Here is a 230686-nt window from a genome sequence, read left to right as displayed (position 1 = left end):
TATTTCAGGAACACAAAATGTGGCGTTCCCTAAATGGATGCGGTTTGACACCTCCGGTCAGCTTGTGAGCAATGATACCGTAAATCTATACAAGGAGATGGCCAAAGTAGCCACCATGCAAGGGAAAGACCTATTGCCGGCGGTGGAATCTTTAGAAAATGAAGTCAACAAAGGTGTGCTTGCCAAAGAGATAATAAAAAGAAAGTCCCATTGGCTTGAGGAAGATGAGATCAATACCTTGCTTTCATATACAGAAGCTTATGAAAGATCTACAGGGCAGCACTTCTTGTTAAAAGAGTACTTGCAGGAGATAAAGGGATTGACTGAAGAAAGCAAGAACCTATCTATTAGGGAAGGGTTTAATCCTTATTTGACGCCCTTGGTTTTGGCAAGCCTAGGGAAAGTTGAAGGTGATGAAAAGCGTTATGAATTATTGCAAGAAGCCTGTCAATTTAATAAAGATCCGCTATTGTGGATAACGTTAGTTAAATATTGTCGTATAATTGGGTTGGATCAGTATGCCAGTGCCAACTTAAAATTAATGGGAGAATGGATTGATGAAGATGATTTAACTGAGTTACAGTTGAAATTCCTATAATTCCTTTGATATAATTTAGGGTGCTGAATTCCTGTTTTTGAGCAATATACCCTATCTTCACATTTAAAATGTCGAGCCATGCCAGAAATCATAAAAACCAAAGAGATACGTAAGGTTTACAGAATGGGAACCGAGGAAGTGAAAGCACTCAAATCGGTAAGCATGTGCGTAAACAGAGGTGAATATGTGGCTTTTATGGGGCCTTCAGGATCAGGGAAGTCGACATTAATGAATATTATAGGGTGTTTGGATACTCCAAGCTCAGGACAATACATTCTTAATAGCAAGGATGTAAGTGATATGAGTGAAGATGAGCTTGCAGAAATCAGAAATAAGGAGATTGGTTTTGTTTTTCAAACCTTTAATCTACTGCCAAGGGCTACTTGCTTAGAGAATGTTGCTTTACCTTTGATTTATGCGGGTTACAATAAAACGGATAGAGAAGAGAAGGCTTTCTTATCTCTAAAAAGTGTGGGCTTAGATGATAGAATTCATCACAAACCCAATGAGTTGTCAGGTGGTCAGAGGCAAAGGGTAGCCATTGCCAGGGCTTTAGTAAATGATCCCAGCATTATTTTGGCCGATGAACCTACAGGTAATTTGGACAGTAAGACGTCTTATGAAATCATGGATCTTTTTCATGTTTTGCACCAAAAAGGCAATACGATTATCATGGTGACTCATGAGGATGATATAGCACATTATGCGCATCGAATCATCAGACTTAGAGATGGTCTTATAGAATCTGATGAACGAAACCCCAATCCAACGGTGGTTGACAAAACAATTATTTGAATAGCATAGTTGATAAACTGAATGAAAATTTATACCAAAACGGGAGATAAAGGAAAAACATCCCTTTTTGGGGGACTAGAGTCAATAAATCTCATTTAAGAATTGATGCGTATGGCACCATTGACGAATTAAATGCTAACCTAGGTTTATTGAGGGATAATTTAGGGAATGAAGATCTTGGAAAGATTCTTTATAAAGTACAGAATAGGCTTTTCGTATTAGGGGCAATTTTGGCCACTGATCCGGAAAAGACAGGGGTGAAGCTCCCTGCTTTTAGAAAAGAAGATATTCGGTTTCTGGAAATAGAAATAGATAAAATGGAGGGAAATCTTCCCCCATTGAAAAATTTCATTATCCCCGGAGGGCATCCGGTGGTTTCTTTGGCTCATATTGCACGTACCGTTTGTAGAAGAGCTGAGCGAGCCATGGTTTTACTTTCAGAGAATTCTCCGGTAGATGGAATATTGTTGGAATATGTCAATAGACTTTCCGATTATTTGTTTGTTTTGGGAAGGCAATTGGCGAAGGAATTAAATGTAAATGAAATCACTTGGCATTCAGGTGAATAATAAGATATGGACAAGCATTTGAAAATAGATATAATAAAAGCATCAAGCTCAAAACTAGAAACAACTAATTTTAATGAGCTTGCTTTTGGGCAAGTTACCAGTGACCACATGTTTGTGGCAGACTATATAGATGGGGAATGGCAAAATTTGAAAATCGAACCTTACGCACCATTGCAACTTAATCCAGCCAATGCGACCCTACACTACGGGCAATCCGTTTTTGAGGGTTTAAAGGCCTACAGGAATGAGCAAGGTGAAATATTGGTTTTCAGAGGAGATGCCAACCAAAAAGGTTGAATGAATCTGCCAAGAGAATGTGTATTCCCGAGATTCCTAAGGAAATTTTTATGGAAGGCATGCGATGTCTACTTGAAGTGGATAGGGAATGGGTACCCAAGCAAGCGGGGTGTTCTTTGTATCTCAGGCCATTTATTTTTGCCGCAGATGATTATTTGGGTATCAGACCTTCCAAGAAATATAAATTTATGATTCTTGCATCGCCGGTAGGGAAGTATTATGCCAAACCGGTAGCTGTAAAAGTTGAAACCAGGTTTGCAAGAGCAATTGAAGGAGGGACTGGAGCGGCCAAAGCTGCCGGTAATTATGCCGGATCTCTTTATCCCGCACTGAAGGCCCAGAAAGACGGGTATGATCAACTCCTATGGACGGATGGCAAGACCCATCAGTATATAGAGGAGAGTGGTACGATGAATGTAATGTTTGTTATTGATGGAGTTTTGATCACTGCTCCAACCACTACGGGAACCATTCTCAAAGGAATTACCAGGGACAGTGTACTTACCTTGGCACAGGAGATGGGTATGCCGATAGAAGAGAGGTTTTTAACAGTGATTGAATTGGAAGAAGCGCTTAATTCAGGGAAACTAGAAGAGGCTTTCGGAACAGGCACGGCGGCTACCGTGGCTTTTATCCGCTTAATAAATATTCATGGCAAAGACTATGAATTAAAGGAAGTGGCTCCTACGGCTTTTTCTGTGCGTATTTTAGAAGCCCTCGACAACATTAAATATGGTAAAGTGGAGGACAAATACAATTGGATTACGAAGTATTAGTTGGTCTTCCTACCAGTTTTTGACCATTGAATTTATTAACCTATGTATCTCTTCAATAGAGGTATCCTTCTTATCGGTTTGATAGTTTTCGTTCAGGGCGAATTGTTCGCACAAAACTATTTGATCCTTCAAAAAGGTGCCAATCAGAAATCTCGAATCATTTACGAAGTAGGAGATGAAATTATCTATTTACAGAAAGGCAATGATTATTATATCAAGGATATTATCCGCGAAATTGATAAGGAGTATATTGCCTTGAGTGAAAACGTTTTGAGCCTGAAGCAAATAGAAGCATTAGATATTAGGTATAAGGATGAGCGAAACCAAACATTGGCGAATTTAACTTATCTCCCATTCGCAGGAGGAGGGCTTCTGCTACTTGCTGGAGGGATTAATAGTTTGGCCGATGATGGTAACCTACAGTACAGTTCAGGTGTGCTAGCCACAGCCGCAGCTTTAATTGGCACCGGTTTTATCATGAAATCTATCCGATACAAAAAGTTTAAAGTTGGAGGGAAGAGAAAAATAATGGTGATTAGAAAAACTGAATTGGAGTAGGAATGCAAGCTCAATTGAAAAATTTAGATTGTATTAACTTTACCAGCTCAAAATTCAATCTTTATTGCATGCCGAGCAAATTTTAAGTTTAAATTGATTGTTTAGTAGGAATTAAGCAATTTTGCATTTTAAGTAATTAATAAAATTTATCATTATGACATCAGATCAATTGAAAGATTTGAAGGCCCGAGTAACGGCCTTGAGGAGGTATCTTTGACTACGATCGTAAGAAATCAGAAATAGAAGAGTTTGAAGCCATATCAGCACAGCCCGATTTTTGGACTGATACAGATGAGGCCGAAAAAGTAATGAAGCAGATTCAAGCCCGTAAGGCCTGGACTTCACAGTATGAAACAATTGATACTGGTATTCAGGATCTGGAGGTATTGTTTGAATTCTACAATGCAGGAGAGGTGTCAGCTGAGGAAGTAGACACAGAGTATGATAAAAATCTCAAATTAGTAGAAGACCTGGAACTGAAAAAGATGCTCAGCGGGGAAGAGGATCAGCTGAGTGCCATGTTGGAGATCAATCCCGGTGCCGGAGGTACTGAAAGCAATGACTGGGCATCAATTTTACTTCGCATGTACATCATGTGGGGTGAAAAAAATGGTTACAAAGTAAAAGAAGTTGACCTTCAGGAAGGTGAAGTTGCCGGAATAAAGTCAGCTACATTGGAATTTGTAGGTCCATTGGCTTATGGCTTTTTGAAATCAGAAAGTGGAGTGCACAGATTGGTAAGGATTTCACCATTTGATAGTGGCGGTAGAAGGCATACCTCGTTTGCTTCTGTGTATGCTTATCCTGTGGTGGATGATACCATAAATATTGACATCAATCCCTCTGATATAGAGCTGCATACTTCCCGATCAGGAGGAGCTGGAGGTCAAAATGTAAACAAGGTGGAAACCAAAGTTCAACTCACACATAAGCCCACTGGGATCGTTGTTGTGTGCCAAATTGAACGTTCACAATTGGCGAATAGAGAAAAGGCGATGCAGATGTTGAAATCTCGTTTGTATCAGCTGGAGATGGAGAAAAGAAATGCTGAAAGAGCCAAAGTGGAGTCCGGTAAAATGAGGATAGATTTTGGTTCCCAGATCAGAAATTATGTCCTCCATCCATACAAATTGGTAAAAGATGCTCGGACGGGATATGAAACATCAGATGTTCAAGCAGTACTAGATGGAGGGCTGAATGAATTCATTAAAGCTTATCTATTGGCACAGAGTGAGGAAGAAGTAAAAGATGAAGACTAATTAAAAAAGCCTGAATTTTCAGGCTTTTTTAATTAATTTATTACAATTTCATCCACCATTAGCCAAGCTTTATTTCCTGCAGCACCGTGCCAAGATGGTAGCTTTGCCAACGGCTTGGCTTCCATTTTAAGGTATAGAACATTTTTTTCAGCATAAGGAATCTCGACCTGACGTAAAAAGGAATTGTCCTCTTTTCTCAAGGGTTGAGGTCGATAGGATTTAGATAATTTCCAGTCCTGGTTTTTATCCGGTCTAGTCCAAATTTTCACTTCTTGAGGAGGGAAAAAACGAGCACCAATATTTTGCCAAAGTGATAGGGCCAAGTAAGAAATGTCTGTAGGCTTTTCAAACTCCATTTCCACCTCAAGCGGACTGTTAATAAAACCCAGCCAATTTAAATTCCAAACATCAGGAATGGCTTTCTTTTTATCGAAAAGGCTGTTTTTACCATCTCCTTTGTACCGGTCTTCAGGTGCATGGTTCATTTCAAAAGATGCAGGACTAAGAGTTGCGCTAATGAATTCAGCTTCTTCAACCTTGCTTCCAATCCATCCTTCTGCAAAGGCCCTTGCTTTTATGGTAGTGTTTTCTGTGATCTCTAGGGGTTCTTCATATAGTAAGAAATTACTACTGTCAGGCACTGAGCCATCCAGTGTGTAATAAATGCTCGTGGTTCCAATAGGATGGTTTAATTCAACTTTTAGCTTGTCTTTAAAAAAGCTTTGTCGAAACGAATTACAGGTGGATTCAACATCAGTAAAGTAGTCCTTTCCTCGGTACCGATCTCAATGGTCGTTTGAGGTAATGCTGCAATTAATTTCTCCAGTGATTCTTCGGTTAACCCTGTATTCCAAAGAAATAGTTTCTTTACATTTTTTAGTTGTGATAAAGGTTTTATGGCATCCTCTGTTAAATTATTTCCAGAAAGGGAGAGTAAGGAAAGATTCTCAAGCCCTACCAATGCCTGAAGACCGGGGCCCTTTATGTCTGTGAAATTCAAATAAAGTTTTTCCAGATTAGTAAATGAACCAAGCGATGCCAAATGCTCATCTTTGATCGGCATACTGTTTAGGTTAATTGACACAGTTTGTTCCTGAATGGGGGAAAGTTCATTGAGAGATTCAGGGTCAAAATTTGCCCGTCCAAAATAACTCACAGATAAGGCCGGAGAAGTGATCCCCAAAGGTTGAACTTTTCGATAAAAGTTATTTAGAGGCTCTAAAATAGCATCTGATACTGCTTCAAATGTGTATACTTTAGGGGCCGACTTAAACTTTTTGATGGCCAATGGATAAATGCTGCTGGTGTCAGCAAGGGCCAAAACCTTTTGGTCTGTAATGGCACCGGAACCAATCCAAGCGTCTAGTATGGCTTTTTCTTCTTCTGTTAGCTGAGGTTTTCCTTCTGGAGGCATGTGGTCTTCATCCTCTTCCGGTAAATTAATTCTTTTGGTCATCAAGCTGTTTTTAGAATCAAAAGGTTCAACGGCAGGCCCTGATTCTCCACCTTTAAACAAATGTTCAGGAGTATCCATTCTTAGTTCTCCTTTTTGCTTGGATGCCTTGTGGCAACTCAGGCATTTGTTTTCGATGATGGGATAAATTACATGTGTAAATACTTCAGCTTCTTCCAAGCTTACGGTTTGCGTTTCCTTCTTTTCCAGAGGGGCTGTAATAAAGTTTTCACCATGGGTGATGGAAGCACCAAGATGTCCGGATACAATGACTATCAGTGCCAAAAAAGTACCCGATATTTTTATGCCCAAAGGTCTTTGTCTATCAATAAAATAATAGAATAAAGAAGAAAGCCAGAATATCCCCAAACTGGTCCATTTGTGCCAATAGAGCGCTTCTTTATCATAGCCTGTTTCATGAGATAGCAAAAGCCCTGCGATAACCGTAAATCCAGCCGTGAATGCTCCTAATAATAAAAAATCCTTACCATACAATGTGCTGTTTGCTTTGTCAGGAAGTAAATCAGGAAAACCTACCAATAGAATGGCCAATAAAATGATTACAATAGGAAAGTGGAGCAGCAATGGATGCATTCTTCCGAATACATGGAGCCAGTCAGGAATCATTACTTTACTTTCAGCCAATACAATGAATAGTACAAAGACATTTACAGCAAAAAGTATTTGGCCAAGAATGACCTTCAATTTATTTGTTAACATAAAGACGAGAATAGGGTTATTATCAAGGAGTCAAATTGTTAGACCATTATACCTTTGACTAAATTTCCGGCAACATCTGTAAGCCTGTATCTTCTTCCCTGATGCCTAAAGGTGAGCTTTTCATGTTCCACTCCAAGTAGATGAAGCATGGTGGCATGGAAATCGTGGACATGAACCGGGTCTTTGATGATATTGTATCCAAAATCATCTGTTTCACCATAAGTTACCCCGGGTTTTATTCCTCCGCCTGCCATCCACATAGAGAAAGCCCTAGGGTGATGATCTCTGCCATAGTTGTCCGCAGAAAATCTTCCTTGGCAATAATTGGTTCTACCAAATTCTCCTCCCCAGATTACCAGGGTTTCGTCCAACAATCCCCTTTGCTTCAAGTCTGTTATTAATGCAGCAGATGCCTGATCAGTATCCTTGGCTTGCATGGCCATTTCATTGGGTAAATTTCCATGTTGATCCCAGCCTTGGTGGTAAAGCTGTACATACCTAACACCATTTTCAGAAAGCTTTCTTGCTAGTAAACAATTGGCTGCATAGGTGCCGGAAACCAAACATTCCGGACCATAAAGCTTAACTATGCTGTCGGGCTCTTTGCTGACATCAGTGACTTCCGGCACTGCAGTTTGCATTCGGTATGCCATTTCATATTGTTGAATTTTGGCGCTGATTTCCGGGTCTCCGAAGGATTCATAATTTATTTGATTTAATGCAGCTATTTTGTCTAGCATCCTTCTTCGGTCTGTTTTGCTCATCCCTTCTGGATCATTGAGGTACAGTACGGGGTCATCTCCACTAGAGAATTGAACACCCTGGTGGACTGATTCCAAAAACCATTCGTCCAAAGTTTTGAGTAAACCCCCTGACCATTTCCTTTTCCCCTTGACAAGAGTACGCAGAAACTAGGAAGGTTATTGTTTTCAGAACCTAGCCCATAACTTAGCCACGCGCCCATGCTTGGCCTGTTTCCTACTTGAGCTCCCGTTTGGAAGAAGGTGAGGGCAGGGTCATGATTAATGGCTTCTGTGTGCATTGACTTAACAATGCATATGTCATCCACAATTTTTGCAGTATGTGGAAAGAGATCACTGACCCAAGCACCTGATTGACCATACCTTTTGAAGCCATAAGCCGAGCCCACCAAAGGAAAAGATGACTGTCCGGCTGTCATTCCAGTAAGTCGTTGTCCTTGCCTGATGGAGTCGGGAAGCTCTTCCCCAATTTTTTTATTCAGCATGGGTTTATAATCAAACGATTCCAACTGGCTTGGCGCTCCATTTTGAAACATATAAATAACCCTTTTCGCTTTGGGAGCAAAATGAGGGACACTGGCCATTAACTTGTCAGTGTCTATTTGGGGGCTGCCATTAAATAGGTCGGGCACCAATAAGGATCCCAAAGCAACACTTCCTAACCCTAGACTTAATTTGGATAGGAACTTCCTCCTGTTCTCATTTAATCCATTTTCTAAAATTTCTTTTTCCATATCAAGTTTTGGTAATTGCTTCTTCAACATTATAAATCGCGACCACCACTTGCATAAGGGCGGCTGTTTCAGGGCTGTTGCTGTATTGGTCTAAAGGAAACTCCCCGGCATTTACAGTTTCTAAAATTGTTTCGGGCTTTTGCTTAAACCTTTTCAACTCTTCCTGATAGTATTCTTTTAATAATTCAAATTCCTCTACTTTGGGAGTTCTACAAATGATTCTTAGAAAAGCTTCTTGGATCGCTTCTTCATATTCCTTTCCTTCTCCAATCAATTTATTGGCAAGTACACGTGAGGCCTCAAGTACCAATGGGTCGTTCAACATGGCTAAGGCTTGAAGGGGAGTATTTGTCCTGTTTCTGCTTACCTCACATACATCCCTATTGCTGCCATCAAAAATGATTGGTTTCGGTGGTGGGGAGGTTAGTTTGATAAAGGTATACAAGCCCCTTCTGTACAATTTATCTCCTTGGTCCTGTCTGTATTCAGCTAATTCCCCTCTTCCCGAAGTGGCTGCCTCCCATAGGCCTTCAGGTTGATATGGTTTAACACTCGGCCCACCTATTTCTTTAGACAAAAGACCACTACTGGCTAGAATCATGTCCCGAATATGTTCTGCGTTTAATCTAATTCTTGGGTAGCTTGCCAAATAAAAATTATCAGGATCAGACTCAATTTTCTTTTTATCGCTAGTAGCAGATTGCTGATATGTAGCAGCGCTTACTATTTTTTTAACTAAATGTTTTACATCCCAACCACTTTCTTGGAAATCAACTGCAAGCCAATCCAAAAGTTCAGGATGAGTGGGTAGTTTGCCTTGCATACCAAAGTCACCGGCAGATCTTACAATTCCCGCTCCAAAAACTCCTGCCACATAAGGTTCACAAAAACACGTGCGGTCAATGGGTTTTCTTCAGAAAAAGTCCACTGTGCTAATCCCAGGCGATTTTTCGGATATTTGCTTTCGTCAAATTGAAGAATGGATTTTGGGGTGGAAGGGAAGACTTCTGTGGTAGGTTGGTCATAAACACCGCGGTCTAAAACGAAAGTCCTTCTTAAAGAATCTTTATAGTCTTCCATTACGGACACCATGATTTTGCTTGTGTCCTGGTGGTTTACGAAATTCAAAATCCCTTTCAAGTCCTCTTTTTCTACCCACATGATGGGATGTTTGGCAGGTTTGGAAACACTCACATCACCTTCGTAGCCTTGCTCAGGGGTATTGTTAAAAAAGCATACATCTCAAAGTAATTTTCCTGTGAAATAGGGTCATACTTATGGTCATGACATTGAGCACACTCCACCGTCATACCAATGATTGCTTTGCTGTAGGTATTGGTTTTGTCCAATATGTATTCAACCCTGTATTCTTCCGGAATTACCCCACCTTCCTCCGTGTATTTGTGGTTCCTATTGAATGCAGTAGCCAAGATTTGTTCTTTGGTCGGGTTGGGAAGTAAGTCTCCTGCCAACTGCCAAGTTATAAACTTATCGTAAGGAAGATTTTTATTAAATGCGTGGATTACCCAATCTCTATAGGGCCATTGTGTTCGAATATTATCGTCTTGATAACCATAAGAATCTGAATAGCGTGAAATATCCATCCATAACACAGCCATTCTTTCACCGAATGAGGGGCTATCCAATAATTTGTCAATTATCTTCTCTGTAGCCTCTTCAGACTCATCTTCTTTAAAAGATTTCATTAGCTCTTCTGTGGGAGGAAGTCCTGTAAGGTCCAAGCTTAATCTTTTGAGTAAAAGCATTTTGTCTGCTTTCTCATTGGGTTGTAAACCTATTTTGTCAAGTTTTGCCAATACAAAATAATCGATCTCATTGTTAGCCCATTGAGGATCAGAAATATCAGGTAGAGAAGTTTTAACCGGAGGAAGAAAGGCCCAATGAGGTTCATATTTAGCCCCTTGTTTAACCCAATTTTTGATCAAAGTAATTTCTTCAGGAGATAATTTGAGGTTAGATTCAGACGGCGGCATTTTGGCCGTTTCATCCGTTGTTGTTATCCTGCTAATGATTTCTGATTGGGCAGGTTTACCGGGTACTATGGCATGTGCTCCCGGGTTTTCTTTTAAGGCAGCATAGGCACCTTCTGCATTGTCAAGCCTTAAGCCCGACTCTCTTTGTTTTCATCTGGTCCATGGCAGGCAAAACAGTTGTCGGAAAGAATTGGCCTGATATGGAAATTGTAACTGATCTGGTCTCCGGAGGTCAGCCGCGTGGATTCGGGTCCTTTTTCTGAACAAGACAGAAAGGTTACCAATAGAATCAATAATATATAGGATAAATGCCTAAGCATAATTTTATGTGGGCTCTTACATTGTTAATAGTGAACAATTTGCTAATAAATACCTACATATACAAACAAAATTTGAAAATGCCTAAGGGTATAAAATACGTAATTTTTAGTGAGAAGCACCTTTGAGGGATCTCATGAATGGCCTGAAATAGTAACGAAGAAATTAGAGATATGGAAACTCTAATGGTACCGAGAAAGAGGGAAGCACATCTTGATTGAATAACCAAGTGATATGAAAATTATATTGTGTTGATTGTATGATTCTATAGAAGAAAAAAGGAGAGGTTGAAAACCTCTCCTTTTGTAAGACAATGTATAGATTAAAATCCAATTATGATTTTTGAACTTTTGAAAAGTCAAAATCATCCAGAAATTTAGTGGTAAAATTACCGGCATTGAATTCCGGATCTTCCAATAAGGCCAAATGGAAAGGGATGGTAGTTTTAATGCCATCAATGACAAATTCTTCCAAGGCACGTTTCATTCGTACAATAACTTCCTCTCTGGATTGGGCACTTACGATAAGTTTTGCAATCATAGAGTCATAATTTGGTGGAATAACGTATCCAGCATAAACATGGCTGTCAATTCTCACGCCTTTGCCTCCGGGGAGGTGAAGGTTGACAATTTTCCCTGGACTAGGTCTGAATCCATTTGCAGAATCTTCTGCATTGATTCGACACTCCATGGCGTATAATTTTGGAAAGTAATTTTTCCCGCTTATTTTCTCTCCAGCAGCAACTTTGATTTGTTCTTTGATCAAATCAAAATCTGTAACTTCTTCCGTTATTGGATGTTCTACTTGAATTCTGGTGTTCATTTCCATAAAGTAGAAGTCTCGGTTTTTGTCTACCAAAAACTCTATGGTTCCGGCACCTTCATAGGCGATTGCCTCTGCCCCTTTGATGGCGGCTTCCCCCATTCTTTTTCTCAGGTCATCAGTGATAAAAGGAGAAGGTGTTTCTTCAACTAATTTTTGATGACGTCTCTGAATGGAGCAATCTCTTTCAGATAAGTGGCAAGCTTTACCGGTTGAATCTCCAATGATTTGGATTTCAATATGCCGAGGCTCTTCAACGAACTTTTCAAGGTATAAACCATCATTACCAAATGCTGCAGCGGATTCTTGTCTGGCATCGTCCCATGCTTTTTGAACCCCGCAGGATCCTTCACTATACGCATGCCTCTTCCACCTCCACCAGCAGTGGCTTTGAGGATGACAGGGTAACCAATTTTTTCTGCCAATGGCAATCCTTCTTCTATGGAGTTAAGCAATCCTTCAGAACCGGGGATGGTAGGAACTCCGGCCGCGGCCATGGTGGCTTTGGCTGTTGCTTTGTCACCCATTTGGTTGATCATTTCAGGACTTGCTCCAATAAACTTAATGTTGTATTCTTCACATATCCTCGAAAATTCCGCATTTTCAGAAAGGAAACCATAACCGGGGTGAATAGCATCTGCATTGGTGATTTCTGCAGCAGCGATGATTCTAGGGATATTTAGGTAAGAATCTTTACTTGATGCGGCACCTATACATACAGCTTCATCAGCAAAACGTACATGTAAGCTGTCCTTGTCAGCAGTGGAATAGACAGCGACAGTCTTCACTCCCATTTCTTTGCATGTACGAATGATCCTTAAAGCAATTTCTCCTCTGTTGGCTATTAATATTTTATTAAACACTTTATAAGGTCAGTTTGGTTAGAAAACGATCAATTCTGAGGTTCAACCAAAAAGAGAGGTTGGTCATATTCAACTGGCGAGGCATCGTCTACTAAAATCTTTACGATTTTACCGGATACTTCAGATTCCACTTCGTTAAATAATTTCATTGCTTCAATGATGCAAACTGGTTGGCCTTTTTGAATGGTATCACCTACATTAACAAAGAATTCTGCATCAGGATTTGGAGACCTGTAAAAGGTACCAATCATTGGAGACTTTACTTCTAAAAGGTTGTCAGCAGGGGCGCTACTGGCTTCGACCGGTGCCGGAGCGGAAGGTTGAACAGGTGCCTGAGCCGCTTGTGGTGCAGGACTTGCAGCAGGAGCTACAACTTGTACTTCAGAATTCTTTTTGATGGAAAGCTTGAATTCATCTGTTTCTATTTTGACTTCTGCTAAACCGGAATTGGAGATAAAGTCTATTAATTCTTGTATTTCTTTTGCTTTCATAAATCTATTTCTTTGAGAGTTACCCGGTATTTGGCCACCCTGATTCAAATATACTTGATTTTATCTTAAGTAAAACTAGGTAAATTAGTGAATAATTATAGCGATTAAAGGATTATTTAACTCTTTCAGAGTAGGAGCCATCCCGTGTATCTACTTTAATCATTATGTCTTGGTCAACGAATAAAGGAACCATTACCACTGCGCCCGTTTCTAGGGTGGCTGGTTTTAAGGTGTTGGTAGCAGTATCTCCTTTGATACCCGGCTCTGTATAAGTAACCATTAATTCTACAAAGGGTGGAAGTTCAACACCAAGAGGTGTCTCTGTTTCATCATGGATTAAGATGTCTACCATTTGACCCTCCTTTAATAATTCCGGCCTTTCAATTAGTTTTTCTTCTATTGGAATTTGCTCGAAAGTGCTTGTGTCCATGAAGTGGTACCCCATGTCATCATTATAAATGTACTGATGGGGCCTTTTTTCTACACGTGCAGTTGTTATTTTTTCTCCTGAATTAAAAGTTTTATCAACAACTTTCCCATTGGTAAGACTTTTTAGCTTGGTTCTAACAAATGCCGGGCCTTTTCCGGGTTTTACATGTTGGAATTCAACAATTGTTACAATGTCATGATTAAATTCCAGACAAAGGCCATTTTTGAAATCAGCAGTACTTGCCATATTTGCTTTGATTTTGGTTAAACGCTTTTAGGGTCATATCCCCACTTTAAATATACTGCTCCCCAGGTAAATCCACCACCAAAAGCAGCCAAAATTAAGTTGTCACCTTTTTTTAACTTGGATTCATAATCCCAAAGACACAAAGGTAGGGTGCCTGCTGTGGTATTGCCATACTTTTCAATGTTTAGCATAACTTTTTCAGGACCTATGCCCATTCTTCTCGCAGTTGCATCGATTATTCTTTTGTTGGCTTGATGTGGTACCAACCAAGTGATGTCATCTGCAGTCAAATTGTTTTTCTCCATGATCTGGGCACTAACCTCTGCCATATTGGTTACAGCAAATTTAAATACCGTCGACCCCTCTTGGTAAACAAAGTGTTCTCTGCCGGTTACTGTTTCTACAGAGGCAGGTTTTCTACTTCCTCCTGCTTCAATTCGAAGAAAGTCCGCGCCGGATCCATCTGTATGTAACATAGAGTCCATTACACCTATATTTTCTTCAGTCGGCTCTAGTAAGACAGCTCCACCACCATCACCGAAGATAATACATGTGGTTCGATCCTGATAATTTACAATAGAGGACATTTTGTCGGCCCCTATGATTATAACTTTTTTATGTGCGCCGGTTTCTATAAACTGACTTCCCATGGAAAGGGCATACAAAAATCCGGAACAAGCGGCGGATATATCAAAACTATAACAGTTTTTTGCCCCCACATTGTGGGCGATTATATTGGCTGTTGCAGGAAATAGCATGTCCGGAGTTACGGTGGCACAGATAATCAAATCTATATCTTCCGGATTGGTGTTGGTTTTTTCCAGTAAACCTTTGACTGCCTCCGTACCGATAACTGAAGTTCCTTGGTTTTCACCTTTTAAAATTCGCCTTTCCTTGATACCTGTCCGACTGGTAATCCACTCGTCATTGGTATCTACCATAGTTTCCAGTTCTTTGTTGTCTAGTACATACTCGGGTACCCAGGCATGTACACCTGTAATAACAGCTCTTTTTTCATCTGATTGTTTCTAGTCTCATATTGGAAATGGTCGACCCTCACTTTCCTGCGATCTTTTATTGAAAGTTGTCATGGGCAAATACCATTTTAAGTAACACTGTTTTTGTTAGATGATGTCAACAGTATTAAAATTTCGAATCCCAAAATTATTTAAAATGTCCTTGTCCACCAAGGATTTTGAAGATATGTGAAAAATAAATCATGATGAGAATCAATATTTTAACCAAATTCCCTTTCAGGTTGTATCAGGATGGAAAAATTCCTAAATTATACAATAGTGAGAACCTTCCGCAAGAAATAATGAAAGTGAATGTAAATGGTAAAGAATATTTGGTAAAAACAGTTGATAACCCTAGTCTGTTGGAGGTGTTAAGAGATCAATTGAACCTCACCGGTACCAAGTATGGATGTGGTGAAGGAGCCTGCGGAGCATGTAAAGTTTTAATCAATGGTATTCCCCTTCCTGCTTGTATAACCCCTGTCACTTCTGTGGCAGATAAAAACATAGTAACTATCGAAGGGATAGCGAGGCAAAATGAACTACATCCGGTACAAAAGGTTTTTCTTGAAGAAGGTGTTTTTCAGTGTGGCTTTTGTGCTTCAGGAATGGTAGTTTCTGCCGTGGCTCTATTGGAGAAGAACCCTGATGCCGGTCCTAGGGAGTTGGTCTCTGGATTAAACGGCAATATTTGCCGTTGCTGTACCTATCCGGCCATTCTCGATGCCCTATCAAAATTAAGTCAAAAGAAATAAGAGCAATGACCCCTAATCCTGATAAATACCTGTTCCCTACCTTAAGTGATTGGAAAAGTTCCGAAGGAGGGATGTCAAGAAGAAAGTTTTTAAACTTATGGGGGCTGGTGCGGCTACTTATATATTGTTTACAGATGTATTTGTATCCACTGCTGCTACCGCAGATGATAAATTTGAATTTCCGGACAAAGATTTGATTTCGTCTTGGATTCACATTTCTGATGCGGGAAAAATTACTGTATTTACAGGGAAGGTTGAAATTGGGCAAAACATCCGAACCTCCCTAAGTCAAGTAGTGGCTGAGGAGTTGTCTGTTGCTCCTCAAGAAATTAAGATGATCATGGGGGATACTTCTCTCACACCATATGACCGGGGCACCTATGGTAGCCTGACCACGCTTCAAATTTCTCCTATTCTTAGACTGGCTGCGGCTAACTTAAAGGGGATTTTGTTGGAGGAAGCTGAAACCGTATTGGGCGTAGCCACTTCCCAATTGCAATTAAAAGATGGGAAGGTGCTAGATGTAGGCTCAGCCAAGAGTGTTGATTTTGGGGCACTATTATCAGGAAAAAAGGTGCTTAGAAAAATCAATAAAGATGTCTCCACAATAGCTCCGGCCAAGTGGAAAGTTGCAGGACAATCTATTTCCAAAATTAATGGAAAAGATTTTATCAACGGAAGCCATAAGTATGTTTCTGATATGGTTTTGCCAAATATGGTTTACGGTAAAATATTGCGTGCTCCTGCTTATGGGGCTAAACTACTTCATGTCGAAACGACAAATGCTGAAAAAATCCCAGGTGTAATGTTGGTTAGAGATGGAGATTTTATTGGACTTGTAGCAGATAGCCCCGGAAAAGCAGCAATGGCATTGGCTGCTATTGATTGTACTTGGGGGAAGGGGCTCTGGTTGAGCGTGCAGAGGTCTTTGAACATTTAATTAAAACCTCTAAGGAAGGAAAATCGAAAAGTAAAAGTCTTGAAGATAGTTATGAAGGTGCTTCATTGAAAATTAATCAGCGCTTTGAGATTGATTATATTGCCCATGTGCCATTGGAAACCCGGGCAGCCATAGCCCATTGGAAGGATGGTGAAGTGGAGGTCTGGGCAGGGACTCAACGCCCTTTTGGTTTGCATGAAGACTTGGCAAAAGAATTTGGTCTTCCATTAAATAAAATACGTGTTCATGTTCCTGATACAGGCTCCGGTTACGGAGGAAAGCAAAGCAGTGATGTAGGGATTGAAGCAGCCAAATTATCCAAAAAAGCTGGTCGTCCGGTGAAAGTTTGCTGGACAAGGGAGGAAGAATTTAAATGGGCTTATTTTCGACCTGCGGGAGTGATTGAGGTCAAGGCTTCTGTAAACCAAGGGAAAATTAACACTTGGGAATTCCATAATTACAATTCTGGAGCTGCAGGAATAGATTTCCCTTATTCGGGGGCCCAAGAACACTTGGAGTATCACCGCTCATCTTCACCATTGCGTCAAGGATCTTATAGGGCATTATCCTCAACTGCCAATATTTTTGCTATTGAGTCTATCGTTAATGATTTGGCACGAGATTTAAAATATGATCCATTGCAATTTAGGATTGCACATCTGGAAAAGCCTAGGTTAATAGATGTAATAAAAGCAGGGGCCGAAGCCTTTGGTTGGGGAAAGGAAAAAAGCCAAGCTGAAACAGGGTTTGGAATGGCTTGTGGGACGGTTAAAGGAGGCTTTGTAGCCACCTTCGTTGAGGTAAAGGTGGAAAGTGAATCGAGAAAATTGAACGTCCGTAGGGTGGTGACTGCCTTTGAATGTGGTGTGATCATCAACCCCAGACATCTTAAAAGTCAGGTTGTAGGTTGTGTACTACAAGGCTTAGGAGGGGCGCTATTTGAAGCGGTAGACTTTAAAGATGCCAAGTTGACAAATCCCGGACTAACTTCCTACCGCGTGCCTAGGTTCAGTGACGTACCTGAAATGAAAGTAATATTGTTGAATAGAGAGGATCTTCCTTCCTCCGGGGCAGGGGAGGCTCCGATCGTATGCATTGCTCCTTCTTTGCGGAATGCCATTCAGGATGCTTGTGGTGTAAAACTATATAAGCTACCTATGTTGCCATCAGGTGTGGTTCCAGATCACACCTGATGGCAAGTTAGTTTTATTTCATAGGTATTAAAGGATGAATTGGGAAAGGTCTCTGTTTTTCACCAAAGAGCTTAACCTTTCATTGACAAGATCTTTTGTAATCATGATTTTGCTATTGGGACCAATTGAATCCGGAACCTCAAACAAAAAGTCGTTTAATAAATGACTCATAACTGTATGTAACCTTCTTGCACCGATATTTTCTACTTCTTCATTGATACTAAATGCCAGTGAGGCAATCTCTTGGATGGCATCGTCAGTATATTCTAAATAAACTTCCTCTGCTTCAAATAAAGCCTGATATTGCTTGGTAAGGGCATTTTTTGGATCCTTAAGTATTTTATAGAAGTCCTCTTGAGTCAAACTGGTAAGTTCTACACGAATTGGAAATCTTCCCTGTAATTCGGGGATCAGATCCGAAGGTTTGCTGACGTGAAATGCTCCTGCTGCTATAAACAGTACATGGTCTGTATGTACCAAACCATACTTGGTATTGACAGCACTACCTTCTACAATCGGAAGCAAATCTCTTTGTACACCTTCTCTACTGACATCCGGTCCACCTGATTTACTTGAGCTTGAAGCAATTTTGTCTATTTCATCAATAAATATGATCCCATTGTTCTCTGCAAGCTTGATGGCTTCTTCTTTTACTTCATCAAAATCAATAAGCTTGGAAGCTTCTTCCTCCATTAAAATTTTTCGAGCTTCCGAAATAGTGACTTTTCTTTTTTGGTACGCTTCGGCATCATATTGCTAAGCATGTCTTGAATGCCTGCCATACTGGCTTCGTCCATCATGCCATTTCCCACCATACCAATTCCTGCAGGAGAAGACTGCTTTACATTGATTTCGATTTTCCTTTCTTCCAGTTCTCCATGCTTCAATTTCTCTTTGAATCGCTCTCTGGTTTTTTCATTGAGCTCTTGCTCACTGGCATTGTCAGGGTTAAAATTCTCTTTTTGTGTAGTGCTAAAACCTGTTCCTCTTACCGGAGGAATCAAAATATCTAGAAGCATGTCTTCAACAATCACTGCTGCTTTTTCCTTTACTTCTTCATTTTTTGCTTCTTTAACCAGATTTACGGCATGTTCCACCAAATCTCTTACCATAGATTCTACATCTCTTCCAACATAGCCTACTTCAGTAAACTTGGATGCCTCTACTTTTGTGAAAGGTGCATTGGCAATTTTCGCCAATCTTCTAGCGATTTCAGTTTTACCAACTCCCGTAGAGCCTATCATCAAGATGTTATTGGGAACGATGTCCTTTTGAAGGTCAGATTTCACCATAAGCCGGCGAATTCTGTTCCTTAAAGCAATCGCGACATTTCTTTTGCCTCATTCTGCCCAATTATATATTTATCCAGTTCAGCAACAATTTGCTTTGGTGTTAAATGGTTCATTTTTCAGTTCTTTTACGATGCTTCAGATTTCTTTCCTTCACTTTCGAAGCTGAATTTCACCGGATTAGACACTTTTTCTTCTAGAAGCGCCAAGGCTAATACTTCGCTTACATGGTCTACAAAATGAAATTTGACTCCTTTGAGGTAAGAATCATCAATTTCTTCTATGTCTCTTTGATTTCGTTTGCAAAGGATAATGTCTTCGATCCCGGCCCTTTTTGCAGCTAATATTTTTTCTTTGATTCCACCTACTGGCATTACTTTACCTCTCAAGGTGATCTCCCCTGTCATGGCCAGTTTTGTTTTTACTTTTCTCTGGGTATAAACAGATGCAATGGCTGTGAGCATTGTGATACCGGCAGATGGCCCGTCTTTAGGTACTGCTCCGGCAGGTACATGAATATGTAGATCATACTGATCAAATACCCGATAATCTATGTCCAGATCGTCCGCATGAGATTTAAGATAAGATATGGCTGTCATGGCAGATTCTTTCATGACATCACCCAGCTGACCGGAAAGTGTAAGTTTTCCTTTTCCTTTGCTAATACTTGCTTCAATAAATAAAATTTCTCCTCCCACAGATGTCCAGGCTAGGCCTGTAACCACTCCTGCCAAAGAATTGTCTTGATAAAATTCTTTGTCGAATATTTCACCACCTAGAATTTTTCTTACCAATGCCGGAGTTATTTTTTCTGATATGGTTCTTCCATCGCTATGGACTTGGCAATATTTCTTATAACCTTCCCAATTTGCCTTTCCAAACTTCTAACCCCGGATTCTCGCGTGTAATCTTCTATGATTTTGACCAAAGAATCATTGGAGAAGGTAATGTCCTTGGCTTTAAGACCATGTTCTTTCCTCTGTTTGGGTACCAGGTGTTTTTTGAAATTTCCACTTTTTCCTCCATGGTGTAGCCCGTCACCTCTATGATCTCCATCCGGTCTCTAAGGGCAGGCTGCAAAGTTTCCAGCGTATTGGCCGTGGCAATAAATAGTACCTTAGACAAATCATAATCTACCTCCAAGTAATTGTCCACAAAAGCATTGTTTTGTTCAGGGTCCAATACTTCTAAAAAGGCAGAAGATGGGTCTCCTCTAAAATCCGTGCTGAGTTTATCTATTTCGTCCAACACAAAAACAGGATTTGATGATTTTCCTTTTTTCATGTTTTGAATGATTTTGCCCGGCATGGCACCGATATAGGTTTTTCGATGCCCCCTAATTTCAGACTCATCATGAAGTCCCCCTAAGGACATTCGTACATACTTTCTGCCCAAGGCTTTAGCGATAGATTTACCTAAGGATGTTTTTCCTACACCGGGAGGTCCATATAAGCAAAGAATTGGTCCTTTAAGGTCTTGCTTTAGTTTTAATACTGCCAAATATTCAATGATTCGATCTTTGACTTTGTCCAAGCCGGAATGGTCACGATCAAGGATTTTCTTGGCTCTATTCAGGTCAAAATTGTCGGTAGTATATTCATTCCATGGTAGGTCTACCAACACCTCTGCATAATTAATGGCGATAGGGTATTCTGCTGTGGCAGGATTCATTCTCATGATTTTATCCAATTCTTTATTGAATTGGTCAGCCACTACTTTTGGCCATTTTTTCTTTTTGCCACGTGCCCTTAATTCTTCAACTTCCTTGTCCGGGCCCTCGTCACCCAGTTCTGTTTGAAGAACCTTCATCTGTTGCCTTAAAAAATAGTCCCTTTGCTGTTGGTCAATGTCAGTATGGACCTTTTTTTGGATTTCATTTTTTAGCTCCAGCATTTGGATGTCCTTCATCATAAACTCCAGCAACAGGGTAGCTCTTTCTATGCCATCATTGATCTCAAGTAATTTTTGTTTGGACTCAACAGGGGCATTGATATTGGAAGAGAGGAAATGAGTAAGAAAAGGGGTGCTGTCAATATTATCTAAGGCAACCTGAGCTTCTCTAGGAATTTCAGGATTTAATTGTAAAATTTTAAAAGCTGCTTCCTTTAAGGACTGCTCAAGGGCCTCTATTTTCTCATCATTTTTAGGGAATGTTTCATCCAAATAAGTGACATTTGCTTGGAAATAGGGGTCCTCTGTTAATTCTTCATCTATTTTAAAACGCTTTTTCCTTGAATAATGATTGTGGTATTGCCATCGGGCAAAACGATCATTTTTACAATTTTGGCCAAGGTGCCTACTTTATAAATATCGTCCCATGAAGGGTCTTCAATGTTGGGGTTTCTTTGTGCACATACACCGATCAATTTGTCTCCCTTTTGGGCTTTTTTAACAAGTTTAATAGATCGTTGCCTTCCAACGGTTATAGGAATAACTACTCCGGGAAACAAAACGGTGTTTCTGACGGAAAGAATAGGTATTTCTTTGGCGTAGTTTTCGTTTTTTTGGCCATTTTCATCCTCGTCGTCAGTAATTAACTGAATTAGATCGCCTTCTCCCGAAAAATCCCCCATCATTAGTGATTGATATAATTGATTGTCGTTATTGTTCATACAGACATTATGACAGGTATTGTGTCATGTTAATTTGTTGAAATATGAAAAACCCCTATTAATAAGGTTATTATACAAACCCTGTCCAAGGCTTATGCCAATTTATTTCCTTTAACAAATTGTCAGGAAATAAATATTAAGGGCAATTTAAAAATAAAGAGATATTATTTCCCTTTTTTGTTTTTTTCAGTCATTAACTGCCGGTAAAAAGCTTAAGGATGTCATTTCCTATGGCAAATACCATGATTGCTAACAGTAAAACCATGCCAATTTTCTGGGCATTCTCAAGAAACCTATCAGAAGGACTTCTGCCTGAAACCATTTCGTAAAGCAAAAACATTACATGCCCTCCATCTAAGGCAGGAATAGGTAATAAATTCATGAAGGCCAGAATCATGGAAATCAGGCCTGTAATGGACCAAAACTTGATCCAATCCCAAGTAGGCCCATAAATTTTTGCCATTCCGATAGGCCCACTAACGTTTTTGGTGGAAACCTCTCCTGTAAACATTTTACCCATGGCTTTTGCATTGATAATTACCACACTAAAAGCCCTTTCGGTTCCCAGTGGAATCGATTCTGCAAAGGTGTATTTTTTGCGAACAGGTTCAATTAAATTTTCTGCGGCAATGCCAATGGTCCCGTCTTCTAAGACTTCGGTATTGGTGATTATTTCTTGTTGGTCTCTAACTATCGTAAGAGCTACAGTCTCCCCTTTATGTACTGCCAATGCGTCTTGTAACTCATTGAAATATTGGATGGGTTGTTCATTGACAGCTACGATTTCATCCCCCTTTTGAATACCTGCTTCAACAGCAGTTCCTTCAGGATTTACTTCCAAAATTTTAAAAGGGAATCGAATGCTAATGAAATTAGACATGCTTTCTTCATCAGAAAAAGAATTGATAAATCCCCTAGGGATTGTGATTTTCATACTTTCGCCGTCTCTATCTACTGTATAATAACCATCTGAGCTTAACAATGCATTCCCACTGCTTAGGTCATTCAATGATTCATAAGGTACTCCGTTGATGTCAAGTATTTTGTCGCCATCCTGCAAGCCTATTTGTTCGCCAATATCGTAGGCGACGATCCCATGCTCTATTACCTGGTCTCTTGAAAAATAGGTTTCCCCTTTACTGTATACCAAAAATACAAATATGATTATCCCGGTGATTACATTTACGATGATACCACCAAGCATCACGATTAATCTTTGCCAAGCAGGTTTGGATCTAAACTCCCAAGGCTGGGGTTCGTCCGATAGTTGCTCTGAATCAAGCGATTCATCTACCATTCCGGAGATTTTAACAAATCCACCTAGGGGAATTGCTCCTATAGAATATTCTGTTTCTTTCCATTGAAATCCTATGATTTTTGGAGGAAAACCAATAGAAAACTTTTCGACACGCATGCCAAACATCTTGGCTGCCAGCAGGTGTCCTAATTCATGTAAGCCGACCAATATCGACAATCCGAGTAGCAATTGCGCTACCATTATTAATGTATCCATTCTTTATTTTCTACTAATTAATTCTTCTGAAATTATTCTTGTTTCCTTGTCTGTCGCAATTAAGTCATCCAAACTTGGTTCTTTAATAAAACTAATTTTTTCCATACTCTGTTCAATCAAGTCTGACATTTCAAGAAATTTGACTTTATCCTGCAAAAATGCAGCCACAGCGATTTCATTGGCAGCATTCAATGAACAGGCAGCATTCCCACCTCTTTCTAAGGCCGTGAAGGCCAAGTCCAAGTTTTTGAATGTTTGTCGATCAGGTTTCTCAAATTGAAGATTCGGATAATCCATGAAATTAAATCTTTCAAAATTTGATTTTACTCTTTCCGGATATGACAAGGCAAACTGAATAGGAATACGCATGTCTGGTAGTCCAAGTTGCGCTTTGATCGAACCGTCTTCAAATTGAACCAAAGAATGTACTATGGATTGTGGATGAACAATTACCTCAATCTGGCTTGCATCCAATCCAAAAAGCCATTTTGCTTCGATAACTTCAAGCCCTTTATTCATCAAAGAAGCTGAATCGATTGTGATTTTAGCCCCCATGTCCCAATTGGGATGTTTGAGTGCCTGTTCTTTGGTAACATTTTTTAAATATTCCCTATCCCTGCCACGGAAGGGGCCTCCGGAGGCTGTAAGTATTATTTTTTCGATGGGATTATGAAATTCACCAACCAAACATTGAAAGATCGCCGAATGTTCTGAATCTACCGGGTAGATATTTACAGCTTTCTTTTTGGCGAGTTTGGTGATAAGATCTCCGGCCACCACCAAAGTTTCTTTATTGGCTAAGGCGATGGGTTTGCCGGCTTCTATGGCCTTGATCGTTGGTATTAAGCCTGCATAGCCCACTAAAGCTGTAAGCACAATATCAATCGTCTCCATCTCAACCACGGAGGCAAGTGCCTTATCTCCGGCATATACCTTAATAGGATGTTTGCTCAAAGCCTCTTTAACCTCAAGATAATGGTTTTCATTGCCAATGACTACAACATTTGGTTGGAAAGCTAACGCCTGTTTGATTAATAGGTCTTTGTTATTAAAAGCCGTAAGGACTTCAACTTCAAATTTGTCAGAATGTTGCTGAATCACATCTAAAGCTTGTGTACCTATACTACCTGTTGAGCCTAAGATGGCCACACGTTTAATTGTAGACATGGAATTTTTTTACTTTCAAAAAAAGGACAATGCCGAACTTGGCATTATGCGTTATTTTCTACTGACAAATTTACAAGGTAAAACCAGTATTCCCGTTTTTTCAAACTTTTTAAACCATATGTTTTTTGGCACAAAATTGGGATTGGATTTACATTGTGATTTTTTGTCATAAGAAAGTTTAAAAAATGTTAAATAAATTGGCTTGAATTAATAAATGGCCGTATTTAATTAAGTATTCAAAGTCTTTAGTTATGTTAAAAAATTTAGGTTTAGTTCTTGTTGCATTTGTGGGAGGGATTATTGGCTCTTGGGTGTTTCAACAATATTTGAGCGAAGAATTGTCGTTTAAAAACCCTGAACGATTCAGTATTTCCGAAGAAATTCCAATGTCTCAAGTTCGTCATTTGGCTCCGGCTGAAGAAACGAGCCAAAACATCATGAGTCCCGTGCCGGATTCTTTTGTGAAAGCTTCTGAAAACAGCACCAATTCTGTAGTGTTTATAAAAAACTTTTCAGGAACTGATTCTAGAAGGTATAGTATTTTTGATTATTTCTTCGGCCAAGGGATGGCTCAACAGACGGTAAGCACCGGCTCGGGTGTGATTTTTCTGAAGATGGTTATATCATTACCAATAACCATGTCATAGAAAAAGCAGAGACCATTGAAGTGATTCATAAGAAAAGAACGTATAAAGCCAGTTTAATAGGTTCAGATGCAAATACTGATATTGCAGTTCTAAAAATTGAAGCAGATAACCTTCCGGCCATAGAAATTGGAAGCAGTCGGGAATTGAAGATAGGTGAATGGGTACTGGCAGTGGGTAATCCTTTCAATCTTACTTCCACAGTGACGGCAGGAATAGTTTCTGCAAAGGAACGACAGATCAACATTATGGGTGGTGAGTTTCCTTTGGAATCTTTTATCCAAACAGATGCTCCGATTAATCCCGGAAACTCCGGAGGAGCATTAGTAAATGTAAATGGTGAGTTGGTTGGGATTAATACGGCCATTTTGAGTAGAACAGGTTCCTACACTGGCTATGGTTTTGCTGTTCCTGTCGATATTGCTACAAAAATTGCAAATGATCTTATTCGGTATGGGGAAGTTCAAAAAGCAATTCCGGGGATAGAGATTAAAGAGATTTCCCCTGATTTATCTGAGGAAATGAATCTACAATCTTTAGATGGTGTCATTGTTTCTCATGTGATTAGAAATGGTGCTGCAGAAAAATCAGGAATGAAGGTAAATGATGTAATTGTAAAAATTGACGGAACTGAAATAACAGGAAAGGGCAGCTTTGAGGAGGCATTGTCTTACTACTATCCGGGCGATAAAATCAATGTAAGTTATAAAAGAGAAGGGAAACTTAATACGGTTCAATTGACCCTACAGAATCTATTGGGAGGGACCGGAGTTATCAAGAGATCCTTTTATGCTTCTGCATTATTGGGTGCGAAGCTTGAAACCATCAATGCCATCGAAATGGACCGATACGGTATACCCTACGGAGTCAAAATTTCTTCTATGACCAGAGGTTATCTCAATGATCTTGGGTTTGGAAATGGATTTATCATTACTGATATAAATGACCAACCGGCCAAAGATCCAGAAAAAGTAGGGAAGTTTCTTGAAGAATTTAGTGGGCAGTTAAGAGTGGAAGGTCTTACGCCGGCAGGGCGCTCTTTTGCACAATCCTATTCCGTTAGATAATCTACAAAAAAACATTCCGCCTATAAGCATTATTGTGGGTGGAATGTTTTTAATAGGAGTGTTGCCCCTCGTCTTTTAAATAACAATGTATGATTTGTGTTGCGATTTTTTTGAGTTGAATTTTTCAGCCAAAGGAATTGTAAAAGGATAGGTTACCCTTTAAACAACTATCAGGTTTATGTTATTTAGTTTTTTGAAAGGGTTTCGCGTAGGGTAATCTGCCCAGCTTGTTTGTAGCGTGGTAGCTGTCTAAGCCCGAGACCGTAATGCTACCTACCTTGTCTAAGGCAATAAACCCGTCTTCTTCAACAGCATTGGCTGCTACATATACCTCTTCTATACTGGCTACGATTAAAATTGTTTCATTGACGGCTAATGTGATTTTATCTTTTACTACACAAGCTATTTTCAAGGGACTTAATTTCACAAATGGAGCTTTAAAATCATTCAGGAATTCTTCCTCCAATCCTGTGGCTTTAAATTCTGACTGGTCCCATCTTGCACTGCATTGGTGGGCTTCTTTGTAAAAATTTTCAGCTACGTGGTTTAAAGTGAAACAGCCATTTTGAAGGATGTTTTCCAATGTATGCCGTTCCACGGAATGGGGGCGGAATAAAACACCAACCGTAGCTGGGTTGGCTCCGATATGAAATACTTGACTAAATGGGGCTAAATTTGTTTTAGCATTTTCGGTATTAATGCTCCCAATAAGATTCAAACTTTTGTATCCACTCAGGCAGTTGACGAAATTTCTATTGAAGACTTTGCCTTTATTAATCAAGATGTCTTTTGTAAATCGCTTCATTATTCAGCTATGGCTTCTTCTATGCTGTCGCAGTATTTTATATCAAGGTTACGAATAATATTGCCGGGATTTTCCAGTGTAATTTGTTTTTTGGCTATCATAACCAGTTTCACAAACCATGCTTCTTTTGGTAAAATTTTCCTATGTGTTTTGATTCCATAAAAAAACACTTCTTTCTTCCATTCTAAAAAATACCATTCCATGCTGGGTTGGTGAAAAGCCCTTAAAGCTCTTTTGTCGAATATGAATTTGTTGTAGTTACCTTCTTTTACAATTTTAGTGATTTTGTTGAAAATAGCTTTAAAATCGGTAATTGGTACATAATCTACCAATAAAGTGCAGAGGATAATCCCTTTGGGTTTATTGGTTTCAACCCTAGCATATTCTTCGTCTATAGCAATTTTGAAATCTTGCAATTCCTGTTTATTCAAGGTGTCAGTCATAATCATTCTTGTTCTGCTTCATTACCTTATTATACAGGCAATGTAAATAATTGATTAATGAAAAGAGCTTTTTCTATTGTTTTTCTCTTCTTCAACAAACTGTTTGAAATTCTCTAAGTCATCTTCAAGCTTAACTGCATAATTTATGGTTGTTTTCATCAGGTCTTGTTGGGCTGAAATTTGCTCTTTCAATCGGGATAATTCTTGGTTGATTTTTTTAGCTTATCCTCATATTCTTGCTTTAATAGCTCTTTTTCAAGCTTGGCTTTTTTTAATTCTGCTTTAAAAATTAGATATGATTCCGGTGGAGTCCTCATTACTTAACTGATTTAAATACCAAGGCAATCCTTGCCTATCTGCTCTATTTTTTCCATTGAAGGGGGTAATTATTTAATTGCCGATATGCCACCATCCACCTTAATTACCTGCCCGGTAATCCAAGAAGATTGATCAGATAGTAAAAATATTGTAGCGGCTGCAATATCTGTAGTTTTCCCAAACCGGCCAAGGGGATGCCTTTTATCAGCAGTATTTCGTTTGTCGTCCGTAGAAAGCAAAACCTTTGCTAAAGGAGTGTCGGTAAGTGATGGTGCAATGGCATTAACGCGAATACCAAAATTGGCCCATTCGGCCGCGAGAGACCGAGTAAGCCCTTCTATGGCCCCTTTTGCCCCGGCAATGGAGCTGTGAAAACCCAAGCCTGTCTGTACTGCAATGCTACTATATAGCACAACAGAGGCAGTTTTCGATTTTTTCAATGAATTCTCTAAAAACTGTAACGTTTTTATTGCTCCAAGGTAATTGACCTCCAGGTCATGTCTGAAGTCATCGATTGTTAGCCTTTTGAATGGTTTTAAATTGATTGTCCCTGGGCAATAAACCAATCCATGAATTTCTTCAGGTACATTGGGTATTGCTTCAAAATCTTCTAAAACATCAAAGTGGTGTTCTCCTGAAAATGACCTTGAGAAAGCATATACCTCGGCACCTTTTTGGTTGAGACTTTCCACCACTTTTTTACCAATTCCACTTTTACCACCGATGATGATAATCTTCTTTCCCTTCATATACTTACACAATGTTTACTAAGTAGAATTAATTAGTAGCCAAATTGTTTAATATTTTTCCTGATAAAATGGGGAGGTATAAAAAAAAAGCTGTTATTTTTTAGAAATAACAGCTTTAAATACAGTTAATTATAAGGTTAAAAGGAGATTACCTTGATAGAGAAATGTATTTGAGGAATTCGTTTCTTTTTTGATTGTCATTTTCAAACTTCCCGCTATAAAAAGAGGTGACAGTACTGCTGCTAGTGTCTCGTACGCCTCTGCTGGAAACGCACATATGGTCTGCGTCCATAATTACAGCTACATCATCTGTCCCTAAAGCTTTTTTTAGTTCATTACCAATTTGGACAGTAAGCCTTTCTTGAACCTGAGGCCTTTTGGCAAAATATTGAACAATTCTGTTTATTTTAGACAATCCGATTACACTGCCATTAGAAATATAAGCCACATGTGCTTTTCCATAAATAGGTACAAAATGATGTTCACAGTGGGAGAAAAAGGTAATGTCTTTCTCTACCAGCATTTCATTGTACTTGTATTTATTTTCAAATAGTTTTACCTCTGGTTTGTTTTTTGGGTCCAGTCCTGAAAAACTTCTTTCACAAACATTTTAGCTACTCTTTTTGGAGTGCCTTTCAAGCTATCGTCTTTCAGGTCCATGCCAAGAATATTCATGATTTCTTTAAAATGTTTTTCAATCAATTCCATTTTCAGATCATCATCCATCTCAAAAGCATCTTCCCGCAATGGAGTGTCATGGGAAGAAGAAATATGGTCATCTCCTATGTCGTCAATGGCTTGATTGAGATCAATCCCCGCTGAATTCAACAAAGTTTCTTTCTGTTTCATATAATCGAATTGTTAAGTCGTATTTTAATTCAATTTTCTCTCTCAAAATATTCCAAATAACCACAGCAATGTTTTCTGCAGTTGGATTAAGGTTCTTGAATTCATCGACATCTAAATTTAAATTTTTGTGATCAAACTTTTTCGTAACATTTTCTTTAATTACATCCTTCAATAACTTCATGTCATAGACATAGCCTGTTTCAGGATCTATTGGCCCTGTAAGCTTTACTTCCAGGTCATAATTGTGGCCATGGTAACTGGGATTATTACATTTTCCGAAAACTGCATCATTTTTTTCCGCTGACCACTGGGGGTTGTGAAGCCTATGGGCAGCATTAAAGTGCTCTTTTCTATAAATGGCTATTTTCATAAATTGTTTAACAGAATACCTGTATAATTGTTTTTTTTATGTTTCTATACCCACGAGGATAAAGAAATCGTAAAGTTTCTAGCTTTTATTAATTGGCCTACATTTAATTTCTAGCCCATTTTACCTTTTTCAACCGAAAGAACAAATATTTAGGGCGAATCGGTTCAAAATTAATCAAATTAAGGTTAAAGTGAGTCTTGGCGTTCGGTTAGATTGATCATTTAATTTTCTCCTCCGAGGTTTTTGTTTAGGTATATTGTCAAATTATCGACTCCAAGTGTTATTAGTTCATTTGATTAAAAAAGGAGTGAAAATGATCAAAATAGATATTTCTGGAATTGCTTTTTCCCTCTTTTGTATTGGGGTTGCCCAAAGTAAACCAGCAATTTTTTTGCCATTTGGGAATTATTTTGATGTTAAATTGACTTATATTGTAGTGGTTTATTGAGATTTATCCTTTTAATCTTGCATTTGCATGTATAAGATTTCTTATGATTAAAATAATTGCCTTTACAATTTTTATAGTATTTCCGGTTTTTGCCATTGAGATGCAACCTTCCCTTTTTGTCAATACAATTCCAATGGAAAAAGATGGGACTATGGCAATTGGCGAAAATGTAGAAAATCTATGGGAGAAAGTGGGGGATAAACACCCATTGCTTAAGAAGGAAGTCTTGACCATGGCCTATGAAGGTTATTCGAAAATGATTGACGAGGGTTTGATTGAAGAAGGAAAACCATTGACAATAATCGATTTTGATTTGCCCTCCTCTGAACAAAGGCTTTGGGTAATTGATTTTGATAATCAAACCTTGGAATATGCTTCTCTTGTGGCCCATGGAAGGAATTCGGGTGGTTTGCATGCTGAAAAATTTTCGAATATACCGGAAAGCTATATGAGTAGTCTAGGGTTTTACCTAACAGGTGAAACATATGTTGGGAAACATGGGAAATCTCTGCGGTTGGATGGAATGGAAAAAGGGATTAACGACAATGCTAGGGCAAGAGCCATTGTGATACATGCTGCTGATTATGCTGAAAATTCATTCGTTAAACGGCATGGAAGGCTTGGTAGAAGTTTAGGTTGTCCGGCTTTACCTTCTGATAATTTTGAAGCTATCATTGAATTGATAAAAGAAAAAAGTTGCTTATTTGTCCATGCTAGCGAACCTCAATATAGAAGGCAATCTGTTTTTATTAAAGAATGGGCCTCAAGCTAATTTCTCCTAATAAATTTTTATTGATTTGTTATCGGTTTTCGCATTAACTTATAGAGCTCATCATCTCTTTCATAAATATCTTTCCTTACTTGTTCCTTTTTTCTGCTATCTGTCCAAAAGGTTAGATAGAGAATAATCACAGGTATTTTTCTTGTTAAGCTAACAGTTCGCTCTTTATTGTCTGAAAGTGCTTCTTTTATTAAATCATCTGTCCATTTTTCTTGGTCGGAAAGTAATAATTTGGCTAGGTCTACAGGACGTTCTATACGTATACAGCCAGAACTTAAAGCCCTGTCTTCTTTTGAAAAGAGCGACCTTGAGGGCGTGTCATGAATGTAAACATTGTGTTTATTGGGAAACATAAACTTTACCCTGCCAAGGGCGTTGGATGGTCCTGGGTCTTGTCTTACCATGTATTTAAAATTATCTCCATTAACCGTGCGCCAATTGATTGAAGATGGGGAGATTTCTTTTCCTGAAAAATCAAGAATACGCATGTTTTTTGATTGAAGGTAATTAGGATTTTCCTTTACCGCAGGGATTACATCATTTTTCAATATAGTAGGAGGAACTGTCCAAGTAGGACTAAAGACCAAATAACTCATAGTCCCATTGAAAACGGGAGTTTTTCTGTAGGTTTTCCCTACAATGGCATTGGAATGAAGTAAGGTGTCTTTTTTATTGATGTAATCCAATGAATAGTTGGCGATATTGACCAATATAAATTCCTGTACAGTTGTGTCGGGAAGCCATCTTAACCTTTCCATATTGACACTTACCTGCTTGATAAGTTCTTGAGGGGATTTGTTCAATGCTTCTATCGTGGCCTTTCCGAGTACCCCGTCCGGATGAAGCCCATTTCTTTCTTGGAAGGTTCTAACACCTTGAAGCATTAGGAAGTCGAAAATATTTTCTGCTCCAGATGAAAGAGGATAAGGCTTTAGGTCTTTCCACAATTGCAACCTTTTCCGAATGGAGGGGATCAATTCATTTTCTTGAAGAGGCTCAATTGATTCTTTCGGAGATATCTTTTGCCAGTTTTTTCCGGAGATAAGTTTTTCTAGCTCCAAATATTTTTTCATGGATTGCCTCATGCGTGGATAAATAGCAAATTTTGGCTGCAAGCTGAAAAGTTGTTTTTTTACGTTATTTTCTGATACAGCCAAGTAGAGTTTTTCTATTACTTTGAGTTCATTTCCTTTCTGCAAGATTTCCCAAGTGTTGTGGAGGTGTTCCGGATGGACTTTCCCTCCGAAAATATGGTTGGCATATAGGATAAATGCATCACTAAGTAAAAAATCTACCTTGGCCAATTCAAAGGGAGTTAAGGGAATTCCTGAAAAATATTTTTCAAAAAAGAGTTAAGGCCTTCTAGGTGGTAATCTTCCGGTAGTAAGCCATCAAAAGATGCATTTTGAATAAGGTGTCGCAATTCCAGAGCATTGCAAGTCAATTGTTGATTTTCTGACCACCCCGGTATGAAAGACCTTTCAGTATAAAAAGAAATTAGCGCTGTTCTCGAGTGTAATGGGTACTGATCAAAAGCAATGTTAAAGTAGGTACTGTCTCCTTCGATAAGTGTTCTAATCTGCCCACTTACCAATTGGTTTTGGGAAAAGGCATTGATGCTCAAACAAAGCATTAGCCCAAACCAAAATAAAAAGAAGTACCACTTAGCTTTCTTCATTGCAAAGAATACTTTTTATAATTATTTCCTATTGTCCATGCATCTTTTAGCATGGCTAGAAATTCATCCATTTTATCCAGAGGGACCATATTTGGGCCATCACTTAAAGCAACAGACGGGTTGGGGTGAGTTTCTATAAAGAACCCGTCCACACCTGCAGCAGCTGCTGCCCTTGCAAGATAAGGAGCCATCTGTCTCTGTCCTCCGCTGCTTCCTTTATTTGCGCCGGGCTGCTGAACACTGTGAGTTACATCAAAAACTACAGGAGCAAACTGGCGCATTATAGGTAATGCTCGCATATCAACTACAAGGTTATGGTAGCCTAGCGAGAATCCTCTTTCTGTAAGGGCCACGTTGTTGTTACCTGTGGATCGAATTTTATCCACCGCATATTGCATGTCTTCAGGAGCCATAAATTGACCCCGTTTAATCTTGATGGCTTTACCGGTTTTTCCTGCTGCTATTAGTAAGTCGGTTTGCCTGCAGAGAAATGCCGGGATTTGCAATACATCTACTACCTCAGCTACCGCTTCCACTTGATAACTTTCATGTATGTCTGTGACCAAAGGAACGTCAAGGGTTTGACCAACCATTTCCAATACTTGTAAAGATTTTTCAAACCCAATGCCTCTAAATGATTCTGTAGAGGTTCGGTTAGCCTTGTCGAAGGAGGCTTTAAATACATAGCCAAAGCCATGTTTTTCTGACAAGGTTTTTATTTTAGTGCCAATTTCCAGACATATTTCCGGACTTTCAACTGCACAGGGCCCTGAAAATAAAACAGGTTGATTTCCACCTAGTTTTAAGTTTCCATTTATGGTCATCTCTTGTTGGCTAATTTTCATTTTTAAGGTTTTTATTAGTCAATTAATTTGCGGTAGAGGTAATGGGTGAAGGAAGGTTTCCATTGGCATAAAGGATTAAATCTGCCAGTTCCCTAAAAGCTCCTTCGCCACCTTTTTTAAAGTAACATAATCCACCTTGTCCTTGATGTAGAAGATGGCATCTGCCGGAGCTGCAGAAAAGCCTGCATGGCTCAGTAATTCCATGTCAATTATATCATCTCCAATATAAGCAACTTGATTGGTTTTCAAACCCATTTCTGTGATAATGGATAGTAATGTGGGCCATTTATCATTTACTCCATGTAAGTGAAAATCTACTCCCATTTGTTCACAACGGATTTTCGATACGGACACGTCTCTACCGGTAATAATCCCGGTTTTGATACCGGATTCACGAAGAAAACGGATGATTTGCCCATCCTTAACTTGAAACCTCTTGTATTCCATTCCGTTGTCATCCAATACTATGCCCCCATCTGTCAAAACACCATCCAGATCTGTAACAATAAGTTTAATGTCTTTAGCTTTAGAAAGGACTTCTTTATAATTTATATTGAAGTGATTCATTTCCTATTTTTTTTCCATTGTATTGAGTACAGGTCTAGCCTTCGTTGTTCAAGGTTTCGAACACTTCCTGTTTTACGCAATTTGGTTAACAAGGCCAAGTCTACATCCGCCACGATCGTAGTTTCTGTATTCAGAGAAGCTTCACCTATAATTGCATCATGAGGGAATGAAAAATCAGACGGTGAATATATGGCTGCTTGGGAATGCTGAATGTCCATGTTTTCTACCCTAGGGAGATTTCCCACAGAACCGGTTATGGCCACATAACATTCATTTTCGATAGCTCTTGCCTTGGCACAAGTGCTTACCCTGAGGTACGCATTTTTTGTATCTGTCCAAAATGGAACAAAAAGAATGTCCATTTCTTTTTCAGCCAAAATCCGTCCTAACTCTGGGAATTCTACATCGTAACAGATGAGTATACCAACTTTTCCGGCATCTGTGTCAAAAACGCTGATACCATTCCCTCCTTGTAGCCCCCAGTAAGATTGTTCGTCCGGTGTAATATGGAGCTTGTATTGCTTGTCCATGGTGCCATCTCTTCTGCATAAATAACTGACATTTCGAAGTTTTTTCCATCGTATTCAGGCATGCTACCAGCAATGATATTTACATTGTATGACAGGGCAAGATCCCGCATCCGGTTAATGATCTCTTCCGTGTAATCCGCCAAATTTCTGATGGCTTCTGAAGCGTCCATTTTATTAAATCCTGCCAGAAGCGGGGCATTAAAAAACTCCGGGAATAAGCAAAAATCAGATTGGTAATCAGATACCGTGTCTACAAAAAACTCTACTTGCTGCATGAGGTCGTCAACATCATTAAATCGCCTCATTTTCCATTGTACAAGACCTAGTCTAACAATTGTTTTTTTATTGCCAATGAGCTTTTCTTCTTTTTCGTAGTAGATATTGATCCACTCAAGTAGTGTTGCGTAAGCCCTCGAGTCGGTATCTTCGGGTAAATATTTTGTGATTACTTTTCTTACGTGAAATTCGTTGGCAAGCTGAAAGGAAAGAACCGGATCAAAAATTTCCTTATTCTTTACTAATTCTATGTATTTTCGAGGAGACATTTTATCAGCGAATTTGCTGTATCCGGGAATTCTTCCACCTGCAATAATTGACCTTAAATTTAGGTTTTCACATAGCTCCTTACGGGCATCATACAGTCTTCTTCCTAATCTTAATCCTCTGTATTCTTTATCTACGAAAACATCGGTGCCATAAAGCGTGTCTCCGCTATCATCATGGGTGTCAAACTTGCCGTAGCCAATGATCTGCTCATAGGAGTGATTATCCCCGTATTTAGAATAATCAACAATGATACTTAGGGCCACTGCTACGACCTTTCCATTATCTTCTAGGCAGATTTGACCTTCCGGAAAAGCATTTAGTTGGTTTTCAAATTCTTCCTTGGTCCAAGACATGGCTTCGGTTTTGTAAGTAGAAACCATTATTTCCCGGATGTCATTAAAATCAGAATGTTTGATGTTTCTGAGTTTTAGTCTATGTTCGAGTTCTTCGTTTTGTTTACTCATGGCATGAAATTAGCAACAAATGTACCTAAATTGTAGGCTTTTTATGGAATGGAATAGGAAATTTAACTATTTGCCTCAAAGAGTGTTTGTTAATGAATTTTTTTGCAAGATTTCTTGATTAATTTTCCGTAGATTACCAGGGTATTACTTGTAAATTAAAGATAAATTTTATGTTTGAATTTATACAAGATATTAAGAATGGAGATTTTACAGAACTATTCAAAAAATAAACGAAATTCTCGATTTTAAAATTATTATGGTCGGAGAAACTAGGTTGACCATAGGGTTATTTTTAGGTTTAACCGTATCCATAGTCTTGGTTTTTGCAATATCCGAACTGGCTAGAAGGTTTCTTGCTAATAAAGTTTTGGCCAGATATAAAATTGAAGTTGGCATTCGTCAATCCATTGCATCTTTCTTCAAGTACCTGCTTATCATCATCGGTTTAATAACCATTTTGCAGAATAGTAATGTGGACCTGAGTGCCTTAGGGATTTTAGCCGGGGCAATCGGCGTAGGGATTGGATTTGGACTACAAAATATCACAAATAATTTCATAAGTGGTTTGATCATTCTTTTGGAGAGACCAATTAAAGTAGGAGACAGGATAGAAGTCGATGAAGTATATGGAGATGTCGAAAAAATATCTACCAGATCCACTACCATACTTACCAATGATAATATTTCTATTATTGTTCCGAATAGTCAATTTATTGATAATTCTGTTATCAATTGGTCACACAATGACAGTAATATAAGGTTTAATATTCCTGTAGGTGTATCCTATAAAGAGGACCCTGAAAAAATTAGACGGATTCTTTTGGAAGTGGTGAAAGAATATCCGGGTGTATTGACCAAACCGGAGCCCGATGTACTTTTTGATAAATACAATGATAGTAGTATTGATTTTAATCTGAGGGTTTGGACCACTGAATATACCAACAAACCAAATGTTTTGAAAAGTCAGCTGTACTATGCAATCTTTAAAAAATTTAAGGAAGAGAACATAGAAATTCCTTTCCCTCAGAGAGATTTACACATACGCTCAGGCTTGGATAAAATTGCCACAAAGTAATTTTTTTATTGTAGCTTTCTATATTATCTTTAGGGGGTTTATAGCCAATAGGTTAATGGCGAGGGATTAGGTTTAGCGTAAGATGAGCAAGAAAATATTTTTTATTACATTTTTTTAACGTGTATTTTACTACAAACATTTGGTCAAGGGTTTAACAAGTACAGAAGAGAGGAATTATGGTCTTTTTCTCTACAAGGTGGCCCATCCCAGTACTTTGGAGACCTTTATGCATTATGGCAATACAAGGAAGGTGTACAACCGGATTATTACGCAGGGTTTAGTGCAAGGTATACCTTCGGTACCAATCTGAAAGTCAGAGGAGATCTAGGGTATTACCAAATTTCCGGTCAAGATGATCATGCTGATCCCAAAAGTGGTAGAGTACCTAGGAACTTAAATTTCCGCAGTAAAAATTGGGAGACAGCAATTTTGATAGAGTACTACTTAAAACCAGTGAAAAAATACAATATCAATAGAGACTTTTTTAATCCCTATGTCTTTTTAGGCTTGGGAGCCTCTACCATTGATCCATACACTAATTATAAAGATAATTGGGTGGCATTGCGACCATTGCGAACTGAAAATGAACTTTATAATAACGTGGTTGTGATCATGCCTATGGGGATTGGTTTAAAATTCAAGGCAAATTTATATTTGGATTTATTCATTGAAGGTAATTATAGGTTTACATTTTCAGATTATTTGGATGATGTCAGTGCTTTTGATATTTCCGGTTTTTATGAAGAGTTGATCGAAGATTATATTTCCGGAGAAAACCCTGATAGGCTTCGGCTTTCAGTTAGGCAAGAACGATTTTTACTTCCAAATGGAGAACCAAATATAGAGTTGATCAGGAATACTCAAGGAAGTGCAAGAAGAGGCAGTGGTGACCCAAGGCTAAATGAGCCGGGAGCCCGATATGATGGGTATTTTACCTTAAGTGCAGGGGCTGAAATTAATTTTTCATACGGATTTTGGAGAAACTGGATTTTTCAAAGAAGGGGAAGAGTTTTTAGAAATTGGTAGATTTGACCACGATATTATTTTTTAATTAAAAAGTGATTTATATATAGTTATCCATATTCGAAATGAATAGGGATATTTTTTATACTTTTGGAATTGAATTGACCAATAATTTTACAATTACTGAAAATGTCTGATTATAATTTTCGCGCCATTGAAAAAAAATGGCAGGACCGCTGGGAGCAAACCGGAATTTTCAATGCTAGTCCGGAAACAAATAAACCCAAGTTTTATTCTTTGGATATGTTTCCGTATCCTTCTGGAGCAGGACTTCACGTAGGCCATCCATTAGGTTACATTGCCTCTGATATTGTAACACGTTACAAAAGATTGAAAGGATTCAATGTATTGCATCCAATGGGCTACGATTCATTTGGTCTTCCGGCAGAGCAATATGCGATTCAGACAGGTCAACATCCTGCAATTACCACTGAAGAAAATATTAAAAGGTATACCGAACAACTCAAGAACATAGGATTTGCCTTTGATTGGAGTAAAGAAGTAAGAACCTCTGATCCTGAATATTATCGATGGACACAGTGGATATTTATGCAGCTTTTTGAAAGCTATTATGACATGGCAGCTGATAAGGCCATGCCAATAGCTCATCTTGTATCAATCTTTGAAAAAGAAGGAAACAAGGGAGTTAAAGCAGCTTGTGATGAGGATACTGAGATTTTTAGTGCTGAGGATTGGGCGGAGTATTCAACAGAGGAAAAACAAAAAGTATTATTAAGGTATAGGCTTACTTATTTGGCAGAGACCACTGTCAATTGGTGTGCGGCATTGGGTACGGTGCTTTCTAACGATGAGGTCAAGGATGGTTTCTCTGAAAGAGGAGGGCATCCCGTAGAAAGAAAACGTATGATGCAATGGAGTATGCGAATTACCGCCTATGCTGAAAGATTACTGAATGGTTTGGAAAGTTTAGATTGGCCAGACCCTGTTAAGGAAATGCAAAGGAACTGGATAGGTAGATCTTTGGGTGCAGAAATGGTATTTGATGTAGAAGGTCAAAACGAAAAAATCAAAGTCTTTACAACAAGGATTGACACCATATATGGAGTGACTTATTTGGCATTAGCTCCGGAGCATGAATTGGTAGAAAAGTTAATTACAGAAGACCAAAGAGAAATAGCAGTCAGTTATGTTGCGCAGGCCAAGAACAGGTCTGAAAGGGATAGAATGGCTGATGTCAAGACTATTTCCGGTGCTTTTACAGGTAGTTATGCAAAAAACCCATTTAATGGGGAAAGTATTCCTATTTGGATTGCTGATTATGTATTGGCGGGGTATGGAACCGGGGCAGTTATGGCTGTGCCATCCCATGATGAGCGTGATTATAATTTTGCCAACCATTTTGGATTGGAAAAAAGACAAGTAATTGAAGGGGACATGTCAGAGGGGTCTTTTCCCGGAAAGGGAGGAACCATAATGAATTCAGGCTTCATTAGCGGATTAAAAATGCAAGAGGCTATGGACAAGGCCATTGCGTTTCTCGAAGAGAAAGGGATAGGGAAGGGGAAAATCCAATATAAAATGAGGGATGCTATTTTTACCCGCCAACGCTATTGGGGTGAGCCACTTCCCGTTTATTTTAAAAATGATTTACCCTATTTGGTAGATGAACGTGATTTGCCATTGCCACTTCCTGAAGTGGATAAATACTTACCTACAGAAGATGGAGCTCCACCACTTGGAAGAGCCAAGGACTGGACTTACAAGACTGAAGAAGGAACTTTTCCATTAGAAATGAGCACCATGCCGGGATGGGCAGGGTCTAGCTGGTATTTTTTAGATACATGGATGCTCAAAATAAGGAGGAATTTGTAAGTAAATCAGCTGCAAATTATTGGGGATCGGTGGACTTGTACATCGGAGGAGCTGAACATGCTACAGGACATTTGTTGTATTCTAGATTTTGGACTAAGTTTTTATTTGACAGGGGTTTGGTTCCTATAGAAGAGCCTTTCCAAAAAATGATCAACCAGGGGATGATCCAAGGTAGGTCTAATTTTGTTTACCGTAAAAAAGGCACCAACATCTTTGTGAGCCATGGGTTGATAGGTGAGCATGAGGTAAGTTCAATGCATGTAGATGTTAATATCGTTTACAATGATCAGCTGGATATAGAGGCGTTCCGAAATTGGAGACCTGATTTGAAAGATGCTGAATTTATTTTGGAAGATGGTAAATACAATTGTGGGGCTGAGGTTGAAAAAATGTCAAAGTCCAAATACAATGTAGTCAACCCTGATGATGTCATTGAAAGTTACGGAGCAGATACTTTAAGATTGTACGAAATGTTCTTGGGGCCTTTGGAGCAATTCAAGCCTTGGAACACCAATGGGATCGATGGTGTATTTAAATTCTTGAAAAAATTGTGGAGGTTGTTTCATGATAAAGATGGCAAATGGAATGTGTCCGACAAACCGGCTTCTAAAGAGGCGTTAAAATCTTTGCACAAAACCATGAAAAAAGTGGAGGAGGATATTGAAAGACATGCGTTCAATACTTCAGTTTCTTCCTTTATGATTTGTGTCAACGAATTGTCAGCCTTGAAGTGTAACAATAGAGAGGTTTTGGAACCTCTATTGATTGTATTGTCACCCTACGCACCTCATATTTCAGAAGAATTATGGGAGCTTTTAGGTCATGAGCAATCTATTATCCATGCCCAATTTCCCATTGCAGAAGAGAAATACCTAACTGAGGATAGCCATCAATACCCTGTTTCCATTAATGGTAAAATGAGGGCTAAAATTGAGCTTTCATTAAGTTTGTCAAAACAGGAAATTGAAGAAGCCGCCTTACAAGATGAGCAAATTCAAAAATGGACCAAAGGACAGCAGCCTAAAAAAGTCATCGTTGTTCCGGGAAAAATTGTAAATATTGTATTGTAAGTGTAAAAAAAGAAACCCATTTTGTTTTATAATGGGTTTCTTTTTGTTTTATTGCCTTTAAAATCAAGGTGGTCGTAATGATTTTGACTTGTATGTTATATATAAGTAATGCGGAAAAAGAAATTTAAGCTTTGCCTTGAGCTATCGGAGAATTTGATCAAGTTATTGAGTAGGAAATCCACCGGTAAGACCATGCAGTTGAGAAGAATGATTGTCGAATCATGAAATGGAAATAAAAGGGGATTCATAGAATCAAAAGTGATTAAATGTGATATTCCCCAATCTATTTGGTAAATTTGAGACATGAATATAGGGGATAAAGTTAGGTTGTTGCATGGGAAAGAGGAAGGTATAATTACCAAACTTTCTTCTGGAGGCCAAGTGGAAATTGAAATTGAGGATGGATTTAGAATTCCTGCTCTCAAATCAGAGGTAGTGGTTATCAATGAGGCTGAAGAGGCTTATTTTGATACCAAGCCAAAGAAAACATCAGGGTTTCAGTCAAGTCTTCCAAAAAGCGACCCTGCAGTTTCTGAAGAGGGGGTTTTTATAGCCTATGTCCCTTACAATGATCAGGTTTACGACATGGTTCTTATCAATAACCATTCCAAGGATTGTCTTTTTTCTTTTGACGAACATCAGCAAAACAATGCGAAAAATATGGGAGCGGGTGTAGTGAAAGGAAAGTCATTTACTAAGTTAGGAGAAAAATTGCTTCCTGATTTCGAACAGTGGCCACCTTTCAGTGTAATGATGGCCTTTTTAAATAAACGATTTGATAAACAACAACCCGTACAGGTAAGAAATATAAAACTAAAAGCTTCCTCATTTTTTAAAAATAAAGGGAAAGCACCATTAATAAATAAAGAAGCTTATTTTTTTAGGTTAGACAATGCCGTTAAAATATTGAACATTAATCAATTGAATAAGGAGCTTAATCCTAGTCCCCAAGATGTTTATCCGGTGGCAAAGGTGAAAAGGCCTCCAGCTTCCATTGACTTACATATAGATAAATTGACAAAAGACCATGACCTGATGAGTAATGGTGAAATGTTACAATTGCAGATGAAAACGTTTGAAACGAATCTCAATGACGCCATTGCCTCGGGAATGGATGAAATTGTTTTTATTCATGGCATTGGGAATGGAGTTTTGAGAAAAAACATACACAAGTATTTAAGTCAATTGCAAGGGATTAAATACTTTAAAGACAGTCAGAAGACTAATTTTGGATATGGAGCTACAACTGTAAAAATAAATGAATAGCAATGGAAGCATCTACCTTACCCTTGGTTTTACATGTTTTTGACAAGCACTACGATGCCGGGAAGGTATTGTTTGAAGAACTTTCAAAAAAAATGAAGTCCAAAAAAGCCATTGAGCTAGAGGCGCATTTGGATTTTTTAGCGTATATATTCAGTTATTGGAAAGGGTTCATTTCAATAAGAAAAAAAGATTGGCAAGATATTTTCACCTTTCAAACCCTTGCAAAAAAATCTTCGAAAAGTTAAGCATATTCGTCTAATTGAAGAGGGGTTTATAAACCATATGCTGGCAGAAAAAGGCCATTATTCAGATTATGGGAAGCTTATCTCTTCTGATAAAGATAGGGTTTATACCGAGGTTTACGAGCTAATTCTTTCTGTTCCTCTACACCAATGGGAAAACCTTTATAGGGACATATATAAATTTTCTCAGGGGATGTCAATCTTGAATATTAATACTGCAATCAATCAGATAATTAACGAAGAGATTGACTATTTTTATTTTGGAACAAAGACTAAGCTTGACGCGCAAACTATTAGCGATATTTACAAAGGCTTGAAAAAAGTTACCGCCCTCGAAAAAATCAGGTTATCCATAGGCTTGAATTCAGTCTTTACACATGTCGTTCATCAAGAAATCGACACCCTTTCCAAGAAAATGGACACATGGTATAAAAATCAACTTCTTCTCCAACATTTGGGCAGCCATTTGGGCAAGAAGGAAGATGTAAGTAAAAAATACCAGCCGGTACTTACGCTGCTACAAAAGAATCACAAAGAGTTAATACTTGCTATTGATACCAAGTGTCAACAGTTATTTACAAAAATGCTTCATTAAAGTTTATCCATTGCTTGAGCAAGGTCATTTTTTAAATCTTCAGCATCTTCTATTCCTACACTTAACCTGATCAAAGAATCAGATAAACCTACTTTTTCCCTTTCAGATTTTGGAATACTAGCGTGGGTCATTGTAGCAGGGTGTCCACATAGTGATTCAACACCTCCCAAAGATTCTGCCAATACAAAAATTCTAAAATTTTCCAAAACCTTTATGGCGTCCTCAATATTGTTACCTTTCAAGGTGAAAGATAGCATCCCTCCAAAATCATTCATTTGGGCTTTGGCTATGCCATGATTTGGGTGATCTTCAAATCCCGGCCAAAAACCTTTTCAACTTTAGGGTGATTTTTCAGATAGGCTGCAATGGTCTTTCCGTTTTGGCAATGTCTTTCCATCCTAAGGTGCAGCGTTTTAATTCCTCTCAAAACTAAAAAGCAATCTTGAGGACCCGGAACTGCTCCACAAGAATTTTGAATAAAGGCCAAATCCTCTGCAAGTTTTTTGTCCTTTACCACAATGGCCCCCATGACCACGTCTGAATGTCCGGCAAGGTATTTTGTAACAGAATGCATGACAAGGTCAGCACCTAGATCCAGCGGGCTTTGCAAAAAGGGTGTTGCAAAGGTATTGTCCACCCCTAATAATAAATGATTGCTTTTGGCAATGCCTGCCAAGGCTTGAATATCAATAATATTCATCATCGGATTCGTAGGTGTTTCGGCCCATATCATTTTGGTGTTTTCATTGATATAGGTGAGTATTTCCTCCGGTTTTTCCATATTGACAAAATGAAATTTTATCCCATATTTGGAAAACACCTTGGTGAAGATTCTATAAGTCCCACCATATAAATCATTGGTACTAATGACCTCGTCACCAGGTTTCAAAAGTTTAAGTATACAATCTATAGCGGCCATGCCGGAGGAAAAGCATAAGCCATGTTGCCCATTTTCCAAGGCAGCCAAATTTTGTTCCAAGGCTTGCCTCGTAGGGTTCTGGGTCCTCGAATATTCAAAACCTTTGTGATCTCCGGGAGATTTTTGAACATAGGTAGAAGTTTGGAAAATAGGGGTCATAATTGCCCCTGTACCGATGTCCGGTTTTATCCCTGCGTGAATGGCTTTTGTAGCAAATTTCATAAAGTTGTTTTATATAATTTAATCGACCTGACGAGACAAATTTCTAATTAAGCCTATGTCTGGTTAAATATTAGTCAGAATTATTTCTAGTTTTGTTCAAAGATGAATAAAAAACCGCCTATTTTCAAGCATTTAAGAAATATCTATAACCAAAGCCCATGGGTACTTGTAGCTGTCTTGTGGGTGAGCATCCTCCCTCCATAGGCGCCATAATTCTTGGAAACTGGATTTATAGCCATTGGTCTGAAATAAATTTGTCTCCAATAATTAAGCCAGAAATTGTTTTGATTTATTGTATTTCAGGCACCTTTCTGATGGGCTTGGCCTTGGTCCCTACCACTTTCTTTGCTGTAATTTCCGGATATGTATTTGGTTGGCAAACTTTCCCCTATTTGGTTTTGGCATATACACTAGCTAGTGCAGTAGGCTACTATTTAGGTAGAATTTTGGAGAAAGATAGTCTTGATTTGCTTTTGGCACCTTACCCAAAAGCCAAGAAGCTTATTTCAGAGAAAAAAGGCCAAATGGGAAGTTTAATATTTTTTGTTAGAATTAGCCCTGTCATCCCTTTTGCGATCTCAAATTTGGTGTTTGCCATGCTGAGAACAGGGATAAAGCGGGTCTTGTGGTTTGGGTTTTTGGTATGCTTCCCAGAACCTTGCTAGCATTTTCTTCCGGGGCTTTGGCCGGTAGTTTACAAGAAGCCCTTACTACCAAATCGCCAATTTGGCAATATGTACTTATAGTGGCGCTATTGGTTGTAAGCTTGGTTGGGATTTATACTTTTTTTACCAAGTCAGCTTCAAAGAATTGAATTTACATTTCTATTCTTCTAACAGTAAAACCTTGGCTTTTTAATAGGTTGATTAATCCCTTTGGGCCTGCCAAATGGCCTGCTCCAACTGCAAAAAAGCTGTTCCATTTTCCATTATTTGGGTCATGGGTTTCATCCATTTTTGGTTTCTTTCATAAAGAAATTCGTCTTGATAATCTTTGTATTCCGGACTCTCTGCGACCATCTGTAATAAGTCGGTAATTTTTTCTTCTTTGTAAGCATTGATAAGCTTGCGGAACTCAGCTTGACCTTTTTCTATGTCCTTAATATAAGCATAGAAGCTTTCGTATTGATTGCTTAATGGGATAAGGTCAAAGAATGACATTTGTTCTTCAACAGTTTCTAATCCAAGGATTTCTTTGTTTTCGGTATTGGCCAATGCCATTAATTCCATCTCTAGGGACATGGTTTCACATTCTAGGAGGTTGTTGTACAAAAGCGACATCAATACCATAGGGCGCATTTCTTTTAGCATATCCATGTCCATTCCTGTCCTTTCTTTTATATAGGTATGAATTGTTAGATAAGCTTCTTCAGAAAGAAAATCCGTAATTTTTTGTCCCTTTTTATTGTAAAGATTCTGTTGCATAGACACTTGAAGTTGAGGGTCGTCCATGTCAATTTCTAGAACAAGATAGTCAGACATAGCTAACTTATCAGCTATCTTTTCATTAATAACAAAATCCTCTTGGCAAATTAGGTGAATAGTCCCGAAAAGGTAAGAAGGTGCTGTGGAATCAGCACCGTATATTTCCCAAAAAACTCCTTCTTCTTGGCTAAAAGCAGAAATTGACCCAAGGGAAAATAGAAAAATGAAAAAATATTCTTGAACATTACCCACAAAATTTATCCGCTAAATGTATTGTCTAAGCGGCGATCGGCTGATTTTATGTTTTCAAACTCCAAAAACTGCTCCCAAAACGGCTCTTCAGGTAAGGCTGCTCTTAAGAATAATTTTTCCTTTTTGATGGGGTGTATAAAAACCAAATGAAATGCATGGAGGTTTATGCTTGCATCGGGATTCGGTTTCGAGAAACCATACTTTATGTCACCTCTTATGGGGCAATTCATGGTTGATAGTTGTACACGCAATTGATGTGGTCTTCCTGTAATCGGTCGAAGCTCCAATAGCCAGTGATCATTTAATTTGCCCATGCTCTTATAGGTTAATTCAGACCTTTTCGCATTGGGTACCTCTTTTTCATACGCCGAGGAAATGTTTTTTTCCGAATCTTTAACCAGCCAATGAGTTAGCTTTCCGGATTCCTCTTTGGGTCTTCGCTTCACTACCGCCCAATAAACCTTATGAACTTCTCTTTTTCTGAACAATGCCGTCATTCTTTCCAAGGCCTTGGAAGTTCTTGCAAAGACCACAATTCCACTTACAGGTCTATCTAGCCTGTGAACAGGGTGTAGAAACACAGCGCCGGGTTTGTTATACTTATTGGCGATATAGGTTTTGCAAAGATCAGTAAGTGTTTTGTCTCCGGTTTTATCTCCTTGTACCAATATCCCCGCAGCCTTATTAACGACCAGCAAATGATTGTCTTCAAAGATAACGTTAAATGGCTTTTTCATGTTTGATCAGGTTTTATGAATTTATAGTTCTGATGTGTAGTGAAATTCGATCTCAGGAAAATTGTCCTTAACCATTTGGAGCCAAGCTTTGCTTTCTGCCATGAATACAAGTTTTCCGTCCTTGTCTTTAGCTATATGCCTTTGCTTTGAACGAATAAATTCATCCAGTTTCTTTTTGTCATTACTTGTGATCCAACAAGCCTTGTACAAATTCATGGGGACAAAATCGGCTGTGGCATTGTATTCGTTTTTCAACCTAAATTTGATAACTTCAAACTGAAGCTGGCCAACTGTTCCGACTACCTTACGAGACCCTATTTCAAAAGTAAAAAGCTGCGCGACACCTTCTTCCATTAACTGTTGCAAGCCTTTATCAAGCTGCTTGGTTTTCATGGCGTCTTTATTGACCACTTCTCTGAATATTTCGGGAGAAAAGCTTGGGATACCTTTAAAAGTAAGGTTTTCCCCATCAGTGATACTGTCTCCAATTTTTAGGTTTCCGGTGTCATATAGCCCCACAATGTCCCCCGGAAAAGCCTCTTCAATAATTTCTTTGTCTTGGGCCATAAAAGAGGTGACATTGGAAAAGCGCAGAGGCTTAGTGCCTCTTACATGATTGTAAGGCTTGTTTCGAGTAAATTTACCGGAACAAATTCTCAAAAATGCGATTCGGTTTCGGTGTTTAGGATCCATATTGGCATGGATTTTAAATATAAACCCACTGAATTGATCCTCAGTAGGAACCACCTCTCTTTGTTCTGTTTGGCGACTTTTAGGTCCTGGAGCGATTTTAATAAAGGTGTCCAGCATTTCTTTGATCCCAAAGTTGTTGACAGCAGATCCGAAAAATACCGGTGCTACACTTCCTTCAAGGTACTCCTTGGGATCAAATTCTGGATAAACTCCATCTATTAAAGCTACATCTTCCCTAAGTTGGTCTGCAAGGTTTGTCCCTATTCGATCATCCAATATTTCAGAGCTCAAGTCTTCAATGATAATTCTGTCATCACTTAATTTCCGCTGACTAGGTGTGAATAGGTTCAACTGCTTTTCATACAAATTATAGACACCTTTAAAGGATTTCCCCATGGAAATGGGCCACGATAGAGGTCTTACCTGAATGTTTAATTTGGACTCAACTTCATCCAATAAATCATAAGGGTCTCGACCTTCTCTATCTAACTTATTGATAAAACAAATAACGGGAGTCTTCCGCATTCGGCAAACTTCCATTAATTTTTCGGTTTGAATTTCTACACCTTTTACACAGTCAATGACCATTATGACAGAGTCAACTGCTGTAAGCGTACGGTAGGTGTCTTCCGCAAAATCTTGGTGTCCGGGAGTGTCAAGGAGGTTTATTTTTTGCCCTTTGTACTCAAACCCCATTACGGAAGTAGCTACAGAGATTCCTCTCTGTTTTTCAATTTCCATCCAATCGGACTTGGTCGCAGTATCAATTTTATTTGATTTAACTGCCCCTGCAGTTTTAATGGCACCCCCAAAAAGGAGCATTTTCTCCGTTAATGTGGTTTTTCCTGCATCAGGGTGAGCTATTATTCCAAAAGTCTTTCTCTTCGCTATCTCTTCAGTTAGGGTCATGGTGCTTAGGTGTTTTCAGCCTGCAAAGGTAGGTAAATCAGTTGACAATGTCAGGCTTTATACTGATGGGTGTTGGGATTGTTTAGCAAAATTTGATTTTTGCTTGTTTGGGTATTTTGGCTTAATTTTGAAATTGGATTGGCAAATAATGAATTCAATTGAACTTTTCTTCCATAGGTTTTTCAAATTTATTTGGAATGCCATTTTCGTACTTACTTATCCCGTACTCGCAACTTTCGGGTTGTTATTTATTGGTATAACGTATTTTTTCTCTTGGCTGTCTTCTCTTTTGGCTAAATTTGGTGGTTCTCCCACCAAAATACAGAATAAATCTGAGTGGGTTTACATGACAGAGGAATCAAATTTGATTGAAGGAAAACTCTTTAAGCAAATAATTTTCGGTCCTGAGTGTTATCACCTAAGAAGAAATGACGGAATCCCTTCGGTAATTGAGGACTTTGTATTTGGAAAACGAATCATTATCTTGAAAGAGGGCTGGTTGCTCGAAAGGTGGAACACGACAGAATTGGCCAATATACCAGATTTTGATATTTGCCTCTACAAACCCGAGGATGATCAGTTAATAAGTTTAGCAAACATTAAATGCTTTGATTGGCATATTGCCTCGAAGGACGAGAAAAGCATATTACTCAAATGGTTTGACGGCACACAAGGAGGAGAAGTAAAAGTGGTTTTAGCTGATGGATAACCTCAAGGACTTTTTGGATGAAAAGGTATTGCTTTTTAACCAGCCTTCTTTTATTGATGATGATCCTATTTCAATTCCGCATCGGTTTTCAAAGTTACAAGATATAGAGATTTCAGGTTTTTTGCAGCCATTCTGGCTTGGGGACAGCGCAAAACTATCATTAATAAGAGTTTGGAATTGATGGACTTGATGGGCAATAGCCCTTATGATTTTGTTTTAAACCATTCTGAAAAGGAGCTTAAACAGTTGATGACGTTTAAACACAGGACTTTTAATGACTTAGATACCCTTTATTTTATAGATTTTTTTCCAGGTATTATCGTGAAAATGAGAGTTTAGAGAAGGCATTTACCCGTGGTTATAGTGCTGAGGTGGATGTCATGGAAATACTCCTTAACAATTTTCATGATTTGTTTTTTGATTCAGAACAAGCCCCAAGGCGTACAAGAAAACACATTGCCAGTCCGAAGAAAAAGTCGGCCTGCAAACGGATCAATATGTTTTTGAGATGGATGGTAAGAAGAGATGATAAGGGAGTTGATTTTGGATTGTGGAATAAAATCTCTCCGGCTCAATTGGTGTGTCCCTGTGATCTGCATGTAGATAGAATAGGGCGGTCACTTGGTCTTATTCAACGGAAACAAACTGACTGGCAAACAGCCATGGAGCTTACAAGGAATTTAAGGCTTATGGATGCTGCAGATCCCATTAAGTATGATTTTGCCCTTTTCGGTTTAGGGGTTTTGGAAAAGGAGCAAAAAAATCACTTGAAATAGTCTAAAAGAGGGATTTATTACTCCATAAAAGCCAATCCCTCAAATCATTTGATTTGGGGGATTGGCTTTGGGTAAACTTTATTACTTATTGAATTTTCTTTCTTAAGGTTGCCAAGTGTCTGGCCCTTTTCTCCAGTCAGCCAATGTATTCATGTCTGCTTCAGAAACATAACCTTGCTCTAGGGCCTGTGGTAACATTGAACTATAGTCGCTTAGGCAGTATAGTTTTACGCCTTCTTTTTCGAAGTTTAAATCGGATATTTCAAAACCATAGGTGAAGATGGCAACCATACCCAAAACTTCGAAGCCTGCAGCTCTAAGGTCATTAACCGCCTTGAGAGAACTTCCTCCTGTAGAAACGAGGTCTTCTACTACCACCACTTTTTGTCCGGGCGTTATTTTCCCTTCAATCATGTTTTCCATTCCATGACCTTTGGCTTTGGAACGCACATAGATAAAAGGTACATCAAGCTTGTCAGCAATAAGCACACCTTGAGGGATGCCGGCAGTGGCAACCCCTGCAATGGCTTCAATATTTAAAAAATGAGTACGTACTACACTTGTTAATTTTTCCTGAATAAATTTTCTTACTTCAGGGAATGAAAGTGAAAGCCTGTTGTCACAATAGATAGGTGATTTCCATCCAGATGCCCAAGTAAACGGATCCTTAGGCGAAAGTTTGATGGCTTTTATTTCAAGTAGCTTTTTTGCGATTTGAGAAGCGGTGCTTTGATCATAAATTTCCATGCGATAAATTTAACCATTTAATATTTACTCAGGGTTGTGCACGCTGGAAAAAAATGCAATTTTAGAAAAATTAGAACTGTTTATGAAAATATTCATCAACGATAAGCCATTAGACTTAGTTGGTTCAAAGAATTTTATGCCAAAAAAATCCTTTGAATGTGTATATGATAATCCGAAAGAATTGCCCCCGTCAGCAGAATTTCATGATGATGTATTGATAAAAAATCCTTCTAAGGATATAATCGTGCAATTGCTATATTTACTGCGTTCCAGAAAACTTAAAAATCTAGACAGTATCACCTTGGTTACTGATGAGAAAGCAATACTTAAAAAGTTTATTAAAAGTAGATTTTTAATTATTAAAGCTGCAGGAGGGGTAGTTACCAAAGGAGACAGTATACTGTTTATCCATAGACTTGGAAAATGGGACCTTCCAAAAGGTAAGTTTGAGAAAAAGGAAACGCCTGAAGGATGTGCCGTAAGAGAAGTTGAGGAAGAATGCAATATTAAAGTGAAACTTAATAAGCCAATTTGCATTACTTGGCACACCTATACTCAAAATAAAAAGAGTATTTTGAAAAAACTTATTGGTACAAAATGAAAAGTATCGATGATTCAATGATGAAGCCTCAGGTGGAAGAAGGTATCAATGATATAAAGTGGCTGAAGCATCATGAGGCAAAAACTGCATTGATAAATTCTTACCCATCAATGCGGTATTTGTACAAGAGGTTTTTAAAAATGACGCCTAAAATAGCTCAGACTTTGTAGGGAAGAAATTTATTGACATTTCCTCCATATTTATGCACTTCTCTGATGATGGTAGAGCTGATGGCAGCATATTTTGGGGTGGTGATTAGAAATACTGTTTCTAGAGATTCATTGAGATACCGGTTCATTTGACTGATGGTATTCTCATATTCAAAATCTGTGGTGTTTCTCAAACCACGCAACAAATACTTGGCGTCATGTTTTTTTGCCAGTGAAGAAGTTAATTCATCATAAACAATAACTTTAACAGCCGGAATGTTTTTATAGGTTTTCTTGATTTTTTCTACCATAAAATCAATGTCAAAATACCTGTTTTTTTGCTGGTATTGTGACCAATACTAATAATTACCTCATCGAATATATTTAATCCTCTCATGACAATGTCATGATGACCATTGGTATAAGGGTCAAAAGAGCCTGGGAACAGTGCTGTCTTTTTCATGAAATAATTTTTTGTTGCCAGAAAGCTTCTAGTAGATGGGTGTTTAAGAAGGATTCTGCCCCCGCAAGATAGGAGACATTTTGCTCCGGGGTGATTATGTGTATGTTTTTGAAATACAAATCCATGCCTTCCTTACTGGTGTGAAGCCATTCAGGGTTACCAAAAAACGAATCTTGCAATGCGTTCTATCGAAGGCCATCTGTTGGATAAATGTAAATACATACCGTAGAAATGAGGCTTCGTCCGGAATGATAAACCTATTGAATAATGATAATTTTCCTTCAGTAAAAGCCGCCATATACATACAGTCAGGAGAAGAATGTATGAATAACTCTTGGCTTAGGAAGTTGTCATTTTGGCTAAGGAAATAATCTAAAACATGGGATGCTCCATGTGCAATCTCCAATTCAGGTAATTTCTTGTCTAGTTGATCCAATAATTGTTTGTCAGCAGTGCCAAGCACCTGGATACTATTGTTGGCAATACCTGTATAAGTTATATTGTCTTCCACCTCATTTACTTCAGTTGCAAAGTTCAAGTATTTGGCACACTGAGAAGCGTTGAACAATTGGGTGGGGACAAGGGTGAATCTTTGGTGGTGAAGGTAAAGCTTGCCTTCAGAGTTGGGCGCGTTGAAAATTTCTTCAGTTTCTATGATCTGATTTACCGTTTCCTGTTCTTGGAAGGAATAGATAAAAGAAGCAGTAATTTTTTTGCTCTCCTCCGTATGCGCAATAACGGTTAGGAGTTTCTCATATAAGAAAAGCGATAAATAGGATATGTCTTGCATATCATATTTATCGCTAATGAATTTACTTTGAATATGGGATCCTACCTTATCCAAATTTATTCCCAGTTTCCTGAAGTCGAAGAATCAGTTCGTGAACCAACTCTAAGTGCTTTCTCATTATTGTTCCTTCTTCTTTCAGGATTGCGAGGTGCAGGATCTCTGATTTCAAACACAGCAATTTCTCTATTGCTTCGCTCGATTTTGTCTGCAAAGAACTCAAATGTTTTACCTCCTGATCCGGGAACTACATTTAATAAGTCAAGTTCAAAATCAGGGTATTTATCCTTGCTGAATAGTGAATCCTGAACGTTTACAGCTCCCAATGTATCCAATGTTACTGTAGTTTCTTCCTTACCATAGTCTAATAACTTGGTAGTCTCTGTTCTTTGAATAAGGTAAATGTTTCCTTCTTGGATGAACTTTTTAAGTTCCTCCCAATTGGAAGCATACTCATTATTTGCTGCCTGATAAGCGATTTGGGCATCTCTTAGCATTTCCAGTTTCTCAATTATTCTTTCTTCAGTCCTTTGTAGAATTTTTTCCTCTTCCACAACTTCATCTACACCCAGATAAAGCTTGTACCCGAGACCTAAGGCTCCCAATAGAAAAACAATCGATAAGATTTTACTCAATGTCATTTTGAATAGCTTTAAAGCGTAATTAAATTATTATAAAGAATTGATGGTTCGTATTAGAATGCTATTTTATGCATTTATTTCCAAAATTAAAATATCCTTTCCATATTCTTACATCATTCAAAGAATTTATTCTTCCAAATAGTGCATGTTTTTTATCTGATGGGATATTTTTTATCTCTTCCATGGTTAGAAATTTAACCTCTTCGATTACCTGTTTGTCGGTTTCTAGCTCAGGATCAATTCCAACCTCTAATTTACCATTTGTTTGGCTAACTTCAAAGAATAATTCGATAGCGTGTAATGGAGGAGATAAAAATTCATGGACAAATCGGTATTCTCCAACCTCAATTTCTAATCCGGTTTCCTCTAAAAACTCCCTTTTTAAATTCGATTTGGCATCCTGACCATACTGCATGCCACCTCCCGGAACATTCCAAAACCAGTGGTTATCGCCCATTCGATGTTTGACCATTAAAATTTTATTCTGCTGAATCAATATGCCGTTAACCCGCGTTCTGAGGCGGTTTCCGAAATTATCAATTATGTCTTTTTTTATGTTCGGGTTTTTCATCTTAGTTTCGCAATAGATGCATAAAGATAATCAAGCAAGTGTAAAGCCTTCTCAAAGAATTAGGAAATATTTCCCCCACAGTCCTACAACGGATCAGGAGTATTTCTTTAATGCCATGGATGCGTTTTTAGATAAGAAGGTTCCTTCAGGAGCTACCTTTATTCTCAAAGGCTATGCTGGAACCGGTAAAACAACTGTTTTAGCAGCTTTGGTTAAAGCTTTGCCATCACTCGGCTTGCGAGCAGTTATGCTTGCACCGACTGGCCGTGCTGCCAAAGTGATGAGTGCTTATGCCGACAAAACAGGTTTTACTATTCATAAAATCATTTACCGAGCAAAGCAGGGATTAGTAGATGGGGCAGATGGATTTGTTGTTCAAAAAAATTACTACCAAAAATCTGTTTTTATTATTGATGAAGCATCCATGCTTTCCGATGATAGAATGGGAGGAAAATCCCTTTTGGCCGATCTAATAGGCTTTGTTTTTCAAAATCCTGAAAACAGGCTTTTATTGATTGGAGATATTGCACAATTGCCCCCGGTTGGTAGTGAAGACAGCCCGGGCTTGGATAAAAATTACCTGATAAGGAATTTTAAATTGGATGTCAATGAGGCACTACTTACCATAGTAACCAGACAAGAACAGGATTCTGGAATATTGGCTAATGCTACTTCGCTGAGAAATGAAGTTCAAAAGCCCAAGCCTAGCATTTCATTTTACACCAAAGGATTTAAAGATTTTTACCGAATGACCGGGGAGCGGTTGGAAGATGGTTTGCGCTATGCCTATGATAAATTTGGGCTGGACAATACAATGATTATAACAAGGTCCAACAAAGCCGCAGTCCAATACAATAAATACATCAGAAATGCGATATTTTATTATGAAGATGAATTAAGTGCCGGTGAACGGTTAATGATTGTTAAAAATAATTATAGCTATATGGAGTCTTCAGAAAAGGTCAGTTTTTTGGCCAATGGGGATTTTGTAGAGATACTTAAAATTCGTTCATTTGAAGAAATTTATGGTCTAAGGTTTGCTACACTAGAATTGAGGTTGATTGATTATCCTGATGAAGTTCCTTTTGAGGCACGGGTGATACTGGATACCCTACATTCAAATAAACCGGCATTAGGAATGGAGGAGTGGAAAGCACTTTATAAGTTGGTTGAGGAGGATTACCGGGATTTGGAGCAAAAAAGTAAGATCAGAGAGGCGATGAGCAAAGATCCATATTTAAACGCTTTGCAAGTCAAATACGCCTATACCCTTACTTGTCATAAATCTCAAGGTGGGCAGTGGGATGCTGTTTTTGTAGACCAAGGTTATTTAAATGAAGAACAAATTGATAAAAATTACGTGAGATGGCTATATACTGCCATGACACGTGCCAGAAAAGAATTGTTTATGGTGAACTTTCACAACAATTTCTTCCTTAAATAGTAGTGTTTTTATTAAAATTGAGAATGAATTAAATTTGACATATATGAAAAGGTTATTAACAGTAGTATTGGCAATTGTATTAAGTTCTGCACTTGCAATTGCCCAAGAAAAAGCAGCAAAGGGACCTGTCATAACGTTTGAGGCAGATTCCAAAGATTTTGGTGATATCAAGCAAGGAGATAAGGTGGAAAATGTGTTTAAACTCACCAACACAGGAAACGAACCGTTAATTATTTCAAATGTGGCTGCTACATGTGGCTGCACCGTGCCAAGCTGGCCTAAGGAGCCTGTAGCACCGGGTAAAACAGCTGAAATTAAAGTCTCATTCAATAGTGCCGGAAAAATGGGCAAGCAAAATAGTGTGGTTAGAATTTATTCCAATGCCACCGAACCCATTGAAAAGGTCTCTTTGATTTCAAATGTGCTACCTAAATAAGTAAAAGAATTTTATTTTCCCATAATATAAAAAGCCTGCTCCAATAGATTGGAAGCAGGCTTTTTTTAAGGGCTAGTCACTGTCTAAAGGTTGCTTTCTAAGATTTCATAATGGATAGGTTTAAATGTTCCTCCATTGCTATCTTCAGCAGAGCATGCCGTAAGTGCAATAATAAGATCCATTTGCGCTTCAAAGAGCAAGTAATCTCCAGCCTTACTTAATGGTGGCAGTACTTTTAATCTTCCATTCTGGTCAAATTGCACATTCATAAAAATATTAAAAGCCGTAGGAATATCATCAGACTTAATCCCAAAAGGAGCCAAGGAGGTATGCAAATTCTCAAAGCAACTTGGGTGATAATCATCAATATTATACATGATTTTGAAGGTTTCTGGACTGCATGGAGCTAGTAGAAAATCATTTCTACCATTGGTGTCTTCTAAAATTTCCATCATTTTATTTCCTCTGTTACTCCAAAGGAAATTACCAGCAGTAATGAGAATGTTTTCTTCAAAATCCAATGTTTTGCCGGAAGATATTTTCTCTAAATTGTCATTTGCATTAAACAATACCATGTCACTTACTTGTTCACCTTGAGGATCTATAACCCTTAATTTTTGCCCTTTTTTTAATTTAAAAGCTACTCCGGATTGTTTATTAATTGTATTCATATAGCTTAACTAGGTTAGTTTTTTATTTTAAAATATTTCTTTTTCAACCTTATAATACCCTTTAACGATCTGAAATCAACTGTTCGAATGAAAAGGACACTTCCAATTTCCGGTAACTTGTCTCCCACTATATTGTACAGCTTCGCTACTTTCGCCAAAGTCTTTTAACACAGAATTGACAGATCCTTGGAAGTCGATATCGCGTTCCCTTATTTTGTCTCGGATTTTATTAAAGGATTTATTTTCTCTTAATTTCACAAATTGGCTATGTAAATTAAAGACCAAGGTGGTGTAAGGGGTTCTTCTGGCTAATCGAGAACTCTTAGGATGCATTCCGACAACATAAAATGCATGACCTGCTATGCTAAAGCTAAATGAAGCATTTTCAGGGTCGCTACTTACATTAGGATCCCAAGGTTGTTCATCGATGTCATGAATGTATTGAAGTTGATCCCACAATAATTGTTCAAATTCTTTTTCCGAGTTAATATGCATTTCTGGAAATACAGCTATAAAAGATTTAAATTTATTGCTATTAAAATCGATATTAGCCAAATACGCTTTAATTGCAATTAGCATTTTTAGAGCGGTGTCTTTTGAAGCAAATTTCTTAAATAATTTCATTTCAAAATTATTTAAAGAGAATACTGCATTTGCCATTATACAAGGATGTTTTTTGTCGATAATAAATTCTTTAAACTCTTGTTTAATATCCTTTAATCTAGTCTCATCGTTTGAGATTATGGTATTGGGTTTCATTTTAATTGTATTTATGTTGGTTAACGTTTTCATTATGGGATCAATACTGCAAATTTTAGACCTTTTGCTCACAGCCTATTTTTTGGGCTAATTTTTTAAGTAATAGCATTAACGCAGTGATTTTTTCAATCAAATTCCTTGCGCCCAAAAAATATCATTTCGAACAATATAAATTTGGTTTTTTCTGGGATGTCCTCCATGTAAATTGCCGAATTCGGACTGTTTCCAACCGCTTTTCCATTGTATAAGAAGCTTACTTTAAGTTACTTAAATAGGGAGAGTCGTCTTTTTGATTCTTGCTGTCAAATGAGTTAAATAATTTATTTATTGAGTGCTCAAGTGATATTTCCCTTACTTAAATTGGTTTTTTTTTAAAAACAATATTGAAATATGAATAAACCGAAGCAATTTCCGGAACAGTCTCTTAGCCAACCAGGTGATCAGCACAAAATGAATCCAACTCCTGAGGTAATTAGAGAAAATTATAAAGGAAGCGGCAAGTTGGAAAATAAAATTGCACTAATAACTGGTGGAGACAGTGGTATAGGAAGAAGTGTTGCCGTTCATTTTGCAAGAGAAGGCGCAGACGTAGCTATTGTTTATTTAAATGAAGTTTCTGATGCTAAAGAAACTCAGAAATTGGTCGAAAAAGAAGGGAAGAAGTGCTTGTTGATAGAAGGAGATATCAGGTTGGAAAGTTTTTGTAAGGAAGCTGTACAACAATGCATTGATTCTTTAGGTGGACTGAATAGCTTAATATGCAATGCAGCGATGCAATTCCCAAAGGATTCCTTGGATGAAATTGATAGTGATCAACTTCACAAAACATTTGAAACCAACATATACTCTTTCTTTTATATAACTCGAGCAGCATTGCCACATTTGAGTGAAGGTGATACCATTATAAACACTTCGTCAGTTACAGCTTACAGGGAAGTGAACATTTGATAGATTATTCGAGTACCAAGGGAGCAATAGTAAGTTTTACTCGTTCTCTTTCTCAAAATCTAGCTAAAAAGAAAATTAGGGTAAATGGTGTTGCACCAGGCCCAATTTGGACTCCTCTAATTCCAGCTACTTTTGATGATGTTTCCGAATTTGGGCAAGATTCACCGCTTGGACGCGCCGGACAGCCGAGTGAAGTGGCCCCAGCCTATGTGTATCTTGCAAGTGAAGATAGTAGTTATGTAACAGGACAATTTATCCATATTAATGGGGGAGAACTGATTGGAGGATAATTGATTGAATTAAATATCCTTCACCTATTTTATTTGGGCTATAATCGAAAAAACACCCTGCCAAACATTGGCTAGGGTATCGCATCCAAAGAAAAAAGGCCTCCTTCTTTGGAAGAATACATTTTAGTTTGCTACCAAGTGCATGCCTACAGTTGATACAGTTCCCTGAAAATTTCACTTAACTGGAATGCCCATTCTTTGTAGATATACCTACTTGGATGTAGTCCGTCATCCACCATGTTTTTGGCATTGCCTCCCCATACGCGGTAATGGTCTGTAATATTTATAAAAGGCATGTCACGGATTTCTGCTTCGTTACTTATAACCTTATTAAAAGCATTGATTTCTTTAGAAATTTGATCCTGCGGTTTTTTACCGGATTGGCCAAAACGAGTAATTCCCCAGTCGGGAATAGAAACAAGCACGATATGGTTATTTCTATTTTTCAAAAACTTTGAGTGGTCTCAATCAGTTCAATCAGCTCCTCATGGAATTGTTCGGTTGATTGCCCTCGGTATTGGTTGTTTACACCAATAAGTATACTGGCTATGTCATAAGAATTGGGTGCAATTTTCTCTTGACTCATTGCCTGAAGTAATTCATTGCTTGTCCACCCTGTTTTGGCAATCACTTTTGTGTTAAATTTTATCCCTTCATTGGAGAATATTTTTGTGATTTGCCAAGGGTAAGTGTTTGGTGTTGCTTCACCTTCACCAATGGTGTAACTGTCTCCCAAGGCCAAGTAATTTATTTCTTTGAATGGTGACTCATTTGTTGCATTTATTTTATTTCCAAGCATTTTTTGATTGTAATTGCATGCAGAAAGTATCAATAGACAGGCAATAGGAAGAAGGTGTTTTCCTTTACCTATAATAATAGTTAAACGGTTTACCACTTTGGGTTAAACGGTTTTGAATATGGATTGATCAGTTGTCAAAGTGCCTTGATCTGCATCCAGTATCACCTTTGCGCCGTGAGGCAGGAGGAATTGCTTGGGAACATGTCCAATCATCGCTCCACGGAAAGCAGGGATTTTATGAGGGAGCAAGTAATCGTCAAATATCTGATCTAAGGTAAGGTTTCCATATCCTCCGCTTGGATCACAGTCAGTACATTGACCGAAAACAAAACCTTTAATTTCTTGAAATACCCCCATGAGCATTAAGGTGCTCATCATTCTATCAATTCTGTAAGGCTCCTCCCCAATGTCTTCTAAGAAAAGAATTTTTCCTTTGAAAGAAGGAAGGTAGGGGGATCCCGCCAAGGAGGTCAGCACGGTAAGGTTTCCACCTACCAATTCACCTGTTGCCTTTCCGGAGAAGATTGTCCTGATCCTGTTTTTTTAACGACTAGGTCTTCAGTTTCCTCTACCTCATTTTCGTAAACTAGTTTCCCATTGTTTTCGAAGAAAAGTCGTTTGAACTGATTAACGTTGAATTTACCCCATGTCCCGGAGCCATTTGGGCCATGGAAAGTAATAAGTCCTGTTTGGGCAAACAGAGCATTATGAAGGGCTGTTATGTCGCTGTAGCCAAGTAGTGGTTTAGGGTTGTTTTTAACGGTTTTATAATCGATCAAGGGGAGTATCCTTGCTGCTCCTGAGCCACCTCTAATGCAGATAATTGCCTTTACAGCCTTGTTGGCAAACATCTCATTCAGGTCTGCGGCTCTTTCTTCATCTGTACCAGCCAAATGCCCTCTACGGTTTTTTAGGTGTTTTCCTTCAATTACTTTTAAACCAAGTCCTTCCATCGCCTCCTTGGCAAAGGTAAATTGCATCAAATCTGCAGTAGCTGCAGAAGGGCTAATCAATCCTACCAAGTCTCCCTTTTTTAGAGCAGCTGGTAAAAGATTTTTTGGCGAAGAAGTTTTTCCTGCGGATGGGGTAAAACCTAGTACAGGTAAAACTCCAAGACCCAGGCTAATTTTTTGTAAAAAGTGTCGTTTTTTCATGCTTGCAATTAGAAGTTATCACGGATATATAACAGTACCTTTTCCATTTCTCTTCTTACCACTGTAGCTTTATAGGGATAATTGTTATTCATAAAGGCAAAGGCGTAGATTTTATTGTTTTTGGTTTTCAAATAACCGACCAAACTATGGTGGTTGCTGATGGTCCCTGTTTTTGCCATTACATATGGCTTGGGCGCTGAATAATTAAATTTTAAAGTCCCTGTTCTTCCTCCGGTTGGTAGAAGACTGAATAGCTCCTCGTCAGGAAATAAGCGGTAAATTTTCTCAGCCAATGATACCATGGTTCGGGGTGTGAAAAGATTGTGTCTTGAAAGTCCTGACCCATCAACCCACTGAGGGTCATCAGGTAAGTCATAAAGATAGGTTTTTTTAATGTATTCAATGGCCTTTTCACTGTCCAGTTCAAAAAACAATTTATCGGAAATTTGAAGGAGCAGTTGTTCTGCTATAAAATTGTCGCTTTCCAGCAACATCTCTTTATAAAGGTTTTTGGTGGGGATTCCTTTCAAAATAAAATGGTCTGGGGGAAGGGTAGCATTGGATAGCTTAACAGGTATGTCCCATTCTTTACTTGCAAGTTTAGAAAAAGTTTCTGCAGAGGTCATATACGGAACTTTACTGTCTCTTCCATTATAGGTTCTAGGGTTGTAATAAAATTCATTGTTACGCCAATTTCGTTGGACATTTTTCACAGGTTTGTCTGAATAACTCACACTAAAAATACCAGGGGTTAATATAGGCTTATTGTTTACATTTTTTGCGCTAACTAGGTTTCCAAAAAGGGGAATTGGTGACATTTCTGCAGCATAGGAATGGTTGAAATCATCCCATTGCCAGCCATAACCAAAAGGCTCGTTTTTCCAATTGCTCTCAGAGTAATAAAGCGTATCGTATTTTGATAAAAATGCTTTAATGGCAGGAAGGGGAGGGTAGGATATTTCCAAGAAGGATCTCCAGTTCCCCATATGGTAGCCTTATTTCCTTGGGGAATAAATCGCATAAAAGTACTACTATCTGACAGCACCATTAAAGCACCAAAAAAGGTAAATAGTTTGGTGGTAGATGCCGGGATGAAATAAATATGACTGTTTTTCTCGTAACGAACCAGTTGACTATCTAAATCATATAACATGAAGCCTGTAAGATGGTTGTCAAAAAACGAGTTTTCACCCATTAATTCGTCCAATCCTAAAAATGATGATCTTAAATCTTGGGCTACTGTTTGTTGAAAAATGACCAGCCATAAAATAACAGCTGCTAAAAATTTTAATTTCATAAAATCAATTTTTATTTACCGAAACTGAGAAGCAAAATCACCCATCCAAAAATAAATGAAAGTCCTCCTAGAGGTGTGATGGCTCCCAACCAGGTCATTTGGCTTAAACAAAGAAAATAAAGACTCCCAGAGAAGATTATTATACCTGCCACAAAAAATAGGGCACTAAGTTTTAAGCGTTTTTTATCAGGAAATTGAAAGTACAAGACACCCACCATTAGCAAGGCTAAACTATGATAAAAGTGATAGCTGACTGCTGTCTCATAGGTGTCTAATCTGCCGGTATTCACCAACATCTCTTCTAAAGCATGAGCACCAAAGGCCCCGAAAATAACTGCCAAGGCACCAAATACCGCAGCGGTTTGAATAATACTATTTGATTTCATAATGGTTAATTGTAATTTCTCGACCCAAAAATGGCACTTCCTATCCTGACCATGGTGCTTCCTTCTTGTTGAGCAAGTAGGTAATCTCCACTCATACCCATCGAAATTTCTTTCATATCGACAATTTCAGGTAATGGCTGAACTTTTAATGCTTCAAAAAGTACCTTTAAAGTCCTGAACTCCTCTGTTATTATCTCTGTATTTTCTGTGTTTGTAGCCATACCCATTAGACCTTTGATCCTAATGTTATGCATGCTTTTGATTTCATCTCCTAAAAGAAATTCGTTTAACTCTTCCTTATTCCAACCGAATTTGGTTCCCTCCTTTGCGATATGAACTTGCAATAGGCAATGAATGGTTTTATTTATTTTTTAGCCTCTTTATTAATTTGTTTCAACAAACGCAAAGAATCTACACTATGGATCAGATAGATAAAAGGGACAATAAATTTGACCTTGTTGCGCTGCAAATGTCCGATCATATGCCATTTTATGTCTTGAGGCAGAGCTGGTGCTTTTTCGATGATCTCCTGAACCTTGTTTTCACCGAAATCCCTAATTCCGGCATCATAGGCTTCTTGAATTGCGGAGATTGGTTTGGTCTTACTTACTGCCACAAGTAGACAGTCCTGGTTTAGGAATGTGTCTCTGATTTTCTTTAGGTTTTTGCTTATATCTGTTGCTTGCATTTCCAAATTTGTTACCCTTGAATAGAATATCAAAAACAAAGATATCGGTATATTGGAGACAATGCTAAAAATTAGGTGCTTAAACAAGCTTAAAGTTTGTTTTTAAAATTGCATTTAAACAAATGTTGTACTTGACTTGAGTGTTTGGTGAAGTTTTCTTTTGCATTTATTATTGGTAAGGTTAGCCTATTTCACCTAATACTTAATTGATTTAGAACGATAGTTTATTAACATTTGAGTATGGGTTTAATTACCATTTTAAATTTCAATTGAAGAAAGGATACCTAATAATTGAAACTGTTTTAATTTGTCCGGTTGTAAAAAAATATTTTCTGATTAAAAACAGAAAAATGGCTGAAAGTATTTTTTTCTCTTTTTAATATTCTACATTTCTGCGAGATTTAAGATTATTTAACCTTTCATCATCATTTGTAGCCACTTATAAATAGTATTGTTTTTAAGTAGAGGGACAAAGTTTCTTTAGATTAAAGATAGAGTTTTTGTAGGTTCGCCATTGGTGTAAAAGTATAGATGGTCTTTTTGATTTGTTTTATCCAAAATAACCTTTTATGAAAAACCTATTACTTATTGTCTCCATGGCAATTCTCACTTCTATGGGTGGAAATGTCTTGGGGCAAACTGTCACTGGTAAAGTCACTGACAGTTCAGATGGAATGCCATTGCCCGGTGTGTCAATCCTTATCAAGGGGACATCCACCGGTACCGCCACAGATGTGGACGGGAATTACCAACTCAATGTAAGTGGACCTCAAACTGTTTTGGTTTATTCTTTTCTTGGGTTTGAGGCGGTAGAAGAAACAGTTGGCAACCGCAGTACAATTGATGTTAGCTTATCTGAAGATGCCTCTGAATTGAATGAGGTGGTTGTAACGGCTTTAGGTATAGAAAGAAATGTCAAAGCTCTCCAATATTCTATGACAGAAGTAGGAGGAGAAGAATTCACCCAAGCCAGAGAAAATAACATTGCCAATCAGCTGGCCGGTAGGGTAGCTGGCGTTAATGTAAGCAATGTAGCCTCAGGTCCGGCCGGATCGTCTCGGGTTATTATCCGAGGAAACACTTCCCTTCAAGGAGGAAATCAACCATTATATGTAATCGATGGAGTGCCTATGGACAACACCAATTTCGGTCAAGCCGGTGTTTGGGGTGGAGCCGATCAGGGAGATGGCATGACCAGTGTCAATCCGGATGATATTGAATCCATGTCTGTATTAAAGGGAGCAAGTGCGGCTGCCTTGTATGGGTCACGTGCAGCAAATGGAGTAATTCTTATTACCACTAAAAGAGGGACTTCACGAAAAGGAATTGGTGTAGAATTCAATTCCAATGCCGTGTTTGAGAGGATTAATAATCAAACCGACTTGCAAACCGAGTTTGGGTCCGGTAGGTTTCAAGGAGATCAAATTACTGGGAGCGCAGTTAGACCAACCACTGTAAGAGATGGGTACGATTGGGGAACCCAAGCTTGGGGTGAGCGATTAGGCTCCGGTACTGCTATGCATTTTGATGGGATTGAGAGACCTTATGTATATGCAGGAGACAATTGGAACCGTTTTTATGAAACAGGTAAATCATTTACCAACAGCTTATCTTTGTCAGGAGGGAGCGATACCCAAACTTTCCGATTCAATGTAACTGACTTAAGGAGTACATCTGTGATTCCAAATGCAGGATTTGATCGTATCAATATGTCATTGTCTACAAGCGGTAAATTTGGTAAAAAGCTAACTTTCGATGCTAAAGTACTTTATTCCAATGAAAGAACTAAAAATCGACCTAGGTTATCAGATTCACCCGGTAATGCTTTTCAGTCCATCTTTGCTTTGCCACCAAATGTTAACGTGCTGTGGGGACAAGGAGATCCGGATAGGTTAGGAACAATTCCAATAGGAACTGACCCGGCTCTATTAAGTGTATGGGGTTTTGCAGAGCAAGAAGAATACCTGATGACCAATAACCCTTGGGGTCAAAACCCTTATTTCTCTACGCACCAACTGTCAATTAGCGATACCCGAGACAGAATTATCACTTCAGGATCATTAAAATACATGATAACTGATCATTTGTATTTGTCAGGAAGAGCCGGAATGGATTGGTATACCAGAAGGGGGACGTCATTGACTCCACAAGGAACAGGTTACTCTAGAGGTGGAAATATGTCAGAGGCTGAGCGAAGGGTTAACGAAATTAATCTAGAAGCGATGTTGGGCTATAATAGACAATTTGGTGATTTTGGGGTAGTTGCCTTTTTAGGAGCCAATAGGATGCGGAGAGAAGATGAAAGTATCTCAGCAAACGGAACTAACTTTAACGTGCCTTTCTTTCATGCCATCAACAATGCTGAGGCAAGAAACTTCGGATACAGTTATTCAGGATGGGGGATAAATTCTGTATACGGATCTGCTGAATTCAATTATAAAAACATCTTATTCTTGACAGGGACAGGCAGAACAGACTGGTTCTCTACACTAGACCCTTCTTTAAATGATATTACTTATCCTTCAGTTGGTGGTAGTTTCGTTTTCTCGGATGCTTTGGAAGACCTGCCTTTCTGGTTAAGTTTTGGTAAAGTCAGGGCTTCATGGGCCAGAGTAGGAAGTTCGACTGTTAGTCCTTACCAGATACAGAATACCTATACCTTACTTGGGGCTCCGGCAGTTGGATTTGAAGGTAACACTGTTCCAATGGCGTCCTATGCTACTGCAGGAAATAACAACGGGACCATTCCAAATCCTTTTCTAGTACCATTATTATCCACTGAAATAGAGTTTGGCTTTGATGTTAGGTTGTTACAAAATAGGCTAGGTTTAGATTTTACTTATTATCACCAAAAAGCACCAATGACCAATTGAATGCTCAAATTTCTAGGGCTTCAGGCTTTGGATCTACTTTGGTGAACTTAGGAGAGATGGAGAATAAGGGAGTTGAGATTTTGCTGACAGGTTCACCCGTGCGGACAAGTAGCTTTAATTGGGATGTTTCATTCAATATTGCCAGAAATAGAAACAAGGTGATCTCCCTAATTGAAGGAACAGACATATTAAACGTAGAAGAACCTAGAACTAGGACGGTATTCGTACAACACAGGACAGGACAGCCTTTTGGCGTACTGGCAGGATGGGTACAGAAAACGTCTCCTGATGGACAGCCTGTATTTGAAGAAAATGGTGCTCCGGTACAATCCGATCAAATGGAAGTCATCGGTAACGGGATCCCTGATTTTACCGGTGGTTTTAATAATAGTATTACTTATAAAGGGTTTAACCTTTCCGCTCTAATTGACTTTAGAGTAGGAGGAGAGATTTATTCCGGAACCAATGTAAGGCTCACCCAATGGGGATTGCACAAGCAAACCTTACAGGGAAGAGAAGGTGAAGAACCGCTTACCGTAAGTGGGGTGATTCAGTCAGGTACGACTTCTGATGGTACACCTATTTATGAGGATTTCACGAAGACTTTATCACCGGGAGAGGCCAATAATTATTGGAACCAAATGGGAAATAGGGTACAGGATCACTTTATTTACGATGGCTCTTTTGCCAAATTAAGACAAATAACTTTCGGTTATAATTTCCCTAGAAGGTTAATGGAAAAAACTCCATTTACCAATGTGAGTTTGTCCTTCGTAGGCAGAAACCTTTCTATCCTTTGGAAAAATATTGAAAATGTAGATCCGGAGTCAGGTTATTCTTCAGGAAATGGACAAGGGCTTGATTATTTTGGAATGCCTCAATCAAGGTCCTATGGATTCAATTTAAGGGCTTCGTTTTAATCGTTAAAAGAAAGAATTATGAAAATTATAAATAAATTTCTTCTATTTGGTTTGGCGGTTAGTATATGCTTAACTTCCTGTAACACAGAAGAATTAAATGATCTTAATATCAACCCTCAAGCGGTCAATGAAATAGATCTGAATTTTATGTTTACAGCAGCACAGCTAGGGTCAGCCTCAGGTGGTTCTGCTGGTGATAACAGATACCTTGATTGGCGAACAAATATTGGTATGACCGCATACCTAATACAGCATTTAGCCAACGCAGGAGGGGGCATAGCTCCGGGTGACAAATACACTGAAAACTTCGAATCAAACAATGCTCCTTTTGAGTTTTTCTATGGAGATGCATTGAAGAATATTTCAGAAGTGATCAAGCAAACAGGTCCCGGAGGTTATGATGAAGGAAATAAAATAAACACTAGAAATGCCGCAAGGATTATTAGGGTTTTGAATTTTCATCGACTAACTGATTTCTATGGAAATATACCTTATTTCGATGCCCTTCAAGGGATGGAAGGTGTATTCTTTCCAGAGTATGACGAGCAATCAGCCATCTATCCTGATTTATTGAAGGAATTGGAGGAGGCAACTGCTGGCCTAAGCACTTCCAATCCGGATGAAGGCTTTGCTGCCGCTGATATTATCTATGAAGGAGATATTGCCAAATGGAAAAAATTTGGTTATTCCCTAATGTTACGATTAGCGATGAGGGTATCAAACGTTGCCCCTCAATTGGCTGATGAATATGTAACTAAGGCCATTGCCGGTGGGGTTATGGAAAGCAATGATGACAATGCTTGGGTACCAATGGCTACAGGTCCTAGCGTATGGATCAATCAAAATGGTATTTCCAGGGCTTTTTACCCTGGTGATGGAGGGCAGCCGAGTTACTTGAGTAATACCCTAGTTGACTGGTTAAAAGCCGATGCTACAACAGCGGATGAAGTAGATCCAAGGTTGATGATAATAAGTGGTGGAATAGCTGATTGGTCTGCTTTGGAATGGACACCGATCAATACCAATCCATTGGAGCAGAAAGGCATGCCAAATGGATACGATGCTGCAGGTCTAGATGAGATAGCAGGAGAGACTGTAGATTTGGTGACAACCTACTCAAGAATTAACTACCTAATGCTTCAATTGGATGACCCCTATATATTTATGAATTATGCTGAATCTGCCTTTTTGCAAGCAGAAGCCTTGGAAAGAGGGATTGGTTCTGGAATTCCGAATTCTGCTAAGGAACATTATGAATCAGGTGTAAAAGGAGCCATGCAAATGTATACACCTTTTGATGCATCATTGACAGTTTCTGATGAAGAGGTAACAGCTTATCTCGAAAGACACCCTTATGGAGTGGAGAAGCCGGCATTGGAAATGATAGGTGAACAAATGTGGGTAAGTAAGTTTTTCAACTGGTGGGAAGCTTGGTCTGACTGGAGAAGAACCGGATATCCTCAGTTGACCCCGACGAACTATCCTGGAAATATAACACAAGGGCAAATCATGAGAAAACTTAAGTACCCTGCTGCCGAAGTAGCTGCAAATGCAAACTTTCAGGCCGGGGCTACCCTGCCTGACGTAAATACCACTCGAGTATGGTGGGATGTGGCCAATTAGGCGGTAGAAATTAGAAAGTATTTATATTTACTTGGTTAATTTAGTGTTTTATAAAAGGCTGCCATCAGGCAGCCTTTTATTTTTGATAAGTAGCATTGCAATATGATCCCATAAATCCTCCCCAAAGAGGTTTATTTTTAAGTTTTATCGGTAGGTCGATCCGCTTAACTTTCATTCCTAAAAAGATAAAATATCCGAATTGCTAAAATACTGACAATGTACCAGGTCAAGGTACCCATCACCATCGATGTCGCCCAACCAAGGAGTAGAGAAAATATTTTTGAAACTTTTCGTTTGATCAAGCAAGTAAGTGGTGTCCGCTTTGAAGTCCATCAATACCAGTTTGTTCTCTATGGAGAAAGCAGATCGATCATCTATAGGTCTGGTACAATCGTATTCATTTATGCTAAAAATTACCTCATCAAAACCATCTCCATTTAAATCATAGGCAATTGGAGAAGAAAAGCCGGAACATCCCATTTCCATTTCTAGCAAAAGTTTTCCTGAACTACCATCTATTAATACCTGAACCAAACCTGTGTTTTCAGGCCAGACACCTTTACTTACAAAGGTAAACAAATCAGGAATATCATCAGCCGTGAATTGGCCTAGTGCAAAGCTATTACTACTTTCTGTGTTTGGTATTTTAAGTTGCCATATCGGTTCAAGATTTTTCCCACAAATGGCTGTCATTGTACTTGCATGTGAAACGGAAACAATGTCAAGAATCCCATCCTCATTTAGGTCAACCAATACAGGAGGAGCAATAAAGCCATGATTTTTTCACCCACCAATGGCTTAGCGTTTGATAAATTATTACCCATGAGGTCCCTGAGATTTGCTAAATATAAGTTGCCTGAAAGGGTTTCACCACCACTTCCGAATAAAACCTGTTGAACTCCTGACTCTTTTTGGTCAATAAATAATGGTGATAAATAGGTTTCTCCACCATCTGGCATGGTGTCTGCTGCCAAAATATCTCCATTAACCGGGTCAATTACCATCAGTACACCCGGGAATCTCCCCTCGGTTTGATTGGGGGCTACCTTTGCATTTCCCCCATTGCTGGTCAATAACTCATTAACTCCATCACCATTTTGATCAGGGATGGTCACACTGTTGTAAAAATTAAACCGTGCATTTTGAAGGATAGGATGGTGGAGGTGGTCTAAAGTGTCAAATTCCCAAATTAAATTCCCGGTTTTCCCATCGAGAGCTTTTAAGTATGGTCCACGACCTCCAATAAATACATCCGGAGTTTCATCTCGATTGATGTCTAGAAAAGTAGCAGAACCAAAAACTTGATCTTGGGTTTCATGAGTCCATAACAATTCACCATCCAGACCATTGATGGCTAAAATACCCAACGCTGTATACTCATACTCATTCTTTCCTGCACCAATTACAAAATCCAAGACCCCATCACTGTTTAAATCTACCGCTCTTGGGGAGGATTGAGAGCCAATTACCGGGAAGTTTGATTCCCATACCAATTGACTGTTCTTTTTTTTGTTGCAAGAGGTGATTATGATTAAAGTGTATAAAATAAAAATAATCGAAAGTTTTTTATAGAATGGCATTTCTGGGCAGGTTGACGAAAGAATAATAATAATCAAATTTTAACCAAGGGACAAATATGAAATAATCGGCTTGAGATCATTTATTGTATCCTAAATATTTCCCCCAAAGCTTCAAATAGGTGTTGGAGAATTGAGTAGATGCCGAAAATTTCTTAGCCGAAGATTGATAGAGGAAATAATGAGGAGTGGTGCTTAATAAAGGAGAAAAGGTGAAATACGTATATATTTTAAATTAAACATTTTATTGTGCAATTTTCGCTATTGTTCGATCCCTTGAAAAAATGTAGATTTACTACTGCTTGATCGTAAAATAAAAGATGGGATAAAGGCAAAAAATTGAATGATAAAAAAACGAATAACATACCTCTTTTTGATCGTAATCTTTCATGGGGTGTATTTTAATTCCATTTCTCAAGGATTTGAGAAACTCCCTGGCAGAAAAACAGGTGTGAAGTTTCAGAACAAACTTATTGAAGACCAACATACCAATATTTTGACCTATGAATATTTTTATAATGGTGGAGGAGTGGCCATTGGAGATATTAATAATGATGGTCTTGATGATCTGTTTTTTACAGGAAACATGACACCAAATGCGCTTTATCTCAACCAGGGAGATTTTAAATTCAAAAACATTGGAAAAGCATCAGGTGTACAGGGTAAAAATGCCTGGAGTACAGGGGCGACAATGGTTGATATCAATGGTGATGGTTACTTAGATATCTATGTTTGTTATTCCGGTAAAGGAAATGAAGCCTCTAGAAAGAACGAATTATTTATCAACCAGCAAGACAATACTTTTATTGATGAGGCTGAAAAATATGGGCTGGCAGACCCGGCCAATAGTATACAGGCTGCTTTTTTTGACTTAGATCTTGATGGGGATCTGGATATGTATTTGCTGAATCACAATACTCAGGTAATTAATGAAATTGATTTTGATGCCAAAAGAAAGGATAGAAATCCATTGGCTGGGGATAAATTGTTTAGAAACGATGGAGGCGTATTTACCGATATAAGCGAGAGTGCGGGGATTATGGGCAATTCTATGGGATTCGGTTTGGGGATAGCAGTAGCTGATATCAATGAAGATGGGTTACCTGACCTCCATGTTTCTAATGATTATATTGAGCCGGATTACCTGTACATAAACAATGGTGATGGCACTTTCTCGGAAAGTTTAACCGAGAAATTGCAGCACATATCCTATTTTTCCATGGGCTCTGATATTTCTGACGTCAATAATGATGGGCTGGTAGACATTTTTACTTTAGACATGCTTCCGGAGGAAGATATACGTCAAAAATTACTTTATGGTCCTGAGAATTATGAACAGTATGCCTTAATGGTAATGAAAGGCTTTTACCACCAAAACATGAGAAATATGCTCCATATCAATCAAGGGACTGGCTTGTTTAGCGAAATTGGGCAGTTGGCGGGTATGTCCAATACGGATTGGAGTTGGGCAGCATTTTTTACTGATTTTGACAATGACGGCTGGAAGGATTTATTCGTAAGTAATGGGTACTACCGAGATTATACCAATCGAGATTTCTTAAAATACAAAGGGGATTACTATTTTAGTAAGGCAAGGGCGAATGAAAAGGCAGATACCCTTCATTTGGTTACCAGCATGAGCTCTACCCCAATTCATGATTATTTATTTAAGAATGAGAATGGCATCAATTTCAAAGAGGTGTCTGAAGACTGGGGGCTGTCAGATCCGAATTTCTCCAATGGGGCTGCTTACGCAGATCTAAACAATGATGGGGCACTGGATTTAGTCATCAATCATTTAAATGACTATGCCGGAATTTATGCCAATATTTTAAAGCCTGAAAAAAATAAAGGCAATTATTTACGGTTAATGTTAAAGGGGGATGGTTTAAATTCCAGCGGAATCGGGGCAAAAGTAAAGGTGTATGTCAACGGAATGCAACAGTATCTTGAGCAACAACCTACCAGAGGGTTTCAGTCTTCTGTAAGCCATGTGCTACATTTAGGTTTAGGGATGGCTGAAATTATTGATTCTTTAAGAATTACTTGGCCCGGAGGTAAAGAACAATGGGTACGAAATGTAAATGCAAATCAAATACTTGTTTTAAAAGAGGAGGATGCCAAAAAACAATCAGATAAAAAAAATAAACCTCGACCATCTGTTTTTACTAAAATAGTTTCTCCTATCCCATACCTTCATGAAGAGGCAGGATTTAATGATTTCAAAAGGCAACCCCTATTGTCACATATGTTGTCACCAACCGGGCCTGTGATTGCTAAGGGAGATGTAAATAACAATGGTTTCACAGATGTTTTCGTAGGCGGGACTTCTGAAAAACCAGGAAAATTATATTTTCAGGTTTCTACAGGGCAATTCCTTGAATCTCAAGGGTTGGACTTGTCGGAGGAGATAGGTACAGCTACTACTGATGCTTTATTTTTTGATGCAAACGGAGATGGTTTGGTAGACCTGTATTTAGTTAAAGGGGGGTACCATGACTTTGAAAGGGATTCTCCTGAATTAGCAGACCAGTTGTACATTAACCAAGGAGCTGGAAATTTTAAAAAGAAGAAGATGCTTTGCCAAATATTAAAAATAGTGGAAGTGTTGTAAAAGCAGTTGATTTTGACAAAGATGGGGATTTGGATTTATTCATTGGCGGAAGGGTTATTCCCGGTCAGTATCCAAAACCTGCCTCATCACAAATACTAATCAATGATGGCAATGGTAAGTTTGAAGACCATTCAGAAACCTTGCTGCCAGAATTAAATGCATTGGGCATGGTAACCGATGCTGCTTGGTTGGATTTGAATAAAGATGGTTGGGAGGACTTGGTAATCATTGGAGATTGGATGCCTATCAGCGTGTATTTAAACAATAAGGGCCAGTCGCTCAGCAATCATACAGCACAGTATTTTGACAAGCCTTTAGTAGGGAAGTGGTCCAAATTGTCTACCGGTGATTTTGATGGTGATGGGGATTTGGATTTTGTGGTTGGTAATTTCGGGAACAATAGCCAATTAAAAGCAAGTGAAGAAAGGCCTTTGACATTGGTCTATGCTGATTTTGATGGAAATGGATCTGTGGATCCAATTTTAAACAATTTTATTGATGGGGAGCTGGTGCCATTTATGAGTAGGGATGAGCTCTTGGATCAAATGTATGGAATGCGAAGTAAGTTCACTGATTATGCTTCTTTTTCTAAGGCCAAGCTAAAGGACTTGTTTAGTGAAGAGACTTTAAAAACAGCAATGAAGGTGGAGTTAAATGAATTGAGGACGGTTTATCTTGAAAATAAAGGTAATAAATTAGAGAATCATGATTTGCCGGTTGAGGCTCAGTTTGCACCCGTATATGGTATTGTGGTTATGGATTTTGATGGTGATGGGAATTTGGATTTTATTTTGGGAGGAAACCAGAATACGGCTCGGCTTCGATTGGGGATGATTGATGCAAATTTTGGTCAGGTATACTTGGGGAATGGCAAAGGAGAGTTTACCCATGTGTCTCCTTCAGTCTCTGGTTTAAACTTTGTAGGCGATGTAAAAAGTATTGAAATAATTGATTTATCCCATTTGAAAGTATTGTTGGTGGGAGTAAATAACCAAGGGATTGAGGCCTATGTGGTCAATAAAAGTTTGTCAGAAAGCATCTTAAACAATAACAATAAATAAATATTTTAGTATCACTTTCCTTACGGGATTGTTTTTATGAATATTTTCCATCTTAGTTTTTGATGAGGATTCTTATTAAGTAAATATCAGTAACCCTTTTATTAATTCAATAAATGAAAAACAGAAAAATAAACTTAGAAGAAAGCGAGATTCCAGAAAATTGGTACAATATCATAGCTGATATGCCCAATAAACCATTGCCACCTTTAAATCCCGGCACCATGCAGCCTTTAGGGCCGGAAGCACTTGCGCCTCTATTTCCTGAAGCTTTGATTAAACAAGAAGTAACTACTGATAAGTGGGTTACAATTCCGGATGAAGTAAGGAATATGTATTCTATTTGGAGACCTACACCCATGTATCGTGCGTATGGCTTGGAAAAAGCCCTAGATACACCGGCAAAAATTTATTATAAATATGAAGGGGTCAGTCCTTCCGGTTCCCATAAGCCCAATACAGCTATTCCTCAGGCTTATTATAACAAACAAGAAGGTGTCAAGCGAATCACCACAGAAACCGGCGCAGGACAGTGGGGAAGTGCTTTGAGTTTTGCTTGTCAGCATTTCGGACTTGAATGTGATGTATATATGGTAAGGCTTTCTTACAAAGACAAGCCTTATAGGAAAATGATGATGAATACCTGGGGCGCTAATGTTTACCCATCTCCTTCAGACAGGACTGAAGCAGGTAGAAAGATTCTGGCAGAGTTCCCTGACTCGCCGGGAAGTCTTGGAATAGCTATTTCCGAAGCCGTAGAAATGGCCGCTACTAGAGATGATACCAAATATGCCTTGGGGAGTGTCTTAAATCATGTGAAATTACATCAAACCATTATAGGTTTAGAGGCGATTAAGCAACTTGAAAAAGCAGGTAGCGATATGCCTGACATTGTAATTGCACCATTTGGTGGCGGATCGAATTTTGCAGGGCTTTCTTTTCCATTTTTGCGATTAAATCTAGAAGAAGGAAATAATATTCGGTGCATTGCCAGTGAACCCTCTTCTTGTCCAAAACTTACCCGTGGGGTATTTAGGTATGATTTTGGTGATACAGCCGGAATGACTCCACTATTGCCAATGTATACGCTAGGGCATGACTTTATACCGGCTCCAATTCACGCAGGAGGGCTGCGGTATCACGGTGCCGGGGTGATTGTGAGTCAGTTGCTAAAAGATAAATTGATTGAAGCCCAATCTCATGATAACCTTGAAATCTTCGATGCAGGAGTGCTTTTTGCCAGGTCAGAAGGAATTATTCCTGCTCCGGAAGCCAATCACGGCATTGCCACAGCCATTAAAGAGGCTAAGAAGTGCAAGGAGGAAGGGGTTTCAAAAACTATTTTGTTTAATCTCTGTGGGCATGGAAATTTTGACATGAAGGCCTATGACGATTATTTTTCCGGTAAAATAAAAAGTCATGAGCTAGGACAAGAGGAGATTGATCAATCCATTGCCAAACTTAATACCCCCGAAATCCCCGCTTAAGGAGGAAGGGAGCACTAGATGGATAGAAGAAGTTTTATAAGAAAAGGAGGGTTAATCGGAGGCGCAATGTCGCTACCGATTAACCCTGCTTTTTTAATTGAAGAAGAAAAAATTCCGATGATAGACACCCATCTTCATTTGTGGGATTTAGATCAGTTGGACTATCCTTGGCTAAAAAATTCAAATAATATACTTTCCAGAAATTTTCTTTTGAATGATTACTATCAAGCCATTGAGGGATTTCCGATTGAGAAAATGGTTTTTGTAGAGTGTGGACGGGAGCCTAATCAATACCTTGAGGAAGTGGATTGGGTGGCTAAGGTTCGTGAAAAAGACAATAGGATCGCTGGAATGGTGGCGTATTTCCCGCTGGAGAAAGGGGAAAGAGGCATGAAAGAAATGGAAGTCTTGGCTGAAAGAGATATTGTAAGAGGAATTCGAAAGGCTTTTATGCCTGAACATTCAGGATTTAAGGCAGGTATCCGGATACTTATAAAGATGGGTTTTTCTTACGATCTAAATATAAGGCCTACAGAGTTGCCAAGGGCTTATGCATTTGCGAAAGCTAACCCTGATCTTAGGATCATATTGGATCATATAGCGAATCCGGACATTGGGAATATGGAATGGGAAGCGTGGGCAAAAGCAATTTCACCTTTTTCTTCTTTAGACAATGTGATTTGTAAAATTTCAGGAATGTTAACAAAAACGAGTCAATCCGGAAATCGATTGGAGCAAATGCGACCTTATTTCAATACCGTATTAGAAGTTTTTGGTGTTGATAGGGTTGTTTTGGGGGCGATTGGCCTGTATTATTGCGAGCGGCGAGCTATCAAGAATGGGTTAATGTCTTCCATTCTTTGTCTAAAGGATTGACATCAAGTGAAAAGAGAAAACTGTACCACCAAAATGCCAGAACTGTTTATAGGGTATAATATACAAGGTGAAAATTTAATTTAAAGTGGAATTTTTCTAAATTTATAGAGAAAATTTAATGTGCTTATTCTTTCGATAAACTAAAAATTCAACAATGCTTGATAAACCAGATAAAAATAAAAAGCCTGATTCCAGGAGAGATTTCATTAAAACTGCCTCATTAAGTGCTGCTAGTTTTTTTATTGTGCCAAGATTTGTGCTTGGTGGACAAGGACATATAGCGCCTAGCGATAAAGTAAATATTGGCATGATAGGAGTAGGAGGGAAAGGGAGAAAAAACGCCATTGATTTAATGAAGTTGGATGATGTGCAGATTACTGCTATTGCAGACCCTGCAGAGTATTGGGATTTGGCTAATTTTTATTATAGGTCTATTGCCGGTAGAGAGCCGGTGAAGCGCTTGATAGAGGATCATTATGAAGACAAAACAGAAAATTTCAAAGTAAACGAATACTTTGATTTTCGTGAAATGCTTGAAAAAGAACAGGGGCTGGATGCTGTTTGTTGCTCGACACCTGACAATACACATGCATTTGTTACTTATGCTTCCATGAAGTTAGGCAAGCATGTGTATTGTGAAAAGCCCCTAACCCATAATATATGGGAAGCAAGAATGATCAAGCAATTGACCAAGGAGACCGGTTTGGCCACTCAGATGGGGAATGTAGGGCATAGCACTGATGGAATTCGCCAAACGGTGGAATACCTAAGGGCAGGTGTGATTGGAGAAGTTAAAGAAACACATTCTTGGGTACCTGCTTCTAGGTGGATAGATGAAATGCAAGGGGTGCCTACCACCAATACAGAAAAGCCACATGGCTTTGATTGGGACCTGTGGTTGGGGCCTTCAGCCAATAGACCTTTCCACAAATGGTATACACCTGTTACTTGGAGAGATTTTTGGGATTTTGGTTGTGGAGCCTTAGGAGACTTCGGTTGCCACGATATGGATGCAGCAACTTGGGCCTTTGAACTTGGACATCCGGATACCATTGAGGTTTTTCCCTCAGGATTTAGCAATGAAAATATCGCCCCATATGGGGAAATAGGGTACTATAATTTTCCTGATAATAATACCGGAAAACCTATTCAATTAACATGGTATTCAGGAGGACTAAAACCAAAATTACACCCTGCTTTGCCTGAAGGGTACCAATGGCCTTCAAGAGCGGCAATGTTTGTAGGAGAAAAAGGGATTATTGTAAATGGAGGAGATCGTGTTCCGCAAGTTTTTCCTAAAAGCCTAGCCGAGAATATGAAAAAACCAAAAGAAGTGATTCCTCGATCTAAAGGACATTTTAGAGACTGGGTTGACGCCATTAAAGGCGGTCCTGAAGCCAGTTCTAACTTCGAATATGGAGCACATTTAACAGAAATCACCTTGCTGGGAGTGCTTTCTCTAAGAATGAAAGGACAGAAAATTAATTGGGATGCAGAAAATCTTAAGGCTAAAGGGCTAGCTGAAGCTGATAAATATATCAAAGAACCTGTAAGAAGTGGATGGGAAATGAGTTAAACTCAGCCTTATCACTTAATAGGCTTCCTTTTATATGTTGCAATCCATTCCCATCGGGTGGTAAATTACCATTACTAGATTTAAAGGTGATTTCAGCATGTATATAGGCTGTTATTGGATATTTTAAGTATAAACCTCATAGTGCTTTCTGATCACCTTCGGGGTTCTGGATGGGGCTATTACAAAGACCGATTTAATAGTTAAACCGGTTTTTGTAATTTCAGAGTAAGGAAAGATAATGAGTCACCTTCTTCGAGAAAGGGTTTGTTTGATACCGAGAGCCCATCATTTCAATCAATAAGATTGGCATGATGGGAATTTTTAATTGTGAATTGAAAGGTATCTTGTCATGCACAAGGATAAGTACCGGTTCTCAATCCAATAAGAAATTATTGAAGAATGTGTTTTTTAGGGTCAGCCAGATAAAGAAAAAGATTATTCCCCAAATGAGATAAGGTCGGTAATAATCCATGGTTTCTTTATAGCGGGATTCGATTATTTCAGCTTTTTCTAGTTCATCAATTTTTGTAAAAATATTTTCCAAGGCTTTGTCGTCAGAAGCTCTAAAAAACTCTGCTTTGGTAATTCGAGCAATATTTCTTAAAGTTTCCTCATTAAGGTAACTCTCGATCATCTGAGGTCTTCCGAAAAAGTCTGTACCATAAGGAACCATCCCGTCTTTACCTACAGCGATGGTGTAGATTTTGATATCCATTGCTTCTGCTAGTTGAGCTGCAAATACAGGGTCGACATTTCCTGCGTTATTGTCTCCATCACTTAGCAAAACCATTACTTTGGATTTGGCTTCTGATTCTCTCATGCGGTTAATACCTGTAGATACAGCACTACCTATGGCTGTTCCCTTGGCATCCATCATATTGAAAGTGATGCTGTTGACCAAATCTGTAAGGAGTTCATAATCTGTAGTAAGAGGGGCTAGGGAAAAAGCTTCTCCTGAGAAAATTACCATACCTATTCTGTCAGCTATCCTACCATTGATGAAATCTATTGCGGTTTCCTTAGCAGCCTCTAGCCGATTAGGAGTAAAGTCTTGCAGATCCATGGACTCTGAAATGTCCATAACCAACATGATGTCAATTCCTTCGGTATATTGCTCTACTTTTTCATTGGTACGTTGGGGGCGGGCCAGTGCAATTACTACCATCCAAAGTGCCAAAAGAAAGAAGAATGTAGGCAAAAGACGGAGGTAGGTCCATGGGTTTTTTGCCGGAACTATTTTTGGAAGGGAAAGTTCTAAAGCGGGTTTTTTGATCAGTTTAATGAATTTTCTGATCAATAATAATATAGGGATGATCCATATCAGATGGAGTAAGAAGAAATTTTCCCACTCAAAACTCCGCAGGGTTTCAGGCGAAAACCAGCTCCAAGAAAAAAGAAGAGACATCAGTCATGGTTAAGTATTTTATCTATTTTTTCTTCCAATAGCCCTACTGATACTTTTAATAAATTATCACAGGCTTCCCGAATATTATCATCTACCCGATTGGCATATATAATCAGTTCTATTTTTCGGAAATCTTTGATTATTTCCGGTTTATTCAAATGCTCAGCAATCTCGGTACTTGTCCATTCCTTATATGGCTGCTCGGTCAAATTTTCTAAATAATTTTTCCATAAGCCTAAGAGTTCATCAGCCTCTTGGATACCGGGTTGATTTATCAATTGCTGCATAGAACTTTCCCACTGAGATTCGAATTTGTTCCATTTTTTACGCTCTCTATAGGCTTTCCATCTTTTAATTAGCCCTTTACCGAAAAGTAGGATAGCCAAAACTACTAGAATTACGACTGCCACTATACCAATGATAAGGTAAGGGTAATTGAAAGCTTGTGGGATGTTGAGGTAACTGTTGTTTTGTTCAAAAACCAACTCTTCCGGTATTTCTTCAATGGTAAGGGTGAGGGCCAAAGAAGCAGGTTGAGGATAGTGGCTTATGCTGTCATAATTTAAAACTTCATACACAGGGATTTTAAATGCCTGTATAGAATCTAAGGAGAAGTTTGAAATCCAGTAAACAGCACTATCCAAAGTGATGCTGTCTTCGGTGAAGGAAGTGAAAATTTGTTTGTCTAAAAACTCAAAATCACCAAAATCATAGGTAGAATCCGGAAATATTATTGGAAGCTCACTGGGATAGCTAGATTTCAAGACATAGCCAACCCTTTCACCTAATTTTGCGGAATCCTGTAAGAAATACCCTTCTACATGGACATCTTGACCTTGTACAAAGGAGAAAGGTATGATCAGAAAGACAAGCAAATAACTTAGTTTAATTATTCTATCCACGTTTCATGGTTTTATTTCTCGACTTAAATAATTCCATCAAAGGGAGGACGATGTCTTGGTTTGTGGCGATCTGAAGGTAATTGATCTGGTTTTTTTTACAAAAATCCTTAAGATGGTTCCGTTCAGAGACAAAAGAGGACGCGATCTTTTTGGAGAATCCGCCAAAGGCCGTATTTACCCAAGTGGTTTTATCTTCTTCTTTGTCAAAAACAGGTATGATACCTAAAGAGGGTAATGCAGCTTCTATGGGGTCAGTCATTTGTAATACCACTAAATCATGTTTGAAAGCCAAAGCTTTTAAGGTTCTTTCATACCCTTCATCAATAAAGTCAGATATAACAAAAATTATAGCCCTCTTTTTAATGAGATTGAGACTAAAGGTAAACATCCCCTCGAGGTCAGTTTTCTTGGATTTCATATCCTGGCTAAATATTCCTCGAATAACCTTTACGGCTTGACGGGTGCCTTTTCCCGGTAGTACGATTTTTTCCTTTTGATCTGAATAACTTATCAAGCCCACTTGAGAGCCATCATGGATAGAGGCCAATGTTAATACCCCGGCAATTTCTTTTCCAAGGTCAATTTTTTTACGTTCCTTGCTACCGATGTCTTGGGAGCCACTTACATCCAAAAGAAAATAGACACTTTGATCTTTATCTTCTTTAAAGGTCTTTACAAATGTTCCGTGCCCTTTTGCAGAAACCTTCCATTCAATCGTCCGGACATCATCACCATACTGATAAGGGCGAAGGTCATCAAACTCTAAGCCTGCACCTTTGAAAATAGATTGATGGTCTCCTTGAAGGTGGCTATTGGCCACTTTCCTTAGAAGGATTTCATATTTTCTAAGCTTTTTTATCAGTTGATTCATTTTCATTTTTTAATCAGAGGCCTAATTTAGCAGTCATATTTGAATAATAAAACGACTTAGCCTTTACTTATTGTCAATTTTAAAAGGAATTAGGTAATTTTGAAATGTGAAATACCTATCTATAGCTATTGCTTGCCTTTTCGGGACATTTTCTTGTGCAAAGAATAATGAAGCCGAAGGCATTTTGTCAGAAGATACCATGGTCAATATTCTTGTGGATATACATCTGACAGAGGGCTTTGTGCAGTCCCTCTCCATTCCCTATGATTCAACAAAGGTCCTTTATCCAATTTTGGAAAAGCGAATTTTTGAGAAACATGGGGTTCCCGACTCTGTTTATATAAAAAGTTTGGAATTTTATTTGAGGGATGCAGCCAAAATGGAATATTTATATGAACGGACGATAGATTCATTGTCCGTAAAAGAAAAAGAAGCACAGCAAAACCAACAGCCATAAATGAGATTGTATCCAGATAATTTGGAGGAAAAAATAGACTTTGACAAAATCAAAGATTTAATAAGAGAGGAATGTACAGGTGTACTGGGTGCGGATTTTGTAAAAAAATTGCTTTCTCAAAGGACAGAAAGTTACTCAGCAGGCTTTTGACACAGACAGAAGAGTTCAGGCAAATTTTGGTCTCAGGAGAGCCGTTTCCCAATAATAATTATATAAATATTTATCCCTATCTCAACAAAGCTAAAATTGAAGGTACTTTTTTGTTTGAGGAGGATTTCCATGAAATTCGTTTGGGCTTAAAGACCCTTGAAAGTTGTGTGCTCTTTTTTAAAAAGAATGCGGAGGAGTACCCTCAACTGGCTCAGCTCTTGGGGATGGTAGAAGATAATATATCCCTCACTTTCAGTATTGATAGAGTCTTGGATGACAAGGGGAAAATGAAGGACAATGCTTCAAAGGAATTAAACATTGTTCGGACTCAGCTTGCTTATGAAGAGAATCGAATAAGAAAAGTGTTGGATAGTTTATATAGGTCTGCAAAATCTCAGGGTTTTACGCCTGAAGATGCTTCCATTACGATTAGGGGAGGGAGAATGGTAATTCCCATTCTTGCAGAATATAAAAGACGAATCAAAGGCTTTATACATGATGAATCCGCAACAGGCCAGACTGTATATTTGGAGCCTGCAGAGGTATTGGATATCAATAATGATATCAAAGATCTCTTGTATATGGAGCGTAGGGAGGTGCAAAAATCCTTACCAGGCTTACTGATGAGCTCAGGGAATATATTCCCATTTTAAAGAGGGCATTTCATTTTTAGGAATGGTTGATTTTATTCGGGCTAAAGCCAAGTTTGCAGTAAAGATCAATGGTATCAATCCTGAAATGGTTAAAGAACGGGAGATGGCTTGGCAAAAGGCCAGGCACCCTCTTCTTGAAATGTCTCTTAAACACCAAGGCAAGGCCATAGTGCCAGTTTCTATAAGCTTGGACCCCAATCATCGCTTGTTGGTGATATCAGGGCCCAATGCTGGAGGAAAGTCCGTGACGCTCAAGACTGTGGCATTGGTGCAGTATATGTTTCAGTGTGGTTTACTTGTGCCGATGGAACCCAAGTCAAAGTGTGCTATATTTGATCAATTCTTTATTGATATTGGAGATGAACAAAATATTGAGAATGACCTCAGTACTTATAGTTCGCATTTGATGAATATGAAGCATTTCACATTTTTTGCCAATAAACGTACGTTATTTTTTATTGATGAATTTGGTACCGGAACCGAACCACAGTTTGGCGGAGCCATAGCTGAAGCATTATTGATTGCACTGAATAAATCTGGAGCATTTGGTTTGGTGACCACTCATTATGGTAACTTAAAACAACTTGCCTCTAAGAGTCAAGGAATGGTGAATGGCGCAATGAGGTTTGATGTGGATCGCCTAGAGCCTTTGTATGAGTTGGAGATAGGGAAGCCCGGAAGTTCATTTGCTTTTGAAATTGCAGGTAAAATTGGAATTCCCAAGGAGATTGTACTTCATGCAAAAGCCCAGATCGGAGAAACTAGAGTGCGGTATGACAAGTTGCTTTTAAAAGTAGAAAGTGAAAAGAGCAAGTATGAAAACCTCATGGTTGAAGCTGAACGGAAAGACCGATTGCTGGCTTCCAGACTGAAAGAATACAATGCATTGAAAGCAACCCTTGAAGATCAGAAAAAGGCAATCATAAATGAAGCCAAAGCTCAAGCCAAGCTCTTGTTGGACGACACCAATCGAAAAATTGAAAACACCATTCGATCTATTAAAGAATCACAAGCCAATAAGGAGGCTACCAAAAAAATAAGGCAGGAACTTGACGATCATAAAGCCGGGATTAAACTGGAAAAGAAGCCAATTGTACAACAGGAAACCATAAAGGTGGAAAGTGGAGCCATTGGCATTGGAGATCAAGTAAGGATCAAAGACAATGGCGCTTTGGCTGAAGTATTGGAGATCAAAGGTAAGCAGGTTGTTATCCTTATTGGTGACCTTAAATCAACGGTGAAGCTCAACCGATTGGAAAAGATATCCAATACCTCTCTTAAAAAAGAGAAAAGGGCAATTGATAAAAGAATGAGTTATGATACCACTTCAAAGATGGCTAATTTTTCTCCGAACCTAGATATTAGAGGGAAACGAGGAGAGGAAGTTTTTGGATTGATTCAAAACTTTATCGATGAAGCACATATGCTAGGTATCAATGATGTGAAGGTAATCCATGGAAAGGGTGATGGAATTCTTAGGGAACTGACGAGGAATCTACTTAGAAACTCATCTTCAGTCGCAGGTTTTTCTGATGAGCACGCAGATAGGGGAGGTTCAGGGGTAACATTGGTGCAGTTTAAAGATTAACAGCGGTTATGACTGTTACCCCCGTTTTTCGTTTTTATCTTTTATAGGCCTGGCGTGCAAGTAAGATCCAAGATTTACCTTTCTTTTGCCATACGGTTAATACGCCAAGGTTTACAGGGCCCGGAGCACTATCCTTATTGTGTGTTTTGCCAATTAGAAAATGTCTTACCAAAGCGGTTTTTCCGGTAATACTTACGGTTTGGTTTTGAATGTCAATTTCAGTAAAGTTTGAAACTCCTGAACTTAAGGCCTTAATAAACTCACTTTGGTTTTCAATCAAACCGTTTGAGTGTCCATAGCTAAGGTTTGGGTCTGTGATTTTCTCAAGACGAGAAGCATCACCGGCCACCATGGCATCCACCAATTCGGTTACGGCATTTTCTACTGCCACGATTTGTTTATCTTGAGCCAGTAGCGCTGAAGAAAAAGGAAACATAGGGTAAAGAAGTATTTAAACATTTTTCAATTGGATTTGTGAAATTAATTTAGAAGGATTAAGTCAAAGACATAAAAACCGGCCAAAGCATTAACACGGGCATTTTGAGGTGCAGGGACCACAAATTCCAGACGTAATTTATCTTGGTTTTTAGTAAATGAAATTTCTTTATTTGATGCTGGTTGGATACCCGAGAGGGTGATTTTATCGTAATTTGATCCTGTAAAGACCCAGTTCCCATTGCTGTCAAACAATAAGTTGCTGTTTATTGCGGTATATGTTTTTCCTGTATTGTTGGCTATGAAACGGATTTCAAAACCTTCAAAATCGTTAGTCACCGTTGATCCATCTTTTGAAACCGAGCCACCGTTTGCCACGGTCCATGTCTGACTACCCTCTAGGCCGGCCAATAATTCAGTAGCTATTTCTTCGGCAGATTTTTCCGGTTCACCGGAAGTGTTATCAGTACAAGCGGTAAATACTATAAAAATAAAAGTAAAAGTAAAATAATTTCTAACTAGCGATCTCATATCCATATGCTTAAAAGGTAAATTTAATCATTTCCGGATTTTATCAAAGTATTCACTTTAGTTTATAATCTTCAATTGATACAATTTCTTCGCAAAAGTCAAATTCTCTTTTATCATTTGAAGCGATAAGAATGCATTTATTGCTGCTGTATTGGAGGATCAAATCCCTGTACCATTGAATGCCTCGTTTATCTAAATTTGAGGTAGGTTCATCCAAAAGCATTAAGGGGGAATCAGAAAAAAAACAAAGACCAAGTTTCAACCGTTGTTTCATCCCGGAGGAAAAAATATTAATGGGTTTGTTTACAGCGTTTTCCAGATACAATATCTCTGTAAGTTGCTGAATATTTAATCCCCTACTAAGTGCTTTGAATTTGAAATGAAAGTTTAATAATTCATTCAGTGAAAATTCTTCAGGTAAGTCTAAGTAAGGTGCGCAAATTGTCAAATATTTATAAACATCTTCCATTGCAAGCTCCTTTTCTTTATGAATGAAGCTTAACTTCCCTTCCGTCAGAGGCATTTGCGAGGATAGACATTTTATCAATGTGGATTTTCCTGAGCCATTGCTTCCTATGATAGCGGTTTTTGAACCTTGGGTTAGCTCAAGACTTAAGTTCCTAAAAATCCACTCCCGCTGGAATTTCTTTCCTGCCCCTTCCAGCTTTACAGACAACATATTTATTGGATATAACCTTTCATTACACCTCTTTCCGAAGATCGGATGAAATTGACTATCTCATCCCTCTCTTTGGTTGCAGGTAAATTGATTTCGATCTCTTCCAATGCCTTGCTATTGTTCCAATTGTTTAAAAATAAGAATCGATAAACCTCCTGAATTTCGCTTATGGTATGACTTTCAAACCCCCTTCTTCTCAATCCCAAAGAATTTACTCCGGCATAACTCAATGGTTCTCTAGCTGCTTTGGTAAAAGGAGGCACATCTTTTCTTACAAGAGAACCTCCTGAGATCATGCTATGCATACCAATTTTTACAAATTGATGGATAGCACTACTGCCGCCTACGAAAGCCCAATCATCAATGGTAACATGCCCTGCTACTTGTACAGAGTTAGCTATGATTACACGGTTCTGTATGATACAATCATGGGCAATATGAACATATGCCATGATTAGACAGTTGTCTCCAATTTTAGTGGTTTGCTTATCTGCAGTCCCTCTATTGATTGTTACAAACTCTCTAATGGTGGTATTGTCTCCAATTTCTACCAAAGATGGCTCACCATTGAATTTCAAATCTTGAGGAATTGCAGCAATCACTGCTCCTGGAAAGATTCTGCAATTCTTACCAATTCTTGCTCCAGGGTAAATGGTGACATTTGAACCTATCCACGTGCCATCCCCAATTTCAACATCAGGATGGACAGACGAGAAAGCTTCAATTGAAACATTTTCTCCCAAATGGGCCTTTTCACTTATTTCGGATAGTTTACTGATCATGCGTCTTTTCTTACAATGCTGGCAGTCATAATTGCTTCGCAAACCAAGGCGTTTCCAACAAATGCCTCCCCTTTCATTTTTGCTATTCCTCTTCTTATTGGATTAAGTAATTCACATTTAAAAATCAATGTGTCACCGGGTAATACCATCTTTCTGAATTTGCAGTTTTCTATACTGAGAAAATAGGTCCAATAATTTTCCGGGTCCTCTACAGTACTCAAAACCAGTATTCCACCTGTTTGAGCCATGGCTTCTACTTGCAAAACGCCCGGCATGACAGGATTATTGGGGAAGTGCCCCATAAAAAATGGTTCATTGATAGTGACGTTTTTTACACCGGCCACTACTTTATCGTCCAGATATATCACCTTGTCTAATAATTGGAAAGGATACCTGTGCGGTAGGATATTGCTAATTTGATTGATGTCTAATACAGGTGGTGATTTAGGATCGTAATACGGAATATGCATAGGCCCTGCTTTCTCCATTGCCCGTTTTATTTTCTTTGCAAAAGCTACATTGGCGGCATGGCCGGGCCTTGCAGCAAGAATTTGTGCTTTCAAAGGTCGGCCTACCAAGGCCAAGTCACCGATAACATCCAAAAGCTTATGTCTTGCAGGCTCATTTTTATACCTTAACTCTACATTGTTCAATATACCTTCTTTCTTAACTTCTACCTTTTGCTTATTGAACATTTTGGCTAGGTTCGCAAGTTCTTTCTCTTCAACAATTCTGTCTACAACCACAATAGCGTTGTTGAGATCCCCACCTTTTATGAGGTTGTTTTTATACAACATCTCTAGTTCATGCAAAAAACAAAATGTCCTACAGGAAGCGATTTCTTGTCGAAATTGACTGATATCTGTGATGGAAGCATGCTGACTCCTAACACCGGAGAGTTGTAATCCACCATTACGGTAACCCTAAAATCATCTAAAGGCAAAGCAGCGATTTCTACTTCTCTGGTGCTGTCTCTGTAATGAATGCTTTCAGGGACTTCAAAAACCTTCGCAAGGCATTTTGTTCCTCAAGCCCTGCCTCTTCAAGAATGTTGATGAATTGGATGCTACTGCCATCTAAAATTGGCGGTTCAGGTCCGTTAAGTTGGATCAATACATTATCTATTTCCATTCCTACAAGCGCCGCCAAGACATGCTCAACCGTAAATACCCTCGCTCCACCTTGCTCTAACGTAGTTCCCCTTGATACATCTACCACATTGTCAACATCAGCATCGATTATGGGCTGTCCCTCTAGGTCCATTCTTTGAAATTTGTACCCATGGTTAGGACTGGCCGGTAAAAAGGTCATGTTAGCTACGACTCCCGTATGTAAACCTACACCGTTCAGGGTAACTTGTTTTTTTATGGTATGCTGTTTTACTTTCATTTAAATAAATAACTATATACTAGAGGTGCTCCAATTTCAATTTTCAAATTTATTATTTTTTTCAAGCTCTCTTAATTTGTCTTGAAGTAAAGGCAACTTCTTAAAGATAGAATAAGATTTAAGTGATGCTTTTAAGTCAAAGCCTATAAAACCAAAAAGGGTTGTTCCTGGTTCATTAACTGATTTCATTATTCCTGTGTTTCCTCCAACAATGGTTCGATCTGCAAGCTCAATATGCCCCACAATAGAAGATTTACCTGCCAAGACACAATTTTTACCTATAATTGTTGAACCAGCAACACCTGCTTGGGAAGCGATAACAGTATTTTCACCGATGGTAACATTGTGAGCAATTTGAACTTGATTGTCTAATTTCGCTCCCTTTTTAATTAAAGTAGAACCCAAGGTAGCACAGTCGATGGTCGAGTTGGCGCCAATGCTAACATTGTCTTCCAATACAACATTGCCTAGTTGGGGTACGTTTTTGTAAGTGCCATCTGCCTGTGGAGAGAAACCAAAACCATCTGACCCGATGATGGCTCCGGAGTGAATTTCGCAGTCATTGCCTATTTTTGTTTGGGAGTAAATTTTTACTCCCGAATGGAGTACGCAATTGTTACCAATGGTAACACCGTCTCCGATGTATACTTGTGGGTAAATTTTTACATTCTCCCCAATTGTGCAATTTTTGCCAATATAAGAATAGGCTCCTCGATAAAACCCTTCGCCGATGGTGCTGTTTTCCCCGAGATAACAAGGTTCTTCTTTTCCTAAGGGATTGGGTTTGGTAAGTGCAGCATAATTTTCGAGCAGTTTAGAAAAAGCTGTGTAAGGATCTTTAACCTTGATTAAAGTAGTGGTGATTTTTTTTTGAGGGGTAAAATCCTCGGAAACGATTATTGCAGAGCATTTGGTAGTGTAGAGGTACTTCTCATATTTTAAGTTAGAAAGAAACCCTATGCTTCCAGGGGTGCCTTCTGGATTTTTTTGAGGGTATCAATTACCTGCGAACCATCACCTTCTACAGTTCCTTCCAAAAGTTGAGCAATTTGATCGATGGTGAATTCCATTGGGTTAATTAATTTTTACCGTAAAGTTAAATTTTTAGCATGACAAGCATAGTGTTTTTTAACAATTTTACTCATCGCTTTGATGTTCGGCAAATCTGCAGCGGTGGCTACATCCAAGACTTTGCCCTTTTTTGTCAAAATTAAAATTTTATTTTCAGTTAAATATCCATAATTACTAATTTCACCTTCAGAGAAAAAATACTTTAATTCATCATCAGAAACAGCTAGTTTTTTTGAGTTTTTAATCTCAACTTATCTATCTCAGCCCTTTTGAAAGGGGTATTGCTAAAATGAATTTTAAATAAATTTCTGGTTAAAAACATTTTTGAAATTTCTTTCAAGACAAAATCATCGGTGTTTTTCCAAAGTTTTATTGCACCCCAAATATCCAAATCATCCAACTGGGCAAAGTCATTTAGCCAAATAGGTGTTCCCGGTGAATTCTTTTGGGGAAGGTCTTTTTTAGAAATCCCAAAAATTCTATGGATCCCGGGAGTATTACCCCTGAGCGTGCCAAGTGTTTGGCTCTCAATATTAGGTTGATAAGCATTTTTTCAGCACATACCGTGGTTTTGTGCAGGTAGACCTGCCAGTACATCAGCCTTCTGGCATTAAGAAAATTTTCGATACTATAGATTCCTTTCTCTTCGATAACCACCTCATCATTAATGATGGTCATCATTTTAATAATTCTATCTGCTCCAATGGTGCCCTCAGAAACTCCTGTAAAAAAGCAATCCCTTTGTAAATAGTCCAGTCTGTCGATATCCAATTGACTCGAGACTAGTTGGTGAAAGAATTTTCTTTCGTAACTTCCGACAAAAATATCTTTTGCCATAGAAAGTTGGCCATTAAATTGTTTATTTAATTCGTCAAAGAAGAGAAGAGATAAGGTTTCATGATGCTGACCTTTTAAAAGAATGGACTCTAATGCATGGGAGAAAGGGCCATGACCAATGTCATGGAGGAGAATGGCAAGCAATGCAGCTTCATATTCTTGGTCAGAAATTTCAATTCCTTTGTTGCGGAGTTGATCCAAGGTGATACTCATAAGGTGCATCGCTCCAATGGCATGATGAAAACGTGTGTGCAAGGCTCCCGGGTATACCATGTCTGTCAAACCAAGTTGCTTGATTCTACGTAACCTTTGAAAGTAAGGATGGTCAATGACGGCAAAAATCAATTCACTTGGAATGTTAATGAACCCATAGACAGGGTCATTTATTATTTTATAACTTTTCAATGTCCGTTTCATAGAAGCAACTTGCCAAAAGTAATTAAACTAAAAAAGAATTAAACCAATTGATATGCAAAATTTCAAAATATTATGGGCAGATGACGAGATTGATCTTCTAAAACCACATATTTTATTCTTAAAACAGAAAGGTTATGATATAGTTACAGTAAATAGTGGTCTGGATGCCATAGAGAAAGTGGAAGAAGATAATTTTGATGTGATTTTTTTGGATGAGATGATGCCCGGGATGACAGGCCTGGAAACTCTACAACAAATCAAAACATTAAAACCTCAAATTCCTGTAGTGATGATCACTAAGAGTGAAGAAGAGCATATCATGGATGATGCAATTGGTGGTAAAATTGCCGATTATCTAATTAAGCCAATCAACCCAAATCAAATTTTTCTGTCCGTCAAGAAAATCCTGCAAAATAAGCAATTGATTAGCGAGAAGACCAATCTCTCCTATCAACAAGATTTTAGGAACATTAGCATGGCCTATAATGATGCCATTGATCATGAGGAATGGGTAGATATTTATAAGAAGCTGACTTACTGGGAGCTGGAAATAGATGAAACGGAGAATAAAAGTATGCAGGAAGTGCTGGAATCTCAAAAAGTAGAAGCCAATGCAAACTTTGCCCGTTTTATAAAGGAAAATTACTTGGATTGGTTAAACCTGCCGAAAATTAGTAAGCCTGTTTTATCTCACCAGGTGATGAAAAAACATGTTTTCCCTAAATTGAAGCAGGACAAACCTTTATTTTTTATTGTGATTGATAACTTGAGGCTGGATCAATGGGAAATGATTGAAAATCAACTCAGGGATTATTTTTTGGTGAAAGAAAACGGGACGTATTATAGTATATTACCTACCACCACAGCCTTTTCAAGGAATGCCTTGTTTAGTGGTATGATGCCTTTGGAAATGGCTAAATCTCACCCTGATTTGTGGGAGGGAGAGGATACAGATGAAGGTAAAAACAACCATGAAGAGGAGTTCCTAAATGTAAACCTAAAGAAAAATAGACTTTCAATACGATCCAGCTATAATAAGATCATTCAAACAAACCAAGGCAAAGCAGTTTTGGATCAGTTTCCTAATCTGATGAAAAATGAATTGAATGTGCTTGTTTACAATTTTGTGGACATGATGTCTCATGCAAGGACCGATATGAAAATGATCAGAGAATTGGCTCCGGATGAATCTGCCTACCGCTCGTTAACCACTAGCTGGTTCCTTCATAGTTCATTGTTTGAACTATTTAAAAAAATAAGTGCTGCCGGTGCAGAAGTTATTGTCACTACGGATCATGGGACCAAGCGGGTCAACAAGCCTTATAAAATCATTGGCGATCGAAACGTTACTACCAATTTAAGGTATAAACAAGAAAAAACCTTAATTTTGAATCTGGAAAGGTATTTGAAGTCGACAAGCCTGATGAAGCCAGGCTGCCTCGATTAAATATCTCCTCCAGTTATGTTTTTGCTGTTGAAGATTATTTCTTTGCCTATCCTAACAATTACAATTATTATGTTAATTATTATAGGGATACTTTTCAGCACGGAGGCGTTTCTTTGGAGGAAATGATTATTCCTATCGTACATTTACAGCCAAAATAAAATCTGTTTGAAGCAAATTCAATGTGATCATATTAGCGAAATTCCAATAATTGCTGAAAAAATTATAGCTTTATGCAAGGATAATAAAGTATGGGTTTTTCAAGGGGAAATGGGAGCTGGCAAGACTACGCTTATTAAAGCAATTTGTGAAAAACTTGGAATAGTCGATGCAGTCAGTAGCCCTACTTTCTCTATTGTCAATGAATATACAGATGAAGAAGGTGATGCAATTTACCATTTTGATTTATACAGATTAAAGGATCCCATGGAGGCATTTGATATGGGTGTTCAGGAATACTTTGCAAGTGGGAGTTATTGTTTTGTGGAATGGGCAGAAAGAATCCCTATGTTTTTGCCGGATGAGTTTGCGTTGATTTCGATTGAAAGTGAAAGTGATGAAAAAAGAATTATTGCCATTAAAACCATCAATCAATGATAGGTAAGTCAGGTTTTACCGAAATTGCCGAAGAATCGCTAGTATATACTCAAGAATCTATGGATCGGTTGAAAAGGAAGGGCCCTCCTGTTTTGATAGGGATACCAAAAGAAACAGCTGATCAAGAAAAGCGGGTAGTACTCACTCCTGAAGCGGTCGCCTTATTGGTTAATAATGGACAGCGTGTTGTGGTGGAAGCAGATGCAGGGAAATTTTCAAAATTTTCAGACAAGGACTATGCAGATGCAGGGGCAAAGGTGGTTTATACCAGTAAAGAAGCTTATGATGCAGAGGTGATCTTAAAAGTTGAGCCACCCACTGAAGAAGAAATAAATTACATGCGGCAGGGCGCCTGCCTAATCTCTGCTCTACAGTTGGGAAAACAAAATGCTGCATTTATTCATCAGTTGAATCAGAAGAAAATCACAGCTGTAGCTTTCGAGAATTTAGAGGATAAGGTTGGAGGAATGCCTGTGGTTAGAGCCATGAGCGAAATTGCAGGAAGTACTGTAATGCTTATTGCTGCAGAATACTTAAGCAATGTGAATGATGGAAAAGGTCTGATTTTAGGAGGTATTACCGGTGTCCCACCCACCCAAGTAGTGATAATAGGTGCAGGGACAGTAGCTGAATATGCTGCCAGAACGGCATTGGGACTTGGAGCCAATATTAAAATATTTGATAATCAGATTTATAAGTTAAGGCGTATAAAGCAGGTGTTAGGTCAACAAGTGTTTACATCCACGATTGACAACTATGTTTTGGGACAAGCCTTAAAAGAATCCGATGTGGTAATTGGGGCACTTAGGGCAGAAAAAGGAAGGTCCAAAATTGTAGTTTTTGAGGAGATGGTTTCTCAAATGATGGAAGGAAGCATTATCATTGATGTAAGTATTGACCAAGGGGGCTGTATAGAAACAGCAGAAATGACCAGTCATACTCAACCCGTGTTTAAAAAACATGGGGTAATTCATTATTGTGTACCAAATATTGCATCAAGGGTGTCAAGAACAGCTTCTTATTCACTAAGCAATATATTTACACCGATTTTACTACAAATGGCGGATATTGGAGGTGCAGAAGAGATGGTATTTAATTACAAATGGTTTATGAAAGGAGTTTACACTTATAGGGGAAGCCTTACAAATGCACACTTAGCTAGAAAATTTCAAATGACCCATAAAGAACTACAATTGTTATTGGCTGCCAGGTATTGATTACCCGGCAAGCCACTAGGAAAGAAGGTTTTGTCTAAGAAGAAACTCTAGCTGATCATTTGCCTTCAATAGGCTGTCTGTCAGTTGTTTGTTTTCTTTCCTAAGGGAGAATACTTCGAAAGCATTTTTTACAACGGTTCGGAGGTAGTCTTCTTCCCATGGTTTGGTTAAGTAGTGATATACTTTTCCCTTATTAATAGCATCAATTACTGCTTGAATATCAGTGTATCCTGTTAGCAATATACGCATTGGGTCAGGGTGCATTGGTATAATTGATTCCAGAAAATCCACGCCGTTTTCTTTGGGCATTCTTTGATCAGTAATGATTATATCAATGTCTTCCTGAAGCAAAATATCCCTACCCTCATCAGCTGAATCTGCTAAAAAAATCTTGTAATCTCTTCTAAAAGTGGCCTTAAACGCTTTCAAGTTATTGACCTCATCATCCACATAAAGGATTCTGATCTTATTTTTTTCCATACCTTAAATATCGAAATACCGCGATTAATTGCAAAGATTTAAAACTTGAATTTTTAATTTTAAGCAAAATTAACCTGTTTTCAAATAGAATCTACTAGTTTAAGCTTAATATATATTTATTCAAAAGTTTATTTTATAAATTAATGAATTAAAACTGAATTGCAAAAAAATATTAAATTAATTCTTCCCACTTGATTATTTGTAATAACAAAAATATAACTTTACCTACATTATCTCCTTTTTTAGTTACTAATATTTATGGAAAACTCAATTAAGATTAGTGAGTTAAATGAGTCCTTCAAGCCTGTTTTATTCTCCCTTAAAAATGAGGAGGATAAAAATAAGCTCAAAAAACTTCAAGCAACAGGTAAAATAATGTTTTTTGATTCTTTTGATTTACAGCTAGCGGAACTTATCAAAGCACAAAATCCATCAAGAAAACTGTCTCAGGAGGAGACAGAAGAAAAAAACAAGAATTTTATAAAAAATCCGGATTGCCAGCCTCTGAAAATGGGGTGTGGGTTTATTACTCTTGGAGAAATACTATGGTTCGGATTTTGGAAGAAAAAGAATTTGTAAAATTGCGCACCCTTCGAAATCGGTATAAAATTACTGATGAAGAACAAGAGTTGCTACAAAAAAATTGTCGGAATAATTGGTCTTTCTGTGGGGCAAAGCGTTGCTTTAAGCTTGGCAATGGAAAGGTGTTTTGGAGAGATTAGAATTGCTGATTTCGATACCTTGGATTTGAGTAATATGAATCGGATAAGAACTGGAATTTATAACATCGGATTGAAGAAATCATGGATAGTTGCAAGAGAAATAGCTGAAATTGACCCCTATTTGAAAGTTACTTTATATAATGAAGGGATTATTGAGGATAATATCAATGATTTTTTTAACTTAAACGGAAAAATGGATCTATTGATTGAAGAATGTGATAGTTTACCGATTAAGCTCTTGAGTAGAATCAAAGCGAAGGCGCTTAAAATACCTGTTTTAATGGATACAAGTGACCGTGGTATGATGGATATCGAGAGGTTTGATTTGGAACCCGATCGATTAATCTTTCATGGTTTATTGGCAGAATTTGGGCCAGAGGAAAAAATTATGTCAAGATTACCTGAGAGTGGCAAAGAGATGATGATGTCATTGTTGCAGTTTGATAATCTTTCACCAAGGGTGAAATTTAGTTTTTCTGAGCTAGGGAAATCCATTACATCATGGCCACAATTAGCATCTTCTGTTTTTTTAGGAGGGGCGGCTTGTTGCCATTATGCAAGACTATTATTATTGGATCAAAAAATTGATTCAGGAAGGTTTTATGTTGATTTAGACAAGATAATCAATTTTAATGAAAGTTAGAGTAAGGATAGTTAGGGCAATAGATGATGTCGAGGCTACAGAGAAGTACATTTTTGGTCACCATAAGGTTTTGGAATCTTATGGAATAACTAAAGTAACATCAGCTGATAGATCATGGGCTCTTAATCCTCATGTATATCTCATCCTTTTTGAATCTATGGACGATCAAAGAATTTTGGGTGGTGGAAGAATTCAGCTTAGAACAGAAAATTTCCCCTTCCATTTGAATTGGCCATCAAAGATATTGATCCAAAGATTGAAGATTATCTTTCAGAGTTTAAAGATTTGGAAGTGGCTGAATATTGTGGACTTTGGAACAGTAGAGAGGTAGCAGGATATGGGATAGGTAGCATCTATTTGGTTCGGGTCGGGATCGCAATTCTTCCCCAATTGGATTTAAAAAAGCTATTTGGATTAAGTTCTCCTGTGACTTTAAGTATATCTAAAAGTGTAGGTTATGAAATTATTACAGGGTTAGGCGACAAAGGCTCCTTTTACTATCCCAAAGAAGGATTAATAGCTACAGCCTTGGAAATAAATGACATTAATGAATTATCTCAGGCCCAAGAAGCTGAAAGAGATTACATTTTTGAATTGAGGAATAAAATAAATTTTAATACTGTAGAGAGTGGTCCGAAAGGGGAAATGGAATTACAGTTTGAACTTCAAGTCCCAAAGCCAGACAATGAAAAAGAATAATCCCTATTTTAAATATGCCGCTTTAACATTTTTATTATTGGTGGTGCTTATCATCCCTACCATCTATTTTTTAGGGATGCTGAAGCAGGAGGACGAATTAAAATTTAGCCATTACACCTATTATGTAGGGGATAATACCTCTTTAAACAATGAATCAAACTTAGATACCTTTGATTCTACCGTCTATGGAGGAATTGATTTAGGCGCAATTAGTGAAAATTTGTTTGTTAAACTTGATCTCAATGACTTTAATTGGCTGAATTCAGATAGCCTCTACATCCTTGAACTGACTAACCCGGGGCTTAGGGAGGTAGAAATGTTTCGGTTCGATAAGGAAGGTAATCTTGTTTATAAAGAAATTGCGGGCACCATGGTTGGGAATTCAAACCCGTTGAAAAACCCCAATCCCTTTTTTAACATTAGACTTGATGGTGAGCTCAATCCATCAATTGTGTTAAGAATAGCTTCTCAAGTCCCCTTAAAATTTGAGGCTTATATTTTCCCTTATTCCTCTTATTTTAAAAATTTTAGTTTTAGGCTCATTATCATTAGTGTTTACTTTGGGATAATGATTGCCCTTTTTATCTATAATTTAATACTTTATTTTTCGGTAAAAGACAAAGTTTATTTATTCTATTGTTTTTATATATTGTTTATTGCCTTGGCCCAACTATCAATTTCCGGACATTCATTCTTTCTTCTCGGCGAGAATGCCTTTCTCTACGAAATTAGTATCATAGGCTTTACTACTTTATCGAGTATCTTTGTAATTCCTTTCATCCAGCTTTTTTAAAAACGGATGAATATGTGCCGAAATACGAGAAATACCTTTACCTCATCCCTATTTCCTATGTAGTTGCCCTGGTATTAAGGGTGTTAGGTGTAATTGAGATCAGTTATTCAATAATGGATTTAAATGGTTTAATTTTAGCCATTTGCTTCTTTACCATTGGAATAATTGCGGCAAAAGGGGGTATCGATCAGCCTACTTCTTTTTGTTGGCTTGGAGCTTTTTGTTGATTGGCTTGGTGGTCTATATCCTTCATAATTTGATGATCATTAATCTGGGTTCCTTTGCCAATGCCCCATTATTGGCGGGAACAGCTATAGAAGCCCTATTACTTTCTTTTGCTTTGGCTGATAAAATCAATATATTAAAGAAAGAGAAAGAAAAAGAGCAAATAGATAAGTTGGAAGCGGTAAAAGAAAATGAAAGGTTGATAAAAGAGCAAAACATTTACTTGGAAAAAATGGTTAAGTCTAGAACAGAAGAACTGGAATTGACGCTCAAAAACCTTCAAAATACACAAACCCAACTTGTGAATCAAGAGAAAATGGCCTCTTTGGGTCAGTTAACAGCGGGTATTGCACACGAGATTAATAATCCCATTAACTTTGTAAGTTCCAATATATCACCACTAAAGAGAGATATGAAGGATATTTTAGAGTTGATGGATGTTTATCGAGAGAAAGGTAAATTGGAATTTTCAGAAGAAAGTAAAGAGGAGATTGAAGAACTGGAAGAAGATATTGAGTTTGAATACCTTTTAGAAGAAGTGGATCAATTGCTTACCGGGATGGAAGACGGTGCCAAAAGGACTGTAGAGATTGTTCGTGGATTGAAATTGTTTTCGCGGGTAGATGAGCAAGATGTCAAAGAAGTTGACCTACGAGAAGGATTGGATAGTACATTGATCTTACTTAATAGTACTATTTCTGGTAGGATTAAAGTGAATAAAAACTACGAGGAAATTCCTATGGTAGAATGCCTTGCAGGAAAAATAAATCAGGTTTTTATGAATATCATTAGTAATGCCATTCATGCCCTTCTGGATCATCCTATTGAAGGTAGAGAACCTGAACTAACGATTAACACTTCCTTTAAAAATGGATTTGTTATGATTGAAATCAAGGATAACGGTATAGGAATGCCGGAAAGTGTCAAAGAGAAGATTTTTGACCCATTTTTTACCACTAAAGCAGTTGGCAAAGGTACTGGGCTTGGACTCTCTATTGTGTATACCATTATATTAGAGAACCATAAAGGAACCTTAGAGGTAGAATCTGAAGAAAATGTAGGGACAGTTTTTTATATAGGATTGCCGGTTAACCAAAAAGGATAACAGATGAGGAAAAGGATCGATGTGCTGTACATTGATGATGAGGATAATAATCTGAATTCATTCAAGGCAGCATTGAGGAAAGAGTTTAAAGTGCAAACAGCTATGGATGCTGAGGAGGGGCTGATCCTTGCAAAAAATTATGAATTTCAGGTGGTCATTGCTGATCAAAGGATGCCTGGAATGACAGGCGTTGAGTTTTTCGAAAAGCTTGTTGAAATTAACCCCGACCCTATTAGAATATTATTAACCGGTTATTCGGATATTTCAAGTGTTATAGACGCCATCAATAGAGGTGAGGTTTATCGTTTTATTGATAAACCCTGGAATATTGAGCAAATAAAAAATGCAATTTTAAATGCAGCTGAAATATTTGACGCAAGAAAGGAATTAAAAGAAAAAATACACGATTGCAGAAGCTGCATTCTGAAATGAATCAGTTTGTATACAGTTTGTCACACGAATTGCGTGGCCCGCTCATGAGTATTTCGGGGATATCCAAGCTTGCCAAAATGGAAGTTTCAGATCCGGGGATCATTGAATATTTTGAAATGATTGATTCTGCCACATTGAAATTGGATGACTTTATTTATAAAATGCTGGATTTTTACAGGTCCACAAAAATTGAAAATAAAGTTGTAGCCATCAATTTCAATGGGATTCTAGACCAATTGCTAGCTGAATATAAAGCAAAATGGAACCTTACAGGGATTGAATTATGTGTGGCGATAGAACAAGAGGAATCTTTTCATTCGGATGAATCAAAAATTAGGGTCATCCTTAATAATTTATTCAGTAACGCCTTTAAGTTTCAAAAGGATGAACCCGGTAAATGGATAAGAATTGACATAAAGGCAAATCAAGAAACAGCAGTGATCCATATTTCTGATAATGGAATAGGGATTGAAGAAAGACATAAAAATGATGTGTTTAATCTTTTTCATCGAGCCACCCAGAGAAATGTTGGCTCAGGTCTTGGGCTCTATATGGTTAAAGAATCTATAGAGCAACTCAAAGGAAAAGTAGAACTGAATTCAACTCCCGGAAATGGTACAGAGGTCCTTGTACATCTTCCAAATTTGCTAGAGCTTTGACACAGTGTTATTTATAGTGTTTTCTTTTTCTCGGACTATTGGTTTAGGAATGTTTTTGAATAAAGTTCGCAATTTTCTACTGTCCGGTTAGCTTGAATATCTTGAAATCCTTTTTAAATTTTATTAATTCCTTTGTTGAGATATAAAATGGAGGTAATTTGCAACATTAGTTTTATCAATTAAGATGTTTTTTTATGATTAACCCTTGGCATGATGTAAGTATTGGGGACGACTCACCGGAATACGTAACGGGAGTAATTGAGATACCCAAAGGAAGTAAAGGTAAGTATGAACTTGATAAAAAATCAGGTATGCTTTTGTTGGATCGAGTGCTTTTTTCAGCAGTCCATTATCCGGCAAATTATGGTTTCATCCCTCAGACATTCTGTGAGGACCGTGATCCACTGGATATATTAATTATTTCCCAGATTGATATACCTTCGATGACGCTTGTCAAAGCCAAAGTTATAGGCGTAATGAGAATGATTGATGGGGGAGAGGCAGATGATAAAATTATTGCTGTTGCTGCTGACGATCAGTCCGTAAATTATTACGAGGATATTTCAGAACTTCCTCCACATTTGATGAAAGAAACACACAGATTTTTTGAGGATTATAAGAAACTCGAAAATAAAGAAGTGAAAGTTGAGGATTTTCTTGGTAAAGAAGATGCCATGCGAATCATTACAGATGCTGTAGAGCTTTATGACAAAACTTTTAGGACTGTAAAATAAAAAAAATAAACCTAAGTTTATCCTGAATATTTAACTCCTTTAATTCCAGATATAGTATAGAAAGGCTATTTATATCTGAAATTAAAGGAGTTTCTTTTTAGCCAAGCTTTTTAATATTGTCTTCTAAGGCTTTAACTTTAGATTTAGCATCCTCCATCTTTTTCTTTTCCCTAGCAACGACAGCCTCAGGGGCATGGTTGACAAAACGCTCATTTTCTAGTTTTTTAGAAACAGCTTTTAAGAATCCTAAGGTGTAATCCAATTCCTTCTGAAGGTTTTCTCTTTCTTGGTCAAGGTCGATCTTTTCATTCAATGGAATAAAAAATTCATCTGATTTTACCACAAAGCTAACCGAATTGGCTACGTTCTCCCCAAATTGGATACTGGATATATTCGCCAATTTTGAAATAATTTCACCATATCCATCGTATAAACTTGTGTCGGAGGTGTGAATGGTCAGTTCAAAAGCTTCTTTAGGAGAAATCCCTTTGGAAGCCCTGACATTTCGAATTTGGGATACAATTTCAAATACTTTGGCAGCTTCTTCAATAATTTTGCTGTCAAATTCTCCCAATTCAGGCCAAGAGGAGATCATGATGGCTTCCCCTTCTTTCCTGTCACCCAATTGCTGCCAAAGCTCCTCGGTAATGAAGGGCATAAATGGGTGTAAGACCTTCATAAGGTTTTCGAAGAAAACAATGGTCTGCTCTTTTGTGGCCTTGTCGATCGGTGCTTGGTATTCAGGTTTAATCATTTCCAGATACCAGGAGCAAAAGTCATCCCAAATTAATTTATAAACAGACATCAAGGCATCCGAAATTCGGAATTTCTGAAAGTGATCTGTAATCTCATGAAGAGCTTGGTTGAATCGGTTTTCAAACCAAGCAATGGCAGTGTCATTGTTTGTATCTGCTTTCTCAGTTACTTCCCATCCCTCGATCAAACGGTAGGCATTCCATATTTTATTGCAGAAATTTCTCCCTTGCTCTACAAGTTTTTCGTCATACGGAAGATCATTTCCTGCAGGACTACTGAAAAGCATTCCTGTCCTCACTCCATCTGCACCATATTTCTCAATTAACTCCAGTGGGTCAGGTGAGTTGCCTAGTGATTTGGACATTTTTCTGCCGAGTTTATCCCTTACAATCCCTGTTAAATAAACATTTCTAAATGGTTTCTCTCCCGTGTACTCATAGCCTGCAATTATCATTCGTGCCACCCAGAAAAATAATATTTCCGGTGCTGTTACCAAATCATTGGTAGGATAGTAATAAGCAAGGTCTTCATTTTTTTTACCTGTTTTGAAAAAGTCAGGATCAAAAACTGAAATAGGCCATAGCCATGACGAAAACCAGGTGTCCAAAACATCCTCATCTTGCCTTAGGTCTGAAGCAGTGAATTCTCCTTCATGATTTTCGTTGGCCAGTTGGACTGCTTCTTCTATGGTTGATGCTACCACATATTCTCCATTAGGAAGGTAGTATGCAGGGATTTGATGGCCCCACCAAAGTTGTCTTGAAATGCACCAATCCCTTACGTTTTCCATCCAACTTTTGTACATGTTTTTAAATTTGGGCGGGAATAGCTTTACGCTATCATCCATCACAGCCTTAAGCGCAGGTTGGGTAATCTCCTCCATGTTCAAAAACCACTGCATGGATAATTTGGGCTCAATTACTGCATCTGTTCGTTCAGAATGCCCTACATTAGATGTATAAGCTTCTTCCTTGTTGAGTTGGCCGGCCTCTTTTAATAGCTTGGCTATCTTTTTTCTCGCAATAAATCGGTCCTCACCTACAAGCAGCTGAGCTTTTTCATTTAAGGTTCCGTCATCGCTCAAAATATCGATGACTTCAAGTTGATGCCTTATTCCAATCTCGTAATCATTGATATCATGGGCCGGTGTGATTTTTAAACAACCGGTACCAAACTCCATGTCCACATAGGCATCTTCAATAATTGGAATGGGTTTATTGATCAATGGAATTACTGCTTTTTCCCTTTTAGATGTGAAAATCTGGGGTCATCCGGATGAATACATATGGCCACATCCGCCATTATGGTTTCCGGTCTGGTGGTGGCTATGGTAAGGTATTCATCTTCACCTTCAATATTATAATTGATATAGTAAAGCTTTGAAGAAATTTCTTTGAAGATTACCTCATCATCAGAAAGTGCCGTCCGACCCTTAGGGTCCCAGTTGACCATTCTTATACCCCTATAAATTTTCCCTTTTTTATGTAGGTCAACAAATACATTGATGACAGCCTCACTGAGGTCCTTGTCCATGGTGAAACGCGTTCTTTCCCAGTCACAAGATGCACCTAATTTTTTGAGTTGTTCAAGAATAATTCCACCATATTTTTCTTTCCATTCCCAAGCATGGGTTAGAAAAGATTCTCTGTTAAGTGATTTTTCTCTATCCCTTTTTCTTTTAACATGGCCACCACCTTTGCCTCAGTGGCTATGGAAGCATGGTCAGTACCGGGAACCCAACAGGCATTTTTGCCTTCCATTCTCGCTTTCCTTACAAGGATATCTTGGATGGTGTTGTTTAACATATGCCCCATGTGGAGTACACCTGTGACATTGGGTGGGGGGATTACAATTGAATAAGGTTCTTTATTACCGTCCGGTTCTGAATGAAACATTCCTTGTTCCATCCAGTATTGGTACCATTTAGATTCAGTATTTGAGGGAGTATATTTGGTAGGTAGTGCCATTTTAAATCATTTTGAGGTGCAAAAATAATACATTAATACTTTTTGGCGCACCTTTATAGATAAGGATTACCAAAAGTTATCTACTTTTTGCAAGTGGAAAGACGATGAATTGCTGTAAGACCGTTAATTTCCCAGTTGAACTTTTACCATTACCGGGAAATGATCAGAAGGGTATTTTTTGCCATAATTATCCGATATGGTTCCGTGGTGAAGCGTTTTTACTTTATTGTTGACAAAAATGTAATCTATTCTCCTATCGGGTAACATATCCCATTTAAACCCGGTAAAGGTACCCAATGGCCCATAAGGAGGGAGTAAAGATTCTTTTTTACTGTCTTTCATTAGATTCCCCTTGGTGATTTCATCGTAGGCAGGATTGTCATCCTCTATATTAAAATCTCCTGTAAGAATACATGGGAGATTATCTTTGTTGATAGATTTGATTTTTTAAGCAATAACTTGCTGCTTTCTTCCCTTTCTTTTTGTCCTCTGTGGTCATAGTGAACATTGAAAACATAGAATTCCTGGCCATCTTGGGTTTTGAATTTAGCCCAAGAACAAACCCGGTTCAATGAGGCATCCCAGCCTTTAGAGGGTTTTTCTGGAGTAGGAGAAAGCCAAAAAGTATTCTGCTCAATTAAAGTGAATTTTTCGGGGTTATAAAATACAGCACTAAACTCTCCTTCCTTCTTTCCTGTATCTCTTCCCACACCAATATAGGGGAAATTTAAACCTTCTTTAACCATTTCAAGCTGGTTAAACAATCCCTCTTGGGTTCCAATGATGTCCATTTCATGGAATTGTATCAAGTTTATCAAATGTGGGGCTCTGTCTTCCCATAAATTGCCCTCATCATTTTGGTTGGCATAGCGAATGTTATAGGTAGCGATATTGTAGGTTTCCTGGGTAAATCCTTCGGGGACCTGAATTCCAATCAGTAAGAATAGTGCTACTTGAATTTTTAAAATTGATAGATTGAAAATGGGTGCTTTAAATCCTGAAAAGTTGGAAATATTCATTGTTATGTTTAGTTATTTAATTTCTGATTGAAAAGGTAAAAGCACCATCCTGCCTTGCAGTTTTTCGAGTTTTTCAAGAGTTTTAAAGATTTCATAGGATTGACCCATTTTGATGCGTTGGTAGGTGCTTTCTACATCAGTGCCAAAATCTTCCATAATCTGTTCTAACATGCTCTTTTGTTTAGGGTAAACCACCAATTTGTAATCCTCCTCTATGCCGGCTTTTTTCGCTGCAATCTCGATGGCATCATCAAAACCTCCAAGAACATCTACCAAACCTTTTTCTTTGGCCATTTTACCGGACCAAACCCTGCCGCCGGCAATGGCTAACACTTGCTCTTTGCTCATCTTTCGGCCTTCAGAAACTCTGCTAATAAAAGTATCATAACCTTCTTCTACCTTTTTTTGCATGATGGCTTTTTCTGTTTCTGAAATAGTTTTCGTCGGGTCGAGTAAGTTCGAATATTGTCCTGTTTTGACTTCATCTGTAGTAATGCCAAGTTTGTTGTTCAAGAATCCCTTGGCATTAAACCATAAACCAAAAATACCAATAGATCCGGTAATGGTGTTGGGATAGGCCACGATGGTGTCTGCCGGTGCAGCTATATAATAGCCTCCGGATGCAGCATAGTTGGACATGGAAGCGATCAATGGCTTTTCTTTTTGGGCTTCCGAAAGTTCCCTCCAAATTACCTCAGAAGCAATGACCGAGCCTCCGGGCGAGTTAATTCTAATTACTATGGCTTTCACATCCTCATTTTTTCTGGCTTTCCTGATTTCTTTTAAAAATCGATCAGAACTAATTTGATCTAATGCCTCTCCTCCTACTATCTCACCATCAGCAATGATAAGAGCTATGGTGTTTTCAGAAAGGCGATTTTTTGCTTTTGCAGTTTGATTGATTCCTGTGATACCAATGCTATTGATTTCCTTGCTGTCTTCAGACAAACCCAACTTTTCCTTCAACCGTGTTTTTACCTGATCATCATACCAAAGTCCGTCGACCAATTTGTAGTCAAGCGCATCTTGGGCATTTCTTACCAACATGCCATCATTAACCTCTCTCATCTTTTCTAGGTCAAGCTGACGACTTTCAGCTACACTCTCCACAAGTACATTGTTGATGTCATTGAGGTATTGTTTGGTCTGAAGTTGGTTTTCTTCACTCATTTTCTTTAAAATGAATGGTTCAACGGCGCTTTTAAATTCACCTACTCTAAATATTACAGGTTCAATCTCTAGTTTTTCAAATAGGCCTTTGAAGAAAACCGGCGCACTTGCCAGACCATTGAACTCGACATCCCCTATGGGGTTGACGTAGATTTCATCTGCGACGGAACTAAGAAAGTAACCAGGCTCAGTATAGTACTCAGAATAAGAAATAATAAATTTTCCGCTATTTCTAAACTCCTTAAGCGCATTTCTAATTTCTAGAATATGGGCCTGACCCGCCGAAAGCATACCGCTTTCCAAGTAAATCCCCTTGATATCGTCATTTTCTTCAGCTGTGCGGATGGCTTTTATTATTTGATTGAGCCCTATAGTGGTAGTATTCCCAAGATAGGGTAGGGTTGGTAAACCAATATCATCATCAGGTGCGCTTTCTACAATAGGAATACCGTTAAGCTTTATGTGTAGCACTGAATTTTCTTCAATAGTTGCTTGATCTCCACTGGATCCAATAGCGATAATTCCGGCCAATAAAAAGAAACCTATTACCCAGAAAATTAGCAGACCAACAATGACGGCCAATACATTGCTCAAAAATTTCATATCTTTGCTCTCTTTTAATAATCTTCAAAATTAACCTATTTTTCACAAAACTGTGGGTTTTGATTTAATTAATTCTTTATGCATCAGGTAGTATTGGGCTTAGGAGGAAATAGGGGAGATAAGCTTGCCTTGCTAAACAAAGCAATGCAACTACTCGCCCAAAAAATGGACTTGGAAAAGGCGTCTTCAATCTATCATACAGCCGCTTGGGGAGGGAATTCGCATGGGGCCTATTTAAATCAGGTGCTTGTTTTGAGAACGTCTATGAAGGCGGAGGAATGCTTGAATTTTATCCAACAAATTGAAAATCAATTGGGCAGGAAGCGTGGGGTGAAGTGGGGAGATAGAACCATGGATATTGACATTCTGTATTTTGACAATGAAATCATTAATACCGAAAGACTGAAAGTGCCACATCCTCATTTGACCTCAAGAAACTTTGTGCTCGTTCCTTTGGCAGAAGTATTACCGGAATTTATTCATCCTCAGTTTGGGAAGTCTTCCTTAGAATTAATGCAAAAGTGTGAAGATAAATTAAAAGTGAAGGTTTGGCAAAAGGAGGGGTAAAAATAAACTTAGTAATTGCCAAGAGGTAAGCTTGACAATTAACCCCGGTTATTTAATAGATTGATTGATCTTCTTTTAGCACTAGGAATTTAGCAATATATGGGCTAAAAGCCAATAGAAAAAAGGCTGTTTTCCATCATTGGAGAATAGCCTTTTTTCTCAAGTTATTGCTAAATAGAATAAACTAATCGAGTGATTTGGTTTCTACTTCTCTATTGATCTTTTTCACCAATCCTTGCAATACTTTTCCGGGTCCACATTCTATAAATTGAGAAGAACCATCCTTGATCATGTTTTGTACAGACTGGGTCCACTTGACAGGAGCTGTAAGCTGGGCAATTAAATTGGCCTTGATGGAATCTATATCGCTAACAGCTGTGGTGCTTACGTTTTGATAGACAGGGCAAATCGGGTCAGAAAAAGTAGTAGCATTAATGGCAGCTTCCAGCTTTAGTTTGGCAGGCTCCATTAATGGTGAATGGAAAGCGCCTCCCACCGGTAAAGGAAGTGCCCGCTTAGCACCGGCTTCTTTTAATTGCTCACAGGCAATTTGTATCCCTTCTAGACTTCCTGAAATCACCAACTGCCCCGGGCAATTGTAATTGGCTGCTACAACTATTTGTCCTTCAATGGAAGCACAAATTTCTTCTACTTTCTCATCAGCTAAACCAAGGATTGCTGCCATAGTTGAAGGGTTGATTTCACAAGCTTCTTGCATGGCGAGGGCCCTTTGGTGGACCAGTTTTAATGCGTCCTCAAATTTTAATGCTTTATTGGCTACAAGGGCAGAAAATTCCCCTAAGGAATGGCCTGCTACCATGTCGGGATTAAAGTTAGAAGCAGTTAATGCGGCTATGGCGGAATGAAGAAAAACGGCCGGTTGGGTTACATTGGTTTGTTTTAATTCTTCTTGGGTACCATCAAACATGATATCTGTTATACTAAACCCAAGAATTTCATTGGCCTTTTCAAATAATGCTTTGGCTTCAGAACTGCTTTCATAAAGTGATTTCCCCATGCCTGGGAATTGGGCTCCTTGGCCCGGAAACATATAAGCTACCATTGTAATTGGTTCAAATTTAAAATAAAGGCTCAAAGATAAGTAAAAAATTGAGTAGGCTCAATTTTTAGTAATTTGGCAACCCTACTAACTTGAGTAATAAGCTATGCCTAGCGGTGTAAGACTAATCTTAAGCTCCAAGTCTACTTGGTAGGGTAAATTTGAGATTGAACTCTTTGATTATTTCATCAGTTGAACAGTGCCTTTGATTTTTTGCTGCCTACGGTTTGCGTCCAAGACATCAAAAAGAATGATTGCTTCATAGTAATAGGTGCCAGAAGGAAGATCATTACCATTTTGGTCTTTACCATCCCAATTGATGAAAATATTGTTCTCTGAAGCCTGTGCACTGTTGTAATCATGTACCAATACACCCCATCTGTTATAGATTTTGATGGCAACAGCTTCTACAAACCTTGGGCACTTGGCATAAGGATTGTCAAAAGCTTGAAAGGTTTCGTTCACATTGTCTCCATTTGGCGTGAAAACATTTGGAAGCTCATAATATGGACAATTATCAATACAAACGATATTGCTTGGCTCACTTTCATTTCCGGACCGGTCAATGGCTGTAATATAATAACAACCCTTCAGTTCATTTAGGCCTTCAATCCTCGTTTCATTGTTGATTACCGAAACATCTTTTACGAAGCTAAAGGTGCCCTCTTCCCCTGTTTCAGAGAAATAAATCTTGTAGCCATTTAACTCTGTATCACAATTGCCTGAGAAGTCAGGATCCCAACTTAAGTCATGATAGAAGTCGCTAAAATTGCAAGGCTTGTCTGCTAAAAAGGCTTCGCATTCAGGTCCTTCGTAGGAAAGTACCGGAGGGCAAGGCAATCTGTCATCATCAGGTTTTGCACATACAACCTGTGATTTATTGGCCAAGGGGTATTCCAATATGTCTAAATTATAATCTCCATTTGTAATTACATAATAGCAATACTCCTTTTCGGTATCCAAAGGTACTCCGTTATGACTTCCGTCATCAAGGAAAACAAAACCATTCTGTGTAACATCCACTTCCCCGATCAATACAAAGGTGTCTTCATCCGCTGCATTTGCATCCGTCCTATTCCTGTAAACCTGATGGGGGTATTGGGCAACTTCATTGTTCCAAGAAACTTCAAAATCCCAACTTAACTCAATGGCTTCATTGATAATGGTGGGTTCTAGTCTCACTGAGGAGGCTGTATTGGATGAATCTGTTTTTACTCCCTGAGAGAGTAGGATTACTTGATAATTGTACACCAGATTTTCAGTATTGATATTACTGTCTGTGAATACGGTATCGCTGGTGGTGATTAGTGAAGTTCGGTCATTGGTACCGGAAAATCCTTCACTTCGCAGCAATTGATAAGTGTAAGGTCCGGGATACAACTGGGTGTCAATGTCATACGGAGGTGTCCATCTCACTAAAATTTCACCTTCGTCTGTACTGGTTTTTCTACACTTACATTGGTGATGAGTGGTACGTCTACATCTATGGTTATACAAATTTCATCTGACACATAACTTTCACCACTTCTCGGGGCCGGAAAGGCTGCCACCAATCGGTAACAATAAGTATTTCCGGGACTTAAACCCATACCATTGTTATTGTCAAGAAATTCGACTTCGTCCATGCTTGTAGTGCCTACCAGCTCATATCCAGGTCTAATGCCTGTTTCACATGAGTCAGGTTCATAATTATCGCTATTGATCCTTCTCCAAACCTGCATGGTTTCTGCTGTGTTGGCACAGGAATAAGGGTCCCACTCCAAATTGACTGATCTCCCCGGTGCTTGCTCAATCCCAAAGAAACTAGGGGAGGAGCCACTACTGTGATGTTCCATGTTTTAATGTCCACCAAGGAGGGACCGGAATCCGGATCATCTGCTATCCTCACCCTTACCTGATAGGTTCGGGCCCTTACATGACTACATACAGTTTGCCATTGGAAATTAACAATGCCGGGAGAGGACTGAAAGGTCGAAATGGGATTATAGCTAGCCGGAGAGGAAGTGATTTCAATAGGGTCTCCAAAGACCTCAATTAAAATAGGATCTCCATCAGGGTCCATTCCTTGAAAAATTTCTGTTATTTCAGTACCGGCTTCTACACAAATATCATCAGGCATAATCAATTCAGGTCTTCGATTGTCGGTGTTTTCGACGATTATTTGCATGTCTCGCAAAACATAGCCTATCCGTGTCCATTCCCCTGCTACTAGACGCCATTCTTCAATTCGAAAGGCTACATTGTATTGACCTGCAATGCCTGGGGCATCCCAAATTAAATCTCCGGTAACAGGGTCTAATTCTAAAATTGGAGGAGTAGAACCATCTTGTCTCGTGAAGCTAAATTCACTTGATGCAGGGCTTCTGTAATTGTTTACTTGACGTTGAAATGCTTGTTTGGGGATATCCAAAACATAAGCTAAACTGTCGCCATCAGGATCATAAGCTCCCGGGTTGTGAATATAGGTTTGATTAACAGCACCATTGTCTACAGGGGCAATGGTAAGGACCGGAGAGTTATTGACACCTAAGAAGGGGTCAATATTTATCATGGTTTCAATATAAAAAGGGGTGTCAACGGATTGATCCATGTTTAAGGTATTCGCATTCCGGTTAAATTCCATGAATCGGATGGTGTAAGTTCCGGGGCCCTGGTAGGTATGGGTAATTACAAAAGTGTTTTTTTCAATGTCATTTCCCAAGTTTTCTGTACTCGTAATGTCACTTTCAGTGTTAAGCACTTCTACTCTACCATCTCCAAAGTCTATTTCTCCTGGACCAAAAACCACAGAGGAGCGGGTATCGGTATAGCCTACAACTGTTATTTTATAAGTCAATGTTTGAGTAGAAACTCTTTCGGCAATGATCTCTCCGGCTCTAATGTGGGTGGCATAAGAAGAGGCAGCGCTTAGCATCAAGGCCATAAAGCCCAAAAGAAAGTAACAATATTTCATATGTTGGTATATTTCAGCGGTTTGCTCTAATCAAGTTATTTGGTTTTGTATTTTTGAAGATTATCCATTCAAAACCACTCTCTTAGATCAAAACGTTTTTATTTTTTCAATGGTTACCCTAAATTATAGCTTTATAGTGAATTTTTCACTCCTTCAGGTATTTATTATTGTTTAGTTTTCAATTGCTTTAATTTTTTTCCAAGTCTTTTAATGGTCACTAAAGGCGATCCTATCCACGATGTAAATAGGATTGTACATTCAGAGGGGCCTGATCATTAGGACTTTCATATTTAAAGGGCAGAAGAAACCAAACAAAACCGTATTAATAACGGTTATTATTAACGTAAATTTTTATTAACGCGTGTTTATTTAGAACTATTTAAAATAAGATGATTGACAGATGATTGATTGTTTGCTATTGATTACAAATGTAAATTTGGCCTCATTACTAAGATCAAACCGTAATAACGAAAAATTATATGAGTTGGGTATCTAAAACCTTAAATAGTACGCTGGGCAAAAAATTATTGATGGCCCTAACGGGATTATTTCTTATTTTGTTTCTTGTGGTTCACCTTGCCGGTAACCTACAATTGATTTTCCCGGATGAGGGGAAGTCATTTAACATCTATGCAGAAACAATGGCAACGAATCCTTTAATCAGAGTTGTTTCAATTTTAAACTTTGGTTTTATTCTTCTCCATGCGGTGTATGCGGTTATTCTTACGCGACACAATAAGAAATCCAGGCCTATAGGCTATGCCGTTTCAAAAGCTTCAGAGAATAGCACTTGGAGCTCCAGAAGTATGGGGATTCTGGGAACTTTGATTTTCATTTTCCTTTTGGTTCACCTGAGAGGTTTTTGGTATGAATTGAAGTTTGGTGAGGTGCCGATGGTTACTTATGATGGTGTGAGTTATAAAGATAGCTTTGCCATTGTATCAGCTGCCTACCAAAATATACTTTATGTGATTTTTTACGTGGTAAGTATGGGTGTTTTGGCATTTCACTTATCGCATGGTTTTGCAAGTGCTTTTCAAACTTTAGGAATTAATCATACAAAATACACCCCTTTTATCAAGAAGCTGGGATTGGCATTTGCCATAATAGTTCCTGCCTTGTTTGCGTTGATTCCCATTGTGATGTTTATTCAGGGAAGCTAAGGAGACTACAATTAAGAAATTAAAGGGAAATTAAATTTGAATATTGATGAAACTTGATTCAAAAATACCCAATGGTCCTTTGGCTGATAAATGGACCAATCATAAGTTTAACGTTAAGTTGGTTAATCCGGCCAATAAAAGAAAATACAATATTATAGTGGTAGGTACCGGTTTGGCCGGGGCCTCAGCGGCGGCTTCTCTTGCCGAATTGGGATACAATGTACAGGCTTTTTGCTTTCAAGACAGTCCTAGAAGAGCACATTCCATTGCTGCCCAGGGAGGGATAAATGCTGCTAAGAATTATCAAAATGACGGTGATTCAGTCTTCCGATTATTTTATGACACCATCAAAGGTGGGGATTACCGTTCTAGAGAAGCCAATGTGTATCGTCTAGCTCAGGTATCTGTAAATATCATTGACCAGTGTGTAGCACAAGGGGTGCCATTTGCAAGAGAATACGGTGGCTTATTGGCCAATAGATCTTTTGGTGGTGCTCAGGTGTCCAGGACCTTTTATGCCAGAGGCCAAACAGGACAGCAATTGTTGTTGGGTGCTTATTCTGCCTTGAGCCGTCAGGTAGCCAACGGTAAGGTAAAGCTATATCCAAGAACAGAGATGATGGATGTGGTGACTATCGATGGTAAAGCCAAAGGTATAGTTACAAGAAACCTCATTACAGGTGCCATTGAGTCTCATAGTGGAGATGCTGTGTTGCTTTGTACTGGTGGCTATGGCAATGTGTTTTTCCTGTCTACCAACGCCATGGGGTCCAATGTGACAGCAGCTTGGAGGGCACATAAAAAAGGAGCTTACTTCAGCAACCCTTGTTACACTCAAATTCACCCTACATGTATACCTGTTTCAGGTGACCATCAGTCTAAGTTGACCCTCATGTCTGAATCATTAAGGAATGATGGACGTGTATGGGTACCCAAGACGGTGGAGATGGCTGAAAAATTAAGGAAAAAAGAAATAGCTCCGAAGGACATCAAAGATGAAGACCGAGACTATTACTTGGAAACAAAATATCCATCGTTTGGTAACCTAGTGCCAAGGGATGTAGCATCAAGAAATGCAAAATATGTTTGTGATGACGGCCGAGGAGTTAACGAAACCGGAGAAGCAGTATTCCTAGATTTCAGAGATGCTATTTTAAGAGATGGAGAAGATGCGGTGAGAGGAAAATATGGCAACTTGTTTGACATGTACGAGAAAATCACCGGGGAAAATCCATACCAAACGCCAATGAAGATTTATCCGGCAGTCCATTATACTATGGGAGGTCTTTGGGTAGATTATAATTTAATGACCAATGTGTCCGGTTTGTATGCTCTGGGAGAGGCTAATTTCTCTGATCATGGGGCCAACCGCCTTGGAGCATCTGCTCTTATGCAAGGATTAGCAGATGGTTACTTTGTTATCCCTTATACCATTGGTGATTACTTGGCAAACCATCCAAATGAAAAAGTGTCTGTAGATCATCCTGAGTTCAAAAAATGTGAGGATGAAGTAAAAGCCAAGATTCAAAAATTGTTAAGCATCAACGGTAGTAAAACTGTAGATCATTTCCACAAAAAATTAGGTAAGATCATGTGGAACTATTGTGGAATGGCTAGGAATGCGGCAGGCCTTACCAAAGCAAAAGAAATGATCAAAGAACTGAAAAAAGAGTTTTGGTCTGATGTGAAAGTTCTTGGTACCGGTGAGGAGCTTAACCTTTCTCTAGAAAAAGCACATAGAGTGGCTGATTTCTTAGAATTAGGAGAGCTAATGGTAGTGGATGCCTTGCATCGAGAAGAGTCTTGTGGTGGTCATTTCAGAGAAGAGTATCAAACTCCTGAAGGAGAAGCTTTGAGAGATGATGAGAAATTTGCCTATGTAGCTGCTTGGGAGTACGCAGGTGAAGAGAAAGAAGAAATCTTGAATAAAGAGGATCTTGTTTTTGAAAACGTTAAGCTTACACAGAGAAGCTACAAATAATTGATTGAACCTATAAAATTCATCATAATATGAATCTTACATTAAAAGTGTGGAGGCAACAAAACCCGTCTGATAAAGGGGTTTTAAAGAATATAAATTAAGTGGAATTTCTGCAGATATGTCTTTCTTGGAAATGTTAGACGTTTTGAATGAAGACCTTTCAGAAAAGGGTGAAGACCCTGTTCATTTTGACCATGACTGTAGGGAAGGTATTTGTGGAATGTGTTCATTGTATATCAACGGACAACCACATGGGCCAACCCAGACTACTACATGTCAATTGCACATGCGTTCTTTCAAAGATGGAGATACCATCACCATAGAACCATGGAGAGCCAATGCTTTTCCTATTATTAAGGATTTGGTTGTTGACAGAGGTTCCTTTGATAGGATCATACAGTCAGGAGGGTACGTTTCGGTTAATACCGGCGGTGTTCCTGATGCCAATGAAATTCCTATTCCAAAAATCATTGCTGACGAAGCTTTTGATTCGGCCACTTGTATTGGTTGTGGAGCTTGTGTGGCAGCTTGTAAAAATGCTTCTGCCATGTTGTTTGTCTCTGCCAAAGTTTCTCAACTGGCACTATTGCCTCAAGGGAAAGTTGAAAAAAGGGAGCGTGCTGAAAAAATGGTTGCCCAGATGGACCAAGAGGGGTTTGGAGCATGTACCAATACAGGCGCTTGTTCGGCCGAATGTCCTAAAGAAATTGACTTAAGTAATATTGCTAGACTGAATCGGGAATATTTTGCTGCCTCTCTTAGTACCGATGAAAGCTAAAATTTTCTAAACTCATAGATGAAAGACCGGACTTCCGGTCTTTTTTTGCCTATCCATTGTAATAATTAATGACGGCTTGGTAATTCAAGACGAAGACATTAGGAATTCTAAGTAATTATTTTATCTATGGAAGGCTATCAATCAAATAACCAAATATAAATGTCACTTATAGATTTATCTATTTTTATCGTCTACATGATTTTAATGCTTGGAGTAGGCTTTTACTTTATGAGAAAGAATACCGGCCAGGATGACTACTATGTGGGTGGGCGGAATATAGGAAGTTGGCACATAGGACTCTCTGTTGTGGCCACTGATGTTGGGGGAGGCTTTTCAGTGGGTTTGGGTGGGCTAGGCTTTATAATGGGCTTGTCCGGTAGCTGGATGCTTTTTACAGGGCTTTTAGGTGCCTGGATGGCTGCAGTCTTGTTAATACCAAAGGTACGATCCAACCCTGCCTTTGAGAATTTTTATACTTTACCTCAAATTTTCCAACATTTATTTGATAAGAAGGTGGGGATTGCCGCTGCTGTTATTTCCTTTGTGGGGTACTTGGGGTTTACCTCCTCCCAATTGCTAGCCGGGGCAAAATTAGCCTCAGGCACCTTTCCTGCCCTCGATTTAAATATGGCACTTCTTATCATGGGTATCATTGCAGTGGTGTATACAGTACTAGGAGGGTTAAAAGCTGTGATTTATACAGATACTATTCAGTGGATTGTCCTGATGGCAGGCTTTATTTTTATAGGACTGCCAATATCTTATTTTCATGTGGGTGGCTGGGAAGCTATCAGAAGTACATTGCCGGATGAATATTTTTCACTTACCAACTTAAGCTGGCAAGACTTTGCCAATTGGGGCATTACCATTTTGCCTATTTGGTTTGTGGGGATGACCTTGTACCAAAGGATATTTGCAAGCGCAGATGTGAAGTCAGCCAAAAAAGCCTGGTTTATAGCCGGGTTGTTTGAATGGCCTATCATGGCATTTATGGGTGTTTCTTTGGGTTTATTGGCAAAAGTGGCCTTTGAACAAGGGCTTATTGTGGAAAGTTTGGATACCCTTGATCCGGAAATGGGATTGCCAATTTTATTAAGCACTGTTTTACCTCCCGGGATAATGGGCTTGATGATGTCTGCCTATTTTTCTGCGGTGTTATCTACTGCCGATTCTTGTCTTATGGCTGCCTCCGGAAACCTAACCACAGATTTATTTGGGAAAATACTCAAAACCAAGGATGATAAATTCGTGATGCGGATCAGTCAGCTGTTTACCTTGCTAATAGGCATCGTCGCTCTTGTAATAGCCCTTCAAATGACCAATGTATTAGAACTGATGCTTTATTCCTATGCTTTTATGGTGTCGGGTCTTTTTGTACCAATTATTGCTGGCTTATTTTGGAACATGAGATCTCCAAAAGCAGCTTTGGCATCGATGATTATAGGAGGAGTAACTACCGCAGCATTGTCTTTGATGAAATTTCCCCTGCCATTTGGTCTTGATCCTAACTTTTTTGGCGTTTTTGCATCTTTAGCAGTGTTTTTGCTTGTTTTTAGGATTGATAAATGAATAGATTAAATTTAATTAAAATTCAAACCATAAATGCTTACCTTAGAAACACTATCGGCTATTGATAATGCCACTTACTTACAAAAGAATGAAATTGCCGACTTTTTATTTGAGCACCTAGAGCAATACGGTGATCCAAAAGAAGATATTATGAAATGTCTGGATTACGCACTAGATCAAGCGGGAGACAAAGGTGGTTTTTCAGTATTGGCGCGTGAAGAAGGTGAAATAGTTGGCGCAGTGATCGTTAATAAGACCGGCATGTCAGGTTATATTCCTGAAAATATCCTTGTTTATATAGCAGTGGATGCCTCACAAAGAGGTAAAGGAGTAGGTAAAAAGCTTATGAAAACAGCCATTGATATGGCTCATGGTGATATAGCCCTTCATGTTGAACCGGATAATCCGGCAAAAATTCTTTATGAAAAATTAGGCTTTACTAACAAATACCTAGAAATGAGGTTGAAAAAATAATATGGCATATTTAAATCTATACAGAGATAAGCTCAAATCAAACTTTGAATTTCTAAAAAAGAATTTAATACTTACGAGGTTTCATGGGGGTGGTGTCCAAAATCCTTTGTGGAAACCGTATGTATCTGCAAGAGCTCATAGACATGGGAGCTAGGGAAATCCATGATTCACGAATTAGTAACCTCGCAAAAGTAAAAGAACTAAACCCTGATGTTCAAACGGTATATATCAAACCTCCTTCAAAAAGAAATCTTGGAGATGTGGTGAGGTATGCAGATGTTAGCCTAAATAGCGAGTTAAATACCATTCGATGGATAAGTGAGGAAGCTGTCAAGCAGAATAAAAGCCACAAAATAATCATAATGGTAGAAACAGGCGACCTTAGGGAAGGGGTAATGGGAGACCATCTTCTTGATTTTTATGCCAAAGTTTTTGACCTTCCAAACCTTGAGATCATCGGGCTGGGAACCAATTTGAACTGCTTAAATGGGGTTCTTCCATCTGCAGATAAGTTGATACAACTTTCGCTTTACAAGCAAATTATTGAATTAAAATTCAATAAAAAGATACCTTGGGTGTCCGCAGGTACTTCCGTCACCATTCCTCTTATGTTACGCAAACAATTACCTAAAGGAGTTAACCATTTTAGAATTGGAGAGACCCTTTATTTTGGAGTGGATCTGGTGGAGGAAAAAACGATTGAAGGGATGCATGACAATGTATTCGAATTGTTTGCCGAAATCATAGAAATGCAGGAGAAACCTTTGCTTCCTACCGGTACTTTGGCTTCTAACCCTCAAGGCGAGATATTGGAAATTGATGAATCCCTATATGGGAAATCTTCCTATCGGGCAATATTAGATCTGGGACTTTTGGATGTAGATCCTAAATACTTATTACCAGACGATGGGGCCTTTGAAATTTTAGGTGCTAGTTCAGATATGATTATAATAAATCTTGGAGAGAACCCTAAGAAATATAAAGTAGGCGACCTGATAAAATTTCAACTTAAATACATGGGGGCACTGGCCATCCTAAACTCCAGTTATATCGAAAAAAGAGTAGTTTAATTGATACAGTTTCTTAGTTATTGATTTGTTCTCAAATGCCAAAGAACTCAATAGCTAAGAAACTTTTTTATACCTACACTTGATGGATAGTAGGATTTTTTATAGCTATTCTTTAAATCATTTATAATCAATTGGTTTCTTACTGTTTTCGGATTCACACAAGAAATGCTGAGAGTTTCGATACTTAATGGTTGTTTTTTTCTTGTATGTACTTCTTCTTTAAAAAGTATAGTGTGTACATTTTGGAGCTACCTACCTCCTTCGAATTAAATTGATCAAACTCCACATTAAGATTTGGCATAGAATTGGTTTAATACTTATCCTAAACCAATTATTATATAGCTATGAAGAAACTAGGATTATTATTATCGCTTTTGTTAATAGGAACTGTGGCAGTTCAAGCGCAGAGTAAATCTGGGCTTGGTGTTAGAGGTGGAGCAAATTTTTTCACATGGGGAGGATCGGATGTAAATAGCAATGATTACAATAATCGTGTAGGTTTTCATGCCGGTATTTATGGAAATGGCTTTGTATCAGAAAGATTTTCAATTGAACCGGGATTGTATTATTCGGTAAAAGGTACTCAAAATGATGACATGGTCAATTCAAGGGCTGTTTTAGATTATGTAGAGTTACCAGTATTGTTTAGGATTTATGCTACTGATGGAGTAAACTTGTTTTTTGGACCCCAGGCCTCAGTATTGGTAGGTTCAAGTTTTGAGGCAGATGCTTTGGGAAATACCTACGGCTGGGATACAGACAGTATTAATGATTTTGACGCTGCAGTAGTTGTAGGTGTAGGGTATAATTTGCCAAAAGGTTTTAACCTACAAGCCAGTTATGATTTTGGTATCAACCCTGTTTTCAAAGATTCGGATGCCTCAGTATATAACAGAGGGTTTAAATTGTCCGCAGGAATTAGCTTCTAGGATAAAACTCGGCCCGGGTAAAGGATCTAATAAAACCCGAAATGTGCAATAAGTTTTCTTTTGCGAGTTGAAATCAATTCAAAATTAGCCCATACGTTGCTATATTTAACCTTGCCTTTCGGCAATAATGTTCATTATAGCCATGTTATGTTAAAATCTCCAAACAACTTGAAATTTTTGTATTATCAAAATTTCGGTCCTACTCAGATAGGTTTTGGTAAGGGCTAAAGGAGACAACATCCTGTAAATTTATTTATAGGATGCTGTCTTTTTTATATTTCCATGATTGTGCGAATGTCTTCTGCTTGATACTGTGGTGTTCCCCCATTGAAGGTGGCCACTAAGGCTCCCAAAGCACATGCAAAATCCAAGGTTTTTTCGAGCGACTCTTTGCCTAGGTATTTATAAATAAAGCCCGCTAGAAAAGCATCCCCTGAACCAACAGTATCTTTTACCTCTACAGGATATCCGGGATGATTGATAATTTCTCCGTCCTGATAGATAGCTGCACCTTTGCTTCCCAGGGTAATGCAAACCAACTCAAAGGAAAACAACTCACTTAGTTTTTCCAATGCGGCATCCATCTGATTGGGTAAGTCATAAAAATTCGCCAAAAGAGTAAGTTCATCCTCGTTTATTTTAAGGATGTCTGCTTTGGTTAATAGTTTGTCTAGCAAGTCAGCCGTATAAAAGGGGGACGCAGGTTGATGTCTAAAATTTTCAATGCAGGGGTATCCAGCATTTTGAAAAGCGTTTCCCGACTTTCTACTTCTCTAGCAGCAAGTGAACCAAAAATAAGCGCATCAGCAATTCTACACTCTCTATCTATTTGCTGATTCCATTGAATATGATCCCAAGCTACAGGTTTTACAATTTCATACTTAATATTCTCCTTGTCTCCATCATTGACAAGAACGCTTCCAGTAGGGAATTCCTTATCCACTTGAATAAGATCCTGCGACAAGCCATATTTTTCTGTAAAGGTTAATAATTTTCGTCCCGGTTTATCATCTCCTATTTTGGAAATCATTTTCACATCCAATCCAAGGTGATGTAAGTGTAAGGCCACATTCATCGGTGCTCCTCCTGCAATGCTTTCCTTAGGAAAGACATCCCACAGCATTTCGCCAAAGCAGATTATCTTTTTAACCATGATCTTTTATAAATTCTTGTTGAATCTCTTCCAATGAGCGGCCTTTTGTTTCCGGCATCTTTGTAAATACCCAGATTAATTGAAGTACCATCATTAAAGCAAAGAAGCCGAAAATCACTACAGGGCCAAATTGATTAGCCATAAGTGGGAAAACATTGGCTATAATAGCTGCAAGTATCCAATGAGTAAAACAGCCCATTGATTGGCCGTGGGCCCTTAGTTCATTTGGAAATATTTCAGAAATAAAAACCCAAATAACAGCCCCTTGACCTACGGCATGGGAGGCGATAAACATGAATACAAAAATAGGTAAGAAAGTATTGTTAATTTGAGCACCTGAGAATGAATAGGCAATTAGGAGTAAGGATATAATATAACCGAAAGACCCTATGTACATTAATTTTTTTCTTCCTATTCTGTCAATTAAGAAAAGGCCTAACATGGTTGCGATAATATTGGTAACACCAATACCAACGGTGGACAACAACGCGCTCTCGGCGCTGATTCCTGCCATGTCAAAGATCCTTGGGGCAAAGTAGATGATGGCATTGATGCCTGACAATTGGTTAAATAAGGCAATGAGAATTGCCAGTAAAGTAATTTTGATATATTTCCTATTGAACAAGGCCATAAACCCAACTTGGGCTTTGTTAAGTTTTTCTCTTCTATTGCGAGGCGCACAGCCTCTTCAACACCTTCAGGATCCGTTCGCGTTAAAATTCTTTCGGCATTTTCGAAATCATCTTTTTTAGCAATTAACCACCGAGGGCTTAAAGGTACTCTAAATACCAATAGCGTATAAATCAATGCAGGTATAGCTTCCATACCCAACATCCACCTCCAGCTATTGGTCTGAATATTTAAATCGATAAGGTAATTAGATAAATAGGCCATCAAAATCCCAAAGACAAGATTAAATTGGTACAAAGCCACCAATTGTCCCCTGTTTTTAGCGGGAGATATTTCACTGATGTACATTGGAGCCACTACAGAAGAGGCTCCCACTCCTAAACCTCCAATAAATCTGAAGAACATAAAAGAGTATATTTCCGGAGCTATGGCTGAGCCTAATGCAGAAACAAAAAAGAGTATTCCAATCCAGATGAGGGATGTTTTCCTTCCATATTTGTCGGCAGGAATTCCTCCAAACAAAGCGCCTATAACAGTTCCATAAAGTGCAATAGCTATGGCCAATCCATGGCTCCAATCACTCAAAGACCATAACTCTTGAATCTGTCTTTCTGCACCGGAAATTACAGCAGTATCAAAACCAAATAAAAACCCTCCCAAGGCTGCGACTAGAGAGAGAAACAAAACATAACTATTAATTTTCATAGGTTATCGGGATGTGAAGATTTTTTAAATCTAGAAAGATATAGTCTTTTTAAAAAATTTATTTGATTTTAAGTTAAATAAGTCCTGGGTAACAAAGCCGATTTATCCTGAATCATACAATCAACAAGCTATTTCGCACGGAAATTAATCAATAACTAGCCACTTCATTGCTGTTTTAAATTTTACCCAACAGATACTTCGTTGTAATCTCAAAACTGACTGATATTCTTCCGGTTATAAAATTCAGTATCGTTTTATTTATCCGAGATCAGCAAAAAATTCTTTGAGACTAGGAGGTGTTAAAAATTTATTTTTTGAATACGTGACTTAAGTAGGGCTCCTTTAAATTGTAGCATTGGAATATTTTGAAGGGGTTATTATGTGCCTAGCTGTCGGAAAAAGCTTCATCGATACCTTTGTCCAATATGAACTCTGTAAAAAAACTGGAATTGCATCAGCATATCTGCGCTGATTCGTTTTTGTTGAAGATCATTTCCGTCAAGTTCACTAAAAAGGCTGTAAATGAAGGTGGCTTCTAAACCAATATCAGCATCAGATTTTAGGTCTTTAAAAGCTCCAACCCTAAATGGGATGTAAATTCCTGAATCAGAGGCTTTATAGCTTTCGATACGATTCATTGATTCATCCAAAATGAATTTTTCATCAGTCCGACTTGAGTAGAAGTACCCCAAGCCTAGGCCACTGTAAACCTTTATTAGGGAAGGGATATAACCGCTTAAGTTTGGGTTGAAATGATATATAGGCATTATGTCCCCAAACAGCACACTTCCTGAAAAACCATAAGGCTGGTTAGCATTTGAAATGGATTCTTTCAATTCTTGAGTATAATGATCTCCACTGCTTACCAATTGCCAACCAAGGGTACCTTTTACATCAAAGAAAGGATTGATTTTTTTATGATAATCCAGTGATAGGGCAGGTAATACCTTAAATTTAAACTTACTGTGAACACCTGTATTGTCTCCATACATAAAAGATGGTCCAACGCCAATACCTATTCTATCTGTTCGGCTATCTTGGGCTAAAATTGGGTTCATTGACAATAAAAAGATGCAAATTAAAAATGATGCAAAACTTTTCATAATTTCTTAATTTTCAATATGCTCCTGACAAGTTAGTAATAAGTTCTAAATATATAAAGCAAAATGTAGTTCGTATGAGGTTAAAACATTTTGATTTGTGCTTTCGAAGTTGTTTATCATTTACGATAAATAACTTGATACAGATCAAGAAGTTCTTAGAAATATTTTATTGTGGAGCGCTCCGCTGTTTGAATAGTATTGAAATTAAGAATCCACAGTAAATTTAATCTTTACAAGCCAATCTCTGCTATACATTAAAATAGGGGTGGAAATTAACCATATAGGTAATTAAGGTATTGCCGGGAGGTAAAAAATCCGAGGTAAGCCTTAGGCAACCTCGGATCGTGTTTTTTTGAAAGGCATACTAGATTTTTTATCAAGAATGCACTAAGTATTATTTAAAGATTTTTGTTAAGATTGGCTATCTTCTACATTCGCACTGCTCTCTTCCACTTCAGAAAGTGGTTTTAAATTATCAGGGATTGCAGGATTTAGTTCTTCGTCGTCTTTTTCGTACGGGAATATTTCTACAATTGGACTTTCTGAAATATCCGGGACATTGAAACTTACAAGCATATTGTTCAAACTTTCGTAAATCCGATCATATGCTTCCTTGACATTATGTGCAGTGACCAACATGTATTGGGTTACTTTTTTCTCTTTGCCACTGTCAGCATCAGCCACAATATAAGTAATCTTACATTTGTGCCATACATCCACATCATCAAAGAAAAATACATCAACAATATTACTTTTGCTGATACTTGTTACCTGAAAATCCCCTCTGATGACACTGCCAAGCATGTCATAAATTCTGGCTTCAGCTTCTGTAAATGAAACCGCATCCACCAAATATTGTTCTGAGACATTTTTGAGAAGTCCCTCTTCATTTTCTTTGGCATACTTTACCTTACACAAAAACCATGTTCTCATATCTGTATTTCTTCTTTACGATGAAGTTACGAAGGTAATCTGAAATACTAAAAACAAAAAAACCTTTGTAAGAAATCCGTGAAATTTACTGGAATTAATCGTCTTGACTTATTATTTTTTAGTAACAAGAGATACAATTTAAGGCCGGCTTTTGATGGATTTTTCATCTTAGCCTTCCTTTGCTTATTATTCAAATTTGTCTCCTACAAATGATACTTTTTCTAAAATTAGGCCGTTCGCAGGCGCTTTGGAACTTAAAGGCGTTTTTTCAGAACTGGTAAGTGCTTCCTCAATCTCACCCAGTTTTAGTTCACCTTTTCCTAAAGATATAAGACAAGCGGCCATCCTTCTTACTTGATGCATTAAAAATCCACTGCCCTTGACCCTAAAAACCTTTACGTTTTTTTCGGGCAGGAAAGTAAAATGCTCCGAAGGTTCATCAATTTGAGCATAGGTAATCTCTCGTATAAAATCATGTGTATTTTTCCCTTGACTGCAAAACCTCCTGAAGTCATGCTTCCCTTTAAATAGTGCTGCCCCCTCATTCATTAATCCCAAATCCAAAGATTGGCCGGCATAAGCTACAGAACCGGCATACATGGGGTGTGGCTTAGGGCCAAAAGAAAAATGATACCCATAACTTTTGTTGGCCACATCTTGAATTACATTGAAGTCATAGCTGCTTTGAAAACCTTCTAAAATCCTGATGTCTGCCGGTAGAAAATCGTTTAATGGGCCTATCAAGCTATTTGGATCAATGATATAAGGCAAAAACAATTCAAAAGCTCCATTTAAACAAGAAACTCCCGTGTCTGTACGGCTTGATCCCAGAATTTTAAAGTTTTCATGTTGCAGTACATAGCGGAATGTTTTCTCTAAAGTACCCTGAATGGTCTTAACCCCTTTCTGTACCTGCCACCCATGATAACGAAGGCCTAAGTATTGAATCCTAAATAAGTATTTAAAAGGCTTGGTCTGCATGCTGCAAAGCTATAAATTGAAGGAGAAAATGCCAAGATGGCAAAGAAAGGTTTTTCTCAAGTAGATGCTCTTGAGGGATTTCTCTATTCATTTACTAAAATGAGCCTTTTTTAGAAAATTAAAAGGCACTAATCCTTTTTGGTGGGTGGGTGAGGATTAAAATTATTAATTAACAATGAATTCCAAAATTATCAAGTTTGTCGGAGCTGCGTTTTATTTATTAATGATTGTTCAGGAGGTTTATCCCTTCCAAAACAAAGATGAGCGGCCAAATATTTTGTTCATACTAACGGATGACCAAGCCCCTTGGGCTTTTGGGGCCTCAGGAGATCCTAATGCTTATACTCCCAATATTGATAAATTGGCAGCAAAAGGAGTGACTTTTCAAAATGCATTTACGACCACGCCGGTTTGTAGTCCTTCGCGGACAAGCATTATGACAGGTCGCTATGCAAGTGAATACAATATTTTGGACTTTATTGTTAGTCCTAATCATAGCAAGCTAAAATATGATCCCAATGTAAATGCCGGATTGGATCCCGGTAGCATTACTTTTGCTGAAATGTTACAAAATGCCGGGTATCATACCGGTTTGGTTGGGAAATGGCATCTTGGAGATTGGGCTTCGGAAGAAGGGAGAAAATATCACCCAAAAAATCATGGTTTTGATTTTTTTATGGGGCTAGCCGGTGGTGGTGCCAGCCCTGTAAATCCCGAGCTTGAGATTGAAGGCAATTTGCAGACTGTTCAAGGGCTAACCACTGATATTTTGGCTGACCATGCCATTTCTTTTATAAAAAATCAAACAGAAGCTCCTTTTCTATTGTGTTTTAACACAAGGGCACCTCATAGTCAATGGTTACCTGTTGCAGAAGAGGACTGGGAGCCATTTGAAGGTATGGATCCAATTCTTCCAAATCCAAACTATCCGGACTTAGATATTGAAAAAGCCAAAAAACAGATGAAAGAGTACCTTGCCAGCACCGCCGGAATGGACAGGAATGTAGGAAGGGTGTTGGGAGCGCTAGAGGAAAAAGGGGTTATGGACAATACCATTGTTATCTTTATGTCTGACCATGGTTATAATATGGGGCACAATGGCATTAAGCATAAAGGCAATGGTAAATGGATTACCAAAACAATTCCCAAAGAAACTGAAAATATCAATGCCGGATATAGACCTAATCTTTTTGATAATTCCTTAAAAATTCCGGCAATTGTTTATTGGAAAGGAGTTGCCCAAGCCGGGAGAAAGGTTAATCAGACTGTCTCTGTTTTGGATATTTACCCTACATTACTTGAGATGGCCGGTGTGGAGCTTCCGTCTTCTTCCAAGCAAATACTTAGGGGGCGAAGTCTTGTGTCTTTGATTAAAGGAGAAGAGGTTTCTGATTGGGACAATGATTTTTATGCAGAATACAGTATGGTAAACTATGCTACTTCTTTTTAAGAAGTTACAGAACTCCGGACTGGAAGTTGGTAAGAGATTTTATGGATCCTAGCAGAGATGAATTGTATCATATTGCGATTGATCCGGAAGAAAATATCAATCTTATTCATGATAATAGGGAAGAGGTGAGGGAGATAGTTGCTGATTTACATCAAAAAATATTGGATAAAATGAAAGAAATAAACGATCCGTTGCTGGAAGAGGTATCGGTAAATAAGAAGTATTTTAGGTGAGATGGGGTTGTGATGTTTTTTGTTGATGGGGTGGAGCTTTAATTTTCGCTGATAAAGATTTTTTTGCCTACCAGTTTGCCAGATCACAGATCTTCCCGTTCTCTGATCACTCCATCGTCGGGATACAGACCCTTTTCTAAGCCCTTTATCATCTTGTCATTAACCTTTTTCTGTATGATGCCATTACTTTGAGGATTTCTGTGGCTTCTTTATAGCAATCTGCCATCTCTTCTTTAGAAATAAATCCTGCTTCTGTAATCATCTCTATCCAGAATATAGTTTCATCGGCTTCTTCAACTACTATGCAGAGTTTGGCAAAGCGTTCTCTTTCGGATCGCGCTCTGCAGACAGCTCTAAAATTGGCAGCTGTAGAGGTGATTGACCTGATCAATTGCTTTCTTATTGTCCCTAATGCATCATTGTACTTAAGTTCACTTAATAAGCTTATTATCTGTAATGCCAAGATTTTTGTGCGGTTCCGGAATAATTCATTGAATTCATCCTGTTTCATGACCATCTTAATTTTGTGGTGAAGTGATGTGATGTGGTGATCTAGTGATGTGGTGATGTGGTGATGTGGTGATCTAGTGATTTGGTGATCTAGTGATGTGATGATTTAGTTCTAACTCTATCATTCCATCACTGATCTCCCGCTCACCAGATCACTGATCACTCTATCTTCTTTCTTTAAGGCCTAATAATCGTTCCATCAAATTTTCTGACTGTCCACCTTGAATTGGTATGCATCGGGTATTTGGCGGCAAGTTTTTCATTGATGTCCACGCCTAAGCCTGGCACTTCGTTTACCCACATATAGCCATCTTTCATCGTAGGTGAACCCGGGAATATCTCTCTGGATAAATCTGAAATTCTGGCTGCTTCCTGAATTCCAAAGTTCCAAATTGCCAAATCAATATGGGCATTGGCTGCATGACCTACCGGTGATACATCCCCAGGTCCATGCCAAGCTGTTTTGATACCATAAAACTCACCCAGCCTGGCCACTTTCATCGCCGGAGAAATACCCCCTATCTGTGAAATATGAATTCGTATATAGTCAAATAAGCGGTTGGTCATGGGCTCCTTAAACTCGTTGATATTGTTGAAAAGTTCGCCCATTGCCAAAGGAACAGTAGTAGCATTTCTCAATTGTTTAAACCATTCCATTTGTTCTGGGGAGAAGGGGTCCTCGATAAAAAACGGATGATAGGGTTCTACGCTCTTGACTACATTAATAGCATCTATGGGGTCTAACCGTTCATGAATGTCATGTAGTAATTCTACCTCCTCTCCACATTGTCTTCTCACAGTTTCAAACAGCTTTGGAACGTCTTTTCTGTATTTTCCTTGGTCCATGTATTGATCGGTATCCCTTGCAAAGCCTTGCTTTTTGAAGTCGGGTTCTCCGGATATGCCTGCACCGCCATAGCCTCCCTGCTGAATTCTTACATAGCGGTACCCTTCTTCCATGTAGGAAGAAACCTGATTGGCCGCTTCTTCGGGGGTGTTCCCGCTGGCATGCGTATAACATGGAATGGCAAATCTACATTTGCCTCCCAGCAATTGGTAAACAGGCATATTGGCACGTTTGCCCTTTATGTCCCATAAGGCCTGGTCAAGCCCACTGATGGCATTATTGAGTACCGGCCCATTGCGCCAGTAAGAACTTACGAAGGCAGCTTGCCACATGTCTTCAATATTGTCAACATCCTTGCCTACACAAAACTCTTTGAGGTATTTCTCAATGGCAGTGATCACTGCAAATGCCCTTTGTGTAAATGTGGCACAACCCAAACCGTAAAGACCCGGCTCAGAGGTTTCTACTTTTATAACAATTAAATTAGAACCGCTGGGCGCAAGGCCAATGGCTTTTACATTTGTGATTTTAAGTGGAGGTAAACCATTGAGGTAGGATGGTTTTTCTTTTTCAGTGGCAGCTTTGGCATTTGGGTACATGCCAAGCATTCCCGCCATGGTTCCAATTCCCAATCCTTTAAGTAAATTCCTTCTGGTGTTATTTTTCTGTTCTTCCATTATATACTGATGGTCTGATTTGAGTTTGTTTAATTTTTTTGAGTAATGATTGATTACCAATCCACTACTGATCGGTCCCTAGGATCGTAAGATTGTGGGTTGGTCCAATCGTGACCTATTTTATCTGCCAAAGCGTCTTCGTCTAGTTCAATGCCTAAGCCGGGGCCTTTTGGAATAAGGACGGTTCCATCTGATTCAAGTTTAAATGGGTTTTTTAAATATCCCTCACCCAAAGTTACCTGCTCCTGTACAAGGAAATTGGGTACACTAGCTGCTAAATGCAATCCGCAAGCTAAGGAAATTGGGCCCATTGGATTGTGGGGAGCAATGGCGGCATAATAAGCCTCTGCCATACCTGCAATTAACCTGCCTTCGGTAAGTCCTCCTGCGTGGCAGAGATCCGGCTGAACAATGGCTGCCGCTCCTTTTTCTAAAATTTCCCGGAAACCCCACTTGGTGAATATCCTTTCTCCCGTGGCGATTGGAAGATGTGTTCCTCTAGCAATTTCTGCCATCACATCCACATTTTGTGCTTGGCAGGGCTCTTCTACGAACATGGGTTGGTATTGTTCAAGTTCTTTGATAAGTACCTTGGCAGTTTGTGGGGAAATAGCTCCGTGAAAATCTATTCCAATGTCCATTTCAGGTCCACCAGCTTCCCTGAGTGACGCGAAATTATCAGCTGCATATTGTATAAATGCCGGGTTCTCAACTATCCTTGCTGGCTGCTTTTTAGCAACCCCTGTCTTGATGACGGTGTAGCCTTCCTGCTTTCGTTTTTTCATATCTTCAGCATTAGATGCCCTACCGTAAATCCTGACCCTGTCTCGGGTAGGTCCCCCAAAAAGTTCATAAACCGGTACTCCTAGGAGTTTACCTTTGATGTCCCATAATGCGTGATCTATGCCACTCAGTGCTGAGGTTAAAATTGGACCTCCTCTATAAAAAGCATGGCGGTAAATCGCCTGCCAATGATGCACCACACGTCTCGGGTCTTTACCGATCAAGTATGGTTCCAGCTCCTTTATGGCTGTTTGGATGGTGAGGGCACGGCCTTCCAGTAGTGGCTCTCCTAATCCTACTACACCGGCATCGGTGTGGATTTTCAGAAATATCCAGCGAGGTTTTACTAAAAATGTTTCCAGTTTGGTGATTCTTACTTCTCCTTCCTTAAAGTGGGTTGGACTTGGTTTTTCTGCATAAGAAGAAAGTGGGAGAAGAAGGCCAGTTCCGGCCAGCCCTAATACAGACTGTATGGCATTTCTTCTGCTCACTTTTCCTCCGACAGGTTGTTGAGTCACCTTTTTTTAGTTTTTTCATCGATTATTGGGTTATTGTTTGAGTTTTTATGTCTTGGTTTATTGCAATTGTTTCATCAGGGGATTGCTTAGGTAAGTCGAAATTAGAAAAGTAAATCATGTCTAATTTATGCGTTTTGCGGTTGAGTTGAATACCTATGTAATCTTCTTTTATTGATGAGATTTAAAGCAAAAAATGAAAGCTAGAATTTAGTGTACAATTTAAACTATTAAAAGCCTTCTGTGGAATAAATTTAGTTTTCACCAAAATAAGTTAGGCGCACCTGCCTTTTATTGGCAAGTACGCCGCTATGATTAAGGTTGATCCCACCAAACTCTTCTGTCTAAATTATTAGGGCCTTGCCTGCTGATGGCTTCCTGTAAATTAGATCGGTTAACGACAGTTTCTGAATCAGGGTAGGGCATGCTTCGGATAAAATCTCCAGTAATTTCAGAGCCTGCATAAGGGTTAGGTTCTAAAGTAGGGTAGCCACTCCGTCTGAAATTAGCGAATAATTCAGAGCCATCGAGAAAAGAAGCTATCCAATACTCAGTGTTAATTTGCTCCAGGGCCATTTCGGTCACCAAAGGGTGGTTGGAAATATAGCTGCTGATGGCGGATTCCGGAATTGAAGCAGCTGCATCGTAGATGGCCATTTGTTCCATATTGGCCCTGATTCCTGCTTCATAATAGGATGCAGCATCCCCTTGTACCCACCCCTAATGGCAGCCTCTGCCAATAGTAATTGTGTTTGGGCATAGGTGAGAAAAAACTGTGGAGAGTCCACTTTCAAAACAGTATAAATATTTGCCTGAGAGAAGTCCCACAGGCTCACCACTCCATTTTCTGCAAGTACACTATTGATAGAAACGTCATCATGTCCCATGGGCATGCCGATCTGTAAGTCGGGGTCTCGGGTTATCCGGTCAATGGTTTGGCTGGGGCCATTGGTGGCGCCCACATGTCTGATGGCAATGGATTCCAGTCTGGGGTCTTCATTGTTTTTTAAATGTTCAACGAAGGGTTCTGTGAGGTAATAGTTTGCTTTTTCCCTTGCGCCTAAATGAACCCCTATATAGTTATTGAATACTGATGTGTTTCTAAGGGTCGCGTTTTCCTTATTGGAGGCAATCAAACCTCCGGCCACGGCCTTGGAAACATAGGTTTGTGCAGTAGAAGGATCAACTTTAGTCAAGCGCATGGCTGCACGTAACATCAGCGAGTAACCAAATTTTTTCCATTTCAAGGGATCCCCTCCATAGAGGATTTCACTGGAAGAAGTCGGGTTGTTGGGGTTTAATCCGGCTGTAGCTTCTTCCAATTCATTTAAAATGTCCATATAGATAGTTTCTTGGCTATCGTATTTTGGAGTAACTATTTGCTCAATAAACCCTTTTGCCCCTTCAAAATATGGAATGTCTCCATAGGTATCGGTCAACACCATATAAGCATAGGCTTTCCATATCCTGGCAGAATGGTAGAGGTTGGACTCGTCCGGATTTTCCTTGCTTTTCTCTACGGCATCCACCGTATTTTTCAATACGTTTCTGTAGGTGTTTTGCCAGATGTGCGCTGCTCGATCCAGGTTTAACTGGTTGTAATTAGCGCCGGCAAGAGAGCTTCCAAAAGGTGTAATGATTTGTTGTACAATTCCAAAATTGTAGGATAGGTCCTGCAAAGAACTCACCCCATCTCTATAGCGCATGTCAAGTATCCCCTGATTCAATAGAAATACAGGGTTTAAAGAAGTTGGATCTACCAGATTGGTGTTGATTTCATCAAATTTCTCATCACAACTGAAAAATCCTACAGCCATTATCAGGCTCAAAATATATTTTGTTAGCTTTTTCATGGTTTTAAAATTTTACGTTTAGATTAAATCCTAAACTTCTGGTTGGTGGTAATGCCGGCCAGAAATCCATGCCATTGGCATTGTCTGAAGTAACTGATATGTTTTCAGGATCCATGTTTTGAGTCCATTTCTTTAGGATCAATACATTGTTGGCAACACCACTTAAGCGTAGTTGTTTGATAAACAGTTTTTCTGGCAAGTGTTTGCTAAAGTCATAGCTTAGGGATACCTGCCGAAGTTTCCAAAACCCTGCATTGCTCACCCAATCTTCATTGATTCCCAGTACATTGGTAGTTTCGTAGAAAGGCTGAATTAATGATTGGGTGGTGTTGATTTCTCCATTTGGATTGACACCATCACCTACCACAAAACCTTGATCTCTGCCATTGAGAGTGTTTTTATGGAGGCCATGGCGTAAGTAGTTTTGATTTCTCCCGGCAATCATTTTATGGCCTAATTTAAAATCAATAAGTGTGTATAGGCTTAATCCCTTATAAGTGAAAGTGTTTGAGATGCCGCCGTAATACTTCGGTAAAACAGAACCCATGTTTTGAGGCTCGTCATTTCTAAGCGGACGGCCACTGTTTTCATCAAAGACCATTCTTCCTTGGTCATCCCGGAGATAGGTAAAGGTGTAAATTTGACCTATGGGTTGACCTACTACCTGTCTGAGTATTCTGCCTCCGCCTGAACTTACTGTAATCATGGTGTCGGCTTCAGTTAGTCCGAGTTGCAAAACTTCAGAAGTATTGTAAGTGGCATTTACACTTACGTCCCAACGGAATTTTTCTGATCGAATGGGAGCACCTGAGACCAAAACTTCCAATCCTTTGTTCATGCTTCGGCCAATGTTAACCAATTGATTGGTAAAGCTGGATGCATCTGAGATCTGTGTAGCAAGGATCTGGTCATTGGTGATTTTGTGGTAATAAGCAAAATCCAGATTTAGCTTTTCGTCAAATAACCTAAGTTCCATACCAATCTCAGTTTCTTGAACTCTCAATGGTTTTAGGTTGGTGTTGGGAACCGTGCTGGCATTGACTCTTCCAAGTGGGGAAGGTAGCCCGTCGGGGTTTGGGAAAAGATTGTTGTCTACTGCATAAAATAAGGCGTTGGAATAAGGGGAGACGTTGTCATCGCCCACTTCTGCATAGGCCATTCTGAATTTACCGAAATACAACCATTCCGGAAGGTTTTGGAAGGCTTGGGAAAACACAAAGCTGGTCGCCACGGATGGGTACATAATGCTTCTATTGGCCGGGGCCAAAGTGGAAAACCAATCATTTCTGGCGGTTAGGTTTAGAAAAAGCCACTCTTTGTATGAAAATTCTCCCAGACCGTATAGTGAGTTGATTTTTCTTTCAGAAAGACTGTACAATGGGTCTTTTACACGGCCATTCATGACCGTGTATAGGCCGGGGATTACAAAATCCTTGACAGCGACGCTATTGTAATCCATTCTCACAAAGCGTTGGTTTCCTCCCATGGTCAGGTCTATATTGAAGTTGCCAAAGGTGCGGTTGGCGCCAATTAAGAAGTCATGGTTGGTTTCCCGAAATCTTCTGGTGTCTTGGGTGAAACTTCCGTTTACAAAGCCTGCAGGAGCAGGAGGAATGGGGGCATAGCCATTGGGTGTGTTGTAATCATTGTCTCTGACGTAAAAATCCATGGAAAGGCGCCCCATGGCATAAAGCCAAGGTGTGAACTGATAATTTAGAGACACATTACCGATTAGGCGATCTCTTTTAACATTGTCAAACCGCTTGGAGGTGGAATAGTAGGGGTTGTTTCTTACCAGAAACCTGGCCATTACCACCTCATCGCCATTGGGATGGGTGATATTGTTTCTCAAAGCTTCAAAAGGCATTGAATTGGCGAGGGTCATGATAACGGTGGCGGTAGAAAAATCTTGGGCATTTACCTGAGGCGGATTTTGGTTGGCTTCATGGGAGTAATTGGCGTTACCAGAGGCCACTAGCTTGTCTGTTATGTTTTGAGAAAAGCCTAAATTGATCGTTTTTCTATTTAACTCTGAGTTGGGTACAATGCTTTTATTGTCGGTATTGGCAAATGAAAGGCTAAAGCCGCCATTTTCTCCACTGTTGGCTACAGTTACCGTATTGGTCCAGTTGGTGCCCACATTGTAAAATTGGCTAATCCGATCGTGAACTGGCTCGTACGGCCATTCCTCGTTGTCGAATAAAATCTGCGTCATTCCAGGTTCAAATTTCTCACCAAAACTCCAAACACCGGAAGTAGGGTATGCGCTGGTTGGTCGGACGCCTCCTTCACCCTGGCCGTATTCGTATTGGAAATCAGTAAAATCAAGGGGGTATCTGTAGTGAAATTGGAGTTGATTTCCACACCTAGGCCTTTGCTTGAGTTTTTGCTTTTGGTGGTGATCATGATCACCCCGTCTTTTGCCCGAGATCCGTACAAGGCACCGGCGGTTGCTCCTTTGAGTACGGTCAAGGTTTCGATGTCATCCGGGTTGATGCTCAAAAGTCCATCGCCGCCATCTGAATTATTCATTTGTCGATTACCGTAATTTCCTCCCAAGGAGTAATTTGAATTGTCCATGGGTACGCCATTGATGACTACCAGTGGATTGTTTTGCCCACTAAAGGAAGATTGCCCCCTTATCCGGATTTTACTTGTACCTCCGGGGCCTGTAGACATGGAGGAAATGTTTACCCCTGCAACTTTGCCCTGAAGGGCATCTGCAAAATTGGGAGTTCGGTTGTCTGAAATCAGTTCACCATCTACTGTAGTGGTTGAGAAACCGAGAGTTTTGGCTTCTCTTTTGATTCCCAGGGCTGTCACCACCACTTCTTCCAAACCAATGTCACTGGCATTAAGCATCACATCAATTTGGCTTCTGTTTTGGATTTCGATGGTTTGGGTTTGATGACCGATGTAAGAAAAAATAAGGGTAGCGTTTGGAGGAGCGCTTAAACTGTACTTCCCGTCTATGTCTGTGACGGTTCCTTGCGATGTTCCGCTAATGATGATACTTACCCCGGGGAGGGGTGCGTCGCTGGCATCTCTCACAGTGCCACTGATACTGTTGTTTTGTGCGTAGATTTGGCCATACCAAATCATGGTGAGAAAAAGCAAAATTACTTTGTTTTTCATAACTAAGGTTATTTTGGGTTTAGTGATATAAAGTAATTAAGCCAAACAATTGATCTGATTATAACCAATAGTAATAAAATACGATTAAATTGATTTAAAAGGATTTTAAATGATTATTAATTGAGTTAAATAAGACTAAAGGTTATTAAATTTTTCAAATTAAACCATTATTGACTTTAATACTTTATTTATTGTTTACTCAATATATTATTAATCATTTTATATATCAATTTCATATTGTTTAAATTTTAAATATGGTATAAAAATTTTGTTAAAAGGGTAAAAAATAAATGAAATGGAATGGGTTTTAGGTCAAAGAATTATGAAAATATTTTATGGAATCACTTTCATACGATTGCTTTTATTGACCAAAAAATTTTAATAAATGACTAGGGTTTAAGTCCTGCCTGGTAAGGGTTCTTTTGTATAGGTCCTAAGAAAATATTCAATATAGGTAGGAATTAGGATAACTACGGGCGAAAATGATTTTGATTGTTGCAGAAAAAGAGCAACAATACCGCCAAAATTTGGATTGTGTTTCATGCTTTAAACAATCCAAGGCTTCACAGCCTTGGGTTGAGCAAAGTGACACCCTCATGGGTTTTTGGGATTTGTAAAACTATATGTCTTTGTATGGAAATACTTATATCGGTAATTACTTTTCTTTGAAAGCACAAATGTATTAGGCTTTATCGGCCTTCAAAAAGCGTTGTTGGTTTTGGAGCAGGATGGAGGGCGTTAAGAAAATGAGTTAGCTCCCACAAGGAGATCCACTCATTTTTAGCCTGAAATCCTGATCCAAAAAATCAAATGATGGCTACGTAAAAGACATTTGTTCTTTGAATGATTTCCCATCATTTGAAATAAGATTTGACAGCCTTGATTTTTTGGTTCGTTTTTTTCATCAAGGAAAAAATGAACAGGAAAAGAAAAGGTAACCATTAGAAAAAATCAACAAACCATCTCAAAAGGTTAAATTCCCTATGAATTATATTTTATGATCTTGATAAAAGCGATTCTGTCAACATTATTGCCAAAAATGCAACAACACGCCACAATCGTATCGTGCTGATTTGTTTTAACCAAGGCTTCTACAAGTTTGGCTACAAAAGGGACACCTCATGGGGTTTTTGGGATTTGTAACCATATCGGCTTGTATGGAAATTCTTATACCGGTAATTACTTCTTTTTGAAAGCACAATGTATTAGGCTTTATCGGCCTTCGTGCAGTTGGCAGGTTTGAGCAGGATGGAGAGTAAGAAATGAGTTAGCTCCCACAAGGAGATCCACTCATTTTTAGCCTGGAATCCTGGATTCAAAAATCAAACATACAAGCGTAAAAGACATTTGTTCTTAGAACGATAACCCATCATTTGAAATAAGATTTGACAGCCTTGATTTTTTTGGTTCGTTTTTTCATCAAGGAAAAATGAACAGGAAAAGAAAAGGGTAACCATTAGAAAAAGTCAATAAACCATCTCAAAAGGTTAAATTCCCCTATGAATTATATTTTATGATCCTGATAAAAGTGATTTATTTCAACATTATTGCAAGCAACAAGACGCCACAATCGTATCGTTCAGATCGTTTTGACCAAGGCTTTGCAGCCTTGGCTACAAAAATGTCATCCCTCTGGGGTTTTTGTAATCATTAAATTTTAACGTTATAATTCCCATAGGATCTTACTTAAAACCTCTACTACCAATTGTGAATAACGCCATCCGGACTTTTTAGATAAGGATGCGTAAATTCAGTGTTCTTTGTTACCTCAAACAAAAGCGATGCTTTTTCCGGTGAGAAAATCACACCAAGTCCCGGGCGGTCATTGAGATGAACTTTACCCTCCCTGAAATCAATAAAATCTTCATTAAAATAGCTAGGCTTCTCAGGTTCGCCACCTGCCAGCTCTATCATGCAGCGGGTGGGGCTGGATGATCCCAAAACATGTACAAGTGCAGCTGTAGACAGTGGTCCGGTAAAATGCGGAATGATGCCTATGTAGTGGGTTTCTCCAATGGCTATTATTTTCTTGATTTCACTAATTCCTCCCGTATTGGGAAGGGTCACCCTGCTGTAATCGATCAGGTGATTTTCCATCAATACGTTGCTATCCCACCGATCCCCAAATTGTTCTCCCACAGCTATGGGCACCTTGGTCATGTTTCTGATGGTCTCGTATACTTCAGGGTTTTCAGATCGAATGATGTCCTCAACAAAATAGGGTTCCAATTCTTCCAGTGCATCACAGATTTTTATGGCCTCCGTAGTGTCAAAGCGGGTGTGGAGGTCAATGGCCCAATTCCCACTTCCGCCCACGGCCTTGTCTAATTTTTGACACATTTCAATGGTCTTCTTGCTGTTTTCATAAAAATCAAAGGGCAAATCTCCATTTCCCCCTGTAGGCCCTATTCTGTAACATCTTAGTCCGGCCTCAAGGCAGTCTTGTGCGCGACCTTCCATGGTGCTGGCTTTGCTTTTTCGGAAGCCAGTGGCATAGCATTCTACATAATTTCGGGTTTTTCCTCCCAGTAATTCATACACGGGCACATTTAGGGCTTTGCCTTTAAGGTCCCATAGGGCCATTTCTATGGCACCAACTCCATGAAGCTTTTCACGGCCCGGAGGATAAAACATCCCTCTATAAAGGTATTGCCAAAGGTGTTCGATTCTGAATGGGTCTTCACCGATAAGCATTTCCGCACATTGTTTCACCATGTCGGGAGTTCCCCCTTCACCAATCCCAATCAATCCGGAATCGGTTTCTATTTCCACAATGCCTCTTGCCTGATTAAAAAGCGGCTTGTTGTACCCGGGAGCGGCATAATAACGGATTTTTTGATTTTGAAATCGGAACGTGCGTGACTTGAAAAAGGGATTCCGGAAAATAAGGCGACGGAACTCAGGCCACCAATCTTTAAAAATTGTCTTCTTTCCATGGTTAAGGTAGGGTTTAATGCTAATGAAGGGCTTAATCTTCTAATTTAATCTTAATTATACAAATACTATCGGGTTAAATTAAGTTTTGACTTGGTTTGATTGAGCGTTCCAGAAAGTCCTATAGAGTAATGACATGCCAGACCACATTTTTGTCCAAAAAAGGCTTCGTTGTGAGAGATGAATGGGATGAGAATTTTGGAAAGGTTTAATTGTTTCTTTAGTTTTAGATTGAAGGTTAACAAATGTGTTTTATGAAATGGAATCTGTTGTGCTATTGTCTAGTACTCCCCCTCTTGTTATTTGCCTGCCAGAATAGCCAAGAGAAAGGAAGTCTGACATTGAAAGTGGTGGATGAAATTACTTTTGAAACAGATAGCCTGGTGCCTATCAATCCGGGCCATATTCAGTTTTTGGAAACTGATTCAGGGTCTCAAATATTTATATACAATTATTTTAAAAAATATACCAGTTTTATTCCTATCCTGAAGGGGAATTGCTGAAGGAAGTCCCCTTGCATATGGATGGGCCTAATAGTGTCAAGCCTTTTTCAGGTGGAGTACTTATGGCGGAAGACTCTATCTGGCTGGTCAATTATGCTCCTCAAAAAATCGTTTTAATTAACTTGGAAGGGGAGGTCCAGTTACGAAAACCCATTCACAATGAGCTTTTCCCTATTTCTCATATAGGTGTTTCCTTGGAAACCCCACTTTACCAAATAGGTAATAAGGTATATGGTGCGCAACCACTTTTTATGGGGCACCATGACATGGATAAATCGGACATTCAAAAGCACCAGTTGGTTTACAGTTATGATATCTTGGAGGATACCGTGCAGTGGTACGATGTTTTTTACCGGGAAGACTATTGGGACAAGGGAAAAAAGGCAGTGGCTATTCCTGGGCAAAAAGAGGAGATAAAATTTATATTGCGGCCTTGTATGACCATGAAATCCAGATTTTTGACACCAAATCGGGTAAGGTTGTCCATAGAAAAGAGGTTAAATCTGAAAAAGTCAATAATTTTCTTTATGTAGAGGAATTGGCACCTAATCACAGGGCGGCTTTGGAAGATAGGATAAAATATGACCAATATGGTGCCCTGATCTATGATCCTTTTAGGGATGTTTTTTATAGAATCACTAGTCCTGCAGTGGAATATGATCCGGAAGCCTCTGATGAAGACTTAAACCATTTGAATTATTACCGTCCCTATACCGGTATAATGGTTTTAGACAAAGACCTGAATATACTGGCGGAACATACTTTTGACACTTTTGAAGTTTATATTGGAAGAAATTTTTTTGTTAGGGAAGATGGCTTGTACCTCTCTAGAAATAATCTTTTCCATCCTGATTATGATGAGGGGGTTTTTAGGTTTCTGGTAGTGAGGTTTGAAAAGGAGTAAAAGTGAAATTTAGCTAAAGGCCGTTTAAATCCCCCTCTGGGGAGTATCTGCCAATGTTTTTTAACGCTGAATTTTTAGAATTTAAAGGTGCTGTTGAAATGTTAAATCAGGAACGTGCTCGTAAATCCTAAAAAAACATAATACCCCTTTTTTCCAAAGGGGACCAAGGGGGATTCTTTTGCAAATATTCAAAAATACATGCCATTCTAATCCGGAAATGGAATGCGATTTTATTTTTTCAATTTTCATTGTAGCATTTCCTCACCGCTTTCCGTATAGGTGATAAATAAATCCCGAAAATTATGAAAATAACGACTGGTTTGTTCTGTTTATTGGTATTTACCGCTTGTAACTGGGGTGAAGATGAGGAGATCGATCTTACAGCCAATATCCGACCTTTGCAGGTTCAGGAGCAGGAGATGGTTTTGAGTAGTTCTCAATTCGCCTTCGATTTGTTTCATGAACTTCAGAAGAAGGAAGATATCAACCAGTTTTTAGTCCTTACAGTGTACATCAGGCACTCGCCATGGCCATGAATGGCAATGAAGATGAGATTGAAGCAGAATTTATGCGGGTTTTGCGCTTTGAGGGTATGGAATTGGAAGAAGCGAATCAAGCAGCCAAATCCCTGACCAATTATTTATTGAAACTTGACCCCAAGGTGAGGTTGGCTATCGCCAATGCCATTTGGTACAGGCAGGGCTTTGAATTGAATCAGGAATTTGCAGAAGATGTCAGGGACAGTTTTAGTGCAGAGATTGCGAGCTTGGACATGTCCAACCCACAATCCAAGGATATAATTAATCAGTGGATCGAAAACAATACCAATGGAATGATCAAAGACATGCTTGATGCGGTTTCTCCGGATGCTGCCATGTATTTGGTCAATGCCATCTATTTCAAAGCGGATTGGAAGTACCGTTTTGATGCTGATCATACAAAGAAAGCACCTTTTTATACCGCTTCGGGTTCAGAAGTGACGGTCGATATGATGGAATTGTCTTCTCCGGCAGGGTTGAGGTATTACACTGATGGCGCATTGGAGTACCTGGAAATCCCCTACAGTACCGGGCAATACACCATGGGGGTGATCATTGACGAGGATTTTGAATTGGACAATAAGATGGAGGCATTTACTTTGGAAGAACTGGAGCACTTTAGAGCCAATGCGGATACCTCCAATTTTATTCTAAAGATGCCCAAATTCAAGATGGGGTATAGAATAGACAATTTGAAAGAACAGCTACAGAATTTAGGTTTGGTAAAACCATTTGTGCCCAGTCCTCTAAATTTCAGAAAGCTCTTTGTGAATCCAACCGCACCAATGGCGATCAGTAGGGTGATTCACGAGGCGGTTATTGAAGTGAATGAAGAAGGTACAGAAGCTGCAGCAGCCACTGTGGTGGAAATCGAGTTAACCAGTGCAGGTCCTTCCCAACCAAGGATTTTTAGTCTGGACAAGCCATTTGTCTTTTTTATTCAGGAGAATAGCAGTGGGGCGATATTATTTGCAGGTAAACTTGGAGATCCTTCTATGTTGAATTAGATGAGGGTATTTGTTTTTCCAAAAAGAAAGCGCTCAGGTTAAATAAAACAGCAATCCTGCATAATGATTTTGTCAGCATTGTTGCAGAAAAAGAGCAACAATACAGCCAAAATCAGATTGCTCTTCATGCTTTGACCAAGGCTTCACAGCCTTGGCTACAAAAGTGACACCCCTATGGGGTTTTGGGATTTGTTAGGCTTTGCCGACAATATTACCATAGGGAGTAATGTTAAGCGAAAATGAGTCTAGGCTAGTTAAATATTAAGCCTATATGGCTTTAGCTGCGTAACCGTATTCAATTCCATTTACTTTTTCGGCCTTATGGAAATTAGTAAAATGGATTGCTCAATGGCGTTAAAAACAAAAAACTGTTTGAGGCCTTTTTCGGCCGAGTTTTTTTTGTTTAGCCAGGGAGTGATTCATTTTGCGTTAAGATTTACATACAGCCTTGATTTTTTGGTTCGTTTTTGGATCAAGCCAAAAATGAACAGGTAGAAATTAGAATAACTATAGGCGAAAGCGATTTTGTCAGCATTGTTGCCAAAAAAAAAGCAACAATACCGCCAAAATCAGATTGTGCTTCATGCATTGACCAAGGCTTCACAGCCTTGGCTACAAAAATGCCACACCTACGGTGTTTTTGGGTTGGTTAAGACTTGCCGTTTGTATTATCAAAACCTGCCCTGATTTTTAACTCACTCAGGGCCTGCCCTGAAGCGGAGCAACTCAGGGGCAAAAATGAACAGGTAGAAATTTGGATAACTATAGGCGAAAATGATTTTGTCAGCATTGTTGCAGAAAAAGAGCAACAATGCCGCCAAAATCGTATCGTGCTGATCGTTTTAACCAAGGCTTCACAGCCTTGGCTACAAAAGTGACACCCCTATGGGGTTTTTGGGATTTGTAAACTATACGTCTTTGTATGAAATACTTATATCGGTAATTACTTTTCTTTTTGAAAGCACAATGTATTAGGCTTTATCGGCCTTCAAAGCTTATGGTTTTTGGAGCAGGATGGAGGGCGTTAAGAAAATGAGTTAGCTCCCACAAGGAGATCCACTCATTTTTAGCCTGGAATCCTGATCAAAAAATCAAATGATGGCTACGTAAAAGACATTTGTTCTTAGAATGATAACCCATCATTTGAAATAAGATTTGACAGCCTTGATTTTTTTGGTTCGTTTTTTCATCAAGGAAAAAATGAACAGGAAAAGAAAAGGGTAACCATTAGAAAAAGTCAATAAACCATCTCAAAAGGTTAAATTCCCCTATGAATTATATTTTATGATCTTGATAAAAGCGATTCTGTCAACATTATTTCAGAAAAAGAAAGCAACAAGACGCCACAATCGTATCTTACTTTTTTCTGACCATTGACCTACATCCATGACTTTGATTTTTTCAGTTCCTACGGGAATATTGAATATAGGAGGAGGGTTTATTGGGTATTTTAAAGTACCCAAGCCCTAGAGGCGTGTAATAACAATTGTATGAAGAGGGCCAATTCCTGTCAGGCCATTTAACGATGGGCTTTACCCATCGCTGTTAGGCATCACCTTTTCAGGACTCAAAATATAAAATCAAAACACTAGCCGAAAGGGTGTATGTATGGTATAAGCGCAAATTCTCGGCTAAACATGTATTTATGCAATTGCGGAGTGATTTGGGGAAATTACCAATAATTGGTATTTTAGTGTGAAAATTAGAAATTATGAGTAAAAACACCTCTATATCACTCGGAAATTATTTTGACCAATTTGTGAGTAACCAAGTTGCTGCCGGACGGTATAAAAACGTAAGCGAGGTAATCAGAGCTGGACTTCGATTATTGGAAAATGAGGAAAGCAAAGAAATTGCCTTAAGAAATGCAATTCAACAAGGACTAAATAGCCCAATTGTTGAAAACTTTGATTTCGATGAGAATCTTAAAAAACTAAGAGCCGAAAAAAGAAAAAATGGCTAAAGTTGTATTTAGACAAGAAGCCATCGAAGATTTAAATAATATTTGGTTATACACTTTTGAAACCTGGTCTGAAGCTCAAGCGGACAAGTATTACGCAACGATACAAATGGTGTGCAATGGAATCGCTCATAATCCAAACATTGGAAAAGAATATGATGGAATAAATAGAAACCTTCTTGGAATAAAATCTGGAAAGCATATAATCTTCTATCAAATAATTAAACCCGAAAGAATTGAAATTATCAGGATCTTACACGAAAGAATGGATCTGAAAAATAGAATAGCTGAGTAAAAAAATAATACCTATAAATGATTTTTTAGCATTGTTGCAGAAAAAAAGAGCAACAATGCCGCCAAAATCGTATCGTGCTGATCGTTTTAACCAAGGCTTCAGCCTTGGCTACAAAAGTGACACCCCTATGGGGTTTTTGGGATTTGTAAACTATACGTCTTTGTATGAAATACTTATATCGGTAATTACTTTTCTTTTGAAAGCACAATGTATTAGGCTTTATCGGCCTTCAAAGCTTATGGTTTTTGGAGCAGGATGGCGTTAAGAAAATGAGTTAGCTCCCACAAGGAGATCCACTTGCGAAATGGAATCCTGATCAAAAAATCAAATGATGGCTACGTAAAAGACATTTGTTCTTAGAATGATAACCCATCATTTGAAATAAGATTTGACAGCCTTGATTTTTTTGGTTCGTTTTTTTCATCAAGGAAAAAATGAACAGGAAAAGAAAAGGGTAACCATTAGAAAAAGTCAACAAACCATCTCAAAAGGTTAAATTCCCTATGAATTATATTTTATGATCCTGATAAAAGTGATTTTGTCAGCATTATTGCAGAAAAAGCAACAATACCGCCAAAACCAGATTGTGCTTCATGCTTGACCAAGGCTTCCTCAGCCTGCTTACAAAAAGTGACACCCCTATGGGGTTTTTGGGATTCGTAAACTATACGTCTTTGTATGAAATACTTATATCGGTAATTACTTTTCTTTTGAAAAAGCACAATGTATTAGGCTTTATCGGCCTTCAAAGGCTAAGGTTTTTGGAGCAGGATGGAGGGTGTTAAGAAAAATGAGTTAGCTCCCACAAGAGATCCACTCATTTTTTAGCCTGAATCCTTGATCCAAAAATCAAATGATGGCTACGTAAAAGACATTTGTTCTTTGAATGATTTCCCATCATTTGAAATAAGATTTGACAGCCTTGATTTTTTTGGTTCGTTTTTTCATCAAGGAAAAAATGAACAGGAAAAGAAAAGGTAACCATTAGAAAAGTCAACAAACCATCTCAAAAAGGTTAAATTCCCTATGAATTATATTTTATGATCCTGATAAAAGTGATTTTGTCAACATTATTGCAGAAAAAAGAGCAACAATACCGCCAAAATCGTATCGTTCTGATCGTTTTAACCAATTGTATAGGGAGCACCAATTCCTTTAAGGGCGATAAAAAGCGAGGATAAATTCTTCTCTAAAAAATCAATTGACCAATAGGACCTGTAATTATGTCAATAATTCCGGTTTCATTTGAGAACGTAAACTTACAAATTGGATGCAACGAAAAACAATTTCTCCAAAGCAGAGTCCAAGGGTAGGCTTTCCCTCCCACCGCTTATAAATATCCAAACAAATACAGAATTAACCTTCTAGAAAGGTTATCTTAGAGAATATTATCCTATTTTTGCAATGATTTTCACATATTATACAATTACAATTGATATTCTGATGTTACAAATGTAATCTTTGTCTGAATACCTTATTTTAACAAAGAAACAAGTTGGAAGGAGCTGAGAGATTAATCCAAACACACGCAACCTTCCATCTAAATAATAGCTAAATACAAATGGTATTCGTATTTTTTAGACAGAATAAAAAGCTTAGAGATGGAAACAAATTATCTCAAAAAAGAACTTTACGAACTCATAAAATCGGATGAGCGAATTTTTGATTTCATTCAAGAATCTTGTCTGGATGGCATGTGGTATTGGGATTTGGAAAATCCTGAAGAAGAATGGATGAATCCTAAATTTTGGGAAGTTTTAGGGTACAATCCTAGTGAGATGCCACACAAGACTTCGGCTTGGAAAGGTATTATTCACCCTGATGATTTAAAAGAAGCTACGGAAAGGATTACCCAACATTTGGAAAACCCAAATTTTCCTTACGATCAAACTGTGCGTTACACCCATAAAAATGGGTCTACAGTGTGGATTAGGTGTCGTGGTTTGGCCATTAGAGATAAGCATGGTAAACCTCTTAGGATGCTGGGGGCTCACCAAAATATTACAGCCTTTAAAAACAGTGAATTCCGGTTTCAAAAAAGTGCCGACCTTCTTCGCAATGCCCAGCAAGTTTCTAAGCTAGGAAGTTGGGAACTTGATTTAAAAACCAATGAGGTTGTTTGGACAGAGGAGCTTTATAATATGTATGGCTTTGACCCCACGAAGCCCCCTCCTCCTTTTACCGAACACATGAAGTTATTTACTCCGGAGAGTTGGGAGCAACTTTCTTCTTCCTTGACCCAAACCAGAGACCATGGTGTACCCTATGAGTTAGAGCTTAGAACCACTAAAAAGGATGGAAGTCAAGGTTGGATGTGGGTTCGTGGAGAAGCGATATTCAGTGAAAGCAAGGAGATTATAGGACTGAGGGGAGTAGCGCAGGATATTACGGAAAGAAAAACCATAGAATTGGAAAAAGAAGCACTCACCAAACGCTTGAATTATGCGATGGATGCTTCGGGGGATGGAATTTGGGATTGGACGCCAAAGAATGGTGTTACTGTCTATTCAAAGGCATGGGTAGAAATGCTGGGGTACAAAGTAGGCGAGCTTGCATCCTTGGCAAGTGAATGGTCAGATAGATTACATCCTGACGATATTGATTGGGTATTTGCGGCAATCAATAAAGTCACCCAAACACCGGCCAATGGAGACTCTTTTGGTCATGAATACCGATTTAGGCACAAGGATGGTAGTTATCTTTGGATATGGAACAAGGCCAAAGTAGTTGAAAGAAACGAAAAAGGAGAAGCGACCAGGGTGGTGGGAACCCATAAGGACATTACTGAACGCAAAAGATTAGATCAAGAGAAGTACGAAAGTGAATTGCGTTTTGCAGTGGCTATAGAAGGTACGGAAGCAGGGGTCTGGGATTGGGACATGATCAATAACAAGGTGGTTTTCTCGAAACAATGGAAAACCATGCTCGGATATGAAGATTCAGAAATAGAGAACTCCTTTGAAGGGTGGAAAAATCTATGGCATCCTGATGATGCCGATTCAATTAATAAAGCGGTGGCAGACCATCTGAAAGGTATCACCAAAAAATATGAAATAGTACACCGTTGTCTTCACAAAGATGGCAGTTGGCGTTGGATCATGACACGTGGTAAATTGCTCCGAGATGAAGAAGGGAAACCCTATCGATGGATAGGTACTAATGTGGACATTACTGCGCAGAAAAATGCGGAAGAAGAAGAGAAAAAGCTAAGGAACAAGCCGAAACTGCCAGTAAAGCTAAATCTGAGTTTTTGGCCAACATGAGCCATGAAATTCGAACGCCATTAAATGGCGTAATTGGTTTTACCGAATTGCTCACCAAGACACCACTTAGCCCTGTTCAGCAGCAATATGTAAACAGTGCCAATGTTTCCGGTCATACGCTTCTTGGCATTATCAACGATATACTTGATTTTTCTAAGATTGAAGCAGGCATGCTGGAGCTGGAAGAGATTAGAACGGATATGATAGCACTTTTCGAAAATTGCATTGATATCGTTAAATTCTCTGCAGCAGAGAAAGGGCTTGAATTGTTAATGGATATTGATCCAGGCATGCCTCGTTTTGCTCATATAGATCCCATTCGTACCCAGCAGATTCTGGCAAACCTTTTAGGCAATGCTGTCAAGTTTACCCAAAAGGGGGAAGTGACCGTTAAAGTGGAGTATTTACCATTAGGTCAGGATCAAGGTACCCTTAAAATAGCTGTAAAAGATACCGGTATTGGCATTAATGAAGAACAAAAAGCCAAGCTTTTCAAATCATTTTCTCAAGCCGACAGTTCCACTACCCGTAAATTTGGAGGTACCGGATTGGGTCTTGTCATTTCGCAAATGATTGCTGAAAAAATGGGAAGCAAAATCCAAATTGATAGCAAACCTAATGTAGGTACTACTTTCTTTTTGAGATCATAACTCATTTTGAAGAAGGTGAAAAACCGGATCCAACAAAGATTACAGGTGTGAAACGCTGTTTGATTATTGATGACAATGCTTACAACCGAGTAATATTGCAACAGATGCTTGATCAGTGGCAAATAGATTCAGATACTTGTGAGAATGGATTTCAGGCATTACAAGTGATGGAAAAGGCCTTGCCTTATGATGTTATCATTTGCGATTATAATATGCCCTATATCAATGGCCTTGAAACCATTCGCCTCATGAAGGAAAAACTGAATTTAAATCTGGAAACACATCCGGTGATTCTACTTTATTCCTCCGCTCAGGATGAAATAATCCACCAAAAAAGTATGGAAATTGGGGTTCGTTTTCGCTTGACCAAGCCCGTCAAAAGCCAAGACCTGTTTACTTTTCTCTCCAATTTAAATCAAGACTTAAAAGCCGGGCCCAGGCAAGAAACTGAAGCAAAAAACCTGCATTTGATTCAAAGGAAAAAATAAAAATCCTCATTGCCGAGGACAATGCCTTAAATATGGTGCTTAGCAAAACCTTGCTACTCCAACTAATGCCCAATAGTGAAATTTGCGAAGCAGAGGATGGGATAGTAGCTGTAGCGCAATACAAGAAGCTCAACCCTGATATAGTATTTATGGACATTCAAATGCCTGAGCTGGATGGCATAGGTGCCACCAAGCAGATAAGGATTATAGAAAAGGGGACCGGTAGACATATTCCAATTATTGCACTTACAGCTGGGGCATTAAAGGAGGAAAAAGTGAAGTGTTTGGATGCCGGAATGGATGAATTTCTAACCAAACCACTAGAATTACAAAAAATTGAATGGGTACTGAAGAAATTTTTCCGCCAAGATAAGGAAGCTAATGCAGACATAAATGAGGCCATTGCTACAAATGAAGTTCATTTCGGCTATAGCGAGCTTTTGAATAGTCTTGGTGGGGATATCAAGAGTGCGCAGCGTTTAATCTCAATGTTGTTGAGGAATATGCCTGATAAAATATTTCAACTCAACCAAGCCTATGAGGAAGAGGATAGCAAAGCCATAAGCCAAATTGCCCATTCAATTAAGGGGTCAATGCAGGCCATACGCTGTAACCTTTTGGTTGATATTGCTTCCAAAATAGAGCGAGAAACAAATGAAAACTCACTGAAAATGCTTGGATTACGTTTAGCAGCCTTAAAAGAAGAATGGGAATTCGTGAAGCAATTATTGCTGGAAAAAATAGATGAATAGCCAGCTAAACAGATATCCTTGAAATTGAAAACATGAGGCATTCCGAACTGTTAATTTTGAACTTTACAGAAATAAGGAGAAGAAGCATAATATTGTGGGAAAGTCTTCCTGCCAGCCATTACCAATGGAAACCGGATGAAAAAGCCATGTCGGCAATGGAGATGATTAGGCACGTGTTAGAAGCCGATTATGGCTGGAACATCATTATCAATAGGGGAGCATGGCCAATTATCAAAGCCCTTGGAAAAACCAACCCATGAAAAGTCTTACTGAAGAGCTTGAATTTGCAGAACCCCATAGGCAAGCATTTTTAGAAAGTGTAGGCCAATTTTCTGATAAAGAATTAGATGAAACTGAAATCATTCATCCCGGAAATGGAGAAAAGAAAATCCTTGGAAAATATTTATTGCGGATTGGCTATCACGAATCTGTTCATGCCGGACAATTCCAATCCTATTTGCGGGCGATGAATATCAAGAGACCTGATATCTGGGATTAAAAAGAAAACATTATATACAGTACAGACCTTGTCCCCTGAGCTTGTTGAAGGGTGTAAAATAGAACCGTAGGATTCTTTTTAAAGGCTAAGAAGAATTCGCTTACTTGGGGGTGGATTTTTTATAAAGGCAGGGAAAGATGCTCAGGAGCTTATAGCATAAAAATTATAGAAGTGTGGAAAAGCCTTGGCCTAAGTATATGCTGTGTTTTAGTTAAATCAATGTCCATTTATATCTCTATTCTGACCATTTTTAATAAATTCCGTTAATATTTAGTGTTTGCAATGGTTTGGTTGGCCTAAATTGTTAATTTAAGGGGAGAAATAAGCTGAAGGAGTTGGTGGTATAGTTGGTATATACGTAACTTTTTTGGTAGAATTGTTTATATATAAATGTTGGGCACAATATGAAAAAACAAACCAATAAGGTAAATTTGAAGAAAATAAAATAGATGTATAAAGCCGAAGAAATAGTTGCAAAATACGGAATAGCCAAGGATGATTTAAGCCGCTATCTAAGAGACAATTCTATCCCATTAGTTAATGAAGGAGAAATATCAGAAAAAAATTTTCAATCCGTTCTCGCATTTATAGAAAACCAAGAAGATAGAATTCAAAATAAGCTAAAAGGTGAAGTAGCCGACTTTGAAAATAAAGGCAACAGGATTACAATATACCAAGATGATGCAATCTCATTTTTAAAGAAGCTTCCTTCGAATAGCGTAGATATTATTGCAACGGACCCCGCATATTCGGGCATGAATAATAAATTACAACTCGGAAAAGGGAGAATTGTAGGGAAATATTCAGACAAAGGACAAGAAAATGGAAAATGGTTTTCCGAATTTGAGGATAGCGAAGAAAACTACACCAAGTTCTTAAGCGAGTGCAAACGGGTTTTAAAGAAATCGACAGGACACATTTACATAATGTTTGACTCTTACTCTCTCTTAAGTTTAGGTAATATAGTCCGAAACCATTTTGACGTGAAGAATCTTATCACTTGGGATAAGGTGAATATTGGTATGGGGCATTATTTCCGAAGAAGACATGAATATATAATATTCGCAACAAATGAAAACACGAGAAAAATCAGGAACCGCAAGTTCCCTGATGTTTGGCGATTTAAAAGAATCCATAATTCAGCCTATCCTACACAGAAACCAGTAGAAGTTTTCCAAGCAATGATTCATGCCAGTGCTGAAGATGGGTTTACAGTATGTGACCCTTTTTTAGGGAGTGGCTCAAGTGCCATTGCTGCGATAAAAAATAATTGCCGTTTCATAGGTTGCGATATTTCTGATAAATCAATTGAGACTTCAACCAATCGAATTCAAGAATTTCTTAATAACTTTAAAGACATTCTTCAAAAGAAATCAATGGCGGTCGAAGATAATATTTTTTGGGAATAGCATGGCTAACTTAAGTAAATCAAAGGCGCTTTTTGGGTTCACTTCACCAAGAACTATTGAAAAAATTATTCCTGAAATACAAATTCTGACCGATTATTATAGCGGTGAATTATGGTCAGGGAATCAAGACATACAAGAAAATTTCTTTCAAACACTTTATGATTCTGAACATTACGAAGGTGAGACTTTTCCGTCTGACCCTGCATTGGCTGCAAGGGATAGAATAACCAGAGCCCCTAAAGCTTTTGGTTTTGTGAACTTGGACCCAAAAATTAAATTGACCAAGGCAGGGGAGCTGCTTTTATCAGAAAAAAGATTAGATGAGACTTTTACAAGACAACTGCTTAAGTTTCAATTGCCTTCTCCATATCACACTCAATCGCGAAAAGTTGAATTTGGTGTAAAACCCTACCTAGAACTCATAAGATTGATTAATGACTTAGGCAGCCTTTCTAAAACAGAGATTGCATTATTTTTTTCTCAGCTTATTCACTATTCAGAATACGACAGAATTGTGAAGAAAATAAAGGACTTTAGGGAAGGTTCTATAAAATACACGGGAAGTCGTAAAATGTATGTTAATGAATGCTTTGAAAATGAAATACTCGAGATTTTTAAAGAAGAAGTGCAAAGTAAAAATCTAAAAACAAGAGAGAGCAATGATACTTCCTTGAAGAGGTTTGTGAAAACAAAAAGGGCGAATATGAAAGACTATGCAGATGCTTTCGTTCGCTATGTTCGTGCCACGGAACTGATAACTTTTCAAAAGAGAACATTCAGATTGATTATTTCTCCCCAGAAAACAGAAGAAGTTGATTTTCTGCTGAAAACCATTTCGAGAAAACCTCTTGAATTTAAGAGTAAACAAGAATTCAAAGATTATTTATTCAACCCTTTCTCAATCAAGCTGCTAACTGACGACAAAAATTTATTGGTCGGAAAAATCAAAAAACTTGGTGACACTAAAGTCGACAGTTCACTTGAAATGGAAGAGTTGAAAGATATTTTAGATTCTTTACAAATTGAGGTCAAAGCAAAAAACATAGAAGAAAAGAAAAAGGAGCTTAAAGACTATAAAGAATTTGATGAAATTCTTAAAGTATTTGAGCAAATAAAATCAAAAGACGTTCCTGATGCACCTCTTTTTTAGAATGGAACGTTTGGAGGTCATTTGTGATGCTCAATTATGCAAAACGTATTGATGGAAATTTCATAATGGATATTGATGGTATGCCTTTCAATACAGCGCCAGGAAACAAGCCTGATTTGGAAATTGAATTTGACGATTTTGGAATTATTGGAGAAGTAACACTTTCTTCAGGAGCGACTCAATTTAAGATGGAAGGTGATTCTGTTCCCAGGCACTATGGCGACTTTAAGGAAAGAACAAATAAAGAATCTTACTGCCTATTTATTGCGCCAAAAGTTGACGAGGGAACAAAAGCATTCTTCTTCAATTTAAACAAAGGATTTACAAAGCGATACGGAGGTGCAACGAAAATTATCCCTTTGACGCTTGAAAAATTTATAGAGTTCGTAAATGTCGGTGTTAAACATAAATTCTCTGACCCCAATAAATTAAAGTCTTGGCTTGAAGAGCAATGGGCTATTAATCAAACCATTGGCGATGAATCAGAGTGGAATGAAAGAATTGAAGAAAAAATAAAATCATGGGCGGCTTAAAAAATAAATATTGTGCCCAATAACATAGCATTCTTACGTAAGGGACAGCCTAGCCTAACTGCGGTATTGAACCCTGAACAATTCTCAGGGTAAACTTCAATGAAATATTGAAACGGTGTTGGGTATTAAGCTTACCATAGTCTTTGCCTCCCCAATTTTTTGATTTCATAAAAATTTATTATATTCATAGTTATAGCCATATCGTCTATAAATTAGTGAGTTGTGATGGGAAGGGATAGGCTTGTAGGCGGTAGGGATTGAATTGTAGCCTGTAGGGATGGAAATGTAAGCGGTAGGAACACAAATGCAGGTCGTAGGAACAGCCATGTAAGCGGTAGGAATGCAATTGTAGCTTGTAGGAATGCAAATGTAGCTCGTAGGAACAGGGATGTAAGCAGTAGGAACACAAATGTAAGTCGTAGGAACAGGGATGTAAGCAGTAGGAATGCAATTGTAGGATGGGAGATGGGGTGATGTAGTGATGTGGTGAGCTAGTGATGGGGTGAGCTAGTGATGTAGTGATTTGGTGATGTAGTGAGTTGGTGATCGGGTGAGGGTTTGGTTTTGAATGAGGATATCATACTATTTTATAAACCTTTAAATTCAATTTCTATGGCCAGTAAACCCAAATATTCAGAAGCCGGAACTTTAGAGCAGTACAGGATTGCATTGGACAATGTAACCTCCCAATCAAGAATCTCCACGATCATGGCGGAGTTAGGTTATGATGCTGCAAAGATTGAAGAAGGCCGAGCCATTCTTAATGAAACCAGGCAAGCCTACGAACAAAATCAAACCGAAGATGATGAGAAAACAGCAGCCTATGCTGATTTTTCAAGCAAAAAGGAAGAGCTGGAGGATGTTTTTAGCATGCATCGGAAGAAAGCAAAAGTTATTTTTCGGAAAGATCCAGTTACCGCAGAGGAATTGGCCGTTTCCGGAGCAAAGCCACGAACCTATATGCGTTGGTTAGAAGCGGTCAAAAAATTCTATGGTATTGCATCAGCAGATACCGTGATTCAGAGCAAGCTCGCTAGGCTCAGGATATCAGTGGATGATTTAAATGTTGCAAAGGCGATGATTTCAGACATAGAAGCGGCGCGTTCTACCTACTTAAAAGAAAAAGGGGAGTCACAAGATGCCACTAAAGCCAAAGATGCAGCCTTTGCAAAGATAGACGACTGGATGAGCGAGTTCTATGCTGTTGCCAGGATTGGATTAGATGACAATCCCCAGCTATTGGAAGCATTAGGTAAGGTGGTAAGGTAAAACAGGGTAGGTCTTGCCCTGTGAGAATTAGAAAAAGCTGAACGTCTAATGGAACAATACTTTAACGATAAAAGCAAGAAAACATGAAAACTTACAGCTTAGAAGAAATGACCGATAAACATATCGGCAAAAAAGGAACAGAAAAGCGCGACGAGTTTGAGAATGAACTTCGCCTTGACCTTTTGGGATATGCCATAAAACAAGCAAGAAAAGAACGTCATTTGACACAAGAACAACTTGGCCAACTTGTCGGGGTAAAAAAGCACAAATCTCTAAAATTGAAAACAGCACAACAGACGCCCGATTTTCAACCATTATGAAAGTTTTTGAAGTATTAGGGGCAAGCGTAAAATTTAATGTAGAGCTGAACAATAGGGAAATAGTTTACTGAAAAAAATGCCTACCGCCTAACAATGGGCAAAGTTCATCCGATTTTTTAACAGAAATTAGTAAAGTGATTTTGTCAGTATTGATGCCAAAAAAATGCAACAATACAGCTAAAATCGGGTTGTGCTGATTGTTTCGACCAAGGCTTCACAGCCTTGGCTACAAAAATGTCACCACTATGGGGTTTTGGGATTGGTTTAATTTTACCGTCGATGGTTGGGGAGTTTCATGTCGGTAATCGTGGTTTTTCTTGAGCGCATAATCTATTAGGTTTTATCGGCCTTCAAAGGTTATGGTTTTTGGAGCAGGGTGGAAGGGGTAAAGAAAATGAGTTAGCTCCCACAAGGAGATCCACTCATTTTTAGTATGGAATCCTGATCCAAAAATCAAATGATGGCTACGTAAACGACCTCAGTTCTTGGAACAATAACCCATCATTTGAAATAAGATTTGACAGCCTTGATTTTTTTGGTTCGTTTTTGTATCAAGCCTGCCCTGATTTATAACTCACTCAGGACCTGCCCAGAAGCGGAGCAACTCAGGGGGAAAAATGAACAGGAAAGGAAAAGGGTAACCATTGGGAAAAGTCCATAAATCACATGAAAAGGTTAAATTTTGCTAACATTAAATAATGGTGATTACATTTTATGATCTTTTAAAAAGGGATTTTGTCAGTATTGTTGCAGAAAAAAAGCAACAATACTGGGAAAATCGAGTTGTGTTTATCGTTTTTACCAAGGCTTGACAGCCTCGGCTACAAAGATGTCACACCTACGGTGTTTTTGGGGTTTTTTAAGTTTTACAACAATATTATTTCATCCAACGCTGTTAAAAAAAATCTTTTTAGGAATTACAATATAAAATCAAAAAGGAAGCAGAAAGGGTGTATTTATGGTATAAGCGCAAATTATCAGCTATAATTTTGGTTTAGAAATTATTTAGTGTGATTTTGAGAAATTACCAATAATTGGTATTTTAGAGTAAAAATTTATATTATGAGTAAAAACACCTCAATTTCACTCGGGAATTATTTTGACCAATTTGTGAGTAACCAAGTTGCTGCCGGACGGTATAAAAACGTAAGTGAGGTAATCAGAGCTGGACTTCGTTTATTGGAAAATGAGGAAAGCAAAGCAATTGCCTTAAGAAATGCAATTCAACAAGGACTAGAGAGTCCAATAGTTGAAGACTTTGATTTCGATGAGAATCTTAAAAAACTAAAAGCCGAAAAAAGAAAGAATGGCTAAAGTTGTATTTAGACAAGAAGCCATCGGTGATTTAAATAGTATTTGGTTATACACTTTCGAGACCTGGTCTGAAACTCAAGCGGACAAGTATTACGCAACGATAAAAATGGTGTGTAAAGGAATCGCTGATAATCCAAACATTGGAAAAGAATATGATGGAATAAATAGAAACCTTCTGGGAATAAAATCCGGAAAGCATATAATCTTCTATCAGATCATTCACCCCGAAAGAATTGAAATTATCAGGATCCTGCCCGAAAGAATGGATCTGAAAAATAGAATAGCTGAGTAAAAAAAATACCTATAAATGATTTTGTCAGCATTGTTGCCAAAAAAAGCAACAATACCGCCAAAATCGTATCGTGCAGATCGTTTTTACCAAGGCTTCCAAGCCTTGGCTACAAAAATGCCACACCTACGGTGTTGTTGGGTTGGTTAAGACTTGCCGTTTGTATTATCATGGGGAGTAATGGCAAGCGAAAATGAATTCTATGGTAGGTTAAGTGTCTAGCCTAGATAGCTTTAGATGCCTAAGCTTGTTCAATTCTATTTTACTTTTTCGGCCTTATGGAAATTAGTAAAATGGATTGCTCAATGGCGTTAAAAACAAAAAACTGTTTGAGGCCTTTTCGGCCGAGTTTTTTTTGTTTAGCCAGGGAGTGATTCATTTTGCGTTAAGATTTACATACAGCCTTGATTTTTTGGTTCGTTTTTGGATCAAGCCTGCCCTGATTTATAACTCGCTCAGGGCCTGCCCTGATTTATAACTCGCTCAGGGCCTGCCCTGATTTATAACTCACTCAGGGCCTGCCCTGATTTGTCTTTTCTCAGGGGCAAAAATGAACAGGTAGAAATTAGGATAACTATAGGCGAAAATGATTTTGTCAGCATTATTGCAGAAAAAAGCAACAATACCGCCAAAATCGGGTTGTGCTTATGGTTTTGACCAAGGCTTGACAGCCTTGGCTACAAAAGTGACACCCCTATGGGGTTTTTGGGATTTGTAAACTATCCGTCTTTGTATGAAATACTTATATCGGTAATTACTTTTCTTTTTGAAAACACAATGTATTAGGCTTTATCGGCCTTCAAAGGTTATGGTTTTTGGAGCAGGATGGAGGGCGTTAAGAAAATGAGTTAGCTCCCACAAGGAGATCCACTCATTTTTAGCCTGGAATCCTGATCCAAAAATCAAATGATGGCAACGTAAAAGTTATCAGTTCATTAAACAATAACCCATCATTTGAAATAAGATTTGACAGCCTTGACTTTTTTGGTTCGTTTTTGGATCAAGCCTGCCCTGATTTATAACTCACTCAGGACCTGCCCAGAAGCGGAGCAACTCAGGGGGAAAAATGAACAGGGTAACTATTGGAAAAAGTCCATAAATCACATGAAAAGGTTAAATTTTGCTAACATTAAATAATGGTGATTACATTTTATGATCTTTTAAAAGGGATTTTGTCAGTTTTTTTGCGAAAAAAAAGCAACAATACCGCCAAAATCGGGTTTTGTTTATCGTTTTTACCAAGGCCTGACAGCCTCGGCTACAAAGATGTCACACCTACGGTGTTTTTGGGGATTTGTTAATTTTTGACCTTTAAGATTGGCATACTGACTAATGTCGAGCAATAACAATGGAAAAAGAATACCAATACCGTCTATGCATAAAACTTATGAATCCATAAAAAAGGGAAATGCCTTCAGGGTGGAAGGCAAGAAAAAAGAGTTCCCGAAATCGAGAACCCTTTTAAAACCTTAAATTTCCTTGCTCTTATTGATGAAAAAAGGCTTGATCCAGTATAATAATATATCAATAACTATTATTTAAATTCAGTTTACCAGATCCTAACCCTGTCACTTGGGGCAACATACATTTGATCTCCTTCTTTTACATTAAAAGCTTCATAGAAAGCATCAACATTCACAAGGGGACCATTGGCGCGGTATTGAGCCGGTGAATGAGGATCTGTTTGGATTTGGGTGCGCAAGGCCTCTTCCCTGCTTTTGGTGCGCCAGACTGTAGCCCACGAAAGGAAGAAACGCTGTGAAGGAGTAAATCCATCAATCTCTCCAGGATTACCATGTTCTTCCAAATGTTTTTGTAGTCCATCATAGGCTACCAATACACCGCCCAGGTCACCAATGTTTTCTCCCAAGGTAAGTTGCCCTTTGACGTTCACACCTTCAATAGGTTCATATTGATCATATTGGGCCACAAGTGCTCCGGTCCTCTCTTTAAAACGTTCTAGATCATCTTCTTTCCACCAATTTTCAAGGTTGCCATCCGGACTGTAGCGACTGCCTTGATCATCAAATCCGTGGGATATCTCATGGCCAATTACAGCGCCTATTCCTCCATAATTTACCGCCGCATCTGCTTTGTAATTGTAAAAGGGCGGCTGAAGAATAGCTGCAGGGAATACGATTTCATTATAAGTAGGATTATAGTAGGCATTTACGGTTTGAGGGGTCATAAACCATTCCGAGCGATCTACTTCTTTGCCCAGCTTCTCCATGTTTTTGTGGAATTGAAATTGGTTGGCAGCCATAACATTGGCCAGGTAGGAGCTGGTCTTTTTATTGTCATCCAATTTAAGGTCGGCATAACTTTCCCATTTGTCAGGATAGCCGATTTTTACGGTAAATGTAGCTAGCTTGTCCATGGCTTTGGCTTTGGTCTCCTCGCTCATCCAGTCCAGATTTTGAATTCTATCTCCCATGGCTTCCAAAATATTATCGACCATTTCATTGGCTTTTTCCTTGGCCTCCTCGGGAAAAAATTCTTCTGTATATAACTTACCGATAGCTTCGCCCACAGCCCCTTCTGCACTGCTAAGGACTCTTTTCCACCGGGCTCTCAATGCTTCTGTCCCCTGCAACTCTTTTCCGTAAAAATCAAAATTTGCCTGCACCAGTGCATGATTCAAATAGGGAGAAGACTTGCGCACCAAGTGCCATTTTAAGTACTTTTGCCACATTTCAGGATCCGATTCACTGAATACTTTTTCTAAGGCGATCATAAAATCCGGGCTGCTGACAATTACTTCATCTGTGGCTGCGCCAAAAGTTTCAAACAAAGCAGACCAATTCAGTGAAGGAGTAGTTGCTTGAAGCTTTTCTATTGAGTATTTATTGTACCTTCCTTCAGCATCACGCATTTCTATTCTGGTCTTACTGGCTGCAGCGAGTTGTGTTTCTATCGCCAAAACATCTTCTGCTATCTCTTTTGCTTCAGACTCAGTTTTGCCCATTTTTTGAAATACTTTGGAAATATGGGCCTCATATTTGGCTTTAATTTCCTTGAATTTTTCGTTGCTCTCATCCACATAATAATCCCTGTCAGGCAAACCAAGACCTCCTTGACTTAGGTACAAGGCGTTTTGATCTGAGTCCTTGGCATCTGAACTTACATGAATATTGAAAAATGCACTTACTCCGACTGGGTGAATTTTACCTATAAAAGCCTGCAGGTCTATCTTGTTTTTAATCTGATCAATTTGTTCAAACCAAGGGAGCAATACATCATGACCTCTTTTTTCAGCCAAGAGAGAATCCATCCCAATGGTATAAAATGTCACGGCCTTGTATTGATCAGTTCCTTTGGGATACTCGGAAATTTTGGCCTTGGCTGTTTCCATGACCTGCTTTACCCCGGCTATGCTTTGGTCTCTTAGCTCCAGAAAACTACCCCATCTCCCTTGATCAGCGGGTATTTCTGCCTCCGCTAACCATGTTCCATTGACATACTGAAAAAAATCATCTTGAGCACGGATGGAGGTATCCATATGGCTTAAGTTTATGGCTTCAACTTCTTCCTCTGTCCCTACTTGCTTTGGAGCACAGGAGAAGGCCGTGTATAAAATTAAAGCAGGAATTACGCTTGTTTGATTTAGTATTTTCATAGGGATATCAGGTTTGTGATTATATAATGTACAAAAAACAAGTAAAAATTGTTCAATACGGATTGGATTTATTGTAATAGATAAATGGGTCTGCTGTTCTTGTTTAATAACATCCGGACGAAGCCCATTTTATATGCGGAAAATAGGGAGTGCTATCCTTAGAATTTAATCAAATTGCACTATATGAATTGGTCAGTGCATTTCCTATATTTAGCCAATATTCTAACCATTAAACCTAAATATGCGCCTTATACCATTCATTTGCTTTTCCCTAATGGGGTTAATTTTAATCGCCTGCGGTCAGAAATCTCCGATTAAAGGGGATAACCTTGCCTATCAAAAAATGACATTTTCATGGAATGGCCCGGAGTTGACTGAGGACAAAGCGACATTTTTAAATTATAAAATGGAGGTTCATTTTACCGACCCTGATGGTGAAACCATAGTGGTGCCGGGGTATTTTGCAGCGGATGGTGATGCCCGTGAGAGTGGAGCAGATAGCGGTACGGTATGGAGGGCCCACTTATTGCCCCTAAAACCGGGAGAATGGTCCTATCGAGTCAGCTTTTGGAAGGTGAAAATATAGCCATCGCTAAGGGAAATGCCAAAGGAAGCAGTTTGGCCTTTGATGGTGAGCAAGGAACATTCACTGTAACCCCTGCAGATACAAGCCAAGCCGGCTTTTTGGGCAAGGGGAAATTACAATATATTGGGGAGCATTTTCTTCAATTTACCAATGGAGAATATTTTTTAAAATGGGAACCAATGCGCCGGAGGTATTGCTCCAATACCAGGACTTTGATGGAACTGATTCTGAAAGGGCTTATAAGAAACACATAGCGGATTGGGAAGAAGGTGATCTGCTTTGGCATGAAGATAAAGGGAAAGGAATAGTTGGGGTTATCAATTACCTTAAAAACCAAGGCATCAATTCTCATTATTTTTTGCTTATGAGTGCTTATGGCGATGGAAAGACCGCCTTTCCTTGGGTAGGGCAAGATGATTATTACCAATACGATGTCTCTAAATTGGATCAGTGGCAAGGACTTTTTGATTATATGATGCAGGAAGGCATGATGGTTCAATTTGTATTGTCTGAGCAGGAGAATCAATCCTATTTTGAATTTAAAGAAGGAGGTGATTTTGCCAATAGTCGAAAGCTTTTTTATAGGGAGTTGGCAGCTAGGTTTGGTTACCTTAATGCTGTGGCGTGGAATATAGGAGAAGAAAACGGATGGCAAAAAGATGAAGGTTACGGAAAGTCAATCACCACCCAGCAGAGAAAACAATTCGCTGCTTACCTTAAAGATTTACTCCCTTATAATGAATTAATTGTGGTTCACAATGGTCCTTCTGATACAGATGCGATTTTCGAAGATTTGGTGGGAGACCCATCCTATACGGGGATAAGTTTTCAGGGGAATTATCAAGATGTAACACATGGGTATGACCGAATTTTGCACTGGAGAAAAGCCTCTACCGCTTCAGGACATCCTTGGGTAGTTGCTTATGATGAGCCTTATACCGGCCCTGAGTATCCGGAATTGGATGTGTGGAGAAAGCATTCCCTTTGGGCTTCGTTAATGGCCGGTGCTGCAGGTACGGAGGTGTATATTGGGAAAGGGGAAGATCTAAGAATACAAGATTACCGAAAATACCAAGCCTATTATGAGCAAATGAATCATGCCAAAAACTTTTTCACCAAAAGTGAAATCCCTTTTCAAGAATTATCCCCTCAAAAAAATGAAGCTGCAAATGCTTGGTTGCTAGCTGCCAATGATGAAGTATTTGTATATTACCTCAGAGATGGAGCGGAAGGGGAACTCAAATTGCCTGAAGGGGTGTTTGAAATTCATTGGTTTAACCCTAGAACAGGCGCCAGGTCTCAAAATGAGGCTTTAAAGCAGGTTTCGGGTGGACAAAATACCTCACTGGGGAAAGCTCCGGAAGAAACTGATTTAGACTGGGTGATCTTGGTGAAAAAGGTTAACAATAATTAAGACATTTCATCCAAAATAAAGAATATTTCATCTCGACGTAGGCATTGGTCCGAGTTGTGCTACAATTATTGCGCAAATAATCAAGGCCATAAGGGGGAGCATTGTCCTGAAAATAAAACTAATGCGATCATTTGACCCAGTGATAACTTGGCTTTATACGATTAGCTGAAATCTAGACTGTAGCGCTTTCATATGAATATAAAAAGTATAAAAAATGCCGGTTCGGCCAAACTTGGCACCTTTGGTGGTGTTTTTACTCCATCTTTACTGACGATCTTAGGAGTTATCATGTACCTAAGATTTGGTTGGGTCGTGGGTAATGTGGGGTTGATTGGGACCTTACTTATAGTAACCCTTTCTACTACCATTACCTTTCTGACTTCCTTGTCAATATCTGCCATTGCTACCAATGCTCCGGTAAAAGGTGGAGGCGCGTATTTTTTAATCAGTAGGTCTTTGGGAGCAGAAATTGGAGGGGCTGTAGGGATACCTTTGTACTTGGCCCAGGCTTTTTCAGTTTCTTTGTATGTCATTGGTTTTTCTGAATCTGTCGTGGCTATTTTTCCTGCCTTGGAAATGAAATGGGTAGGGATAATTACCACCTTGGCTTTAGGAGGATTGGCCTTGTTTTCCACCACGGCCACGATTAAAAGTCAGTTTTTTATCATGGGCTTAATTGCCCTGTCTTTATTGTCATTGATCTTTGGTAGTCCCATGGAAGATTCCAATGTTGAACTTTGGGGAGTGCCGGCAGCGCAATCGGTAGATTTTTGGCAGGTGTTTGCTATTTTCTTTCCGGCAGTTACCGGGATTATGGCAGGGGTAAATATGTCAGGAGATTTAAAAGTCCTTCCAAATCTATACCCAAAGGTACCTTTATGGCCATCGGGGTGGGCTATTTGATTTATATGATTTTGCCGGTGATATTGGCTAGCAGAGCAGATGCTTCTACGCTGATCGAAAATCCTCTTATTATGCAGGATATTGCCATTTGGGGTGGAGCCATTGTGCTGGGGATTTGGGGAGCAACCTTGTCAAGTGCCACCGGTAGTTTATTGGGAGCCCCACGCGTTTTGCAGGCCCTGGCTAATGATAAGATTTTACCTAAATGGGCAAGAGTTTTTAGTAAAGTAGGAGGGAAGGAAAAGATTCCTAGAGCAGCAACGATCTTTACCATTGGCATCACCCTATTGACGGTGTATTTTGGTAACTTAAATCTCATTGCCCCTGTGCTCACCATGTTTTTTCTTACCACCTATGCGGTTTTAAATATTACGGCAGCCACCGAGCGGTTTTTAGGAAGTGCTTCTTTCAGACCTAAATTTAAGGTTCATTGGGTGTTTTCTTTGTTAGGAGCTCTTGGTTGTGCAGGAGTGATGTTCTTGATTAATGCTTTGGCAACCCTTATGGCTTTTTTGGTGATAGGGATCATTTTTGTTTGGCTGGAAAGGAGAAAAATTGAGGCAACGTGGGGAGGCCTGGGAAGAGGAGTGTTTTCCTCCATAATTAGGTACGCTTTGTTTAGGCTGGAGAAAGAGGCCAATGCCAAAAGTTGGCGCCCCAATATCCTTGTTTTGTCGGGCTCTCCCGGGAAGAGGTGGAGGTTGATTGAGCTTGCTGATGACATTACCAACGGAAACGCCTTATTTACTGTGACCACCATTGTATCTGAATCCAATGTTCCTCAAGAGAAAGTCAAAGACTTTGAAGGAAGAATTATGGATTATCTGGCCAATAAAAATGTGCAGGCCTTGGTAAGGGTGGTCCGGGCATCTGATCCTTTTTCCGGAGCCATGCATATGGTTAATTCTTACGGTTTAGGACAATTGGTACCTAATACTATCTTGCTCGGAGATACCAGAGAAAACCGAAGCTTGGTGCCCTATTCTGAAATGATTAGGCATTTTTACAAATCCAGGAAGAATGTAATTATTGTTCAGGATGAGGGAAATATAGGTTTTAAGGAAAAGAAGGTGATTGATATTTGGTGGGGAGGACTAAAGCGGAATGGAAGCTTGATGATAATTCTGGCTTATCTATTGAAAAACAGCCGGGAATGGCAGCAAGCTTCTGTAAATGTAAAGATGGTAGTTCCGAATAAAGATGCTTACGCAGGAGCAAAAGATAATTTGGATAAAATTTTTGAAGGGATGCGAACAGGTTTCGACTACCAAATATTGACAGCTGAGGGTCGGAATTTTTGGGATATAATGTCTGAAGAGTCCAAAAACAGTGACATGATTATGATGGGCTTGGCGGTGCCTGAGGAAGAGGGGCTTTTGAAGATTACTATGTAAAATTGAAAGAGCGAACCAAATCATTGCCTACCAAGGTCTTTGTGCTTGCCGCCCAGGAAGTGGAATTTGATAAAGTATTGATTTAGCTGCTTTGGGATGAATAATTACGAAATATCACCCTTTGACCACCTTGCAGTAAGGAGACAGGATTGACATGTCTCTCGCTGACTTTGCATTAACTCGACGGGGTCAATCTTACAAATTAGGTTTTGTATATGCCATTTCGAGATTGAGAATTGGGACTAGTTGGGCTATTTAAACCAATTGAAATAAATAAACACGAAGGAAAATAGAAAAAGAAAGCCAATTCCGGCTATGGAGAGCCAACGCATCCAATTTCTCGGTTGTTGTGCTTTGGTGAGATGATGGCTAAAAATCAATTTGTAATTGAGGATGGCAATGATAGGGGCAATTAGGAAAGATATGGTTGTGGCCAAACCGATTAATTGATTAAAAGACGCCATAAAAAAACCGATGACCAGCATTCCCCCAAGGGTTATCAAGGTCAACCACAAAAGGTAGTCCGTATTTTTTCTTGTCGATTATTCATTACTGCGATTACTCTAGCGGTGGAGCGAGCGTAGCCATCCATGGCCCCAATACAGGTACCTAGCATAATGGAAAATCCTGCTGCAGCAATGATCATAAATGTCCAGGATCCCAATTGAGTAGCATATAAATTAACCACTCCCGTGGCAAAAGAAACATTATTGTCGGGTAAGGTGTCTCCGGTATTGAAAAGCAAAAATGCGCCCAGTACTACAAAACAAATAGATAGTGCGGAAGATATCCAATAGCTAAAATTGAATTCGAAAACAGATTCTTTAACGGTAGGAGCGTAGCCACTTTGCTTTCTTCTAGCGATGGTCCATAGGCTATTCCATGTAGATGCGTCTATGGCTGTGGGCATCCAGCCCATTAGGCCGATAACGAATGGTAAAGATTGAGGTGTCAATTCGGTAAAGATGGAATAATCTTCTATAGGAACTTTGGGGCCATTAAAAAGAGCGATAAAAAAGGTCAAAATAGTACTCAAAAACATAAAGCTTCCGATGACTTTTATACCTGAATCGAGCAGAGAATACCTTCCTAAAGCAAGAAATAGAAAAGAGGTCAGTAATAATAGGACAGAGGGGACAAAGAAGTAACTTGGTGACAGTTGTATATTGAATAAGTTTTGTAAAAAACCTGCTGCCACAAAGGTAACGGCGGCATTAACGAAAAACATGGAAAGCAAGTTTATGCCCAAAAACAAACGGGAAAACCAAGGGCTGATTTTTTGGTATCCATCGATCAGGGATTCACCTGTAGCTGCTGCATACCTGGAACCAAATTCGAAAAATGGCCACTTGAACAGGTTCGCCGCAATAATGAAACCTACCAAACCGAAGCCATATTCAGCTCCTGCTCTGGTGCTTTGCACCAAGTGAGACACACCAATGGCTGTGCTGGCAAAGAGAATGCCGGGGCCTAGCGTTTGTAAAAATCGTTTAATATTCAATTGATATTCAATAGCTTATTCCCAGGATAGGCCTAGTTTGTCACCCAGTGCACGTAGATCTTCTACCACCGCTGGTAATAATGGTATCCCATTGGCTTTTCTTTCTTGTTCTAATTCCCTTTCCGGATCTCCGGGGATCAATACTTTTTCTTGACCTTTCACCGGTGTAGCCTCCCGGAACCTGCTGATCCAATTGTCCATATGGTTTTTAAAATCATCTGCAGGTCTGAAAGCATCTACGCGCATCGCACCAAAGAAATGACCTAAACCTTCTCCAACAGGGTTAGGGTGGGGTTCCAAAAATGCAACGAAAGGAGGGACCCAAGGGCCGTAATTGGCTCCTGAAAGTACTGCGGAAAAGATATCTACAACTGCCCCCAATCCATAACCTTTTTGTGAACCATGTTCTCTATCCCCTCCAAGGGGCAAAAGTGCACCCCCTTCTTTCACACCTAACGGATCTCTTGTAGGTTGGCCATCCTTGTCTTGAATCCATCCTTCCGGAGCTAGTTCTTTTTTCCTTTGTAGGATTTCCAATTTGCCATTGGCGGCGGTAGTTGTTGCCATATCCAAAACAAATGGAGGTTGCTCATTTGCGGGAATGGCTACCGAAATAGGATTTGTTCCTAAAAGACGTTCTTTAGAAAACGTAGGGCTTACCAATGGGCTTGCGTTCGTTAGTGAAATGCCAACCATATCGTGTTTCAAAGCCTCCATGGCATGAACACCCGCTATGCCGTAATGGTTGGAGTTCTTTACTGATACCCATCCGGTTCCAGCTGTTTTGGCTTTTTCTATGGCCACATTCATGGCATAGGGGGCTACTACCAAGCCTAAGCCTGCATCACCATCCACCACAGCCGTACTTGGGGTTTCATGGATTACCCTAATATTAGGTGTAGGGTTGATGCGTCCCGCTTCCCAAAGCCTAACATATCCTGACAATCGGGCAACTCCATGAGAGTCCACTCCTCTTAAGTCAGCGGACAACAAAACGGAGGCAGCTGTTTTAGCATCAGTCTCAGAGCAACCTATTTTCTGTAATACTTCGGTGGTAAATTTTTCTAATTGGTAGTGGGAGAAATTCATTATTGAACAAGAAATTGGGTGATCGATGGTGCAAAAATGCAAAAAGTTAAGCCCTAATGGAAGAATAATCCTAATTTATTGGGTAGGTGTAAGGCTGGTGTTTTCTATTTCTGTTGTTTTGTTCATCGCTTCCGAAACAGCACCTTCTTTTAAAGCGTAAGTGGAACAAATCAACTCATCCGTAGGAACCATTTGAGTAATAAAACGAATCAGACAGGAAGCCACCACAATCATGTCTACCCTTAAGGGAATCATTCCAGGGATTTTAAGTCGCCTGGTCTTATCAAGTAGCAGCAATTCGGATGCTATGCTTTCAAAAGCTGAAACCGGTAATAGGTGATGAATGGTTTTTCTGTCTTTTTTCTTACCATCTGAAGCCAGGTACATGTCTGTCAAAGTATCAAAGGTGCCGGAAGCTCCTATTAGTTGTTGGGGAGCATGTGTTTTTATGGCTTGTAAAAGGGGAGCTAACTTTTCCGATAAGTAAATGGATAGTTTTTCCACTTCTTCAGGGAGAATAGGGTCGTGGTAATGAAACAAGTCCAATAGCCTTTGTCCACCTATTTCAAAACTGCCTTTCCAGTGAATTTTATGTTTATTCCCTATTATAAATTCAACAGATCCTCCACCAATATCCATCATCAGGGCATTCTCTGCATTTAAACAATCACTTAACCGAATACCTTTATAAATCAGCTCAGCCTCTCTTTCTCCGTCAATGATTTGTGCATCTATTCCGGTTTGTTGTTTAATTTTCCGAATAAAAGAAAACCCATTGTCAGCATTCCTTACCGCACTGGTGGCAAATGCGAAAATTTGGGAGATACCTTCCCCTTTAATAAGGTTGTGAAAATGCTCAAGGGTGTGCAATCCACGTTTTTCAGCTTCCGGAAGGATGATGTTTTGATTGATGCCTCCCTGACCGATTTTCACGGGAACCTTTTCTTGGTAAATTACCTCAAAACCATTGTTGTCAAATGCTATCATTAGCAGATGAAAGGTATTGGTACCCATGTCGATGACTGCCGCCTTTTTTTCATAAAACCTGGCTTTCAAAAGTTTGTGCGAATATATAAAGTTTCTTGAAAAATTATTCATGCCCGAGATTTTATATTCAAAAAAATGATGTTAAAAACTATTCAGAGAAACTTCAAATTATAATAATGAAAATGATTAGGTGTTTAATTATAGCCATTCTCCTTTTTTTGAGCCCTTATGGTCCATTCTCCCTTTGCAAAAAGGTTTTTAAAGGGGTAGTATTGATGCATTTTTTTTGAAGCCTGAGGATAAATACTATACTAGGGCTATTCTGTAGAAGACTTTTTATTGGGGTATAAGAATACAGGCACAACATTTGTTTAAGTAGTTAAAATAACCACTTAACACCATTCTCTCCATGAAAAACCAAATTTTAATTTTCTTTCTATTAACAGGAATATTTACGATGGGCTTTTTTCTTGTGCAACGATTCCTAAAGGTGCCGAAGCAGTGCAGGCATTTGATAAGGAAAAATATTTAGGTAAATGGTATGAAATTGCCAGAATGGATTTCAAGTTCGAGAAAAATTTAAATAATACTACAGCTGTCTATTCAATTAATGACAATGGGACGATAAAGGTGGTCAACCGAGGTTTTAATACCAAAAAAGAAGAATGGACTCAAGCCATGGGAAAGGCGAAATTTGTTGGGGATGAGAATGTAGGTATGCTAAAGGTGTCTTTTTTCGGGCCATTTTATTCCGGGTACAATGTAATTGCAGTGGACCAAAACTACAAATATGCTTTGGTGGCGGGCAAGAGTTTAAAGTATTTATGGATTCTTTCAAGAGATACGGATATACCTAAGGAAATTAAGGATAAGTATCTGGAGATGGCTGAGGATATTGGCTATGATACTTCAACGCTCCTTTGGGTAAGTCATGATAAAATTAAATAACTCTTTGGTAGGTTATTAGTGTGGAGCTATCAGTTCATTTTTTTGGCTCAATATTTCGGGCAAGAAATTGAGTTTGTACCGGATAGGGTCTTGATTTTTACAAATTTTTACCGTGGAGGTAAAATATAGTTGTGCTTTTTCTACTTAAGGGCTTGATGTTGTAAAAAATGGTTTAGAACAATTTTATTTTCAATAGGTTGTTTGTCTGTGCCTTAATAATATTGCTACAGCAGTTGGCTTCGGAATTGAGGCTAAATTATTTATATGGATTGAAAATTTGAATATTATATATCATGGAAATTAATAAATATTACGATATCCTTACTCAGAAATTAATTGGATGGTTAGAGCTACTGGTTAAAATGTTGCCAAATTTTGTTGTAGCAATACTGGTGCTCATTGCATTTGTGCTAGTTGCCCGGTTAATTAAAAATATAAGTGATAGATTTCTGGATAGGGCAATAAAAAACAATTCGCTTTCATCCATAATATCGAAAATCATCTATATCATAGTGATTTCAATCGGTGTGTTTACAGCTTTAAGTTTCTTAAACCTTGATAAAACTGTTTCTTCCCTGCTTGCCGGGGCTGGGATTATCGGTTTGGCTTTGGGCTTTGCCTTTCAGGATATTGCCACCAATTTTATTGCCGGCTTTTTTATGGCCATCAAACGTCCATTTAAAATTGGGCAGGTGATTCATTGTGAAGGATACAGTGGTATTATTAAACGGATTGGTATTCGTACCACAGAGCTGAGCTCTTTTCAAGGGCAAGAGGTTATTATACCTAACAAGATGCTTTTTCAGAATCCTTTGGTCAATGATTCTGAAAACACTTATAAAAGAATAGATTTAAATGTTGGGGTTTCCTATGGGGAGGACTTGGAACGGGTGAGAGATATTGCCATTGCAGCAGTGGAAAATATTCCTAATATAAATAAAAATAAAGATATTGATCTTGTTTATTTGGCCTTTGGAAGTAGTTCCATTGATTTTAGAATAATGATTTGGGTAGCCTTTAAAAGTCAATTGGAGTTTTTGAAGAGTCAAAGTGAAGCTATTATAGCCATAAAAAAGCTTTTGATAAGGAAGATATAATGATTCCATTCCCAATCCGTACCCTGGATTTTGGAATCAAAGGTGGGGAAAAATTAAATGAAATTTTATCCCAAGAAAAAATGCAAACCAATATAAGCGATCAGAGCCAAGGCAAGTCCCAAGGTGAACAATAGGAATTGATAAGTACTAAGGTTTTTACTTAGATACGTGTAGAGATTGTTTATTATGGCTTCACCTTTCTAAGTATCTCATTTATCATATATCTAGAGGCTAAATTGATTTTAGCCTTTTTTTATGACTTAGGCAACGGGATTGGTAGATTTTTCGAACTGCCTTGAACTATTTTGTATAGTGTTTTTATTTAGAGACTAAACTATCGGGGTAATCCGGTCAAATTATTCCCCTACTAAACATGCCTCTATAGAACGAATGATTTTAGATTGTTTGCTAATATTCAAATTCATTGGTCAATATTCATTTTTTTAATAAATATAATAGTTGCATATGCAACTATTATATTTATATTTGCTCAAAATTTGATGGAAATGGATAAGGATTATAAGCCTAATATTAATGAATATGGTATTTTGCCATGGTTAGGAAAGACCATGAAATGGGTAGATATCTTCATTAATGCAAACCTAAGGGAAGCCGGGGTGGATTTGACTAAGAAGCAGATGCTTGTGTTAAAAGCCTTGTCGATGAAGGGGCCTTTACCTCAAAATGATTTGGCATTTATTACTGAAAGAGACAAAGCTTCATTGGCCAGATTTATTAATACTTTGGAAAAGAAAAATCTTGTAGCGAGAATCCCTTCTGCAATGGATAAGAGAATAAACATGGTTCACCTTACCAAACACGGGGAGCTGGTGTTTCAGAATACTGTTCCGATCTTTAAGAAATTGGTGTTACAGATCCAGGAAAACATATCGGAGGAGGAGCTAGAACAAACAGCAAGAACTTTAGCTAAAATTAAAAATAATATTGAAAATGTTAAAAATGGTTGCAATAGCAACTAGTGTGTATGAAAAGAAAACTAATCATTATTGGAGTAAGTATTGCGGTTTTGTTTGGCGGGTTTTCGTTGTCTAATATTCTAAAAGAAAGCAAAAAACCACCATTAAAAAATAAAGGAATTTCCACGGCTACCGTGTTTGCAGAAACCATTAAAAATTCCACTTTACCCTTGGGTTTTACAGCAACCGGGATCTTGGAGGCCAAGAATAGGGTTGAGATTTACGCTGAAGTGCAAGGCGTGATGACGTCTCCTATAGGTAGTTTTAAGGAGGGGCTTTCTATAAAAAAGGAAAGCCTTTGGTTGCCATTGAGTCGGATGTTTACCGCGCCAGTTTAATGTCTCAAAAAAGCAGTCTTCAAAATTTGGTGACTTCAGCACTTGCTGATTTACGTTTAGACTACTCCACGTCTTTTGAAAAATGGAATGATTTCCTGGGTCAAATTGATGTAAATAAACCCTTGCCACCACTTCCGGAACCTGAATCCAATCAGGAAAAGATGTTTATTACCGGTCGGACTATTTATTCTACCTATTACAATGTCAGGAATATGGAATTGACTTTGGCCAAATACAATATTATGGCCCCTTTTGATGGGGTATTGGTGGAAGCTTTGGTGACTCCGGGTTCTTTGATTAGGCCTGGACAAAAGTTGGGAGAATTTATTCAGCCTACAGTATTTGAGATTGAAGCACCTGTGAGTGCTAGCATGATTGATTTTTTAGAGATTGGTCAAAAAGTAACTGTTACTTCTACAAATAATAATGCAAAAAAATGGGTTGGAGAAATAGTTAGAATCAACAGGTTGGTCAACAGTGAAACCCAAACGACCAACGTATATGTGCAAGTCAAAGGAAAAGGCTTGGAAGAGGGCATGTATGTGAAAACAAACATTATGGCTACCGAGGTGGAAAATGCATATGAATTGAACAGAAGTGTGGTATTTGATAAAAATCAAGTATTCGTGGTTGAGGATTCAATCCTCGTCCAGAAAACAATTGAACCTTTGTTTTATAAGGAAAAGTTTGTGGTGATAAGCGGGTTAAGAGATGGTGAGCAAGTGCTTTCAAAGTTGCCTACGGGAGCTTACCCCGGCATGAAAGTAAGTATTTACGCGGAGCAATAACGGTGATTTCTGTTATGCATTTTTCATACCTTTTTTCACCATTCACTAGATAAATAATGAAATCGATAATAACACATTTTATAAAATTCCCTGTGGCAGTGAATGTCATTATCCTGGCGGTAGTGGTGCTCGGTACGTTTGGGATGTTATCCTTAAAATCCAGCTTCTTTCCTTTGCAGGACTCTAAGTTTATAGACATTACTATCAATTATCCCGGAGCATCTCCACAAGAAATGGAAGAAGGGGTAGTTCTGAAAATTGAAGACAATTTACGGGGGATTGTAGGAATAGACCGGTTTACTTCTGCTTCTTCGGAAAATACAGCAAGCATTTCTATTGAGGCCATCAAAGGTTATGATATAGATGTTTTATTGGCTGATGTAAAAAATGCCGTAGATAAAGTACCTTCTTTTCCGGCAGAGATGGAGCCGCCGGTGGTGGCTAAAAATGAAAATTTAAATGTTTCTATTGAATTGGCATTAAGTGGGGAAAACATCCCTCTGAAAACCCTTAAAACGATAGGAAGAGAGATAGAGAATGACTTGCGAGGTATAGATGGAATATCTCAGTTGACCATTGCCGGTTATCCTGATGAGGAAATTACGGTTTCAGTAAATGAAGAGATTTTACGTTCCTATAATTTGACATTCACCGATGTTGCCAATGCAGTGGCCAATAACAATATTTTGGTTACCGGTGGAGCAATTAAAACCGAGGAAGAGGATTATTTGATCCGGGTAAATAATCGATCTTATTATGGAAAGGAGCTCAACAATATCATTCTAAAAACCGAAGAAAATGGTGCTATTGTTACTTTAGAAGATGTGGCGGTAACAGAGGATGCCTGGTCTGAAACCCCTGATAGAAGTTATTTCAATAAGCAACCATCCATTTCATTTACGATCAGTACGACCAACAATGAAGATTTAATTGAGGCAGCAGAAAAGGCGACTATTTATGCCAAGGAATTCAATGAAACACACAACAATATTCAGCTAAGTATTACCAATGACAGGTCTCAAATAGTTGTAGAACGTACGGAGCTTTTATTGGTAAATGGAATTCAGGGGATAGCTTTGGTACTGTTTTTTCTTTCCTTGTTTTTGCGTCCTAGGTTGGCAGCTTGGGTGGCTTTTGGTATTCCTATTTCATTTATGGGAATGTTTATGATGGCCTCCTATTTTGATATTACCATAAATGTGCTTTCCCTCTTTGGTATGATAATAGTGATAGGGATCTTGGTTGATGATGGAATTGTGATTGCCGAGAATATTTTCTACCACCATGAACAGGGGAAATCCCGCGTTTAGGCAGCCATAGATGGGACAATGGAGGTTTTACCGGCCATTACTTCAGCCATTCTTACCACCCTTGTGGCCTTTTCCACGTTCTTTTATCTGGATGGCCGATTGGGAGAGTTTTTTGGAGAGGTGTCTACTAGTAGTAATATTAACCCTAGCCTTCTCTCTATTTGAAGCTTTGGTTATTCTCCCTGCGCATGTGGCCCATTCGAAAGCACTTTCCGGTAGTCAGAAAGAGTATTGGTTTAATACTAAGGCGACTACCTTTTTGAATTTTCTACGAAATAAGTTTTACAGTCCTGTACTTCATTTTTGTATGGAGAACAAGATATTGGGCTTTTCAATTCTTATCGCCTTGTTTGTGATCACTACAGGAGCCATCCAAGGAGGGATCATTAGGACTACCTTTTTTCCCGTGATAGCTTCAGATCAGGTTAACGTTACTTTAAAAATGCCACAAGGAATTAATCCTAGCGTAACAGATTCCATCATCACACAAATTGAAAATGTGGCAATGGAAGTCAATAAAGAATATACGGCAAAACAGACAGGAGGTGCTCAAGTATTTCAAAGTATCATTAAGAGAATTGGTCCTGGTACAGCTAATGCCTCATTGAAAATCAACTTGTTACCGGGTGAAGATCGTGATTTTACGGCTTCAGAAATAGCCGGATCTATTGCACTAGCAGCAGGTGATCACCCTTCTGCGGAGAGTTTGACTTTTGATGCCGGTTCTAGTTTTGGCGGTAAACCTGTTTCTGTATCGTTATTAAGTTACAATATTGAGGAGTTAAAAGCCGCCAAGCTAGAGCTAAAAGAAAAAATAAAAGAAAACAGTCTTTTGCGTGATATTAGTGATAATGATCCTGCAGGAATTAATGAAATTAATATAGAATTAAAAGACAAGGCTTACGTTTTGGGTTTTACCCTAAATGATGTAATAGGGCAGGTTCGTGCCGGCTTCAATGGATTGCAGGTACAAAGATTTCAGCGTGGTCAGGATGAAATAATTGTTTGGGTACGTTATGAAAGAGAAGGGCGCTCTTCTATTTTGAATTTGGACAATATGCATATTGTTAGTGCATCAGGTAATCGTGTCCCTTTAAGTGAAATTGCGACCTATTATATTGCTCGAGGAGAGATTACTATCAATCACTTGGACGGCAAACGTGAGATAAAAGTTGAAGCAGATTTAAAGGATCCAAAGGAAAGCTCATCGGATATAATAGCTGATATTAGAGAGAATGTAATGCCTGAGATCATGGCTAAATACCCAACTGTTTCTGCGTTATATGAAGGTCAAAACCGTGAAGCCGGAAAGGTGACGGCATCTGCCAGTAAGGTTTTTCCTATTATCATCTTTTTAATTCTTGTTATTATCGCTTTTACCTTCCGTTCCTATATGCAGCCGATATTGCTATTGGTCATGATTCCTTTTAGTCTGATAGGGGTGGCTTGGGGGCATTGGTTGCATGATTTCCCTATCAATATGCTGTCGCTGTTAGGTATCATAGCCCTTATTGGCATAGTAGTAAATGACGGTTTGGTGCTCATAAGTAAGTTTAATAATTTCTTGCAAGAAGGTTTAGATTTTGACCAAGCTTTGATCCACGCAGGTAAATCTAGGTTCCGAGCGATTTTCTTAACATCAGTAACAACTATTGCCGGTCTGTCACCCTTGATCTTGGAAAAAGCAGGCAAGCGCAATTCCTAATTCCAATGGCCATTGCCATTGCTTACGGAATAGCCATTGCTACGGTGCTTACCTTGATTATGCTTCCCATGCTTTTGTCAGTCGGCAATGCATTGAAAGTGTATTCAATTTGGCTTTGGGAAGGAGTTAAGCCATCTAAAGAATCGGTGGAGCCTGCAGTAGAGGAGCTGCATGAAAATGAAGAATCAACGCAGAATGCTTAACAAAATGAGAGAAAAAATAAAAAACACCCATATGGAATCACTTCATTGTCAATTATTTTCATTGATTGCTGGGTTGGTTTTATTTGCCACTAGTCTGGTTGCTAATTGCCAAGAAATGCTTACACGTCAAGATGCATTGAATCTTACGCTGAAGTACAATTATAACATTAAGGTGGCAGAAAAAGACCTAGAAGTAGCCAATAATAATCAAAGTATTTTGAATAGCGGTTATTTACCTTCAATAGTGGCCAATGGTAATCTGGGAGTTTCAGGATATCAAGGCGAAAACAAAACCGCCAATGGAGACTTTAGCTATGATCCGACGGAAGCTTATAATTATAGTGGCTCCGTTAACCTAAACTATATGCTGTTCGATGGATTTGGGAGGATGTATAATTACAAACAGTTGAAAGAGTTGTACAATATTTCCGAATTGCAGGCAAGACAAATCATAGAGAATACGGTTTTGGAACTGTCTAATGCTTACTTTTTGATGGCCCAATTGACTGAGAGTGTAAGCATTCTAAAAAATGCCTTGAGTATCTCCACCACCAGAATGCAACGTGCGGCATATAGTTTTGAATATGGACAAACTACTCAGATTGACTTATTGAATGCGCAAGTTGATGTAAATAACGATAGCATTAATTTGCTCAACACTACTCAGGAATTGGAGAATGCCAGAAGGAATCTAAATCTGATCATGGGACGTGAAATTGAAACTGAGTTTGTGGTAGATACAACGGTTTCTTTCTCCATGCCCGGAACTAAAGATGAGCTGGTTAGTCAAGCCTATCAGCGAAATGTATTGATTGAGCAAACCAATAGCCAATTGAGAAACAGTGAATTTGCTTTAAAAGCAAGCCAATCCGGCTGGTTTCCTGCAGTTTCCTTAAATGCCGGGTACAATTATGCCGTAAATAGGAATCCTGCCGGGGCATTTGTAACCGGAAGTTATAATTATGGTCCGCAAGCAGGATTTACTTTGAGCTGGAATATTTTTGATGGAGGTACAACTCGGGTAAGAAATAAAAATGCAAGAGTAGAAATTGAACGTCAGCAAGTTTTAAAAGAGCAAACTGAATATTCGATAAAGCGAGATGTGCTCAATGCTCATTCTTCCTATCAAAATGCATTGTTTGTATTCAATGCTGAGAAAGCAAACCTAGAAACGGCGGTTAAGAATTTTGAGCGCAGTGATGATTTGTACAAACAAGGTCAAATTAACTCGATAGAATTCAGGCAAGCACAATTGAATTTGAGAAATGCACAAAATAATTTCAGCATAGCAAAATACAATGCCAAATTTGAAGAGCTTAAGCTAAAGCAATTGGCAGGAATCCTATTAGAAGATTAATAGGGTAAGTTCGTTAAACTATAAGTACACAATAGCCTATCTATTATGTGCTTAAATGGCTTCAAGAATAGCCACTTGGTTATAGTTTGGAGATTACAATACGGATTACAAAGCCTAATACAATTTCGGTTAAATTCTTTAATAGGTAAAAAAAGCGATTCTATCTAAGAATCGCTTTTTTAATCCTCTTACAGGTTGAAAGGAGGTGTTGATAAGATTTAAGACTGCTATTCTATGTCCCACCAAAGGTAGGTTTCACTGTTGTCACCTCCAATGGCTTGTCCGGCAGCTGACCTGTTCGTGCCATTGAGTGTTTGTTCATTAATAGGGTATATTACCCTTTTAGGTATTACTAGCTCACTTGCTCCTTCTACAGATGGTGGTTGTAAGTCCGGGGCGTCCAGCCTTCTCCATTCAAGCCAAGCATCATAACCTCGATTGTATAGGGCAATCCATTTTTGGTTGCCAATTTTATCCTTCCAATCACCGGGAGCAGATGAATAATCAACTTGAGGTTGTGCGAGATAAGTATTGGTCTGTTCCTCGGTTCCACCCCAGTAGGCTATAGAAGCAGCAATAGCTTCGTTATAGTGCTCTTCAGCAGTACCTTCAACATTATAACCTCGCTCAACAGCTTCTGCAAGCAGGAATTTCACCTCTGAATAGTCCAATAATAAGGCCTCAAAGGTAGGATCTGTTATGGTTGGATTAATTGTGGAGAAATCTGAATAGGAGTTTGAAAACCCGTAAATACCCCCTTTGTATTCTCCATCCACTTGAGTAAAATAGAAAGCTCTTCTTGGATCATTTAGTTCGTTCATGGCGTCCACGAGGGTGTTTGCAACCACGTAATCCTGTCTGGAGGTAAACAAAGGATTCATCTCTTCCGAAACCGGATTGTTATTTGGAGGAGCACTTAAATAGGGAAAGCGCCATTGTCTGAATTGTCCATAAATACATTGGGAGCAGCAGCTTCTACAGCGCTTTGTGCCAAGCTGCTATTGACATCAGCAATGACCATTCCTAGTTTTAATTTAAGGGTATTTCCAAACTTCCACCACAATTCCATATCTCCTTCATAGATGATATCTCCTTCATCAAAACCGGTTTCATCCGGATCTATGCGGTTAAGAGCTGCATCCAGACGGCTAAGGATTTCTTCATACACAGTAGCTGCATCGTCATAAGCAGGAAGTGAATTATCTGGATTCAAAGCTTCCGAATAAGGTACATTTCCAAAGGTGTTTAATAACACTGACCAGGCAAAAACTTCCATGATTTCTATCTGGGCCATTTGATTCCCTTTTATGGCATCTGTAGTGAATGCATCTTCTTCGACCAGCCTTTTAGATTCTCCTAAATCTGCCAAAACATCTCTATACAAAGCTTGCCATACATTTTGAGGAATGAGCCGAGTGGTCATATTGTATCTGGGCTCATCCAAATATTGAGTAGTCGTCCATTGCTGAACATAAAACCTGTAATTATTTATGTTCACATCCGGTGTCGTAATCACATCCGAAAGCTCTTTTACTGCTCCGGTATATAGTGTGGCAGGTGGCACATTTGCAGCACTCTTTTGGTCCACATTATAATCCTCTAAATTTTCTACACATGATGCCATTAGTATCATGGAGAATATACTTATAAATATCTTTTTCATCTTCTCAGGTTTAGAAATTTAACCGAACATTAAAACCATAATTCTTTAAAGCAGGATAAGCTCCGCTTTGATAACCTCTACCGGCATTCCCTGAGCTTAATCCTTCTTCCGGGTCAGAGAATTCCATGTTCTTATGAATGATCCATAAGTTTCGACCGATAAATTGAAGGTCTACACTTTCAAAAACTCCAATTTTTTGCATCAAAGAAGCAGGTAATGTGTAGGTAAGGGCTACTTCCCTTAGTTTTACAAAGCTACCGTCAAAAGTATAGAGTGAGCGGGGGGACTCGCCATAATTATTTGCAGCATATCCAAAAGGAGTGACGCCGTCACCATTTAGATTTTCAGCATAAATATCATTGGGGCTGCCATCTTCTTTGACTCCGGGAAGCAAAACTCCTCCACCATCTTCTACAGGTAGACGGGATGGAAACCCTTTTTGATTAATTGCTGCTGTTTTAGGGTATAAGCCGGTTCCTTCACCGTAGTACTGATCCAAGGAGAAAACGTCTCCACCACTTCGAATATCAATTAGGAAGCCCAAAGAAATTCCTTTGTAGGCCAGTGTATTGTTAATTCCACCAATCCAGTCAGGATTTGGGTCTCCTATGACTTCGTCCGAGTTTTCCGAAACCATGTAATATCCGTCTTCATTAACTGTAGGTTGTCCATTGGTATAGATAAAATCTCTACCCTTAATAATTCCATAGGGTTCACCCACTGCTGCATTTACTGAAACGCCGCCTTGGAAAGAAGCAATTGGTACGTTGAGTACTTTGTTTTCCCCTTCTCCAAATAGACTAATGACCTCATTTCTATTCCTGGCAAAATTCAGGTTCATGGTCCAAGAAAAATCCCTTGTTTGTATAGGGGTCACAAAAGCAGAAACCTCAATTCCTTGGTTTTGAACCTCTCCGGCGTTGACAAACCTTTTGGTATAGCCACTGGCAGCGGAGGTATTTACAGGAAGAATTTGATTAATGGTATTGGACTTATAATAGGTTACATCGAAACCAAAAAGGCTACTGAAAAAGTCTAACTCCATGCCTGCTTCAAAACTTTTTTGTCTTTCAGGCAATAAGGAATTGTTATTTCTGGTACTGGGCAATGAAAAGATTGGAATAGAACCATACCCGGTCTGTGAAGCATAGACATTGTATAAACTCAGTGCCGGGGCATCATTTCCTACTTCAGCATAATTTGCCCTGATTTTCCCGTGGGTAATCCATGGTACATCAATTAAGTTTGAGAACACCAAATTGGCTGCAGCAGCCGGGTAAAAATAGGTGTTGTTATCTTCTGGCAAGGTGGTTGATTTATCCTGTCTTGCCGAAATCTCCACAAACAATGTTTCTTTGTAGCCAAAGTTGGCATTGGCAAAAACTCCATCTACGCCGATATTTTCGACTTCCTCAAACGGCGGCTGAATAGGATTGCGTGAATTTGATAAACTATACAATCCCGGGACTACTAACCCTCCATTAGTACTTGCTCTTATAGAGCTCATTCTACTTCTTCTGATATTGGAGCCTAATAACCCGGTAAAGCTGATGTCTTCTGATATGTCCTTATTGAAATTTAATAGTAGGTCAAAGTTGGACTCATTGAAATCTCTATTGAACCTGGTGTATTGGCTGACATCTGCACTTCCAATAGCGACCCGCTCTTCTTGTAAGTCAATGGTGGTGTTAAAAGAAGCCCGACCCATAACACTAAGCCAATCATTTATTTCATAATTTACAGAGGCGTATCCATAAAAATTGTCTCTACTGTCATTGGAGTAATTTTGATACCTTGTCCAGTACAAGTTGTCTGAGTAAATGGGGCCAGTGTTAGAACTGTTCCAGTTCCAAGTTATGTTTTGTTCATTTCTCCAGTAGGCTGCTTCCTGATCTCTTATATCGACATTGGTTTGCCACCATTGCCTAAATTGCTGATTGGGATTTCTACCGTTATAACCTGTGCCATATCTACCCATACCTACAGTTCTTGCATAGTTTCCGGAAGCTGAAATTGTCAATTTATCCGAAGCCTTGTAGGATCCGTTGAAATTGAATTGGTCTTTGTCAATGGTACTGTTTGGAAGATTGCCTTTGATATCATTTCTGGTATATCCTAAGCTAAAAGTAGCATCATTTCCACCACCGCTGATAATGATGCTTTGGTTGGAGTTCAGGCCGGTTTCATAAAAAGTACTTGGATCATTTTGTGCAGCCACCCATGGTGTCATTTGCCCGTAAGTGGGAGAAAATGGATCCAATGCATCCCATTGGTAAACCATTAGGCTGGGATCAAATGCAGGTCCGTAAGAGGCGTCATCTTGAAATCTGACCACCGGACCAACTCCACCTCCAAGGTCTTGGGGTGTTCTGAAAGCATCTATATAACCTGCACCATAGTCTTTCTGGTACCTTACAAATGTGCTTTTGTCAATTGAGCTCCAAATGACACCGGAGTTAATGGTGATATCCATGCTGTTTTCCTTGCCTTTCTTTGTGGTAATCATGATCACACCGTTGGCTGCACGAGAACCATAAAGCGCTGTTGCTGCTGCTCCTTTCAATACGTTAACTGATTCTATATTGTCGGGATTTAAATCCGCAGCTGCATTTCCGAAGTCAGTTCCAACGCGTCCAGTTTGTTGGCTACCAAAGCTTTCATTGGCTTCATAAGCTTTGGTGCTGGTGTTGTTATTCGCATTGCTGATGGGAACTCCATCAATTACGAAAAGGGCTTGGTTGTTGCCTGTTATAGAGGAGTAGCCCCTAATAATAACATTGGTAGATCCCCCCATGGTATTATTGCTCCTGATGTCTAGACCTGCCACCTTACCGGATAGGGAATTAACAAAATCCGGACTTCTCGTTCGGGTGATTAGGTCCCCGTCTACTTCCTGTGCAGAATAGGCCAATTCATTCCTATTCCTCTCTACCCCTAAGGCGGTAATTACAACTTCTGAAAGTTCATTGACATCTTGTTGTAATACAATATCAATCGTTGTCCGATTGCCGACATTTACTTCTTGACTCATATAGCCAACAAAACTAAATACCAGTGTGCTTGATCCATCAGGTACAGCTACAGAATAGTTGCCGTCAATATCTGTTATAGATCCTACCATAGAACCTTTAACTAGAACGTTTACGCCCGGAATTCCCTCCGGTTCATCTTCTGAGGTTACCCTCCCTGTCACTGTCCTGTTCTGAGCAAAAGCAGAAATTGTTGTGCATGCGATAAGCACAAAACAGAGTAAAATATTCTTCATAGCTTTATCATTTAAGTGATAATTGATAAATAAGTTCTAACCTGAATAATTTGTTATAAAAAAAATTAAGGATAGAAAAAGTATTGCCTACAAAAACAGTTCCAAAATTTCTAAATCTCAATTTGATAAAATACTATCAGGTTGTTTTATTCTAAACAAAAATGGTTATTTATTGTTTTAATGTTTTTTAGAATATTTAATGAGTTAGGCTTTTTTAATGGTCAATTCCAATTGTTATTGATTTGTTTTAGCTCAATTTTTATTATTATCAAAATTATATATATGGTTGATCAGTTTAATAAATATGCTTAAATGAGGCTGTTTCCTGATTTTTTGGATTGATCTTCTTTTTTATAATTTATTCCATTTGGAACTTTTAAAAGGTAATGTATTAAAATTCAGCTAGAATAAAAAATTAGTTGAACTATAGGAATTATTAAGTTTTTAATCTACATTTGTAGAATAAGGTACTTAATTATAGAATAATGGTCTTTTACCTAATTAAAATAATCGGTAGTTCTGGTTTATTTATTATTTTCTACAAGCTTATTTTAGAAAATGAACCCATGCACAAATTTAAAAGGTTTTTCTTGTTAATAAGTTTGATGTTGTCGTTTATAATTCCGTTTATTTCCTTTAAACAGCAGGTGTTACCAACGGAGATTGTTGATGCTGTTTTTTTGAATCTACATTTTCTATTAATGCCGAATCGGTCAATGATAAATCATTTGTGAAAAGTATTAATTATATGTTTTGGGGCTTTTGGATTGCCTATTTTTCCATTACCCTAGCGTTTTTATCAAGGTTTTTAATAAATATTAAATATATATTACAAAGCGCAAGAGAAAGTGATATTATTCCCTATAGAGGGAGAAAAATTTTTCTTTCCAATCAAAAGTTAGTTCCATATAGTTTTTTAGAATATATATTTCTCAATAAGGATGCGTACACAAGTGGAAATATTGAAGGTGAGATTCTAGTTCACGAATTTGCGCATGTATCCCAAAAGCATTCATGGGATATTTTGTTCGTAGAAGTCCTCCAAATTTTTTCTGGTTTAATCCATTTCTTTTTCTTTTCCGGAAAGCCATATCGCTCAACCATGAGTTTCTTGCCGATGAGGCAGTGATCAATCAAATCTCTGATATTAAATTCTATCGATACCTATTGTTTGAAAAAGTCAATGAACAGGCAAGCTCATTTATTACAAGTCGATTTAATTATTCTATTACTAAAAAACGTTTACTTATGATGACCAAAACTAAATCATTCCGAAATGCCTTGTGTAGGCAAGTGGCTGTAGTTCCATTATTGGGGCTTGCCTTGTTTTTCTTCAGCACAATAACAATTGCACAAGAGAAAACTAAAAATGTGCAGTCAAAACAAATTGTCGTCCCGTCAACTACGGAAGGGGCGACTCCTGCACAACTTGCGGAGTACAGGGAAATTGTTAATAAAGCTAAAAATGATAAAGGGCGTCCTGTGGAATACAAAATTTCGAGTGAAGACAGGGAAAGGTTACTAGCCTTGTTTTTAATAATGAGTAAAGATCAACAGTCCCAACAAATGATAGTGTTTTGGCCCTCACCTCCTCCGATGAAAAAAAGGGTGCCTACTGAACAGCAAATTGAGTCTTGGAAGGATCCTGAAATATATGGGGTTTGGATAGACGGAAAACGAATCAATAATGCAGCATTGGATAACTACACCAATACGGATTTTGGGAGTTTATTTGTAAGCAAACTTGAAAAAAATGCCAAAAATTATGGCAAACATTATTATCAAGTAAACTTAATGACCAATGATTATTATGCGGCCTATTATAAAAAGGCAATAGTAGATCGACACAAATATTATATGAATTTTCGTGTTAATAAATAAAAGAGGTGTCTTAATGGATGCAGGTTTAATCGTTTTGCTAATGGCCATTAAAGGAGTCCATTATGTTTTCGGATCCTCGGGATCTATTTCTGGCCCACAATCATCTTCTTTTTTGCCTTAGTTTTCTGCTTCTATTATTGTATCAGGTTTGGTAATATTCCGCTAAAAAAAGAAGGGAAAAAGCAATAACCGATAATGCCTGATTATTCCGAACTATTACTCCAAAGAAATTAAAATTGATCAACCCCAAGTGCCAATTGTAGATATAAGCCATTGGTTAATAATAGGGGTTGATTTTTTTAATTTGTGTCATCGGAAGAATAAAGGAGGTTGGGGGTATAGTTAGCCTTTACTAGTTAGTTATTAAAAACTTGTTTATTAATATTTTGGCGTCAGAAGGGCTAGTTTTGTGAAGTTGGATTTCCGCGCAATTATTGAACTCTTTAAAGGCTTCCAGCTCTTTGCAGAGGGCCAAGACAAAAGCGTCCTTGTCTCCCAGAACTTCTTCTAACGCCAAATGATGGATATGCAAAACCGACGTTTTTCTATCCGCTTTGCAATCCATTCTTGCTGCAAATGTGCCGTTCCATAATATTGGCAATGAAAAATAGCCGTATTTACGTTTGGCTTCCGGGAGATAACATTCAATCTGGTAATCAAAATTAAACAAATTGAGCATGCGTTTCCGTTGAATGAGCAAATTGTCAAAAGGGGAAAGGATTTTTAGTTGATTATAGTTCAAGGGTTTGTCAAGCGATACCAAAGATTCCGGCAAAACAAAATAATCAATCCCATTTACTTTAACTTTTATCAATTCCCCTGAATAATGCATTTCCTTCAGTTCGGCAACAATTTTTGTTTTGGTGTTTTTTAGTAGGTAAGAGATCTCAGAAGCTTGCCCAATTCCATTGGCCTTAAGGTAATTGTTGATTAAGAATCGATGATATTCCTTCTTCGAAGGTAAACGTAGGTCAATTTCATTTGGCAATACGTTTTCAGGCAGATCATAAACCTTGTGAAAGTTTTTACGCGAAGAAATCATCAATTCACCTTGCATGAATAAATTTTCCAAGGCTTGTTTGGCAGGCTTACTTCCCCAGGCTTTTGTTTTTTTCTCTGAATCAAAGTCTTTTGCCATCAGAGGTCCTTCATTTTTGATCCTGTTTAGGACCAGTTCCATCAATTGCAGGTCTTTTTGAACCAATGTTTTTGCTCACCCTTTAATAGTGCATTTTTCCGGAGAAGACTAAACCTATAATTCTTCATGGGTAAATATGCTGCTGCATGAGACCAATATTCAAAAATTTTTCTCTCGGCCAACAATTCATCTAGGTGAGCATTTTGATACTTTGGGTTTCTACTCCATAGGACATGATGGTGGGCACGCTGAACCGCCGAAATTGTATCTATTTGAATATAGCCAAGCTTTTCTATGGTCAAAAGGGTTTGCTCTATGGCAGGCCCATTTTTTCTAGTGGTGAAGATCCCTTGAGAGGCAAAGACTAGTTTTTGTGCTTGCTGAGGAGTAAGGGTTTCAGTCATTTTTTTCTATTTCTATAATAAGCAATAACTGATTTGTATTTGTGGAGTTTAGCCGATTTTATCTCAATAAATTATGCCCAGATCATTGTTGCGAACATCAGCTAATTTACCGTTTAAGAGGTATTGCATTTCAGAGATCACATTTGAGTATTGGGGGTAGTTTGCCAGATTGTTGTATTGCCCCTTATCATAATTCATGTCATACAATTCCATGCCTCCTTCAGCCTTTTCTCCGTATTGAATAAAAGCCCAGTCTTTGGTGCGGATTAAATGTCCCATTCTTCCGTTTCTTTGAGAGACTGAAAAAGCAAAATCCCTTACCTCTTTTTCGGGATTTTCGATCAGCTCGGCTAAGCTTTGGCCTTGAAGGGTAGCCGGAGCCTTTAAGCCTGCCAATTCTGAAATGGTAGGATATAGATCAATTAATTCTGCAAAAGAATGGCAAACGGTAGGTTTTTGTCCGGGAACTTTAATAATAAGTGGCACCCTTACAGATTCTTCCATCAATCCTACCTTCATCCAAAAACGGTGTTCTCCTAAAAAGAAACCATGATCTGAGGTGAAAATGACAATGGTATTGTCTTCAAGCCCTTCATCTTTCAATGTTTGCAAAACTTTGCCTACCTGCTCATCTAAAAAGGAAGTGGAGGCATAATAAGCAGCAATAGCTTTTTCTCCTGTACCTCGGTCATTTCACCGTTAAGGCTGTTTACATAATTGATCCCTTGCTCAGGAATGTCATCCCAGTCATTGGCGACCCAGGGAGGTAAGACCACTTGTTCGTAGGGGTAGTCTTCAAATGAAGATTTAGGAGCTACAAAAGGGACATGGGGACGAAAAAATCCTGCGGCAATAAAAAATGATTCGTTTTTATGCAGCCTTAATAATTCTGAAACCTTATTGGCTGTTTCTGCATCAGTGTGAATTTCATTTTCAATAGTTTTGACGATATTGATCTGATTTCCACCATTCCAATTGGTGTCATTGGAAACTTCAAGCAAACCATAAGGATTGTTTTGTACCAATTCTCTACTGCCTTTTGCATGGACCTCCGGGGCAGGACTATTGTACCTTTCAGTCCAGGAAGCCGGGTCATCTTTGCCATCTCTCCCTTTCATAATATCAACTGATCCCATATGGAAAATCTTTCCTACTCTTGCGGTATAATAGCCATTGTCTTTGAATAATTGGGCCCAAGATTGACGCTTTTCTCCCACATTTTCACGTCCACTAACATAGCCATAGGTAGTGGTTGCATTAGGGTAGTAACCAAACATCATTGAGGCCCTCGATGGGCCACAAACAGGATATTGACAATAAGCTTTTGTGAATTGGGTGCCTTTAGCTGCCAGTTGGTCTATATTAGGGGTTTGACTTGCTCTGTTCTCATAGCTGGATATTGCAGTGGTTGTAAGGTCGTCGGAGATCATAAACAGTACATTCAATTTCCCTTTGTCTTGGGCTTGTGTGGGTGTAGCCAACAAGAATAAAAGAGGCGAAAAAAGAAGTATTATATTATTATTGGCCTTGCGGATGGCCAAGTTTACTATCTGGTATTCGTGAGTAAAATATGTCATTAATAATTTTTTTAGCGGATGTTTTGTCAAGCCTATTTTATGGTGGGAGATGCCATTGATATCCTCAACAAGGTTGTTTCCTCTAATTTACAATTTTTCAAGTTTTAAAACAGTTATTAAGCTTTCAGTAATTTCCCCGCAAAATTGATTTGAAGGAAGATGTATGTTGCAAATACTTAGATTTTAAAAGGTTATAAGGAAGGAGGTTGGTATTTTTATTAATTTAGAGCTGCTATATTAAGGTGTTTTCGAACTTTTTTCATTATAAAAAAAGAATGATGCGAACAGTATTTATTGTAATTATTGTCATACATGGGGTAATCCACCTTTTTGGATTTTTAAAAGCATTTGACTTGTCAGAGTTAAATGCCATTTCTCAGCCAATTACTCGGTTAATGGGAATACTGTGGTTGGTAGCCTTCGCCTTATTTGCTATTATCTTTTTTGGCAGCAAGGTTTCATTATTGGCAGCTGACAGGTTTAGCAGGAATAATTCTATCCCAATTTTTAATCTTAAATTATTGGGCTGATGCCAAATTTGGTACAATTATAAATTTAATTGTTTTAGTTTACATTATTCTCGCCTATTTCACCTTTAACTTTAAGGAAATGGTGAAGGAAGAAGTTGATATAATGTCTGCCAATTCAAAGTTCAATGGCCAAGCCATTTTATCTGAGGAGATGCTAGTAGGATTGCCTGAAATTGTTCAAAGATGGTTGATAAACAATGGATCAATTGGCAAGGCTTTGGTCTACAACGTTTATTTGAAGCAAGAATTACAAATGCGGATGAAACCGGAGCAAAAGCAATGGATGAATGCTCAGGCCCATCAATATTTCACTTTAGAACCACCCGCATTTAATTGGTCAGTAGATTTACAAATGAGTCCATTTTTGCCGGTGGTGGGAAGAGATAAATTTGAGAATGGGGAAGGAGAAATGACGATTAAGCTTTTTTCCTCCTTCCAATAGTGAATACTAAAGTAGAGAATAAAATAAATCAAGCCTCCTTACAGCGCTATTTGGCTGAGATGGTTTGGTTTCCTTCTTTTGCTGTAAGCCCGTATTTAACTTGGGAGAGGGTTGATAAAAATTCTGTGAAAGCTACCATGGAGTATAAGGGAACAAAAGGATCCGGTGTTTTTTACTTTGACGAAAGAGGGAGTTTAAAAAGTTTGTAGCCATGCGTTATAAAGACTCCAAGGATTCCATTCCTACAGAATGGACAGTTAGTGCCATAAAAACAGAGAAACGTAATGGTATTAGAATCCCTGTTTCTTCCAAAGCAGAATGGAAGTTAGAGCGTGGCAATTGGACTTGGCTAAAGCTGGAAATAACAGAAATAAAATACAATATTGGAGAAATGCCCTCGGTTATGGATTAAGGTTTAATCTACATATGTTACCTTTTTCATAGGCTATCTCACTTGATTTCCGAATAACAATTCCATCGACTAATAGATGGTCTTCTGAATGTTTCAGTTTTATAAAAAGGCAACAAAATTTCTATTTAGGAGAAAAGCCCAATCTACTTTAATCGTATTTTTTTTATAAAAATTTCAATTAGGGTGTAATAATTTTTGATTTACACCACTAACCAAGAAAAAAGCAGTGAGCAGCGACTTCTACAAATCTTCAATTTTACCTTATGCAGCCATCGTAATTAAGATATGTCGGGCATATACCAATACGCAAGAGGACTTTGAAGATTATTACCAAGAAGTCTGTTTACAAATTTGGAAGAGCAGAGACAGCTTTCGGCAAAAGTCTGAGTGGTCTACATGGGTTTATAGATTGTCTTTGAATGTATGCATGACCTTGTTGAAAAAGAAGAAAAATAACTATCAATATTTTGCTTCCGATGCCCTGCCTGAAGAACTGGTTGAAGATAGTCATGCATTTTCGGATGAGGCACTCAATCATTTGTATGGAGCCATAAAAAAACTATCGGAAGTAGACAGAGGGGTGATTTTACTTTATTTGGAGGAAAAATCATACCAAGAAATAGCTGACATCATTGGTACCAATCCAAATAATATTGGGGTACGCATTAAAAGAATTAAAGAACGGTTAAAAAAACGATTAAATGGAAAAGTCAATTGAAACAATTTGGAAAGAAGGGTTTATGAAAAATGAAGCATTGGTAGGCCCAAAGGTTACCAACCTATACAATCAAAAATCGATTCATTTCATCGATAAATATAAAAGGATGTTTAAAACTAATTTGAATGCCATTGCGATTGGTTCTGTAGTGGTTTTAGTAGCTTCTTTTTTTAGGAATCCCCATTATGGGAGTAGGTTTATTTCTGGTTTCAGCTGGAGTATTTATAGTGAATAAAAGGCTTTCAAAGGGCTTGGATTGCATTGATGAAAATGTTAACAGCTATCAATATCTCAAATCATTCAGAAGCTGGCTGGATGATCAAATATCGGTCAATACAAAAATGGCCAGGTTTTATTACCCTTTAATATTTCTATCGACCATAATGGGTTTTTGGTTTTCAAGTAAAAATGGCCAACAACTAAGCGAAACGGTAATGAATGAATTGATGGTGAAATATCCTGACCTTACTGTGGTTTTTGGAATGCCATTAATCGGACTATTTGCCATGGTGCTCATTCTGGCTGTTTTGGCACTTTTTGGAGGGAAGATTTACCATTGGGATTTAAATATTGTGTATGGAAGGGTAATTAGAAAACTTGACGAGTTGATTTCAGATATGGAAGACTTAAGGGCTGAGTAAAAATAAAGTATTGCAACGGAGTATTTTGAATACAAACGAAAAAATAAATAGCATGAGCATTTCAGAAGCAATAGCAGTTTTCAATAAATTATTGAAAACAACGAATAATAAACGGGAAAGAAGGATTTATGAATCCTTTCTTAAAATTCTGAAAAACTTGAAAAACAAAGATCTGTCAAAAAGAGAGTCACCATTGTTACAAAAAGAATTAAGCTCGATTCATCTAGACACATCATCGGACAATTCGAAAAAATACTATAAACAAAAATTGACTGAATTTAAAGCCTTTTTAAAAGATGAGTTAGATTTCACCACCGAAAAGCATTATACTGAAATAGGGATGGCCTATGGTTTGATGTTTGGTACATTCATAGGGGTAGTGTATGGGATGGGGATGGATTCCAATTTAGGATCAAGTGTGGGATTGTCTATGGGAACAAGTATGGGAATGCTATTTGGGATACTTTATGGGGCCAGGAAGGATGCTGAAACCAAAAAACGAGGAAGGGTGGTTTAAGCCTTTCTTAGATTTAAAACGTGAATTGATGTAGGCTATAAATATCAGCTTTTAATGCGAACCCCATTATAAGGCTTGTCAATAAGAAAATACCTGCCGAACAGATTGGCAGGCATTTTTTTCGAAAAAGATTTAAAGGTTATCACTAGTTTATTTTTTGTCCTGATCTGCTTCTGCCCCCAAAACCCAAGTATTTCAAGGTTTTTTCGCTCGAGTTCGCGGTAACAATCCGGCAAGTCAAAATGATGCAACACATTCATCGGAAAGGCTGAAACAGGCCAGTTGTAGAAAGTAGATTCAGCTATATCACTGTAACTACTTAATGCATTTTTCAGGATAACTTTTTTGACATTCTTATTCAGTACAGAGGCAAAAGTAGCGGGCTGACAGCCCCAACCATTGCCAAGAATTGTAATTTCAGTATGGTCTATTTTTTCTAGCCAATTTAAAATACAAAGTAAATCATAGGTTCGTTTCCCTATAAGAGGTTCATCCATCATATTTGAAAGCATACCATAAAAATACTCTCTATTGTAAGGAATAGAATAGCTCACATGGGTGTTAGGCTGGGTTTGTCCAATTCCTCTTAAGTCACAGGTGTATATCGCTTGATCAGCATGGTCGGAGAGAATGCCCCTTATCTTTTCATCATTGATCAGCTCATCATCCATTTCCAAGTGAGATACATAGAGTATGGCTTTTTTTGGACTGCCATGTGGTCTGGAGTAGATGTTTTCTTCTGTAAGTCGGTAGGCCGCATTGTGAATGCCCGGCTCCGTTTCTACAAACATGTCAGTGACATAAGGGCGAGGGAATAAAGTTTCTTTTCTTCCTCTATAAATCCGGTAGTCTGGTACTTCAAATTTTTCCGGCAAACACAAGACTTCAACCAAAGCTTTTTTTAAGTTGGATGCTGAAACTTTTCCTCTTTTCTTTCCTATTTCGATGCTTTTATTCTTAAGTATTTCAGGAATAGTTAGGGACTCACTCTTTGACAACTGCCCTTCAGGAGTACACCATAGGTCTTCGTCTTTTTCCAATTCAAAATCAGGTTCTTTGCCGTCATTGCTAATCTTTGTCACCTGATTAAAGAAGCCGTACATGGCCTCTCTGGCTGGTTGATGGTAGCCATGATAATCCTCACCTCGAAACAACTGAATGTTTTCTTCCGCTCCGAGAAGCTTATAAAAATGCTGAAGCATTTCGAATGTCTCCTGGGTGCCTCGGGTGTCAAAGAAGTCTTTTTCTTGGGTAATAAGCATCACAGGTTTAGGTGCCATAGTGGCAATGAAATCAAAGTGATCCAGGTCTTTAGCCAAGCCTTTCAGAACATACTGTTCTGCATCTTGCACTTCCTGATTCTCCAAGTTTCTGCGGATGGTGGTAACAAAACAGCTTGGAGCAGCCATGGTCAAGCGTGGTTCTAGCCCACACAACCAGGTGGTTTGCGTTCCTCCGCCGGAATTTCCTGTTACGCCAATATGTCGAGGGTCGACTTCCGGACGAGAGGTTAAATAATCAATCCCACGAATGGCATCCCAAACAAACCAACCGGCCATTGAGTCTCCAACTAAGGTGGTTGGGTTGCCTGCATAAATGTGTTCGGTTACTCCCCATTTAATGGCACTTTTTCGGCCCGGGGTAGGGTATTGCAAGCGCTCACCCTGGCCAACACAATCAATAATCAATACCACATAACCTTTTCTTGCCAGGCTTTGAGCAAAATACTGGTAGGCGCTTGATTTGGCTTCTCTGGCATGTCCGCATGTTCCAAGTACTGCCGGCATGGGTTGACCATTGTTTTTTGGAATATACAAATTGGCTGTCACCTTAAAACTTGGTCGACTTTCAAAAATTACTTTTTCCACAGTATACGCTTCCCGTTCCAGTTTTCCTGTGATCACAGGGTTCAAAGGATTTTTTTCCGGAAATGGGCCGAGGCAATCCTTGATTTTATTCTTGATCTCTGCCTGATATTCCAGGGCTTCTTTTTTTGTTTTTAGTCCATAGATGCGATCACTGTGTTTTTTCGATATTTTCCTGACTTTTTTGATATAATAATCTTGAATCATGGTAGGCAGGCGATGAGGAGGTTTATTGGCTTCTCCTTCTGCGATATGGGCTAAGGATGGCTCCTCAGCCTTTGCTTTTAATACAAAGGAAGGTGCTAAGCCTATGCCAAATCCGGATAATCCTGACCATTTGATAAAATTTCTTCGATTGTTTTTCATGCCTTAAAAATTATTCTAGTGGTTTCTTTAAGTAAAACTAGGGTTACAATTAATTGGCTGCCATTAAATTACTAAGGTGTATTTTTTCTTAACTTTTTCAAAATAAATATGGCAATGGCTGTCATTGTAAGAGGCTTAGGCTATTTCAGGTGGGACTTAGAATCATCATTTATTAGCAAAGGTTATGTTTTGTCTGGAGGTGGTTTCCATTCAAAGGATACCTGCGGTTATTTATTTTTTGGTAGAATATTAATGATGATTCGTTGGTACCTGGTTAGGGCTGGAGAGCCACTGTCCGTAACGGCCAAAATCAAATGAGTGGTTTGAGCTTTTGATAGCTCAATTCGCTCTCCTATTTCTAAAGTTGCCTTGGCACTATTGCCATTTAATATAGTAAGGGGTTTGTACCAATTGAAGGCCCAATAGGTTCCGGCTTCTTTGTAATTGAACCAATGATAGGACAAAGTGTCACCATCCGGATCAGTGCTATCACTTGCATCAAATTGAATGGATTCTCCCGGTCGTATGGTGATGTTGGTTGTTTTATCTACTTTGACAATAGGCGGGTGGTTGGCCTCTTGATAAGGTTTCACGCACCAGTCCATTCGTGCAGCAAAGTCATTTTGGAAAGCTTCCCTCCACCTCCAAATGGTTGCTTGGTTGTTTATGTAAATCCTTCCATCTATTCCCATTACCTCATCACTGGCATCTGTCCAAATGGCTCTTTGTTCAGGTGCTTGGTGGTCAAAATTGCGGTAAGGTTTAAAATGGGGTTTGTACAGCTCGTATCTCCCTCCCCAGCCTCCAAAGTCAGGCCTGTCTGGAACATTCAGCCCATTATCTATCAAGCCTAAGAAACTAGGTGTGTCGCCTTCCATGATGTATTCCACTTCGGGATATTGGGCACCCAATGGACCGTGGTTTTGCATGATGTTTTTCTTAGCCAAGGGTTTTCAGCCAGCGATGCATCGGCACCGGAGGCATACTTGCGAAAGGACTCCCCTCCAATTCCATTCCAAGTAGAATGGATGTAATCTTCTCCCGGGCTAACAATATAAAAGAGGTTTGGGAATTCATTCCTCATCCAAACACCTGAATCATCTTGATCGGATATGGTGTACACCCTTAGTTTTGCAACAAATTTATTCAGCTCTCCCAGTGTTCGCGTATGTCTGATTTTCCATAGGGCTTGAGCCAAAACATTGGCACCTCCCCAGACGGTTACCCAGACAGGTCTATCATCTTCTTTGTCTACTACATTAATTAATGATTCGCTTCCTTCAGAATCATTACCCGCTCCTACCGCATTCATTCCATATTTTGGGAGACCTGATTTAATTGTGGATAGAAGATGCTCTTCGGTAGGAAAACCTTTTTCATGCTGCAATAAATTATTTCTAACCTTGCCATAGGCATTGACAATTTCCTTTATCCTCCATGCAGCTGTTTTATCTCGCAAGTGAGTAGAGGTGGTAGCGATTAAGCCCTCCATATCAAACTGATTGCTGTACAATAAGAAACGCACCAAAGATTGGGCATCATCAGGCTCATTTTCAATATCCGTCAAAACAAATACTCGTGGTTTATCCGTAGTTTGTGCCATACATGGTGCCCCGATGAATAATAAGAGCATGCCATAAATCAGGCTTTGGAATTTTAGGTTTTTCATTTAAGGTGTATTAGTTATTACGTAAAGAAGGTAAAGCCTAGTCCTGTAGTGAATGGTACTGTGGAATTGATTTACAGTAAAATTTTATTCCTGTGATTTTGCTATGGATTGCTGAAACCTTTCAATTTAGCAAAATAGTGAATCTACTAGTAAAATAATTGTTTTTTTAATTTAGTTTGTAACATTTTAGCTCATCCACGAGTGTTAGTTGTACAACAATAAATTGAACTTAGGAGTAGCATAAATTTAGGTAAGCACCGCAATTTTTTAAGCGTTAGTTTGGGAGATGAATTGGTGGCAAAAATCAATTGGGAGTAGAAAACATTTAGCAATAAATCAGTCAATTGCTCATGAAATAAATCTAGTGATATATTTTAGAATAATTATTATAAATCAGTTTTTATTGGTATTTTTAAAGCTTTTATTGCAATAATATTTTGATTAAAATGTTTTTACAGTTGACTTTAGTGTCTTTTATTTCCCGATTGGAAAATACTGTATAAAGCCTAATAAATAATATTTTCATGTACCATATAAATTTGTAAATGAGGCATCCACTAAAGATTGCATTACTGTTATTGGGCTTAAGTACGCTGACAATTAATAAAGTAATACCCTTCTCATCAGGAGTTGAAGAAGAAAAAGAAAACCTGATTTTAAACCCCTCTTTTGAGTTCCATTCCTTTATGAGTCATCGTACGGGGATAGCTTCAGATTTTAAATCACATAATGTAGCTTTCTGGAATACTGAAGCGTGGGGAGATATTGAAGTAATACGCGAATCACATGTCTCAAAACCCATAAGACCTGATTTTTCAACCCATAACTTGGTAGCGATAAGTCCCGGAAAAAAGATATGGCAATTTATTACACTTCCCGAGGCAGGTTTGTCCTATGGGGATGAGCTGAATTTATCCGTACATGGATATCAGAAAGCTTCAGGTCAACTAAAGTCTGCAATTAAGGTGATGAAAACAGATAGTGAAGATGGTGAGTGGAGTCCTAAAGACTTTGGAATGAAAGACAGTCGTAGTTTTCCCAAGCATTCAAGAGGAGAACTGGTGGTAGCAAAAGAATATAGTACTCAGTTAGAACAAGTGGGAAGGATTAATCTTATGGTAGAGAATGCCTCGATTATAGGTAAAGCAGGGGTTGGAAACATATCAGGTTCTAAAGATATAAATACTGTTGGGATTCAGGTGGAATTTGAAAATATGAGCTTATCCGATACTGTCTGGGTATATGCACCAAGGCTAAGTGTTAAAGGGGTTTATGAAAATAGTATTCATCCTACTAGAGAGATGAGGCCAAACTACAGGTACATTCCTAGGACAATTCAAAAGTTGTGGAAAGGAGAAGCCATTCACGTTATTGTTATGGGATCTAGTATTGATCGGGGAAGTGCTAATCCTCCCATGTACATGTACGATGAAGATCCGAGTTCTTCTACCTTCAAACAACCGCTTTCAGGAGGGCTGTTTGATGCAGAAAAAGCAGGTAGAGAGGATCTTGACGGCTATTATGGAGAGTGGAGGCATTATTACAGTTATGCAGGAAGGCTGAAACTTGAGCTTATGAGAAAATTCAATTTAACTGCTGATAAAATATGCCTGAATTTTATGGCGGCTGATGGATCGAGTATTGGTGAATCACACTCAGGGCTACAGCAATATTTTTCTTTATCAATACCACCCAATCCTGGTTTGAATGGCCATAAAGAGGGGGAAGGTGGGAAGATTTATATCCTGATTTATTTAGCCGAAGAGAAGGTGCCAGGCCAGACCTCGTAATTTTTGGAAGTGGTGCCAATGAGAAAACAGACACTCCGGACGAGGTTGCTGTTTTTGAAGGAGCCATACGGTGGATTCAACAAAATTATCCTCATACGGAATTTTTGTTTAGCCCTTATCAAAATCAGGGTAAATATACGCCGAATACAGTAGATCTTCAGGCCCTATCTCTTAGATATCAGATCCCCTATATGGATTACCCTAAAATTGCTGATGATCTTACAGGTTGGGGGAACAAGTATTCATTGGTACCTTCTGATGGACATCCACAAGCAGCCAGCCATTATCTTTGGTTTAAACAATTGGAGAAAGCTTTCGAATGCTGGAATCCGATTTTTGCCGGACAAGCTCAACTTCAATTGCCTGAAAGGCTTCACCCGAATAGCTATGGTTGGGAAGGGGATATGGTAACTTTTGATTCCACCAGCCCAAGAATTAAGACCAATAGATTTATATTTGAAGACAATGCCATAAATAGTTGGGGCAAAACAGACAGTGAGCCTCCTGTTCCCTATGTAGATGGGGAGAAATTTTCATCTAGAAGGTCTAGTCCATTATTTAACCTACGCAATTCCATGTTCAGGTTTGGGCGAACCAGTTTAGGGGATAGGCATATACTTGAAATAGCAGGAGAGAATGCCAAATTAACCTATGTAGATTCCAAAATAAACCCAAACAGACGCTTTTTTCCTGTTTCAAATCCAAACTGGAATTTGATGGGGCAAACAATAGAACCGTTCCATTCAGAATGGGGAGCTCCTTATGGTACGGAGAAAATTTCTCTTAAACCCGGAAAGTACATCGAAATTGAAGTGGTATGTACTGATATTTCTGTGGCTTGGGTAGACCATCCGGATGCCGGAACGCTTGAAATATTCGTGGATGACCAACTTATGCAGACGCAAGCTTGTAATATTGGCTTTACCGATACTGATAAAAAGGTCAATTACCTGGAAAATCGGAAGGGTATATTGAACCTAGGGTTTGGTTTACATAAAATTCGGGTGCAGGCGAAAGATGCAGCAGTAGATGTTTTAAGTCTTTTCAGTTACGATTCCCGTTCAAATCTTAGTTCAGAGCGAAGGCTTACAGGATTGGCTGTAGGTGGTGAAACGCTGGAGTTTACGCAACCTTTTAAAACCAGACCATTGGTAATATGTTCTGGGGATTTGTCTGTAGATACCGAAGATATTTCTAGTACTGAAGTAAGGTTTTCAGGTGCAAATGGAGGTTATATTATAATCGGGGAATAACCAATATAGATTCGCCATTTGTAATTGATTGTGCTGAGTAAGGTTTAATCAAAAAGAGTGCAATAGATTGTCTATTGCACTCTTTTTGGGTTAAACGACTGAGAATAGGTTTATTCGGATACATCCCTGATAAACCTCAGCTATAAACTATAAGCTTTTAATTTTAATCAAGGCTACTTTCTATCTCTCCCATGCAGGCCACCCTTCATCGTGGGCCAAATAGGCACGTCTACCAAATTCCAGTGGAGCAGTTCCTACTTCAAAAGCACCAAGGTCCGGAGCCTCTCCCTTGAAATCGGTATTAAATCCCGGGATTTTGATACCGCTATCAATCAATGGGTTGCGGATTTGAACCACTGGGTCTGTAATATTTCTTTTGACATCACCGAACTGATAGGGTTTTCGTCCCCAGATGATAGAGTTGATCCAAGTTCGAGGGAAGTATTCCAAGGAATAGGAAGTTTGATAGAGTCTAGTAGCAGAAGGAGTGGTGCTGAATTTAATCCTATTTTTTCTTTGGCCACTCCAAGTGATAGGCCTGAAAAGTAATCGTAGTCATAATCACTATTATCCACTGTTTCACGGTCAGCCGCCAGTCTTCCAGGTACATCAAAGATATTATTTCTTGTCACCGTATTGGAGATGCCATGGCCTGAGAAAGCATGGGAGACTCCCATCGGCTGCACTACTGTATTGTGAAAAACATATCTTCTTCCCCCTGCGAATGGTTCCCGTTCTCCTGTTTTAATAAATGCTCCTCCACTGGAGTTTCTATGTCCCACCCTACTTTCTCCTACTACATTTCTATAAATGTAAATTGGCCCTTTCGTGGTAGATGCTGTAGCTATTCCATTAAAAAACTGATGGGCGTAGTTGGCAAACACCCGAACATTCATATTGGCTCCTTCGACTTCGATGGCATCATCCCAAACACTACGGATTAGATTGCCATAAATATCCGAGTCCCGGTTCATGTTGCCCACATTGGAATAATTTGAACCACCACCGATAGCATCGTTGAATCCATGATCCTCAGTTGAAAGGATATCGTTGTAACGGATCACGTTCCCACCCAGACTTTGGCTAATTGTGATACCTTGAGGTCCTGCCGGATGGCCTGTTTCCCAATCATTTGAGGCGCCTCTTGGGGCTTCAATAAGGTTTCTTTGGATGGTCAGGTTCCGTGTGCCATTTTCTGCTTTAATTCCACTGTCTGTACTACCTTCCAGGTTTCCATAAGTAATGGGGCCACCAATTCTGCCCCAAAAGGTGATGAAACACTGTTCGATGACGATATCATGTCTGTTTTCCTTAATGCGAATACCGTCTACTTTTGCATTTCGGATTTCTATTTCACGGACGATTACATAATCTGCATCAATTTGTATGCCTTCATTGCTAACATTGCCCATATTTAGCACGGAACGAGAGTTTTCAGGAACTGTGATTAAATGATAGCCTTCCGGGGTCCCGGATTCTGTAATAATGATCGGGTCTGTCGATTCACCTTCTGGAAGGTAAGTGATCTTTCCAATTGGAAATTGGTCTGTTCGAGTAGTAAAATTTATGGCAGTTTTAGCCTGACCGTTGGATAGTTCTACTAGGTATTCAGTGCCAGGGCTTAGACCGACAATGCTTCCTCTATATTGGCCGTCTCTATCATCAAAAACAAGGTCAAGCCCCTGAGTCCAGTTGGAGCCCGATGCTTTCTTATATTTTACAGTACACATCCCCTCCTCAGGCGTAGTCCAATACAAACTGGCACATTCATAAGTAGGTACAGCGTAAGGATTTGGAGCATACTCTCCCGGTGATTGGCAATATCCATCATTTAAAAAATTGAGTAATAGAAATAAAGTGATAAAGGAGAAAGATTTCATGTTAATTTATGGTGGTAATTTAAAAAATAATAATTTATAAATTTTATTTAATTAAGACTAAGGCAAACAAAATAAACTTTTGAAATTGTGTCCAAACATTTTTATATTATCATTCTATAGATAATGAATAAGTTGATTTTTTCTTGTTTTTGAGTGGTTGGTAATTTTTATGTATTTTGGTCTGATATATTTAAAATTGTTGAAGAATAATTTTCCAACCATCTCTAGCTAAAAAAGGATGGTAATAGAGCCACCCCTATTTACCGGCTATGGCCTCCGTTATCTGTGTAACCTAAGGTTTATGAAATCTAAAAAATATTTAGTTCTCGTTTTATTTGTAATGACTTCTTTTTCAATCTTGTCGCAGACAAAACCGGTAAGTGTACGTTTCGATTCCTCTACGCTTCAACGCAAAGGGAATTTTGGTGATAACTGGTGCCAAACCTGGGCCATTGATGACAATGTTTATACAATTTTGGATGATGGTAATGGATGGTGGGGGAGCTCAGAGAAATTAAATAGTTTAGCAGATTGGGAAGGCTCAATGTTCCTGCAGATTTCCGGTGATCAAAATTTTATCAAAAATGACGTTAAAAAAATGCCTGGATGGCCTGTAAGTTTAGTGGATTCTCCATTGTATGGTTATGGCACTTTGGCAGTAGATAGTACTATTTACATGTGGCTTTGGAGAAGTGAAACCGATACTTGGTACCGGAGGGCCACGGCCAATAGGCTTTTGTATACAAAAGATTTTGGTAAAACGGTTTACCGTTGGGATGGAACTTTAGAGACCTATAAGTCCTTTCAAGAATTAGATTCAACCGCGTTTTTCTTCAATAAGGAAGACCCAAGGCCTAAGGAGGGGAAGGATGCCTATGCCTTTAACTGGATCGCTTTTTTGCAAAATGGAAAGGCTAATTCAGCAGCAAAAGATGAATATATTTATATGTACTCACCTGAACAATATGATCCCCGAAACCTGGCTTTAGCAAGGGTACATAAGGATAAAATTTTGGAAAAACCAGCTTATGAATATTTTCAAGGGATCAATAATGGCCAACCTATTTGGACTTCAGACATGAGTCAGAGAGGTGTTACCATTAAGTATCCTGAGGCAGGGCAAGGTGAAAAATGGATGTGGTCCAGTTGGTTTCCTAGTGTAGTGTACAATGCCGGCCTTGATTTATTTATCATGACCAGTTATGGGATAAAGGATCCAAGTAAAGAATACTGGGACGGCTGGTGTAGGGACTGTCCGCTTCCGGGAAGCATTGGGTTTTGGTATGCTGAAAATCCTTGGGGGCCATGGGAACAGTTTTATTACAAAGATACTTTTTACCCTGATCACGAGGAAAACCGTACTTATGGCATTAAGTTAAGTCCAAAATGGATCAGTAAAGATGGTAAAAGGATGGTTTTGATCTGGTCTGATGCCGGAAATAACCACAGTACCTATTACAAATGGAATCAAATGGAAATCGAAATATTAACTGATTAATTGAAAGTCAGGTTAAAAGAGGTTCTTACCTGTGATCATTTCTTCATGTTCAAGCTATCACTATGTGAAAAATCCCTATCTTGAAAAGATTATTATTCCTAAATAAATTCTTGATTTTTTTGAAGTATTATTAAGGGGTAGAGGAAAAAATAACCTAAATATTATATTTAAAACCATGGTAAAATTAGTCGTAATGTATGGTCATCCGAAAGATCCGGAGGCCTTTGAGACCTATTATTCAGAAACACACCTTCCGATTGCTGCTAAAATCAAAGGTCTAAGCAAGGTGGAGTTTACAAAGTTTGTAGGAACTCCCGATGGAGGTAACCCTATTCATTATAGAATGGCAGAATTGTACTTCAAATCACTAGAGGAATTGCAAAAGCAAATGGCTACTCCTGAAGGGCAAGCCGCAGTAAATGATATTCCCAACTTTGCCACAGGTGGGGTCAATGTGATGATTGGAGAAGTTTAAGATTGAATGAAAACCTTTTTGGTTTGATATATCTAATATTTTATAAAAAATCATATTAATACTATTTGTCAATGAGTAAGAAGAGGGCTTTAGAATTTATGTTTGGCTTGTTAGGAGCAGTTTTAATCTATCATTTTTTGATCTTCTTTGAGTTTATTCCTTTTGATAAGGTATGGGCCGGCAGACTCAATTCGGTAGAGGAAATGAAAACTTTTGAAACCTTTTCCATACTGGTGAATGTCTTTATGATAACAGTATTGATTATCAAGTATCAAAATCTCCTGAACCATAAACCAAACAGAATAATAGATGTTCTGATTTGGGTTTTTGCCTTGTTTTTTTCTTTGAATACTTTCGGGAACTTATTTTCAGAGAACATCCTAGAGTTAGTTTTTGGGACATTATTTACCCTGATTGCTGCAATCCTATGTGTGTTTATAGCAAAAAATAAAAAAATGACTGTAATCATGTTTTCTGATTTCCGTAAATCTTTAAGGGATATTCCCATATACAAATGAATAAATGTTTATTGATATTATTTCTAGTTGTAGCTATTCAAAGCTGTGGTAGTTCAGAAACAAAAACGTCCAAATCTCAGGTCATAGTAGCGAAAACATTGACTGAAGCACAATATGAATTAATCCTTGATAAGGTGAAGGTATTGCCAAATCAAGCTGAGCTTGCTATTGCCCTTATTGAAAATGGGAAGGTTAATTTTGTAGGGGTCAAACGGGAACAAGATTCAACAGTATTCAGTCAAAATCAAGATAGGGTTTTTGAAATTGGATCTATCACGAAAGTTTTTACAGGTACTTTACTAGCCAACTATTTGATAGATTATAAAGTGAATTTGGATGATCAAATTAATAAGTATTTAGGTTATCCTTTGAGAAATGATGTTAAAATTACCCTAAAGCAATTGGCTACCCATACTTCCGGACTGCCCAGGGTGCCTGCAAGTCTAGAGGCCTTAAGCTTAGAAAACCCTTACAAGGATTTTGGGGAAAAGGAGCTTAAAACCTATCTGACCCAAGAATTGATAATGATGCATCAACCTGGGGAGGTTTCTGACTACTCAAATCTTGGCGTAGGAATGCTTGGTTATGTGCTGAGCAATAAAGCGCAGATGACTTACGAAGAGATGCTTCAAAAGGAGATTTTTTCTAAATTCGAGATGAATGCTTCAACTACAATCAGGAGCAAGGTAGAGGATAAGTTGGTTAAGGGGCTGAATGATGAAGGGGAAGAGGTGTCCAATTGGGACATGTCTGTGCTTATGGGGGCTGGTGGAATTTTATCCTCGGTAAATGATTTGTCAAAATTTGCCTTGGCACAATTTGACAGTTCAAACCAAGCTTTGGTTCTTTCGCGAACGGCCTTTTTTAAAGTAAACGAAAGTTATTCTATGGCTTTATGTTGGAGTGTTATCCAAACGGAGTCGGGAGAGGAATGGAATTGGCACAATGGAGGAACAGGGGGCTATACTTCTTCTATGATATTAGATGTAGGGCAAAAGAAAGGAGTCATCATTTTATCGAATATAACAGCTTTAGGCAAACTAACTCAAAAGATAAACGAGTTGGGGCCGGAATTGATGGATGTCATGGCCGGAGATTCCGGAAAAGAAAATGCAGGGATTTAATATTTCTTCTGGTGTTTTTTTGAAAAGAAGAAGGAGATTCACCGGTTATTCTTTTAAACACCTGATTGAAGTAAGATAAACTTTCGAATCCTACAGCAAAGCAGGTGTCTGAAATTTTATGTTGGTGTAGCAACATGGTTCTTGCTTGACTTATCCTGTATTGGTTTACGAATGCTGTAAATGTCAGGTTGGTTTGTTTTTTAAAATACCTGCAAAATGCTGGAGTGCTTAAATGTACCCTTTCTGCTAATTCATTTACATCGGGTTTCTTATCGTATTTTTCGTGGATATAATTATAAATGGTTCCCATCCTTATCTTATCATTCAAATAGAATTTTACCCGTGTGTCTTCTGTATTAAGGGTTTCGACCTCACTGGATACAGAAAGTAGCTGGAGTATATTCATAATCTCTATAAGAGAAAGGTATGTGTTTTCAGTTTTTATGTCTTTTAATAGTTTTCCTACTGATGTTTTTGTGTTTCCATAAAATCTCAAACCCATATAAGCTCTTTCCATAAGGTGGTTTATGCTGCCAAACTCAGGTGTGGCAGCAATGGTATTAGGAATAAAATCATTTTTAAATTGTACAACTACTTGATGGTAAGTGGTTTCCATTCTATAGTCGAAATTTAAATGAGGGACGTTTCCTCCTATGAGTATCAACTCACTTCCTTCAAAAGTGGAAATATTTTTGCCAACATGGCTGATGCCTGATTCTGCCTCAACGTAAACCAATTCTATTTCCGGATGGTAATGCCAGTAGAAATAATGTTTTAACCGGGGAGAGAAAATCTTTATGGAGGAGTTCTTATTAAAGGCTACTTCTTCTTTAATAATTTTCATTTATTGCTAATTTGCTTGTTTTTCAATTAAATGTAAGGAAAATCTGTCAATACAGTGCAAGTATTGGTTAATGTCAGTGATATTTTTCTTAAGTCAAGCAGGTACATTTGTAATGTACACTAAATATAAAATGTCATGAATAGTAATGTTCAAACCAAGCAACAAAAAAATACGGGCCATGGAAACATTCCGGGAAACCCATCAATTGCCACCTCTAGTAAAAAAAGATTAAATGACCGGAGTGGCGGTGCACCCTTAAGTGTTTTAACTGAGGAAGATTGGAACTTCTGGATTCACAATGGATATGTGGTCATTAAGGATGCTGTACCAAAAATCAGGTGAAAAAACTTGAAGATTTTTTGTGGCAATATGAAGGTAAATCTCCGGATGATCCGAATACATGGTATAAGCCATCTCCAGAAATGAAGATGAAAGAGCTGACCAACACCGGAATGGTTGAAATTTACAACCACCAATACCTATGGGACAATCGACAGTGTCCGCGTATTCATGCCGCTTTCGCTGATATTTGGGGAACCGAGAAACTATGGGTTACGATTGATAGGGCTAACTTAAATTTTCCAATTCGGCCCGAGTTTTCCTACAAAGGGTTTATTCACTGGGATTACGACCCAGAAACAAAACCACAAAATGTTCAGGGTGTACTGGCACTTGCCGATCAGGTAGATGAAAATATGGGCGGATTTCAGTGTATCCCTGAATTGTATCGTACCTATGAGGAATGGAAACATACACAACCTAAAGACAGGGATCGCTTTAAGCCCGATATCTCAGGGTTTGATTTGACAAAGGTAAAATTAAATGCCGGAGATTTACTCATATTTAATAGTATGCTTCCTCATGGAATTCGGCCAAATTATTCCAAAAAGGTAAGGATAGCACAATACATATCAATGATTCCTGCCGAAGAGGAAAATCATGCCATGAGGGATTGGAGAATAAGATCGTGGAAAGAAAAGCTGGTTCCTGAAGGACATGCTTTCGGGGGACCCTGCTCGAAGAGAGCAAAATCATGAGATTGCTAAATTAAGCAGGCTGGGAAGGAAATTACTGGGACTCGATTCTTGGAATGAAAAATAACTCCTTAATGACTATAAAAAAAACGCTATAAAAGCGCTGGTATTTGATTTGGACAATACCATTTACTCCGTAGCATCAATTGCACCGCAATTATTTGGAGGACTTTATAGGCAACTTGGAAATCGCCATGAATTAAAAAAGAATTTTGTCTCAATTAAAAATGATCTCCAGAGATTACCTTTCCAAGTAGTGGCGAAGCGTTATGATTTCAGCCCACAGCTGTATCGGGAATGTATAAAGTACCTAAGTCAATTAAAATATCAAGGGAAGATCTTTCCTTTTGAAAGTTATTCACTTGTTAGGAAGGTGCCTTTTAAAAAGTTTCTGGTAACCACAGGTTTTACTAATTTACAAAAAAGTAAGATAAATGCACTAGGAATTCAGGATGACTTTGAACAAATTAATATTGTAGATCCTTTGGTTTCAAATCGTACAAAGAAAGATGTTTTTGTCGAAATGTTATTGAAATATCAATTGTCCCCTCATGAAGTTCTGGTTTTAGGGGATGATATTCAATCAGAAATAAAGGCAGCAGAAGAGCTAGGCATGCAATCTGTATTATTTGATCCAAGTGAAAATTACTCCAACAATAGTCAATACCTTGCAGTTAAGGGATTCAGGGAATTTTTGATTTTGTGATGTCTGAAAAGTAATGTTGTGCTATCCTCAATGCTAACCCGGAAATTGTTGAATGGGTGGCTCAATGAATAGAAAATGGGGTGATCATCCTTTCCAATATGTCAGCTTTAGGTGAATTGACCAATACTATCACAAGCTTAGCACCGGAGTTAATGGAAAGCATTGCTAAAAATGAAAATGCTTTGGATACCAATCAATAAGATTGGTAATTACTTTTGATAGCTGATATTTTCTTTATAAAAGTTCCTTTGGTATAGTATAAACTGCAATCCCGGGGTCTTCATCTGTAGTCAACCCATAGATTTCATTTGTTCCCTCATTAATCACAAAATTGATAAGTGATCTATCCAATTTTAAGTTATATAGGGGCTGTCCCATGTGGTCAAAAACCCAGATTTGTGTAGCCAAAACTGATGTTTTGTTGAAATCAGAGTGGCTTACTCCACCGTACAATGCGAAAATGTAGTTTTTAGTAACAACAGCATCTCTATAGCGAAAGTGAGGGTCTGGTCCCAGGTATAACTCATTTCCAATTATTTCAAATGCTGGCAATTCCAAGTCCGGCCCATCTATGATGATAAAGGATTTGTCTCGGTTGTTAAAAATCTCAAGCCTATCCCTGAAAAGTCCTACTCTAATAAAGAGACCTTCCTCAGCATTTCCTTTAAAAAAACCGCCATTTAATACTGCTAGTTGAGTATAATTCAGCTCAGGTCTATCCTTTACCTTTTCCCAATTTCCATATCCTCCGATTCTATTTCCTTCTTTATCAAACTCCAGAATTCGATTTTCACTCACTCTTGATATTCCCAAGAAACTACTGTCAGTAGCCTGAGTAAAAAACCAAAGATCCATCATTGGCTCAGTCATTTTCCATTCACTTTTCCCAAGAAGTGTAAGGTTTGACATCGAATATTCGACCAATTTCCTCCTATTCATCGAATAGGTCCAAAAAGTATCAGGATTTTCTCCTTTATAAAACAAACTAGCATCAATCAATTCTAAAGGGCCTTCACCATGTTTCCCCTTTGGTTTATTATAAGTCCAATCCGTGGAATTGACAATATGAATACGGGGATGTTCCTCAGGTACTCTCCATGCTTCAGAGATCAGAATTTTGTCGTCAACTAATCCGATATTAGAAGGGTTGATGATTTCCTCGAAAAAATATTTGTTTGATTGTAAGGGGATTAATGTGAAATCCTCTTTTTGGATAATGATATAATCATTGTTCTCAATTCCTTGCTCACAGGAAATTGAAAACAATAAAATCAAGACTAATATTAATCTGTTCATGCTTTAATATAACAAATCAAAACCGAATATCAATTAAAATAGTAGTTTTCCTTAATACGAGAATGGCTTGAATTTTTACCATTACCTGTCAATCAAGGTTTTTGAAAAGGTGAAAAATCAACTTTACCCACTAAAAAGTAATATATTTAATTTCTAATTAAGATTGTTGCAAACAGTATTTTTGCGCTATCAATCTTGTTTGTAACTTTATCCCGATTGATTAACCGAATAGCTTCGATTGCACTTTAACTTTAGTCAGTTATTGGATTAATGGCAGCTATTTTGTGGTCAAGCACCAGATACAATTAAAACACAATATGAATACTAACGAAAAATTTCTTTACAAATACCTAAACAATGCCTCTCCAACAGGTTTTGAAGCTTCCGGCCAGCAAATTTGGTTGGATTATATTAAACCTTTTGTGGATGATTATTTTACAGATGCTTATGGAACTGCAGTGGGGGTGATCAATCCTGATGCAAAATTTAAGGTTGTCATCGAAGCGCATGCGGATGAAATTAGCTGGTTCGTAAATTACATTACTCCGGAGGGATACATTTATGTGATAAGAAATGGAGGATCAGACCATATGATTGCCCCTTCGATGCGTGTCAATATTCATACAGACAAAGGTGTGGTGCCCGGGGTTTTCGGCTGGCCGGCCATACATGTCAGAGACAAAGCGAAAGAAGAGACGCCTAAAATGGAAAATATTTTCATTGATATTGGAGCCAGGTCAAAAGAGGAAGTACTGGAAATGGGTGTTCACGTAGGAAGTGTCATTACTTTTAATGACGAGTTGACTGAATTGAATAAAAAATTCTATTCGGGAGGGCTCTTGACAATCGCATTGGTGGATACATGATTGCAGAAGTGGCTAGATTATTGAAGGAGCAAAAAGTGGAATTACCGTTTGGCTTGTATATAGTCAATGCCGTGCAGGAAGAAATAGGCTTAAGGGGAGCAGAGATGATTGCCGCTAGGATCAAGCCTGATGTAGCTATCATCACGGATGTTTGTCATGATACTACCGCACCCATGTACAGTAAAATTGCCAGCGGTGATTATACAGCCGGTAAAGGCCCTGTATTAACCTGTGGAGCAGCAGTGCATAAGAAGTTATTGGATTTGATTATCGATAGTGCAAAGAAAGAAGACATTCCTTTTCAAAGATCTGCTTCATCTAGGAGTACGGGAACTGATACTGATGCTTTTGCCTACTCAAATGGAGGAGTGCCGGCAGCTTTGATTTCATTGCCTTTAAAATACATGCATACCACTGTAGAAACAGCCAGTAAGGAGGATATTAAAAACGTAATAGATTTGATGATAGCTTTCTTAAAAGATTTTGACCTAAATTTTGATTTTAGGTATGTGAAGTAAATTACAATAAAGGCGGGATATCCCGCCTTTATTAATTGTTGTACACCTTTTTGTGATAAACTCAAGATTCATGAAAGTTTTTATAAATAAGATAATTCCCGAGGTTGGATTTAAATTGCTTGAAGAGGCAGGCATTGAATATACTGTATGGAAAGAGAAACCTATATTGGATAGAGGTCAAGCCATTCAGTTTTGCAAAGGCCATGATGCTTTTTAAGCGTTGGTCAGGCTGGATTGGATGCAGATTTTTCAAGGAATGCAATCACCTAAAGGTGGTGGCACTTCATTCAGTTGGGTTTGACGGTGTCGATATAAAAGCAGCAACGGCAAACGGAATACCTATAGGTAATACTCCCAATGTATTGAACAAAGCAACAGCTGAAACGGCGCTCTTATTGATGCTAACCGTAGCAAGAAGAGCACTATTTCTACATAAAAAAATAAAAAAAGGTCAGTGGGGAGCCTCTCAACCTACCCAAGATCTTGGTTTTGACTTGGCCGGAAAGACCTTAGGAATTGTAGGTTTAGGAAGAATTGGAACAGAGTTGGCCAAGATTTGTTCCCAGTCTTGGGGGATGAAAATCCTCTACCATAACCGAGGAGTCAATGCGCAAGCTGAACAAGAACTGGGAGCCAAACTTGTCAGTATGGATGAGCTTTTGGCAAAAAGCGATGTAGTTTCTGTGCATACAGCTTTGACCCCGGAAACCAAAGGTATGTTTGGTATGGAGCAATTCAAGAAAATGAAGTCTTCAGCGATCTTTATCAATACAGCCCGTGGAGGTGTACATAAGGAGGATGAACTTATTGAAGCTTTGAAAAAGCAGGTTATTTGGGGAGCAGGCTTGGATGTTACCAATCCGGAGCCCATGTCTAAAGATAATCCTTTATTGGAAATGGACAATGCTGTAGTCTTTCCGCACATTGGATCTGCGACAAAGGAAACCAGAGATAAAATGTCCACATGTGCTGTTGAGAATATCATTGCCGGACTAAATGGAGATCCTCTGCCATATCCTGTTAATCCGGAAGTACAACAGGGGAGGTAAATTTTATTTATCCAAGCGCCACATCTAAGACCATCATGATGATAAAACCACCGATGAAGCCCATAGTGGCCAAGTCGGTGTTTCCATCCTGCTGCGATTCAGGAACTACCTCCTCAATTACTACAAATATCATGGCTCCGGCAGCAAAGGCCAAAGCATAGGGAAGTATAGGGGTGAAAATGGAAACAGCTACGGCACCCAATACCCCTGCAATGGGTTCAACCAAAGCGGAAGCTTGCCCCATCATAAAACTTTTCCTTCTGCTTAATCCCATTCTTCTTAGAGGAACGGCTACAGCTATTCCTTCAGGAAGGTTTTGCAAACCTATTCCTATGGCAAGAATCAAAGCACCGGCAATACTGGCCTCGGGAACACCGGAGGCAGCCCCACCAAAAAGTACTCCTACAGCCAAACCTTCAGGGATGTTATGCATGGTGATGGCCAATACCAAAAGGGTTGTTCTTTGCCAAGGTGTTTTAATTCCTTCTGTTTTTTGAAATTGATATGGACATGGGGTAATATCTTATCCAAGACAAAAATAAACATGGAACCGCCAAAAATCCTATGGCGGCAGGAATAACCTTTGCAAAGCTTTCACCCTCAGTCATATTGATGGCAGGGGCCAAGAGGCTCCAAAAACTTGCAGCAATCATCACCCCTCCAGTAAAACCCATCATGGTGTCTAAAAAAGGTCGGTTCAATTTCTTAAAGAAAAATACGAAAGCAGCTCCCACAGCAGTGACAAACCAGGTAAATGTGGTAGCTATAAGTGCGGCATAAGCCGGGGCAATACTACTTAAATAGTCAACGAGGATATCGAACATTCTTTTTCTTTAAAATATATTTCTGTTGCAATTTGGGGATTTCTAAGCTGAGCAAATCTTAAGCCTGTGGAAATCACCTGAAACAGCTTGTTTTTTATGAAATTTATTTTGGATTTAGTCAAGGCAAATTTAAATAGTTAGATTGGTCTAACAAATTTATTTCAATATTTTTTTATCTTTGTTTTGAAATAATTAAAGCAATGAATAACAGCCAATCTATAGAAAATTACTTAAAAGTGATTTTTAACCAAGCCATCGCTTCTGATGATGTCAATACTACAAGTATTGCCCAAGCTCTGGAAGTTAGTCTTCCTTCAGTTAATAGTATGGTAAAGAAATTAGCAGGGATGGGTTTATTGGAGTATGAAAAATACAAACCCCTTAAAATTACAGCGAAAGGAAAAAAGATGGCTGCCATGATCATTAGAAAGCACAGGCTTACAGAAATGTATTTGGTAGAGAAGATGGGCTTTGGTTGGGAAGAAGTGCATGAAATCGCAGAACAGTTGGAGCACATCCAATCAACTGCCTTTTTGAAAGAATGGATGAAATTCTTGGTTACCCTGAGAGGGATCCACACGGGTCCCCAATTCCAACAAGTACCGGGGAAATTGCCACTCAAAAGTTTAGGTTACTTTCTGATTGTCAGCCGGAGGAGTTGGTGACTCTAAAGGCACTTAGCAAGACCTCAGATGAATTTTTAAAATACCTGAATAGTAAAGGACTGGCATTAGGAGTTGAAGTGGAAGTTTTAGAAGTGGAGCCTTACGATAAAAACATGACGGTATCCTACGGGGGACAAAAAGAAGTTTTATCGGCATTGGTGTGTTCCAAGCTTTTGGTAAGTTAATAAGGTATGAAGAATAATCAGGTTAAATATGCGGTAATTGTGGCTGGTGGTTCAGGTGTCCGGATGGGCGGAGAAGTAGCCAAGCAATTCCTGCCGATTGGAGGCTTGCCTGTATTAATGCATACCTTACAAGTGTTTTATGACTACGATACCGACTTAAATTTGATTTTGGTTTTGCCGAACAGCCAATTCGACTATTGGGAAAAACTTTGTGTAGAATATAATTTCAATGTACCTCATCAATTGATTCAAGGTGGGGCAAGTAGGTTTGGGTCCGTCAAAAATGGATTGAATAGTATTCCTGATAATGAAGCTGGCTTGGTGGCCATTCATGATGGTGTCAGGCCTTTTGTTTCAGAAAAGGTGATCCATGAAAGTTACCTGACTGCAGCCAAAGAAGGGAGTGCCATTGCTGTGGTAGATTTGAAAGATTCAATCAGGAAGGTTAAGGCCAATGGAAGTTCTCAGTTTAAGAATAGAGACGAATTTCGATTGGTACAGACCCCACAAACTTTTCAACTGGCAAGGATAAAGTCAGCTTTTTTAACAGAAGAAAAGCCTTATTTTACGGATGACGCTACCGTATATGAAAACATGGGATGGGAAGTTCGACTGATCATGGGAAATAGAGAAAATATCAAGCTGACTACCCCAGAAGATTTAAGCTACGCTAGTTTTTTATTGGCTGAAAAGGGAAAAATCATTTAACCGTAAAAATAGGTCGTTTAACGGTATTATTTTTTCCTTAACCGATATGGTTTTTGAAAAGAAGTTCGATTGTAAGACCTTTCGTTCATTATTAAAAAACTAAAATCATGAATGGAAAAAGAAATGGTAATTTTGTATTAGGAGTCATCATTTTAGTGGTTGGCTCACTGCTTTTACTCAAACAGATGGGCTTGTTTATACCATACTGGGTATTTTCATGGCCAATGATTCTTATTGCAATAGGTATTTATACAGGTTACAAAAACAGGTTTCAGAGTACTGGCTCAGTCGTTATAATCTTAATTGGAGGTTTTTTCTGCTGAAAGACTTTATGTTTTTACCTTTCCATATTGGGCCTATGCTGTTACCCATCGGTTTAATTTTATTGGGGCTTTATATTATTTTTAAAAAGAATAGAAACAAATCTTTTAATTTGAAAGGTTGGGAAGAAGGCTTTGATAAAAGTACTGCTGAGAATGAAAAAGTCTTTGGTAAGTACAGCTCCGACTTTGTCAATGTAGATGCTTTTCTAACCGGAATTAAAAGAAAAGTAATGAGCAAGAATTTTAAAGGAGGGGACGTCACCTCTGTATTTGGAGGAGCAGACATTGACTTAATGCATGCGGATATCCAGGATCAAGCAGTATTGAAAGTCTCAGTTGCTTTTGGGGGACTCAAACTCATTGTTCCACCCCACTGGGACGTACAGTTGGGTGTGTCCAATTTGGCAGCCGGAATAGATGATAAGAGATATGCGCAACAAGGGGTTGCTCAAAATGCCGACAAAAAATTAATCATCACAGGTTCAGTGATTTTTGGTGGAATAGAAATCACTTCCTACTAAAATTAGGTCCACTATGGAAAAGTCACCTGAATTCTTAAAAATCAATGAAAATAGTAAGGATCAGGTGATTTTTCTTTTGATGGTTTTCGCAGGTACTTTTCTTACTGCTTATTTGGAGCAGGGTAATGTAGAATGGAGTATTGCTGATGGTCTGATAAGTGCTTTTACGTTTGGTCTGGGAGCTATCCTTATCAAGCTAATGTTAAATTACTATCCTGTTGGAGAGGTTAAAAGTTGGCCAACCCTGTTATTTTCCCTTGTGTTAGCAGCTTTACTTACCTATGGGAATCAAATTTTGTGGGAGTCAGGCTGGTTAGTTTTTGCAGAGGATAAAATCGTTTATGGAGATACTGTTCCATTAAGAATTTGCATTGGAACATGGCTCTTACATTTGGTAGGTATAAATGTGCTATCCTATAGGTCAAGTAGCAAAGATTTTAATAAGCTGCAGCATGAAGAGAGTCGCCAAAAATTATCTACTGATGCAGAGCTACATTATTTAAGACAGCAAATGCAGCCTCACTTCCTTTTTAATAGTTTGAATTCGATTAATGCCCTATTAAAAAGAGATCCGGAGAAAGCTCGTAATATGGTTCAGGGACTGGCTGAATATTATAGAAAAAACCTGAAGTCCGATTCAAAAGAATGGACTGATTTAGCGAGTGAGATGGAGGCTATAACTCAATATTTTTATTTGGAAAAAATCCGTTTTGGTCATAGGCTTAGTTATGAAATAACGATACCTAAAAGTATTTCAACCTTAAAGTTACCTTCTCTGTTGCTCCAGACTTTAGTAGAAAATGCTGTGAAACATGGTTTGTATGGTGTCACCGGAGAAGTTTTAATTCAGATTGAGGCAAGTCAAAAATTGGATTGTCTAGAGGTGACAGTAACAAATCCCAGTGACGAAAATTCTAAAAAAGCATCAGGAACCGGCTTTGGTTTAGAAAGTTTGGAAAGGAGATTGTTTTTGATATTTGGGAGGAAGGATTTATTGGATTACAGCCAAAGCGATGGTCATTTTACTGCTACTTTAAAAATCCCACAAATTAAATGATACGTTGTATTATTGTAGATGATGAGCCATTGGCTCAAGATTTACTTCAAGATTATTTAGAAGATTTTCCTGACCTCAAAGTGGTAGGGCGGTTTAACGACGGGTTTGAGGCCTTTAAAGGAATTGGAGAACTTCAACCTGACTTGGTATTTCTTGATATTGAAATGCCCAAAATCACCGGTTTTGAATTGGTAGAGCTATTAGAAGAGCCTCCAAAGATAATTTTCACTACAGCATATGACAATTATGCCATCAAGGCTTTTGAATTACAGGCGGTGGATTATTTGCTAAAGCCATTCTCTAAAGAAAGACTGGGTCAAGCTATTCAACGGGTAAGTATAGCACCTAATGATTCATCTAAATTGACAAGATTAAAAGAGGAAATGCCATCAGAGGGATTTCTGACCAGGGTTGTGGTAAAGACCGGTAACAGGATTGAGGTTTTGCAGGAAGCCAATATTGCCTCCATTAGTGCCGATGGTGACTATGTAAAGATCAACTCAGCAGGAAAACAGTTCCTAAAATTAGGAACCATGTCCTACTTTGAAAAAATGCTTGATCCCCAAAACTTCACTCGCATCCATCGATCACATATTGTGAATATTTCAGCAATAAGTAAAATAGAGCCTTACCAAAAGGAAAACTATTTGGTGTTTCTTAAAGACAATACCCAATTGCCGGTGAGCAAAAAGGGCATGATAAAACTTAAAAAAGCCTTAAGGATATAAGGCAGTGAAAAAGCCTTCACTTAATAGAGAAGGCTTGATAATTAATATTCATCTTCATTAAAGAAGAAATCGTCTTTTGTTGGATAATCCGGCCATATTTCCTCGATATTTTCATAAGGTTCTCCGTCGTCCTCAAGCTCTTGGAGGTTTTCGACAACCTCTAACGGTGCTCCAGAGCGAATAGCAAAATCAATTAACTCATCCTTGGTGGCTGGCCACGGAGCGTCTTCCAGATAGGAGGCAAGTTCTAAAGTCCAATACATAATCTACACAATTTTAAAGATCCCCTTAAAGGGGTGCAAAAATAGAAATACTTTCTTAAACTAAAACATTTACGGATTAATTGTTTGTAAGTTCTTTTAAAATACTGTTTTTCACATCGACTTTTCTTTTATGGGCGGCAATTTTTTTCTCATTATGTGATCAAATTCGCCTTCCTGACTTCTAAAGTTCTCAGCATTTTCCCTTACAGTGACAAGTTCTCTTTGATCTCGGGCAATAAGATCTTTCAAAAGGTTTATTTTTAAGGAATTTTGCTCCGTTTCAGGCATTTCAGCAAACCCTTCATATTTTGAATGACAAAGTTTGTCAAGAAATGATTTCTCAAAGATTATTTCTGAAAAGAATACGAAAGAGCCAATACTTTGTTGTGCATTTCTTGGTTTTTTTGGAGGAAGCTTTTTCCATTCTCCCTGTAATTTTTTCGCTTGGTTCAATTTGCTTTCATTTACTTCTCCTTTGGAAAGAAGTCGCATTTCTTCAGCCCATCGATCAATTTTCTTAATCATTAACCCGGGGCTGATGGTGGGCATGCTTTGACTCATGCGCTTGTATTTGCTGAAAATACGGTTATTGATTTTAGAAAACTCATCCCAAATGGGTTGCCTTTTTGATGCGGGAACCCGACCTGAAGTTTTCCACTCTTTCTGTATTCTCTTGCTTATTTCAAAGGCAGTCTTTACATCTGCCAAATTGTATGCTTCCCTAGCGCGTTCTAATAGATTTTCGTAGACTTTGATGTTTTGCTCTGCTTGCAAAGCTAGCCCATCAAAATAATTTTTACGATTGCCGTAGAAAACATCGAGGATGTCTTGGAATTTTTTGTTGATTTCTTCTTCCAATTCCTTTTCTACAGGACCTGTTTTTAGCCATTTGAGCTTTAGCTCTTTAAAAACCTCAGAAGTTTCTTTCCAGTCAGTGCTGTCCTTGTAGGTTTCAGCCTCTTGGATAAGTTCATTCTTTATTTCTAAATTTTTCTGTCGATTGGATTGTATGATTTCTTCCAAATAGGCTTCCTGTTCTTCAAGTTCTTTGATTAGCTCAGGAAAATCCCCAAGTCCGTCATAGGACATTAATGAGGACTTAAGGTGAATGAGTTTCATCAAGAAAGAGCCTTTGTTTTGGTTTTCCTGAATGTCACTTTTTAATTTTTCTACCTTTTGTTTTACGGTGTCAAATCTACCCTCAAAATAGCGAAAGGTGGAAGCTTCATCTTCTTTAACCTCTCCTATCACACGATCTTCTTGGCCTAAGAAGCCCTTCAAGTAGATTTTGTCTCCTATAATATATCCAAATGGATGTTCAGTCATGATTAAAAGGTTGGTTGCAAATATTTAGTGGTTTGACGTATTTCTGCAAATTAATTAAATATGGTTCATTTATCCTAAGAAAGCCGATTTTTTACCATCTTTGCTTTTTAAATTAAACATAAATCAACCATGAGTAATGAAAAAATAATTTTTTCTATGGCGGGAGTTTCCAAAGTTTACCCTCCACAGAAAAAAGTACTTAAAGATATTTACCTTTCGTTTTTTTATGGTGCCAAAATAGGCGTTCTAGGACTTAATGGCTCTGGAAAAAGTTCCTTGCTGAAAATAATTGCCGGAATGGAAACCGAATACCAAGGTGAAGTGGTGTGGTCCCCGGGATACTCTGTAGGTATGTTACAACAAGAGCCGGTATTAGACCCTACTAAAACGGTAAAAGAAGTAGTGGAAGAGGCTGTTAGTGATACCGTTAACCTTTTGAAAGAGTTTGAGCAAATTAATGAGAAATTTATGGATCCGGCTGTCATGGAAGATCCGGATGCCATGCAAAAATTGATTGATCAACAAGGTGAGGTTCAGGAAAAATTAGATGCCGCGAATGCTTGGGAATTGGAAACCATGTTGGAAAAAGCAATGGATGCTTTGCGTCTCCCTCCTGCTGATGCCATCGTAGAAAATCTATCCGGAGGGGAGAAAAGAAGAGTGGCTTTATGTAGGTTGCTTTTGCAAGAGCCTGACGTCTTGTTACTAGATGAGCCTACCAACCACTTGGATGCTGAGTCGGTTTTATGGCTTGAACAACATTTAAAAAATTACAAAGGCACAGTAATAGCGGTTACTCACGATCGATATTTTCTAGATAATGTGGCCGGCTGGATTCTAGAACTGGACAGAGGTGAAGGGATACCTTGGAAAGGAAATTATTCGAGTTGGTTAGAGCAAAAGCAAGATCGCTTGAAGCAAGAAGAAAAAACAGAGTCTAAACGGCAGAAGACCCTTGAAAGAGAATTGGAGTGGATCCGGATGTCGCCAAAGGCCAAACAATCCAAAGGTAAGGCAAGGTTGAATGCTTATGATAAGCTTGTGGGTGAAGATGCCAAAGAAAAAGAATCTAAACTTGAACTGTATATTCCTCCGGGACCAAGACTTGGGAGTAAGGTCATAGAAGTCAAAGGGGTTTCGAAAGCTTTTGGAGATAAATTACTATTTGATGACCTCACTTTTTCATTGCCTCAAGGCGGGATTGTAGGAGTGATTGGTCCCAATGGTGCAGGTAAATCCACGCTATTCAATTTAATTACCGGAGATGAAAAACCTGATGCCGGTCATTTTGAAATAGGGGAAACGGTGGAAATAGCTTATGTTGATCAAGAACATGACACCTTGGACCCCAACAAAACTGTATATGAAACAATTTCTGAAGGGAACGAATACGTGCAACTTGGGAACAAAGAAGTGAATTCCAGAGCGTATGTGAGTCGTTTCAATTTTGGGGGGTCTGATCAGGGTAAAAAGGTTGGCGTACTTTCCGGAGGTGAAAGAAATCGGGTTCATTTGGCCATGACTTTGAAAAAGGGAGGAAACCTCTTACTTTTGGATGAGCCTACCAATGATTTGGACGTAAATACCCTAAGAGCGCTGGAAGAAGCCTTGGAGAATTTTGCCGGATGTGCAGTGGTAATCTCTCACGACCGTTGGTTCCTGGATAGAATATGTACTCATATTCTTGCCTTTGAGGGGACAGTAATGTGTATTGGTTTGAAGGCAATTTCTCTGATTATGAGGAAAACAAGAAAAAGCGTTTAGGGGACCTTACGCCGAAACGAATTAAATATAAAAAGCTTAAATAAAAAGCTTTATTAAAAATCCTGTGTTTGTGTTTTCCCTTTGTTATGTTTAGGCGTAGCAAAGGGATTTTTTTATTTGAAGTCTTCCTTTTTTTAAAATATGGTTCAGTTTATTTTCGTTTTTTGTTTCTTTGTGCTTTAAAGCCAGCATCGCATAAAATTATGATGAGACAATTGCTATTGCGCCCGGGCGCTGAAGAATTGAACTATGAAATCAGGGGGATTGTAAAAAAGCAAGACTGATTGAAGATCTTGGGTATGAGATCACCTGGGAAAATATAGGAGATCCTATACAGAAAAACAATACCATACCCACTTGGATGAAGGAAATTGTTTCCGAGCTTGTTCAGGACGATCATAGTTATGGATATGCGGATAGCAAAGGTATGCTTGAAACACGTAAATTTCTAGCCAACCTTAACAACAAAAAAGGAGGGGTAAAAATAGAGGCTGAAGATATCTTGTTTTTCAATGGGTTGGGGGATGGCATAGCCAAGTTGTACCAGTTTCTAACTCCTACAGCACGAATTATTGGGCCTTCACCCGCCTATTCCACTCATAGCTCTGCTGAAGCGGCGCATGCCAATTCAGCACCTTTGACCTATAAGCTAGATCCGGATAACAATTGGTACCCTGACATGGAGGATCTTTACAATAAGGTAAAATACAATTCCTCGGTGGTAGGTATCCTGATTATTAATCCGGACAACCCTACAGGGATGGTATACCCTAGGGAAGTTTTGGATAGATTTGTAGAGATTGCCAGGGAATTTAATCTGTTATTGATCGCAGATGAGATTTATCAAAACATAACCTATAATGGTTATGAGGCTATAAGTCTGGCTGAAATTTTAGGAAATGATTTGCCGGGAATATCCTTAAAAGGTATCTCCAAAGAATTCCCTTGGCCGGGATCTAGGTGTGGCTGGATGGAGTTTTACAACAAACATACTTCAGAAGAATTTACAAAGCTTTGCATAACCCTTGAAAATGCAAAAATGATCGAGGTTTGCTCCACAACGTTACCTCAACTTGCCATACCAAAAATTATGAGTCACCCGGCTTATAAAGATTATAGGATCACGGCAAATGCAGCGATTGGTACCAGAAGCAGAATCATGGAAGAAGTTTTGGGTAATGTAGCGGGCATTAAATTCAATAAAACCAAAGGAGCTTTTTACAATACTGTCATCTTTGATGAAGGGGTGCTGGATGAAGATCAATTCCTTCCTGTGGAAAATAAAGCGATTAAATCCCATTTAGAGAAGTGGTTAGAAGAAAAGGATATGCCAAATGATAAGCGATTTGTTTACAATTTGCTTGCCTCAGAGAGGATATGTGTTGTTCCGGTAAGTTCTTTCTGTTCTGACTTACGAGGATTCAGGGTTACCCTCTTGGAAGAAAACGAGGACGTCTTCCGCAATACTTTCGAAAGGCTTGCCAATAGTATAAATTCTTATTTAAACTCTTCCAAAAAGTGCTTCAGGGTCAGTAAAAAGAGACTGATGTTCCCTGACGTTTTTGATTGAATCCTGAGGTGTCTCAATACTGTCAATTTCAAAAGGTGGTCGAAAGTTAGGTGCCGGATTTGTCAAGTCGGGTTGACCGGCTAGAATCCAGGCGCTGTACCAAAAGTCAGCAATTAGTTTGATCGTCTTTTTCATTTGTCGTTCCACTTGACCGGCCAACATTTGATGGTAAGCGAGGCTGAATGCCTTGGAATAAACCCTGGTGGTAATGCTTCCACGGTTTTCATAACTGTATTTCTGGTCATCGGGAAATTTATCTGTTAATAATTTCTCGAAACTAAAAACCGAATCTAATGCATTATGAGCCACTTCAATGGCTTCCCAAATTTCTTTTCTCGGGTTGGTTAAATATTCGGCTTTCCCCACAAAAAGATCATAATCTTTGGCATAGAGTTCTGGTAGCCTGCTTTCCCAAAAGCCGTGAATTCCATATTGGTTGGTGTTTTGACCATTGTAATTTTCAGTGCTGTGGAGGGGGACATTGATGTCCCCCAAGTAATGACCAAGATCAGCGGCTAGTTTGAGAATGGCTTGGCGGTCTTTTTTTGAAAAGCGTAAGTGAGGTATTGAAAAGTTTGGTAGGTACTCCAAGGGGATATGCCGTTTTTTCTTAGGCTGTCTTCTCCATATATAATTTGAGCCTCTTGCCAAGATTGGGGCAGTTTAAAGATAGCACTGTCACCATACACATCAAGGTCTATATAATGTTTTTCAGCTTCCCCTTGTACCGCATAACGTCTTCTGTCAGGATTAACAGCTTTGTCGGAAATATAGGCTAAATTGGGCTTAAATAGCACCATTAGTTCAGGAGGAAGGGAGAACACAGCTTGACGATTAATCAAGCGATGTGCATAAAATCCCCAAGCAATTACGTCTTGATAATAGATGAAAAATATAAAAATACAAAACAAATAAAGTCGCATATTTTACTTGTTATATAATGTAATCTATGAAAATAGTGAAAAAATCAGAGATTGTAAAATCTTCTATTTCTTCATATTTAAATAATTGTTTTGCAATTAAAAATAAAACAGCTAAATTTGCGATCCAATATTAAGCAAAAAAGGAAAAAGTTAATTATATACAGTATGGCAAATCACAAATCGGCTTTAAAGAGAATTCGTGCAAATGAAGCCAAAAGGTTAAGAAACAGATACCAGGCCAAAACCACCAGGACTTTCATCAAAAGATTGAGAAATACTGAAGACAAGGCGGAAGCTCAGGAGCTCTTAAACCAGGTAAATTCGATGTTGGACAAACTGGCTAAAAAGAATGTTATTCACAAGAATAATGCAGCCAATAAAAAATCCAAATTGACCAAGTTTGTTAATGCCCTATAAGGTCTGTTTGCATTAGATATTTAAACCCTGCTTTAAAGTAGGGTTTTTTTATGCCTATTTTTTTATATTTTTAATGGTATTCCCTATTAAACCAGGTGGTTGGCGTTTGTTTAAGAAACTTGGGATGTATTCTTTAAGGGGTTTTTGGTGTCAATTTTATGTAATCTTTTTGCCTATGGACGATTACCGGTCGATTAGAATATCCGCCTTAGCTGAGGAAGATAGGCCTAGAGAGAAATTGTTGCTTAGAGGAAAGGCACAGCTTTCAGATGCAGAATTAATCGCCATTTTAATAGGCTCTGGTTCAAGAAACCTTAGCGCAGTGGACCTTTCCAAGCATATCTTGCAGAGTGTCAACAACGACCTGGCCCAGTTGGCAAGGTTGTCTGTAAATGATTTAAAGAAATTTAAGGGAATTGGGGAAGCCAAGGCCCTTGGGATAGTAAGTGCATTAGAACTGGGTAGGAGGAGAAAGGAATCTGAGCCTCAGAAGAAAACGAAAATCACCTCATCAGCAGATGTTTACACGCTAATGCGACCTGAGCTGTTAGATGAAACTATAGAGTATTTTTACGTCTTATTTTTGAATCGCAGCAATGTGGTTATCAAAAAACAATTGATTAGCCAGGGAGGCACTTCTGCCACTATTGCAGACCCTAAATTAATTTTTAAATATGCCATGGAAAATCTGGCAAGTGCCATTATATTAGTTCATAATCATCCTTCTGGGAATTTGAAACCATCCGGTGCTGATATTAGTCTTACTAAAAAATTAACCTTGGTAGGTAAAAATTTAGAGCTTCCTGTCTTAGATCATGTGATTTTCACAGATGTTGGCTATTTTAGCTTTGCAGATGAAAGTATGATCTAATTTACTATGAATAAAAAATCTTTATTGTTGGCATTTGTTGGGCTGGTAGTCCTTGGTTCTCTGTTGTATACCTTTACCGGGACCATTGATCCTGAGGTGTATTTAGAAAATATTGCCGCAGAAAGAGAGCGACAGTTTAAGTTCTTAAAGTATAATATTGATTCACCATTAGAAGAAGATCAAAAAAAGACCTTGACCCCTTGGATTTCTATCCTATAGATCCATCCTATAAAGTAAGGGGGAGGTTAGAGCCTGTGCCCAATAAAAGAATCGTGGAAATTCCTATGACAGATGGTACCTTGGAAAGGTATATAAGGCACTCCTTTGTGACGTTTGAATTACAAGGGAAATCCCTCAAACTTCTATTATTGCAAGCAGAAGATGAAGTCGATTTAAGAAACTTTTTTTGGCTTTTGCAGATGGGACAAGTGCTGATGAAACTTATGGTGGTGGGCGTTATATCAATCTTCGTCAGGATGGTTCTAGCTCCATAACCATAGATTTTAATCTTGCTTATAATCCATATTGCGCTTATAACCCCGATTTTGCATGCCCCATTCCTCCAAAAGAAAACATTTTAGAAATCCCTATCAGGGCAGGGGAGAAAAATTACAATAAATAACCTTTAAGTAGAGGGCAATTATTGTAAATTTGTATCTTAGTCAAAACCGTAATAATGAAAATTTCGATCAATCGACTCAAAGATTATATACCGTTCAATCAATCTACTGAAGAAATTGCCGACCTGTTAACTGCCGGAGGCTTGGAAGTAGAGGGAATAACGACCTACGAATCAGTAAAAGGAAGCCTTAAAGGCATAGTAGTTGGAGAAGTGATGAGCTGTGAGCCACACCCCAATGCAGACAAACTTAGACTCACTACAGTAGACTTAGGGGATGAGGTTGTGCCTATCGTTTGTGGTGCGCCTAATGTTGCCAAGGGACAAAAAGTACCGGTAGCCAAAGTTGGGGCTACGCTTTACCCGTCCTCAGGAGAGCCATTTGTAATTAAAAAAGCTAAAATTAGAGGTGAGGTGTCTTTAGGGATGATCTGCGCCGAAGATGAGCTTGGACTGGGGGAAGGACATGAAGGAATTCTTGTTTTAGATACTGCTCTACCGAATGGCAGTCCGGTTGGTCAGTTGTTTGATATCAAGGAAGTAGATGTGCTTGAAATTGGTTTGACCCCAAATCGGGCAGATGCTGCATCCCATCTGGGAGTAGCTAGGGATTTGAAGGCCTTATTAAATAAGGAGTTGGTCTTAAAAGGGGTAGAAAGTTTTGCTGTTGACAATGAGGATAAAATTATTCAGGTAAACGTCGCTGACAATAAAGATTGCCCGAGGTATGCGGGCCTGACTCTTAGCAATGTTAAAGTAGCACCTTCTCCTAAATGGCTTCAGGATTACCTTAAAGCGATCGGGTTGGAGCCAATTAATAATGTGGTAGATGCTACCAATTATATCCTACATGACTTAGGTCAACCTCTTCATGCCTTTGATGCTGATAAAATTCAAGGGGTGAAATCCATGTTAAAAGAATGCCAGCAGGCACAAAGTTTGTTACCCTGGATGGAAAAGAAAGATCCTTGTCCGGAGAAGAGCTGATGATTTGTGACAAGCAAGAAGGACTTTGCATTGCAGGGACCCTTGGTGGGCAGGAATCAGGAGTAATTAGCCAAACAAGTACAATTTTTTTAGAAAGTGCTTGCTTCGGGATGGATGTTGTCCGTAGAGGAGCTCAATTTCATGGGATTAAGACAGATGCTTCTTTCCGTTTTGAAAGAGGTACAGATCCCAATATGCCTGTTTTTGCGCTGAAAATGGCTGCCATGTTGATCAAAGATCTTTCTGGAGCTGTTATTAGCTCTCCTATTACTGATATCTATCCGGAGCCGATAGCGGATTTTGAAATTCCCGTAAGTTATCGACATATAAATCGATTAATTGGTAAAGAAATTGGTAATGAAAAAATTAAGCAGATTCTAGAATCATTGGAAATAAAAGTTACCAATGAAACAGAATTAGGATTTGTGGCCATTGTGAAGCCATATAGGGTGGATGTTACCCGAGAGGCTGATATCATTGAGGAAATTTTGCGAATTTATGGTTTTGAAGCCATTCCGTTAAAAGAAAACTATCAAGCTGACTTCTTGGCTGAGCATCCGGCAAAGGATGCCAATAAGTTACAGTACCGGGTTTCTGAAATGCTTGCAGGTATTGGTTATAGTGAAATGGTTACCAATTCTCTAAGTAAGTCTAGTTATGCAGAGAAGGCCGCTTTCCTTGCACCGGAAAAAGACGTCCTAATTCTAAATAAACTAAGTGAAGACCTGGGTGTGCTCCGACAAAGTCTGGTTTTTACAGGCTTAGAAGTGCTGGCACATAATATCAACAGGAGACAAAAAGACTTGAAATTATTTGAGTTTGGCTCGGTGTATGCTAAAGCAACGGAAGGATATGAAGAAGGGAAAATGTTGTCCATTTTTCTTACCGGTAATGCAAGTCATGAAAATTGGATGCATACAGTAAAACCAGTTGCGTTTACAGATTTGTATGCTGTGGTCGAAGGACTGTTGACAAAATTGAACCTTTCACAGCCTGAAGTAAATGTTATAGAATCCAGCCCATTTTCTTTTGGCTTAAACTTAATAATTAACAAGCAGACTATAGGTACAATAGGTCTTTTGTCTCCGGAGATTTGTAAATTGGCTGATGTGAAGCAAGAAGTTTATTTTGCTGAATTGGATTGGAACAGGCTTAACAAATTGGCTAAATCTCAAGGAAAATTTCAGGAAATTTCGAAATTCCCTGAAGTTAGAAGAGATTTATCTTTAGTAATTGATCAAGAAGTTACTTTTGATCAAATCAGACAAATGGCAACTAAAGTAGGAGGTAAGTTATTGAAAAGAATCAATGTCTTTGACATGTACAAAGGAGATAAATTGGAAGAAGGTAAGAAGGCTTATGCTATGAGTTTTTATCTTCAGGACAATCAGCAAACCCTCACAGACAAGGTGATAGACAAGACCATGAGTAAATTAATGCATACTTTTGAGAAAAATGCCGGTGCTTTGATAAGGAAATAATATGAAGGTTTACGAGGAGCTTCAGCGGTTAGAGAGCCTGGCAGAACAGGTAGAAAATAAAGTAAAATTACTTGAACAGGAAAATACTGCCCTCAAAAATCAACTTTTGGTCTATCAAAAGAGACTTTCTGATCAGGAAGAAGCACTCGAAGATTTTAAAAATCAAATTAAAATTAGTAAAATTGTAAGAAACATACCGGTAGAAAATAAAGCATCTGCTGAATTGAGGGGGAGAATTGATGACTATATAAAAGAAATCGATAAAATTATTACTTACCTGTCTGAATAATATGGATACACTTTCGATACGAATAAAAATAGGGGATAGAGAATACCCAATGAAAGTGAAAACCGATGAGGAAGCCAGAATCAGACGGGTGGGTAAATTAATTAACGATAAAATAAAAAAGTACAGAGAGGAATTTGGACTGGAGGATCGTCAGGACTTGCTGGCAATGGTGGCTTTCGATTGCATGGTAGAGTTCCTGGAAATTAAGGAAGACCATACAGAAGGTAGCGAGCAGGTAAAGCAGGTACTCCAACATGTCAATAAAAACCTTGAGTCATTGCTTTGATTCTTTTTAGTCTCTATAGCCCAAACAAGGCAGTTACCTATTCTATCCGGTAGATAAACTCAAATATATCTATGGGAATTTCAATATACATTATTATATCCGGCGCAATTGGCGTTTTGATCGGGGGACTCCTGGCAGGATTATTTATTAAAAATAACAGTAAGAAAATTGAAGAAGAGGCTCGGGAAAGAGCCAAAAGTCTTATCCGAGAAGCTGAGATTACAGCAGAAGGGACTAAAAAAGATAAAATTCTTGAAGCCAAAGAAAAATACCTGAAGCTAAAATCCGATTTTGAGGAAGAAGTTGGTAAGAAAAAGAATATCCTTATCACCAATGAAAATAAGCTCAAGCAGCGTGAGCAGATCCTTTCTAAGGAAATGGAACATGTTAAACGCAAAGAAGCGGAATTGGATAGTAAAAAGGAAAATCTTAACGCTCAACTTCATGCCGTACAAATTCGAAAAGATGAACTTGACAAGGTAACACACCAAAGGATTACCGACCTTGAAAAAGTAGCTTTGCTTACCAGAGAAGAAGCCAGAGAGCAATTGATTGAAATGCTTAAAGATGAAGCAGCAACCAAGGCATCTTCACATATCAAAGATATTTTAGATCAAGCGAAGCTTAGTGCGACCAAGCAGGCAAAGAAAATTGTCTTGGATACCATTCAGAGAACAGCTACTGAGCATGCCATTGAAAATTGCGTGTCTGTCTTCAATATCGAGAGTGATGATGTCAAAGGTAAAATTATTGGTAGAGAAGGACGGAATATTCGGGCATTGGAAGCTGCCACCGGAGTGGAGATTGTGGTAGATGATACCCCTGAAGCCATAATTATTTCAGGTTTTGACCCGGTTAGAAGAGAGATCGCCAGATTGGCTCTCCATAGATTGGTGCAGGATGGACGTATTCACCCTGCCCGAATAGAGGAGGTAGTGGCTAAGACCGAAAAGAATATCGATGAGGAGATTATTGAAATAGGGGAGAGGACTTGCATTGATCTTGGCATCCATGGCTTGCACCCTGAACTTATAAAGATGGTTGGAAGAATGCGTTTCCGTTCTTCCTATGGACAAAACTTGTTACAACATTCCAGAGAAGTTGCAAAACTTTGTGCGACGATGGCTGCCGAGATGGGTTTCAATGCCAAGTTGGCTAAGAGAGCAGGTTTACTTCATGATATTGGTAAAGTGTATCCCGAAGAAGCAGAATTGCCACATGCAATCCTTGGTATGGAGCTGGCCAAAAAACACAAGGAGCATCCTGAGGTTATCAATGCCATAGGTGCTCACCATGATGAAATCGAAATGACTTCTATGTTGTCCCCAATTGTACAGGCCTGTGATGCCATTTCCGGATCACGCCCCGGTGCCCGTAGGGAAATCATGGATAGCTATATTAAAAGACTTAAAGACTTAGAAGATTTGGCCTTAAGTTTTGAAGGTGTTAATAAATGCTTTGCCATGCAGGCAGGTAGAGAGTTGCGGGTATTGGTAGATGCAGACAATGTAAATGACAATACCGCTGGTAATTTGTCTTTTGAAATATCTCAAAAGATAGAAAAAGAAATGCAATATCCCGGACAGATTAAAATTACTGTTATTAGGGAGATGAGATCAGTGAATTATGCCAAATAATGGCACTTGACTGAATACCAAGATTGTGATTTAAAAGGCAATTGTTCGCTATGAATAATTGCCTTTTTTCATTAGGACTTACCAATAATTGCAGGTATTAAGCCAATTATACAATGAATCTTCTCTTACTTTCAATATTCCTTCATAATCAGTCAATACGATGCTGTTTAATGCCATCACTCTGTCTCTAGAATGACTGATTTTTGTGAGATTTCACCTCTTACTAAGTGCATTTTGGCGTAATTCGGGTTTAAGTGTGATTCTCATGACCAAGCAGGCTTTAAACCTAACTATTTTCCTTACAATGGTGGTGACAAAGGTGACGCTTGTCTTCTGAGTGCTTAGCATTTATAGCTTTTACTTTTAATAATGGGCTAATATTTTTGATTTTGAAATTATTTCTTTAGGTTTAATAGAATAAGCCTTTGTGGATTTTATAGAGCAATTGCTAAAAAGGTTGCTTAGGGATTTGGCAGGTCAATTTAATGTTTGATTTAAATTCCATGGTGGGTATTTTTTAATGATGAAAAAATGGTTACCTGCAATGGTAAAGTGGTAAGAAATTGTTGTATTGAATTTCCATAAAAATAATTAATACTGAGTGTTAGAAAAAATGAGATTATTAAATAGGTACTTTATATAGAAGTTTGAAATGACACCTTTTCGATTAGTAATCATATTTTTTGTTGCTTCAATTATTGGGATTGCCTTAATCCCGGAATTATCTGTGGACTTAAATCCTCCGGAAAAAGAGCCTGTATTGAATATAAGCTATACCGTAAACAATGCCTCTCCGGAAATGGTTGAAAAGCTAGCTACATCGCCATTGGAAGGGGCTTTAACCCAACTTTCTGAACTCAAAAAAACTACTTCCACTTCTAATTACAATAATGGTAATATCCAGTTGCGTTTTGACAAACGAACGGATATGGAGTATAAGAAGTTTGAAGTGGCAGCTTTGATTCGGCAAGTTTACCCATCACTTGATCCCAAGGTCAGCTACCCAAATGTAACCCAATCGTCTCAGAGAAGTATTCAGAGAAAAAACCGGTATTGACCTACAGTATCAATGGACCATTTGCTTCATTTGAAATTAAGAAAATAGCAGAAGATGTATTGGTTACAGCGCTTAATGAAGTTGAGGAGATTGAAACAATAGAAATAAGAGGAGCCAATGATCTATACCTTTATGTGGTGTATGACATTCAAAAATTGCAGGCTTTGAAGTTTTCAAGGGCTACTTTAGAAAATAAGATAAGAAATGCTTTTGGACGAACCTATCCAGGCTTGGCCATGAATGTTTCAGGGAGGTCTATGTTTATGGAAATCGATCGATCCATTACAGATAAAGAGGCATTGGAAAATCTTTTACTGGGGAGGGTAGAGGGGAAGGCCATTTACCTGAAAGATGTGGCAACATTGACGCTAGAAGAGTCGGCACCTCGAAGCTTTTACAGGATCAATGGCAATAACTCTGTAAACCTAACCATTACAAATAGGGATGGTGTCAACAAGGTGTTACTTGCCCAAAAGATAAAGGAAATAATGAAGGCCTCAGAGGTTAACCTTCCTGAGGGATTTGATGTAAGGCTGGAGTTTGATGACACTTCTTTTTTAGATAAAGAGCTCAACAAGATTTACAAGCGCTCAGGATTATCAATTTTGATTTTGGTGATTTTTATTTTCTTAATCAACAGGAATGTCAAATATCTAATTACTCTTTTTTAGGAATAATTGTTAATGTAAGTTTAACGGTGATTATTCTTTATTTACTAAAAGTGAATATTCACATGTATTCCTTGGCAGGGCTTACCATTTCCTTTGGGTTGATTGTGGACAATGCGATCATTATGATTGATCATTTGCACAAGCACAAAAATAGGAAAGTGTTTTTAGCTTTACTGGCTGCCTCATTGACCACAATTGTGGCTTTATTGATGGTTTTTCTATTACCTGAAGACGATAGGAGAAATCTTGGAGAGTTTTCAGTTGTTGTTGCTGTTATGCTTGGGGTTTCATTATTGGTGGCATTGCTTTTTACCCCTGCCATGTACGATTTGCTATTTGGAGAAAAACAAAAATCAGCTAAGAGGCTTACCATTAGTCAGATGAGGAGAAGGGTGGTGGCTTTTTCCAGATTCCAACAATTGATTGGGTTTACAGCAAGGTTTAGAAAAACTTTTATTCTACTGCTTGTTTTATTGTTTGGATTGCCGGTGTTTTATCTTCCCGCCACTTGGGAGGGGCAAGAGTGGTACAACAAGACTGTGGGAAATAGTTTTTACCAAGAGGAGATAAGGCCTTACATAGACAAGTCACTAGGAGGTTCTTTTAGAATGTTTGTTCGCGGTGTATTTGAAAAATCATCCTACCGAGAAGCAGAAAGAACGAGACTGTACGTAAATGCTTCTCTTCCTTTTGGAAATACCTTGGAGCAAATGAATTTCATCATCAAGGAGTTTGAAGTATTTCTTAAAGGTGTGGAGGGTGTAGATAAATTTGTGACCACGGTAAGTTCGGGTCAAAATGCCCGGATAGAGATTACTTTCAAAGAGGCGCATGAAACTTCTGCATTACCTTATAGGCTTAAAGGTAAGTTGGCCATGAAATCTACCGATTGGAGTGGTGTGCGTTGGGGTATTTATGGGGTTGGTCAGGGTTTTTCAACCGGACCGGGAGGGAGGGGATTCCTTCCTTTAGAGCAGAAATGAGGGGTTACAATTATGCGGAATTAGAAAAGCAAGCAGAAGTTTTGGCTGAGAAATTATTGGCACACCGCAGAATTCAAGAAGTGAATACCAATGAGCGCCGAAATTATTATGACAAAAAGACTGAGGAATATGTGTTAAGGTTTGATCAGCAAAGGTTGGCCATGGCTGGAGCAAACCAATATGAAGTGGTTACGGCGCTCAATGACTTGTCCCAACATGAGCAACCCTCCCTGTATTTGGAGCTTGACAATGAAAAATTCGGAGTTGTTGTTAAGGAGAAAAATTCTGATCGGTTTTCAAAATTTGACCTTGAAAGTAGCAGTTTAATTTCCAGTGAAAATAAGATTTTTAAAGTGTCTGGTTTCGGCTCTTTGACCAAGGAGAGTACCACCAATGCTTTGCACAAAGAGGATAGACAATACATTAGATTGGTCTCATTTGATTACATGGGCTCAGCAAAATTTGGTGGAGAATACTTAGATGAAGTAATTGAAGAAATGAAAGCTTCTATGCCTATTGGCTATTCGGTTAGTAGGCAATCTTACAATTGGAATTGGAACCAAGCCAAAAGACAATACAGTTTGTTGTTGGTATTAATTGTTGGTATTTTCTTCATTTGTTCCATTCTCTTTGAGAATTTTAAACAACCTTTGTATATAATTTTTATTATACCCATATCTTTTATTGGGCTGTTTCTAATTTTCTCTCTGTTCGACTTTTATTTTGACCAAGGAGGCTATGCAGCTTTTGTTATGCTGGGAGGCTTGGCAGTAAATGCAGCCATATTTATAGTCAATGATCTTAATAACCGTAGTAAAGGCAGTTATAATCGAAACGTCCTTAAAGCTGTAGGAGGCAAAGCCACACCTATTTTGTTGACTGTTCTCTCTACTTGTTTCGGTTTGATACCATTTGTAATGGAAGGCCAGGGTGAGATTTTTTGGTTTTCATTGGCCATAGGGACTATTGGTGGCTTGGTGTTTAGCATGGTGGGCGTATTCTTGGCTTTGCCTGTGTTTTTATGGAAGAAAAGTATTTAAAGGAAGCTAATCGCTCCAAATTAGTTAGAATTTCACTTTTTCACGTTATACCTCTAACTGTTTATCGTTATACTTATATAGTAGATATTATTCTCATTTGAAATTACTGAGTTCACTGAGTATTTCAGGGGGAGGCTACTGATAAAAATTTAAACCCATGCGATCACAAATGATGAATTTCCGCAATTGCTTAGTCTCGATTTTAATCTTATTTAGTTGTTCTTCTGAAAACAAAGAAGAAGAACAAGGTCCAGAGCATAAAATGAAGTTTGAATTAGTGGACAGTGTTGTGGTGGACGTTCTAGAACCCCTGGTTATTGATGATCAACAGTTAGTGGGGGAGACGTTTTTAATGAGGGGGCAAAAAAGTAGAAACCCTTATTTGGTAACTAAAAATGGTGAAGTAATTAAAGCTTACGATTTATTAAATGACAGCCCCAATGGAATTGGGTTCAATGGTGGTTTTGGTTACAATTTTTTGGGGGAAGACAAGTGGGTTGGATTGTCACAAGCTTTTTTTAAGAATTACCATATTTATAACCTTGAAGGTGTTAAAGAAAAGACCTTGGATACGATAGATCTAGGTATGTTTAAAGTGACTTTTACATTTTATCAATCCTTTTTAGGGGATTTATAAAAGATGGAGAAGAAATGCTTTTTGGGATTGAGAGCAATTTATTTGATCCAAATTCTTTGTCCAAAGAGAACAAAAACGAACCTATGTATTATGATTCGGTGAAAACAATTTACTCCTATAGGGTAAGAGATCAATTTCTCAGGCAGTTTAATTCCTTTCCTGAAACTTGGGAGCCAAGAAAAGAAAGGAAATATGTAGGTAGTTCAGAACCATTCATCGCTTACCATAGAAGCAAGCACCTGATGGCTGTGCTCCCTAAAGTGAGTAATCAATTGTTTATTTATGATTTTTCCGGAGAAGAACCTGTTCTACTACATGAGGTAAATCTTTCGCATAAATATAGGCCTAAGGTAAATCCGGAAATTGCTAAAGAAGAAGAGTATACTTCTTCTTATCCTCGTTTCACAGAGCTTAGGTTTGTTGGAGAAAGGATTTTAGCGGAGTTTAAAACCAGGATTCCTGAAGATATTTTAAAACGATTGATGACACAATCTTCGAGAGTTGATGATTTACCGGAGTACCTAGAGGCCAAAAGGAACTTTGTAAAGACCTATTATCTGGTGATTGAGGGTGGCAAACAAGTAGGGGTAGTAGAGGGCCTGCCTGTTCCCGGTGAACTTGATTTTACTACAGAATCAGGTAAAATTTATGTAAACGACAATAGAAATCCCAAGGAGGAAAGGGGATATAATGTGTTTTTTCAGTTAAAATTTAAAAAGTAGGCTGAAAAAACAACCTGATATTTTAAAAATTCTGTTAAAAATGGTTTTACCGGTGTAAAAAATAATTAAAAAAAATTAAATTTTGTTTTTTAATAAAATTTTGGTTGAAATCATGCCTTCTACCTCATAGTATGGCTTTGTTTTTAGATTTTATGAAATTTATAAATACATAATATTTTAAGTTTTTGTTATGTATAAGTTAATCATTGTATATTTTTATTGAAATATTTGCAATCTATTAATTGCTCAATTACATTTGTGTCATACTTACGTAAGTCATAAACATAGAAAAAACAAAAGGAGTCAAAAGAAGGGTAAAATATTTTAGCTCAGTCCATTTAGCGTACAAATAGCAAAATACTACCGGCCCAGGGCTGTAGTGGTATCCCGAAACTGATGCTTAGATAAGGATAGCCTTCCGGAGATTTTCGATTGCAATTTCTAGCTCAATTACCTGCCCAAAGTAATTAGCCTCAAAAAAGAAATGTTAGGAAGTTCCTGGCAGAGGTTTTTAAAGTTAAGATACCTTTAAAAATTTACGATCATGAGATTAATTATTGCAACAATTCTCGCTTTTACAATAACGTCATCAGTGTTTGCTACCGCGCCTGTTGAGAATCCAATTGTCACCCTTGAAAAAGTAGGGGATAATAAATTTCAATTGAAATACATGGAAATTCCTGAGGGAAAGGTGACCGTTGCTATTAAAGATAAGTCGAATAGAATTATCTTCAGGGATGTAATCGAAGCTGAAAAAGTTTTTTACAAAAATTACAACCTCAATAAACTTGATATTGGCAAGTACCAATTAGAAGTTTTTAATGGAAAAGATGGAAAATTGTCTGGTTTCGATATTGTTTTAGGAGACCAAAAAGAAGAGAAAACTTTTATGCCAAAATGATGGAGGTCGATGACAAAACATTGGCACTTACCATGAGCAATTTGAATGGTAAAGAAAAGACACTTGAAATTTATGACAATGGAAGTTTGATCCATGAAGAAGCCATCACAGGCTTGACTTTCGGAAAGAAATTTAAATTCACTAACCTTGAGTCTTTGAAAAACATTGATATTAAGATCGTTGAAGGAAACGGAGTAGGTAAATACATCTTCGCGAATTAATAAAAAATTACTAACCACTAACTATCCCAAAGAGGCTGATATATCAGCCTCTTTTTTTATTTAGGACTACTAATATTTATTAGTAGTCTTTTTGATTAGGGGAAAAGCAATTATTGAATGAGTTTTAGGACATTTAATACTTTTGAAATTTATTAGGGCGAAGAATTGTTGTAAAGGAATGGTTACAATTCCGATTACAAATATGGTTTGTCCTAGGTGTATTATGGCTGTGGAGGCAGTGTTAAATGATATGGGTGTTACTTATAGCCAGGTAAAGCTTGGTGCGGTACTGCTTCCAGAAGGATTTTCACCGGATCGATTGAAGCAATTTGAAAATAGGCTTTCTGAACTGGGCTTTTCCATAGCAAAAAGTAGGGATATGGTTTGGGTCGAAACAGTTAAATTTACCCTAATTCAACTTTTTGATAATGAATCTTTAGAATTGAATGTCCCTTTATCCATTTTACTTTCAGAGAAAGTTAATGCTGATTATAGCCGATTAAGCCAGTTGTTCAGTAATTCTCAGGGAAAAACAATAGAACAATATTTTATCGATTTAAAGATAGAAAAAGCAAAAGAGTGGCTTAGTTTGGAGTTGTATAACATAAGTCAGATAGCTTGGAAACTCGGCTATGGCAGTGTTCAATATTTCTCAGCTCAATTCAAGAAAGTAACCGGGCAAACACCAAGTGAATATAAGAAGTCTTCGAAAAAAGACCGCAAATCGTTGGATAGTTTGGGCAGCAATAAAGCCGACAATTTTTTAGAATAAGCGAATGCCGAGTGACAGCATCAGTTGGTTTTGCCGCTGGTCGGTAGGAAAGCCTACATAGGATTCTCCCAGTTTACCCAGCGCTCCTTCATATTTGAAGTCTATGATCAAATTGGCGAGATCTAGCCCTAAGCCTGCTTGATAGGCAATGGTAGCTTTGTTGTATTCCGGGTTTGCGGTGGTAGAGGCAGTAGAGCTTAAGTCACTATCAAGAATAAAGGCAAGGGTAGGGCCTGCTTGCACCCTAAAGAAATTGGCAATTTTAAAACCAGCCATAATAGGCACATCGATTTTATCAAATTGCGCCGTATAACTAACGGTGCTGTTGCCTTGGGTACTTTTAAATTCTCCACCCGTATTGGTGTAAAGGACCTCAGGTTGAATAAAGATATGGTTTCCTCCAAGTCGTGCAAATAGTCCGGCATGGTAACCCAATTTGTCATTAGTAGTACTGAATGTAGTGCCGTTAACTGAAATATTTCCTTGGGAGACACCGATTTTAGGGCCTATGGAAAACTCCTGAGCGTAAAGTGTAGAAATGGTCAGAATTTGGGTCAAGAAGAAGATTATTGACATCCGTCTCATATGGTCTATGATTTGGTTGAATAACAAATCTAATGAAATTCAGACGGTAAACGTAAATCTATGCTTATAGGCTGATAAAAAAATTAACTTTGTGAGAAAATCTTCATTTTTCAACCTTTTACAAAAAAATGGACATAAACTTCAAGAACTAGCTTGTTATTTCGCTAAGGTTCCTTTAATTTGTCTTTAAAGATAAGGTTTGATGAATGTATCCTTTTATCTAACTAAAACACTTGGAATATTAATGTGTTTTTAAAATGGATAATTGGCATAGCCTTTGGATAATGAGTTTGTTTTAATTGAAAAAATAAGGATAACTGTTTTAAAAAGGATAAAAATAATTTCCATGATAGAAGTAATAAAGTACCCAAGTGTATTGGAAAGTAGTAATCTTGAACTTAGAAATGTAGCGAGAGATTTAGTTTCAGGGCTTAAAATATATCACGATAATATAGGTTATTTGGTTGGGGATTTGGCTTTATCCGAAGGAACATCTCCTCATAGAAATATTAACAGTTCGCCTGATGAAAATGACTATAGGATCTTTTTAAAAGCAGGCTTATTATTAGCCTCTCAAAAACTGGGTAGTCCTATTACTGTTACAACAGGTTTTCCTTTTTCGACTTTTCAGGTGTTTAAAGAAAATGCTTACAGATTATTAGAAAATGAGCATATAATTGAATACGATACTCAAACTTTTGGTGGTGGCGGTAAGAAAAAGATGGCGGTTGAAGTTGACAGAGTGGCTGTTATTCCTGAGGTTGTTGGATGTAGTATGGCAGTAAGACAGCTTTACAGTGATGCGCCCAAAAACTTTTTCATGATCAGTTTGGGGTATGGTACCATGGAAGCCATTTTGAGTACAGAAGGTGGTTTGGTTCAAAGGTCAAGTGTTTCTACTTTTGGCTTAAGGTACGCCATCAACCTTATTACCCGTGAGTTGCAAAAAGACAACTATTTAGATCTAAAAACAGAACATCAAATAGACCAATATTTTAGTGAAGGCTCAATAATCCTAAACAGAAAGCGTTTAGACTTAAAGGAATTGAGGAAACAAGTAATAGAGCAGTACTATAACGATGTAATTTCCCCTTCCCTCAGAAAGGCCTTTTCTGATAGCGATTTCGCAAAATCTGCAGACATATACCTAGCCGGAGGCGGGGCCAATTACAGTGAACTTGTCGATTTATTTAAAGCTGAGTTTGATGGGTTGTTAAATGTGCATGTTCCTGAATCCCCTGAGCAGATGGCATCTATAGGGTATTGTTTCAATAGTTTGGCTATAAATGCCGGTGCCAAAGACAAAGCAGTAGGTCTTGATTTAGGGAATAGTTCCACGATATTAACTACTTTTAAACAAGAAAAAGGAGAATGATAATATGAAATTTGGATCCAACAAGCAACAGAATAAAGAAGCCAATGTAGGTAAAGTGACTGTCCTTTCAATGGGATTTGAACTTACAGGTGATATTATTTCCAAAAGCGA

At 38.5% G+C, this 230686-nt stretch carries 185 protein-coding genes and 46 pseudogenes (2 of these 231 only partly in view); 135 read left to right on the top strand and 96 right to left on the bottom strand.

Features of this window, described 5'->3' with window-relative positions:
- The 6 genes and pseudogenes from WG932_RS16110 to prfB form a co-directional block, all read left to right on the top strand.
- Positions 1–598: the 3' portion of a hypothetical protein gene (locus WG932_RS16110; RefSeq protein ID WP_483084690.1), read on the top strand. It extends 302 nt beyond the left edge of the window; the window shows 598 of its 900 coding nt (coding positions 303–900); the start codon falls outside the window, past its left edge; it ends in the stop codon at positions 596–598.
- A gap of 78 nt (positions 599–676) precedes the next feature.
- Complete coding sequence (locus tag WG932_RS16105; protein WP_014019070.1) at positions 677–1393, top strand: ABC transporter ATP-binding protein; 717 nt, start codon at positions 677–679, stop codon at positions 1391–1393.
- Positions 1394–1414: 21 nt separating this feature from the next.
- Positions 1415–1962 (top strand): annotated as a pseudogene (locus WG932_RS16100) (cob(I)yrinic acid a,c-diamide adenosyltransferase).
- 6 nt (positions 1963–1968) lie between these two features.
- A pseudogene (locus tag WG932_RS16095) lies at positions 1969–3035 on the top strand (branched-chain amino acid aminotransferase).
- A 42-nt stretch (positions 3036–3077) separates the two neighbouring features.
- Positions 3078–3593, top strand: coding sequence for a hypothetical protein (locus WG932_RS16090; protein WP_014019067.1), 516 nt, complete (start codon positions 3078–3080; stop codon positions 3591–3593).
- A gap of 154 nt (positions 3594–3747) precedes the next feature.
- Positions 3748–4852, top strand: a protein-coding gene (gene prfB / locus WG932_RS16085) for a peptide chain release factor 2 (RefSeq protein ID WP_014019066.1) whose coding sequence is annotated in 2 segments (ribosomal slippage) — positions 3748–3807 and positions 3809–4852 — 1104 coding nt in all. Because the reading frame shifts where the segments join, the coding sequence is not laid out codon by codon here.
- A gap of 32 nt (positions 4853–4884) precedes the next feature.
- Here the strand turns inward: prfB and WG932_RS16080 are convergent.
- The 8 genes and pseudogenes from WG932_RS16080 to WG932_RS16045 form a co-directional block, all read right to left on the bottom strand.
- Entirely contained in the window at positions 4885–5505 is a 621-nt protein-coding gene (locus WG932_RS16080) for an FN3 associated domain-containing protein (RefSeq protein ID WP_483088663.1), read from the bottom strand.
- 47 nt (positions 5506–5552) lie between these two features.
- The gene (locus tag WG932_RS16075; protein WP_483084689.1) at positions 5553–7025 is read right to left on the bottom strand and encodes a c-type cytochrome domain-containing protein; all 1473 of its coding nucleotides are present in this window, start codon (positions 7023–7025) and stop codon (positions 5553–5555) included.
- Positions 7026–7063: 38 nt separating this feature from the next.
- A pseudogene (locus WG932_RS16070) lies at positions 7064–8520 on the bottom strand (DUF1501 domain-containing protein).
- A gap of 1 nt (position 8521) precedes the next feature.
- Positions 8522–10834, bottom strand: a pseudogene (locus WG932_RS16065) (PSD1 and planctomycete cytochrome C domain-containing protein).
- Between the two features lie 331 nt (positions 10835–11165).
- A pseudogene (gene accC, locus WG932_RS16060) lies at positions 11166–12517 on the bottom strand (acetyl-CoA carboxylase biotin carboxylase subunit).
- 29 nt (positions 12518–12546) lie between these two features.
- On the bottom strand, positions 12547–13008 hold the full coding sequence (gene accB, locus WG932_RS16055) for an acetyl-CoA carboxylase biotin carboxyl carrier protein (RefSeq protein ID WP_041934970.1): 462 nt from the start codon (positions 13006–13008) through the stop codon (positions 12547–12549).
- Positions 13009–13120: 112 nt separating this feature from the next.
- On the bottom strand, positions 13121–13684 hold the full coding sequence (gene efp / locus WG932_RS16050; RefSeq protein ID WP_014019059.1) for an elongation factor P: 564 nt from the start codon (positions 13682–13684) through the stop codon (positions 13121–13123).
- A gap of 17 nt (positions 13685–13701) precedes the next feature.
- The gene (locus WG932_RS16045) at positions 13702–14685 is read right to left on the bottom strand and encodes a beta-ketoacyl-ACP synthase III (RefSeq protein ID WP_483088662.1); all 984 of its coding nucleotides are present in this window, start codon (positions 14683–14685) and stop codon (positions 13702–13704) included.
- 218 nt (positions 14686–14903) lie between these two features.
- On the opposite strand from WG932_RS16045, the gene WG932_RS16040 reads away from it, so the two are divergent.
- The 3 genes from WG932_RS16040 to WG932_RS16030 are packed head-to-tail and all read left to right on the top strand — an operon-like array spanning position 14904 to position 17588.
- Positions 14904–15455, top strand: a complete 552-nt coding sequence (locus WG932_RS16040) for a (2Fe-2S)-binding protein (protein WP_483084688.1) — start codon at positions 14904–14906, stop codon at positions 15453–15455.
- 49 nt (positions 15456–15504) lie between these two features.
- Positions 15505–16395, top strand: a complete 891-nt coding sequence (locus WG932_RS16035; RefSeq protein WP_483084687.1) for a molybdopterin cofactor-binding domain-containing protein — start codon at positions 15505–15507, stop codon at positions 16393–16395.
- Positions 16347–17588, top strand: a complete 1242-nt coding sequence (locus tag WG932_RS16030; protein WP_483084686.1) for a xanthine dehydrogenase family protein molybdopterin-binding subunit — start codon at positions 16347–16349, stop codon at positions 17586–17588. Before WG932_RS16035 ends, WG932_RS16030 begins: the two co-directional genes overlap by 49 nt.
- Before the next feature lie 27 nt (positions 17589–17615).
- Here the strand turns inward: WG932_RS16030 and hslU are convergent.
- From hslU to WG932_RS16010, 4 genes and pseudogenes are all read right to left on the bottom strand, one after another.
- Positions 17616–18993: pseudogene (hslU, locus tag WG932_RS16025) on the bottom strand (ATP-dependent protease ATPase subunit HslU).
- 12 nt (positions 18994–19005) lie between these two features.
- Positions 19006–21489, bottom strand: a pseudogene (lon, locus tag WG932_RS16020) (endopeptidase La).
- Positions 21490–21682: 193 nt separating this feature from the next.
- Positions 21683–23002 carry an RIP metalloprotease RseP gene (gene rseP, locus WG932_RS16015; RefSeq protein ID WP_483084685.1) on the bottom strand — a complete coding sequence of 440 codons (1320 nt, stop codon included), beginning with the start codon at positions 23000–23002 and terminating at the stop codon, positions 21683–21685.
- Between the two features lie 3 nt (positions 23003–23005).
- Positions 23006–24169: a 1-deoxy-D-xylulose-5-phosphate reductoisomerase gene (locus WG932_RS16010; protein ID WP_149391988.1), complete on the bottom strand. Its 1164-nt coding sequence runs from the start codon at positions 24167–24169 to the stop codon at positions 23006–23008.
- A 251-nt stretch (positions 24170–24420) separates the two neighbouring features.
- Between WG932_RS16010 and WG932_RS16005 the strand changes: the two are divergent.
- A pseudogene (locus WG932_RS16005) lies at positions 24421–25880 on the top strand (S1C family serine protease).
- A gap of 181 nt (positions 25881–26061) precedes the next feature.
- On the opposite strand, the gene WG932_RS16000 reads toward WG932_RS16005, so the two are convergent.
- The 6 genes and pseudogenes from WG932_RS16000 to WG932_RS15975 all read right to left on the bottom strand — a co-directional run bounded on the left by WG932_RS16000 (position 26062) and on the right by WG932_RS15975 (position 29414).
- The gene (locus WG932_RS16000) at positions 26062–26685 is read right to left on the bottom strand and encodes a flavin reductase family protein (RefSeq protein ID WP_483084684.1); all 624 of its coding nucleotides are present in this window, start codon (positions 26683–26685) and stop codon (positions 26062–26064) included.
- Positions 26685–27128, bottom strand: coding sequence for a hypothetical protein (locus WG932_RS15995; RefSeq protein WP_041934968.1), 444 nt, complete (start codon positions 27126–27128; stop codon positions 26685–26687). Before WG932_RS15995 ends, WG932_RS16000 begins: the two co-directional genes overlap by 1 nt.
- Positions 27129–27182: 54 nt before the next feature.
- Positions 27183–27320: a hypothetical protein gene (locus WG932_RS15990; protein ID WP_483084683.1), complete on the bottom strand. Its 138-nt coding sequence runs from the start codon at positions 27318–27320 to the stop codon at positions 27183–27185.
- A 194-nt stretch (positions 27321–27514) separates the two neighbouring features.
- A complete protein-coding gene (locus WG932_RS15985; protein ID WP_483084682.1) occupies positions 27515–28195 on the bottom strand; it encodes an SDR family NAD(P)-dependent oxidoreductase in 681 nt (226 codons plus the stop codon).
- A gap of 148 nt (positions 28196–28343) precedes the next feature.
- A pseudogene (gene folE, locus WG932_RS15980) lies at positions 28344–29044 on the bottom strand (GTP cyclohydrolase I FolE).
- Positions 29004–29414, bottom strand: a complete 411-nt coding sequence (locus WG932_RS15975) for a 6-pyruvoyl trahydropterin synthase family protein (RefSeq protein ID WP_014019045.1) — start codon at positions 29412–29414, stop codon at positions 29004–29006. The pseudogene folE and the gene WG932_RS15975 overlap by 41 nt, the downstream one beginning before the upstream one ends.
- Before the next feature lie 491 nt (positions 29415–29905).
- On the opposite strand from WG932_RS15975, the gene WG932_RS15970 reads away from it, so the two are divergent.
- A complete protein-coding gene (locus tag WG932_RS15970; protein ID WP_149391984.1) occupies positions 29906–30634 on the top strand; it encodes a murein L,D-transpeptidase catalytic domain family protein in 729 nt (242 codons plus the stop codon).
- 17 nt (positions 30635–30651) lie between these two features.
- On the opposite strand, the gene WG932_RS15965 is transcribed toward WG932_RS15970, so the two are convergent.
- From WG932_RS15965 to WG932_RS15945, 5 genes and pseudogenes are all read right to left on the bottom strand, one after another.
- Positions 30652–31947, bottom strand: coding sequence for a L,D-transpeptidase family protein (locus tag WG932_RS15965; RefSeq protein ID WP_483084681.1), 1296 nt, complete (start codon positions 31945–31947; stop codon positions 30652–30654).
- A gap of 11 nt (positions 31948–31958) precedes the next feature.
- Entirely contained in the window at positions 31959–32321 is a 363-nt protein-coding gene (locus WG932_RS15960) for a L,D-transpeptidase scaffold domain-containing protein (RefSeq protein WP_483084680.1), read from the bottom strand.
- Positions 32318–33166, bottom strand: coding sequence for a 3-deoxy-8-phosphooctulonate synthase (gene kdsA, locus WG932_RS15955; RefSeq protein ID WP_483084679.1), 849 nt, complete (start codon positions 33164–33166; stop codon positions 32318–32320). Before kdsA ends, WG932_RS15960 begins: the two co-directional genes overlap by 4 nt.
- 75 nt (positions 33167–33241) lie before the next feature.
- Positions 33242–33733, bottom strand: coding sequence for a KdsC family phosphatase (locus WG932_RS15950; RefSeq protein WP_483084678.1), 492 nt, complete (start codon positions 33731–33733; stop codon positions 33242–33244).
- Positions 33730–35273, bottom strand: a pseudogene (locus WG932_RS15945) (GNAT family N-acetyltransferase). The gene WG932_RS15950 and the pseudogene WG932_RS15945 overlap by 4 nt, the downstream one beginning before the upstream one ends.
- 256 nt (positions 35274–35529) lie before the next feature.
- On the opposite strand from WG932_RS15945, the gene WG932_RS15940 reads away from it, so the two are divergent.
- From WG932_RS15940 to WG932_RS15915, 6 genes and pseudogenes are all read left to right on the top strand, one after another.
- A complete protein-coding gene (locus WG932_RS15940; protein ID WP_483084677.1) occupies positions 35530–36348 on the top strand; it encodes a mechanosensitive ion channel family protein in 819 nt (272 codons plus the stop codon).
- A 453-nt stretch (positions 36349–36801) separates the two neighbouring features.
- Positions 36802–37374 carry a hypothetical protein gene (locus tag WG932_RS15935; protein ID WP_483084676.1) on the top strand — a complete coding sequence of 191 codons (573 nt, stop codon included), beginning with the start codon at positions 36802–36804 and terminating at the stop codon, positions 37372–37374.
- Positions 37375–37500: 126 nt separating this feature from the next.
- Positions 37501–40274 (top strand): annotated as a pseudogene (leuS, locus tag WG932_RS15930) (leucine--tRNA ligase).
- 303 nt (positions 40275–40577) lie between these two features.
- Positions 40578–41540: a Smr/MutS family protein gene (locus WG932_RS15925; protein WP_149391979.1), complete on the top strand. Its 963-nt coding sequence runs from the start codon at positions 40578–40580 to the stop codon at positions 41538–41540.
- Positions 41541–41542: 2 nt separating this feature from the next.
- Positions 41543–41785, top strand: a complete 243-nt coding sequence (locus WG932_RS15920; protein ID WP_483084675.1) for a hypothetical protein — start codon at positions 41543–41545, stop codon at positions 41783–41785.
- Positions 41760–42377 carry a hypothetical protein gene (locus tag WG932_RS15915; protein WP_483084674.1) on the top strand — a complete coding sequence of 206 codons (618 nt, stop codon included), beginning with the start codon at positions 41760–41762 and terminating at the stop codon, positions 42375–42377. The genes WG932_RS15920 and WG932_RS15915 overlap by 26 nt, the downstream gene beginning before the upstream one ends.
- Here the strand turns inward: WG932_RS15915 and WG932_RS15910 are convergent.
- Positions 42374–43518, bottom strand: a pseudogene (locus tag WG932_RS15910) (cystathionine gamma-synthase). The gene WG932_RS15915 and the pseudogene WG932_RS15910 overlap by 4 nt on opposite strands.
- Before the next feature lie 158 nt (positions 43519–43676).
- Here WG932_RS15910 and WG932_RS15905 point away from each other — a divergent pair.
- Positions 43677–44183, top strand: coding sequence for a TVP38/TMEM64 family protein (locus tag WG932_RS15905; RefSeq protein WP_483084673.1), 507 nt, complete (start codon positions 43677–43679; stop codon positions 44181–44183).
- Positions 44177–44332 carry a hypothetical protein gene (locus tag WG932_RS15900; protein ID WP_483084672.1) on the top strand — a complete coding sequence of 52 codons (156 nt, stop codon included), beginning with the start codon at positions 44177–44179 and terminating at the stop codon, positions 44330–44332. The genes WG932_RS15905 and WG932_RS15900 overlap by 7 nt, the downstream gene beginning before the upstream one ends.
- A 2-nt stretch (positions 44333–44334) precedes the next feature.
- Here WG932_RS15900 and WG932_RS15895 read toward each other — a convergent pair.
- From WG932_RS15895 to WG932_RS15885, 3 genes and pseudogenes are all read right to left on the bottom strand, one after another.
- Positions 44335–45194: pseudogene (locus tag WG932_RS15895) on the bottom strand (TraB/GumN family protein).
- Between the two features lie 5 nt (positions 45195–45199).
- The gene (locus WG932_RS15890; protein WP_483084671.1) at positions 45200–45931 is read right to left on the bottom strand and encodes an RluA family pseudouridine synthase; all 732 of its coding nucleotides are present in this window, start codon (positions 45929–45931) and stop codon (positions 45200–45202) included.
- 21 nt (positions 45932–45952) lie between these two features.
- Complete coding sequence (locus tag WG932_RS15885; protein ID WP_014019029.1) at positions 45953–47533, bottom strand: peptide chain release factor 3; 1581 nt, start codon at positions 47531–47533, stop codon at positions 45953–45955.
- Between the two features lie 148 nt (positions 47534–47681).
- Here WG932_RS15885 and WG932_RS15880 point away from each other — a divergent pair, with 148 nt between their 5' ends.
- Positions 47682–48242: a hypothetical protein gene (locus WG932_RS15880; protein ID WP_014019028.1), complete on the top strand. Its 561-nt coding sequence runs from the start codon at positions 47682–47684 to the stop codon at positions 48240–48242.
- Positions 48235–49018, top strand: a pseudogene (locus tag WG932_RS15875) (TIGR02757 family protein). Before WG932_RS15880 ends, WG932_RS15875 begins: the two are co-directional and overlap by 8 nt.
- 102 nt (positions 49019–49120) lie before the next feature.
- Here the strand turns inward: WG932_RS15875 and pyrE are convergent.
- Complete coding sequence (pyrE, locus tag WG932_RS15870) at positions 49121–49765, bottom strand: orotate phosphoribosyltransferase (RefSeq protein ID WP_483084670.1); 645 nt, start codon at positions 49763–49765, stop codon at positions 49121–49123.
- An 82-nt stretch (positions 49766–49847) separates the two neighbouring features.
- On the opposite strand from pyrE, the pseudogene WG932_RS15865 reads away from it, so the two are divergent.
- Positions 49848–50536 (top strand): annotated as a pseudogene (locus WG932_RS15865) (NUDIX hydrolase).
- Here the strand turns inward: WG932_RS15865 and coaD are convergent.
- The 4 genes and pseudogenes from coaD to WG932_RS15845 all read right to left on the bottom strand — a co-directional run bounded on the left by coaD (position 50524) and on the right by WG932_RS15845 (position 52977).
- Positions 50524–50978: pseudogene (coaD, locus tag WG932_RS15860) on the bottom strand (pantetheine-phosphate adenylyltransferase). The pseudogenes WG932_RS15865 and coaD overlap by 13 nt on opposite strands.
- Before the next feature lie 94 nt (positions 50979–51072).
- Positions 51073–51822 (bottom strand): DUF3822 family protein, encoded by a 750-nt coding sequence (locus WG932_RS15855; RefSeq protein ID WP_483084669.1) that lies wholly within the window; start codon positions 51820–51822, stop codon positions 51073–51075.
- A 2-nt stretch (positions 51823–51824) separates the two neighbouring features.
- Positions 51825–52406 carry a hypothetical protein gene (locus WG932_RS15850; protein WP_014019022.1) on the bottom strand — a complete coding sequence of 194 codons (582 nt, stop codon included), beginning with the start codon at positions 52404–52406 and terminating at the stop codon, positions 51825–51827.
- Between the two features lie 61 nt (positions 52407–52467).
- The gene (locus WG932_RS15845) at positions 52468–52977 is read right to left on the bottom strand and encodes an NUDIX domain-containing protein (RefSeq protein WP_483084668.1); all 510 of its coding nucleotides are present in this window, start codon (positions 52975–52977) and stop codon (positions 52468–52470) included.
- Positions 52978–52993: 16 nt separating this feature from the next.
- On the opposite strand from WG932_RS15845, the gene WG932_RS15840 reads away from it, so the two are divergent.
- Positions 52994–54421, top strand: coding sequence for an ATP-dependent DNA helicase (locus tag WG932_RS15840; RefSeq protein ID WP_149391977.1), 1428 nt, complete (start codon positions 52994–52996; stop codon positions 54419–54421).
- Positions 54422–54464: 43 nt separating this feature from the next.
- Entirely contained in the window at positions 54465–54857 is a 393-nt protein-coding gene (locus WG932_RS15835) for a DUF1573 domain-containing protein (protein WP_014019019.1), read from the top strand.
- 83 nt (positions 54858–54940) lie between these two features.
- Here the strand turns inward: WG932_RS15835 and WG932_RS15830 are convergent, their stop codons facing one another.
- Together WG932_RS15830 and gntA are read right to left on the bottom strand one after the other, a co-directional pair.
- Positions 54941–55528 carry a DUF1989 domain-containing protein gene (locus WG932_RS15830; protein ID WP_483084667.1) on the bottom strand — a complete coding sequence of 196 codons (588 nt, stop codon included), beginning with the start codon at positions 55526–55528 and terminating at the stop codon, positions 54941–54943.
- Between the two features lie 75 nt (positions 55529–55603).
- Complete coding sequence (gene gntA, locus WG932_RS15825; RefSeq protein WP_483084666.1) at positions 55604–56287, bottom strand: guanitoxin biosynthesis heme-dependent pre-guanitoxin N-hydroxylase GntA; 684 nt, start codon at positions 56285–56287, stop codon at positions 55604–55606.
- Positions 56288–56677: 390 nt separating this feature from the next.
- Here gntA and WG932_RS15820 point away from each other — a divergent pair.
- A pseudogene (locus WG932_RS15820) lies at positions 56678–57525 on the top strand (SDR family oxidoreductase).
- A gap of 146 nt (positions 57526–57671) precedes the next feature.
- Here WG932_RS15820 and WG932_RS15815 read toward each other — a convergent pair.
- The 7 genes and pseudogenes from WG932_RS15815 to WG932_RS15785 form a co-directional block, all read right to left on the bottom strand.
- Positions 57672–57974, bottom strand: a complete 303-nt coding sequence (locus WG932_RS15815) for an SGNH/GDSL hydrolase family protein (protein ID WP_483084665.1) — start codon at positions 57972–57974, stop codon at positions 57672–57674.
- Entirely contained in the window at positions 57971–58420 is a 450-nt protein-coding gene (locus tag WG932_RS15810; protein WP_483084664.1) for an SGNH/GDSL hydrolase family protein, read from the bottom strand. Before WG932_RS15810 ends, WG932_RS15815 begins: the two co-directional genes overlap by 4 nt.
- A gap of 6 nt (positions 58421–58426) precedes the next feature.
- Positions 58427–59478, bottom strand: a pseudogene (locus tag WG932_RS15805) (S66 peptidase family protein).
- An 8-nt stretch (positions 59479–59486) separates the two neighbouring features.
- Entirely contained in the window at positions 59487–60296 is an 810-nt protein-coding gene (locus WG932_RS15800; RefSeq protein ID WP_483084663.1) for a D-alanyl-D-alanine carboxypeptidase, read from the bottom strand.
- The gene (locus WG932_RS15795; RefSeq protein WP_483084662.1) at positions 60266–60775 is read right to left on the bottom strand and encodes a D-alanyl-D-alanine carboxypeptidase; all 510 of its coding nucleotides are present in this window, start codon (positions 60773–60775) and stop codon (positions 60266–60268) included. Before WG932_RS15795 ends, WG932_RS15800 begins: the two co-directional genes overlap by 31 nt.
- Before the next feature lie 11 nt (positions 60776–60786).
- Complete coding sequence (locus WG932_RS15790) at positions 60787–61161, bottom strand: DUF423 domain-containing protein (RefSeq protein ID WP_149391973.1); 375 nt, start codon at positions 61159–61161, stop codon at positions 60787–60789.
- 5 nt (positions 61162–61166) lie between these two features.
- A pseudogene (locus WG932_RS15785) lies at positions 61167–61849 on the bottom strand (YggS family pyridoxal phosphate-dependent enzyme).
- Between the two features lie 569 nt (positions 61850–62418).
- On the opposite strand from WG932_RS15785, the gene WG932_RS15780 reads away from it, so the two are divergent.
- The 3 genes from WG932_RS15780 to WG932_RS15770 are packed head-to-tail and all read left to right on the top strand — an operon-like array spanning position 62419 to position 67265.
- Positions 62419–64722: a SusC/RagA family TonB-linked outer membrane protein gene (locus tag WG932_RS15780; protein WP_483084661.1), complete on the top strand. Its 2304-nt coding sequence runs from the start codon at positions 62419–62421 to the stop codon at positions 64720–64722.
- The gene (locus WG932_RS15775; RefSeq protein WP_483084660.1) at positions 64719–65642 is read left to right on the top strand and encodes a hypothetical protein; all 924 of its coding nucleotides are present in this window, start codon (positions 64719–64721) and stop codon (positions 65640–65642) included. The genes WG932_RS15780 and WG932_RS15775 overlap by 4 nt, the downstream gene beginning before the upstream one ends.
- Positions 65643–65660: 18 nt before the next feature.
- Complete coding sequence (locus WG932_RS15770) at positions 65661–67265, top strand: SusD/RagB family nutrient-binding outer membrane lipoprotein (protein ID WP_483084659.1); 1605 nt, start codon at positions 65661–65663, stop codon at positions 67263–67265.
- A 177-nt stretch (positions 67266–67442) separates the two neighbouring features.
- Here WG932_RS15770 and WG932_RS15765 read toward each other — a convergent pair whose 3' ends face one another.
- Both WG932_RS15765 and WG932_RS15760 read right to left on the bottom strand, forming a co-directional pair.
- The gene (locus tag WG932_RS15765) at positions 67443–68018 is read right to left on the bottom strand and encodes a hypothetical protein (RefSeq protein ID WP_483084658.1); all 576 of its coding nucleotides are present in this window, start codon (positions 68016–68018) and stop codon (positions 67443–67445) included.
- Positions 68006–68758 (bottom strand): PQQ-binding-like beta-propeller repeat protein, encoded by a 753-nt coding sequence (locus WG932_RS15760; protein ID WP_483084657.1) that lies wholly within the window; start codon positions 68756–68758, stop codon positions 68006–68008. Before WG932_RS15760 ends, WG932_RS15765 begins: the two co-directional genes overlap by 13 nt.
- Before the next feature lie 457 nt (positions 68759–69215).
- Between WG932_RS15760 and WG932_RS15755 the strand changes: the two genes are divergently transcribed.
- From WG932_RS15755 to WG932_RS15735, 5 genes and pseudogenes are all read left to right on the top strand, one after another.
- Complete coding sequence (locus tag WG932_RS15755) at positions 69216–71456, top strand: VCBS repeat-containing protein (RefSeq protein WP_483084656.1); 2241 nt, start codon at positions 69216–69218, stop codon at positions 71454–71456.
- Positions 71423–72517 carry an FG-GAP repeat domain-containing protein gene (locus tag WG932_RS15750; protein WP_483084655.1) on the top strand — a complete coding sequence of 365 codons (1095 nt, stop codon included), beginning with the start codon at positions 71423–71425 and terminating at the stop codon, positions 72515–72517. Before WG932_RS15755 ends, WG932_RS15750 begins: the two co-directional genes overlap by 34 nt.
- A gap of 113 nt (positions 72518–72630) precedes the next feature.
- A complete protein-coding gene (locus tag WG932_RS15745) occupies positions 72631–74001 on the top strand; it encodes a TrpB-like pyridoxal phosphate-dependent enzyme (protein WP_014019006.1) in 1371 nt (456 codons plus the stop codon).
- Positions 74002–74019: 18 nt separating this feature from the next.
- Positions 74020–74936: pseudogene (locus WG932_RS15740) on the top strand (amidohydrolase family protein).
- 95 nt (positions 74937–75031) lie between these two features.
- The gene (locus tag WG932_RS15735) at positions 75032–76453 is read left to right on the top strand and encodes a Gfo/Idh/MocA family protein (protein ID WP_339678524.1); all 1422 of its coding nucleotides are present in this window, start codon (positions 75032–75034) and stop codon (positions 76451–76453) included.
- A 373-nt stretch (positions 76454–76826) separates the two neighbouring features.
- Here WG932_RS15735 and WG932_RS15730 read toward each other — a convergent pair whose 3' ends face one another.
- Genes WG932_RS15730 through WG932_RS15720 form a run of 3 tightly spaced genes read right to left on the bottom strand, consistent with a single transcriptional unit; the run spans position 76827 to position 79631 of the window.
- Complete coding sequence (locus tag WG932_RS15730) at positions 76827–77858, bottom strand: vWA domain-containing protein (protein WP_483084654.1); 1032 nt, start codon at positions 77856–77858, stop codon at positions 76827–76829.
- Entirely contained in the window at positions 77858–78760 is a 903-nt protein-coding gene (locus WG932_RS15725; protein WP_014019001.1) for a hypothetical protein, read from the bottom strand. The genes WG932_RS15730 and WG932_RS15725 overlap by 1 nt, the downstream gene beginning before the upstream one ends.
- Positions 78753–79631, bottom strand: a complete 879-nt coding sequence (locus WG932_RS15720; RefSeq protein WP_014019000.1) for a DUF58 domain-containing protein — start codon at positions 79629–79631, stop codon at positions 78753–78755. The genes WG932_RS15725 and WG932_RS15720 overlap by 8 nt, the downstream gene beginning before the upstream one ends.
- A gap of 106 nt (positions 79632–79737) precedes the next feature.
- On the opposite strand from WG932_RS15720, the gene WG932_RS15715 reads away from it, so the two are divergent.
- Positions 79738–80088, top strand: a complete 351-nt coding sequence (locus WG932_RS15715; protein WP_014018999.1) for a DUF4296 domain-containing protein — start codon at positions 79738–79740, stop codon at positions 80086–80088.
- Positions 80089–82479: pseudogene (locus tag WG932_RS15710) on the top strand (endonuclease MutS2).
- 34 nt (positions 82480–82513) lie between these two features.
- Here WG932_RS15710 and WG932_RS15705 read toward each other — a convergent pair.
- The 7 genes and pseudogenes from WG932_RS15705 to WG932_RS15675 form a co-directional block, all read right to left on the bottom strand.
- Positions 82514–82915 carry a nuclear transport factor 2 family protein gene (locus WG932_RS15705; RefSeq protein ID WP_483084653.1) on the bottom strand — a complete coding sequence of 134 codons (402 nt, stop codon included), beginning with the start codon at positions 82913–82915 and terminating at the stop codon, positions 82514–82516.
- A 44-nt stretch (positions 82916–82959) separates the two neighbouring features.
- A complete protein-coding gene (locus tag WG932_RS15700; protein WP_242067922.1) occupies positions 82960–83445 on the bottom strand; it encodes a hypothetical protein in 486 nt (161 codons plus the stop codon).
- A gap of 52 nt (positions 83446–83497) precedes the next feature.
- Positions 83498–84124, bottom strand: coding sequence for an ABC transporter ATP-binding protein (locus tag WG932_RS15695; RefSeq protein ID WP_014018995.1), 627 nt, complete (start codon positions 84122–84124; stop codon positions 83498–83500).
- A 2-nt stretch (positions 84125–84126) separates the two neighbouring features.
- Positions 84127–84906 carry an acyl-ACP--UDP-N-acetylglucosamine O-acyltransferase gene (gene lpxA, locus WG932_RS15690; protein WP_014018994.1) on the bottom strand — a complete coding sequence of 260 codons (780 nt, stop codon included), beginning with the start codon at positions 84904–84906 and terminating at the stop codon, positions 84127–84129.
- A pseudogene (locus WG932_RS15685) lies at positions 84903–86295 on the bottom strand (bifunctional UDP-3-O-[3-hydroxymyristoyl] N-acetylglucosamine deacetylase/3-hydroxyacyl-ACP dehydratase). The gene lpxA and the pseudogene WG932_RS15685 overlap by 4 nt, the downstream one beginning before the upstream one ends.
- Before the next feature lie 36 nt (positions 86296–86331).
- A pseudogene (lpxD, locus tag WG932_RS15680) lies at positions 86332–87365 on the bottom strand (UDP-3-O-(3-hydroxymyristoyl)glucosamine N-acyltransferase).
- Between the two features lie 15 nt (positions 87366–87380).
- Positions 87381–88620, bottom strand: a pseudogene (locus tag WG932_RS15675) (HD domain-containing protein).
- Positions 88621–88672: 52 nt separating this feature from the next.
- Between WG932_RS15675 and porX the strand changes: the two are divergent.
- From porX to WG932_RS15660, 3 genes and pseudogenes are all read left to right on the top strand, one after another.
- A pseudogene (porX, locus tag WG932_RS15670) lies at positions 88673–90225 on the top strand (T9SS response regulator signal transducer PorX).
- A gap of 7 nt (positions 90226–90232) precedes the next feature.
- Complete coding sequence (gene tsaE / locus WG932_RS15665; RefSeq protein WP_483084652.1) at positions 90233–90661, top strand: tRNA (adenosine(37)-N6)-threonylcarbamoyltransferase complex ATPase subunit type 1 TsaE; 429 nt, start codon at positions 90233–90235, stop codon at positions 90659–90661.
- A 59-nt stretch (positions 90662–90720) separates the two neighbouring features.
- Positions 90721–91878 carry an alanine dehydrogenase gene (locus tag WG932_RS15660; protein WP_394369261.1) on the top strand — a complete coding sequence of 386 codons (1158 nt, stop codon included), beginning with the start codon at positions 90721–90723 and terminating at the stop codon, positions 91876–91878.
- A gap of 15 nt (positions 91879–91893) precedes the next feature.
- On the opposite strand, the gene WG932_RS15655 is transcribed toward WG932_RS15660, so the two are convergent.
- Positions 91894–92358 carry a response regulator gene (locus WG932_RS15655; protein WP_149391960.1) on the bottom strand — a complete coding sequence of 155 codons (465 nt, stop codon included), beginning with the start codon at positions 92356–92358 and terminating at the stop codon, positions 91894–91896.
- A gap of 258 nt (positions 92359–92616) precedes the next feature.
- Between WG932_RS15655 and WG932_RS15650 the strand changes: the two genes are divergently transcribed.
- The 9 genes from WG932_RS15650 (at position 92617) to WG932_RS15610 (ending at position 98370) form a co-directional block, all read left to right on the top strand.
- Positions 92617–92937 carry a hypothetical protein gene (locus tag WG932_RS15650; protein ID WP_483084651.1) on the top strand — a complete coding sequence of 107 codons (321 nt, stop codon included), beginning with the start codon at positions 92617–92619 and terminating at the stop codon, positions 92935–92937.
- Positions 92938–92973: 36 nt separating this feature from the next.
- Complete coding sequence (locus tag WG932_RS15645) at positions 92974–93723, top strand: ThiF family adenylyltransferase (protein WP_483084650.1); 750 nt, start codon at positions 92974–92976, stop codon at positions 93721–93723.
- 228 nt (positions 93724–93951) lie between these two features.
- Positions 93952–94422: a hypothetical protein gene (locus WG932_RS15640; RefSeq protein ID WP_483084649.1), complete on the top strand. Its 471-nt coding sequence runs from the start codon at positions 93952–93954 to the stop codon at positions 94420–94422.
- Positions 94409–95215, top strand: a complete 807-nt coding sequence (locus WG932_RS15635; RefSeq protein WP_483084648.1) for a 7TM-DISM domain-containing protein — start codon at positions 94409–94411, stop codon at positions 95213–95215. Before WG932_RS15640 ends, WG932_RS15635 begins: the two co-directional genes overlap by 14 nt.
- 14 nt (positions 95216–95229) lie before the next feature.
- On the top strand, positions 95230–95442 hold the full coding sequence (locus WG932_RS15630; protein ID WP_483088763.1) for a hypothetical protein: 213 nt from the start codon (positions 95230–95232) through the stop codon (positions 95440–95442).
- Complete coding sequence (locus WG932_RS15625) at positions 95358–96545, top strand: sensor histidine kinase (RefSeq protein WP_483084647.1); 1188 nt, start codon at positions 95358–95360, stop codon at positions 96543–96545. Before WG932_RS15630 ends, WG932_RS15625 begins: the two co-directional genes overlap by 85 nt.
- A gap of 3 nt (positions 96546–96548) precedes the next feature.
- Complete coding sequence (locus WG932_RS15620) at positions 96549–96977, top strand: response regulator (protein WP_483084646.1); 429 nt, start codon at positions 96549–96551, stop codon at positions 96975–96977.
- Positions 96974–97636, top strand: a complete 663-nt coding sequence (locus tag WG932_RS15615) for a sensor histidine kinase (RefSeq protein WP_483084645.1) — start codon at positions 96974–96976, stop codon at positions 97634–97636. Before WG932_RS15620 ends, WG932_RS15615 begins: the two co-directional genes overlap by 4 nt.
- 194 nt (positions 97637–97830) lie before the next feature.
- A complete protein-coding gene (locus WG932_RS15610; RefSeq protein WP_014018982.1) occupies positions 97831–98370 on the top strand; it encodes an inorganic diphosphatase in 540 nt (179 codons plus the stop codon).
- Between the two features lie 97 nt (positions 98371–98467).
- On the opposite strand, the gene WG932_RS15605 is transcribed toward WG932_RS15610, so the two are convergent.
- The 5 genes and pseudogenes from WG932_RS15605 to sppA form a co-directional block, all read right to left on the bottom strand.
- On the bottom strand, positions 98468–100351 hold the full coding sequence (locus WG932_RS15605) for a valine--tRNA ligase (RefSeq protein WP_483084644.1): 1884 nt from the start codon (positions 100349–100351) through the stop codon (positions 98468–98470).
- Between the two features lie 5 nt (positions 100352–100356).
- Positions 100357–101021: pseudogene (locus WG932_RS15600) on the bottom strand (class I tRNA ligase family protein).
- 195 nt (positions 101022–101216) lie between these two features.
- Positions 101217–101483 carry a hypothetical protein gene (locus tag WG932_RS15595; RefSeq protein WP_483088661.1) on the bottom strand — a complete coding sequence of 89 codons (267 nt, stop codon included), beginning with the start codon at positions 101481–101483 and terminating at the stop codon, positions 101217–101219.
- Entirely contained in the window at positions 101480–102112 is a 633-nt protein-coding gene (locus tag WG932_RS15590) for an endonuclease/exonuclease/phosphatase family protein (RefSeq protein ID WP_483084643.1), read from the bottom strand. Before WG932_RS15590 ends, WG932_RS15595 begins: the two co-directional genes overlap by 4 nt.
- Before the next feature lie 12 nt (positions 102113–102124).
- Entirely contained in the window at positions 102125–103885 is a 1761-nt protein-coding gene (sppA, locus tag WG932_RS15585; RefSeq protein WP_339678481.1) for a signal peptide peptidase SppA, read from the bottom strand.
- A gap of 78 nt (positions 103886–103963) precedes the next feature.
- Here sppA and folK point away from each other — a divergent pair, with 78 nt between their 5' ends.
- The gene (folK, locus tag WG932_RS15580) at positions 103964–104452 is read left to right on the top strand and encodes a 2-amino-4-hydroxy-6-hydroxymethyldihydropteridine diphosphokinase (RefSeq protein ID WP_339678479.1); all 489 of its coding nucleotides are present in this window, start codon (positions 103964–103966) and stop codon (positions 104450–104452) included.
- A 184-nt stretch (positions 104453–104636) separates the two neighbouring features.
- On the opposite strand, the gene fabD is transcribed toward folK, so the two are convergent.
- Positions 104637–105515, bottom strand: a complete 879-nt coding sequence (gene fabD, locus WG932_RS15575; RefSeq protein ID WP_339678477.1) for an ACP S-malonyltransferase — start codon at positions 105513–105515, stop codon at positions 104637–104639.
- Between the two features lie 177 nt (positions 105516–105692).
- A pseudogene (locus WG932_RS15570) lies at positions 105693–108465 on the bottom strand (T9SS type B sorting domain-containing protein).
- A gap of 479 nt (positions 108466–108944) precedes the next feature.
- On the opposite strand from WG932_RS15570, the gene WG932_RS15565 reads away from it, so the two are divergent.
- The 7 genes and pseudogenes from WG932_RS15565 (at position 108945) to WG932_RS15535 (ending at position 116429) form a co-directional block, all read left to right on the top strand.
- Positions 108945–109628: a succinate dehydrogenase cytochrome b subunit gene (locus WG932_RS15565; RefSeq protein WP_149394953.1), complete on the top strand. Its 684-nt coding sequence runs from the start codon at positions 108945–108947 to the stop codon at positions 109626–109628.
- 46 nt (positions 109629–109674) lie between these two features.
- On the top strand, positions 109675–111609 hold the full coding sequence (locus WG932_RS15560; protein WP_014018973.1) for a fumarate reductase/succinate dehydrogenase flavoprotein subunit: 1935 nt from the start codon (positions 109675–109677) through the stop codon (positions 111607–111609).
- Positions 111610–111638: 29 nt separating this feature from the next.
- A pseudogene (locus tag WG932_RS15555) lies at positions 111639–112387 on the top strand (succinate dehydrogenase/fumarate reductase iron-sulfur subunit).
- Positions 112388–112546: 159 nt separating this feature from the next.
- The gene (locus tag WG932_RS15550; RefSeq protein WP_483084642.1) at positions 112547–113956 is read left to right on the top strand and encodes a sodium:solute symporter family protein; all 1410 of its coding nucleotides are present in this window, start codon (positions 112547–112549) and stop codon (positions 113954–113956) included.
- Positions 113957–113989: 33 nt separating this feature from the next.
- Positions 113990–114430: a GNAT family N-acetyltransferase gene (locus WG932_RS15545; RefSeq protein WP_014018970.1), complete on the top strand. Its 441-nt coding sequence runs from the start codon at positions 113990–113992 to the stop codon at positions 114428–114430.
- 1 nt (position 114431) lies between these two features.
- A pseudogene (locus WG932_RS15540) lies at positions 114432–115500 on the top strand (alanine racemase).
- A 344-nt stretch (positions 115501–115844) separates the two neighbouring features.
- Positions 115845–116429, top strand: coding sequence for a porin family protein (locus WG932_RS15535; protein WP_014018967.1), 585 nt, complete (start codon positions 115845–115847; stop codon positions 116427–116429).
- 272 nt (positions 116430–116701) lie between these two features.
- Here WG932_RS15535 and WG932_RS15530 read toward each other — a convergent pair.
- From WG932_RS15530 to truA, 5 genes and pseudogenes are all read right to left on the bottom strand, one after another.
- Positions 116702–117504 (bottom strand): annotated as a pseudogene (locus tag WG932_RS15530) (carbohydrate kinase family protein).
- A 70-nt stretch (positions 117505–117574) separates the two neighbouring features.
- Positions 117575–118917 (bottom strand): annotated as a pseudogene (locus WG932_RS15525) (sugar porter family MFS transporter).
- A gap of 404 nt (positions 118918–119321) precedes the next feature.
- The gene (locus tag WG932_RS15520) at positions 119322–120020 is read right to left on the bottom strand and encodes a hypothetical protein (RefSeq protein WP_483084641.1); all 699 of its coding nucleotides are present in this window, start codon (positions 120018–120020) and stop codon (positions 119322–119324) included.
- Positions 120021–120431: 411 nt separating this feature from the next.
- A complete protein-coding gene (locus WG932_RS15515) occupies positions 120432–120953 on the bottom strand; it encodes a DUF4494 domain-containing protein (protein ID WP_014018963.1) in 522 nt (173 codons plus the stop codon).
- A gap of 186 nt (positions 120954–121139) precedes the next feature.
- Entirely contained in the window at positions 121140–121934 is a 795-nt protein-coding gene (gene truA, locus WG932_RS15510) for a tRNA pseudouridine(38-40) synthase TruA (protein WP_483084640.1), read from the bottom strand.
- 175 nt (positions 121935–122109) lie between these two features.
- On the opposite strand from truA, the gene WG932_RS15505 reads away from it, so the two are divergent.
- A complete protein-coding gene (locus WG932_RS15505) occupies positions 122110–123384 on the top strand; it encodes a sulfatase-like hydrolase/transferase (protein ID WP_483084639.1) in 1275 nt (424 codons plus the stop codon).
- A gap of 41 nt (positions 123385–123425) precedes the next feature.
- Positions 123426–123617, top strand: a complete 192-nt coding sequence (locus WG932_RS15500; protein WP_483084638.1) for a hypothetical protein — start codon at positions 123426–123428, stop codon at positions 123615–123617.
- A 148-nt stretch (positions 123618–123765) separates the two neighbouring features.
- On the opposite strand, the gene WG932_RS15495 is transcribed toward WG932_RS15500, so the two are convergent.
- The 6 genes and pseudogenes from WG932_RS15495 to WG932_RS15470 form a co-directional block, all read right to left on the bottom strand.
- On the bottom strand, positions 123766–124128 hold the full coding sequence (locus WG932_RS15495; RefSeq protein WP_014018960.1) for a four helix bundle protein: 363 nt from the start codon (positions 124126–124128) through the stop codon (positions 123766–123768).
- Between the two features lie 176 nt (positions 124129–124304).
- Entirely contained in the window at positions 124305–125651 is a 1347-nt protein-coding gene (locus WG932_RS15490; protein WP_483084637.1) for an enolase C-terminal domain-like protein, read from the bottom strand.
- A gap of 53 nt (positions 125652–125704) precedes the next feature.
- The gene (dgoD, locus tag WG932_RS15485) at positions 125705–126952 is read right to left on the bottom strand and encodes a galactonate dehydratase (RefSeq protein ID WP_483084636.1); all 1248 of its coding nucleotides are present in this window, start codon (positions 126950–126952) and stop codon (positions 125705–125707) included.
- A gap of 312 nt (positions 126953–127264) precedes the next feature.
- A pseudogene (locus WG932_RS15480) lies at positions 127265–128655 on the bottom strand (SusD/RagB family nutrient-binding outer membrane lipoprotein).
- A 151-nt stretch (positions 128656–128806) separates the two neighbouring features.
- Positions 128807–131937: pseudogene (locus WG932_RS15475) on the bottom strand (SusC/RagA family TonB-linked outer membrane protein).
- Between the two features lie 1698 nt (positions 131938–133635).
- Positions 133636–134873 (bottom strand): annotated as a pseudogene (locus WG932_RS15470) (mandelate racemase/muconate lactonizing enzyme family protein).
- A 252-nt stretch (positions 134874–135125) separates the two neighbouring features.
- Here WG932_RS15470 and WG932_RS15465 point away from each other — a divergent pair.
- The 22 genes and pseudogenes from WG932_RS15465 to WG932_RS15360 all read left to right on the top strand — a co-directional run bounded on the left by WG932_RS15465 (position 135126) and on the right by WG932_RS15360 (position 152018).
- Positions 135126–135374 (top strand): hypothetical protein, encoded by a 249-nt coding sequence (locus WG932_RS15465; RefSeq protein ID WP_483084635.1) that lies wholly within the window; start codon positions 135126–135128, stop codon positions 135372–135374.
- Positions 135368–135907, top strand: coding sequence for a hypothetical protein (locus WG932_RS15460; RefSeq protein ID WP_483088762.1), 540 nt, complete (start codon positions 135368–135370; stop codon positions 135905–135907). The genes WG932_RS15465 and WG932_RS15460 overlap by 7 nt, the downstream gene beginning before the upstream one ends.
- The gene (locus WG932_RS15455; protein ID WP_483088660.1) at positions 135808–136278 is read left to right on the top strand and encodes a DUF4221 family protein; all 471 of its coding nucleotides are present in this window, start codon (positions 135808–135810) and stop codon (positions 136276–136278) included. Before WG932_RS15460 ends, WG932_RS15455 begins: the two co-directional genes overlap by 100 nt.
- A gap of 302 nt (positions 136279–136580) precedes the next feature.
- Positions 136581–136814, top strand: coding sequence for a hypothetical protein (locus WG932_RS15450; protein WP_483084634.1), 234 nt, complete (start codon positions 136581–136583; stop codon positions 136812–136814).
- Positions 136811–137824: a serpin family protein gene (locus WG932_RS15445; protein WP_483084633.1), complete on the top strand. Its 1014-nt coding sequence runs from the start codon at positions 136811–136813 to the stop codon at positions 137822–137824. The genes WG932_RS15450 and WG932_RS15445 overlap by 4 nt, the downstream gene beginning before the upstream one ends.
- 656 nt (positions 137825–138480) lie before the next feature.
- Complete coding sequence (locus WG932_RS15440; RefSeq protein ID WP_483084632.1) at positions 138481–138702, top strand: hypothetical protein; 222 nt, start codon at positions 138481–138483, stop codon at positions 138700–138702.
- Positions 138703–139535: 833 nt separating this feature from the next.
- The gene (locus WG932_RS15435) at positions 139536–139787 is read left to right on the top strand and encodes a type II toxin-antitoxin system ParD family antitoxin (RefSeq protein ID WP_149395195.1); all 252 of its coding nucleotides are present in this window, start codon (positions 139536–139538) and stop codon (positions 139785–139787) included.
- Positions 139780–140079, top strand: coding sequence for a type II toxin-antitoxin system RelE/ParE family toxin (locus WG932_RS15430; RefSeq protein WP_149395194.1), 300 nt, complete (start codon positions 139780–139782; stop codon positions 140077–140079). Before WG932_RS15435 ends, WG932_RS15430 begins: the two co-directional genes overlap by 8 nt.
- Before the next feature lie 593 nt (positions 140080–140672).
- Entirely contained in the window at positions 140673–140864 is a 192-nt protein-coding gene (locus WG932_RS15425) for a hypothetical protein (protein ID WP_483084631.1), read from the top strand.
- Between the two features lie 816 nt (positions 140865–141680).
- Complete coding sequence (locus WG932_RS15420; RefSeq protein ID WP_483084630.1) at positions 141681–143342, top strand: PAS domain-containing protein; 1662 nt, start codon at positions 141681–141683, stop codon at positions 143340–143342.
- Positions 143339–143992 carry an ATP-binding protein gene (locus WG932_RS15415; protein ID WP_483084629.1) on the top strand — a complete coding sequence of 218 codons (654 nt, stop codon included), beginning with the start codon at positions 143339–143341 and terminating at the stop codon, positions 143990–143992. The genes WG932_RS15420 and WG932_RS15415 overlap by 4 nt, the downstream gene beginning before the upstream one ends.
- A 47-nt stretch (positions 143993–144039) precedes the next feature.
- Positions 144040–144480, top strand: a complete 441-nt coding sequence (locus tag WG932_RS15410) for a response regulator (protein ID WP_483084628.1) — start codon at positions 144040–144042, stop codon at positions 144478–144480.
- On the top strand, positions 144477–145232 hold the full coding sequence (locus tag WG932_RS15405; protein WP_483088659.1) for a response regulator: 756 nt from the start codon (positions 144477–144479) through the stop codon (positions 145230–145232). Before WG932_RS15410 ends, WG932_RS15405 begins: the two co-directional genes overlap by 4 nt.
- Before the next feature lie 32 nt (positions 145233–145264).
- Positions 145265–145492, top strand: coding sequence for a hypothetical protein (locus tag WG932_RS15400; RefSeq protein WP_483084627.1), 228 nt, complete (start codon positions 145265–145267; stop codon positions 145490–145492).
- Positions 145489–145731 carry a DinB family protein gene (locus tag WG932_RS15395; RefSeq protein ID WP_483084626.1) on the top strand — a complete coding sequence of 81 codons (243 nt, stop codon included), beginning with the start codon at positions 145489–145491 and terminating at the stop codon, positions 145729–145731. The genes WG932_RS15400 and WG932_RS15395 overlap by 4 nt, the downstream gene beginning before the upstream one ends.
- A 449-nt stretch (positions 145732–146180) precedes the next feature.
- The gene (locus WG932_RS15390) at positions 146181–147140 is read left to right on the top strand and encodes a DNA-methyltransferase (protein WP_483084625.1); all 960 of its coding nucleotides are present in this window, start codon (positions 146181–146183) and stop codon (positions 147138–147140) included.
- A 1-nt stretch (position 147141) separates the two neighbouring features.
- A complete protein-coding gene (locus WG932_RS15385; RefSeq protein WP_483084624.1) occupies positions 147142–148290 on the top strand; it encodes an AlwI family type II restriction endonuclease in 1149 nt (382 codons plus the stop codon).
- Positions 148291–148316: 26 nt separating this feature from the next.
- The gene (locus WG932_RS15380; RefSeq protein ID WP_483084623.1) at positions 148317–148823 is read left to right on the top strand and encodes an AlwI family type II restriction endonuclease; all 507 of its coding nucleotides are present in this window, start codon (positions 148317–148319) and stop codon (positions 148821–148823) included.
- A 612-nt stretch (positions 148824–149435) separates the two neighbouring features.
- Complete coding sequence (locus WG932_RS15375) at positions 149436–150092, top strand: PQLLE family protein (protein WP_483084622.1); 657 nt, start codon at positions 149436–149438, stop codon at positions 150090–150092.
- Positions 150093–150175: 83 nt separating this feature from the next.
- A pseudogene (locus WG932_RS15370) lies at positions 150176–150483 on the top strand (helix-turn-helix domain-containing protein).
- A gap of 991 nt (positions 150484–151474) precedes the next feature.
- Positions 151475–151726 (top strand): type II toxin-antitoxin system ParD family antitoxin, encoded by a 252-nt coding sequence (locus WG932_RS15365; RefSeq protein WP_483084621.1) that lies wholly within the window; start codon positions 151475–151477, stop codon positions 151724–151726.
- A complete protein-coding gene (locus WG932_RS15360; protein ID WP_483084620.1) occupies positions 151719–152018 on the top strand; it encodes a type II toxin-antitoxin system RelE/ParE family toxin in 300 nt (99 codons plus the stop codon). The genes WG932_RS15365 and WG932_RS15360 overlap by 8 nt, the downstream gene beginning before the upstream one ends.
- A gap of 1546 nt (positions 152019–153564) precedes the next feature.
- Here WG932_RS15360 and WG932_RS15355 read toward each other — a convergent pair.
- Positions 153565–155631 carry a M13 family metallopeptidase gene (locus WG932_RS15355; RefSeq protein ID WP_483084619.1) on the bottom strand — a complete coding sequence of 689 codons (2067 nt, stop codon included), beginning with the start codon at positions 155629–155631 and terminating at the stop codon, positions 153565–153567.
- A gap of 343 nt (positions 155632–155974) precedes the next feature.
- On the opposite strand from WG932_RS15355, the gene WG932_RS15350 reads away from it, so the two are divergent.
- The 5 genes and pseudogenes from WG932_RS15350 to WG932_RS15330 all read left to right on the top strand — a co-directional run bounded on the left by WG932_RS15350 (position 155975) and on the right by WG932_RS15330 (position 159928).
- Complete coding sequence (locus WG932_RS15350) at positions 155975–156217, top strand: DUF5060 domain-containing protein (protein ID WP_483084618.1); 243 nt, start codon at positions 155975–155977, stop codon at positions 156215–156217.
- Positions 156178–156471, top strand: a complete 294-nt coding sequence (locus tag WG932_RS15345) for a hypothetical protein (RefSeq protein ID WP_483084617.1) — start codon at positions 156178–156180, stop codon at positions 156469–156471. Before WG932_RS15350 ends, WG932_RS15345 begins: the two co-directional genes overlap by 40 nt.
- Positions 156387–157631 (top strand): putative collagen-binding domain-containing protein, encoded by a 1245-nt coding sequence (locus WG932_RS15340; RefSeq protein WP_483084616.1) that lies wholly within the window; start codon positions 156387–156389, stop codon positions 157629–157631. Before WG932_RS15345 ends, WG932_RS15340 begins: the two co-directional genes overlap by 85 nt.
- A 192-nt stretch (positions 157632–157823) precedes the next feature.
- Positions 157824–159142 (top strand): annotated as a pseudogene (locus WG932_RS15335) (APC family permease); the annotation flags it as partial.
- On the top strand, positions 159122–159928 hold the full coding sequence (locus WG932_RS15330) for a hypothetical protein (RefSeq protein WP_483088658.1): 807 nt from the start codon (positions 159122–159124) through the stop codon (positions 159926–159928). The pseudogene WG932_RS15335 and the gene WG932_RS15330, both read left to right, overlap by 21 nt.
- 505 nt (positions 159929–160433) lie before the next feature.
- Here the strand turns inward: WG932_RS15330 and WG932_RS15325 are convergent.
- The 3 genes from WG932_RS15325 to WG932_RS15315 form a co-directional block, all read right to left on the bottom strand.
- Positions 160434–161429, bottom strand: a complete 996-nt coding sequence (locus WG932_RS15325; RefSeq protein ID WP_483084615.1) for an NRAMP family divalent metal transporter — start codon at positions 161427–161429, stop codon at positions 160434–160436.
- Between the two features lie 15 nt (positions 161430–161444).
- Positions 161445–162518, bottom strand: coding sequence for an Ldh family oxidoreductase (locus tag WG932_RS15320; protein ID WP_483088537.1), 1074 nt, complete (start codon positions 162516–162518; stop codon positions 161445–161447).
- Positions 162519–162593: 75 nt separating this feature from the next.
- Complete coding sequence (locus tag WG932_RS15315; protein WP_483088657.1) at positions 162594–163532, bottom strand: Ppx/GppA phosphatase family protein; 939 nt, start codon at positions 163530–163532, stop codon at positions 162594–162596.
- A gap of 474 nt (positions 163533–164006) precedes the next feature.
- Between WG932_RS15315 and WG932_RS15310 the strand changes: the two genes are divergently transcribed.
- The 9 genes from WG932_RS15310 (at position 164007) to WG932_RS15270 (ending at position 172228) form a co-directional block, all read left to right on the top strand.
- Positions 164007–164453 carry a lipocalin family protein gene (locus WG932_RS15310; protein WP_483088536.1) on the top strand — a complete coding sequence of 149 codons (447 nt, stop codon included), beginning with the start codon at positions 164007–164009 and terminating at the stop codon, positions 164451–164453.
- A gap of 293 nt (positions 164454–164746) precedes the next feature.
- On the top strand, positions 164747–165550 hold the full coding sequence (locus WG932_RS15305) for a mechanosensitive ion channel family protein (RefSeq protein WP_483088535.1): 804 nt from the start codon (positions 164747–164749) through the stop codon (positions 165548–165550).
- Between the two features lie 506 nt (positions 165551–166056).
- Positions 166057–166530, top strand: coding sequence for a MarR family winged helix-turn-helix transcriptional regulator (locus tag WG932_RS15300; RefSeq protein WP_483088534.1), 474 nt, complete (start codon positions 166057–166059; stop codon positions 166528–166530).
- A 5-nt stretch (positions 166531–166535) separates the two neighbouring features.
- On the top strand, positions 166536–166865 hold the full coding sequence (locus tag WG932_RS15295) for a hypothetical protein (protein ID WP_483088533.1): 330 nt from the start codon (positions 166536–166538) through the stop codon (positions 166863–166865).
- The gene (locus tag WG932_RS15290) at positions 166826–167653 is read left to right on the top strand and encodes an efflux RND transporter periplasmic adaptor subunit (RefSeq protein WP_483088532.1); all 828 of its coding nucleotides are present in this window, start codon (positions 166826–166828) and stop codon (positions 167651–167653) included. The genes WG932_RS15295 and WG932_RS15290 overlap by 40 nt, the downstream gene beginning before the upstream one ends.
- A gap of 56 nt (positions 167654–167709) precedes the next feature.
- Positions 167710–168963, top strand: coding sequence for an efflux RND transporter permease subunit (locus WG932_RS15285; protein ID WP_483088531.1), 1254 nt, complete (start codon positions 167710–167712; stop codon positions 168961–168963).
- 10 nt (positions 168964–168973) lie between these two features.
- Complete coding sequence (locus tag WG932_RS15280) at positions 168974–170668, top strand: efflux RND transporter permease subunit (protein WP_483088530.1); 1695 nt, start codon at positions 168974–168976, stop codon at positions 170666–170668.
- Between the two features lie 5 nt (positions 170669–170673).
- Positions 170674–170871, top strand: a complete 198-nt coding sequence (locus WG932_RS15275; protein ID WP_483088529.1) for a hypothetical protein — start codon at positions 170674–170676, stop codon at positions 170869–170871.
- A gap of 4 nt (positions 170872–170875) precedes the next feature.
- Entirely contained in the window at positions 170876–172228 is a 1353-nt protein-coding gene (locus tag WG932_RS15270) for a TolC family protein (protein WP_483088528.1), read from the top strand.
- Between the two features lie 227 nt (positions 172229–172455).
- Here the strand turns inward: WG932_RS15270 and WG932_RS15265 are convergent.
- Positions 172456–173852: pseudogene (locus WG932_RS15265) on the bottom strand (SusD/RagB family nutrient-binding outer membrane lipoprotein).
- A 49-nt stretch (positions 173853–173901) separates the two neighbouring features.
- The gene (locus tag WG932_RS15260) at positions 173902–177156 is read right to left on the bottom strand and encodes a SusC/RagA family TonB-linked outer membrane protein (RefSeq protein WP_014018926.1); all 3255 of its coding nucleotides are present in this window, start codon (positions 177154–177156) and stop codon (positions 173902–173904) included.
- Between the two features lie 1014 nt (positions 177157–178170).
- Here WG932_RS15260 and WG932_RS15255 point away from each other — a divergent pair.
- The gene (locus WG932_RS15255) at positions 178171–179037 is read left to right on the top strand and encodes a hypothetical protein (RefSeq protein WP_483088527.1); all 867 of its coding nucleotides are present in this window, start codon (positions 178171–178173) and stop codon (positions 179035–179037) included.
- A gap of 352 nt (positions 179038–179389) precedes the next feature.
- Here the strand turns inward: WG932_RS15255 and WG932_RS15250 are convergent, their stop codons facing one another.
- The 4 genes from WG932_RS15250 to WG932_RS15235 form a co-directional block, all read right to left on the bottom strand.
- Complete coding sequence (locus WG932_RS15250; protein WP_483088656.1) at positions 179390–180217, bottom strand: winged helix-turn-helix domain-containing protein; 828 nt, start codon at positions 180215–180217, stop codon at positions 179390–179392.
- Entirely contained in the window at positions 180217–180579 is a 363-nt protein-coding gene (locus WG932_RS15245; RefSeq protein WP_483088526.1) for a DNA glycosylase AlkZ-like family protein, read from the bottom strand. The genes WG932_RS15250 and WG932_RS15245 overlap by 1 nt, the downstream gene beginning before the upstream one ends.
- Before the next feature lie 63 nt (positions 180580–180642).
- Positions 180643–181191, bottom strand: a complete 549-nt coding sequence (locus WG932_RS15240) for a sulfatase/phosphatase domain-containing protein (RefSeq protein ID WP_483088525.1) — start codon at positions 181189–181191, stop codon at positions 180643–180645.
- 20 nt (positions 181192–181211) lie between these two features.
- Positions 181212–182156, bottom strand: coding sequence for a sulfatase-like hydrolase/transferase (locus WG932_RS15235; RefSeq protein WP_483088524.1), 945 nt, complete (start codon positions 182154–182156; stop codon positions 181212–181214).
- A 275-nt stretch (positions 182157–182431) separates the two neighbouring features.
- On the opposite strand from WG932_RS15235, the gene WG932_RS15230 reads away from it, so the two are divergent.
- The 6 genes and pseudogenes from WG932_RS15230 to WG932_RS15205 all read left to right on the top strand — a co-directional run bounded on the left by WG932_RS15230 (position 182432) and on the right by WG932_RS15205 (position 185416).
- Entirely contained in the window at positions 182432–182686 is a 255-nt protein-coding gene (locus WG932_RS15230) for a hypothetical protein (protein WP_483088523.1), read from the top strand.
- Between the two features lie 79 nt (positions 182687–182765).
- A pseudogene (locus WG932_RS15225) lies at positions 182766–183540 on the top strand (DUF6544 family protein).
- Between the two features lie 226 nt (positions 183541–183766).
- Positions 183767–184258 carry an RNA polymerase sigma factor gene (locus tag WG932_RS15220; protein WP_483088522.1) on the top strand — a complete coding sequence of 164 codons (492 nt, stop codon included), beginning with the start codon at positions 183767–183769 and terminating at the stop codon, positions 184256–184258.
- Positions 184242–184493 carry a hypothetical protein gene (locus WG932_RS15215; protein ID WP_483088521.1) on the top strand — a complete coding sequence of 84 codons (252 nt, stop codon included), beginning with the start codon at positions 184242–184244 and terminating at the stop codon, positions 184491–184493. The genes WG932_RS15220 and WG932_RS15215 overlap by 17 nt, the downstream gene beginning before the upstream one ends.
- Before the next feature lie 16 nt (positions 184494–184509).
- Entirely contained in the window at positions 184510–184899 is a 390-nt protein-coding gene (locus WG932_RS15210; RefSeq protein ID WP_483088520.1) for a hypothetical protein, read from the top strand.
- Between the two features lie 52 nt (positions 184900–184951).
- Positions 184952–185416, top strand: coding sequence for a hypothetical protein (locus WG932_RS15205; RefSeq protein ID WP_483088519.1), 465 nt, complete (start codon positions 184952–184954; stop codon positions 185414–185416).
- Positions 185417–185460: 44 nt separating this feature from the next.
- On the opposite strand, the gene WG932_RS15200 is transcribed toward WG932_RS15205, so the two are convergent.
- From WG932_RS15200 to WG932_RS15190, 3 genes and pseudogenes are all read right to left on the bottom strand, one after another.
- Positions 185461–187647: an alpha/beta hydrolase family protein gene (locus WG932_RS15200; protein ID WP_483088518.1), complete on the bottom strand. Its 2187-nt coding sequence runs from the start codon at positions 187645–187647 to the stop codon at positions 185461–185463.
- A 227-nt stretch (positions 187648–187874) separates the two neighbouring features.
- Positions 187875–188252 carry a PKD domain-containing protein gene (locus WG932_RS15195; protein ID WP_483088655.1) on the bottom strand — a complete coding sequence of 126 codons (378 nt, stop codon included), beginning with the start codon at positions 188250–188252 and terminating at the stop codon, positions 187875–187877.
- Between the two features lie 240 nt (positions 188253–188492).
- Positions 188493–189250, bottom strand: a pseudogene (locus WG932_RS15190) (DUF1593 domain-containing protein); the annotation flags it as partial.
- A gap of 611 nt (positions 189251–189861) precedes the next feature.
- Here WG932_RS15190 and WG932_RS15185 point away from each other — a divergent pair.
- Together WG932_RS15185 and WG932_RS15180 are read left to right on the top strand one after the other, a co-directional pair.
- On the top strand, positions 189862–191106 hold the full coding sequence (locus WG932_RS15185; protein WP_483088517.1) for a hypothetical protein: 1245 nt from the start codon (positions 189862–189864) through the stop codon (positions 191104–191106).
- Positions 191107–191297: 191 nt separating this feature from the next.
- Complete coding sequence (locus WG932_RS15180) at positions 191298–192359, top strand: hypothetical protein (RefSeq protein WP_483088516.1); 1062 nt, start codon at positions 191298–191300, stop codon at positions 192357–192359.
- A gap of 180 nt (positions 192360–192539) precedes the next feature.
- Here the strand turns inward: WG932_RS15180 and WG932_RS15175 are convergent, their stop codons facing one another.
- The gene (locus WG932_RS15175) at positions 192540–192695 is read right to left on the bottom strand and encodes a hypothetical protein (RefSeq protein ID WP_483088515.1); all 156 of its coding nucleotides are present in this window, start codon (positions 192693–192695) and stop codon (positions 192540–192542) included.
- On the bottom strand, positions 192692–194239 hold the full coding sequence (locus tag WG932_RS15170) for a hypothetical protein (RefSeq protein ID WP_483088514.1): 1548 nt from the start codon (positions 194237–194239) through the stop codon (positions 192692–192694). Before WG932_RS15170 ends, WG932_RS15175 begins: the two co-directional genes overlap by 4 nt.
- Positions 194240–194597: 358 nt before the next feature.
- Between WG932_RS15170 and WG932_RS15165 the strand changes: the two genes are divergently transcribed.
- The 4 genes from WG932_RS15165 (at position 194598) to WG932_RS15150 (ending at position 197854) form a co-directional block, all read left to right on the top strand.
- Positions 194598–195737 (top strand): hypothetical protein, encoded by a 1140-nt coding sequence (locus WG932_RS15165; RefSeq protein WP_483088513.1) that lies wholly within the window; start codon positions 194598–194600, stop codon positions 195735–195737.
- Between the two features lie 175 nt (positions 195738–195912).
- Positions 195913–196212, top strand: a complete 300-nt coding sequence (locus WG932_RS15160; RefSeq protein ID WP_014018911.1) for an EthD family reductase — start codon at positions 195913–195915, stop codon at positions 196210–196212.
- A gap of 71 nt (positions 196213–196283) precedes the next feature.
- Positions 196284–196730 (top strand): hypothetical protein, encoded by a 447-nt coding sequence (locus WG932_RS15155; protein WP_483088512.1) that lies wholly within the window; start codon positions 196284–196286, stop codon positions 196728–196730.
- Positions 196727–197854: a serine hydrolase domain-containing protein gene (locus WG932_RS15150; protein ID WP_483088511.1), complete on the top strand. Its 1128-nt coding sequence runs from the start codon at positions 196727–196729 to the stop codon at positions 197852–197854. Before WG932_RS15155 ends, WG932_RS15150 begins: the two co-directional genes overlap by 4 nt.
- Here the strand turns inward: WG932_RS15150 and WG932_RS15145 are convergent.
- Positions 197814–198698, bottom strand: coding sequence for an AraC family transcriptional regulator (locus WG932_RS15145; protein ID WP_483088510.1), 885 nt, complete (start codon positions 198696–198698; stop codon positions 197814–197816). The genes WG932_RS15150 and WG932_RS15145 overlap by 41 nt on opposite strands.
- A gap of 135 nt (positions 198699–198833) precedes the next feature.
- Between WG932_RS15145 and WG932_RS15140 the strand changes: the two are divergent.
- Positions 198834–199799 (top strand): annotated as a pseudogene (locus WG932_RS15140) (phytanoyl-CoA dioxygenase family protein).
- 27 nt (positions 199800–199826) lie between these two features.
- Positions 199827–200438, top strand: a complete 612-nt coding sequence (locus WG932_RS15135; protein ID WP_483088654.1) for an HAD family hydrolase — start codon at positions 199827–199829, stop codon at positions 200436–200438.
- A gap of 234 nt (positions 200439–200672) precedes the next feature.
- Here the strand turns inward: WG932_RS15135 and WG932_RS15130 are convergent, their stop codons facing one another.
- On the bottom strand, positions 200673–201734 hold the full coding sequence (locus tag WG932_RS15130; protein WP_483088509.1) for a BF3164 family lipoprotein: 1062 nt from the start codon (positions 201732–201734) through the stop codon (positions 200673–200675).
- A gap of 317 nt (positions 201735–202051) precedes the next feature.
- Between WG932_RS15130 and WG932_RS15125 the strand changes: the two are divergent.
- The 3 genes and pseudogenes from WG932_RS15125 (at position 202052) to WG932_RS15115 (ending at position 204167) form a co-directional block, all read left to right on the top strand.
- Positions 202052–203118: pseudogene (locus WG932_RS15125) on the top strand (M42 family metallopeptidase).
- Between the two features lie 70 nt (positions 203119–203188).
- Positions 203189–203335, top strand: coding sequence for a hypothetical protein (locus tag WG932_RS15120; RefSeq protein ID WP_483088508.1), 147 nt, complete (start codon positions 203189–203191; stop codon positions 203333–203335).
- On the top strand, positions 203322–204167 hold the full coding sequence (locus WG932_RS15115; protein ID WP_483088507.1) for a 2-hydroxyacid dehydrogenase: 846 nt from the start codon (positions 203322–203324) through the stop codon (positions 204165–204167). The genes WG932_RS15120 and WG932_RS15115 overlap by 14 nt, the downstream gene beginning before the upstream one ends.
- A 7-nt stretch (positions 204168–204174) precedes the next feature.
- On the opposite strand, the gene WG932_RS15110 is transcribed toward WG932_RS15115, so the two are convergent.
- Both WG932_RS15110 and WG932_RS15105 read right to left on the bottom strand, forming a co-directional pair.
- Positions 204175–204618, bottom strand: coding sequence for a ZIP family metal transporter (locus tag WG932_RS15110; RefSeq protein ID WP_483088506.1), 444 nt, complete (start codon positions 204616–204618; stop codon positions 204175–204177).
- Between the two features lie 25 nt (positions 204619–204643).
- Complete coding sequence (locus WG932_RS15105) at positions 204644–204991, bottom strand: ZIP family metal transporter (protein WP_483088505.1); 348 nt, start codon at positions 204989–204991, stop codon at positions 204644–204646.
- Positions 204992–205191: 200 nt separating this feature from the next.
- On the opposite strand from WG932_RS15105, the gene WG932_RS15100 reads away from it, so the two are divergent.
- The 7 genes from WG932_RS15100 to WG932_RS15070 all read left to right on the top strand — a co-directional run bounded on the left by WG932_RS15100 (position 205192) and on the right by WG932_RS15070 (position 209178).
- Positions 205192–205656 (top strand): metal-dependent transcriptional regulator, encoded by a 465-nt coding sequence (locus WG932_RS15100; RefSeq protein ID WP_483088504.1) that lies wholly within the window; start codon positions 205192–205194, stop codon positions 205654–205656.
- Positions 205653–205841 (top strand): FeoA domain-containing protein, encoded by a 189-nt coding sequence (locus tag WG932_RS15095; RefSeq protein WP_483088653.1) that lies wholly within the window; start codon positions 205653–205655, stop codon positions 205839–205841. The genes WG932_RS15100 and WG932_RS15095 overlap by 4 nt, the downstream gene beginning before the upstream one ends.
- A 6-nt stretch (positions 205842–205847) precedes the next feature.
- The gene (locus tag WG932_RS15090; protein ID WP_014018900.1) at positions 205848–206549 is read left to right on the top strand and encodes a 2-C-methyl-D-erythritol 4-phosphate cytidylyltransferase; all 702 of its coding nucleotides are present in this window, start codon (positions 205848–205850) and stop codon (positions 206547–206549) included.
- Positions 206550–206656: 107 nt separating this feature from the next.
- Complete coding sequence (locus WG932_RS15085; RefSeq protein WP_483088503.1) at positions 206657–206872, top strand: LiaF transmembrane domain-containing protein; 216 nt, start codon at positions 206657–206659, stop codon at positions 206870–206872.
- An 8-nt stretch (positions 206873–206880) separates the two neighbouring features.
- A complete protein-coding gene (locus WG932_RS15080) occupies positions 206881–207393 on the top strand; it encodes a hypothetical protein (protein ID WP_483088502.1) in 513 nt (170 codons plus the stop codon).
- A 13-nt stretch (positions 207394–207406) separates the two neighbouring features.
- Positions 207407–208450 carry a sensor histidine kinase gene (locus WG932_RS15075; protein ID WP_483088501.1) on the top strand — a complete coding sequence of 348 codons (1044 nt, stop codon included), beginning with the start codon at positions 207407–207409 and terminating at the stop codon, positions 208448–208450.
- Positions 208447–209178: a LytR/AlgR family response regulator transcription factor gene (locus WG932_RS15070; RefSeq protein ID WP_483088500.1), complete on the top strand. Its 732-nt coding sequence runs from the start codon at positions 208447–208449 to the stop codon at positions 209176–209178. Before WG932_RS15075 ends, WG932_RS15070 begins: the two co-directional genes overlap by 4 nt.
- A 41-nt stretch (positions 209179–209219) precedes the next feature.
- Here the strand turns inward: WG932_RS15070 and WG932_RS15065 are convergent, their stop codons facing one another.
- On the bottom strand, positions 209220–209441 hold the full coding sequence (locus tag WG932_RS15065) for a DUF2795 domain-containing protein (protein WP_010855875.1): 222 nt from the start codon (positions 209439–209441) through the stop codon (positions 209220–209222).
- 111 nt (positions 209442–209552) lie between these two features.
- Positions 209553–210767 (bottom strand): DUF349 domain-containing protein, encoded by a 1215-nt coding sequence (locus WG932_RS15060; RefSeq protein WP_483088499.1) that lies wholly within the window; start codon positions 210765–210767, stop codon positions 209553–209555.
- 129 nt (positions 210768–210896) lie between these two features.
- On the opposite strand from WG932_RS15060, the pseudogene ettA reads away from it, so the two are divergent.
- Together ettA and WG932_RS15050 are read left to right on the top strand one after the other, a co-directional pair.
- Positions 210897–212575 (top strand): annotated as a pseudogene (ettA, locus tag WG932_RS15055) (energy-dependent translational throttle protein EttA).
- A 162-nt stretch (positions 212576–212737) separates the two neighbouring features.
- Positions 212738–214101, top strand: a pseudogene (locus WG932_RS15050) (pyridoxal phosphate-dependent aminotransferase).
- Here WG932_RS15050 and WG932_RS15045 read toward each other — a convergent pair.
- Both WG932_RS15045 and WG932_RS15040 read right to left on the bottom strand, forming a co-directional pair.
- Entirely contained in the window at positions 214033–214692 is a 660-nt protein-coding gene (locus WG932_RS15045; protein ID WP_483088498.1) for a zinc dependent phospholipase C family protein, read from the bottom strand. The pseudogene WG932_RS15050 and the gene WG932_RS15045 overlap by 69 nt on opposite strands.
- On the bottom strand, positions 214617–215012 hold the full coding sequence (locus tag WG932_RS15040; protein WP_483088497.1) for a phospholipase C/P1 nuclease family protein: 396 nt from the start codon (positions 215010–215012) through the stop codon (positions 214617–214619). Before WG932_RS15040 ends, WG932_RS15045 begins: the two co-directional genes overlap by 76 nt.
- 177 nt (positions 215013–215189) lie before the next feature.
- Here WG932_RS15040 and rpsT point away from each other — a divergent pair, with 177 nt between their 5' ends.
- From rpsT to WG932_RS14975, 13 genes and pseudogenes are all read left to right on the top strand, one after another.
- The gene (gene rpsT, locus WG932_RS15035; RefSeq protein WP_041934949.1) at positions 215190–215441 is read left to right on the top strand and encodes a 30S ribosomal protein S20; all 252 of its coding nucleotides are present in this window, start codon (positions 215190–215192) and stop codon (positions 215439–215441) included.
- Between the two features lie 175 nt (positions 215442–215616).
- On the top strand, positions 215617–216312 hold the full coding sequence (gene radC, locus WG932_RS15030; protein ID WP_483088496.1) for a RadC family protein: 696 nt from the start codon (positions 215617–215619) through the stop codon (positions 216310–216312).
- Between the two features lie 6 nt (positions 216313–216318).
- Positions 216319–216934 (top strand): annotated as a pseudogene (locus tag WG932_RS15025) (DUF1684 domain-containing protein).
- A 213-nt stretch (positions 216935–217147) separates the two neighbouring features.
- Positions 217148–219399: pseudogene (gene pheT / locus WG932_RS15020) on the top strand (phenylalanine--tRNA ligase subunit beta).
- 1 nt (position 219400) lies between these two features.
- On the top strand, positions 219401–219688 hold the full coding sequence (locus WG932_RS15015; RefSeq protein ID WP_014018889.1) for a hypothetical protein: 288 nt from the start codon (positions 219401–219403) through the stop codon (positions 219686–219688).
- A 1-nt stretch (position 219689) separates the two neighbouring features.
- Complete coding sequence (locus tag WG932_RS15010; RefSeq protein WP_014018888.1) at positions 219690–219974, top strand: cell division protein ZapA; 285 nt, start codon at positions 219690–219692, stop codon at positions 219972–219974.
- 71 nt (positions 219975–220045) lie between these two features.
- Positions 220046–221611 carry a ribonuclease Y gene (gene rny, locus WG932_RS15005; protein ID WP_149393957.1) on the top strand — a complete coding sequence of 522 codons (1566 nt, stop codon included), beginning with the start codon at positions 220046–220048 and terminating at the stop codon, positions 221609–221611.
- Between the two features lie 652 nt (positions 221612–222263).
- Positions 222264–225362 (top strand): annotated as a pseudogene (locus tag WG932_RS15000) (efflux RND transporter permease subunit).
- Between the two features lie 262 nt (positions 225363–225624).
- On the top strand, positions 225625–225999 hold the full coding sequence (locus WG932_RS14995) for a hypothetical protein (protein ID WP_483088495.1): 375 nt from the start codon (positions 225625–225627) through the stop codon (positions 225997–225999).
- Positions 226000–226013: 14 nt separating this feature from the next.
- Entirely contained in the window at positions 226014–226721 is a 708-nt protein-coding gene (locus tag WG932_RS14990) for a hypothetical protein (RefSeq protein WP_483088494.1), read from the top strand.
- 544 nt (positions 226722–227265) lie between these two features.
- On the top strand, positions 227266–227622 hold the full coding sequence (locus WG932_RS14985; RefSeq protein ID WP_483088493.1) for a hypothetical protein: 357 nt from the start codon (positions 227266–227268) through the stop codon (positions 227620–227622).
- The gene (locus WG932_RS14980) at positions 227619–227843 is read left to right on the top strand and encodes a hypothetical protein (RefSeq protein WP_483088492.1); all 225 of its coding nucleotides are present in this window, start codon (positions 227619–227621) and stop codon (positions 227841–227843) included. The genes WG932_RS14985 and WG932_RS14980 overlap by 4 nt, the downstream gene beginning before the upstream one ends.
- A gap of 202 nt (positions 227844–228045) precedes the next feature.
- Positions 228046–228615, top strand: a complete 570-nt coding sequence (locus WG932_RS14975; protein WP_483088491.1) for a helix-turn-helix domain-containing protein — start codon at positions 228046–228048, stop codon at positions 228613–228615.
- Here the strand turns inward: WG932_RS14975 and WG932_RS14970 are convergent.
- Positions 228607–229200 (bottom strand): porin family protein, encoded by a 594-nt coding sequence (locus WG932_RS14970; RefSeq protein ID WP_149393953.1) that lies wholly within the window; start codon positions 229198–229200, stop codon positions 228607–228609. The genes WG932_RS14975 and WG932_RS14970 overlap by 9 nt on opposite strands.
- 298 nt (positions 229201–229498) lie before the next feature.
- Here WG932_RS14970 and WG932_RS14965 point away from each other — a divergent pair, with 298 nt between their 5' ends.
- The gene (locus WG932_RS14965) at positions 229499–230575 is read left to right on the top strand and encodes a ParM/StbA family protein (RefSeq protein ID WP_317192280.1); all 1077 of its coding nucleotides are present in this window, start codon (positions 229499–229501) and stop codon (positions 230573–230575) included.
- Between the two features lie 4 nt (positions 230576–230579).
- Positions 230580–230686, top strand: the 5' end (the start) of a protein-coding gene (locus WG932_RS14960; RefSeq protein WP_149393952.1) for a bactofilin family protein. 454 nt of this gene lie beyond the right edge of the window; only the first 107 of its 561 coding nucleotides appear in the window; its start codon is at positions 230580–230582; its stop codon lies off the right edge, out of view.

This window comes from Cyclobacterium sp. SOCE241, assembly GCF_056867545.1.
This window is presented reverse-complemented; position numbering and strand designations above follow the sequence as displayed.

What these genes read in the sequence shown, in the direction of transcription:
- WG932_RS16105 (WP_014019070.1), top strand. Translation starts at nt 677, where the DNA reads ATGCCAGAAATCATAAAAACCAAAGAGATACGTAAGGTTTACAGAATG.
- WG932_RS16090 (WP_014019067.1), top strand. Translation starts at nt 3,078, where the DNA reads ATGTATCTCTTCAATAGAGGTATCCTTCTTATCGGTTTGATAGTTTTC.
- WG932_RS16075 (WP_483084689.1), bottom strand. Translation starts at nt 7,025, where the DNA reads ATGTTAACAAATAAATTGAAGGTCATTCTTGGCCAAATACTTTTTGCT.
- accB (WP_041934970.1), bottom strand. Translation starts at nt 13,008, where the DNA reads ATGAAAGCAAAAGAAATACAAGAATTAATAGACTTTATCTCCAATTCC.
- efp (WP_014019059.1), bottom strand. Translation starts at nt 13,684, where the DNA reads ATGGCAAGTACTGCTGATTTCAAAAATGGCCTTTGTCTGGAATTTAAT.
- WG932_RS16040 (WP_483084688.1), top strand. Translation starts at nt 14,904, where the DNA reads ATGATGAGAATCAATATTTTAACCAAATTCCCTTTCAGGTTGTATCAG.
- rseP (WP_483084685.1), bottom strand. Translation starts at nt 23,002, where the DNA reads ATGGATACATTAATAATGGTAGCGCAATTGCTACTCGGATTGTCGATA.
- WG932_RS16010 (WP_149391988.1), bottom strand. Translation starts at nt 24,169, where the DNA reads ATGTCTACAATTAAACGTGTGGCCATCTTAGGCTCAACAGGTAGTATA.
- WG932_RS16000 (WP_483084684.1), bottom strand. Translation starts at nt 26,685, where the DNA reads ATGAAGCGATTTACAAAAGACATCTTGATTAATAAAGGCAAAGTCTTC.
- WG932_RS15995 (WP_041934968.1), bottom strand. Translation starts at nt 27,128, where the DNA reads ATGACTGACACCTTGAATAAACAGGAATTGCAAGATTTCAAAATTGCT.
- WG932_RS15985 (WP_483084682.1), bottom strand. Translation starts at nt 28,195, where the DNA reads ATGAAGGGAAAGAAGATTATCATCATCGGTGGTAAAAGTGGAATTGGT.
- WG932_RS15975 (WP_014019045.1), bottom strand. Translation starts at nt 29,414, where the DNA reads ATGAAAATAGCCATTTATAGAAAAGAGCACTTTAATGCTGCCCATAGG.
- WG932_RS15970 (WP_149391984.1), top strand. Translation starts at nt 29,906, where the DNA reads ATGATTAAAATAATTGCCTTTACAATTTTTATAGTATTTCCGGTTTTT.
- WG932_RS15960 (WP_483084680.1), bottom strand. Translation starts at nt 32,321, where the DNA reads ATGAAGAAAGCTAAGTGGTACTTCTTTTTATTTTGGTTTGGGCTAATG.
- kdsA (WP_483084679.1), bottom strand. Translation starts at nt 33,166, where the DNA reads ATGAAAATTAGCCAACAAGAGATGACCATAAATGGAAACTTAAAACTA.
- WG932_RS15950 (WP_483084678.1), bottom strand. Translation starts at nt 33,733, where the DNA reads ATGAATCACTTCAATATAAATTATAAAGAAGTCCTTTCTAAAGCTAAA.
- WG932_RS15940 (WP_483084677.1), top strand. Translation starts at nt 35,530, where the DNA reads ATGGTCGGAGAAACTAGGTTGACCATAGGGTTATTTTTAGGTTTAACC.
- WG932_RS15925 (WP_149391979.1), top strand. Translation starts at nt 40,578, where the DNA reads ATGAATATAGGGGATAAAGTTAGGTTGTTGCATGGGAAAGAGGAAGGT.
- WG932_RS15920 (WP_483084675.1), top strand. Translation starts at nt 41,543, where the DNA reads ATGGAAGCATCTACCTTACCCTTGGTTTTACATGTTTTTGACAAGCAC.
- WG932_RS15905 (WP_483084673.1), top strand. Translation starts at nt 43,677, where the DNA reads ATGGGTACTTGTAGCTGTCTTGTGGGTGAGCATCCTCCCTCCATAGGC.
- WG932_RS15890 (WP_483084671.1), bottom strand. Translation starts at nt 45,931, where the DNA reads ATGAAAAAGCCATTTAACGTTATCTTTGAAGACAATCATTTGCTGGTC.
- WG932_RS15885 (WP_014019029.1), bottom strand. Translation starts at nt 47,533, where the DNA reads ATGACCCTAACTGAAGAGATAGCGAAGAGAAAGACTTTTGGAATAATA.
- WG932_RS15880 (WP_014019028.1), top strand. Translation starts at nt 47,682, where the DNA reads ATGAATTCAATTGAACTTTTCTTCCATAGGTTTTTCAAATTTATTTGG.
- pyrE (WP_483084670.1), bottom strand. Translation starts at nt 49,765, where the DNA reads ATGGAAATTTATGATCAAAGCACCGCTTCTCAAATCGCAAAAAAGCTA.
- WG932_RS15850 (WP_014019022.1), bottom strand. Translation starts at nt 52,406, where the DNA reads ATGACATTGAGTAAAATCTTATCGATTGTTTTTCTATTGGGAGCCTTA.
- WG932_RS15845 (WP_483084668.1), bottom strand. Translation starts at nt 52,977, where the DNA reads ATGAAAAACCCGAACATAAAAAAAGACATAATTGATAATTTCGGAAAC.
- WG932_RS15840 (WP_149391977.1), top strand. Translation starts at nt 52,994, where the DNA reads ATGCATAAAGATAATCAAGCAAGTGTAAAGCCTTCTCAAAGAATTAGG.
- WG932_RS15835 (WP_014019019.1), top strand. Translation starts at nt 54,465, where the DNA reads ATGAAAAGGTTATTAACAGTAGTATTGGCAATTGTATTAAGTTCTGCA.
- WG932_RS15830 (WP_483084667.1), bottom strand. Translation starts at nt 55,528, where the DNA reads ATGAATACAATTAATAAACAATCCGGAGTAGCTTTTAAATTAAAAAAA.
- gntA (WP_483084666.1), bottom strand. Translation starts at nt 56,287, where the DNA reads ATGAAACCCAATACCATAATCTCAAACGATGAGACTAGATTAAAGGAT.
- WG932_RS15800 (WP_483084663.1), bottom strand. Translation starts at nt 60,296, where the DNA reads ATGTCACCAATTCCCCTTTTTGGAAACCTAGTTAGCGCAAAAAATGTA.
- WG932_RS15795 (WP_483084662.1), bottom strand. Translation starts at nt 60,775, where the DNA reads ATGAAATTAAAATTTTTAGCAGCTGTTATTTTATGGCTGGTCATTTTT.
- WG932_RS15790 (WP_149391973.1), bottom strand. Translation starts at nt 61,161, where the DNA reads ATGAAATCAAATAGTATTATTCAAACCGCTGCGGTATTTGGTGCCTTG.
- WG932_RS15780 (WP_483084661.1), top strand. Translation starts at nt 62,419, where the DNA reads ATGAAAAACCTATTACTTATTGTCTCCATGGCAATTCTCACTTCTATG.
- WG932_RS15770 (WP_483084659.1), top strand. Translation starts at nt 65,661, where the DNA reads ATGAAAATTATAAATAAATTTCTTCTATTTGGTTTGGCGGTTAGTATA.
- WG932_RS15745 (WP_014019006.1), top strand. Translation starts at nt 72,631, where the DNA reads ATGAAAAACAGAAAAATAAACTTAGAAGAAAGCGAGATTCCAGAAAAT.
- WG932_RS15735 (WP_339678524.1), top strand. Translation starts at nt 75,032, where the DNA reads ATGCTTGATAAACCAGATAAAAATAAAAAGCCTGATTCCAGGAGAGAT.
- WG932_RS15730 (WP_483084654.1), bottom strand. Translation starts at nt 77,858, where the DNA reads ATGTCTCTTCTTTTTTCTTGGAGCTGGTTTTCGCCTGAAACCCTGCGG.
- WG932_RS15720 (WP_014019000.1), bottom strand. Translation starts at nt 79,631, where the DNA reads ATGAATCAACTGATAAAAAAGCTTAGAAAATATGAAATCCTTCTAAGG.
- WG932_RS15705 (WP_483084653.1), bottom strand. Translation starts at nt 82,915, where the DNA reads ATGTTTCCTTTTTCTTCAGCGCTACTGGCTCAAGATAAACAAATCGTG.
- WG932_RS15700 (WP_242067922.1), bottom strand. Translation starts at nt 83,445, where the DNA reads ATGAGATCGCTAGTTAGAAATTATTTTACTTTTACTTTTATTTTTATA.
- WG932_RS15695 (WP_014018995.1), bottom strand. Translation starts at nt 84,124, where the DNA reads ATGTTGTCTGTAAAGCTGGAAGGGGCAGGAAAGAAATTCCAGCGGGAG.
- lpxA (WP_014018994.1), bottom strand. Translation starts at nt 84,906, where the DNA reads ATGATCAGTAAACTATCCGAAATAAGTGAAAAGGCCCATTTGGGAGAA.
- WG932_RS15660 (WP_394369261.1), top strand. Translation starts at nt 90,721, where the DNA reads ATGGATCGGTTGAAAAGGAAGGGCCCTCCTGTTTTGATAGGGATACCA.
- WG932_RS15655 (WP_149391960.1), bottom strand. Translation starts at nt 92,358, where the DNA reads ATGGAAAAAAATAAGATCAGAATCCTTTATGTGGATGATGAGGTCAAT.
- WG932_RS15650 (WP_483084651.1), top strand. Translation starts at nt 92,617, where the DNA reads ATGGAAAACTCAATTAAGATTAGTGAGTTAAATGAGTCCTTCAAGCCT.
- WG932_RS15645 (WP_483084650.1), top strand. Translation starts at nt 92,974, where the DNA reads ATGAAGAACAAGAGTTGCTACAAAAAAATTGTCGGAATAATTGGTCTT.
- WG932_RS15635 (WP_483084648.1), top strand. Translation starts at nt 94,409, where the DNA reads ATGAAAAAGAATAATCCCTATTTTAAATATGCCGCTTTAACATTTTTA.
- WG932_RS15620 (WP_483084646.1), top strand. Translation starts at nt 96,549, where the DNA reads ATGAGGAAAAGGATCGATGTGCTGTACATTGATGATGAGGATAATAAT.
- WG932_RS15615 (WP_483084645.1), top strand. Translation starts at nt 96,974, where the DNA reads ATGAATCAGTTTGTATACAGTTTGTCACACGAATTGCGTGGCCCGCTC.
- WG932_RS15610 (WP_014018982.1), top strand. Translation starts at nt 97,831, where the DNA reads ATGATTAACCCTTGGCATGATGTAAGTATTGGGGACGACTCACCGGAA.
- WG932_RS15590 (WP_483084643.1), bottom strand. Translation starts at nt 102,112, where the DNA reads ATGAATATTTCCAACTTTTCAGGATTTAAAGCACCCATTTTCAATCTA.
- sppA (WP_339678481.1), bottom strand. Translation starts at nt 103,885, where the DNA reads ATGAAATTTTTGAGCAATGTATTGGCCGTCATTGTTGGTCTGCTAATT.
- folK (WP_339678479.1), top strand. Translation starts at nt 103,964, where the DNA reads ATGCATCAGGTAGTATTGGGCTTAGGAGGAAATAGGGGAGATAAGCTT.
- fabD (WP_339678477.1), bottom strand. Translation starts at nt 105,515, where the DNA reads ATGGTAGCTTATATGTTTCCGGGCCAAGGAGCCCAATTCCCAGGCATG.
- WG932_RS15565 (WP_149394953.1), top strand. Translation starts at nt 108,945, where the DNA reads ATGAGTTGGGTATCTAAAACCTTAAATAGTACGCTGGGCAAAAAATTA.
- WG932_RS15560 (WP_014018973.1), top strand. Translation starts at nt 109,675, where the DNA reads ATGAAACTTGATTCAAAAATACCCAATGGTCCTTTGGCTGATAAATGG.
- WG932_RS15550 (WP_483084642.1), top strand. Translation starts at nt 112,547, where the DNA reads ATGTCACTTATAGATTTATCTATTTTTATCGTCTACATGATTTTAATG.
- WG932_RS15545 (WP_014018970.1), top strand. Translation starts at nt 113,990, where the DNA reads ATGCTTACCTTAGAAACACTATCGGCTATTGATAATGCCACTTACTTA.
- WG932_RS15535 (WP_014018967.1), top strand. Translation starts at nt 115,845, where the DNA reads ATGAAGAAACTAGGATTATTATTATCGCTTTTGTTAATAGGAACTGTG.
- WG932_RS15520 (WP_483084641.1), bottom strand. Translation starts at nt 120,020, where the DNA reads ATGAAAAGTTTTGCATCATTTTTAATTTGCATCTTTTTATTGTCAATG.
- WG932_RS15515 (WP_014018963.1), bottom strand. Translation starts at nt 120,953, where the DNA reads ATGAGAACATGGTTTTTGTGTAAGGTAAAGTATGCCAAAGAAAATGAA.
- truA (WP_483084640.1), bottom strand. Translation starts at nt 121,934, where the DNA reads ATGCAGACCAAGCCTTTTAAATACTTATTTAGGATTCAATACTTAGGC.
- WG932_RS15505 (WP_483084639.1), top strand. Translation starts at nt 122,110, where the DNA reads ATGAATTCCAAAATTATCAAGTTTGTCGGAGCTGCGTTTTATTTATTA.
- WG932_RS15500 (WP_483084638.1), top strand. Translation starts at nt 123,426, where the DNA reads ATGGATCCTAGCAGAGATGAATTGTATCATATTGCGATTGATCCGGAA.
- WG932_RS15495 (WP_014018960.1), bottom strand. Translation starts at nt 124,128, where the DNA reads ATGAAACAGGATGAATTCAATGAATTATTCCGGAACCGCACAAAAATC.
- WG932_RS15490 (WP_483084637.1), bottom strand. Translation starts at nt 125,651, where the DNA reads ATGGAAGAACAGAAAAATAACACCAGAAGGAATTTACTTAAAGGATTG.
- WG932_RS15465 (WP_483084635.1), top strand. Translation starts at nt 135,126, where the DNA reads ATGAAATGGAATCTGTTGTGCTATTGTCTAGTACTCCCCCTCTTGTTA.
- WG932_RS15450 (WP_483084634.1), top strand. Translation starts at nt 136,581, where the DNA reads ATGAAAATAACGACTGGTTTGTTCTGTTTATTGGTATTTACCGCTTGT.
- WG932_RS15445 (WP_483084633.1), top strand. Translation starts at nt 136,811, where the DNA reads ATGAATGGCAATGAAGATGAGATTGAAGCAGAATTTATGCGGGTTTTG.
- WG932_RS15435 (WP_149395195.1), top strand. Translation starts at nt 139,536, where the DNA reads ATGAGTAAAAACACCTCTATATCACTCGGAAATTATTTTGACCAATTT.
- WG932_RS15430 (WP_149395194.1), top strand. Translation starts at nt 139,780, where the DNA reads ATGGCTAAAGTTGTATTTAGACAAGAAGCCATCGAAGATTTAAATAAT.
- WG932_RS15425 (WP_483084631.1), top strand. Translation starts at nt 140,673, where the DNA reads ATGCTTGACCAAGGCTTCCTCAGCCTGCTTACAAAAAGTGACACCCCT.
- WG932_RS15420 (WP_483084630.1), top strand. Translation starts at nt 141,681, where the DNA reads ATGGAAACAAATTATCTCAAAAAAGAACTTTACGAACTCATAAAATCG.
- WG932_RS15415 (WP_483084629.1), top strand. Translation starts at nt 143,339, where the DNA reads ATGAGCCATGAAATTCGAACGCCATTAAATGGCGTAATTGGTTTTACC.
- WG932_RS15400 (WP_483084627.1), top strand. Translation starts at nt 145,265, where the DNA reads ATGAGGCATTCCGAACTGTTAATTTTGAACTTTACAGAAATAAGGAGA.
- WG932_RS15395 (WP_483084626.1), top strand. Translation starts at nt 145,489, where the DNA reads ATGAAAAGTCTTACTGAAGAGCTTGAATTTGCAGAACCCCATAGGCAA.
- WG932_RS15390 (WP_483084625.1), top strand. Translation starts at nt 146,181, where the DNA reads ATGTATAAAGCCGAAGAAATAGTTGCAAAATACGGAATAGCCAAGGAT.
- WG932_RS15385 (WP_483084624.1), top strand. Translation starts at nt 147,142, where the DNA reads ATGGCTAACTTAAGTAAATCAAAGGCGCTTTTTGGGTTCACTTCACCA.
- WG932_RS15380 (WP_483084623.1), top strand. Translation starts at nt 148,317, where the DNA reads ATGCTCAATTATGCAAAACGTATTGATGGAAATTTCATAATGGATATT.
- WG932_RS15375 (WP_483084622.1), top strand. Translation starts at nt 149,436, where the DNA reads ATGGCCAGTAAACCCAAATATTCAGAAGCCGGAACTTTAGAGCAGTAC.
- WG932_RS15365 (WP_483084621.1), top strand. Translation starts at nt 151,475, where the DNA reads ATGAGTAAAAACACCTCAATTTCACTCGGGAATTATTTTGACCAATTT.
- WG932_RS15360 (WP_483084620.1), top strand. Translation starts at nt 151,719, where the DNA reads ATGGCTAAAGTTGTATTTAGACAAGAAGCCATCGGTGATTTAAATAGT.
- WG932_RS15355 (WP_483084619.1), bottom strand. Translation starts at nt 155,631, where the DNA reads ATGAAAATACTAAATCAAACAAGCGTAATTCCTGCTTTAATTTTATAC.
- WG932_RS15350 (WP_483084618.1), top strand. Translation starts at nt 155,975, where the DNA reads ATGACATTTTCATGGAATGGCCCGGAGTTGACTGAGGACAAAGCGACA.
- WG932_RS15345 (WP_483084617.1), top strand. Translation starts at nt 156,178, where the DNA reads ATGGTCCTATCGAGTCAGCTTTTGGAAGGTGAAAATATAGCCATCGCT.
- WG932_RS15340 (WP_483084616.1), top strand. Translation starts at nt 156,387, where the DNA reads ATGGGAACCAATGCGCCGGAGGTATTGCTCCAATACCAGGACTTTGAT.
- WG932_RS15320 (WP_483088537.1), bottom strand. Translation starts at nt 162,518, where the DNA reads ATGAATTTCTCCCACTACCAATTAGAAAAATTTACCACCGAAGTATTA.
- WG932_RS15315 (WP_483088657.1), bottom strand. Translation starts at nt 163,532, where the DNA reads ATGGGTACCAATACCTTTCATCTGCTAATGATAGCATTTGACAACAAT.
- WG932_RS15305 (WP_483088535.1), top strand. Translation starts at nt 164,747, where the DNA reads ATGGAAATTAATAAATATTACGATATCCTTACTCAGAAATTAATTGGA.
- WG932_RS15300 (WP_483088534.1), top strand. Translation starts at nt 166,057, where the DNA reads ATGGATAAGGATTATAAGCCTAATATTAATGAATATGGTATTTTGCCA.
- WG932_RS15295 (WP_483088533.1), top strand. Translation starts at nt 166,536, where the DNA reads ATGAAAAGAAAACTAATCATTATTGGAGTAAGTATTGCGGTTTTGTTT.
- WG932_RS15285 (WP_483088531.1), top strand. Translation starts at nt 167,710, where the DNA reads ATGAAATCGATAATAACACATTTTATAAAATTCCCTGTGGCAGTGAAT.
- WG932_RS15280 (WP_483088530.1), top strand. Translation starts at nt 168,974, where the DNA reads ATGGGACAATGGAGGTTTTACCGGCCATTACTTCAGCCATTCTTACCA.
- WG932_RS15275 (WP_483088529.1), top strand. Translation starts at nt 170,674, where the DNA reads ATGGCCATTGCCATTGCTTACGGAATAGCCATTGCTACGGTGCTTACC.
- WG932_RS15270 (WP_483088528.1), top strand. Translation starts at nt 170,876, where the DNA reads ATGAGAGAAAAAATAAAAAACACCCATATGGAATCACTTCATTGTCAA.
- WG932_RS15260 (WP_014018926.1), bottom strand. Translation starts at nt 177,156, where the DNA reads ATGAAGAATATTTTACTCTGTTTTGTGCTTATCGCATGCACAACAATT.
- WG932_RS15255 (WP_483088527.1), top strand. Translation starts at nt 178,171, where the DNA reads ATGGGATATTTTGTTCGTAGAAGTCCTCCAAATTTTTTCTGGTTTAAT.
- WG932_RS15250 (WP_483088656.1), bottom strand. Translation starts at nt 180,217, where the DNA reads ATGGAACTGGTCCTAAACAGGATCAAAAATGAAGGACCTCTGATGGCA.
- WG932_RS15245 (WP_483088526.1), bottom strand. Translation starts at nt 180,579, where the DNA reads ATGACTGAAACCCTTACTCCTCAGCAAGCACAAAAACTAGTCTTTGCC.
- WG932_RS15235 (WP_483088524.1), bottom strand. Translation starts at nt 182,156, where the DNA reads ATGACATATTTTACTCACGAATACCAGATAGTAAACTTGGCCATCCGC.
- WG932_RS15230 (WP_483088523.1), top strand. Translation starts at nt 182,432, where the DNA reads ATGATGCGAACAGTATTTATTGTAATTATTGTCATACATGGGGTAATC.
- WG932_RS15215 (WP_483088521.1), top strand. Translation starts at nt 184,242, where the DNA reads ATGGAAAAGTCAATTGAAACAATTTGGAAAGAAGGGTTTATGAAAAAT.
- WG932_RS15205 (WP_483088519.1), top strand. Translation starts at nt 184,952, where the DNA reads ATGAGCATTTCAGAAGCAATAGCAGTTTTCAATAAATTATTGAAAACA.
- WG932_RS15200 (WP_483088518.1), bottom strand. Translation starts at nt 187,647, where the DNA reads ATGAAAAACAATCGAAGAAATTTTATCAAATGGTCAGGATTATCCGGA.
- WG932_RS15195 (WP_483088655.1), bottom strand. Translation starts at nt 188,252, where the DNA reads ATGGACTGGTGCGTGAAACCTTATCAAGAGGCCAACCACCCGCCTATT.
- WG932_RS15185 (WP_483088517.1), top strand. Translation starts at nt 189,862, where the DNA reads ATGAGGCATCCACTAAAGATTGCATTACTGTTATTGGGCTTAAGTACG.
- WG932_RS15180 (WP_483088516.1), top strand. Translation starts at nt 191,298, where the DNA reads ATGGATTACCCTAAAATTGCTGATGATCTTACAGGTTGGGGGAACAAG.
- WG932_RS15170 (WP_483088514.1), bottom strand. Translation starts at nt 194,239, where the DNA reads ATGAAATCTTTCTCCTTTATCACTTTATTTCTATTACTCAATTTTTTA.
- WG932_RS15160 (WP_014018911.1), top strand. Translation starts at nt 195,913, where the DNA reads ATGGTAAAATTAGTCGTAATGTATGGTCATCCGAAAGATCCGGAGGCC.
- WG932_RS15155 (WP_483088512.1), top strand. Translation starts at nt 196,284, where the DNA reads ATGAGTAAGAAGAGGGCTTTAGAATTTATGTTTGGCTTGTTAGGAGCA.
- WG932_RS15150 (WP_483088511.1), top strand. Translation starts at nt 196,727, where the DNA reads ATGAATAAATGTTTATTGATATTATTTCTAGTTGTAGCTATTCAAAGC.
- WG932_RS15145 (WP_483088510.1), bottom strand. Translation starts at nt 198,698, where the DNA reads ATGAAAATTATTAAAGAAGAAGTAGCCTTTAATAAGAACTCCTCCATA.
- WG932_RS15130 (WP_483088509.1), bottom strand. Translation starts at nt 201,734, where the DNA reads ATGAACAGATTAATATTAGTCTTGATTTTATTGTTTTCAATTTCCTGT.
- WG932_RS15120 (WP_483088508.1), top strand. Translation starts at nt 203,189, where the DNA reads ATGAAAGTTTTTATAAATAAGATAATTCCCGAGGTTGGATTTAAATTG.
- WG932_RS15115 (WP_483088507.1), top strand. Translation starts at nt 203,322, where the DNA reads ATGATGCTTTTTAAGCGTTGGTCAGGCTGGATTGGATGCAGATTTTTC.
- WG932_RS15105 (WP_483088505.1), bottom strand. Translation starts at nt 204,991, where the DNA reads ATGTTCGATATCCTCGTTGACTATTTAAGTAGTATTGCCCCGGCTTAT.
- WG932_RS15100 (WP_483088504.1), top strand. Translation starts at nt 205,192, where the DNA reads ATGAATAACAGCCAATCTATAGAAAATTACTTAAAAGTGATTTTTAAC.
- WG932_RS15090 (WP_014018900.1), top strand. Translation starts at nt 205,848, where the DNA reads ATGAAGAATAATCAGGTTAAATATGCGGTAATTGTGGCTGGTGGTTCA.
- WG932_RS15085 (WP_483088503.1), top strand. Translation starts at nt 206,657, where the DNA reads ATGAATGGAAAAAGAAATGGTAATTTTGTATTAGGAGTCATCATTTTA.
- WG932_RS15080 (WP_483088502.1), top strand. Translation starts at nt 206,881, where the DNA reads ATGTTTTTACCTTTCCATATTGGGCCTATGCTGTTACCCATCGGTTTA.
- WG932_RS15075 (WP_483088501.1), top strand. Translation starts at nt 207,407, where the DNA reads ATGGAAAAGTCACCTGAATTCTTAAAAATCAATGAAAATAGTAAGGAT.
- WG932_RS15070 (WP_483088500.1), top strand. Translation starts at nt 208,447, where the DNA reads ATGATACGTTGTATTATTGTAGATGATGAGCCATTGGCTCAAGATTTA.
- WG932_RS15065 (WP_010855875.1), bottom strand. Translation starts at nt 209,441, where the DNA reads ATGTATTGGACTTTAGAACTTGCCTCCTATCTGGAAGACGCTCCGTGG.
- WG932_RS15060 (WP_483088499.1), bottom strand. Translation starts at nt 210,767, where the DNA reads ATGACTGAACATCCATTTGGATATATTATAGGAGACAAAATCTACTTG.
- rpsT (WP_041934949.1), top strand. Translation starts at nt 215,190, where the DNA reads ATGGCAAATCACAAATCGGCTTTAAAGAGAATTCGTGCAAATGAAGCC.
- radC (WP_483088496.1), top strand. Translation starts at nt 215,617, where the DNA reads ATGGACGATTACCGGTCGATTAGAATATCCGCCTTAGCTGAGGAAGAT.
- WG932_RS15015 (WP_014018889.1), top strand. Translation starts at nt 219,401, where the DNA reads ATGAAGGTTTACGAGGAGCTTCAGCGGTTAGAGAGCCTGGCAGAACAG.
- WG932_RS15010 (WP_014018888.1), top strand. Translation starts at nt 219,690, where the DNA reads ATGGATACACTTTCGATACGAATAAAAATAGGGGATAGAGAATACCCA.
- rny (WP_149393957.1), top strand. Translation starts at nt 220,046, where the DNA reads ATGGGAATTTCAATATACATTATTATATCCGGCGCAATTGGCGTTTTG.
- WG932_RS14995 (WP_483088495.1), top strand. Translation starts at nt 225,625, where the DNA reads ATGAAGTTTGAATTAGTGGACAGTGTTGTGGTGGACGTTCTAGAACCC.
- WG932_RS14990 (WP_483088494.1), top strand. Translation starts at nt 226,014, where the DNA reads ATGCTTTTTGGGATTGAGAGCAATTTATTTGATCCAAATTCTTTGTCC.
- WG932_RS14985 (WP_483088493.1), top strand. Translation starts at nt 227,266, where the DNA reads ATGAGATTAATTATTGCAACAATTCTCGCTTTTACAATAACGTCATCA.
- WG932_RS14980 (WP_483088492.1), top strand. Translation starts at nt 227,619, where the DNA reads ATGATGGAGGTCGATGACAAAACATTGGCACTTACCATGAGCAATTTG.
- WG932_RS14975 (WP_483088491.1), top strand. Translation starts at nt 228,046, where the DNA reads ATGGTTTGTCCTAGGTGTATTATGGCTGTGGAGGCAGTGTTAAATGAT.
- WG932_RS14970 (WP_149393953.1), bottom strand. Translation starts at nt 229,200, where the DNA reads ATGAGACGGATGTCAATAATCTTCTTCTTGACCCAAATTCTGACCATT.